Source organism: Ruegeria sp. HKCCD7296 (assembly GCF_013110775.1).
Taxonomy (GTDB): domain Bacteria; phylum Pseudomonadota; class Alphaproteobacteria; order Rhodobacterales; family Rhodobacteraceae; genus Ruegeria.
In genome coordinates, this window is the sequence record NZ_WVRF01000009.1 from 1 (window position 1) to 165,179 (window position 165,179).

At 56.1% G+C, this 165,179-nt stretch carries 164 protein-coding genes and 1 pseudogene; 98 read left to right on the forward strand and 67 right to left on the reverse strand.

All coding sequences use genetic code 11. The features are described from left to right. Positions 1-192: 192 nt before the first annotated feature. From GS632_RS13060 to GS632_RS13075, 4 genes are all read right to left on the reverse strand, one after another. Positions 193-1,200, reverse strand: coding sequence for a DUF2955 domain-containing protein (locus GS632_RS13060; RefSeq protein ID WP_171722081.1), 1,008 nt, complete (start codon positions 1,198-1,200; stop codon positions 193-195). Then, positions 1,190-2,254, reverse strand: coding sequence for an HlyD family secretion protein (locus tag GS632_RS13065; protein ID WP_171180988.1), 1,065 nt, complete (start codon positions 2,252-2,254; stop codon positions 1,190-1,192). Before GS632_RS13065 ends, GS632_RS13060 begins: the two co-directional genes overlap by 11 nt. Further along, the gene (locus GS632_RS13070; protein WP_171180990.1) at positions 2,251-3,330 is read right to left on the reverse strand and encodes an AI-2E family transporter; all 1,080 of its coding nucleotides are present in this window, start codon (positions 3,328-3,330) and stop codon (positions 2,251-2,253) included. Before GS632_RS13070 ends, GS632_RS13065 begins: the two co-directional genes overlap by 4 nt. Positions 3,331-3,509: 179 nt before the next feature. Continuing rightward, positions 3,510-3,779 (reverse strand): potassium channel family protein, encoded by a 270-nt coding sequence (locus GS632_RS13075; RefSeq protein WP_348540126.1) that lies wholly within the window; start codon positions 3,777-3,779, stop codon positions 3,510-3,512. 478 nt (positions 3,780-4,257) lie between these two features. Here GS632_RS13075 and GS632_RS13080 point away from each other — a divergent pair, with 478 nt between their 5' ends. After that, a complete protein-coding gene (locus GS632_RS13080) occupies positions 4,258-7,545 on the forward strand; it encodes an adenylate/guanylate cyclase domain-containing protein (protein ID WP_171238823.1) in 3,288 nt (1,095 codons plus the stop codon). Next, the gene (locus GS632_RS13085; protein WP_171180996.1) at positions 7,546-8,709 is read left to right on the forward strand and encodes a hypothetical protein; all 1,164 of its coding nucleotides are present in this window, start codon (positions 7,546-7,548) and stop codon (positions 8,707-8,709) included. On the opposite strand, the gene GS632_RS13090 is transcribed toward GS632_RS13085, so the two are convergent. Both GS632_RS13090 and GS632_RS13095 read right to left on the reverse strand, forming a co-directional pair. After that, entirely contained in the window at positions 8,706-12,305 is a 3,600-nt protein-coding gene (locus tag GS632_RS13090; protein WP_171722082.1) for a flavoprotein, read from the reverse strand. The two genes, GS632_RS13085 and GS632_RS13090, sit on opposite strands and share 4 nt — an antisense overlap. 323 nt (positions 12,306-12,628) lie before the next feature. Next, complete coding sequence (locus GS632_RS13095; protein ID WP_171722083.1) at positions 12,629-14,206, reverse strand: DUF5928 domain-containing protein; 1,578 nt, start codon at positions 14,204-14,206, stop codon at positions 12,629-12,631. Between the two features lie 143 nt (positions 14,207-14,349). Between GS632_RS13095 and GS632_RS13100 the strand changes: the two genes are divergently transcribed. Next, a complete protein-coding gene (locus GS632_RS13100) occupies positions 14,350-15,168 on the forward strand; it encodes a sulfotransferase family protein (protein WP_171181004.1) in 819 nt (272 codons plus the stop codon). Between the two features lie 105 nt (positions 15,169-15,273). Here the strand turns inward: GS632_RS13100 and ilvD are convergent, their stop codons facing one another. Further along, the gene (ilvD, locus tag GS632_RS13105) at positions 15,274-17,106 is read right to left on the reverse strand and encodes a dihydroxy-acid dehydratase (protein WP_171722084.1); all 1,833 of its coding nucleotides are present in this window, start codon (positions 17,104-17,106) and stop codon (positions 15,274-15,276) included. Between the two features lie 108 nt (positions 17,107-17,214). Between ilvD and GS632_RS13110 the strand changes: the two genes are divergently transcribed. From GS632_RS13110 to GS632_RS13125, 4 genes are all read left to right on the forward strand, one after another. Beyond that, positions 17,215-17,778, forward strand: a complete 564-nt coding sequence (locus GS632_RS13110) for a helix-turn-helix domain-containing protein (protein ID WP_171181007.1) — start codon at positions 17,215-17,217, stop codon at positions 17,776-17,778. Continuing rightward, positions 17,775-18,044: a hypothetical protein gene (locus GS632_RS13115; protein ID WP_171181009.1), complete on the forward strand. Its 270-nt coding sequence runs from the start codon at positions 17,775-17,777 to the stop codon at positions 18,042-18,044. Before GS632_RS13110 ends, GS632_RS13115 begins: the two co-directional genes overlap by 4 nt. Positions 18,045-18,137: 93 nt before the next feature. Then, positions 18,138-18,992 carry a 3-mercaptopyruvate sulfurtransferase gene (gene sseA / locus GS632_RS13120; RefSeq protein WP_171236333.1) on the forward strand — a complete coding sequence of 285 codons (855 nt, stop codon included), beginning with the start codon at positions 18,138-18,140 and terminating at the stop codon, positions 18,990-18,992. Next, positions 18,992-20,176, forward strand: coding sequence for an amino acid aminotransferase (locus GS632_RS13125; RefSeq protein WP_171722085.1), 1,185 nt, complete (start codon positions 18,992-18,994; stop codon positions 20,174-20,176). Before sseA ends, GS632_RS13125 begins: the two co-directional genes overlap by 1 nt. A gap of 69 nt (positions 20,177-20,245) precedes the next feature. Here GS632_RS13125 and GS632_RS13130 read toward each other — a convergent pair whose 3' ends face one another. Then, positions 20,246-21,556, reverse strand: a complete 1,311-nt coding sequence (locus GS632_RS13130; RefSeq protein WP_171722086.1) for an ammonium transporter — start codon at positions 21,554-21,556, stop codon at positions 20,246-20,248. Between the two features lie 33 nt (positions 21,557-21,589). After that, a complete protein-coding gene (locus tag GS632_RS13135; protein ID WP_058273036.1) occupies positions 21,590-21,928 on the reverse strand; it encodes a P-II family nitrogen regulator in 339 nt (112 codons plus the stop codon). Between the two features lie 258 nt (positions 21,929-22,186). Here GS632_RS13135 and GS632_RS13140 point away from each other — a divergent pair, with 258 nt between their 5' ends. Beyond that, the gene (locus tag GS632_RS13140; protein WP_171722087.1) at positions 22,187-24,361 is read left to right on the forward strand and encodes a transglycosylase domain-containing protein; all 2,175 of its coding nucleotides are present in this window, start codon (positions 22,187-22,189) and stop codon (positions 24,359-24,361) included. 53 nt (positions 24,362-24,414) lie between these two features. Here GS632_RS13140 and leuB read toward each other — a convergent pair whose 3' ends face one another. Continuing rightward, a complete protein-coding gene (gene leuB / locus GS632_RS13145) occupies positions 24,415-25,518 on the reverse strand; it encodes a 3-isopropylmalate dehydrogenase (RefSeq protein WP_171722088.1) in 1,104 nt (367 codons plus the stop codon). A 91-nt stretch (positions 25,519-25,609) separates the two neighbouring features. On the opposite strand from leuB, the gene GS632_RS13150 reads away from it, so the two are divergent. Beyond that, entirely contained in the window at positions 25,610-26,137 is a 528-nt protein-coding gene (locus tag GS632_RS13150; RefSeq protein WP_171722089.1) for a redoxin domain-containing protein, read from the forward strand. A gap of 3 nt (positions 26,138-26,140) precedes the next feature. Here the strand turns inward: GS632_RS13150 and GS632_RS13155 are convergent, their stop codons facing one another. Continuing rightward, positions 26,141-27,034, reverse strand: coding sequence for a LysR family transcriptional regulator (locus GS632_RS13155; protein ID WP_171236340.1), 894 nt, complete (start codon positions 27,032-27,034; stop codon positions 26,141-26,143). A gap of 84 nt (positions 27,035-27,118) precedes the next feature. Between GS632_RS13155 and GS632_RS13160 the strand changes: the two genes are divergently transcribed. Beyond that, the gene (locus GS632_RS13160) at positions 27,119-28,042 is read left to right on the forward strand and encodes an epimerase (protein WP_171722090.1); all 924 of its coding nucleotides are present in this window, start codon (positions 27,119-27,121) and stop codon (positions 28,040-28,042) included. A gap of 190 nt (positions 28,043-28,232) precedes the next feature. Here the strand turns inward: GS632_RS13160 and GS632_RS13165 are convergent, their stop codons facing one another. The 7 genes from GS632_RS13165 to GS632_RS13195 all read right to left on the reverse strand — a co-directional run bounded on the left by GS632_RS13165 (position 28,233) and on the right by GS632_RS13195 (position 35,237). Further along, on the reverse strand, positions 28,233-30,080 hold the full coding sequence (locus tag GS632_RS13165) for a dihydroxy-acid dehydratase (RefSeq protein WP_371810074.1): 1,848 nt from the start codon (positions 30,078-30,080) through the stop codon (positions 28,233-28,235). 182 nt (positions 30,081-30,262) lie between these two features. After that, positions 30,263-31,291 carry an endonuclease/exonuclease/phosphatase family protein gene (locus tag GS632_RS13170; RefSeq protein WP_171722091.1) on the reverse strand — a complete coding sequence of 343 codons (1,029 nt, stop codon included), beginning with the start codon at positions 31,289-31,291 and terminating at the stop codon, positions 30,263-30,265. Further along, positions 31,288-32,118, reverse strand: coding sequence for a hypothetical protein (locus GS632_RS13175; RefSeq protein WP_171181031.1), 831 nt, complete (start codon positions 32,116-32,118; stop codon positions 31,288-31,290). The genes GS632_RS13170 and GS632_RS13175 overlap by 4 nt, the downstream gene beginning before the upstream one ends. Before the next feature lie 333 nt (positions 32,119-32,451). Beyond that, on the reverse strand, positions 32,452-33,057 hold the full coding sequence (gene leuD / locus GS632_RS13180; protein WP_171181033.1) for a 3-isopropylmalate dehydratase small subunit: 606 nt from the start codon (positions 33,055-33,057) through the stop codon (positions 32,452-32,454). Positions 33,058-33,099: 42 nt separating this feature from the next. Then, positions 33,100-33,645, reverse strand: coding sequence for an HdeD family acid-resistance protein (locus GS632_RS13185; protein WP_171181036.1), 546 nt, complete (start codon positions 33,643-33,645; stop codon positions 33,100-33,102). 37 nt (positions 33,646-33,682) lie between these two features. Then, a complete protein-coding gene (gene leuC, locus GS632_RS13190) occupies positions 33,683-35,086 on the reverse strand; it encodes a 3-isopropylmalate dehydratase large subunit (RefSeq protein ID WP_171181038.1) in 1,404 nt (467 codons plus the stop codon). 43 nt (positions 35,087-35,129) lie between these two features. Continuing rightward, the gene (locus GS632_RS13195; protein ID WP_171181041.1) at positions 35,130-35,237 is read right to left on the reverse strand and encodes an isopropylmalate isomerase; all 108 of its coding nucleotides are present in this window, start codon (positions 35,235-35,237) and stop codon (positions 35,130-35,132) included. A 90-nt stretch (positions 35,238-35,327) separates the two neighbouring features. On the opposite strand from GS632_RS13195, the gene GS632_RS13200 reads away from it, so the two are divergent. From GS632_RS13200 to GS632_RS13215, 4 genes are all read left to right on the forward strand, one after another. Further along, on the forward strand, positions 35,328-36,680 hold the full coding sequence (locus GS632_RS13200; RefSeq protein ID WP_171181043.1) for a mechanosensitive ion channel family protein: 1,353 nt from the start codon (positions 35,328-35,330) through the stop codon (positions 36,678-36,680). Positions 36,681-36,844: 164 nt separating this feature from the next. Further along, positions 36,845-37,204: a ribosome silencing factor gene (gene rsfS, locus GS632_RS13205; protein ID WP_171181054.1), complete on the forward strand. Its 360-nt coding sequence runs from the start codon at positions 36,845-36,847 to the stop codon at positions 37,202-37,204. A 44-nt stretch (positions 37,205-37,248) separates the two neighbouring features. Continuing rightward, positions 37,249-37,719, forward strand: a complete 471-nt coding sequence (gene rlmH, locus GS632_RS13210) for a 23S rRNA (pseudouridine(1915)-N(3))-methyltransferase RlmH (protein ID WP_171722092.1) — start codon at positions 37,249-37,251, stop codon at positions 37,717-37,719. A 1-nt stretch (position 37,720) separates the two neighbouring features. After that, a complete protein-coding gene (locus tag GS632_RS13215) occupies positions 37,721-38,206 on the forward strand; it encodes a flavodoxin family protein (RefSeq protein WP_171181058.1) in 486 nt (161 codons plus the stop codon). Between the two features lie 3 nt (positions 38,207-38,209). On the opposite strand, the gene GS632_RS13220 is transcribed toward GS632_RS13215, so the two are convergent. Both GS632_RS13220 and GS632_RS13225 read right to left on the reverse strand, forming a co-directional pair. Continuing rightward, on the reverse strand, positions 38,210-38,587 hold the full coding sequence (locus GS632_RS13220; RefSeq protein WP_371732334.1) for a hypothetical protein: 378 nt from the start codon (positions 38,585-38,587) through the stop codon (positions 38,210-38,212). Positions 38,588-38,592: 5 nt separating this feature from the next. Then, the gene (locus GS632_RS13225; RefSeq protein ID WP_171096663.1) at positions 38,593-39,303 is read right to left on the reverse strand and encodes a DUF599 domain-containing protein; all 711 of its coding nucleotides are present in this window, start codon (positions 39,301-39,303) and stop codon (positions 38,593-38,595) included. A gap of 82 nt (positions 39,304-39,385) precedes the next feature. Here GS632_RS13225 and GS632_RS13230 point away from each other — a divergent pair, with 82 nt between their 5' ends. From GS632_RS13230 to GS632_RS13255, 6 genes are all read left to right on the forward strand, one after another. Further along, positions 39,386-40,825 (forward strand): FAD-linked oxidase C-terminal domain-containing protein, encoded by a 1,440-nt coding sequence (locus GS632_RS13230; RefSeq protein ID WP_171181061.1) that lies wholly within the window; start codon positions 39,386-39,388, stop codon positions 40,823-40,825. 61 nt (positions 40,826-40,886) lie between these two features. Further along, entirely contained in the window at positions 40,887-42,005 is a 1,119-nt protein-coding gene (locus tag GS632_RS13235) for an FAD-binding protein (protein ID WP_171621158.1), read from the forward strand. A gap of 4 nt (positions 42,006-42,009) precedes the next feature. Then, on the forward strand, positions 42,010-43,323 hold the full coding sequence (gene glcF, locus GS632_RS13240) for a glycolate oxidase subunit GlcF (protein ID WP_171621157.1): 1,314 nt from the start codon (positions 42,010-42,012) through the stop codon (positions 43,321-43,323). 118 nt (positions 43,324-43,441) lie between these two features. Continuing rightward, the gene (locus tag GS632_RS13245) at positions 43,442-44,233 is read left to right on the forward strand and encodes a trypsin-like peptidase domain-containing protein (protein WP_348540128.1); all 792 of its coding nucleotides are present in this window, start codon (positions 43,442-43,444) and stop codon (positions 44,231-44,233) included. Beyond that, positions 44,230-45,045: a serine protease gene (locus GS632_RS13250; protein WP_171181067.1), complete on the forward strand. Its 816-nt coding sequence runs from the start codon at positions 44,230-44,232 to the stop codon at positions 45,043-45,045. The genes GS632_RS13245 and GS632_RS13250 overlap by 4 nt, the downstream gene beginning before the upstream one ends. Positions 45,046-45,169: 124 nt before the next feature. After that, positions 45,170-45,637: an Hsp20 family protein gene (locus GS632_RS13255; RefSeq protein ID WP_171722093.1), complete on the forward strand. Its 468-nt coding sequence runs from the start codon at positions 45,170-45,172 to the stop codon at positions 45,635-45,637. Positions 45,638-45,898: 261 nt separating this feature from the next. Here the strand turns inward: GS632_RS13255 and GS632_RS13260 are convergent, their stop codons facing one another. The 3 genes from GS632_RS13260 to GS632_RS13270 form a co-directional block, all read right to left on the reverse strand. After that, positions 45,899-46,255: a hypothetical protein gene (locus GS632_RS13260; protein WP_171181072.1), complete on the reverse strand. Its 357-nt coding sequence runs from the start codon at positions 46,253-46,255 to the stop codon at positions 45,899-45,901. Between the two features lie 214 nt (positions 46,256-46,469). Further along, positions 46,470-48,653, reverse strand: coding sequence for an esterase-like activity of phytase family protein (locus tag GS632_RS13265; protein WP_171722094.1), 2,184 nt, complete (start codon positions 48,651-48,653; stop codon positions 46,470-46,472). 128 nt (positions 48,654-48,781) lie between these two features. Beyond that, positions 48,782-50,257 carry an NAD-dependent succinate-semialdehyde dehydrogenase gene (locus GS632_RS13270; RefSeq protein WP_171181076.1) on the reverse strand — a complete coding sequence of 492 codons (1,476 nt, stop codon included), beginning with the start codon at positions 50,255-50,257 and terminating at the stop codon, positions 48,782-48,784. A 267-nt stretch (positions 50,258-50,524) separates the two neighbouring features. On the opposite strand from GS632_RS13270, the gene GS632_RS13275 reads away from it, so the two are divergent. The 8 genes from GS632_RS13275 to GS632_RS13310 are packed head-to-tail and all read left to right on the forward strand — an operon-like array spanning position 50,525 to position 58,335. Beyond that, complete coding sequence (locus tag GS632_RS13275; protein WP_171722095.1) at positions 50,525-51,604, forward strand: hypothetical protein; 1,080 nt, start codon at positions 50,525-50,527, stop codon at positions 51,602-51,604. 42 nt (positions 51,605-51,646) lie between these two features. Then, positions 51,647-51,985: a hypothetical protein gene (locus tag GS632_RS13280; RefSeq protein WP_171181080.1), complete on the forward strand. Its 339-nt coding sequence runs from the start codon at positions 51,647-51,649 to the stop codon at positions 51,983-51,985. Positions 51,986-52,018: 33 nt separating this feature from the next. After that, entirely contained in the window at positions 52,019-53,137 is a 1,119-nt protein-coding gene (locus GS632_RS13285) for a hypothetical protein (protein WP_171181082.1), read from the forward strand. 56 nt (positions 53,138-53,193) lie between these two features. After that, positions 53,194-55,131: an ATP-binding protein gene (locus tag GS632_RS13290; RefSeq protein WP_171722096.1), complete on the forward strand. Its 1,938-nt coding sequence runs from the start codon at positions 53,194-53,196 to the stop codon at positions 55,129-55,131. Further along, complete coding sequence (locus GS632_RS13295) at positions 55,124-56,044, forward strand: restriction endonuclease (protein ID WP_216601779.1); 921 nt, start codon at positions 55,124-55,126, stop codon at positions 56,042-56,044. Before GS632_RS13290 ends, GS632_RS13295 begins: the two co-directional genes overlap by 8 nt. 30 nt (positions 56,045-56,074) lie before the next feature. After that, a complete protein-coding gene (locus GS632_RS13300; RefSeq protein ID WP_171722097.1) occupies positions 56,075-57,412 on the forward strand; it encodes a DUF6638 family protein in 1,338 nt (445 codons plus the stop codon). A 1-nt stretch (position 57,413) separates the two neighbouring features. Beyond that, complete coding sequence (locus GS632_RS13305; RefSeq protein ID WP_171181087.1) at positions 57,414-57,680, forward strand: hypothetical protein; 267 nt, start codon at positions 57,414-57,416, stop codon at positions 57,678-57,680. 10 nt (positions 57,681-57,690) lie between these two features. Next, positions 57,691-58,335, forward strand: a complete 645-nt coding sequence (locus GS632_RS13310) for a DUF1523 family protein (RefSeq protein WP_171181089.1) — start codon at positions 57,691-57,693, stop codon at positions 58,333-58,335. Positions 58,336-58,373: 38 nt separating this feature from the next. Here GS632_RS13310 and GS632_RS13315 read toward each other — a convergent pair whose 3' ends face one another. From GS632_RS13315 to GS632_RS13340, 6 genes are all read right to left on the reverse strand, one after another. Continuing rightward, positions 58,374-59,468, reverse strand: a complete 1,095-nt coding sequence (locus GS632_RS13315) for a flagellar basal body P-ring protein FlgI (protein WP_171722098.1) — start codon at positions 59,466-59,468, stop codon at positions 58,374-58,376. After that, positions 59,465-60,472, reverse strand: coding sequence for a flagellin (locus GS632_RS13320; RefSeq protein ID WP_171722099.1), 1,008 nt, complete (start codon positions 60,470-60,472; stop codon positions 59,465-59,467). Before GS632_RS13320 ends, GS632_RS13315 begins: the two co-directional genes overlap by 4 nt. A gap of 2 nt (positions 60,473-60,474) precedes the next feature. Beyond that, entirely contained in the window at positions 60,475-61,926 is a 1,452-nt protein-coding gene (gene flgK, locus GS632_RS13325) for a flagellar hook-associated protein FlgK (RefSeq protein ID WP_171722100.1), read from the reverse strand. A 33-nt stretch (positions 61,927-61,959) separates the two neighbouring features. Continuing rightward, the gene (locus tag GS632_RS13330) at positions 61,960-63,255 is read right to left on the reverse strand and encodes a flagellar hook protein FlgE (protein ID WP_171722101.1); all 1,296 of its coding nucleotides are present in this window, start codon (positions 63,253-63,255) and stop codon (positions 61,960-61,962) included. A gap of 91 nt (positions 63,256-63,346) precedes the next feature. After that, the gene (locus tag GS632_RS13335; protein ID WP_171722102.1) at positions 63,347-64,186 is read right to left on the reverse strand and encodes a flagellar motor protein MotB; all 840 of its coding nucleotides are present in this window, start codon (positions 64,184-64,186) and stop codon (positions 63,347-63,349) included. 86 nt (positions 64,187-64,272) lie between these two features. Further along, on the reverse strand, positions 64,273-65,610 hold the full coding sequence (locus GS632_RS13340; protein WP_171722103.1) for a FliI/YscN family ATPase: 1,338 nt from the start codon (positions 65,608-65,610) through the stop codon (positions 64,273-64,275). Positions 65,611-65,697: 87 nt separating this feature from the next. On the opposite strand from GS632_RS13340, the gene GS632_RS13345 reads away from it, so the two are divergent. Genes GS632_RS13345 through GS632_RS13385 form a run of 9 tightly spaced genes read left to right on the forward strand, consistent with a single transcriptional unit; the run spans position 65,698 to position 70,248 of the window. Beyond that, positions 65,698-66,084 carry a FlgB family protein gene (locus GS632_RS13345; protein WP_171722104.1) on the forward strand — a complete coding sequence of 129 codons (387 nt, stop codon included), beginning with the start codon at positions 65,698-65,700 and terminating at the stop codon, positions 66,082-66,084. Positions 66,085-66,095: 11 nt separating this feature from the next. Then, entirely contained in the window at positions 66,096-66,482 is a 387-nt protein-coding gene (gene flgC, locus GS632_RS13350; protein ID WP_171722105.1) for a flagellar basal body rod protein FlgC, read from the forward strand. Positions 66,483-66,494: 12 nt separating this feature from the next. Further along, positions 66,495-66,785 (forward strand): flagellar hook-basal body complex protein FliE, encoded by a 291-nt coding sequence (gene fliE, locus GS632_RS13355; RefSeq protein WP_171722106.1) that lies wholly within the window; start codon positions 66,495-66,497, stop codon positions 66,783-66,785. A gap of 4 nt (positions 66,786-66,789) precedes the next feature. Beyond that, entirely contained in the window at positions 66,790-67,062 is a 273-nt protein-coding gene (locus tag GS632_RS13360) for a flagellar biosynthetic protein FliQ (RefSeq protein ID WP_171621143.1), read from the forward strand. Further along, the gene (locus GS632_RS13365; protein WP_171722107.1) at positions 67,062-67,772 is read left to right on the forward strand and encodes a flagellar hook-basal body complex protein; all 711 of its coding nucleotides are present in this window, start codon (positions 67,062-67,064) and stop codon (positions 67,770-67,772) included. The genes GS632_RS13360 and GS632_RS13365 overlap by 1 nt, the downstream gene beginning before the upstream one ends. 21 nt (positions 67,773-67,793) lie before the next feature. Further along, positions 67,794-68,579 (forward strand): flagellar basal-body rod protein FlgG, encoded by a 786-nt coding sequence (flgG, locus tag GS632_RS13370; protein WP_171621141.1) that lies wholly within the window; start codon positions 67,794-67,796, stop codon positions 68,577-68,579. Next, positions 68,579-68,995 (forward strand): flagellar basal body P-ring formation chaperone FlgA, encoded by a 417-nt coding sequence (gene flgA, locus GS632_RS13375; RefSeq protein WP_171722108.1) that lies wholly within the window; start codon positions 68,579-68,581, stop codon positions 68,993-68,995. The genes flgG and flgA overlap by 1 nt, the downstream gene beginning before the upstream one ends. Beyond that, the gene (flgH, locus tag GS632_RS13380) at positions 68,995-69,726 is read left to right on the forward strand and encodes a flagellar basal body L-ring protein FlgH (protein WP_171722109.1); all 732 of its coding nucleotides are present in this window, start codon (positions 68,995-68,997) and stop codon (positions 69,724-69,726) included. The genes flgA and flgH overlap by 1 nt, the downstream gene beginning before the upstream one ends. 9 nt (positions 69,727-69,735) lie before the next feature. Beyond that, a complete protein-coding gene (locus GS632_RS13385; RefSeq protein ID WP_371810076.1) occupies positions 69,736-70,248 on the forward strand; it encodes a flagellar basal body-associated protein FliL in 513 nt (170 codons plus the stop codon). Between the two features lie 16 nt (positions 70,249-70,264). Here the strand turns inward: GS632_RS13385 and GS632_RS13390 are convergent, their stop codons facing one another. From GS632_RS13390 to GS632_RS13425, 8 genes are all read right to left on the reverse strand, one after another. After that, positions 70,265-70,615, reverse strand: coding sequence for a hypothetical protein (locus tag GS632_RS13390; RefSeq protein ID WP_371809146.1), 351 nt, complete (start codon positions 70,613-70,615; stop codon positions 70,265-70,267). Positions 70,616-70,644: 29 nt separating this feature from the next. Further along, positions 70,645-71,733 carry a flagellar biosynthesis protein FlhB gene (locus GS632_RS13395; protein ID WP_171722110.1) on the reverse strand — a complete coding sequence of 363 codons (1,089 nt, stop codon included), beginning with the start codon at positions 71,731-71,733 and terminating at the stop codon, positions 70,645-70,647. Continuing rightward, entirely contained in the window at positions 71,730-72,503 is a 774-nt protein-coding gene (locus GS632_RS13400) for a flagellar biosynthetic protein FliR (RefSeq protein ID WP_371809145.1), read from the reverse strand. Before GS632_RS13400 ends, GS632_RS13395 begins: the two co-directional genes overlap by 4 nt. After that, complete coding sequence (flhA, locus tag GS632_RS13405; protein WP_171722111.1) at positions 72,500-74,587, reverse strand: flagellar biosynthesis protein FlhA; 2,088 nt, start codon at positions 74,585-74,587, stop codon at positions 72,500-72,502. Before flhA ends, GS632_RS13400 begins: the two co-directional genes overlap by 4 nt. Before the next feature lie 9 nt (positions 74,588-74,596). Then, positions 74,597-75,295, reverse strand: coding sequence for a lytic transglycosylase domain-containing protein (locus GS632_RS13410; RefSeq protein ID WP_171722112.1), 699 nt, complete (start codon positions 75,293-75,295; stop codon positions 74,597-74,599). A gap of 73 nt (positions 75,296-75,368) precedes the next feature. Beyond that, complete coding sequence (locus GS632_RS13415) at positions 75,369-75,797, reverse strand: Lrp/AsnC family transcriptional regulator (protein ID WP_171181099.1); 429 nt, start codon at positions 75,795-75,797, stop codon at positions 75,369-75,371. Between the two features lie 52 nt (positions 75,798-75,849). Continuing rightward, a complete protein-coding gene (locus tag GS632_RS13420) occupies positions 75,850-77,169 on the reverse strand; it encodes an MFS transporter (protein WP_171722113.1) in 1,320 nt (439 codons plus the stop codon). Between the two features lie 3 nt (positions 77,170-77,172). After that, positions 77,173-77,430, reverse strand: coding sequence for a metal-sensing transcriptional repressor (locus tag GS632_RS13425; protein WP_171181110.1), 258 nt, complete (start codon positions 77,428-77,430; stop codon positions 77,173-77,175). Between the two features lie 133 nt (positions 77,431-77,563). Here GS632_RS13425 and GS632_RS13430 point away from each other — a divergent pair, with 133 nt between their 5' ends. From GS632_RS13430 to GS632_RS13460, 7 genes are all read left to right on the forward strand, one after another. Then, positions 77,564-78,178, forward strand: a complete 615-nt coding sequence (locus GS632_RS13430) for a ribonuclease D (RefSeq protein WP_171181112.1) — start codon at positions 77,564-77,566, stop codon at positions 78,176-78,178. Continuing rightward, positions 78,175-79,137 carry an SIS domain-containing protein gene (locus tag GS632_RS13435; protein WP_171181114.1) on the forward strand — a complete coding sequence of 321 codons (963 nt, stop codon included), beginning with the start codon at positions 78,175-78,177 and terminating at the stop codon, positions 79,135-79,137. Before GS632_RS13430 ends, GS632_RS13435 begins: the two co-directional genes overlap by 4 nt. An 11-nt stretch (positions 79,138-79,148) precedes the next feature. Continuing rightward, on the forward strand, positions 79,149-79,748 hold the full coding sequence (gene lptC, locus GS632_RS13440; protein ID WP_171722114.1) for an LPS export ABC transporter periplasmic protein LptC: 600 nt from the start codon (positions 79,149-79,151) through the stop codon (positions 79,746-79,748). A gap of 3 nt (positions 79,749-79,751) precedes the next feature. Further along, complete coding sequence (locus tag GS632_RS13445; protein ID WP_171722115.1) at positions 79,752-80,243, forward strand: LptA/OstA family protein; 492 nt, start codon at positions 79,752-79,754, stop codon at positions 80,241-80,243. Further along, the gene (lptB, locus tag GS632_RS13450; protein WP_171181120.1) at positions 80,243-81,001 is read left to right on the forward strand and encodes an LPS export ABC transporter ATP-binding protein; all 759 of its coding nucleotides are present in this window, start codon (positions 80,243-80,245) and stop codon (positions 80,999-81,001) included. Before GS632_RS13445 ends, lptB begins: the two co-directional genes overlap by 1 nt. 252 nt (positions 81,002-81,253) lie before the next feature. Next, positions 81,254-81,817: a ribosome hibernation-promoting factor, HPF/YfiA family gene (hpf, locus tag GS632_RS13455; RefSeq protein WP_171722116.1), complete on the forward strand. Its 564-nt coding sequence runs from the start codon at positions 81,254-81,256 to the stop codon at positions 81,815-81,817. A 58-nt stretch (positions 81,818-81,875) separates the two neighbouring features. After that, complete coding sequence (locus tag GS632_RS13460; protein ID WP_171181242.1) at positions 81,876-82,340, forward strand: PTS sugar transporter subunit IIA; 465 nt, start codon at positions 81,876-81,878, stop codon at positions 82,338-82,340. A 50-nt stretch (positions 82,341-82,390) separates the two neighbouring features. Here the strand turns inward: GS632_RS13460 and GS632_RS13465 are convergent, their stop codons facing one another. Further along, positions 82,391-82,906, reverse strand: a complete 516-nt coding sequence (locus GS632_RS13465) for a CAP domain-containing protein (protein ID WP_171722117.1) — start codon at positions 82,904-82,906, stop codon at positions 82,391-82,393. Between GS632_RS13465 and GS632_RS22280 the strand changes: the two genes are divergently transcribed. The 3 genes from GS632_RS22280 (at position 82,905) to GS632_RS13475 (ending at position 83,997) form a co-directional block, all read left to right on the forward strand. Next, on the forward strand, positions 82,905-83,030 hold the full coding sequence (locus GS632_RS22280; protein ID WP_256368706.1) for a hypothetical protein: 126 nt from the start codon (positions 82,905-82,907) through the stop codon (positions 83,028-83,030). The genes GS632_RS13465 and GS632_RS22280 overlap by 2 nt on opposite strands. A gap of 45 nt (positions 83,031-83,075) precedes the next feature. After that, on the forward strand, positions 83,076-83,675 hold the full coding sequence (locus GS632_RS13470) for a L,D-transpeptidase (protein ID WP_171181126.1): 600 nt from the start codon (positions 83,076-83,078) through the stop codon (positions 83,673-83,675). Positions 83,676-83,814: 139 nt separating this feature from the next. After that, on the forward strand, positions 83,815-83,997 hold the full coding sequence (locus GS632_RS13475; protein ID WP_010442520.1) for a hypothetical protein: 183 nt from the start codon (positions 83,815-83,817) through the stop codon (positions 83,995-83,997). Positions 83,998-84,129: 132 nt separating this feature from the next. Here GS632_RS13475 and hemH read toward each other — a convergent pair whose 3' ends face one another. Together hemH and GS632_RS13485 are read right to left on the reverse strand one after the other, a co-directional pair. After that, positions 84,130-85,179, reverse strand: a complete 1,050-nt coding sequence (gene hemH, locus GS632_RS13480) for a ferrochelatase (RefSeq protein WP_171722118.1) — start codon at positions 85,177-85,179, stop codon at positions 84,130-84,132. 57 nt (positions 85,180-85,236) lie between these two features. Continuing rightward, complete coding sequence (locus GS632_RS13485; RefSeq protein ID WP_171181130.1) at positions 85,237-86,067, reverse strand: SAM-dependent methyltransferase; 831 nt, start codon at positions 86,065-86,067, stop codon at positions 85,237-85,239. Positions 86,068-86,083: 16 nt separating this feature from the next. Between GS632_RS13485 and GS632_RS13490 the strand changes: the two genes are divergently transcribed. The 4 genes from GS632_RS13490 to GS632_RS13505 are packed head-to-tail and all read left to right on the forward strand — an operon-like array spanning position 86,084 to position 88,394. Then, positions 86,084-86,812: a double zinc ribbon domain-containing protein gene (locus GS632_RS13490; RefSeq protein WP_171722165.1), complete on the forward strand. Its 729-nt coding sequence runs from the start codon at positions 86,084-86,086 to the stop codon at positions 86,810-86,812. Between the two features lie 38 nt (positions 86,813-86,850). After that, on the forward strand, positions 86,851-87,108 hold the full coding sequence (gene grxC / locus GS632_RS13495; protein WP_171181132.1) for a glutaredoxin 3: 258 nt from the start codon (positions 86,851-86,853) through the stop codon (positions 87,106-87,108). Then, positions 87,108-87,938 carry a carbon-nitrogen hydrolase family protein gene (locus GS632_RS13500; protein WP_171621132.1) on the forward strand — a complete coding sequence of 277 codons (831 nt, stop codon included), beginning with the start codon at positions 87,108-87,110 and terminating at the stop codon, positions 87,936-87,938. The genes grxC and GS632_RS13500 overlap by 1 nt, the downstream gene beginning before the upstream one ends. 15 nt (positions 87,939-87,953) lie before the next feature. Beyond that, positions 87,954-88,394 (forward strand): MarR family winged helix-turn-helix transcriptional regulator, encoded by a 441-nt coding sequence (locus tag GS632_RS13505; RefSeq protein ID WP_170334681.1) that lies wholly within the window; start codon positions 87,954-87,956, stop codon positions 88,392-88,394. A gap of 3 nt (positions 88,395-88,397) precedes the next feature. On the opposite strand, the gene ubiG is transcribed toward GS632_RS13505, so the two are convergent. Then, entirely contained in the window at positions 88,398-89,144 is a 747-nt protein-coding gene (gene ubiG, locus GS632_RS13510; RefSeq protein ID WP_171722119.1) for a bifunctional 2-polyprenyl-6-hydroxyphenol methylase/3-demethylubiquinol 3-O-methyltransferase UbiG, read from the reverse strand. Positions 89,145-89,192: 48 nt separating this feature from the next. Between ubiG and pip the strand changes: the two genes are divergently transcribed. From pip to infB, 6 genes are all read left to right on the forward strand, one after another. After that, positions 89,193-90,170, forward strand: a complete 978-nt coding sequence (gene pip, locus GS632_RS13515) for a prolyl aminopeptidase (RefSeq protein ID WP_171181140.1) — start codon at positions 89,193-89,195, stop codon at positions 90,168-90,170. Continuing rightward, positions 90,167-90,988, forward strand: coding sequence for an ABC transporter substrate-binding protein (locus tag GS632_RS13520; protein ID WP_171181142.1), 822 nt, complete (start codon positions 90,167-90,169; stop codon positions 90,986-90,988). Before pip ends, GS632_RS13520 begins: the two co-directional genes overlap by 4 nt. Before the next feature lie 159 nt (positions 90,989-91,147). Next, positions 91,148-91,738, forward strand: coding sequence for a ribosome maturation factor RimP (gene rimP / locus GS632_RS13525; protein ID WP_171181146.1), 591 nt, complete (start codon positions 91,148-91,150; stop codon positions 91,736-91,738). Beyond that, positions 91,738-93,357, forward strand: a complete 1,620-nt coding sequence (nusA, locus tag GS632_RS13530) for a transcription termination factor NusA (RefSeq protein ID WP_171181168.1) — start codon at positions 91,738-91,740, stop codon at positions 93,355-93,357. Before rimP ends, nusA begins: the two co-directional genes overlap by 1 nt. Before the next feature lie 22 nt (positions 93,358-93,379). Beyond that, positions 93,380-94,003, forward strand: coding sequence for an RNA-binding protein (locus GS632_RS13535; RefSeq protein ID WP_171181171.1), 624 nt, complete (start codon positions 93,380-93,382; stop codon positions 94,001-94,003). 8 nt (positions 94,004-94,011) lie between these two features. After that, entirely contained in the window at positions 94,012-96,486 is a 2,475-nt protein-coding gene (infB, locus tag GS632_RS13540; protein ID WP_171181173.1) for a translation initiation factor IF-2, read from the forward strand. A 277-nt stretch (positions 96,487-96,763) separates the two neighbouring features. On the opposite strand, the gene GS632_RS13545 is transcribed toward infB, so the two are convergent. Then, the gene (locus tag GS632_RS13545; protein ID WP_171722120.1) at positions 96,764-97,663 is read right to left on the reverse strand and encodes a LysR substrate-binding domain-containing protein; all 900 of its coding nucleotides are present in this window, start codon (positions 97,661-97,663) and stop codon (positions 96,764-96,766) included. 118 nt (positions 97,664-97,781) lie between these two features. On the opposite strand from GS632_RS13545, the gene GS632_RS13550 reads away from it, so the two are divergent. The 3 genes from GS632_RS13550 to GS632_RS13560 are packed head-to-tail and all read left to right on the forward strand — an operon-like array spanning position 97,782 to position 100,414. Continuing rightward, positions 97,782-98,408: a pyridoxamine 5'-phosphate oxidase family protein gene (locus GS632_RS13550; protein WP_171722121.1), complete on the forward strand. Its 627-nt coding sequence runs from the start codon at positions 97,782-97,784 to the stop codon at positions 98,406-98,408. A gap of 58 nt (positions 98,409-98,466) precedes the next feature. After that, a complete protein-coding gene (locus GS632_RS13555; protein ID WP_171722122.1) occupies positions 98,467-99,447 on the forward strand; it encodes an alpha/beta fold hydrolase in 981 nt (326 codons plus the stop codon). 55 nt (positions 99,448-99,502) lie between these two features. After that, on the forward strand, positions 99,503-100,414 hold the full coding sequence (locus tag GS632_RS13560) for a PhzF family phenazine biosynthesis protein (protein WP_171181183.1): 912 nt from the start codon (positions 99,503-99,505) through the stop codon (positions 100,412-100,414). A 291-nt stretch (positions 100,415-100,705) separates the two neighbouring features. On the opposite strand, the gene GS632_RS13565 is transcribed toward GS632_RS13560, so the two are convergent. The 5 genes from GS632_RS13565 to GS632_RS13585 all read right to left on the reverse strand — a co-directional run bounded on the left by GS632_RS13565 (position 100,706) and on the right by GS632_RS13585 (position 105,386). Beyond that, positions 100,706-101,533, reverse strand: coding sequence for an alpha/beta hydrolase (locus GS632_RS13565; RefSeq protein ID WP_171722123.1), 828 nt, complete (start codon positions 101,531-101,533; stop codon positions 100,706-100,708). Positions 101,534-101,536: 3 nt separating this feature from the next. Continuing rightward, positions 101,537-102,418, reverse strand: a complete 882-nt coding sequence (locus GS632_RS13570; RefSeq protein WP_171722124.1) for a tryptophan 2,3-dioxygenase — start codon at positions 102,416-102,418, stop codon at positions 101,537-101,539. Positions 102,419-102,484: 66 nt separating this feature from the next. Further along, complete coding sequence (tdh, locus tag GS632_RS13575; protein WP_171236390.1) at positions 102,485-103,513, reverse strand: L-threonine 3-dehydrogenase; 1,029 nt, start codon at positions 103,511-103,513, stop codon at positions 102,485-102,487. A gap of 14 nt (positions 103,514-103,527) precedes the next feature. Further along, complete coding sequence (locus tag GS632_RS13580) at positions 103,528-104,712, reverse strand: glycine C-acetyltransferase (protein WP_171722125.1); 1,185 nt, start codon at positions 104,710-104,712, stop codon at positions 103,528-103,530. Between the two features lie 110 nt (positions 104,713-104,822). Continuing rightward, positions 104,823-105,386 carry a helix-turn-helix domain-containing protein gene (locus GS632_RS13585; RefSeq protein WP_171722126.1) on the reverse strand — a complete coding sequence of 188 codons (564 nt, stop codon included), beginning with the start codon at positions 105,384-105,386 and terminating at the stop codon, positions 104,823-104,825. 113 nt (positions 105,387-105,499) lie between these two features. Between GS632_RS13585 and GS632_RS13590 the strand changes: the two genes are divergently transcribed. Further along, the gene (locus tag GS632_RS13590; RefSeq protein ID WP_171722127.1) at positions 105,500-106,675 is read left to right on the forward strand and encodes an acetyl-CoA C-acyltransferase family protein; all 1,176 of its coding nucleotides are present in this window, start codon (positions 105,500-105,502) and stop codon (positions 106,673-106,675) included. Positions 106,676-106,772: 97 nt separating this feature from the next. On the opposite strand, the gene ubiB is transcribed toward GS632_RS13590, so the two are convergent. Continuing rightward, positions 106,773-108,302 (reverse strand): 2-polyprenylphenol 6-hydroxylase, encoded by a 1,530-nt coding sequence (ubiB, locus tag GS632_RS13595; protein ID WP_171722128.1) that lies wholly within the window; start codon positions 108,300-108,302, stop codon positions 106,773-106,775. After that, on the reverse strand, positions 108,302-109,054 hold the full coding sequence (gene ubiE / locus GS632_RS13600) for a bifunctional demethylmenaquinone methyltransferase/2-methoxy-6-polyprenyl-1,4-benzoquinol methylase UbiE (protein ID WP_171722129.1): 753 nt from the start codon (positions 109,052-109,054) through the stop codon (positions 108,302-108,304). Before ubiE ends, ubiB begins: the two co-directional genes overlap by 1 nt. Before the next feature lie 86 nt (positions 109,055-109,140). Here ubiE and mutM point away from each other — a divergent pair, with 86 nt between their 5' ends. The 6 genes from mutM (at position 109,141) to recF (ending at position 115,774) form a co-directional block, all read left to right on the forward strand. Next, positions 109,141-109,992 carry a bifunctional DNA-formamidopyrimidine glycosylase/DNA-(apurinic or apyrimidinic site) lyase gene (gene mutM, locus GS632_RS13605; RefSeq protein ID WP_171722130.1) on the forward strand — a complete coding sequence of 284 codons (852 nt, stop codon included), beginning with the start codon at positions 109,141-109,143 and terminating at the stop codon, positions 109,990-109,992. Positions 109,993-110,058: 66 nt separating this feature from the next. Beyond that, positions 110,059-110,835, forward strand: coding sequence for an enoyl-CoA hydratase (locus GS632_RS13610; RefSeq protein WP_171722131.1), 777 nt, complete (start codon positions 110,059-110,061; stop codon positions 110,833-110,835). Positions 110,836-111,064: 229 nt separating this feature from the next. Beyond that, the gene (rpsT, locus tag GS632_RS13615; RefSeq protein ID WP_039541017.1) at positions 111,065-111,328 is read left to right on the forward strand and encodes a 30S ribosomal protein S20; all 264 of its coding nucleotides are present in this window, start codon (positions 111,065-111,067) and stop codon (positions 111,326-111,328) included. A gap of 556 nt (positions 111,329-111,884) precedes the next feature. After that, positions 111,885-113,270, forward strand: coding sequence for a chromosomal replication initiator protein DnaA (gene dnaA / locus GS632_RS13620; RefSeq protein ID WP_171722132.1), 1,386 nt, complete (start codon positions 111,885-111,887; stop codon positions 113,268-113,270). Positions 113,271-113,495: 225 nt separating this feature from the next. Further along, on the forward strand, positions 113,496-114,617 hold the full coding sequence (gene dnaN, locus GS632_RS13625; protein WP_171236381.1) for a DNA polymerase III subunit beta: 1,122 nt from the start codon (positions 113,496-113,498) through the stop codon (positions 114,615-114,617). A gap of 59 nt (positions 114,618-114,676) precedes the next feature. Continuing rightward, positions 114,677-115,774 carry a DNA replication/repair protein RecF gene (recF, locus tag GS632_RS13630; RefSeq protein WP_171722133.1) on the forward strand — a complete coding sequence of 366 codons (1,098 nt, stop codon included), beginning with the start codon at positions 114,677-114,679 and terminating at the stop codon, positions 115,772-115,774. Here the strand turns inward: recF and GS632_RS13635 are convergent. Further along, positions 115,771-116,337 (reverse strand): carboxymuconolactone decarboxylase family protein, encoded by a 567-nt coding sequence (locus tag GS632_RS13635; RefSeq protein ID WP_171722134.1) that lies wholly within the window; start codon positions 116,335-116,337, stop codon positions 115,771-115,773. The two genes, recF and GS632_RS13635, sit on opposite strands and share 4 nt — an antisense overlap. A gap of 100 nt (positions 116,338-116,437) precedes the next feature. Here GS632_RS13635 and GS632_RS13640 point away from each other — a divergent pair, with 100 nt between their 5' ends. Both GS632_RS13640 and gyrB read left to right on the forward strand, forming a co-directional pair. Further along, the gene (locus GS632_RS13640) at positions 116,438-117,010 is read left to right on the forward strand and encodes a TetR/AcrR family transcriptional regulator (RefSeq protein WP_171181215.1); all 573 of its coding nucleotides are present in this window, start codon (positions 116,438-116,440) and stop codon (positions 117,008-117,010) included. Between the two features lie 114 nt (positions 117,011-117,124). After that, on the forward strand, positions 117,125-119,542 hold the full coding sequence (gene gyrB / locus GS632_RS13645) for a DNA topoisomerase (ATP-hydrolyzing) subunit B (protein ID WP_171181218.1): 2,418 nt from the start codon (positions 117,125-117,127) through the stop codon (positions 119,540-119,542). 144 nt (positions 119,543-119,686) lie between these two features. Here gyrB and GS632_RS13650 read toward each other — a convergent pair whose 3' ends face one another. Genes GS632_RS13650 through GS632_RS13660 form a run of 3 tightly spaced genes read right to left on the reverse strand, consistent with a single transcriptional unit; the run spans position 119,687 to position 123,049 of the window. Further along, a complete protein-coding gene (locus GS632_RS13650) occupies positions 119,687-120,448 on the reverse strand; it encodes an HNH endonuclease (protein ID WP_171722135.1) in 762 nt (253 codons plus the stop codon). 9 nt (positions 120,449-120,457) lie between these two features. Next, positions 120,458-121,162: a hypothetical protein gene (locus tag GS632_RS13655; RefSeq protein ID WP_171722136.1), complete on the reverse strand. Its 705-nt coding sequence runs from the start codon at positions 121,160-121,162 to the stop codon at positions 120,458-120,460. 3 nt (positions 121,163-121,165) lie between these two features. Further along, positions 121,166-123,049 carry an Eco57I restriction-modification methylase domain-containing protein gene (locus GS632_RS13660; protein WP_171722137.1) on the reverse strand — a complete coding sequence of 628 codons (1,884 nt, stop codon included), beginning with the start codon at positions 123,047-123,049 and terminating at the stop codon, positions 121,166-121,168. Between the two features lie 196 nt (positions 123,050-123,245). Here GS632_RS13660 and GS632_RS13665 point away from each other — a divergent pair, with 196 nt between their 5' ends. Further along, positions 123,246-123,635 (forward strand): hypothetical protein, encoded by a 390-nt coding sequence (locus GS632_RS13665; RefSeq protein WP_171722138.1) that lies wholly within the window; start codon positions 123,246-123,248, stop codon positions 123,633-123,635. On the opposite strand, the gene GS632_RS13670 is transcribed toward GS632_RS13665, so the two are convergent. Beyond that, positions 123,565-124,539 (reverse strand): TniB family NTP-binding protein, encoded by a 975-nt coding sequence (locus GS632_RS13670; RefSeq protein ID WP_171722139.1) that lies wholly within the window; start codon positions 124,537-124,539, stop codon positions 123,565-123,567. The two genes, GS632_RS13665 and GS632_RS13670, sit on opposite strands and share 71 nt — an antisense overlap. A 382-nt stretch (positions 124,540-124,921) precedes the next feature. Between GS632_RS13670 and GS632_RS13675 the strand changes: the two genes are divergently transcribed. Then, positions 124,922-125,506 (forward strand): META domain-containing protein, encoded by a 585-nt coding sequence (locus tag GS632_RS13675; protein ID WP_171722140.1) that lies wholly within the window; start codon positions 124,922-124,924, stop codon positions 125,504-125,506. On the opposite strand, the gene GS632_RS13680 is transcribed toward GS632_RS13675, so the two are convergent. Continuing rightward, positions 125,460-127,421 (reverse strand): amidohydrolase, encoded by a 1,962-nt coding sequence (locus GS632_RS13680; protein ID WP_171722141.1) that lies wholly within the window; start codon positions 127,419-127,421, stop codon positions 125,460-125,462. The two genes, GS632_RS13675 and GS632_RS13680, sit on opposite strands and share 47 nt — an antisense overlap. 363 nt (positions 127,422-127,784) lie before the next feature. Here GS632_RS13680 and GS632_RS13685 point away from each other — a divergent pair, with 363 nt between their 5' ends. Continuing rightward, positions 127,785-129,125 carry a serine hydrolase gene (locus GS632_RS13685; RefSeq protein ID WP_171722142.1) on the forward strand — a complete coding sequence of 447 codons (1,341 nt, stop codon included), beginning with the start codon at positions 127,785-127,787 and terminating at the stop codon, positions 129,123-129,125. 59 nt (positions 129,126-129,184) lie between these two features. On the opposite strand, the gene GS632_RS13690 is transcribed toward GS632_RS13685, so the two are convergent. Both GS632_RS13690 and GS632_RS13695 read right to left on the reverse strand, forming a co-directional pair. Continuing rightward, positions 129,185-130,528 carry a phospholipase D family protein gene (locus tag GS632_RS13690; RefSeq protein WP_253284472.1) on the reverse strand — a complete coding sequence of 448 codons (1,344 nt, stop codon included), beginning with the start codon at positions 130,526-130,528 and terminating at the stop codon, positions 129,185-129,187. A 413-nt stretch (positions 130,529-130,941) separates the two neighbouring features. Then, positions 130,942-131,358 (reverse strand): helix-turn-helix domain-containing protein, encoded by a 417-nt coding sequence (locus GS632_RS13695; RefSeq protein ID WP_170412912.1) that lies wholly within the window; start codon positions 131,356-131,358, stop codon positions 130,942-130,944. A 75-nt stretch (positions 131,359-131,433) separates the two neighbouring features. On the opposite strand from GS632_RS13695, the gene GS632_RS13700 reads away from it, so the two are divergent. The 3 genes from GS632_RS13700 (at position 131,434) to GS632_RS13705 (ending at position 133,560) form a co-directional block, all read left to right on the forward strand. Continuing rightward, a complete protein-coding gene (locus tag GS632_RS13700) occupies positions 131,434-132,084 on the forward strand; it encodes a cation transporter (protein ID WP_170412914.1) in 651 nt (216 codons plus the stop codon). Between the two features lie 75 nt (positions 132,085-132,159). Then, positions 132,160-132,378, forward strand: a complete 219-nt coding sequence (locus GS632_RS22160) for a GDCCVxC domain-containing (seleno)protein (protein ID WP_253284478.1) — start codon at positions 132,160-132,162, stop codon at positions 132,376-132,378. Positions 132,379-132,615: 237 nt separating this feature from the next. Next, positions 132,616-133,560, forward strand: coding sequence for an aldo/keto reductase (locus GS632_RS13705; RefSeq protein ID WP_171181694.1), 945 nt, complete (start codon positions 132,616-132,618; stop codon positions 133,558-133,560). Between the two features lie 193 nt (positions 133,561-133,753). Here the strand turns inward: GS632_RS13705 and mgrA are convergent, their stop codons facing one another. From mgrA to GS632_RS13725, 4 genes are all read right to left on the reverse strand, one after another. Then, complete coding sequence (gene mgrA, locus GS632_RS13710; protein WP_371809127.1) at positions 133,754-134,785, reverse strand: L-glyceraldehyde 3-phosphate reductase; 1,032 nt, start codon at positions 134,783-134,785, stop codon at positions 133,754-133,756. A 226-nt stretch (positions 134,786-135,011) separates the two neighbouring features. Next, positions 135,012-136,073 carry a YeeE/YedE family protein gene (locus GS632_RS13715; protein WP_171722144.1) on the reverse strand — a complete coding sequence of 354 codons (1,062 nt, stop codon included), beginning with the start codon at positions 136,071-136,073 and terminating at the stop codon, positions 135,012-135,014. A 42-nt stretch (positions 136,074-136,115) separates the two neighbouring features. Further along, positions 136,116-136,424 carry a metalloregulator ArsR/SmtB family transcription factor gene (locus GS632_RS13720; RefSeq protein ID WP_170543314.1) on the reverse strand — a complete coding sequence of 103 codons (309 nt, stop codon included), beginning with the start codon at positions 136,422-136,424 and terminating at the stop codon, positions 136,116-136,118. Positions 136,425-136,524: 100 nt separating this feature from the next. After that, a complete protein-coding gene (locus GS632_RS13725) occupies positions 136,525-136,899 on the reverse strand; it encodes a hypothetical protein (protein WP_171236579.1) in 375 nt (124 codons plus the stop codon). Positions 136,900-136,979: 80 nt separating this feature from the next. Here GS632_RS13725 and GS632_RS13730 point away from each other — a divergent pair, with 80 nt between their 5' ends. From GS632_RS13730 to GS632_RS13795, 14 genes are all read left to right on the forward strand, one after another. Then, positions 136,980-137,720, forward strand: coding sequence for a cytochrome c biogenesis CcdA family protein (locus GS632_RS13730; RefSeq protein WP_171181853.1), 741 nt, complete (start codon positions 136,980-136,982; stop codon positions 137,718-137,720). A gap of 14 nt (positions 137,721-137,734) precedes the next feature. After that, positions 137,735-138,313 carry a thioredoxin family protein gene (locus GS632_RS13735; RefSeq protein ID WP_171722145.1) on the forward strand — a complete coding sequence of 193 codons (579 nt, stop codon included), beginning with the start codon at positions 137,735-137,737 and terminating at the stop codon, positions 138,311-138,313. A 131-nt stretch (positions 138,314-138,444) separates the two neighbouring features. Beyond that, complete coding sequence (gene soxX / locus GS632_RS13740) at positions 138,445-138,921, forward strand: sulfur oxidation c-type cytochrome SoxX (protein ID WP_171181851.1); 477 nt, start codon at positions 138,445-138,447, stop codon at positions 138,919-138,921. 46 nt (positions 138,922-138,967) lie between these two features. Continuing rightward, on the forward strand, positions 138,968-139,384 hold the full coding sequence (gene soxY / locus GS632_RS13745; protein WP_058275041.1) for a thiosulfate oxidation carrier protein SoxY: 417 nt from the start codon (positions 138,968-138,970) through the stop codon (positions 139,382-139,384). A gap of 36 nt (positions 139,385-139,420) precedes the next feature. Further along, positions 139,421-139,750 carry a thiosulfate oxidation carrier complex protein SoxZ gene (soxZ, locus tag GS632_RS13750; RefSeq protein WP_171722146.1) on the forward strand — a complete coding sequence of 110 codons (330 nt, stop codon included), beginning with the start codon at positions 139,421-139,423 and terminating at the stop codon, positions 139,748-139,750. Between the two features lie 70 nt (positions 139,751-139,820). Further along, positions 139,821-140,666, forward strand: a complete 846-nt coding sequence (soxA, locus tag GS632_RS13755) for a sulfur oxidation c-type cytochrome SoxA (protein ID WP_171181849.1) — start codon at positions 139,821-139,823, stop codon at positions 140,664-140,666. Between the two features lie 88 nt (positions 140,667-140,754). Beyond that, entirely contained in the window at positions 140,755-142,452 is a 1,698-nt protein-coding gene (soxB, locus tag GS632_RS13760) for a thiosulfohydrolase SoxB (RefSeq protein ID WP_171722147.1), read from the forward strand. Positions 142,453-142,476: 24 nt separating this feature from the next. Beyond that, positions 142,477-143,739 carry a sulfite dehydrogenase gene (soxC, locus tag GS632_RS13765; RefSeq protein ID WP_171181845.1) on the forward strand — a complete coding sequence of 421 codons (1,263 nt, stop codon included), beginning with the start codon at positions 142,477-142,479 and terminating at the stop codon, positions 143,737-143,739. After that, complete coding sequence (locus GS632_RS13770; RefSeq protein ID WP_171722148.1) at positions 143,723-145,048, forward strand: c-type cytochrome; 1,326 nt, start codon at positions 143,723-143,725, stop codon at positions 145,046-145,048. The genes soxC and GS632_RS13770 overlap by 17 nt, the downstream gene beginning before the upstream one ends. 2 nt (positions 145,049-145,050) lie before the next feature. Further along, complete coding sequence (locus tag GS632_RS13775; RefSeq protein WP_171181841.1) at positions 145,051-145,758, forward strand: c-type cytochrome; 708 nt, start codon at positions 145,051-145,053, stop codon at positions 145,756-145,758. Between the two features lie 24 nt (positions 145,759-145,782). Next, a complete protein-coding gene (locus tag GS632_RS13780; RefSeq protein ID WP_171722149.1) occupies positions 145,783-147,045 on the forward strand; it encodes an NAD(P)/FAD-dependent oxidoreductase in 1,263 nt (420 codons plus the stop codon). Positions 147,046-147,125: 80 nt separating this feature from the next. After that, positions 147,126-147,560 (forward strand): DUF302 domain-containing protein, encoded by a 435-nt coding sequence (locus GS632_RS13785; protein WP_171722150.1) that lies wholly within the window; start codon positions 147,126-147,128, stop codon positions 147,558-147,560. A gap of 1 nt (position 147,561) precedes the next feature. Continuing rightward, positions 147,562-148,785 (forward strand): 5-aminolevulinate synthase, encoded by a 1,224-nt coding sequence (gene hemA, locus GS632_RS13790; RefSeq protein ID WP_171722151.1) that lies wholly within the window; start codon positions 147,562-147,564, stop codon positions 148,783-148,785. 58 nt (positions 148,786-148,843) lie between these two features. Continuing rightward, a complete protein-coding gene (locus GS632_RS13795) occupies positions 148,844-149,902 on the forward strand; it encodes a YeeE/YedE family protein (protein WP_371810080.1) in 1,059 nt (352 codons plus the stop codon). 1 nt (position 149,903) lies between these two features. Here GS632_RS13795 and GS632_RS13800 read toward each other — a convergent pair whose 3' ends face one another. Both GS632_RS13800 and GS632_RS13805 read right to left on the reverse strand, forming a co-directional pair. Continuing rightward, entirely contained in the window at positions 149,904-150,845 is a 942-nt protein-coding gene (locus GS632_RS13800) for an MBL fold metallo-hydrolase (RefSeq protein WP_171722153.1), read from the reverse strand. A gap of 2 nt (positions 150,846-150,847) precedes the next feature. Next, positions 150,848-151,654 carry an MBL fold metallo-hydrolase gene (locus tag GS632_RS13805; RefSeq protein ID WP_253284473.1) on the reverse strand — a complete coding sequence of 269 codons (807 nt, stop codon included), beginning with the start codon at positions 151,652-151,654 and terminating at the stop codon, positions 150,848-150,850. Between the two features lie 722 nt (positions 151,655-152,376). Between GS632_RS13805 and GS632_RS13810 the strand changes: the two genes are divergently transcribed. Further along, positions 152,377-153,105, forward strand: coding sequence for an SDR family NAD(P)-dependent oxidoreductase (locus tag GS632_RS13810; protein ID WP_171181827.1), 729 nt, complete (start codon positions 152,377-152,379; stop codon positions 153,103-153,105). Positions 153,106-153,153: 48 nt separating this feature from the next. Here the strand turns inward: GS632_RS13810 and GS632_RS13815 are convergent, their stop codons facing one another. Beyond that, on the reverse strand, positions 153,154-153,909 hold the full coding sequence (locus tag GS632_RS13815) for an MBL fold metallo-hydrolase (protein WP_171722155.1): 756 nt from the start codon (positions 153,907-153,909) through the stop codon (positions 153,154-153,156). A gap of 41 nt (positions 153,910-153,950) precedes the next feature. Between GS632_RS13815 and GS632_RS13820 the strand changes: the two genes are divergently transcribed. The 3 genes from GS632_RS13820 to GS632_RS13830 all read left to right on the forward strand — a co-directional run bounded on the left by GS632_RS13820 (position 153,951) and on the right by GS632_RS13830 (position 157,057). Next, complete coding sequence (locus GS632_RS13820; protein WP_171181823.1) at positions 153,951-155,069, forward strand: pyridoxal phosphate-dependent aminotransferase; 1,119 nt, start codon at positions 153,951-153,953, stop codon at positions 155,067-155,069. 188 nt (positions 155,070-155,257) lie between these two features. Then, entirely contained in the window at positions 155,258-155,731 is a 474-nt protein-coding gene (locus GS632_RS13825; RefSeq protein WP_171722156.1) for a DUF427 domain-containing protein, read from the forward strand. Positions 155,732-155,737: 6 nt separating this feature from the next. Then, the gene (locus tag GS632_RS13830; protein ID WP_171621201.1) at positions 155,738-157,057 is read left to right on the forward strand and encodes an AarF/ABC1/UbiB kinase family protein; all 1,320 of its coding nucleotides are present in this window, start codon (positions 155,738-155,740) and stop codon (positions 157,055-157,057) included. 174 nt (positions 157,058-157,231) lie between these two features. On the opposite strand, the gene GS632_RS13835 is transcribed toward GS632_RS13830, so the two are convergent. Then, positions 157,232-157,711, reverse strand: coding sequence for a thiol-disulfide oxidoreductase DCC family protein (locus GS632_RS13835; RefSeq protein WP_371810083.1), 480 nt, complete (start codon positions 157,709-157,711; stop codon positions 157,232-157,234). 534 nt (positions 157,712-158,245) lie between these two features. On the opposite strand from GS632_RS13835, the gene GS632_RS13840 reads away from it, so the two are divergent. The 5 genes from GS632_RS13840 to GS632_RS13860 are packed head-to-tail and all read left to right on the forward strand — an operon-like array spanning position 158,246 to position 163,199. After that, on the forward strand, positions 158,246-159,757 hold the full coding sequence (locus GS632_RS13840) for an FAD-binding domain-containing protein (RefSeq protein WP_371810081.1): 1,512 nt from the start codon (positions 158,246-158,248) through the stop codon (positions 159,755-159,757). Between the two features lie 5 nt (positions 159,758-159,762). Continuing rightward, complete coding sequence (locus GS632_RS13845; protein ID WP_371810082.1) at positions 159,763-159,894, forward strand: DUF2256 domain-containing protein; 132 nt, start codon at positions 159,763-159,765, stop codon at positions 159,892-159,894. Further along, a complete protein-coding gene (locus tag GS632_RS13850) occupies positions 159,891-161,135 on the forward strand; it encodes an FAD-binding domain-containing protein (RefSeq protein WP_171722159.1) in 1,245 nt (414 codons plus the stop codon). Before GS632_RS13845 ends, GS632_RS13850 begins: the two co-directional genes overlap by 4 nt. Positions 161,136-161,138: 3 nt before the next feature. Further along, on the forward strand, positions 161,139-162,632 hold the full coding sequence (locus tag GS632_RS13855) for a cryptochrome/photolyase family protein (protein WP_171722160.1): 1,494 nt from the start codon (positions 161,139-161,141) through the stop codon (positions 162,630-162,632). Between the two features lie 21 nt (positions 162,633-162,653). Continuing rightward, a complete protein-coding gene (locus tag GS632_RS13860) occupies positions 162,654-163,199 on the forward strand; it encodes a YdeI family protein (protein ID WP_171722161.1) in 546 nt (181 codons plus the stop codon). Positions 163,200-163,622: 423 nt separating this feature from the next. Here the strand turns inward: GS632_RS13860 and istB are convergent, their stop codons facing one another. Further along, the gene (istB, locus tag GS632_RS13865; RefSeq protein WP_171182000.1) at positions 163,623-164,351 is read right to left on the reverse strand and encodes an IS21-like element helper ATPase IstB; all 729 of its coding nucleotides are present in this window, start codon (positions 164,349-164,351) and stop codon (positions 163,623-163,625) included. Continuing rightward, positions 164,284-165,179 (reverse strand): annotated as a pseudogene (locus GS632_RS13870) (IS21 family transposase); the annotation flags it as partial. The pseudogene GS632_RS13870 and the gene istB, both read right to left, overlap by 68 nt.

Below are 165,179 nucleotides of genomic sequence, written 5' to 3' on the forward strand. Positions count from 1 at the left end.
CACCGTCAGCCTCGTAACACGAAGCTCAGAGGTGCAAACCCTAATCACGTAAACAGCGTCAGAAACACAAAAAAACAACCCAAAATACTACTGGGCCAACACTTCAAGCCATGAACCGAGCCGCCGAAGCTCAGGACAACAGACGCAAATACGACTAGTCACATTCCCGAGACCAACACGAAGCTAGGTTGCTCAAACGGTCTGACGTTTCTTTTCCGGCCAGAACTCATCTACTACGACATAGGCTGCGATTACAAAGAACGCAGCGCTGGCGACCTGCAGAACGCGCGTAATGCTTTTGACATCTGCCTCGTCGGAGAATGGTGCAATTGATCCACCATACACAATCAGCGCTGTTGTAATTGCAGACCCGGCTGCTGCGGCCAGAGGGAATTGGGACTTTCCAAGAGCACCAAGTGCCAAGCAAAAGAAAAAGCAAAGCAGAATTGATGTCAGAATGACTGGGGCTATGACGTTAATCTCATAACAAATGATTGATATTGCGGCTCCGAGCAGGTTTGACGTGAGCATCGCCTTTGCCACGGTTTTTCCTGCTGCAGGCATTGCTGCGAGTTGTTGGCTGAGAAGGGCCACAAAAAACAAAACCAGCAAAGCTGAGGCACCAGATACGAAGAATGCCAAAGCAAAGGGCACTGTTACAAGCGACATTCTGACAATTCGTCGATGAGGTTCAAAATCTGTCGATGCTGCGGCTTTGCTGCCCGATGCCGTTTGCGGGGTCGATGGTATCAGAACAAACATCACCGTTGAAACAAACCCTGCAAACAGCAGGTTCAACGGTATCCAGAACACAAGCACCAACGCCAAATCCTGGGATTGTAAAACAAGGTTTGGAATCATCAATGCGCCCATAAGAGCGATGACACCGGGCAGAACGCCTGCTCCGGAAACCGACCACATGAAGGACAGGATTATTCCGATGGCCACCAGTATGAGGAACACGAGAGGATAGGGTGCAAGCACAGACGACAGAAAGAAGGAAATGAACATCAATCCAATCGAAAAAATGAACAGTTTTCCGAAGGCTGCCAAGGGTAGTGCTGCAGGTGCCTGAAGAAACAGAGCTGTGAAAACCGACCCAACCACGGCAAGTGGCCACCCCAGAAACAGGCCCAAGGCGAAGACGCCAGTCACACCCAGCGCCAGTCGCATAACCGAGTTTCGGTCTTCAATAAGCATAGGACAGGATTGAAACCAGACGGATATAGGTCCGGCCGACCATGTTCAGCAGGGAATTGTCGCTGAGATACATGATCACATCGGCCTGTCCGTTGAGCTGGAAGCGAAGATCATCTTCAGCGTCTCCAGCCTCATATCCCGGCAGAACTATCCGTACGGGAAACCGTTCTGGTTCACGCAGAAAGCCCTTGGTGCTTGGTGGGCTGGCCAACTGACCCGGTTCATCCCCACCGCTGAGTGAGACGGCTGCGCTGAAGCTCTCAATCACGCCGGGAACAATCTTGCCGGGGTGCATGTCCAACACGACGTCAACCGGCGATCCCACCGAAGCGCGGCCGATGTTGTTCTCGGTAAAGTACGCCTCGATCCAGACGTCGGTTGCATCCAAAAACGTCAACAGGTCCTGACCGGATCGTGCATATGTACCAGGGGCGATCAGCAGATTGGATATGACACCCGTTGCTGGTGCGCGCAGTTCCGTCCATTCAAGGTTCAGTTCTGCGTCTGCCAAAGCGGCCAATGCGCGCTGAATTTTCGGGTTTTCGATACCGTCATCGCCCAGCCTTTGCTTGGCTTTTTCCAGATCAGCTTTGGCATTCTCAAAGTTTGCTTCAGACTCGGCCAGTTGCCCGCGTGCGTCATCAGCCTTTGAGACGGCGATCAACCCTTTCTTTTCAAGTGCAAACACACGTTCGGTTTGAATGCGCATCGTGTCGAGATCACTTTGCGCCCGCGCCAGTTTGGCCTGCGCGGCACTCACCTCTGCCGAAGATGCACCAACTTCCTGCGTGGCTGCTTCCAGATCAGCTTCTGCCTTGTTGCGATCGATTTCATACGGCCTGGGATCAATCCGAACCAGTATTTCCCCTGCCGAGACGACCTGACCGTTTGCAACAAGGACTTCGGTGACTGTTCCGGTGACCTGAGGAACGATCTGGGTCGCGACGGCCTTTACTCTGGCGTTTCCAGTAAATGGCGTCTTTCGGTCGGCGACGAGGTACCAGACGAGGAAGATCAGGATGATGCCCAGCGTGGTCCATATCGTCTTTCTCATTCTGCTTCTCCTGCCGCAGCACTCTCGGCTTCGGGCGAAGCATCAATCCAGACTTTGAACAGCTCGTAAAAGACAGCGAACAGAACCGGCCCCATGAAAATACCGATCAAGCCATAAGCCATCATGCCCCCAAGAACACCGATGAGGATCACCAGCATGGGTGTCTCGAGCCCTTTCGAGATGAACACGGGTCTTAGGAAGCTATCCATTATTGTGACGGGAACGGCCAGTATCGTGAAGATCAAGGCGGTGCCGCCGGACATCGAGCTCCATGCGTATATGATCACCGGCAGAAGAACCAAGCCGGGGCCAATCTGGATGATCGAAAGTATCAGGCAGACAAATGCCAGCGTCGCGGCCGAGTTGATCCCGAACAGCACAAGCAATATCCAGACGACGACCGCCTGAATGGCCGCCACGCCGATCACGCCTTTTGTTACGTTTCGAATCGTTGCTCCAGCCAGAGTGACGAATTCCCCGCCACGTGGTGCGAAAACACGGTTCGCAAAACGTTGCAAACCTTGAACCATAGTTGGTCCAGGGCTGAACAACGCCCCCATGATCAAAACGGACAGAGCAAGTCCCAACAGCCCAATTCCGATTCCCAGAACCTTACCGAAAAGGGACTTTGTGATCTCAAGGATCTGCGCGCCGTATTTCGCCAACGCTCCGTCCAAATTCCGCTCGAACATCCCCCAAACGTCGGCAATCTTGCCTCCAACCAGAGGTAGCTCTTTGATACCCTCTGGCGCAGGTGGAATTTTCAACTCACCTTTGTCAGCCTGTTCTGCAAACTCGGACCCAAGCTCTGCAGCGCCCGATACCGCCGTTGCCACCGGACCAAGGGTTAGTACAAGACCCAGCAACACCAGGATTGTTGCGGCAAGTTTCTTCCGCCCGCCCAGCTTGGACTGCAACCAATCGAAAACAGGATAAAGTGCGACGCACAGGATCGTGGCCCAGATGACCACGCTGGCAAGCGGCGCAACCATGACCAGCGCGCTATAGAGGAATAATCCGAGAAAGAGTAATCGTATTGCGAGGTCGACAATCTTGGCGTCCTGAGTCTTTTCCATTCCATCCCTCCGCTATCCGTTTTTTTGAATATTACACTCAAAAAACACTATATGTGTATTTTTTTGACCTTTGGGGGTCACCTATCATTTTGAAGACACGTATGAATCCCGGTCAGAGCCTGTGTCGTCATGTTGACGCCTCGTCAGCACCAGGATTTGCTTAGCCGGGGACGATACGGCTATTTCTCTTTTTTCTCGTCGCTTTGAGACAAGATCGTGTCCGCGACCGTGGTTGCCGCAGTCACGAAGACGCCGAGGCCCACAATGATGTATACCATCGTGAATATCTTTCCCGCCGCAGTTTCAGGTGAAAAGTCACCAAAGCCTACGGTCGAAATCGTCACGACAGAAAAGTAGATGGAGTCAAGCCAACTCCATCCTTCGACAAAGCGGTAGAAGACCGAAGCCCACAAAATCATTCCGATTGTGAAGGCAAGTAAGCCTTTCACTCGACCGTCCTTGAAGGCGACACTTATCCCTCGTGTTATTCTGGTTAGTGAATTCATCGAGCCCTCACTGGTAAACAAATTCATATATACTATTAACAAAGAACTCGAAAATTCGAAGCATTTTGGCGGACGGTCGTGCACAGGGTTACAAGGTGTGTTCAAAGGACGGATGGGAAAACCCCTCAAGCGAAAGCATATTGGATATCTGAACCGGCAATTTAGCAGGGCTTAAACACTGACCCGCGACGCGTACCAAAGGCGGCTTTAAGTCGAATCCATGCAAACGGTTTGATGGTTGCTGACGTGCCAAGAATATTGCGTTCAAAATTGCGTCCCGCCGATGTTTGAAGACACAAATCCAACGGAGCAAACTTGGATAAATATAGACATATACGCAAATTAATTTGGTTTTTGCAGACTCAACCCTGAAACCCATGTTAGGAATAAAGTTGAAGTAAGGGGACTTCAGAGGGGCAACATGTCTCGGGACCTGAGCAAGTGGCTAAGCGCAATTGGATTATCTGACTACGCGCAGGCCTTCCTAGATAACAAGATCGATTTTTCCATACTGCCAGATTTGACGGCTGAAGATCTTATAGAAATTGGGGTAACTGCGGTCGGGGATCGTCGGCGGTTGCTGCGTGCTATAGAAAAACTCGACGTGACGGAAACGTCCGAGGCATCTGAATCCTCCGATCCAATTGAACCTGCACGGCGCCAAGTGACTGTGATGTTTGTTGACCTCACGGGGTTTACAGAAATGTCCAGTGGTTTGGATGCCGAGGATCTGCACGCGCTGCTCAACCAGTTCTTTGGCAAAGTTGACAGCGTGGTTGAGAAATTCGGCGGGCGCATAGACAAGCATATCGGCGATGCTGTCATGGCGGTTTTCGGTGCACCTATCTCACATACCAACGATACAGAACGGGCGGCCAGAGCAGCGGCCGAGATACATGCGGTATTGCCAACACTGACGCCACCATTGTCTTGTCATATCGGTATCGCTTCGGGTCAGGTCATTGCCAGTACAACAGGCAGCTTGGCGCATACGGAATATACCGTCACCGGAGACGGGGTGAATCTGGCCTCGCGCTTGACCGATATTTCAAAGGGCGGTGAAACATTGGTTTCACATGACATTCAACGCGCTCTGGGTCCGCTTTTCGTGGGCGAGTCTATTGGTGTGCAGGCGATAAAAGGCCTGAATGACCCTGTCGAAGTCTGGCGCTTGGACCGTTTGGCCCGGAACATTCGGACAAGACGACATAAGTTCATCGGGCGCGACCGCGAGATGTCGTTGTTTTCGGCGACATTTGACCGGTGCAAGCGACACGGAGAAGGCGAGGTTCATGTGGTGCTGGGTGAGCCTGGGATCGGCAAGACGCATTTGTCCGAACAGGTGGCCGAGTTGGCCAAGAGCCTGTCCTATTCAACCCACAATGGCGTGGTTATGGATTTCGGAGCGCGCGAGGGGCACTCGGCTATTCAGACCGTGGCCCGCAGTGTTTTGGGCCTTGATCCGTCGGATGGCGCGGAAACAGGTACGGCCCTGGCCAAAGACGCGATCGCCAAAGGCTGGGTCAGCCCTTCGAACGCCGCGCATCTCAACGCACTGCTTGAACTTGAGCAGGATCCCGGTTTGGCTGAGGTCTATGCCGTAATGGATAACAAGACCCGGTTGCGTGGGCGCAGGCAGGTCATTGATGAGTTGCTGCTTGCCCGCAGTCAGGACGCGCCTTTGCTGATCCAGATCGAAGATATCCATTGGGCGTCACCCGACATTCTTGCAGCCTGCGCACATATCGCCGCAGCAACGCGGCAAATCCCCTGCGTCTTGATGATGACCAGCCGGGTCGAAGGAGACCCGATCGACCGAGACTGGCAAACAGCCACGGATGGCGCGCTTGTCTCCAAGTTGGAATTGGCACCGATGGGGGAAGATCAGGCACGGCAATTGGTCGAGGAGTTTACGGCCATCGACCCCGAGCTTTTGGAAACTTGTGTCAAACGTGCGGGTGGCAACCCGCTTTTTCTGGAACAGTTGCTGCGCAACATTGACATTCTCAAGCAGGAAACCGTGCCTGGAAGCATTCAAGGCATCGTCCAGTCGCGTTTGGATGCGCTGGACCGCGCCAGCCGCACCGCCATTCAGGCGGCGTCAGTGCTGGGGCAGAGGTTCTCACCCGAGGTTCTGAATTACATTCTCGGGGAAGGGCATCTGGACACCACCAATCTGATCCGTTCGGCCCTGATCCGAGAGGCCGGGGCTGATCTGATGTTTGCCCACGCGCTGATCCGGGATGGATCATATGCTACGTTGGTCAAATCCGAGCGCGCGCGCCTGCATCGCCAGGCGGCCAAATGGTTCGAAGATCGTGATGCAACCCTGCGCGCGCAGCATCTGGACCGGGCGGGTGCCAACAATGCGGCGCAAGCCTATCTTGAAGCTGCCGACAAGCTGATCCACGCGTTCCGGTTCGACGACGCCAGCCCGTTGATCGAACGTGCTTTGGAACTGCCGTCGCCCGCAGGCGTCCGGTTTGACCTGCTGTGTGCACGGGGTGAGACGCACCGGCTGCAGGGTTTGTCCAACGAAGCCTTGCAGGAATTTCGAGACGCAGCGCGACTTGCAGAGACAGATGAGCAAATCAGCCGGGCGCATATTGGTCTTGCACAGGCTGCGCGACAGGCCAGCTTGTATCAGGACGCGCTTGAGGCGCTGGATACGGCTGAAGCTGCGGCCGAGCGTGCTGGCTCCGAACGGGACGTGGCCCAGATCAACTATGTGCGCGGCAACGTGTATTTCCCCTTGGGCCGAGACAAGGAAGCGTTGAGCGCCAATGAACGAGCGCTTACTTTGGCCCGCAAACTGGACTCCGTGCGCCTTGAAGTGGGGGCGCTCAGCGGGTTTGGTGATGCCAACTTCATGAAGGCCACAATGAGGACAGCGACTGGGTTCTACACGCAGGCGGTTGATCGGGCGCGCGAAAAGGGTCTGGTTCGGGACCTGGCGGCCAATCTGCACAACCTGAGCGTTGCGCGCAGTTACATGGGGGATGTCGAACAAGGGCGCGCAGACGCAAACGAAGCCATCGAAGTTTCGCAGAAGTATTTTGCTTTTGTGCCCGAATGTGTGGCTCAGACCTGCCTGGGTGTGGCCGATACCTTTTTGGGCGATCTTGATCAGGCGCTTGAGGCATTCCGGGTTTCGGCCGAGATCGCCGAGCGTGTGGGGGCTAAGCGGCTAGAGGCGCAGGCGTTGGAACATCTCGCCCGCACCCAGGTTTATGCCGGGCAAATGGATCAGGCTTTGGAAACGGGCCGCCGTGCGGTTGAGATTGCATTGGAACATGGTCGGAATTTTGTGGGGCCCAAGGCCTTGTCGGCTCTGGCGATGGCCGAAACTGACCCGGACGAGCAAATACACCTGTTGAATTTGGGGGCCGAAATCATTGCGGAAGGATGTGTCGGTCATAGCCATCTGCACTTCTACCCCGATGCCAGCGCAGTCATGTTGGCGCGAGGTGATTGGCAAGCTGCAAATGACTATGCGGATGGGCTGGCGGCCTTTACGGCCGGGGAACCTTTGCCACTGGTTAATTTGTCCATCCGCCAGACGCGCTTTCTGGCGGAATGCGGGCAAAAGGGTATCGTGCCAAGCGAACATGAGAGATTTACCACCCTTCAAGCCGAGTTTGCCGAGATGGGAATTACTCAATCCCTGCTGGGGCGCGCTGATTTTCTGACGGAACAGGCAGGGGGCTGAATGAGCGTCGAGAAGAAGGTTTGGCTTATCTCTGGCCTGCTGACCCTAGGGTTGGCAGGTCTTTTGCTGAAACTATGGATCGAACTGAACCATTTCGAAGGTGATCCGACGCAGTTGCCAGATCAGGCCGCCGTAGACTCATATCTGGGTAAGCTGGATGTTGTTCCAGACTACTACGTGCGGACAGGGATATTCATAAAGTCATTCAACTTTATGGGGGCCAGTGATGTTCAGGTCACGGGCTATATCTGGCAGCACTACAAGACGGGCGAGCATGATAAGATTATCCCGGCAGAGGGCGAGGTCGGATTTCTTCTGCCCGAGGCGGTGGACACCGCAAGCGGCCTGATTGCCGAGGCGTATCGACTGCCGCAGCCTGACGGTGTTCTGATTGGGTGGTATTTCGAACAAACCCTGCGCCAGAGCTTTGACTACACAAGCTACCCCTTTGATCACAAAACGGTCTGGGTGCGGTTCTGGCCGGCATCGTTTGACGACGCCGTCGCTTTGGTTCCTGATTTCGAGGCATATCCAGCGACCGGACCGGACGATATTTTTGGAATCGACAATCAGATCGTGATGGGTACCTGGGAACGGGAAAACACCTATTTCGACTACAAGCTGTCAAATTTGGATACAACGCTGGGCATCGGACAGAATGCGTATCAAACCAACGCGCCCGAGTTGCACTATAATTTCGTCATCAAACGCAATTTTGGCAATGCGTTTATCGTTCATATGGTCCCTTTGCTCGTTGTGATGATGTTGCTGTTCGGTGCGGTCATGACAGTCACCCGCCGCGAGGGCTTGGCCGAGAGGCATGATTTCAGCACGTCCAGCGTGATCGGCACCTGTTCGGTTCTGTTCTTTGTGATCCTGCTGGCGCACGTGCAGCTGCGCGAAGGCTTTGCCGGCTCGCCCGTAATCTACATGGAGTCGTTCTTTTTTCTGATGTATTTCATGCTGCTGGCAGTCTCGATCAACACCTATCTATTCGCCTCCGAGGCGGTGCCGTCGCTGCGGATCATCCACTACCGGGACAACCTTATTCCCAAGGCAAGTTTCTGGCCATTTGTGCTGCTGTGCATGGTGACGATCACGGCTTATAACCTTAGCCTGAAGGAAAGCCATGAATCGCCGCCGATCATCACACAAGACGGTTAAGCTACAGGTTCAAACCCCGGTTTTGGCTCGCCCTGCGCCATGTCCAGCGTGTAATCGCTGACCATCTCTGAAGTACCATCGCGCAAGTTCTTCAGGTATTTCTTTGGGTCTGCGATCACATAGGCGTATGCGGGCTTCATCACGCCGTTCACAACCACATTGATCTTCTTGCGGATATACACGTTTTCAGATGAGTTTGGGCCGTGGTAACCTTCCAGCTTATCCAGCTCGTGCAAGCCGGATTCCGTCACGCGATAGACCTCACCACTGACCTGTTTGCCCATACCTTGTTGATCCACAAGCGTGGCCATACGGTGCAGGTATCCGCAGTTCGGATTGTCACAGAATGGCTCGTTCGGGACGATCAGCGGCATGGGTTGCCGGGTGCGGGCCGGACCCACGAAGTCGTTTAGAACTTTGCTGTGCGCTTCGTGGTTCGGGAATCCCTGTTTCAGCGAACCGTAGGTGAAATAAAGATATGTTGGCTCTTGCACGGCCACAAAGCTCTCGTCGCGCCCCTGTTCTGGTTCAGCGATCTTCACGTCATGATCGCGTGCCCAGGCGTCCAGCATGGCTTGGATTTCGGGTTCGATTGTCATGCCCTGGACAAACTCGATGCATGATGTTGCATCCATGCCCTTTGCCCCCAGCAGGATTTCCACCATCCTGGGCGCTTTGTTCATCACCGCCACGTGCAAGGCCGTAAACCCGTGGTCATTGACGATGTTGACGTCGATCTCGCGGTCGATCAGATTCTGCGCAGCCTCGTAATCCGGCTTGCCCAGATTGTGACCGCTTTCGTTCAACTCACCTTCACCACCGGCTGCATAATGTAGCAATGAATCACCATGGGCCTCGTCCACGATGTTGATGCCGACAATATCTTCGTCGATGGCGCGGAACACCCGCTTCCATTCGTTGATGTCATCGGCGGCGGCAGCTTCGCGCGCCCATTTGCAAACACGGTATTTTTGATCGTCCAACTCCTCGAAGGCGTCGGCCAAAGCCTCCATGATCTGGTCCGGAGTTGCCATCATTCCGATACCCATCCGCCCGTTTGACAGGCGACCCTCGCGCGGCCCGATGAAATCAACGCCCAGCGTCTTCAGCTTTTCGACATTGTTCTGCGTAGTGATGTTGTTCCACATATTCGTATTGCAAGCGGGGCAAAGGATCACCGGTTTCTTCTGGTACTGCCACGCCACAAAGACTGAGGTCAGAAGGTTGTCAGCAATACCGTTGGCCACCTTGCCCATCGTGTTGCAGGTGATGGGAGCCACGATGACGCAATCGGCCCAGTCGCACAGCGCCAGATGCGAAGCCCGCACTGGCATGTCGAATTTCATATAGCGGAAATTCCACTCATCATCGTCGCGGTAATAGTCATTGTGGGTAATTTTGGCGTCGATCCTCTCCGCCCCGAAATCGCGGAAGAACTTTTCGGCTGAGACTGAGGGGATAAGTTTCACATTGTGCCCGGCATCGACGATGCGCTCGACAAGTTCAGGGATTTTGTCTGCTGCAGACGAGCCGCAAGCACACAACAATACGTTGCGCTTGCCCGCGTTGACCTGATTCATCACCCCTTTGGGATAGCCGAACGGGTTCTTTTCCAGGCTTGGGGTTTCGTTCAGTTCGGAAACAGGCAGCCCTTCTTGGCGCATCCTGGCCTGCAACTCACCGGCCCGGATCATGTCCACGATGTCTTCCAGCTCTTCGCTTTTACTGATGCATTCGCCCTGGAAAAACAAATACGGCACGTCCGGTCGTTCACCAAGCGTTACCAATTGCCGCCGCATCCTGATCATATTGGGATCGCGTCCGCCTACGTCGATCTGCTTGACGGTTGTCGCGCCGATATTCGACAGAATGCTGCGCAGCATATAGGACCAGGGGTCTTCATCCTCATAAAACAGAACCATCGTGTTGTGCTTGAGAATACTGACAACATCGCTCGGGTCCTCGGGCGGGTCGATTTCTTCGATCATCACCAATGCGGGGTCTTCCAGATCGCGCAACCCGCGGAAAATATTGCCGCGTGGCGCTTGCCAGACCTGAGAGGTCGCGGGGCTCATGTCGACAATGGTGACAACATCTGTGTCTTCGTCATAGGCGATGCAAAGACACCAGAACTCTTCCAGCAGGGCAGTTTCCCGATAGACGTTTTCCGGTGGGCGGATTGCTTCAATCCCGGTGACGCGGTTGAAGTCGATATTGATCATCAGGTGACGATCTTTGTTCGTATTCAGGCTCTTTAGCTGTTCCTTGAACCAATCCTGCGGGGTTTGGATCAATCTGTCCTTGCGGGTTGCAAAGCTTTGGAACGTACTGCCCAAATGCACGTTTTCAGACTGGCTGAGGTATTTTTCCGCCATCTCGTGCATGTCTTTGGCGGTGGCGACCCGGCTGACTGCTTCTGTGAACGACGCCTCGGTGGCCCGCAAAAGCTCATCCTCGTCCACGCGGTTGTCGCCGTGAATGGCCAAACTTTCCGCCAACACACCGAGTGAGTTCATATTGGGTGTGGCCCGACGGAACAGGTTGCGGCGCTTCTTTGGGTCTTTTGCCAAATAGAGCGTACTGTCGACATAGTTGCACCGCTGTTTGAACGTTTTCAGATGGGTTTTGACCGCGGCACGCGCCGAGAACCGCAGTATGCCACGAGACCGCATCGAGGTTCCGTCACGGTCCGACATGGCCTTCCACAGCCGTTCGATCGTAGTGACCCAAAGCTTGCCGTATTTTTCTGGATGCACATCCATCATGTGGATCAGCCCGGTGCTTGGGTTGCACTTGGCAATGACGGCAAAATGTCCGCCCGGCATGTTTTCTTTGCCATGGGCGACGCCGACTTGAAAATTCGCCACCAGAATATCGTTTTCTCCGCCCAACTGATTGGACTCGTCGATTGCCTCAAGCAGCAGCGGCACGCTTGTTGTGTCTTCGTCCATGAAATAGGCCTGAACCTGAACCCGGTCCCTAAGCCCTTGCGAATGAATATAGGTGCAGGCGACGTCAAACAGTTCACCCAACGAGATGCCGTCATTCACCACAAAGGATGACGGCAGCGCGCATTCGCGGAATATGTCATTCACCTCGCAGCTGAAACCCAGAGCCGACATGCTGAGCGCGGCAGCCGTCACGCTGCAACAATTGATCGGCTGCTGGAAATTCTCCAACTGTACACTGACAAGGTCGCCGAACATTGTAGCGAAACAGCGTTTTCTGATGTCTTTGGGTATATTCCGCCAGCTCTCGCTGGACAGGTATGCCAGCCGGGTTCCGTCCAGCGCAAGCGCTTCGAGGCTGACAGGGATATCCGAGATCTGAAGATGTTCTTCGTAGAAATAATCACCCACATCTGCGCTGGCCAGAGGGTGGCCGTTTTGCCGCAATTGAACGACACCACGCAGCACAACATACATGCCGTTCGCGGGCAGGACCGTGTTTCCGGTTACCTCGATACACTCGAAATGAGGGTTGATAACAGCAGGCTCGGCCACTTCGGCCTCGCCGGGCAGCACTTTGTAAATCTGGCTCCAGTCTGTGTCATTTGGGATGTATGATCTGGCATTGGCAATTTGGTCTGTGGTCACAACTATGTCCCCCCGGAGCTGCGTTTCAAATTTTGAATTTCGACCAGCAGAATGTTTGTTTGTTGTTCGGGTGGGAACTTATCTTCGAGCAACAAAGACCACCCGGGTCGGAGCTTTTTCTCTGATCGAGGCTGATCTGTTGATTTAAAAAGTATGAACAAATCGGCTCAATTGGCCGAACAATATCCGATTTTTGGACAAAAATCACGAATACTATGAGTTTGATTTCAATGGCGTTGATGCTTGGGTCGGCTGCGGTCTGAATCAGTGCACGGCGCGTACCCTGCCAGAGCCATTTTTCGTTTGTCGCGCAGAGTTTCTGCCTAATCGAGGAAGAGGTAATCCAGGTGCATCACGGCGCTGGCCTTTTCCTGATTCACGCCAAGGAACCTTGAGATGACGGCTTCGTTTTCACTGCGGTCGGCCGTTTCCCGCAGACGCAAACAATTCTCAATCCGCGCCGCTCGGATCTGTTGCGATTCATAACTCAGATCGTTTCGCAGCGTCGGCACTAGGCGCGCAACGGTTTCCCTCGGGCTGTTTTCACCCGCAAGCCCGACGCGGCGGGCATGCCCGATAAGATAGTCGTCGGAATACTCGCATTCGACTTCAAGCACATGGGTTTTGGCCTGATCCCCGCAGAAATCTTCAAGCACATCCAAATTGGCTGGGTCGAGGCACAGAACCAATTGATCCGACCGGAAACTGTCAAACAGCATGCGTACAACCGCCCGCCTATGGCGTGACCGCTTGGTAAGGCTCGCTTCTATCCCACCCAAGTCGGGCAGGTAGGTGTCCTCTTCGTTAAACAGGTACTCTACACAGGGGATATCCGTCTCAGACGCGATCTGACTGACCAGCCGTTTGGCAACATGCCATTTCTTGCACACGATCACGAAAAGCTCGTGTTCAGGGCCCAAGGCCCGCCCGGATTCCCAGAAGCGTTGTCCAAAGCGGCGACCGATGCGCCCGCGTCCGGTCAGAAATGCGTAAAGGTTAGGCCCTTCATTCGAGACCGGAAAATCAATGCCCTCGCTGGCATAAAGCAACCCCAGGCGATCTTTAAGCTCGTGCGCTTCGGGGCTGATCTTACGAGCAAACAGGTAATCCTGCCCCAAAAGCATGTCATAGTGGTCGTTGTAGAATGTGACCGGCATTCCATAGTCAGAAAACATAAGGAAAGTCGGTGTGCGGTTTTCGATCTCACCCTTCGGAATCAGGTGGCGTACCAGCGTCTGAAAGAAGGTCTCGTCCGGGATCCATGTGGTTGAGAAAAACCGGATCACATCTCGTCGCTGGCGCAAGAAGTCCAGGATCATCTCAACCGTGCGGCGGCGCAAGCACCACCACTGGCTGCCGATCATGATTTGCAGATCTTCGGGAATTTCCCGCGTCAGACCAAACCGCTTCTGCATCTCATAGGCGGTGTAAAACAGTTTGGGCTGAGTGCGTTCGTTGAAATGATGGCGATAGATCAGCCGGTCTTCTTTCATGCCGGTCTTGATCCAGTTGCTTTCAAAGAAATCGTGGCTTTCGATGAAATCCTTATCGCGATCGTCCAGAAAACGGTGGGTGTATTCGGCAGTTTTTATGGCCATGCAATCGCCAGAAAGCATGTAGAAATGCGTGGCGCGCGGAAATGCCTCGACCGCGGCCTTCACGGCGTTCAGCGTGGCGTGCACCAGCGACCATTCTCCCCATCCGCATTTGATGCGCTTGGCGGCAAAGGCCACGTTGGGATTTTCGCGCAGCGCGGTTCGGATCCGGTCATAGGCGTCAGAGCTTGCACGCGCATCGAAGTGGATCGCCATGCAATCGCCCGCTGCAGTTAGCTGTTCGGCCTGTGCGATGATCGCCTCGGGGTCCTTATGGCACAGCAATATGTAGGCAATCTTTGCCATTGGTATCAGGTAATTTCCATTTCTGCCCGGTTTCAACCGTGATACTGAGGATGCGCGATTGAATAAACAGAATAATTTTGGTTCTTTAAGACCAAACGCTGGCGTATTGGATCGAGTTCTGACCAGCGAAGGAGGCACAGCAGATGGGGTTTCCCGGTACCTGGATGACCGAGAGTGAAAGCATGGTGTACCGTGTGGTGCCCAAATGTGCGTGCTCGACCATTGGCCAGATCATGTATTACTCGGATCACGGTCAGTTTTTTGATGGCGACATCCACGATGCAAAGGACGGAATGCACAAATGGGCTTTTGACCAGAGTCAGGGCCTGATTACCAATAATGTGCGCAGCCACGCCTCGTACTCTTTCACCTGTGTGCGCAACCCTTACACCCGCATACTTAGCTCGTTCTTTGACAAGATCTGCGGCATCCAGCGAAACGGCAAGCGATACCGGGGCAATCTGGTGCCGACGCTGATCTACAACTACGGGATCGAAGTGGGTGGCGATGACGGAAAGGGCGAATTCGATCAGATTGCCAGCTTCCGCCGGTTCCTGCTGTTTGCCCGTGATACGATCCGCTGGCGGCGTCCGATGGACCCGGACATTCACTGGTCAGCCATGTCAGGTCATGTATCGACCTTCATTGTGAATGGCGGGCGTTACGACCAGATTTTCTGGACCGAGGCCTTCAACGACGGAATGCAGGGTGTTCTGGATCATGTCGAATTGAAGCACCCAGTCGCATTGGCCGATATTCCGCGGTTCAACGAATCCGAAGGCCACGGCCCCAAACGCGCGCATCCGGTCGAGGATTACTTCGACGATCTGTCGATGCATCTGGTCTATGAAATCTACAAACAGGATTTTGAGCTGTTCAAATACGATTTCGAAAACCCGGCCAACAAGATGCCGATCGGCGAAATCGATCTGGATGAAATTCACGCCAAACTGGGCGATTGAGGGCAGGGCCTCCGCCTATCCTCACTGTTTCCTGCCAAATACTTCCAAGTATTAGCCTAGAAAGGGTCGATTAACGGCCAGCTGAAAAGGCTGGCCGTTACCAGATCAAAGCTGGCGTACAGCTCCTTTTGCCGCGCTGGTGGTCAGCTTGGCATAAGCTTTCAACGCAGTAGAGACCTTGCGTTTGCGCGGCGCGGCAGGTTCCCACCCCTTGGCGTCTTGCTCCTGGCGGCGCTCTGCCAGCTCTTCATCGGACACAGCCAGGTGGATCGAGCGGTTGGGGATATCAATCTCAATTTTATCGCCGTTCTTGACCAGTCCAATTTCACCACCCTCGGCTGCCTCGGGCGAGACGTGGCCAATCGACAATCCGGACGTGCCGCCCGAGAAGCGGCCATCGGTCAGCAAGGCGCAGGCTTTGCCCAGCCCTTTGGATTTCAGATAGGAGGTGGGGTAGAGCATTTCCTGCATGCCGGGCCCGCCGCGCGGGCCTTCATAGCGGATGACAACCACGTCACCCTCTTTCACCTTGCCGGTCAGGATGTCACTGACGGCCTGATCCTGGCTTTCGCAGACATAGGCAGAGCCGGTGAACTTCAGGATGTTTTCATCAACACCAGCCGTTTTCACGATACAGCCGTCGCGGGCGATGTTTCCGAACAGAACCGCAAGGCCGCCATCCTGGCTGAAAGCGTGCTCTTTCGCGCGGATCACGCCGCCTTCGCGGTCGGTATCCAATTCTTTGAACCGTTTCGACTGGCTGAACGCCTGCGTTGTGCGCACACCACCAGGAGCGGCCTTGAACAGCTCTTGCGCCTTGGGGTTGTTGGCGATCTTGATGTCCCAGTTGGCAATCGCCTCGCCCATCGTGGCCGAATGCACCGTGCTGCAGTCTTCGTGCAGCAGGCCCGCTCGGCTGAGTTCGCCCAGGATCGAGAAGATGCCGCCAGCGCGGTGAACATCTTCCATATGCACATTCTCGGTGTTCGGCGCGACCTTGCACAAGCACGGCACCCTACGGCTGAGGCGATCCATGTCGGTCATGGTGAAATCGACCTCGCCCTCATGTGCGATGGCCAGCAGGTGCAGAACGGTATTGGTCGACCCACCCATGGCGATGTCGAGGCTCATGGCGTTCTCAAACGCGTCAAAAGTTGCGATCTCACGCGGCAGGAAGCCTTTTTCGTCCAGATCGTAATGTCGCTTGGTGATCTCAACGATACGGCGACCCGCTTCCAGGAACAGCTCTTTGCGGTCGGCATGTGTTGCCAGTGTCGAACCGTTGCCCGGCAAGGCCAGACCCAGCGCTTCGGCCAGACAGTTCATCGAGTTCGCAGTGAACATCCCCGAGCATGATCCGCAGGTCGGGCAGGCGTTTTCTTCGATGTGCTGAACCTGCTCGTCGGTGAATTTGTCATCCGCTGCGGCGACCATGGCGTCCACAAGGTCGATTTTCTTCGCGTCCAGATCGGCGATGTCGATCTTGCCCGCCTCCATTGGCCCACCTGACACAAAGATCGCAGGAATGTTCAGGCGCATGGCAGCCATTAGCATGCCTGGCGTGATCTTGTCACAGTTCGAAATGCAGACCATGGCGTCAGCGCAATGCGCATTGACCATGTATTCCACAGAATCCGCGATCACTTCACGCGAGGGAAGCGAATAGAGCATCCCGTCATGGCCCATGGCAATGCCGTCATCCACCGCGATGGTATTGAACTCTTTTGCAACGCCACCTGCGGCCTCGACTTCACGCGCCACCATCTGACCCAGATCTTTCAGGTGCACGTGGCCGGGCACAAACTGGGTGAACGAATTGACGATGGCGATGATCGGCTTGCCGAAATCATCATCGCCCATGCCTGTGGCGCGCCACAATCCGCGGGCACCGGCCATGTTGCGGCCATGGGTAGAGGTTCTGGATCGGTACAATGGCATGATGCTGTTTTCCCTATTTCCTCGGGTTGCATGTCTTTGGGGTCGTACGTTATAGCGCACGTAGCACATGTGCGTTATAACGTACAAGAGGATTCGCGGGGCGCTAAAATGGATGCTGATGACATTACGCTTAGGCTGCGAGATGTGCGGTCGGCTTCGGGTCTGAGCCTGTCGAAAGCGGCTGAGTTGACGGGCGTCAGCAAGGCCATGCTGGGTCAGATCGAGCGTGGTGAATCCAGCCCGACAATTGCAACACTGTGGAAGATCGCCAAAGGCTTTCAGGTGCCGCTGAGTGCGTTGATCGACACGGCCAATGGCGACCCCTCAGTCTTTCAGACTGTCACCTTTCCCGGCAGTATCGAAGTCAAGATCGTCTTCCCTTTCGATCCCGTTCTGAGGGCCGAGACGTTTCACGTCAGTCTGACCCCGAACCAAAGTCACGAGTCACCAGCGCACGCAACGGGTGTAACAGAAGAAGTCTTTGTTCTTGAAGGTTCTCTCGACATTCTGCGCAACGGGGACTGGGTACCCTTGCAAGCAGGCCAGGGCGTGCGATTTGCTGCTGATTTGCCGCATGGCTATCGCGCAGGTCCGCAGGGGGCAGCGTTTCTGAACATGCATCACTACGCCCAACACACCGAATATTCACAGACGACCAAGGCAGAGTCATGACCGCATTTTTCGACAGCCTCACCATCGTTGACGCCATCGGCTCGTTCGGAGCCCTTATTGTGGTTGCGGCCTATTTCGCGACACAAATGCGGATGATGAACTCTGACGACCTGGCCTTTCCTGTAGTCAACCTGCTGGGGTCGGTGCTGATCGTCTATTCCTTGCTTGAGAATTTCAACTTGGCTTCAATGCTGATCGAAGGGTTCTGGATTTTGATCAGTATCATCGGCATCATTCAGCACTTTCGCCCGCGCGGGGCGCGATAAATCAAGTGGGTATCAGGCGCTAGCGCTATCCACACTTGAACCTAAAAGACGCGGGGTATAGGGAAAATCCAAGCTCGCTTAGGGGAGGCTTTGATGCAGGACGATCCAAAAACCCTCGTTTCGACTGAATGGCTGGCCGCGCATATGAAAGACCCGGATCTGCGGATTCTGGATGGGTCTTGGTATCTGCCCGCGCAGAACCGCGACGCCAAAGCCGAATATGATGCCGGCCACATCCCCGGGGCGCGGTTCTTCGATATTGACGAAATCTCGGATCACCGATCGGAACTGCCGCATATGGCTCCTCCGGTCGAGAAATTCATGTCACGCCTTCGGGCGATGGGCGTGGGCGATGGTCATCAGGTTGTCGTCTATGACGGCGCCGGGCTTATGTCAGCGGCACGTGTCTGGTGGTTGTTCCGTCTGATGGGCCAGGAAAACATCGCGGTTCTGGATGGCGGTTTGCCCAAATGGCAAGCCGAAGGTCGCGAGATCGAGGATCTGCCGCCGGTCATCCGTGATCGTCACATGACTGTGCGCGTTCAAAACCAGCTTGTCCGGGACGTCACGCAAGTTTCCGCTGCAGCCAAGCTGGCCGATCATGAGATCATCGATGCCCGCTCTGCCGGTCGGTTTACCGGCGCGGAAGCCGAGCCGCGCAAAGGATTGCGATCGGGCCATATCCCCGGGTCCCGCAACGTCCCGTTCGGCCAGTTGCTCAATGCAGATGGCACAATGAAATCGCCCGAGGACTGTCGTGCCATTTTCCAGGCCGCTGGCGTTGATCTGTCCAAACCTGCAATCACCTCATGCGGGTCGGGCGTCACTGCCGCGATTCTGAGCCTTGCGCTTGAACGCATGGGCAAGAAAGACCACTCGCTTTATGACGGCTCCTGGGCTGAATGGGGTGCCTTCCCAACCCTGCCCGTCGCAACCGGAGAGAACTGATGTTCGAGAACCTCAAGCCGCAGCCTACCGACAAGATTCTGGCCTTGATGCAGATGTACCGCGAAGACCCGCGCGATCAGAAGATCGACTTGGGTGTGGGCGTCTACAAGAACGCCGATGGCGTGACTCCAGTGATGCGTGCAGTCAAAGCTGCCGAGCGACGCATTTTGGAAGAGCAGGAAACCAAAGCTTACACCGGTCTGGCGGGTGATCCGGCTTTTGCAGACGCGATGATCGGCTTGGTTCTGGGCACATCGGTTCCGCGTGCCAACATTGCCGCTGTGGCGACACCCGGCGGCACGGGCGCTTGCCGACAGGCGTTCGAGATGATCCGCATGGCGAACCCTTCGGCGCGTGTGTTTGTTTCGAACCCGACCTGGCCGAACCACCTGTCGATCTTGAACTATCTGGGGATAGAGACCGTTCAGTACCGGTATTTCGATGGCGAAACCCGCGGCGTTGATTTCGACGGGATGATGGCCGACCTGAAAACCGCCAAAGCAGGTGACGTAGTTCTGTTGCATGGCTGCTGTCACAACCCGACCGGTGCCAACCTGAACATGGTGCAATGGCAAGAGGTCGTGAACCTGATCAACGAGCTTGGCCTCGTGGCGATGATCGACATCGCCTACCAGGGATTTGGTGACGGTTTGGAAGAAGACGCACAGGCGGCACGCCTGGTTGCCTCATCGGTCAAGGAATGCCTGATTGCCGCGTCTTGCTCGAAGAATTTCGGTGTCTACCGAGAGCGTACTGGTTTGTTGATGGCGATCAGCGCGGACGCCGGACAAACCGCTTTAAATCAGGGAACACTGGCGTTTCTGAACCGCCAGAACTATTCCTTCCCGCCGGATCATGGCGCGCGCGTCGTGACAACCATCCTGATGGATGAGGCCCTGCGCGCGGATTGGGCAGCAGAGCTCGAAGAAGTCCGCCTGTCCATGCTGGGACTGCGCCAGCAAATGGCCGACGAGTTGCAGCGTCTGAGCGGTTCGGACCGTTTCGGTTTCATTGCCCAGCACAGGGGTATGTTCTCACGCCTGGGTGCGGCACCGGAACTGGTCGAGAAACTGCGCGTAGATCACGGCATTTACATGGTTGGTGACAGCCGCCTGAACATCGCAGGTCTGAACGCAAACACAGTGCCAATTTTGGCCAAGGCGATCATCGACGTCGGCGTTTGATCTCAATAACATTCCAAAAAAGAAAACCCGGGCGCGAACGCCCGGGTTTTTTGTTGAGTTAATAAGGTTTTAGCCCTTCGAGAACTCAGGATATGCTTCCATACCCAGTTCCGCCATGTCCAGACCGTTGATTTCGTCCTCTTCGCTGACGCGAATGCCAAGGGTGGCTTTCAGGATCGACCACAGGATCAAAGCGGCCACGAAGGTGAAGACACCGTAGGCCACTACACCGGTCAACTGGGTTATCAGGCTGGCTTCACCGTAGAAGATGACGGCGATAGTGCCCCAGATGCCTGCGAACAGGTGGACCGGGATGGCACCGACCACGTCGTCGATCTTGAACTTGTCCAGCATCGGAACCGCGAAGACCACGATGATACCGCCCACAGCACCGATCCACAGCGCGCCGAACAGGGTCGGGGCCAGAGGTTCAGCAGTGATCGAGACCAGACCGGCCAGCGCGCCGTTCAGCACCATGGTCAGGTCGGGCTTTTTGTACAGGACCTGTGTCATGATCAGGGCAGCGACAGCACCGGATGCGGCGGCCATGTTGGTGTTGGCGAAGATGCGCGATACGTCGGTTACGTCACCCACGGTGCCCATCGCCAACTGCGAGCCGCCGTTGAAACCGAACCACCCCAGCCACAGGATAAAGGTACCCAAGGTCGCCAGCGCCAGATTTGAACCGGGCATTGGGTGAACCTTGCCGTCCTTGTACTTGCCGATACGTGGCCCAAGGATCAGACAGCCAGCCAGAGCGGCCCAGCCACCGACCGAGTGTACAACGGTCGAACCGGCGAAGTCGGAAAAGCCCATGGCGTCCAGCCAGCCGCCGCCCCATTTCCAAGACCCCGAGATCGGGTACAGGATACCGGTCAGCACGACGACGAAGATCAGGAAGGGCCAAAGCTTGATACGCTCCGCTACGGCACCCGACACGATCGACGCGGTTGCCGCCACAAAGACCAACTGGAAGAAGAAGTCAGACCCGATCGAGGCGTAGTCCAAAGCAGCCTCGGCAGGGTCAACGCCGACTGGATCAAGCACGGTCGGACCACCAATGGCAAGGAAACCATTGAAGTCGCCCGGATACATCGTGTTGAAGCCAACCAGCCAGTACATGATCGCGGCAATGGAAAAGAGCGCAATGTTCTTGATCATCTGCATGGCGACGTTCTTGGACCGCACCAGACCGCCTTCCAGCATGGCAAAGCCTGCAGCCATGAAGAAAACCAGAAAGCCCGCCATCAGGAACAGCAAGGTGGTGAAGATATACTGGGTGTGCAGCGCAGCCTCGCCTTCAGCGGCCTCTTGCGCCAGACCCATCTGCGGCAGCACGACAAGTGCAGCGGCAGGGATGAGAGATTTCATCAGGTTCATTTTACTTCCTCGAATGAGTGTGAGTGGCCGCGCTTACAGCGCTTCCTCGTTGGTTTCCCCGGTTCGCACGCGCAGAGCCTGCTCGACATCGAGGACGAAAATCTTGCCGTCACCGATTTTCCCGGTTTTGGCGGTTTTGGTGATGGTCTCGACGATCTGGTCGGCCATTGTGGCGGGCACCACGATCTCGAGCTTGATCTTGGGCACGAAGTTCACCGCATATTCGGCCCCACGGTAGATTTCGGTGTGACCGGACTGCGAGCCGAAGCCCTTGATTTCGGTCACCATCATGCCGCGCACGCCAGCTTCGGTCAGTGCTTCGCGCACCTCCTCCAGCTTGAACGGCTTGATTGTCGCAATGATCAGTTTCACGTCTTTCCCCTCTGATTGTCCGGTGGGACCGGTTTGTTTGCACCTGCAGAAAAAGAGCGTGACAGAACGTCGTAAGAAACGGTTACGGGTCGTAATTGCATACCAAAATGGCGTATTGTTGCACATTTTTTGCACAAAAAGTACGAAGTGGCTAAAAAATGAGCAGATTGATGAGGGGAAATTACGGAAATTCGGACCTCTACATAGACGGGTCTCCGGGGTATGGTGGCGCAAAAGTATAACGGGCAGAGTTTGAGCATGACTGAGTCCAAGCGCCGAAAGCCGCGATTGGTTGCGGACAAAAGATACCCCTCCAAAGGGCGTAAACCGTCGGCCTCCAAGCGCCCGGCGGGCAAGAAATCGACCGCACGCAAGACGACCGCCCGCAAAACCACGCGCAAGACAAAGCGCAAACGCACCGGCGGAAACGGAGGCGGTATTTTCCGTCGACTCTTCCGCTGGATCTGGAGGTTGATCTGGGGTTTGACGTGGCGCGTGGGGGCAATTGTCGCCGCCCTGATCGCATTGGCGGTCGGCATCGTGTATACAACTCTGCCCAATGTAGATGCCTTACTGGACGGGCGCGCGCGCGGGTCAGTGACCTTGTTGGATCGCGATGGCAAGGTTTTTGCCTGGCGCGGGGATCAGTTTGGCGGGGTGATCACGGCGGATACGGTGTCGCCCCATCTGAAGAACGCCGTGATCGCGACCGAGGACAAGCGATTCTACCGTCATTTCGGTGTCAGCCCGCGCGGCGTTGCAAGTGCCGTGCGCATCAACCTGAGCGAAGGACGCGGGCCTTTGTCTGGCCATGGCGGGTCAACCATCACCCAACAGACAGCCAAACTGCTGTGTCTGGGAGAGCCGTATGATCCGTCTGAATGGGACTCTGAAGCCGCTTACGAGGCCGATTGCCGTCAGGGCTCGTTGTGGCGCAAGGCCAAGGAAGCCATCTATGCTATGGCGATGGAGGTCAAATACTCCAAGGACGAGGTTCTGACGATCTACCTGAACCGGGCCTTCTTGGGTGCAGGCGCGCGCGGGTTTGAAGCGGCCAGCCAGCGATACTTTGGAAAGTCTGCCGCAGAAGTTTCCCCAGCTGAGGCTGCGATGCTGGCCGGTCTGCTGGTGGCACCCACGCGGTATGCGCCAACGAATAACCTGCAACGTTCTCAAGACCGGGCACGGCTTGTGATTGGTTTGATGGAGGACCAGGGCTATTTGACCGCGGCACAAGCCAGCGAAGCACGCACCAGACCGGCCGAGCTTTCAGAAGCTGCCGCTGCGCGTGCAGGCGGCTATTTCGCGGATTGGGTCATGGCAAGTGGGCCCGAGTTCTTTACGCGCAACACCACCGAGGATGTGGTGATCCGTACCACTCTGGATCAGCGCATCCAAACCTCTGCCGAAGAAGCGCTGAAGTTCATCTTTCAGGAAAAGGTGCGCGAAGGGTCCGAGGCGCAGGCCGCGATTGTCGTGATGTCTGCGGACGGTGCAGTGCGCGGCATGGTTGGTGGGCGCAAGACAAGGGTGTCTGGTGCGTTTAACCGGGCGACGCAGGCGTTGCGTCAGACAGGGTCGTCCTTCAAGCCGTTCGTTTACGCCACCGCGCTGGAACTTGGGTATTCGCCGCTGGATACGGTGATGGATGAACCCTACTGCGTGAACATTCCCGGTTCAGGTCAATGGTGCCCCAAAAACTACACCAACAAGTTCTATGGGCAGGTGACGTTGGCAGATGCGTTGATGAACTCTTTGAACATTCCGGCTGTGAAAGTGGCCGAGATTTCGGGTTTGGATAACGTCCGCACTGTCGCAAGCGGTTTTGGTATTGCCAGCGATCTGGCGCAGGGTCCGGCCTTGGCGCTGGGCGCGTCGGAAAGCACGCTGATCGAGATGACCGGAGCGTACGCGGGTATTCTGAACGGTGGATCGGCAGTGGAACCTTATGGTCTGACAGAGCTGAAGCTGCTGGGGGATGAAACGCCCGTCATGGTCACGACGACAGGTATTGGTGAACGGGTGATCAACGATTCGGCCGCCAAACAACTGACCTGGATGATGGAGCGCGTGGTGTCCGAAGGCACCGGCGGACGCGCCAAGCTGCCGGGTTGGCAAGTGGCAGGCAAAACCGGGACAACTCAGGCCGCGCGGGATGCGTGGTTCATCGGTTTTACGGCTGATTATGTGACCGGCGTCTGGATGGGGTATGACGACAACACGCCACTGTCTGGCGTAACCGGGGGCGGGCTGCCTGCTGAAATCTGGAAAGAGACCATGCTGCGTGTCACCGAAGGGATGACGCCAACGCCCCTGCCGATGATGGCACCTGAACCGCCGGTGCAAGTTGCGCAGCCACAGCCCCGTCGTAGGCAGGGCGGTTTTGCGGAAGACATCAATAACCTGCTGAGAAATATATTCGGCGGCAACTAACAAAAAAGGCGGTGCACTGGGCACCGCCTTTTGTCGTTCGTTTCTTGCGAGGTTTAGACGCTGGCATCCAAAGCTGCCAGGATCGCGTCACCCATTTCGGTGGTGGACACCGGTGTGACGCCTTCATCCGCCAGCAGGTCGCCGGTGCGGACGCCATCAGCCAGAACTTTCTCGATCGCGGCTTCAAGGCGGTCTGCTTCTTCACCCTGATCAAAGCTATAGCGCAGCGCCATGGCAAAGCTGAGGATACAGGCGATCGGGTTAGCTTTGCCCTGACCCGCGATATCAGGTGCCGAGCCGTGGACCGGTTCGTACATCGCCTTGGGGCGACCATTGGCCATTGGAGCGCCCAGCGAGGCTGAAGGCAACATGCCCAGAGAACCCGTCAGCATCGCGGCGCAGTCGGACAGGATGTCACCAAACAGGTTGTCGGTCAGGATCACGTCGAACTGCTTGGGTGCGCGCACCAGCTGCATGGCGCCGTTGTCGGCATACATGTGGCTCAGCTCAACCTCGGGGTAGTCGGCGGCGACACGATTTACGACTTCACGCCACAGGATGCCGGATTCCATGACGTTGGCTTTTTCCATCGAGCACAGCTTTTTGTTCCGGCGCATGGCCAGTTCAAAGGCCGAGCGTGCGGCGCGTTCAATCTCGGATTCGGTGTAACGCTGGGTGTTGATACCGACGCGTTCATTGCCTTCCTCAAAGATGCCGCGCGGCTCGCCGAAATAGACGCCCGAGGTCAGCTCGCGCACGATCATGATATCCAGGCCGGCAACGATGTCTTTTTTCAGCGACGAGAAATCGGCCAGCGCGTCAAAGCACTGGGCCGGGCGCAGGTTGGAATACAGGTCCATTTCCTTGCGCAGGCGCAGCAGACCGCGCTCGGGCTTGAGGCTGAAATCCAGATCGTCGTATTTCGGGCCGCCAACAGCACCCAGCAGAACCGCGTCCACCTCTTGCGCTTTGGCCATCGTCTCATCAGACAGCGGCTTGCCGTGGGCGTCATAGGCGGCACCGCCTACCAGATCCTCGCTCACGTCAAATTGAAGACCGCGATTGGTGCCGAACCAATCGATGATTCTGCGCACTTCGGCCATAACTTCCGGGCCAATTCCGTCTCCGGGCAGGATGAGGAGCGAGGGGTTGGACATGAAGGGTCTCCTTGCGTTTTGTTGCACAGGCCCTAGCGTCTGCGGTGCATCGGGTCAATGAGACGAACCCGTCAAAACACGAGGAAAACACATGCTGACACCTGGAAATCCGGTTCCTGCGCTGAAAATCGAAACCGTGGCGCATGGCAGCTTCGATCTTGAGGCAGACAAGGGCGAAAACGGGACTCTGGTGATTCAATATCGCGGACTTCATTGCCCGATCTGCATCAAACAGATGACCGAGGTCGAGGCGGCGCTGGACGATTTTGCGGCGCTGGGCGTCGAAGTCATCATGATCACAACCGATACCGCCGAACGTGCCGCCGAAACAGCCGAGAAAGCCGGGGCAAAACGACTGCGCGTGGGTCACAGCCTGCCATTGGTCGCCGCCCGCGAGGATTGGGGGCTGAACATCTCAACCAAGCGCGAAGGCAGTGCAGAACCCGATTTTTTCGCAGAGCCCGGTCATTTCTATATCGCACCCGATCAGACGCTCTATTACGCGTGGCAGCAAACCACGCCATTTGGGCGTCCGTCGATGTCGGATATTGCGGGTGGTCTGAAGTTCACGCTGGGCAACAATTACCCTGCGCGCGGGACTTATACAGGGCCGCTTTGACCCTCAAAGACTGGCTTTGAGCCCTTCGGCCAAAAGGTCCCAGACCCTACGAATGCGCGGGGTCTGGCGCATGGCTTGCGGCGCGGCCAGCCACACCGGCATTTTCTTGATCTCGACCCCAATATCCAGAATTTCGACCAGCGGATCGGCCTCGGCCACCTGAATCTGACTGAATCCCAGTCCGCAGCCTGCCCGGATCAGTTCCCAATACACGGTCTGGTGGTCGCATCGTGTGGCAAAGGCATCGCGCCCAACGTTCCAGCCCCTTTCCTGCATCGAAGCAATGATGCGGTCATCCGTGTCAAACCCCACCAGATCATGCTGGAACACTTCTTCTGGTGAGGTCGGGCGACCTGCGCGATCCAAATAGCTTTTGGCAGCGCAAAAACATAACGAGATCTCGCCCAAATGCCGGGTCAGAATGTCCATCTGCTCGGGGCGGTACATGCGCACGGCAATGTCAGCTTCGCGGAACAGCAGATTTTCGGTGGCATCCGTGGCAACCAGTTCCAACTGAATCGCAGGTTCCTGTTGCCGGATATGTGCCAAAATCGGCGGCAGGATGTGGTTCGATGCAAAGACCGACGCGGTAATGCGCACTGATCCTTCCAGTTGTTGCGACTGACCGGCTGCTGTCATGCTGAAAGCGTTCATGGCCGTGTGCATCTGTTGGGCCATGGGCAGCAATTGATGGCCCACATCGCTTAGCTTCAGCCCTCTTGCGTGTCGTTCGAAAAGAGAAACCTCCAGCTCGGCTTCCAGCGTCTGAATCTGCCGTCCCAATGTGGGCTGGCTGCGGTCCAGCTGTCGCGCTGCGGCAGAAAGAGATCCGGTTTCGGCCACCGCCAGAAAGCTTTGGATCAGGGACCAGTCGGCGTGTGTAAGGGCTTTGTCCATTCAAAAATGAATACATGATCTGCAATTTGGGGCAATTCCCTATTGCTTTCCTTAGGGTAATCTCTGCCCCAACAGGAGGGAACCATGCCGCAATCCGTACTTATTCTGGGGGCCACGGGCCGATTTGGTCGCAACGCTGCGCTGGCGTTTCGCAACGCCGGGTGGACCGTGCACAGCTTTGACCGCACGCGCGACACGCTGGAACAAGAGGCGCGCGGAATGGACGTTATCGTCAATGGCTGGAATCCACCCTACCCCGATTGGGCAGGTCTTGTACCGGGCCTGCACCAACAGGTGATTAAGGTAGCGGAGGAGACCGGGGCAACGGTTTTGGTGCCGGGAAACGTCTATGTCTTTGGACCTGAAGCACCGGGTCCCTGGTACGGTGGAACACCGCACAAGGCGCGCAACCCTTTGGGTCGTGTCAGAATAGAGATGGAGGAAGCCTATCGCCGCTCGACCGCGCGTACCATTATTCTGCGTGCCGGGGATTTCATTGACACATGTACCTCGGGCAACTGGTTTGATCAGGTCATGATCAAAGATCTTGCTAAGGGGCGGTTGGTCTATCCCGGCAACCCGGACATCCCGCATGCATGGGCTTATCTACCAGATCTGGCCCGCGTTGCAGTGCTGCTGGCCGAAAAGCGCCATGAGTTGCCCCGGTTTTGCGATGTCCCATTCGAAGGTTACACCCTGACCGGATCACAATTTGCTCATGCTCTGTCGAAGGTCACTGGGCAGGACATTTCCGTGAAGCCGATGCACTGGTGGCCCTTGCAATTGGCTCGACCGTTTTGGCGTATGGCCGCGCACTTGCTTGAGATGCGGTATCTTTGGCAAGTGCCCCATCAGTTGGACGGCACATACCTTACCGAGTTACTAGGCGCGGTGCCGCAGACTGATTTGGATGTTGCCCTATGTTCTGCGATTCCAACGCAGCTTGTAGACCCACCGCCTGCGATCCGGTCCGTCGGCGGCGGTCTGTTGAAAACTGCCAACAACTGACCTTCGTTGCGTTTACTTTGGACGGTGAAGGTTACCCGGTTCAATAAGGGGCCAGACCTCGCGCTGCTAATCCAAGTGGCTGCGGCGGCGCGACGGATGCCGCCGCGAACAATTTTTCTGTTTATTGGATCTGATCCTTCAACGGGTGCGCCACGCCCCTTCGGGACCAACTATCGCGTCGCCCGAGGTTTCACGACCTCCACCGGTTTGTTGGCAAAAACCCTGATAGCTGAGGCTCACGAGGCGTGTTGACCCACAGCTCACGGTCCGGGTGCATACCGCCGCCGCGCACAGCGGGCACGGCGGATGACCGCATCCGGTGCAAAAGGCGGGTATCCGCTGTACCGCAATTTGGATGTACGCCGCCGTTTCCAGCCACCTCGGCCTCCCAGCGTGCCTTGCGTTCAGCAACAACATTTGGGTCGTCCAAAACCGGCGCGTTCAGCTCGTTCACATTCAGATCGGCAATAATCTCATCTCCGTCCTCAACCAAAGCAATCGGGCCACCCAAAGCAGCCTCAGGTCCGACATGCCCAATAACCAGCCCGACCGATCCGCCCGAAAAACGCGCGTCGGTCATCAGAGCAACTGTGATCCCCCGTTCGCGGCACAGGGTCGTGATCCGTGCCGTTGCGTCCAACATCTCGGGCATGCCTGGTGCACCTGACGGCCCTTCGTATCGAACAATGATCATATCATTGTCTTCAAACCCCATTGGGTTGGTGTCGAGCATTTGCAGCAGGCGAGCTTCTCCTTCGAACACCCTTGCCTTGCCGCGGAAGACGTTGCCCTCAAGTCCGCGCTCGACGCCTGCAAGCTTCAGAATGGCGCTGAATTCCGGTGACAGATTACCGCCCAAAAGGCGCAGGCCGCCCGTTTCCTTAAAGGGCGCTGACACAGGATAGATCACCGTACCGTCCGGCGCGGCAGCGCCCAGACGTTGGACCTGTTCCGCCAGAGTTTCGCCAGTGCACGTCGGCGCGTCGCCATTGACCATGCCAGCGTCGATCAGTTCCTTGACGATCACCTGCACACCACCGACCCTGTCGATGTCCACCATCGAATAGCGGCCGTAGGGTCGTGCGTCTGTCAGGACCGGAACAATTTTCTGAGACCATTCATTGAACTCTTCTGGTGTGACGATGTCTTTCCAGAAATTCGCGTAACCTGCGGCACGGGCAATCTCGGGCGCGTGCAGAACCACGTTGGTCGAGCCGCCGATCGCCATCGCAACAGTCAACGCGTTGCGCAATGAGTCGCGCCCGACGATGTCGCGCGGTCGCGTGCCGTCTTCAATCAACTTGGCAAGGTAGCCTACCAACTGCGACGGAAACTCTTCCATGCGGCGCGGGTCGTCCGAAGGCGGTGCCACCATATGCAATGGCTGCATGCCCACAACGCCAATAAAGGTCTGCATCGTATTGTAGGTGAAAATCCCACCGCACGATCCAATACCGGGGCAGGCAAGGCAAGCGATGCGTTTGCGGTATGCTGCGTCCTCGCTCCCGGCAACTTGATAGGCGGCGATGATGTCCAGCATTTCGCCGGTTTCCGGGTCTTTCGAGGGATGAATGGACCCATCGGACATCATGATCGCAGGCTGGTTGTGTTCAAGCAAAGCAGCCAGCGTACCAACCGGTGGCTTGTCACATGCCACCACAGCAATTGTGCCCCCCAGGCCGGAGGCTGAGAGATGTTCGGAAAACACGTCGTTGGTCACTTCGCGCCCGATGAGTGAATAGCGCATTTCGCGCGTTCCATTGCGGATGCCGTCAGATGTTGCGATGGAGTATTCAGGCTGAACCAGACGCATGGCGATTTTGCCTGCGTCTTTGCCAATCTGGTCTCGCAGTGCTGCATGTATTGCTTCGACCTTGGGCTGCACGCCAAGATAGCACTGACTATCGCCTTTTGTGCCGACAACACCAACAGAAGGCGCGTGGATCAGATCTTCGTCCGTGCCAAGTTCGCGCGCAATTCCATAGGCCTGAGAGTTGCGTCCAGGATGGTCGTCGATCAGTACAGGATTCTTCGCCACGAGATACCTCCAAAATGGATTTCAGAACTCAATCGACCGCCATCACCTCTGAGGGCAACTGTGGGCGCAAAACATTGCGCGCAGGCAGGTATGAGGGTTCCAGATCAGTGAAACTCAAAGACGCGGTTCCGTCAATGAAACTCAAATTGGGGTTTTTTTAAACGTATTCTCGGGGCAAAGAGCTATGGCAGCGCCACGTCGACCCAGACCAGCCGGTGCCTGCTTGCACGATGCGCATTGTCCCACAAAGGTTCACCATCTTTGGGCCATAGAACACCTGAATCCAAGACACGCAGATCGCGAGACGGTAAAACGTAATCGACGCGCATTTCACCCGTCGCTTTCCAGTCAACTGTTGCGGACGAGCCTGATGGGTCTGTCGGTACCGGATCTTGAAGGCGAGGATCGGTCAGAAGGGTGCGAATGGCCCGTTTGTGACCTTCCCCGCGCTCGGGATCGAGGTTGGCATCACCCGCAATGACGAAGGGACCATTTGGAACCGGCCCCAGATCACCGCTCAGCAGGACAGACCAAAACCTAATCTCATCCCGATTGCGCAGTCCGTTGCGATCCTCGGGCCCATCGAACACCGGTGGGGCTGCGTGAAAGGTCATCAGGTTGAGCCGCCCCAAAGGTGTTTCAATGGGCACCACCCAATGCGCTGTTGAGGACAGGCGCTGTATTTGGTGTGCTTCTTCAGACGGAAAAGGGCGGTCATCCACGAAAGGTAATGCTGCCCCCGGAAGATCTTGCCAGAGCAGCTCTGAAAAGTTCAAAATCTCTTCGGTGACGATTTCATAGCGGGACAGAATTGCCAGCCCGCCCTGTCCGGTGAAACGGCCCCAACCCTGCGCGTCACCGGGGCCTTGTGTGCGTCCATCACCATCCAGATCCAACGGTGTTTCCAAGCCAGCATTGGGCTGAGCGGCATAAAAGTAACCATAGTCCAGACCAGCGGCGCGCAGCTTTTGAGACAGAGCGTTGACTGCGGCTCCCTCCAGATCCCAGTCGATACCCTGAAGCGCGATAATGTCGGGGCGGGCGGCTGAAACCACGTCGATGGCTGCAAGAACCTGGGCGTCATCCCGGTCTAAGTCCCGCAGCAACAGCGCCGGGCCTTTTCGGCTCAGCTCGGTGTTGTAGGTGGCGATGCGCACGACCTCTGCCTGCGCCGCAATGGGCAGCAGAAACAGGATAAGCAGGCGGATCATGCGGCCTGAGTCGTCTCACTTGTTGAATAGGCGCGCCGTTTTTCCACGATCAGCCCGGCGATACGCAGGGTGGCCACACCGCGCATGATCATGCTGGCTGGCAGGAAGGCCCAGGCGCTCATCATCCAGATCAGTGTCTGTGGATTGTTCAGCGAAATCGGAGCGATCACACTGTTCATCAGTTTTATGACGGCCGGTATGAGGAACGGTAGCAAAATACCGATACAGATGTTCAGGCGGCCATCACGTTGCAACCGAATAACGACATCTCCGCCCTTGGTGGGGTCAAACAAAGGAAGATTGGTCCATACATTGAAGGCACCGTTTCCTGTGGGCCACCCCCGGACTTTGACGGCATAGGCAAAACTGGCGATCGTCACCAAAGCCGCGACGTAGGCTACGCTGGCTGTAACCCTAATCAGTTCGATCAGCGACTGGCTGGCATCCGCTGGCAGCATCAACACGATCAGGCGCACCGGAGAATAGGGAAAGTCCACCACGTTGGCGACGGCCAGACCAACGCCGTAAGAAAAGGTTGTCAGTTCTGTTGGAGCATAAACGTTTTTGCAGATCAGCGTCAGAAACGTGACCATCGACATAAGGCCAACAAAACGCAGGCGGTTGACCGGTGGGGCATCGCGAAATTCTATAAAGCTGGGAAAGGCCGAGTTATACTCGGCGAACGTCAGTATGAACGCGAGGATCGCGAGGAAGACCAGTATTTCGGTCCCGTTCGTCGATGATACAGGCAGGTACAACGCGGGTGTCAGCACCATCAGTGCCACAAGTACTCCGCGTATCGCCGCCCCTGTTGTGCGTGCAATCACATTCCGAACCCTTTTTCAAACCGGACCAGCCGATCTTTGCCGACTTGTATCCAACTTGTGCCCGTCCAATCTCGTCTTTGCGACGGATGCCTCGTTAGCGCCAAGATGAACGATAAGCGGCATTTCGCTCAAGACAGGGTGCAGAAAACACGTGATTTCGGGCAAAATGATGGCGCAACTGGTGCGGGATTGCATCATTTTGGGCGCAAATTCGACGTGTATCTCAATTTGAGACCAAGATGTTGTGGTTGTTGGAAAATCAACCCCAAGAATGAGAGCGGGGCCACCTAGGCGACCCCGTTAGGTTGAGTATCCACAGATTCGACCCCAGAATCAGACCCAAGGGCGGGCTTGACCGGCGTGATCTTCGAATTTGTCGATGTGGTGGTCTTTTTCCATTGTCAGGCCGATATCGTCCAAACCGTTCAGCAAGCAGTGCTTGCGGTGTGGGTCGATGTCGAATTCGATGACAACACCATCCGAGGTTGTGATCTGCTGATCTTCCAGATGAACGGTCATGCGGGCGTTCTCGCCTTTGTGCGCGTCTTCCATCAGGACTGCATGATGCTCTTCCTCGACCACGATGGGCAGGATACCGTTCTTGAAGCAGTTGTTGAAGAAGATGTCGGCAAAGCTGGTCGAGATCACAACCTTGATGCCGAAATCCTTGATCGCCCAAGGCGCGTGCTCGCGCGATGAGCCGCAGCCGAAATTGTCGCCAGCCACCAGAATCTCGGCCTCGCGATAGGCGGGTTTGTTCAGGACGAATTCCTCGTTCTCCTGCCCGTCATCGTGATAGCGCATCTCGTCAAACAGAACGACGCCCAGGCCGGACCGCTTGATAGTTTTCAGGTGCACTTTCGGAATGATCATATCGGTGTCGATATTGATCAGCGGCATTGGGGCGGCCACCCCGTGGACTTTGTCAAACTTTTCCATGTTCACACTCCTGCGGGAGAGGGCCGCGCCCATGCCCCGCGTTTAAGCTTCTTTTGTTTCGTCTTTGGGTGCGTTCTTGACGAAGAACGCCATGAAGACCAATCCGAACCCGTTGAACAGCATCTCGATGCCCAGGAAGATCCCCAGTATACTCAGCAATGCCTGTGGCTCCTGCCCGACATAGCTCCAGATGATACCGGCAAGGATGATCGACAAGATGCCCGAGATCATGGTGGGCCAGAAAAACTGTGTTCCTTTCATCTGGAACGACAGAATGACCCGCGCGATGCCGCCTGCCATGAACAGGATCAGCATCACGGTCGCCAGCGTCAGCGTACCCTGCAATGGGTGACCCAGAAAGGACCAGCCCAGAAACAGCATGACCGCACCCATGATGAGCGACAGGATCTTGTTGCCGGTGCCTTCAACGGTGAAACCGCCGACCACCTGCAACGCGCCCGAGATCAGAAGCAACGCTCCGGTCACGACCGTGACGGCCACAGACGCCACAACTGGCGCGCCCAGCACAAAGATACCGAACGCTATGGACAGAAGCCCCAGCAGGAGCCATTTGATCCAGTCACTCATGTTTTCAATCCCTCAAATATCTAGATATGAGGGAAGCTTACATCAATTCACGGACGTCTGTCAGCCGTCCTGTGATTGCCGCTGCGGCAGCCATTGCCGGGCTCAGCAAATGGGTCCGACCACCACGGCCCTGACGACCTTCGAAGTTGCGGTTCGAGGTCGCGGCACAGCGCTCGCCCGGTTGCAACTGATCCGGGTTCATCGCCAGACACATCGAACATCCGGCCAGACGCCATTCGAACCCGGCCTCTTTGAAGATGTCCGCCAGACCTTCTTCCTCGGCCTGCGCACGAACCAGACCCGAACCGGGCACGACCATGGCGCGCATTCCGTCCTTGATCTTTTTGCCCTTCAGAATTTCGGCCGCGGCGCGCAGGTCTTCGATGCGGCCATTGGTGCAGGACCCGATGAACACTGTGTCGATTTCCACATCGCTGAGCTTCTGACCGGCTTCCAGACCCATGTATTCGATCGAACGGCGGGCCGCGTCGACCTTGCCTCCTTCGAAGTCTTCAGGGTGAGGTACAGATGCGGTGATCGGCAGAACATCTTCAGGGCTGGTGCCCCAAGTCACAACCGGAGCAATATCCTCGCCACGCAGGGTGATGACCTTGTCAAAATGCGCGTTTTCGTCTGTGTAAAGCGTTTTCCACCAGTTCAAAGCGGCTTCCCACTGCGCGCCCTTGGGGGCGTGCGGGCGGCCTTTGACGTATTCAAAGGTGGTTTCATCCGGCGCGATCAGGCCAGCGCGCGCGCCGCCTTCGATGGCCATGTTACAGACGGTCATACGACCTTCCATCGACAGATCACGGATCGCTTCGCCGCAATACTCTATCACATAACCCGTGCCACCGGCTGTGCCGGTTTCACCGATCACGGCCAAAGTGATGTCTTTGGCGGTCACACCCGGCTGCAGTTTGCCGGTGATTTCCACCTTCATGTTCTTGGATTTCTTCTGGATCAGCGTTTGCGTGGCCAGTACATGCTCGACCTCAGAGGTGCCGATGCCGTGGGCCAACGCACCGAACGCGCCGTGAGTCGCCGTGTGGCTGTCGCCGCAAACAACGGTCATGCCGGGCAGGGTCCAACCCTGTTCAGGGCCAACGATGTGCACAATGCCCTGACGCACATCGTTTACGGGGTAGTAGTGAATACCGAAATCCTTGGCGTTCTTGTCCAGTGCTTCGACCTGGATGCGCGATTCCGGGTTTTCAATTCCGTTCACGCGGTCCGGTGTAGTGGGCACGTTGTGATCCGGCACAGCGATAGTTTTTTCCGGCGCGCGCACCTTGCGACCGGCCATCCGCAGCCCTTCAAAGGCTTGCGGGCTGGTCACTTCGTGCACCAGATGGCGGTCGATATAAAGCAAACAGGTGCCATCATCGGCTTCGTGCGCGACATGGGCATCCCAGATCTTGTCATAGAGTGTTTTGGGGGACATCGGTCCTCTCCCGTATGTAATGAGAAATGGCTGGCGAGTTGGCTCAGGCCGCAGATAGGCGGGCCAGAACCGTGCGGGCGGCCCCAAAGAACCGTTCACGCAGGCGCGTGCGGTCTTGCAGTTTCGGAGCAGGGGCCAAGTTGAGTCTCATGCGGTCCAGATATATCGGGCTTGACTGTCAATCAAGGTTCAATCCGGTGTCAGGCTTGCATCACCCGGCGTTGCTGTCCAAGCTGTGATCATGAACCAAGACCTGATCCCCAGCACGTTGTCGGACCTATACAACAACATGGTCGGGGCTTTTTCTGTTCAGTTTGGAAAAATGGTCGAATTGGTCGTTACACCGGGCTGGCGGCAATACCAGTTGATTATCATCCTGTTCCTGTGGGCGCTGGCCTTCCTGCTAAAAGCTCTGACGCAGTCCAGATGGGAAGCTTGGGCACGAGCGCGAAGCGGATGGCCAAAGTGGCGCCTGCGCGTGCTCGTCCAGCTGATGCGGCGGCTGACACTGGTTTATTTCGTGATTTTATCCTGGTCGCTGTATTTGATTATGCAGCACGTCACCTGGCCGTCTCGCAGCTATTTTATTGGTGTGCTTGCAACATTGGCAGCGGCTTGGCTGGCTATTGCGCTGATCGCCAGACTTGTACGAAACCGCACACTGCGGCGCATCTTCAAATGGGCCATGTGGGTCTATGCAACGCTCGTTGCATTGAACCTGACGGATGACGTGGCAGGTTTTCTGGATGGCGTGGCGATTTCCATCGGCGATCTGCACATTTCGGCGCTGGGCATTCTCAAGGCGATTCTGCTGATTGGCGTTCTGCTGACGTTGGCGCGCATCGGCACCCGGGCGGCTGAGCAGGGGTTGCAGAGCAATGATGACATCACGCCGTCAATGCAGGTGCTTTTAGCCAAGGGCATTCAGGTTCTGCTTTATGGCGCAGTCTTTTTGACCGCCATCCGCACGCTAGGGTTTGATCTGACAGGTATCGCGCTGCTGTCGGGGGCGATCGGTGTGGGCATCGGGTTTGGCCTGCAAAAAGTGGTGTCAAACCTGATTTCCGGGATCATCATTCTGATGGACCGCTCGATCAAGCCCGGCGACGTTATTTCGCTGGGCGACACGTTCGGTTGGATCAACGCATTGGGTGCGCGATACGTCTCGGTGGTCACTCGGGATGGGCGGGAATACCTGATCCCGAACGAGGATCTGATCACCAATCAAGTGGTGAACTGGTCGCATTCCGACAAGTTCGTGCGTTTGGATCTGGATTTTGGCACCAGCTATGACGATGACCCTCACAAGGTTCGTTCCACGGCGATCCGGGCGGTGAAAGCGGTGACACGGGTTCTGAGCGGAGGGTCCCATGAGCCGGTTTGCCACATCACCGGCTTTGGCGACAGCAGCGTTGACTATGTGTTGCGCTTTTGGATCAGCGATCCGACCAAAGGGCTGACCAATATTCGCGGCAATGTCTATCTGGCGCTTTGGGACGCTTTCAAGGAAGAAGGCATCTCGATCCCGTTCCCGCAGCGCGAGGTTCGGTTACTGCCAGACGGCGTAACCGCGCAACAGATCGTTGAAGAGTGAACACGCGTACGCGACCTTTGGTTTGCATTCATTGAAATGTTGCAATCCCCTTGTTACCTTATTAGTACCCCGGCGCCGGGGTTTCACGGCGCGCAGCAAAGGAGGACTATGTCCTGTCTCTACATACTCAGGCGGGTTTGCCCGCCGATGATGGGGCCAGTGTAATGGCCCACTCTCAGTCAATCAGCGACAAGCTGCTTGAGCGTATCCTTTCCTCACTTACCGATGACAAGGCCGAAGACGTCGTGCAGATCAACCTGCAAGGTAAGTCTTCTGTTGCGGATCACATGGTGATTGCCTCGGGTCGGTCGACCCGTCAGGTATCGGCCATGGCGGAAAAGCTGACGGATCGCATCAAGCAGGAATTCGGTTTCACTTCGAAGGTTGAAGGCAAGGATGCCGGCGACTGGGTGTTGATCGATACGGGCGACGTGATCGTCCATATCTTCCGCCCCGAAGTGCGTGAATTCTATCAGCTGGAAAAGATGTGGCTGCCTCAGGGCGGCAGCGCCTCGGCGAACTGAGGCGCCATCCTGGCCCGCATTGAGGGGCCGGAGGCGAGAGAGATATGCGTATCAGCATAGTTGCGGTCGGGCGATTGCGCGCTGGACCGGAAAAGTCCCTGCTTGATGATTACGTGAACCGATTTGACCGGACCGGCCGCGGCTTGGGCCTTGGTCCCGCCCGCGTGATCGAGGTCGAAGACAAGAAAAATGCAGGCATGGGGGCCGAGGCTGCTCTTCTGCGCAAAGCGCTGCCCAAAGGCGCGGTGATCTGTACATTGGATGAGCGCGGACGGGTCATGTCCTCACCCGATTTTGCCAAGAAGCTGGGCGGCTGGCGTGATGCTGGGCGGCAGGATTTGGCGCTGATTATTGGCGGAGCGGACGGAATAGACCCTAATCTGCGGGCCGAGGCCGATTTTTCCATCTCATTCGGGTCAATGGTCTGGCCCCATATGCTGGTCCGTGTGATGCTGGCCGAGCAACTTTACCGGGCCGCAACCATCCTGTCGGGCGGCCCTTATCACCGGGTCTGACATGGCGCAGCTTCTGATCGTTTACCATTCGCGCACTGGTGGCGCCCGGCAAATGGCCGAAGCGGCGGCTGCGGCGGGTCACGACGAGGCAGACATTGTTCTGAAAACCGCTGATCAGGCCGGTCCTGAGGATTTGTTGGGCGCGGATGGATATATCTTCTGTGCGCCCGAGAACCTCGCCGCGATTTCGGGTTTGATGAAGGAGTTTTTCGACCGCAGCTACTATCCGGTTCTGGGTAAGATCGAAGGTCGCCCTTATGCGCAAATGGTTTGTGCAGGATCAGATGGTGCCAACGCCGCGCGCCAAACCGCGCGCATTGCAACCGGCTGGCGGTTGAAAGAAGTGCAGCCGCCTCTGATCCTCTGCACTCATTCACAAACGTCCGAAGCGATTCTGGCCGAAAAGACCATCCCCGAAGGACAACTTGAGAAATGCCGCGAGATCGGTGCAGCGATGGCGGCAGGCTTGGCCCTTGGGGTGTTCTGAACTTCAGTACAGGTCGATCACCGTTGTGTCTTCACCCCAGCCACCGACATTGTCTCGTGCCTGAATCTGGACCTGGGTTGTACCTTCGGGTATCGCTACACCGCTCAGCGAGCGGGTGAAAGGCTGCTCATCCACATGCGGATGATGCAGGACACGCATCCCTAGTTCATTGCCATTCATGTCCAAAACGCGCCAGCCATCGGCGTAGTCATCCCATCCGGTGTCCGGGTGCCGGATCGTGACATCGAAGCGCCATGTGTCGCCGCCGCGGGTGGCCGCGACCTTCTCGATCGTTGGGGGGTCGGCAAAGGCAGGGCTGGCCAGGAAGGCGCTGAGAATCACATATCGCATGGCGCGAATGTACGGGTTATCGCGGCGCATCGGGATCACGTCTCTGTGTAAGGGGATTGGGATATCAGGATTGTTCGGGACTGCGAAGCAAACTCGCGTCGATACAAAACACCGAACGTGATTATGGTGCTCAGCATCAAAGCGATTGGTCCGAGGAACCATGCCAGCGAGGCCAATGCAAAATAGGTGGCGCGCAGGCCACGGTTAAAGCTGCGGGCGGCTGTGACGCAAATTTCGGCCGACTGAGCGGCGCGCGGGTACGCCTGCGGGTCTTCGGGATCGTTCGGGACCGAGGCCATCAACACAGCACAATAGCCAAACAAGCGATGCGCCCAGACATATTTCAGGAATGCGTTGGCCAGCAGAAGTACGACGACAAGTATCTTGATTTCCCACACCAAAGCGGGTGCGCTTCCAATGGCAAGGTCGCTGGCCACCCCGGCAAGTCGCTCGGTATTGCCCAGCAGGGCCAGCCCGCCGCCGATGGCAATCATAGTAGTGGATGCAAAAAACGTGCTGCCTTGACGCATGGCGGCTACAACCTGTGCATCAAACATGCGCGGCTGACGCGTCACCATCTCGCGCATCCAGTCGCGGCGGTAATTGTCCATCATTTGCGAGACAGATCGCCTCTGTGGCGACGGATGTTCGATCTTCCACCCTATCCACAGCCATGCGCCCAGCAGCAAGCCGAGGGCGGCGTAATCCAAAGGGGCAAACAAAGCGGCACGTTCGATCCAGGTCATGGGCGTGACAGTAAAACTGAACGGAAGAACTTGCCAGATCATGAAATTGGTAATATTATTTTACCAAATTGGAGGATCAGCGATGGAAATGCCCCGGCCAAATCCCGATGTTCTGGCGCGAAAGCAAGCCGTTCTGGCGCGATTGCTGCAGGTATTGCCTGAGGATGCTGTGATTCACGATCCGGCTGAGACGCGGGCCTATGAGTGTGACGCGCTGACCGCTTATCGCTGCCCGCCGATGCTGGCAGTACTTCCGTCAACGACGCAGGACGTGTCTGATGTCCTGCGAATCTGCTATGAAGAAGGGGTTCCTGTGGTGCCACGTGGCTCCGGCACGTCACTGGCGGGTGGGGCCTTGCCGACTGCGGATTGCGTCATTCTGGGCGTGGCGCGGATGAATGAGGTGCTGGAGGTCGATTATGACAACCGCTTCATAAAGGTGCAGACCGGACGGACCAATCTGAGCGTGACAGGCGCGGTCGAGGAAGAGGATTTCTTTTATGCGCCCGATCCGTCTTCGCAATTGGCCTGTGCCATTGCGGGCAATATCGCGATGAATTCGGGTGGCGCGCATTGCCTGAAATACGGTGTGACCACGAACAACCTGCTGGGCGTGACCATGGTGATGATGGACGGCAGTGTTGTGGAAATCGGCGGCGCGCATCTGGATGCCTCTGGCCTGGACCTGCTGGGTGTTATTTGTGGCTCAGAGGGGCAGCTGGGCGTGGTGACCGAGGCCACGCTGCGCATTCTGCGTAAACCCGAAGGGGCGCGACCGGTTCTGATGGGGTTCGACGACAATGAGGTCGCGGGCCAATGTGTCTCTGACATTATCAAATCGGGCATCTTGCCGGTTGCGATCGAGTTCATGGACACCCTGTGCATTCAAGCCTGCGAGAATTTTGCGCATGCCGGGTATCCCGATTGCACCGCCTTGCTGATTGTCGAGGTCGAAGGCTCGGAGGCTGAGATCGACTATCAGTTGGCGAAGATCATAGAAATCGCCAAGCGCCACAATCCTGTTGAATTGCGTGAGAGCCAGTCTGCCGAAGAAAGCGCGAAGATTTGGCTGGGTCGCAAATCGGCTTTTGGCGCGATGGGTCAAATGAACGATTACATGTGTCTGGACGGCACCATCCCGGTATCCTCCTTACCCGAAGTCCTGCGCCGCATCGGTGAGTTGAGCGAGGAATACGGCCTGCCCGTTGGCAATGTCTTCCACGCGGGTGACGGCAACATGCACCCCTTGATCCTGTTTGACGCCAACAAACCGGGCGATCTGGAGAAATGCGAAGCATTTGGTGCTGATATTCTGAAGCTGTGTGTCGACGTAGGCGGGTGCCTGACCGGAGAACATGGTGTCGGCATCGAAAAGCGGGATCTGATGGCACACCAGTACGCGCCAGCGGATCTTGAGGCGCAGATGGCGATTAAAGATGTGTTCGATCCGCAGTGGTTGTTGAATCCCGCGAAGGTGTTCCCCTTGGACGCATCCGAGGCGAGGCGCCTTGCGGCGGAATAGGGGCTCTGCCCCAATTGCGCAGGCGCGGTTTCCCCGGAGTTTTTGTGAAAAGATGAAGCACATGAGACCTGAAACGGAAGACGAATTGGCGGATCTGGTGGCCGGGCTGACCGAGCCAGTGCGCATAGCCGGGGGCGGAACGCGTGGTGTGACCGGGCCGGAGCCTGAACTGAACGTTTCCGGGCTGAGCGGTATCACCCTTTACGAACCCGGAGCCCTAACACTTGTGGCTAAGTCAGGCACGCCGTTGGCCGAGATTGAAGCCGCGCTGGACGCGGAGGGGCAACAACTGGCGTTCGAGCCGATGGACCATCGTGGATTGCTTGGAACTTCGGGCGAACCGACCATCGGTGGTGTTGTGGCGGCAAACGTATCTGGGCCGAGGCGGATACAGGCCGGGGCGTGCCGAGATTTTCTGTTGGGCGTTCGTTTTGTCGATGGGCGCGGTCAAGTGGTCAAGAATGGCGGACGGGTGATGAAGAACGTCACCGGTTATGATCTGGTGAAGTTGATGGCTGGGTCCTGGGGCACTTTGGGCGTGTTGACCGAGGTTTCGCTGAAAGTGCTACCCAAGCCAGAGGCCGTTGCGACGCTTGTTTGGGAGGATCGCGGATGGGTCGCGACGTCCAAGTTGTTTTGTGACGCGTTGGGATCGCCATACGAAGTCAACGGTGCGGCTCGGTTGCCCGAGGGCGGCGGCAAGCCGTCCCGGACGGTGCTGCGGATTGAAGGGTTTGACCAATCGGTCGAATATCGCGTTTCCAAGTTGCAAGAGCTCTTTGCGGAAACGAATCCGGATCAGGTTGTCACTGATGCGGCCGAAAACACCGCCATTTGGCGCGAAGTGCGTGATATTGAGCCTTTTGCCGACAGACCGGGCAATGTCTGGAAAACCTCTGTCAAACCGACTGACATGATCCGTGTGGTCGGTGACGCCAACCCGAACACGGTCGTGGATTGGGGTGGGGGTCTGATCTGGACTTTAGCACCGGAAGGCACTGATCTGCGATCTGAACTAAGTGATGTTGAGGGACATTCGACCCTGGTGCGCGCGACCCCGGAAGACATACAGAATCTGGGTCGGTTTCAGCCGGAAAATGCTGCTGTTTCGGCTCTAACACAGGGGGTACGGGCAAGATTCGACCCGCGATCTGTGTTCAATCCGGGACTCATGGGGTAGAGCGATGCAGACAACATTTACGGAAAAACAGCTGGAAGATCCGGCAATTCAGCGCTCGAACGAGATTCTGCGTAGCTGTGTCCATTGTGGGTTTTGCACTGCGACATGCCCAACCTATCAGGTGTTGGGGGATGAACTCGACAGCCCGCGCGGGCGTATTTACCTGATCAAGGACATGCTGGAAAACGAACGTGTACCGGATGAAAAGACGGTCAAGCATATTGATCGCTGCCTGTCCTGTCTGGCTTGCATGACCACTTGTCCTTCGGGCGTGCATTACATGCACCTGGTCGATCATGCGCGCGAATATATCGAGGCGAATTACAAACGTCCTTTGACGGACCGTATCCTGCGTTCGATTCTTGCCCAAATCCTACCCTACCCGATGCGATTTCGCTGGGCCTTGATCGGAGCAAAGTTGGGCCGTCCGTTTCGGTTTCTGATGCCCGACGCCCGGTTGCGGGCGATGCTGGACATGGCCCCAAAGCACATCCCGCCGGTCAGTCGCAACGACGACCCTCAGAGCTTTGCGCCCAAGGGAGAACGAAGAAAGCGTGTCGCGCTGATGACCGGCTGCGCACAGAAGGCTCTAAATACCGACATTAACGATGCTACGATCCGGTTACTGACGCGTTTGGGGTGCGAGGTTGTGGTGGCCGAAGGCGCCGGATGTTGTGGAGCCTTGACGCACCACATGGGTAAAAGTCGTGAAAGCCACGCGGCTGCCGCAGCCAATATCAAGGCCTGGGCGCGCGAAATGGATGGTGACGGCTTGGACGCCATCGTCATCAATACGTCTGGTTGTGGCACGACGGTGAAAGACTATGGGCACATGTTCCGCAATGACTCTCTGGCCAAGGACGCGGCGCGTGTCGCGGGTATTGCCATGGATATCAGCGAGTTGGTCATGCAACTGGACCTTCCTGAAGGGCGCGACCAAGACCTTACGGTCGCTTATCACGCGGCCTGTTCGTTGCAGCACGGACAAAAGATTAAGACCTATCCTAAGGACTTGCTGAAACGGGCAGGGTTCCAAGTTGTTGAGCCTGCAGATAGCCATCTGTGCTGTGGCAGCGCAGGCACCTACAACCTGATGCAGCCCGAGATTTCGGGCCAATTGAAAAAGCGCAAGGTCAAAACGCTGGAGGCGAAGAAGCCGGACCTGATCTCAGCCGGAAACATCGGATGCATGATGCAGATCGGGTCGGGTACCCAAGTGCCGGTCGTGCACACGGTTGAATTGTTGGACTGGGCGACCGGCGGACCAAGGCCGCCGTCGTTGCAACACCCCAGGGACGCTGTACCGATCCTGAAGTAATTCGCTTTGGTGCCGACGCGCATCACTTGCCCGGAATTTCTTATAACCCCTGATTGCCCTATTTTCGCCCAACGTAACCCGTAGGACAAAAAGGTCAGAGTGAGTCCCGGAGAACCGCGTGCGCAACTGGATCAAGGCTATTGTGCTCTGTGTCATGCCGATGGCGGCCACAGCGCAGGATACCGGGCTGGAAAGTCTGGACACCTCGGATTCCGGGCGCGATTGGATGGCTGTCGGGCGGCTGGACATTGCAGGCAGAGGGTTTTGCACCGGAACGCTGGTGTCGCCAACGCTGGTACTGACAGCAGCGCATTGCCTGTTTGACAAGGTGTCCGGGCAACGGATCAATCCGTCGGAAATTGAGTTTCTGGCCGGGTGGCGTTTAGGCCGTGCCCTGGCCTATCGGACTGCGCGGCAAGCTGTGGTCCATCCCGACTATCAATTTGGTGCAGAATCCACGGCCGACAGGGTCAGCGCAGACGTGGCTTTGATCGAGCTGTGGCAACCGATCAGAAATACCGCCGTCATTCCTTTTGAGTCAGGGAATCAGCCCCGCAGAGGTGCCGAAGTTGGCGTGGTCTCTTATGCGCATGACCGGTCCGAGGTCCCTTCGCTGCAGCAGGTCTGCTCAGTCATGAACCGGCAGCAGGGTGTCATGATCATGTCCTGTGACGTTGATTTTGGCTCATCAGGTGCGCCGGTCTTTTCCTTTGCAGGCGCGCGCCCTCAGATCGTGTCGGTTGTGGCGGCCAAGGCCAGTCTGGACGGCCAGAACGTAGCAATAGGCACTGCGGTTGAACACTCGCTGCAACTGCTGCGCGACGAGCTTTCTGCAGGGCGAGGGTTTGGGCTGTCAACGCCTGGGCCGGGGGCAGGGAAGAACATCGGCGCAAGGTTTATCAGACCATGATCAGAGTTTTCTTCAGCCTCATTGTCGGACTGAGTGTTTTGGCAACCACGTCCCACGCTCAATCAAACAAGCGTAAGCTGACGGATCGCGACGATCTTTACGGATGGGAGGCGGTTGGGCGTCTGGACATGGGGGACGGATCCTTTTGCACCGGTACGCTGATCGCGCAAGACATGGTGCTGACAGCTGCCCATTGTGCCGTGGACCAAAGTACCGGAACAGCGTTTGCCGGCGAGGACATCACTTTTCGTGCAGGGCTGAGCAACGGGAAAGCCCTGGCAGAACGTCAGGTCACACAGGTTGCGATCCACCCCAACTACGGCTCTAGACCGCCGCTTTCGAGCGAAAGCGTTCGGATTGACGTTGCGCTGTTGCGACTTGATAAGCCCATCCCCTATTCCGTCGCAGATCCCTTTGCGCTGTACAGTGGGCGTGTTCTGGGGGATGAGGTCAGTATCGCTTCGTATGGGCGCGGCCGGTCCGAGGCGATCACACGAGAACGCTCCTGCCGGATCATTGATCGTCGTCAGGGCCTGATCCTGTTCAATTGTGACATCACGTTTGGCTCGTCCGGGTCCGCCATTCTGACGAAGAAGGGATCGCGATGGCAGATTCTGTCGGTGGTTTCGGCGGTTGGTACAAATGGCAGCCGAAAGGTTGGCTTTGGTATGGAGCTTGGTGAAATTGTCGCCGAGCTAAAGGCAATCATGCGACGCGATGCGCCGCAACCCAAAGCGTCAATCCGCAGGCTGCAGGTGGGGTCAGGCAAGTCCGCGTCTGGTGCAAAATTCATCAGCTCTGGCGGGGGTTGAACTCGGTCAAATCGCTACCCATGTGATGAATATCGGATCGCCACAACGGGGTCCGGTATGAACCACTGCCCGTCCAGTCGGAGGGCAAAATTTCGTAAATCGCTCAAGGATGAGGATACGACACATGCGTACATTTGACTTTGCACCGCTGCACCGCGCGACCATTGGCTTTGATCAGATCGCCGATATGATGGATCGCGTTCTGACCAATGATGTGGCTCAGCCGAGCTACCCACCATACAATATCGAAAAAACTGACGCCGACACCTATCGCATTTCGGTCGCTGTTGCCGGTTTTTCGGAAAATGACCTGTCCGTCGAAGTGAAAGAGAATTCGCTGATTGTCGCTGGCAAGAAAGCCGCCGAGAAAAAGGATCGCAGCTATCTGCACCGCGGCATCGCCACCCGCGCGTTCGAGCGTCGTTTTGCTCTGGCTGACCACGTCCGCGTCACGGGCGCAAGCCACGAAAACGGCATGCTGAACATCGACCTGAAGCGTGAAGTACCCGAGGCGCTGAAACCACGCCGTATCGAGATCACTTCGGCCAAGGCCATCGAGAAGGACGTCGTTGACGCCAAAGCTGTCAACTAACGCGCCTTAACGTTCCGCGGCAGTCGCCTCCTCCCTGACTGCCGCAACACCCGCCCCGCGTTCCTCCAGACGCGGGGCGATGTTTTTTCGTCATCGGGACCTTCGGTAGGCGGACAATTCTGCCATTTGGCATATCGGAACGAGTGTCGGCTATTGGTCGTCGGTAAACTTGATACAGAACGCTTACAGTACCTTTTGTGCTTAGACGCAACTTTGGTACTGGGTGGGTCATTGACGTTAGCGTCAATCATGGAGTTTTCTTTATTTTGAAAGCATCTTTCCGGTTTTATAAAGTCGTCGCGCAGTGACTTCGATCAAATCCGTAAGCCTTCCGCGCTTCTCCATTTGCAAAACGCCCGCGTCCAACGATCGAAGCACTGAATCAATGTCAGTCGTTTCAATTTCGTAAACTGTTAAGTACTTTCCCTTGCCCTCACACACTTCGGCACGTTCATAGCGTGAATTCAAATCAGCTTCACAGATGTATCGGGTGGCACGCAGGATTCCTTTGATGGCGAGGACATCCGGCAGGTCGATGTCGTCATACCACTGATTGTACTCATCCTCCCGAGAAGGATCGACGCAATTGGATTCTACGACGAAAATATGCGTGACCATGGTGAAACAGTCTCCGTATTGAGGGGTCCTAATTGAGTGTTAGTGCATGATTGGCCTTGGTTCCATTAGCCCCTGAAGTTTCTATCATTCCAATTTCTCAAACCGATCGTTCGTGCCTGGCGCAGCATCGGTCAATATAGGCTCAAAGCTGACGCTAGAACCAAAATGACCCCGCACAATTTCGTGCGGGGCCCATTGACGTCTTGCAAATAAATTAATTCCCAGCCGTGACTGACCCGATCGACCAGAACATCGTCTCGCCCGAGGCATCGTCAACGCCGTCATTGTCGGTCATCACAAACGCCTCGCCCGAGGGCAGGATGGCCAGACCTTCGATCTTGTCCAGAACATAACCACCGGTCGAGGTCAGGTCGGGCAGCAGGTCACGGACCTCTTGCTTGCTGACCACGGGCAATGCGCCGCCAAGTGGGGCCGGGGTCATTTCGGACAGCGGGATGCGGTAGACCTTTTTGGTTACGGCGCGGTGGTCATGTTGGTTGTCGCGCTCGATGACATAGACATGATCACCAAAGGCCACGATTTCCGACAGACCGACCCAGCCCTTTTCCGGGTCTGCCTTGGGGTAATGCACGGCACCCCACTCCTTAGTCTCAAGGTTGTAGGCCACCAGTTTCACGTGGTTTTCCGGATCATCCTTCCATTCGCGCTGAACTGCCATCCACAGGGTATTGCCCACCTTGGTGATGCCTTCGAAACCAAAGTGTTTCTCAACTGCCATCAGTTCCGGCGGCAGGCCGATCTCGCCCTTGCGGTCCTTGATCAGACCATCTGCCGAGACGTGATAGATCGCATGGGGGATGACGCGGTCGGTGCGGCCTTCGGAGGCGACGTAGAAACCACCTTGGCCGTCCAGCGTGATGCCCTCCAGATCCAGCTTCTGCGCCGGATTACCGTCCTGACGGTGGATGCGGATCACGTCCACGATCCGTGCCGGGCTCTGGCTGGGGTCGATCTTGAAGATCGACGGCTGGAAGCCATAAAAGCTGTCATTGACCGCATAGATCATGCCGTCCTCATCCGCGACCAAGCCGGACAGAGCCCCCCATCCGATCAGTTCATCCGCACCTTCCGAGGTTAGATGCGGATAGTTGGCCGGGGCGTCCTGATATTCGAAGATCGAAACATGCGCGCGCGGGCCGCCATCTTCGATCAGGTCTTTCTCGTTGGCCGAGATCAGCAGGTTACGCTCGGGGATCGCAACATAGCCTTCCGGTCCAACGCCTGAAGGCAGCAGTTGTTTCAGCACTGGGTTGGCTGGGTCGGTGGCGTCATAGACACCCACGACCGAGGCGCGCTCGGCCCCGACAAAGATCATCGGCGTGCCGCCAAAGGTGGCCACGGTTACACTTTCCGGCTCAACGCCTTTGCTGTCCGAGCGTTTGTCGGGGTAGTGGCCGATCTGGATGATGGCCTTCTCGAAATCGGTGCCGTTCTCGTAAACAACGGTGCCGTCTTTGTGGAAAATTGTCCAACCACGCGACCCGCCTTCATAGTCACCTTCGTTGGCGGTCGCGAAGTGATTGTCGTCGATCCATTTCACCGCGTCCGGTTCGCGCAAACGGCCCGGCTGGCTTTCGGTGAAGATCAGCGCGCCGCGCTCATCAGTGGCGTCGATGCCTTCGAGATCAACCGCGCCTGCCGAGAAATGGCTGACCACGTTGCCGTCCTTGTCGACCACTGCGATGTGGTTGTTTTCCTGCAATGTGACAACGGTTTCACCCAGAGCGTTGATGTCAACGAATTCGGGCTCGGGGTCGGTGGTCGCGACCTCTGCCAAACCGGTTAGCGAGGCCATCGTCATACCCGCGCACTCCAGCGCGCCGTCTTTCAGTGGCACCAGTGCTAGCGATCCGGCGGGCAATTGTGGGATTATGCCATCGTTCAGGTCTTCGTCGCGTTCGTTTTCGATCGCAACGGCAACAAAGCTGCCATCCGGTGCGATGGCGACGCTGTCAGGCTGACCGCCCAGATCACAGGCACCGGTTTCGGCCTTGCTTGCGATATCGACTGAGATCAGTTTGCCGGACGGGGCGGTATAGCTTTCCGACGTGTTCACGCCGACAAAAGCCGTCGTGCCAACAATGCCCACGGAGGTCGGTTCGCCGCCCACTTCCATCGCGCCCAGCGGGGCCGGGTTCGCGGGGTTAGTGATGTCGATCATGCCGATCACGCCCAATGGGCTGTCGGTATAAACCAGCGTCATACCATCCGCGGTGGCCGCGATGATCTCGGGCGAGGTTTCTCGGGTGGTGTCGGCCCCTTCGGCTATGTTCTTGACGACTGGAAAAGACGCAATTCGGTTGAAGTTCATCTCTGCCACGGCCTGACCGGCGGTCAGGGCAAGGGCAGATGTCAGGCAGGCAAAACGCAAAGACATCGTTGAGTATCCCCTCTCAGTTGGATGAGAGGGGGATGAACGCAGGTCATTGCAGGGATGTGACGGTTTATTTGCAGTTTTATGACAAACCGAATGGCCCCGGCGCTTTGCACCGGGGCCAGGTCAGATTAAACCGACATGCAGACGTATTTCATTTCCAAATAGTCTTCCATACCGTGGTGGCTGCCCTCACGGCCCAGACCGGATTGCTTGACGCCACCGAACGGGCCCAGCTCGGTTGAGATGATGCCCGTGTTCACGCCTACGATGCCATATTCCAGCGCCTCGGCCACTTTGTAGACGCGGCTCAGGTCCTTGGCGTAGAAGTAAGAGGCCAGACCAAAGATCGTGTCATTGGCCATGGCGATGACATCGTCCTCATCTTCAAACTTGAACAAAGGCGCCAACGGGCCAAAGGTTTCGTCCTGCGCGACCAACATATCCTGGGTCACACCGGTCACAATGGTCGGCTGGAAGAACGTGCCACCCAGATCATGCGGCAGGCCACCGGTCAAAACCGCGCCGCCCTTGTCGGTGACGTCCTTGATATGCTCTTCAACTTTGGCGACAGCTTCAGCATTGATCAGCGGGCCGGTTGTGGTTCCGTCGGTCAGACCGTCACCTACCTTGAGCGCCTCGGTGGCGGCTTTCAGCTTGGCTGCGAAGGCGTCGTAAACGCCAGCCTGCACGTAGATACGATTGGCGCAGACGCAGGTCTGACCGTTGTTGCGGAACTTGCACATCATCGCGCCTTCGACCGCTGCATCCAGATCGGCGTCGTCGAACACGATAAACGGAGCATTGCCGCCCAATTCCATCGAGCATTTCATCACCTGATCGGCAGCCTGTTTCAGCAAGATGCGACCGACCTCGGTTGAACCGGTGAAGGTCAGCTTGCGCACGCCGGGGTTTTCGCAGAATTCCTTGCCGATTTCGCTGGCGCGCGACGACGGAACCACGTTGAACACACCAGCCGGAATGCCAGCCTTTTCGGCCAAAACGGCCAGAACCAGAGCGGACAAGGGTGTTTCCTTGGCCGGGCGCGCAACAAACGCACACCCCGCGGCCAGGGCAGGACCGGCTTTGCGGGTGATCATTGCGTTGGGGAAGTTCCATGGTGTGATCGACGCCGCAACACCAATCGGTTGTTTCAGCACCATGATCCGCTTGTCACGCTGATGCCCCGGGATCATCTCACCGTAGACACGCTTGGCTTCTTCGCCGAAGAATTCGATGAAGGACGCGCCATAGCCGATCTCACCAATCGCCTCGGCAAGTGGTTTGCCTTGCTCGGCCGTCAGGATTTTGCCCAGATCCTCAGCGTTTTCCATCATCAGATCGAACCAGCGGCGCAGGATCACCGCACGTTCCTTGCCGGTCAGTTTGGCCCATTCCTTTTGCGCGGCTTCAGCTTGTGCAACCGCTCCGGCAACCTGGGCACGGCTGACATCGGCCACTTCAGCGACTACGTCACCGCGTGCGGGGTTGGTCACGTCAAACGTCCCGTTATCCCCGTCCACCCATTGGCCGCCTATATAGGCTTTCGTCGCCAGCAGTTCAGGGTTCTTCAAAATCGACTTCAGGTCTGTAGTTGCGTCCAGCATGGGCTAGCCTCCGGCAGGAATAATGTTTGCGCGCACCCAATCAGCGGGTTCGAAACTGTCTATGGCCACTTCGCCCCCTAAATCAATCCAGATTTGGCTGAATAGTGTGTGATTTTCGTATACCGATCCACGTTAGGCTGCAGCCAGCCGCCTATCTTTTTTGCCCCGAGTTTGCAAAAGTCTGGTGGAAAAATTAGCGCAGGGGGATGTAAATCGGTGTAACATTCCCTATCTTATTGGTTAAACAGACAAAAAGGGACACCAGAGATGTCGAACCAGCAATTCGAAGCCCTTATAGAAGAAACTCAGGCAAAAGTGCGTGAGTCCCAGTCGCAAATCGAAGGGCTGACCTCACGGATTGAGGCTGCGCGGGCCAAGATCGGCACCGCCGAGGCGGATATCGACATTGAAAACGCAACGCTCGAGGATGTTCACACCCATACCGAGGTGATGAATGCCAATATCGCCGAGCTGATCATGGGGCTGGATGACGTTACAAACGCGTTTTCCAAAGATTTCGACGAAATGCGCTCGAAAACCGGGTGGGAGTCGTTTGTTGGCATCTTCTCGAAAGGTAAGTCCGAGTCGATGCGGCAGGAACGGATGCGCACGGCCAATATCGACGACAAGCTGCAAGACCTGATCGCTAAATCAGATGTGATCGTGCAATTGTTGCAGGGGCAGCTGTCCGTACTGGAAGAGCAGCGCGTCAAAGTTGAGGACAACTTGACCGGCACACTGGATGACCGTGAGGCGACCGTGGCCGAGCTTGAGGCGTTGCGCGCCGAGATCCAAGGCATGGATCCGACGATCATCACGCTGGAAAACAAGATCAGCGTCGAACAGGATGCCGCCGCGCGGACCCAGTTAGAGACTGAATTGGCCGAGCTGAACAAGCAATACAACGCCAAGGTTCAGGAAGAACAGGTCAAGCTGGCCAAGTCGCAGACGCTGGAGCGCTATATCGAGAAAGGCAAGACCTGGGTCGATTCATTGCAGAACCAGGCGGCGACTCAGATGGTGCTGATCAACAAGCTGCAGACAGACACGCAGCAGCGCGTGGTGCTGTATGACGCCCTGACCAAATCGCTGAAAACAGCGCAGCAGCAGGACGTGGCGCACCGCATCAACGAGATCGGCGTGCAGACCGACCAAGAGGCGCAAACCGCAATGGCCGCCATCGGCACCGCGACCAACCAGAAAATGGCCGATATGCTTGAAGCGCACGAGGACCACATGGTTTTTGCCCGCGACGTGCTGGAGAAAAAGGCCAAGGCGGACGAACGCTTTGCCCGCCGGTTTGCGTCTATTGTCGAGAAGCATGATAAAAATTTGTATGGGGGTTAAACCCTGATGTGGAGCTGGAAAGTATTTTGCAGGTTTGGCCTCTTGGGCATTTTTTTCACGATTGCAGGGGGATTAGTCTCCTTTCTCTCTGGTGTCGGTGTTTCGTTGTCGAAAATTGGTGCCGATGCGCCCTTTCAGGTTGCCAGCCAAGAGGCAGTAAACGGAATTGTGTTCGCAGCACTTTTTCTGGCAATTATTTTCATCTTGGTTGGGTGTCTTGGAAATCTAGCCCGCGCGCTGTTTTCAATGACTGCTCACACCATTCGGAGCCGCGAGCCACAATTCTTCAATGTGCGCCAATCGGAGGCCAATATGCTCTTTAGCTTCTTTGAACTTGATGCATTTGGAAGAGTGCTTTCTGTCAAGGATGAAGGGCAGTGATTTCAGAAGTTGAAATGCTGCCGAGAACCGCAAATGACTGACCCCACCCAAGACCATGTCGGCCTGACCGACACCTTCGCCTCGCGCCGCTATTTCCGCAAATTTGAGGTGATCACTGTCCACCTCCTGCGCGTGGCCGCGACGATGGAGGCGGAGGGCGCGATCAGCAAGCAAGAGGTGCGGATCGTGTCGCGGTATCTCTCGGGGTTGCTCTATACCTTCCGCGCACTGTCCATGAAATACCTGCTGGTCGGGCGCGATACTGGGCGGTTCTTTGGCAGCCTGGCCATGGACAAGCGCGACAGCGGGTTTCCGGTGGCGGCCGAATTGTTGACCATGGCCAATGACGCGCAGCAGGCGCAGGTGCATCTGGCGAATATGCCGTCGGAAGACGATCTGAAAACCGACATGGTTCGGACAATTATTGGCGACCGGGAGATCCCCACCAAGCTGCAATTCGCCCTGTCACAAAGGCTCTTTTATGAAGAATTACTGAAAGGTCAGCTGTTCTGGGCCCGCAACGATCCCGAATGCCATTGGATCGGGAATGAGGGGGATCGGCGCAAGTTCATGATCCACTGGGCGGTCTATGACAGCCAGATCAACCTGCCGGTCATCTACTTGATGCAGCTTGAGGACAGCGGCAAGACGGCCCTGCCCAAGGACCAGCGCCGCTGGCCCGAGGTGCAGGCGCATCTGATGGCGCAGTCTTTGGGCGGTTTGAAACTGGTGACCATCGCCAAGGGCTTCGACCAGGATTTTGACGACCTGCATCCCAAACACCTGCGCCGCATTCATGTGGGGCCAATGTATTCCTCGGCCTATACCGAGCAATCGGGTCCTTTGCGGCAGGTGCTGGAGGACGCACAGGCACCCGAAGGTCAAGATTGGGCACTGGCCTGGACCACCGAGGAGCTGGAAAGCGAAGAGGTCATCGAAGAACGCGCCGGATGGTTTTCAACCGTCGAGCGCGAGATTTTCGCGCTGGATCCGTTTGGCGGGCAGGGCGCTGAGACCGGGGCCACGCGGACGCAGCGGTCGATCATCCTGCCCCAACGCCCCTTTCAGGTGCTGGCCGAGCGCAACCCGCCGGGGTTTGCCGATGTGCGCAAATTCGTCGTTAGCAAGGCAGGACAGGTGTTGCGCTATTGAGTTTTTCGCCTTCGGCGACCGTATTTTGGACGAGAAGAAGATGCAGGGTTGAGCAAATGAGTTTGACGTCAGATCAGATGGAATTGCGCGAAGACGATATTCGCAAACATTACCCGGCGGCGACCGCCTTGCTGAATGGGTTCGAACACGCGCCGCGGATTGCGAAACCGGTTGAAGTGGCGGTCGAGCGGTCTCCGGGTGTCACGACCGGGAGGCGGTTTCGATCCACCACACCCGGTTTGGTGACGCGGCGCACTGTACGCGCAGACGGGGTGCATCTGGTTGAACGGATTGAGGCATCCGATGACGGCGATACGCTGGTCTCGCCGCCGCAGGCCACCACGCAACAGGCCATTCGCCGCGCCATCGCAATCGCTTTGGCTGTGGCCGAGGCTTATGCGGACCAGACACCGCTGGCCGATTTGAAGCGTGCGAACCTAGCCGGGGATCTGCCTGCCGCGCGGAAGGCCGAGTTCTCGGGTTTGCTGACCGCGGAGGCGCTTATCTCATCGCATGTGCTTGGAAATGCGCTGGCGTATCTGATGTCCTCACATCTAAGTGAAACCACCGTCGATATCGGCGAGGTCGAAGAGATCCTGACCGACAACGGCCAACTCGCCCTGCATGGCGCGCTGTGGGAGCTGGACCAAATGTTGGCCAAACACGCCCCTGACGACGCCCACCTGATCGCCGCCACAAGTGCCTATGCCGAGCAGTTGATGGAAAAGGCCGCCCTGCGTGCGCAGTCGGCGGACCATCTGGCCCCGTTCCAGAACGCCGCCTGGCATATCGACGCCGATGACCTGACGATCCGAGGGTTCGAGCCGGCCTCAAAGGCCAAATCCTCCACTCTGACCATGACGTTCAAGAAACCGAACGAGGTGGTGGGCAACCATATCGCCAAGTATCAGGCGATGAAGCTGGCCAAGATGCTGATGGCCTATGACTTCGACCGCCGCCTGAACCCGTTTGCGGAACTCGGCGGGTTCATCTTTACCTTCATGGGTGACGGCAAACCGGGCACCGGCAAGACCACCCTGATCCAGATGATGGCCGGGCTGATCAATGACTATTGCCAGAACGCGGGCTATCCGTTCCGCTATCAGAACCTGAGCACCGACAATATCGACAGCTATCAGGGCAAGTCCGGCCAGAACGCCAAAGCCTTTATCAATACGATCATTGATCCCTCGGTCATCGGTTTCGGGACCATCGACGATATAGACCAACTGGCGGGAAAACGCGGCGACCGGCAGTCCAGCGCGGGCCAACTGGAAATCACCGCTGTACTGATGGAGAGCTTTGCTGGCGCCAACACCGTCGTGCGCGGCAATTGCACCTTTGGCATGTTCTCGAACTACCCTGAGAATGTGGACGACGCCCTGCGCCAGCGGGCGGGCGCGCGGTTTCTGGTGGACGGGCCGCAAACGCGCGAGGATTACATCGACATCCTGCACCTGCTGATGGGTCGCAACCACGACATCCCGCTGGGCGAACACGACGCCTATGCCGCGCAGGAGATCAAAAACGCCGTCGCCGCCAGTTTCGAAAGCCATTCCCGCCCGCATGAGGATGCTTTATTGCAGGTCTATGACCGGGTGTCCCACGAGATCGGCCAGATGGACACGATCGCCAAGCTGGGCAACTACCTCAAGGCGATCCAGCAGGCGGATGAGCGGTTCACCGGTCGTGCGATCAAGAACATCACCGACGCGGTCAAGGTCCGCGCGATGGATTTCGAACTGCCCGACGAGTGGATGGAGAACCCCGACCTGTTCCTGTTCCGCGACTACGACACCAAGAAAGCGATGATCGAAGACCTGCGCCAGCCGATCACGGTTGAGATGGTGATCCAAGAGATCAACCGCTACGCCGACAGCGAGTTCCGCTATGCCGACAAGAGCGACGAGGTCGCCATCGAGAACGCTGTCCGTGAGATGGGCCGGATGGAAGAGGCCAAGCGGCGGTATTTAAAAGGAAAGAACTTTGACTAGAAGATTTGTTATTGAAGCAGAAGGCTACCCGGAAATGCCTGGCATGATGCTGGTAACCGTCGAGGCTATGAAACAGGTAGGGGGCTCCGCAAGTATTTACGAACTTGACGAGAAGGTCGCGGAACTTGAAGGCGTTTCTGAGGAAGAACAATCCTTCATGATGACCGGAACTAACCAAGGCCAACCACGATTGAACTACTATCTGGCTTGGGCTCGAACCTTTTTGAAGAAGGGTGGTGCGCTCGAGAATTCCGCTCGTGGCATTTGGGCGTTAACTGAGTTCGGAAGCACCATAGATACAATTGACGATACTCAGCGAATAATCGACCAGGTTAACGAAGAAGAAAAAGCTAGAGCTCGCGAGCGCCGGAAGAAGAAACAACAAAACGGGGATGAGCCCGAGTTGTTTTCACCTTCTGATCAGAGTGGCAATATCGAAGAGACGCCTGATACAGAGACGTGGAAATCAAGGTTACTTACCAGTCTAAAACAAATGGACCCATACGCCTTTGAACGTTTAGCACAGCGCTTGCTTCGGGAAGCAGGGTTTACCAAAGTCGAAGTCCGTGGAAAATCCGGTGACGGTGGAATCGACGGTGTCGGCGTTCTTCGGGTGAACCTCGTTTCGTTCCAGGTGTTCTTTCAGTGCAAACGCTACAAAGGAAGTGTTGGGTCATCGGAAATTCGCGACTTTAAAGGGGCGATGATGGGGCGAGCAGACAAAGGATTGTTCATAACGACTGGAAATTTCACCGCGCAAGCTTCGGACGAAGCTACAAGGGATGGGGCTACCGCGATTGACCTAATTGATGGGGATCGCCTGTGTGATTTGCTCAAAGAAAACGACCTTGGGGTTGCGACAGAAATGATTGAGTCGGTCACAATAGATGAGAAGTTCTTTGCCAGCGTTTAGTGTTAAATCAAAGGAAGGAAGGTCCGCTTAGTGATCCGCCTCATCGAAAAAGGCCTGATGTTCGGTAATCTTGTCCACATCTCCAGCCCGGCTCTGGTCGAGCGGTATAACCGCGCGCTGCAGCATCTGGCGGGCAAGACCACGGCGCTGACGGATTTCCATGTCGATATCTCGGGTTATTCGCCGGAGGTGGGGATTGAGCTGGAGGACACGCTCTACCTCAATCCCAACGGGGTCAACCGGCAGTTCATCCTGCTGACGACCGAACAGAAACGCGCGCCGCTGTTGAATGTCAAATTCTCGACCTCGCGTGATATCCTGCGTGAATTCATCGAGATGAACGAGGCGCAGTTGTTCGCCCTGACCGCCACCGATGCAGTGGCCGGAGAGTTGGTGAACTCGGTTTTCAAACTGTCCACGCCGCGCGACCTGCTGAACCTGCGCAAGATCGAGATTGAGGCCGACACCGCAGGCGGCACCTTGCGCAAGGCCCAGCAACTGGCGGGGATGGTCGAACGGTTCAAGACCGAAGAGGATGCGTGGTTCGACGACGTATTGATCGCCAAGATGATCGAGACGGCCAAAGAAACCGGCGACGTCACCCGCAATCCGGTCCGTCTGCGCCACACGGATTTTGAGCAGCGCAATTTCTGGACCGCGCATTTTGGCGGGCTGTATCTGTTTCCGGATGTGGATCACCCGGCGGCCGTCTGTATGGGCGAAAAGCCGGATGATCTGCCGATAAAGTACACCTTCGACCCGTCACAGCGGAACCAGATTGCCAAGTTTCTGGACTACAACGATCTGGTCGAACCGATTGTCAAAGCGCGCGGCGTGGATGCCGCCGCGATCCTGCAACAAAAGATGGATTTCCTGACCGTCGATGCGGCTGCGGATGCAGATGTCGACCTGACCGGGCTGGATCGCAGCGACATGCGTCGGCTGGCGCGCAACCACTCGGATCGCCTGCCCGAGGCTTATCACAGGCTCGCTCAATTGCTGCGCTGGGCGAGCGATGGGGGGCCATGGCCGCGTATCACCTCGGACCATCCGGCCTATTTCTATACTTTGCGCGCGGCGGATACACCGAACCGCGATCTGGTGAACATGCTGCTGTCTGAGTTGGCCCCGCTGGACCCGCGCCAGATGTTCATCTGCCATAAAGAGCTGTTCTACCGCACATATTCAGGTTGGCCCGAGAGCAAGAAAGCCTATGTTGCCGACTTCCTTGCGCGTGAGTATCAGGTGGACAAGCAAGGGGCCCGCGCCGCGTTGTTTGGGCATGAGCCGGATATGAGCGGCAATGACCGGGTCAGCGATGACATAATCGCTCGGGTCGGTCCCTGGGGTTCGGTGAGGAAAGGCTGATATGATCGGATTGTTGCGCCTGTTGCTGATCTTGCTGGTGGTCCAGACGATTGCCTATGTGGCGCTGTCTTTCTATTCGCGCGGCATTCGGCGGCGTAAGCTTGAGGACTGGTGGGATAAAAAAGGCAAAACGGGCAACAAAGAAGCCTTTGTCGAACGCGGATTGCATGTGTATGACAATTCGTTCCGGCGTAAACTGATCCTGGGTGTCTATATTGTGCCGTGGGTGGCGATTGGCGCGCTGATCTACATTGTGAATTACATGTGAGGATTTAGGCATGGCCTATGTGAAATGGGCGTTCATTATTATCTTCTGGGGTACGATTGCGGCGGTCTTGCAATACTCACTGCCGCAGCATGACATTGTGCGCATCGTCAATACCTATGAAGAACGGCAGGATCTGAACGACTGGACCCGGATTTTCTGGTCTGAACCCCAGGACCAGTCCGCAAGCCTTGCCAATCGGGACGTGCAGTTCATTCAGGCCGTTCGCGAAAGCGGTAAACCCATCGTCTATCGAAACGAGGATACTGGATGGGGTTGGCCCCCCTATTTCAAGTTCGATACCGCAAATCTGTATACCGAAGCCAATGATGCGAAATCGACCAAAGAGAATCCGAAATGGGTGGTTGTTACTCACTACGGCTGGCGCAATGAGTTTCTGTCGATCTTTCCAAACGCCATCTTCATCAACCATGTGGATGGGCCGGATGCGCGGATTATCCCCTGGTTCAACATCATATTCCTGACGATTTTTGCCGCGGTGGTCTGGGCGATATGGGTGCGCTGGCGCAGGTTCCGGGAGGCCCGGATCGACCCGATGATCGAAAACGTGGAAGACGGGCTGTATGCGGCGGGTGACGCAATTGAAGAACGGCGCACCAGGTTTCGGCGCTGGCTGGACAGCTGGAAGTCAAAGTAAAGCGTAGAGGGGCGTGCAATCAGCACGCCCTTCCGCCGTCACCTGACTATGAACTCTGCGTGCAGCGCGCCCGCTGCTTTTATGGTTTTCAAAATGTCGATCATGTCCTGAGGCGACACGCCCAGCGCGTTCAATCCAGCAACCACTTCGGACAGAGTTGTCGCCTCGGGGATTTCGGCAAGACCGGTGCCTTCTTCCTCTTCGATGCCAGCGATGGTGCGGGGCACGACCACTGTTTCACCTCTGGCAAACGGGTTGGGTTGCACTGCAATCGGGGCCTCTTGCACTGTTAACGTCAGATTGCCTTGAGAAACAGCGACGCGCGAAATGCGGACCTCTTGCCCCATAACGATGGTACCCGACCGCTGATCGACGACCACGCGCGCTTTTGATTCCGGTTCAACCAGTATGTTTTCGATTCGCCCGATGGCATGGGCCGTTGATACCGCTTGCGTCGCGGCAATGTTAAGTTCAACCGTTCCCGAATCCCGCATGATGGCCACGGCCCTGTTGAACTCGGTATTGATCGTGGATTCGATCCGTGCGGCTGTGGTGAAATCGGGTTCTCTCAGAGCAAGACGCATTTGGGTCAGGGTCGACAGGTCAAAGTCAATTTCACGCTCAACCCGCGCGCCAGATGGTATGACGCCCGACGTTGGCACCCCACGCACCACCGAAGCGGCCTCACCTTCGGCAGAAACGCCGCCCGCCAAAATTGTGCCTTGAGCGACAGCATAAATTTGACCGTCGGCTGCGTTCAAAGGTGTCATGATCAGCGTTCCGCCCAACAGGCTGCTGGAATCGCCGATGGCCGAAACAGTCACATCGATCTGACCGCCCACCCTGGAGAAGGGTGGGAGGCTGGCTGTGACCAAAACCGCTGCCACGTTTTTTGGTCGAAAATCTTCGCCGTTCACGTTGACGCCCAGACGTTCGAGGATGTTGGACATGATTTCTTCGGTGAAGGGGGCATTGCGCAATCCATCAACGGTTCCATTCAAACCTACGACTAGGCCGTAGCCAACCAGATCGTTGCCGCGCACGCCGTCAAAATCGACCAGGTCCTTTAGACGGATTGCCCCCGCCCAAGCCAGGCTGGGAAGGAAGACCAAGATAAGTATCAGCGCCCTCATCTCAGAAAATTCACCAGCGATAGGTTCGCGTTGCGAACAGTTACGGAATACAAGCTTTCCAATTGGAACTGCACAGTTTGCAGTTTTGCCGCCGTTTCATAAGGGTCCGCCGCGATCAGTTCGTTTCGGCTGTATTCAAGGCTGGTGCGAGCAGCCGAATTCCGTGTCGCTGCCTCTTCTATACGGGCCTCCGCCGTGCCGACTTCGGCCCGGAGTTGCACGGTATCATCCTGCGCGTTGGCCAGATCAACACCCAACTGCGTGAACAGCATCGTGCGTTGATCTGGGGAAAGCGTCAATGCGCTGTCTGTTGCCAATGCGGCCACTGCAACGTCCCTGAGGGCGGCTTTGAAAGCCGGGTCCGTTGCAGTGATCGGCAGTGTGACGCTTTCATTTTCTGATACCTGCATCGGGGAAAGCGTGTTGTTCGATCCTTGGTAAATTACGGCGTCAAACCCGGCCGGGTCATTGAACCATGTGTCTGCTGCCAGACGGATATCTGACACAGTCGCAAGCCCGGTCAACTGCGGCCTCAGCGCCGCCAAAAGATCGTCTGATGATTGCAAAGGCGATACGTCGGTGGCCGTGCCGGAAAACAGGCTACGTCCACCGACGCGCGTGTTCAGCGCCGAGATCATCGTGTCCAGTTCGTTTTTCGCCTGCACCGATGCTTGTTCATGGTTCGCAGGCTGATTTGCGGTTCCATAAGCCAACAAGGATGCGGTCATTTCTCCGACAGAATCGCTGAAGGTTGTCAGGCTTAACTGCATGGCATCGGCGAACAGAGCCGCCTCAGATGTTGCTATGCCAAAGGCGTCGAGCCTGGCGAGGCTGCGATCCAAGTCGAGAAGCTGCGAATAATCGCCCCCCAACCGGCCTGAGATATCCTGTACCTGTCCAGTGGACATCTCAAACGAAAGCGTTTCGATCTGTGTTTTTATGTCTGTGGCACGCGTGCGCAAGGTCATACCGCGCGCCAGATCGCCGATAGATGTCAAAGTCATCGTTACAACCTCAGCAGAGTTTCAAGCAATTCATCCACGACCGAGATAACCCGTGCATTTGCGGCATATGTCTGTTCAACCTGCATGAGACGTTGCAGTTCCTGATCTGTATCTACACCTTGCTCGGCCTCGATCTGGGCCATTTGTTGTTGGGCGCTATTGGCGAAGGCCTGGCGTTGATCTGCTGCATGCGCATGTGCACCCGCTTTAGAGAGCAAAGCCTCGGTCAACTCGGCGGCACGCATGTTTCCTGTACCGAACACTCCGCCAGGTATCGGACGCGCGTCACTCAGGATGTTTCCGAAGGCACTTAGTTGAGCGGCTTGTCCGGGATCACCTGCTGTCACAGCGCCCAGACCCGAACGCAGCTTCCAGCTGTCTCCGCCAACGTCAGGATCCACCGTAGAATTGATTGCAATCCGAGAGGCGAGCCCGACAAAAGCGGTAGGATCAAACCGGTTGCCATTGTCGGTAAACAGGCCCGGATCGCTAACCAGGGCGGTGAGGTCCAGCCCCGACGTTTCGAACCGTTCGATCAGGTCGCGGGCAACAGTGTCCAGTTGCATCTGTGCCTCAATAGCCAGTTCATCGCGGATAGTGAACTGGGCCATCAGCGCTCCGCCACGAATCTGTGCGGTGTCACCGCTTGTGCGCACAGGGTTTCCGTTCATCTCCAACCCTGACATAAGGCCGTTTGCCACCGTCATATGCGGCATGGTCTCACCCGTTGTGGAAAAGGTGAACTCTGACGCTTTGCCCTCCAGCAGTATTAAGCCGCCATCGGAATATAGCGACATCTGATCATTTACGCGCGGCACGACGTTGACCGGAATCATCGTGTTGACTTGATCGATCAGGACATGTCGTTGATCCAACAGGGCACCAATGTCTCCACCCGAGTTTTTAATGGCAGGAATCTTGGCGTTCAGGTCTTCGATATCCTGCAAAGTCCGGTTTAGGTTTTCAACTTGAGCGCCGATCTTGCGATCTGCGTCCGAGCGCGCCTGCCGCACGCCTTCAGATGCTTTATTCAGCGCGTTGGCCAGATCACCTGCCGAGCGCGCGACCTGATCTAGTCGTTCGACCGAATCAGGCAGGCTGGCTGCAGTTATGAAGCTGTTTTCCAAGTCCGACAGGCGCGTGGACAACGAGGACCCGTTTGCTGGAGACCCGACTAGTTGTTCGAAACGCGTATGAAAATCCGAAACTGCGGATTGTAACGCAAGTTCGGCGTCCGTTGACCGTCTGTTGGCGGTTAAAACAGGGTCCTGGTGCCGAACCACCCCAACCGTGCGGACGCCGCTGCCGGAAATCTGGCTGGTTGTCAGTTCAAGGGAACGGCGCGCATAGCCCGGTGTCAGGGCATTTGCGATGTTCCCGGACACCACAGAGGCCCCTCGGCTGGCCGCTGTCAGCCCACCCAATGCATTGTTGAGTGCCGTCGACATGTTCATGAGGCTGCTCCTTTCCTGTGATCAGACACTGGTTCAGCGTTTCAGATTCGTCGTTTCCTGCAGCATCTCATCCACCGTCTGGATCATCGTGGCGCTTGATGAATAAGCGCGCTGTGTCTGGATCAGAGAGGTGAGTTCGGTTGCGACGTCCGTAGTTGATTCTTCGCGGGCGAAGGAAACAAGATCTCCGGTCGGGCCGTCGCCTGCGTTCCACAGAAAGAATGTGCCGCTTTCACGTGACGGGGCGTAGGTCTGACTGTCCAACGCCGTCAGGCCATTGGGATTGGGCACGTCCGCGAGAGGAATCTGAAACATCCGGCGGCTGACGCCAGTATCGTAGAACGCATAGACATAGCCATTTTCATCCACTTGAACGCTAGTCATTGTACCAACGGCGGAACCATCTCGTGTGATCGAAACCGGTGCAAAGGTGTCAGAGAGCTGGGTTATTCCATCGGCATCGCCGATCATGCCGATATTTATCTCCATTGGACCGCCGGCAACGTTGACCATGACGCTGCCGGTCGTTGGGTCGTATGCGCCACCTGATACTGCCGCGACACTGGCCAGAGTGCCGCCTGCGGTTCGGTTGTCGGTGAAAGTTAGTGTGTATTCCCCGATGATTGCGCCGCCAGAGGCGGAATCGCGCAGAACCATAGTCCATTCATTGCTGCTGCCGGTCGCCGGAACGGTTGGGATCAGCTGGATATCAACGCTTTCGGATTTGCCAAGGTTGTCAAAATACTCGACCGACAAAGGTTGAACGTCGCCCGGAGCGCCCGCATCGGTCGCCGTGGCGGGCAAGTTCATGCGCAGGTTCATTTCTGTTGTTGGGGCGCCTGAGAGCTGATTGACGCTCAGTTGAATGGGTTCAAGTGCAGCGGGTGTGTCGCGGGGTACAGACGGAATGGTCCCATCCGGACCAGCGCGCCATCCTAGAAGAACAAGGCCGGATTCGGTTACCAGATACCCTTCTTCGTTGGTGCGGAACGATCCGGTTGTGGTCAAAAGCATTTCGTTCGAGTTATTGCCGATTTGCGAACTAGGGCGCACTGGCAACATCCCGCGCCCGCGAACCGCGAGGTCGGTGGAGTTGCTGGTTGTTACCAAGGGTCCGCGCTGATCAATCATGCGCTGGCTTGTCGTGCGCACGCCACCTGCCGAATAGCTGCCACCTTGACCCGATGTGACCATAGAATGAAAATCCGTCTCGACCCGCTTGTACCCATAGGTCGAGGAATTCGCGATGTTGTCGGAAATCGTTGCCAGCCTGTTGGCGTTGGCTTTCAGCGCTGCCACGCCGGCATTGAGCGAAGAGGAAATGGTCATGGGCGCGCCCTTCTGTTGCGTCAGTCGTTGATGCAACAGGTAACGCGCTGCCCCTTAACAGCGCGCTAACATGTAAAATGCGTTCTATCCTTTAGGGGTGACGCAGGAAGATCACTTCGACCCTGTTGTTCCGCGGGGCCATTGGGTTTTTAGCAAATAACTCACGGTCTGCATGGCCGGTGACGCGATCCATCCGCCGTGCCGTCACGCCCTTGTCCTGCAGCAACTGGCGCAGTTTTTGCGCTCGTGCAGTAGACAGATCCCAGGCGGTGTTGCGGGCCTGTGCAACAGGCGAGGCGCTGACATGGCCTTCAACGGCGATCGAATTTGTCACTAAATCCGAGGATCGGGCGATGATCAGGGCCAGCGCGCGCAGGAAGCGGGTTGGCGTGTCGGATCCCGATTCGAACAATGCCTGATCCTCGGTGTCAAAGAGTTCGACGACAAGTCCTTCGTCAGTGACGCGTGTGACAATGTGCTTGAGCAGCTTGTCCGACACATCGCTTTCGCCGGTGCGGCCAAGCAGTTGGGCTTCAAGCGTCGAGAAGTCTTCCTTGTTCCCTTTGCCGCCACCCTGTGCATCCACGCCGACGGACCCACGGGCCAGGCGCGACTCGGTTGCGTACTTGGTTGTAGCCCCTTGGCCGTCCCGCAGCAGCGTGTCTTCTGACAGCATACTGTCGCCACCAAAAGCGCCGTCACCGCCCCCGGATTCCGGGCTCAGCGGGATTGTCGGCGCGAAGTAATCCGCCAACCCCTTGCGTTGTTGTTCCGTTGTTGCGTTCAGCAGCCACATCAACATGAAGAAGGCCATCATGGCCGTAACAAAGTCGGCATACGCGACTTTCCACGCGCCGCCATGATGGCCATCGCCACCTGACACACGCTTCTTCTTGATGATGATTGGCGCCGCGTTTGTTTGCGCACCCATCTCCACCACCTTTTTATCACCCAACTCTGTGACTAGCAGCGGAGGACTTAAGGTGGCCTTAACACTTAAAACTGTTCAGAATTCGCTTAACGCGGTACCCCGACCGATGCGCGGCGCAGAATCAGAGACAGTCGACTAAAGCTGTTTTCGATCCCTTCGGAATCCGGTTTACCGAAAAACGAATCCAATTCGTCGTGAACGCGCACGGCCTGATCCAAAAGCGGGTCTGACCCTTCGGCATATAGCCCGGCCTTTATCATCACTTCTGACTGTTCGTAGCTTCCGACAAGTCTGCGTGTTTCCGAAATCATATGATTTTCCGCCTCGGACGCCGCCCCCGGCAAACTGCGGGACACGGACCTGCTGAGATTGATGGCGGGGAAACGCCCACGTTCGGCGATGTCACGGCTAAGCACGATATGCCCGTCCAGCACGCCGCGCAGAATGTCTGCGACAGGTTCATCCATGTCCGATCCGGCCACCAGCACGCTGAACACGGCGGTGATATACCCCTGATCCTGCGCGCCCGGTCCTGCGCGTTCACACAGATTGGCGATCAGGGGTGTGACCGAAGGCGGATACCCGCGCAGAGACGGCGTTTCCCCCATGGCGACGGCAATTTCCCGGTGTGCTTCAGCAAAACGGGTCACTGAATCGGCCAGAAACAGGACGTTCAGGCCCTGATCGCGCAGGAATTCTGCTGTCGACATCGCTGACCAAGCGCAGCGCCTGCGGGACAAGGCCGATTGGTCCGAAGTCGCTGCCACCACGATGGTCCGCTGCATGGCCTCCGGACCGATGGCATGGGCAACAAATTCATTTACTTCGCGCCCCCGCTCACCAATCAGTGCAACTACGACTGCATCCGCCTGCATGGAGCGTGCCAGAGTTGACAGGAGCGTCGATTTCCCAACGCCCGACCCGGCAAACAACCCGACCCTCTGACCGCGCACGATCGGTAGCATTGTGTTTAGAACGGACAACCCCGTGGCCATCCGCTCTCCCAACGGTTTGCGTGTTACAGCTGGCGGCGGGGCCTGCATGATATCGCGGTCCTGCGCCCCGTTCAGCAGAGGTTTCCCGTCAAGCGGTTTGCCAAATGGATCGATAACACGCCCCAACCAGTGCAGGCCCGGTGCGAAACCCGGAGAGGGGTCAAGATACACGCGGTCCCCCAGACTGACACCATCTGGTGCGGCGCCTGGCATCATATGAACATGATCCGCATCCACATGCAGCACTTCACCTGAGACATCAGGCCCCGAGCGCCGCTGCAATGTAAGCAGGTCGCCAATTCGCGCGTGACTGTTCAGGCCGCTGATCTCGATCAGACCCTGCGCGACGCCACTGACCAGCCCCACATGACGGACCGCAGTCATCCTGTCGAATTCATGTTTCAGAAGCATCGGGTCGAGATCTGACATCGTGGGTTCTCCAACTGAGTTCTGAAAACGGTTTCTAAAGGAATCGGGGTTAAGCCCTGATTGAAATTGATCGAGGGAGAAGCCCCGATGTTCTATGACCTGAACGTCTTTAAGACCGCGTACGCAATGGCAACCCATGCCGGGCAACGGCAGGCGGTCATTGCGCGCAACATGGCCAATGCGGATACACCCGGCTACCAGCCGCGCGATATCGAATCTTTCAAGACAGCTTTCGAAATCTCACAACGTGAAACGACTATGAGCGCCACGCGTCAGGGTCATCTGCACAGAGGTTCTGATGCGAAAAGCTGGGCCGAGTTCGATACCGTCCCTTCTGGCGATCCTAACGGCAACGGCGTTTCCCTTGAAGAAGAGATGCTGAAATCGGTCGATGTTAAGCGCCAGCATGACCGGGCTTTGGCTATTTACAAGTCATCCATGAATATCCTGCGTACCAGCCTGGGTCGTGGCTAAGAGGAAAGAAGATGAGCGATTTTTCCCACTCTCTGACCGCATCCGCCAGCGCCCTGCGTGCACAGGCCGCCCGCTTGCGGCATGTGTCCGAGAATATTTCGAACACCGATACGCCGGGCTACCGGCGCAAAACGGTGCCATTTGAAACTGTACAAAAAGACGGTCGCGACATGGTGCAGGCCGGTCGTGTCACGCTTGATCGGCGTGACCTAAGCAGGATCTACGACCCTGGCCATCCGATGGCTGATGAAAGCGGCCACTATCAGGGATCGAATGTCGATCTGATGATCGAAATCGCCGACGCGCGCGAAGCGCAGCGCAGCTACGAAGCCAATCTCAAGATGTTTGATCAGACGCGGCAGATGTCGTCGTCGTTGATGGAATTGCTCAGAAAATAAAGGACAGCCAGAATGGACATCCGATCCCTGACCGCCGCACAGAGCTATACCGGCGCACGCCCCGCGACACAGGCCGATCCCGAACACACCGGGACGACGCAGGGGCTTCAGGCCAGTTTTCAGGACTTTGCGGCCACGTTGAAACACAGCGAGCAGATGTCTCAGGCCGCGATGGTCGGACAAGCCGATCCGCACGCATTGGTGCAGGCGCTGGCGCAAACCGAACTGGCTGTCGAGACAGCCGTGATCGTACGCAACAAGGTGGTCGAGGCTTATCAGGAAATCCTGCGGATGCCGGTCTGACACGATGCTGAGCGAAGGTCTTTTCTATGACATTGTGCGCCAGGCCCTTTGGGTTGCGGTGATCACATCGGTCCCGATTCTGGCTGTCGCCTTGGTCTCTGGCCTGATTGTCGGCTTGTTTCAGGCGCTGACGTCGATTCAGGAAATGACACTGACCTTTGTTCCCAAGCTGATCGCCATCGTTGTCGTGTTCTGGATCTCGATGGGGTTCATGACCCAGACTCTGGTGACGTTCTTCACCGGAACGCTCGTTCCTTTGATCGCAGGAGGTCGCTGATGGACACCGCTTATGTTACCTTGTCCCGCCAATCTGGTTTGATGAGTGAAATGCGATTGGTGGCAAATAATATCGCCAATGCGAACACGACTGGCTATCGCCAGCAAGGTCTTGTGTTTTCTGAGTTCATTCATGACATGCCCAAAAGCCCGTCGCTTTCCATGAGCCGGGCCGAAGCCCGCAACACGTCGTTGCAACAGGGGGTGTTGACGGAAACCGGTGGGCAGTTTGACTTCGCGATCGAAGGCGCTGGTTTTTTTATGGTTGAAACGCCGGACGGGAATCGGTTGACGCGGGCTGGCAGTTTCTCGACCAACGCAGAGGGGGATCTGGTGGCCTTGGATGGCGCGCGCGTGCTGGACGCCAATGGCGCGCCGGTTTTCATCCCGCCCGATGTCGCCACGATAGACGTTGGCAGCGACGGAACCCTGAGTGTCGATGGGCAATTGTTGGGGCAGTTGGGGGTGTTCAACATCGCCGACCCTAAAGATCTCGTCCGCGAAGGAAACACACGTTTCCGTACGGACGAGGCCATAGATCCGGTTGACGAACCGATTGTTTTGCACCGCTTTCTCGAAGGCTCAAACGTCAATGCCATTGAGCAGGTGACGCGCTTGGTTGAAATCCAGCGCGCTTACGAACTGGGGCAAAGTTTTCTGGAAAGCGAAGACGAGCGGGTGCGCGGGGCGCTTAACGCCCTGATGCGCTGATCTGAATAAGGAGAGTGTTAAATGCGAGCCCTAAAAATTGCCGCCACCGGCATGTCCGCTCAACAGATGCGTGTCGAGACGATTTCGAACAACCTGGCGAATATGAATACCACTGGCTACAACGCCCGACGGGCCGAGTTTGCGGATTTGCACTATCAACAGATGGCCCGGGCCGGGGCAGTGAACGCGTCGGATGGAACGGTCCTGCCCACTGGTATTCAGCTGGGTCTGGGTGTGCGGCCTGCCGCCGTGACGGTGCAATTGGAGCAGGGTGCGCTGTCGGCGACCGGCAGTGATCTGGACGTGGCGATTGAAGGGCGCGGCTACTTGGAGGTGACGCTTCCCAGCGGTCAGACCGCCTATACTCGCGATGGTAGTCTGAAACGTTCGGCTGAAGGGCTAATCGTGACCTCTGATGGATTTGCGGTTTCGCCCGAAATCACCGTCCCTGACGATGCGCGCTCTATTTCGATCAACGCGGGCGGCGAGGTTTACGCCTATTTTGACGACGCTCCCGAAGGTCAGCTGTTGGGAGAATTTGCGCTTGCCAGTTTCTCGAATGCCAAGGGGCTTGAGGCAATCGGAAGCAATTTGTTCAAGGAAACCGAAGCCTCAGGTGCGCCCGTTTTGGGCACGCCTGGTGAAGACGGGCTGGGAACAATAAGGCAGGGCTATCTGGAGGACAGCTCGGTCGACGCGGTGCGCGAGGTGACAGAACTGATCGAGGCGCAGCGTGGTTATGAAATGAATGCCAAAGTCATTTCAGCAGTCGATCAGATGATGAGCGCAACAACACAGGTGCGCTAATGCAACGTCTTATAGCGGCCCTGACGATCTTGATACCCTGTGTTGCGCAGTCTGACATCGTGGTTTCAACCCGAACGATCCGGGCAAAAGAGATCATTGTCGCAGCAGATCTTGAGATGAAGCCGACGGAGGTCGCTGGTGCAGTAAAGGATCCCGAGGCCTTGATCGGGCAGGAAGCCAGGGTGGCTCTTTACCCCGGCAGACCCATTCGTGACACGGATGTTGGTCCGCCCGCCGTTGTTGACCGCAACGATCGGGTGATTTTGGTGTTTAATAGCCAACCCTTGTCTATCACCACCGAGGGTCGAGCCCTCGGGCGCGGCGCAATCGGCGAGCGCATTCGGGTGATGAATCTTTCGTCTCGAACAACGGTAACAGGCCGAATCCGCCCAGATGGCCAAATTGAGGTGCAGTGATGTCAAGACTTCCAAAAACTCTTCTTTTGACCGTGTTTGCTTTGTCTACGTGCGGGCGTCTGGACCATTTGGGAAAACCGCCAAGTTTCACCCCTAACGAGGACTCGCCTGAACAGGTAGCCATGCTGTGGCCGGGCCTGCCGTTACACACGCAACCCCAGCGAAATGTGGATCGTTCATCGCTCTGGAGTGGCGGTCAGCAATCTCTGTTGGGCGATCAGCGGGCGATCAAAAAGGGAGATATTCTAACCGTCGTCATCGAACTGGATGAAGAGGCCGAGATATCCAATGACACGCGACGCTCCAGATCCGGGTCGGAAGAGCTTGGGGTGGGAAGCTTCTTTGGCTTGCCGCAGCGTGTGCAAAAAAACCTGCCGGAAGGCGCGTCATTGGACGAAGCCGTCGCGATCGAATCGGATTCTTCAAGCTCTGGTCGCGGATCGGTTCGGCGGAACGAAAAGCTGACCTTGCGCGTGGCCGCAACGGTGCTGGATGTGCTGCCAAACGGGGTTTTGGCCATCTCGGGATCACAAGAGCTGCGCGTCAATTTTGAACTACGCGAGCTTTTGGTGGCTGGCTATGTCCGCCCTCAGGACATCTCACGCCAGAATGAAATCACCTATGACAAGATCGCGTCGGCGCGTGTGTCCTATGGTGGCCGTGGGCAGATTACGGATGTCCAACAACCTCGGTACGGCCAGCAAATTCTTGATTCTCTTCTTCCGTTCTGAGGTGCAGGTGTGATCGCAAAACTGATTCCAGTTCTTTTCCTGGTTGTTGGACTGGGGGCGGGTGTTGGCGCCGGGCTATACTTGGCTCCGGCGCAAAAGCCCGAGGATGCCACACCCGACAAGGATGCAGCGCTTAAGGGAAATGACAAAGGCAAAGAGCAGGGCAAGTCCAAGACGTCGAAAAAGAAAGATGGCGGCGGATCAGAGTTTCTGAAGATGATCAAGCAGTTTGTTGTTCCGGTCGTGAAAGATGATTCGATAGACGCCATGGTGACTTTGACTCTGAGCCTCGAGGCTGATCCCTCGATCACAGACAGGTTCTATGCAATTGAACCAAAACTGCGGGATCGTTTCCTTCAGGTTTTGTTTGATCATGCAAATTCAGGTGGGTTCGACGGCGTTTTCACAGAGTCCGGTAATTTGGACATCCTGCGAAAATCCTTGTTGGAAGTCGCGCGCAAAGATCTGGGCGATAACGTCACAGAAGTGCTGATCATGAGCGTAAACCGGCAAGACGTCTAAAAAAAATGCTTGGTTTTTATTCGACCAGCTTTCGGGCGGCTTTGAGGCTGTGTTTCTGATGAAATTTCTCCCCCAGAGCTTCGACGGCTTGTTTACGCCCAAACGCAAAGCGAAGCGCCTCCACCGCCGCAAGTTTTTGTGCTCGAATCTGGGCAACTTGCATATTGAGCTGGCGCCGTGTGGCGGACTCCCACCCGTTCCACAGAATGTCGGTTCCGGAAACTTGGTATCCTTCGGTTTTGTCGCTTTCCGTTCGCACTTGACTCAGCTGCAAATCCAGTTTTGCAAGCTGTTGCCGAACCCTCGCCTCAGCGTCCAGGATCGGCCGCAATTCCTGAAACTTTTTTTGAAATGTGGCCTCTGTCACTTTTTCCAAAGCCGGGATTTGGGTGTGTTTCATCGGATCTGCTCCTTGGCGCGTTTTCGCATTGCTTCGGCAAACCGGATCGCAGCCGCCACGGGCCGATAATACTCTTCGGCGATTTCCTGCCCTATCTCGACAGTTGCGTGAAGCGCGCGGGCTGTGGGTGGATCCGAGTGGATCGGAACCCCGGCTTCGCTTGCGGCGGTTCGAATGGCTGCTGCTACTTCGTCGACTCCTTTGGCGACGCAAACGGGTGCGCTGCCGATAGTTCGGGACCATTTCAACGCAACTGCAAAATGGGTGGGGTTAACGATCACGGCATCTGCGCCGGGCACATCTGACATCATCTGGTTGGTGGCAATTTCTTGCGCGCGCTGACGGCGGTGCTGTTTGACATGAGGGTCACCTTCGGCGTCTTTGGTTTCGTCTTGGATTTCCTTGCGCGACATACGGTTTTTGCGCATATGCTCGGCGTATTGCCACAGAAAATCGACGACCCCGATGACCAGGGCAATGGCGATCACGATAAACAAAAAACGAAACAATAGGTTCATCATCAACAGGATGGATGACTTGGCCGGTGCCGCGCTGGCCGACAGTATTTCGGTCAGGTTTGCTTTGAGAAACAGCGCAAGACACGTGCTGTAGATCACCAGCTTGATCGCACTTTTGGCGAATTCAAAAAGCCCGCCGCGGCCAAACTTGTTCTTGGCATTCGACACAAGCGAGATGCGTGAGAGCTTTGGTTTCAGTTTGTTTGGGGCAAATATCAAGGCGCGCTGGGCGATCAGGTTCAACAACACGGCCGCTGCCGGCAGGCAAAACAGCAAGGCCACAGGCATCAAAGCCCCTTTTAAAATCCCCGCAGTCGGAGCGTTTGAAGGCCCATCTGTCAAAAGCCGCGCAATCTGGTCGGATTGTTCGATCAAAACCATGAACACGGTGCCCATTTGTTCGACAGTGTATTTCCCAGCCGTCATGAGCGCGATCAGTAACCCGGTGTACGCGGCCACGACGGACAAATCATTGGATTTGGGAACTTCACCCTTTTCGCGCGCTTTTTGCAGCTTTTGCGGTGTCGGTTCGTAAGATTTGTCACTGTCGTCGCCGCCCCCACTCATGGCTGCGGTCCGACCGGGTTCACAAAAAACGCCATCAGCGCGTCAGACCACACCGAAAGGATTAGCGGTGTACCGGCAAACAGCAGGAACAGCCCGGCAAAAGTGATTGCGGGTGCACCTACGAAAGCGACCATCAGCTGTGGCATGGCCCGGTTGATGACGCCCAGCGCCAGATTGTAGATCAATGAGGCGATGACAAAAGGCGTGGCCAGAGCAAAGGCCAACCCAAAACTATGTGTAATCTGCTGAACACCCCAGCGCGAGATATCGGCAGCCCCAGGAAGCAAGCCGGCTGGAAACAACGTGTAACTGTGGATCAAGAACTGCGCAGCCCGCACATGCAGCCCCATAATGACGGCGAGTGTCAAACCAGCCAGCGTCAAGAGATATCCCATGGCGGGAACCGGATCGACAGATGCACCGCCAAGAAGCTGGGACAGGGAGGTGGACTGAGCCGCGATGGATCCCGCCGTTTGTAAGGCTAGGACGAACAGACGCAATCCAATCCCAAGGGCGAACCCAATCAGGACCTCGGTTCCGACCAGGCGCACCACTGTCAAAAGACTGGTTTCGAAGGAGATAGCTGAAATAGCAGGCAGAATGATCAAGGTAAACGCGATGGAAATGCCAAGTTTGACCCGTGTGGGAATACTGCGCTCACCAAAGGCAGGCAGCAGCGAAACAAGCGCTGAAACGCGCAAGAACACGACAAAGGCTTGCCACAGAGTGTCGGATAGCTGCGACATCAATTCTGGCGGCAGAGCAATCACGTCGGGACGGTTCCGACCAAGGCGGGTTTGGCTTCCAGACCGATTTCTTCGAAGGACAGAACGGGGTTGGTGATGCCACGTGCGTGCATGATTGTGCGCAACAATCGCCGCCGCCGGGTCGAAGTCACAACAGCAGGGAACAGGCCGCTGTCAGCAGATTTGGCAACGCTGCTGACCACGCCGTCAGCCAGTTTGTTGAACAAGTTTGGCGGCAGTGCGACATCCAGCCCGGCATTGGGCGCGTCGATCTGGTAGGTGGCAAACGTGTCCTCCCATTCAGGGTCTAACTGGATCAGTGGGATCGAGCCATCCTCGCGCTTCATGTCGGCAACCAATTGGAAGCCAAGGCGTTGACGCACCAGCTCACAGATGCCTTCAGGTTGGGTTGTGGTCAGTCGCGCTTCGGCCACGCTTTCCAGGATTAGGGCCATGTTTCGGATCGACACGCGTTCATCGAGCAACAGGCGCAGAACCGCGTGCAGGGTGTCGATGGGCACCTTGTCCGGGATCAGCTCGTCCAACAGTTTTCGGTTGGCTTCGGCGCACACCGGGTCACTGAGCCGGGTCATTTCGGACAGCAGGCGACGCAGGGACTTCAACGTCAGCAGGCGCGAGAAATTCTGTTTGATGATCTCAAAAAGATGGGTGGCCAAAATCTCGGGAGGCGAGACGATGGTAGCGCCGCTCAGCGCCGCGTCTTCCTGATCTTTCGGAAGAATCCAGCGGGCAGGTGCGCCATAGACGGGCTCGGTCACATCGTTGCCTTCGGGAAGCAGATCAAACCCGTCCTGTACAAGGGCCAAAACAAGATCTGGATTGAGAACACCGCGCGCCTGTTCGACACCGTGAACCTTGATCACATAGGTCCCGGTTGGCAGATCGGCGCGGTCCGTCAGACGTATTTCAGGCAGGATCAACCCAAAGGTTGACGCCACATAGGTGCGCATATTGGCGATCCGGGCATCTAGGCCAGTACCTGGGTTCAGCACCATGCTGACCAGATCGGGGGCGAACTCAAGGTGCACATCGTCCAAATCAAGGATATCTCCGATGGCCTGAGAAATTGGTGTATCCATTTCGGTCGCGGGCAGCTGCGCCGCGGTTTCTTCCTCTTGCCGTTTGCGATGGACGGAATAGGCCGCGTATCCCAAGACACCTGCCCCAAGAATGAAGGGCAGAAACGGTAGTCCGGGCACCAACGCAAACAGGACCATCAGAACCGCCACTGTGGACAGGGCCGCCGGGTGGCGGCCCAACTGCGAGAAGATGGCGTTGTCCGTAGCCCCTTGCGTGCCACCGCGCGCCAGTAGCAAAGCAGAAGCTATAGAGATGATCACGGCCGGGATTTGCGACACCAACCCGTCGCCAACGGTCAGGATCGCATAAGTCTCGAACGCCGATGCCACGGGCATTCCGTGCACGATTACGCCCATGATCAGACCCATCACAAGGTTCAGCAAGGTGATCAGCAGACCGGCAATGGCGTCACCCTTGACGAATTTCGACGCACCGTCGAGCGAGCCGAAAAACGTTGTTTCCTGCTGTTCGCGTTCGCGTCTTTCCTTGGCCTGCTGGTGGTCAATGGCCCCGGCGGACATGTCACTGTCGATGGCAAGCTGTTTGCCCGGCATCCCGTCCAGGGCAAAACGCGCGCCGACCTCGGCCATCCGGGCCGCACCTTTGGTGATGACCATGAAGTTTACAATCAACAGGACGCTAAACACCACAAGGCCCAGAAAAATACTGCCGCCCATGACGAAATTGGCAAACCCTTCGATCACATCACCCGCCGCGTTTGGGCCGGTATGTCCTTGCCCGATGATCAGTTTTGTCGAGGACACATTCAGCGACAACCGCAGCATAAGGGATGCCAGAAGGATCGTTGGGAAGGACGAAAAATCCAGAGGTCTTTCGATGAACAGGGTCAGTGTGAAAATCAGGATGGCCAAGGCAAACGATGCGGCAAGCCCCACATCCAGCACCCAGGCTGGCATCGGAAGGATCATCATTACGATGACTGTCATCAGAGCCAGTGCCAGAAGAACTGTGGGTGAAAACAGGGATCGGGCGTCGATTTTGGGCACACGAAACTCCTAGTTGAACGCGATAAATGCGGTGGCGGCGCCCGCGGTCGGGACCAAAGAGCCCAATGCCCCACCGTGCTTCACGCTTGACCGCAGGGGGATCAAAGGTGTTCCTGTCCCGGTGAACGGATCGCGTGACATGGCTGCAAGCCGAGGCGAGGTCTCGCCGCTAAGCTGGGCCAGCACGGCCTGAAACCGCCCCGTGTACGCTTTGGCCAGCGATTCCGTACGGGAGTGATAGGCCCCGGCGGCAGCGGGCCACGTGCCAAGCTCGGTATACAGGTCTTTCAGGAAGCGGGCGGCGTAGCTGGCGTTCTCATCGGGGTCGAAAATCGCGTCGATCGAGCGGAAGGCTTTTCCGTGCCAGCGGTAGTTGATCTGGAAACAGCCGACATCAAAGCTGCGCGCACCTGCTTTGAAGATCTTGAAAACATGGGCTTTGGCTTCATCTTCGGTCGTGAACCAGTATCCCTGACCTTCGGCGTTGATGGTCCATGGCCAGGGTGAAAAATGCCCCGCCAGTGTACGGCCGGTTTCAACACGTGAGATTGCGCGCAACACGTCCAGAGGCACCCCTTCGGACAAAGCCGCACGTTGCGCGGCTTGATCGCACAGATCCCGTGTATGGGCATTGGGCGCGGCAAACACTGCCTCAGCCAGCGCGCCAAGCAGGAACATGATGAAAAACGAAAGCTTTCGAATTGGCATTCTGCCGGTCCGGGATTCTGAACTGTCCCGGCCAAGCTAGCCAATAATCGGTTTACAGAGGGTTATCGCCGCTTCAGTTTCGATCGATCCTGCGCCCAAAGACAACGCTGGTATTGGTGCGCAGGACGCCGGGAATCTTGGCCAGGTCGTCGACCAGAATGTCCAGATCTTCCAACCGGGGTGCTTCAGCCGAAAGCATAAGGTCGAATTCACCGTTGATTGACAGACACAATTTGACTTCGGGGTAGGCTTCGAGCCGTTTGATGATGCGGGTCGTTTCTTTTTGCTGCACCTCCAGCATGACGATCACCTGAACCTTGGGTGTATCTTCCGTCGCCCCAAGGCGCACGGAATACCCCGTGATGATGCCGCGCTGTTCCATCCGGTTGATCCGCTCATGTACCGTCGTGCGCGCGACGCCCAGTGTGGCTGCGATCTGTGTTGTCGATGCACGCGCATTGGCTTGCAGTGCGGCGATGATGCGACGGTCTAGCTGGTCCATTGGGGCTCCGGTATGCTATGACTCCGGGTTTAGTTCAGATCGAAGCTCTTGCTCAAGGCTCACGCGGGAAGTGCGGGTGCAGGTCGTCAATGACAATTGGATGCACATGCGGGCCTGACCCGGCCAGGTGCGGGTGATCGGGCGGTAAATCCGGATGATCGTGAAGGATCGGTTCCTGATCAAGCCGCGGCCAAAGGCTGATTGCACCTACAACGCCCACCACGGACAATGTCGCCATGCTGCTGAGGGTAACGGTCGGCCCGTACACGGTCATCAGCCATCCTGCCAGTGGGTAAAGAACCAACCAGCAGCCATGCGACAGGGTGAACTGTGCGGCGAACACGGCAGGGCGGTCTTCGGGCTGCGCCGACCGGGTTAATAAGCGGCCCGAAGGTGTGAGCGTTGTGGAATATCCGAAACCTGTAAAGGCCCACAACAGGGTCAGCAGACCCAGTGACAAGGGAACAGTTGCTGCAAGAACCGCAGCGACGGCCATCGATCCTGTAGCAAAAACGGCCCCCGAGAGCATGACGCGACGGTCTTCGATCCGATCCAGAAGGCGAGGCAAAGTAAAGGCTGCCAGCATCGATCCGCCTCCGAACCCGGCCAAGGCTATGGCCACGGCGCTTTCCGACAGGCCCAGATTGGCGCGCACGATGACCACAGTGTTGACGATAACCATCGAACTCAACGCGGCTGCGCTCCAACTGAGCGAAAGCAACCCACGCAACCGGGGTGTCCTCAGATAAATGCGAATGCCGCGTGTCGTGCGGTCATAAATGCCGCGGGGTTTGGTTGGCCTTGGAGAAGGCAGCCCGACTGAAATCACAAGTAAAGCAGAAGCCAAAAAACCCAATGCAGTGCCCCAGAACAGGCTGTTGAAGCTGACAAGCAGCAGCAGGGTTGCGGCAAACATGGGGCTGAGCAAGCTTTCCATGTCATAAGCCAGGCGCGACAGAGACAACGCGCGTGTGTATTCAGCCTCATCAGGTAACACGTCAGGAATCGTTGCCTGAAAGGCAGGCGTGAATCCCGCCGAGGCTGATTGTAGTACGAAAATCAATACATAGACCTGCCAGACTTCAGTTACAAAAGGCAGGCATACCGCAACAGCAGCGCGGATAAGGTCCAGAAAAACCAGCATTTTGCGACGATCCAGGCGTTCGGCAAATGCGGCCGCCAATGGGGCGACGGTGACATAGGCCACCATCTTGATCGTCAACGCGGTGCCCAGCACAAGGCCAGCGGCGTCCCCTGCCAGTTCAAAAGCAAGCAAACCCAACGCAACCGTGGCCAACCCGGTTCCGGTCAGGGCGACGATCTGGGCGAGGAACAGGTGGCGGTAGGTGCGGTTTCTAAGAATGCTCAGCATGGTTCAAAGGTATTTCGTAATCGTTTTGAAGTCTTCGATCCCGCTGCCACCGTCTTCAGAAGACAGGCAATGGTCGATATGATCATGGATCAAAGCGCGCTTGGCATTGGTGACGGCCCTTTCAACAGCGAAAAGCTGTTGTGCGACGTCTGAACAGGGGGCGTGTTCTTCCAGCATGGCAATGACCTTGGCCAAATGACCGTGGGCGCGTTTCAGCCGGGCCGTGATTTGTGGGTGCGACTCATGTTTGTGATTTGGCATGATTTATCCTTATCCCCCCCTTGAGGATAAAATCAATTGCTTGGTGATGAAATGACCGCGATTTTTGGACGGCGTTGAGTTTATGGACCAAACCGCCTATCTCGGAGGCGAAAGCGCTCAGAGGAATAGTTGCGTGGCGAACCATTTGTACAAAAACGATCTGCCGGACGGGCTGGATTTGGGGCCCATTGTGGCCATTGACTGCGAAACCATGGGGTTGAACCCGCATCGCGACCGCTTGTGCGTGATCCAGATGTCGGGTGGTGACGGCAACAGCCATATTGTTCAGGTTGAACGGGGCCAGACCGCAGCGCCGAACCTGTGCGCCATGCTGGAAAACCCCGACGTGCTTAAGCTGTTCCACTTTGGGCGTTTCGACATTGCCGCGATGTATCACACCTTTGGCGCGTTGGCTGCACCGGTTTACTGCACCAAGATCGCCAGCCGGTTGGTGCGCACTTATACGGACCGGCACGGGCTGAAAAACCTGTGCCAGGAACTGATCGGTGTCGATATCTCGAAACAACAGCAAATGAGCGATTGGGGCGCTGAAACCCTGACGGACGCTCAGTTGGACTATGCGGCATCGGACGTTCTGTACCTGCACCGCCTGCGGGACGAATTGAACAAACGGCTGGCCCGCGAGGACCGGACCGAGATGGCGCAGGCGTGTTTTGATTTCTTGCCAATGCGTGCGAAGCTGGACCTCGCCGGTTGGCCCGAAACGGATATCTTTGCGCACTCATGACCGATACCGAAGCCTTTCTAAGAACTGCCCGACAGGTTGTCACTGATGAAGCCCGCGCCCTTGACGTGCTGGCCGAAAGCCTTGATGAACACTTTGCCGAGGCTGTGCAACTGATCCTGCAAGCAACGGGTCGCATTATTGTCAGCGGGATCGGCAAATCAGGCCATATCGGTCACAAGATTGCTGCGACTCTGGCCAGCACGGGTACGCCGGCCTATTTTGTTCATCCGGCCGAGGCCAGCCATGGCGATCTGGGGATGGTATCCAAGGGCGATGTTGTCCTGGCGATCTCAAACTCGGGCGAGGCTCCGGAACTGGCCAACATGTTGGCATTTACCCGACGCTTTGGCATTCCGCTGATCGGCTTGTCCAGTAAGCCCCAGAGCACGCTTATGAAGCAGGCGGATGTACATCTGCTGATCCCGTCAATGGGTGAGGCATGTGGCTTTGGCATGGTGCCTTCGATCTCGACGACATTGACTTTGGCAATGGGCGATGCGCTGGCGATTGCTTTGATGAAGTACCGGGATTTCAAGCCCGAGAATTTCCGCGACTTCCACCCGGGCGGTAAACTCGGCGCGCAGCTCAGTAAGGTGCGCGACCTGATGCATTCGGATATGCCTGTTGTCGCATCGGGCACTCCGATGAGCGAGGCTTTGCTGGTCATGAGCCAAAAAAGCTTTGGTGTCGTTGGTGTTACCGATGACGCAGGCCGTCTGCTGGGCATTGTCACCGATGGCGATTTGCGTCGTAACATGGACGGGTTGTTGGACAAGAGCACGCAAGATGTAATGACCCGTGATCCGATGACCATTGCTCCCAACGCACTGGCCGAAGAAGCGGTCGCGATCATGAATGATCGCAAGATCACTTCGCTGTTTGTGGTCGACCCCGAGGCGGATGGACAAGCACAGGGCTTGTTGCATATCCACGATTGTTTGCGCGTCGGTCTGGGCTGAGGGGGGGCGAAGTGGACAGATATTCCCGCATGGTGCAGTTCCTGAAGGTCCTGTTGCCGCTTGCGGCCATCGTCTTGCTGTCCACTGTCTTTCTGCTGTCCCGCAGCATCGAAACAAATGTGTCAGTGCCTTTCGCGCAAAATGACATTGATGAACGTCTGGCCCAGCAAGTCGTGACCCAGCCAAATTACCAGGGCACAACCCGCAAAGGCGAGGATGTGCAAATTGAAGCCACGCAGGCCACCCAAGGCAACGAAGGGTCAACTCCGGCAGCGTCCGAATTCCGCGGCCGGTTTGGTTTACTGAATGGCGGAACGATCACATTGGATTCCAACTCTGGGTTAATTCGTCCGGATGAGGGCACGGCCACCTTTGTCGGCGACGTGGTGATCACCACAGCGGATGGTCTTCAGGTCACAACAGATCTGCTCAACACGTCGTTGGACGAAATTCGCGGCGACACACCGGGGCAGGTGAACGGAACCGGGCCGATCGGCAACTTTTCCGCAGGGCGCATGACCTTTGGAACTGAAAAAAAGGATGGTCCCGTCCATATTGTTTTTACAGATGGCGTGAAGCTGATATACGAGCCTGAAAAGGCAGAAAGATAACCTGTGTTCGATTTTCGTTTTGTTCCTCTGTGTCTCGCTGTAATTGTGGGTGCCGGGTCCGCGACTGCGCAAGAAGCGCAGGTGGCCTTTGGTTCTGCGAATGCCGACCCAAGTCTGCCGGTCGAGGTGACGTCTGAAACGCTGAATGTGAACCAGGAAGACGGCTCTGCCGAGTTCCTTGGAGATGTCATCGTTGTACAGGGTGAAATGCGGCTGACAGCTGAACGGGTTTTGGTGATCTACAATCAGGAACGCTCGGCCATCGAACGGATGGAGGCAACCGAAAACGTGGTTCTGGTCAGCCCACCTGACGCTGCTGAAGGCGATTGGGCAGAATACACAATCGACTCGGGCGTGATCGTGATGAAGGGGAACGTCCTTCTGACACAGGGCCCCAGTGTTATCAGCGGCGATCAGATGAACGCCAATCTGACGACGGGTACCGCAACGATGACAGGGCGTGTCAAAACGATCTTGCAGCAGGGCAACAACTGATGGCGCGCCCCGAGCTTTCTGTGGCCGAGGGCAGTTCAGGCCTACGTATCGAGAAGCTGCGAAAGTCTTATCGGAAAAAGACGGTTATCCGTGAGGTTTCCATGACACTGGACCGGTCCGAGGTCGTGGCGCTGCTGGGACCAAACGGATCGGGTAAAACCACAACTTTCTATTCCGTGGCGGGTCTTGTGTTTCCCGAGGCGGGTAAAGTGACAATCGACGGCCAGAATGTCACGACCTTGCCGATGTATCGGCGCGCTCGAATGGGGATCGGCTATCTGCCACAGGAAATGTCGATTTTCCGCGGGATGAGCGTCGAGGACAACATCGCCGCCGTTCTGGACATCACTGTCGCACACGCCCATCGGCGCAAAGAGCGGCTGGAAGAACTGCTGTCTGATTTCTCTATCGAGCATTTGCGCCGGGCCCCGGCCTTGGCGCTTTCGGGTGGTGAGCGCCGCCGTGTCGAGATCGCGCGCTGTTTGGCAGCAGATCCGAAATATCTGCTCTTGGACGAACCCTTTGCAGGCGTCGACCCGATCAGTGTCGGGGATATTCGGCATCTGGTGGCTGACCTGAAAAAACGGGGAATCGGTGTTCTGATCACAGATCACAACGTCCGGGAAACGCTGGAAATTGTGGATCGCGCCTATATCCTGCATGATGGCCAGGTGCTGATGTCTGGCACACCTGATGAAGTTGTCGAAAACGAGAATGTGCGTCGGGTCTATTTGGGCGAAAACTTCCGTATTTCATAGGGTTGTGCTGAATGGCATCCGGTTCACGACGGAAATCGCGTATATACACGCCTGTTTTGATTGACTCTTCCTTCGTCTCTTGCCTCAATTGGTCTATGGCATTTACTCGGTTCCAGTCTGGATCTCGATGTCCCTTCTTCGAAGGGCAGGTTTTAAGGCAACCGCAGAAAATGTCGCGACCCCCCACCCGATAAAAACAAGTTCGTCGCGGACTGCGACGTCAGAATGGGTGTGAATTGTGAAGGAGATCACATGCGTTACCAAATCAGCGGAAAACAGATCGACATCGGCGCGGCCCTGCAGACACACGTGCAGACCGAGCTGGGCGAGGTTGTGGGCAAATATGCTCAGCGGCCAACAGATGCCAACGTCGTCTTTTCCCGTTCAGCGCATGAATATGTATGCGAAACAACTGTGCATCTGTCGACGGGCCTTACCGCCCAGGCCAAGGCGCACGCAACTGAGATTTATGCAGCATTCGAGGCATGCTGTGACAAGATGGAAACCCAACTGCGCCGCTATAAGCGCCGACTGAAGGATCACCACAAGGACCGTGCAGAGCCGGTTGAACTCTTTGGTGCGTCCTCTTATATCCTCGCCTCTGACGAATCGGACACGGCAAACGAACCCGAATCGCTGCAGCCCATGATTGTGGCTGAGATGGAGACGAAAATTCCGTCTCTGAGCGTTGGGGAAGCCGTGATGCAAATGGAACTTGCTGGCGCTCCGGTGCTGGTGTTCAGGAATGAGAACAAGGATGGATTGAACGTTGTCTACCGTCGCGATGACGGTAACATCGGCTGGATCGATCCGTAACAGGCAAGAAAACGGGACCGCACCCGCCAAGGCGGGTGCCGTTCCATGGAGCGTGATCATGGAGCTTTCGAGCATTCTCAAGCCCGAGGCAGTACGTGTACTCTCGGCCGCTTCCAGCAAGAAGCGGTTGTTTCAGGAAATCGGCGACGTCGCCGCCGCGACCCGGAGCCTTGATGCTCAGGCCGTCGTTGATTGCCTGCTTGAGCGCGAAAGCCTTGGCCCCACTGGCGTTGGGCATGGTGTAGCTTTGCCGCATGCGCGCCTGGCCGGGCTTGAAGCGGTTTCGGGCGTGTTTGTCATGCTGGAAAAACCCATCGATTTCGGGTCGGTTGATCGACAGCCTGTAGACATCGCTTTTGCGCTGTTTGCGCCGGAAGAGGCGGGCGTGGATCATCTCAAGGCGCTGGCATTGGTGTCGCGCACGTTGCGAGATACTTCGGTCTGCACCAAGCTGCGAGCGAACCCAGATCCGGTTAAGCTCTATGCGATATTGACCGAAGCTCAATCTATGCAAGCTGCTTAAAAGACTAAAAAAGCCCCCGTTTTCCGGGGGCTTTTTTAGGCAGATCTGGATCAGCCGCCGGATCCCATTTCCAGCGTCCACCAGATTTTTCCACCGCTTTCCTGATGCCAGGCGAACCCCATCTGGGTTGCCTTAGGGTCCATGATGACAGCGCGCGGTCCCGGTTCTTGCATCCAGGCTGCCAGTGTCTCGGTCTCGGTCTCGTAGGTTTCGGAAATGGCCTCGCCCAGAAATGTGCCGAAATACCCGACCCGCGCGGCCCGATCGATCGGCGAAGAACCATCTGACCCAAAGTGCCAGGGCCGGTTTTGTCGGGCCATATCCTTGGAATGCGTTGCTGCCGCCGCGTTAAGCTGAGAGTTCAACTGCACTGCCTGCAGACCCTGAGCCTGCCGCAGAGCGTTGACCGAATCCAACATACGGAACTGCAGCTTTTCCGGGTTGCCGCGAATCTTGTAAACCGTCGGCAAGGGGCGGCCATCTGCGCCAATGGCCGTGGCGCGGGTGTCAGTACATGCCGCAAGTGCGACAAAGCAAATCAACAGTAAAGAAACGATACGCGTCATGATCGACCTGATAATTGTGTTGTCACCCGGCATAGCGTGCCTGACTGCGCTGAGCAAACGTACATTCGTCATTACTCGCGTGATTCTGCCGGTTTGGTTTGCGACTGAAGCATTCTCGCAATAGAATAGGCCAGATTTCAGAACTCTCCAGAACACAGGACCCATTGTCATGGACAAAAAGCGTTTTCTGTCGCCCACACGCCGGGGGTTTCTGACCGGTGCTACCGCGTCGTTGGCGTCTCCGGCGCTGGCCCAGTACATTCCAGGTGATCCGCTGCGCCCCGCGCCTGAACCCGAGCCGCCCGTGCGTCGCAACGTGTCCGGTTTCCGGGCTTTGGACTGGCAGCCGTATTTCTCGAACACCAGAAACGGCGCTATTCTGGTCGATACCGTGTCTCGCGCGCTGCATTATTGGTCAGATGATCAATCCGTATACAAACTCTATCCATCTTCGGTGCCTTTGACCGAAGAGATGACCCGTCGCGGGCGCACCAGCGTGATCCGCAAAGTTGAAGGCCCCAGTTGGTCGCCGACACCGTCGATGAAGAGAAGAAATCCGGAATGGCCCGACTATATCCCGCCGGGGCCAGATAACCCTCTGGGAACGCACGCTTTATATCTGGGCTGGAAATATTATCGCATTCACGGCACCCACGATACGCGCAAAATTGGGCGACGTTCGTCGAATGGCTGTATTGGCCTCTTCAACGATGATATTGCTGAACTGTTTTCTATGGCGAAGGTCGGCACGCAAGTGTTGCTAATTTGACGACATTTTCCTTCGCGAAGCCGCTTAGCGCTCAAGTTGCAATTGCAATCCAGCGCCAATGCTGATTAGAAAAAAACACGAGGTAAGTCTTAGGTGCGCGGTTCCGGGCATTGGAACCGTGCAAATTCTGGAGGTTAATATGAAAAAACTCGTTCTCGCCGCAGCTCTGACCGCCGCAGCTTCGACCGCATACGCTGGCAACCTGGAAGAGCCGGTTGTTGAAGCACCTGTTGTTGTTGAAGAAACTCAAGGTTCGTCGCAGGGCATCATCCTGCCGCTGATCCTGCTGGTTGTTGTTGCTGCTGCTGTTGCTGCAAGCTAAGCCAACACGGAATTCTTGAAAAAGGCGGTGGAGCAATCCACCGCCTTTTTTATTTCCGACTGTTTGTCTCGGCCCTCGGGGATTCATTGTTGAACGAATCGCCCGTCCACCGTGGCGATCGCCCGAGCGAAATTATTCCAGCCAACCGCGCAGGTTATCTTCGACCACCTTCCCAAGGGCCGCTATGTGCGCATCGTCGTCGTTCAGGCATGGAATATAGGTGAAGGTCTCGCCTCCCGCCTCTTCAAAGCTTTCCTTGATCTCTTCGTTGATCTCTTCCAGCGTTTCGATGCAATCGGCTGAGAACGCGGGCGCGATGACGGCAATGTTTTTCTTACCCTGCTTTGCCAGATCCGCCACGTGATCCACGGTGTAAGGCTTCAGCCATTCCTCGGGACCGAATCGAGATTGGAAGGTCGAAACCAGTTGATCATCCGACCAGCCCAACCGCTCTTTCAGCAGACGTGATGTCTTGGCGCACTGGCAGTGATAGGGATCGCCTTGCTGAAGATAGCGATCTGGCATTCCGTGGTACGAACAGACCAGAATGTCGGGTTTTGTCTCCATTGCCGCATAGGCGCGCTCGACAGATTGCGCCAGCGCGTCGATGTAACTGGGCTGGTCGAAATAGGCGGGCACAGTACGAGATGCTGGTTGCCAGGCCTCTTCCATCAACGCACGGAAGAACTGGTCATTGGCTGTGGCCGTCGTTGCGCCTGCGTATTGCGGGTAGAGCGGGAAGAACAGAATGCGGTCACACCCTGCCGCCACCATTTCACGTACCTTGGACTTGGTTGAAGGGTTGCCATATCGCATACAAAAATCGACCATCACCTGATCGCCATAGCGGTCATGCATCGCTGCCTTAAGCTTGGCGGTCTGATCCTTGGTGATCGTCATCAAAGGGCTTTCGCCTTTGTCGTGATTCCAGATCGATTTATAAGCTTCGCCTGAGCTAAAAGGCCGTTTGCTTAGGATTATGGCCTGCAGAATCGGCTGCCATTTCCATTTCGGATAGTCGATGACGCGCTGGTCCGACAGAAACTCGTTCAGATAACGGCGCATCGGCCAATATGTATAGTCATCCGGTGTACCCAGATTTGCCAGCAGAATGCCGACGCGGCCCATCCTGATCTTGGGATGATCCGTAGGAGCGTGTGCAGGGCGGATAGCGTCGAACATATGGGACTTCCTGAATTTCTTATGGTCCGGCCTGAGATAAGGGGATTTATCCGCACGTCAATCAGGCAGTTTGCCCTCGGTGGTGCGCAAGGCGTCAGCCAGACGGGCTTGGGCCGATCCTGGGCGCAGGGGTTTGGGTTGGCTATCGTGCGGCGACCAACCGGTCAGACAGATCAATTCGAAAGTGGCGGTCAAGCGGCCTGAGTCGGTCGAAAAGTGATCCGCATAGATACGTTGTGCGGCCTCGAACACGGTCCGTCTGGTCGGGCGTTTTAGCCGTGCAGACAAAGCGTTGGTTTCGCCCATATGGCGCAGATCGCGCATCAGATGCCAAATGTCGCGGTATTCCGCCGTCAGAGGTATCGAATCCGCCACGGGCAAGGCCAGACCTGCCCGTTGTAGCAGCCCGCCCAGATCTCTCAGCTCGGCCATTGGTGCGACACGGGGGCTCAGCCCGCCTGTACTTTCGACTTCGGCTTGCCCCAAAGCCGCGCGCAGTTCGTGAAGTGTTTCGCCGCCCAAACATAAGACCAGCAAAAGCCCGTCAGGTTGCAGCGACCTGTGGCATTGAATCAGCTGCCCAACCGGATCATTGGCGCAATGCAGGGCCATCGCGTGGATGACCAGATCATGGGCGCCGGGCTGCAGTGCCAGAACGTCGTCATCCTGGACCAAGGTAGCTCCCGAAAAAATGCCGTCCCAAAGCTGTGGAAACGGGCTCACGATCGCAGGCGCTGTAAAGGCTTTGTTAACTATAGAGAGCCGATCCTGCGCCTCGTCAATCGCGGCGCGATGCAGGAAGAAGGCGTCATCCTGTGCACGTCCGCGGTGGCGCAGGATAGTTTTGCGATCAAACAGAGAGGGTGCGTTGGACTCGGGCAACTTCATAGCTCGCAAGTATCGCATCGCGCGGCGGATTCAAACCGCACTCGCACTGATTTACCCGCCTCGTTGTATGGGATGCGGCGCGCTTACCGCGTCAGATTTTGGCCTGTGCGGGGCGTGTTGGCGCGAAACGCCCTTTATTGGAGGCACCGTATGCGAAAGCTGCGGAGTGCCGCTGATGGGCACACAGGATGGGTATCGGATCGAGTGTGACGACTGCCTAAAAGCCCCGCCGCCCTGGAAGGCTGGCAGATCAGCGTTGCTGTATGATGGAAAGGCGCGTGCGCTGATCCTGGCTTTGAAACATGGCGACCGGCCCGAGCTAGCCCGCCCGGCAGCGCGTTGGATGGCGCAGGCAGGGCATGAGCTGTTGCGACCGGATATGGTGATTGCCCCTGTGCCGCTGCATTGGTCCCGTCTACTCAAACGGCGTTACAATCAATCGGCCCTGTTGGCGCAGCACCTGGGTCAGGACAGTGGGCTGGACTGTGTGCCGGACCTGCTGGTGCGAAAAAGACGGACACCGGTTCTGGATGGCAAAACGGCGCAAGAACGGGCCGAGATCCTGAAAGATGCGATTCGCATCCACCCGCGCAGGGTACAGCATCTGAACGACCGGGACGTGTTGCTAGTGGATGACGTGATGACATCTGGCGCAACACTGGCGGCCTGCGCCCGTGTATGCCAGGATGCAGGAGCAAATCATATTTTCGTGTTGGCTCTGGCGCGCGTTGCCAAGGATGCCTAATTCGCCCAAGATTGCGCGAAACCCAAAGGGAACGGAAAATGAAGCCGGTAGAAATCTACACCTCGCCGCTATGCGGTTTTTGTCATGCGGCCAAACGTCTGCTGAAACAGAAAGGCGTTGAATTCAAAGAAGTCGACGTGCTGATGCATCCCAAACGCAAACCCGAGATGATCAAACGGGCCGGTGGCAAGCGCACGGTACCGCAGATCTTCATCGGAACACAGCATGTAGGCGGCTGTGACGATCTGTATGAACTGGAACGTCAGGGCAAGCTCGACCGGTTGCTGGCGGCCTGATGAAGACCGCGCTGCTGCAGATCACCTCGTCGGACGATCCGGCCGAAAATCTGAACATGGTGCGCGCCATGATGGCCGAGGCGGCTGGGCAAGGCGCGCAGTTTATTTTGACGCCTGAGGTTACGAACTGTGTTTCGACCAGCACAACGCGGCAGCGCGAGGTTCTGCAGCATGAAGAAGACGACATTACCCTGGCGGGTTTGCGCGAAGAGGCCGCCAGACTGGGTGTGTGGCTTTTGATCGGTTCGCTGGGGATTAAAACCCATGACACGGATGGACGCTTTGCCAACCGGTGCTTCATGATCGACCCGCAGGGTCAGGTCGTGGCGCGCTATGACAAAATCCACATGTTTGACGTGCAGGTTTCCGAATCCGAGACCTTCCGCGAATCGAAGAACTACCGCCCGGGCGAGAAAGCCGTGATTGCCGAGACCGATTTTGGCAAGGTGGGGCTGACCATTTGTTACGATATCCGCTTCCCCCATTTGCACGCTGCTCTGGCGCAGGCGGGGGCACGCATCCTGACGGTTCCAGCGGCGTTTTCGCCTGTCACAGGGGCCGCGCATTGGGAATCGCTGTTGCGCGCCCGCGCGATCGAGACCGGGTGTTGGGTGCTGGCTCCGGCACAGACCGGAGAACATCCTAAGACGCGCGGAAAAACCCGCTACACGCACGGCCACAGCATGGTTGTCGCCCCGTGGGGGGAGGTGCTGATCGACGCAGGTACCGATCCGGGCATTCACATTTTCGATTTGGATGATAGTTCTGTGACAGAGGCGCGCCGACGTGTGCCCTCTTTGACGCATGTGCGGCCTTTCGACAGGCCCTGATCCAGAACCGGACTTATGACGGACGAAAAAAATGCCCTGGCGGTCACGCTGTTTAGCGAGATTCTGACTGCAGACCAATTGTTGCGCAACCGGCTGAGCCGGGTGCTGCCCAAGGGCATGGAAATCTCGCATTTCTCGGTGCTGAACCATCTGGTCTTTGTTGGGGATGAGCGGACCCCGGCGCAACTGGCCAGCACCTTCCACGTCACGCGCGGCGCGATGACCAACACCTTGGCCAAGCTGGAATGGGCCGGATACATCCACATCCGCCCCGACTGGGACGACGCCCGCCGCAAGATGGTGGCGATCAGCCCCGCCGGTCGGCGGGCACGGGATCAGGCGATTTCGTCGATTGCCCCGCTGATCAACCGCGTGGTCGGAGAGCTGGGGCTTGAGCGGGTCCGCAGCACGCTGCCCGTACTTCGGGATTTACGGTTGCAGTTGGAAGGGGAGTAGGATTCACCCCGGCTTTACACTCGCTGTCACATAATTCACGCTCAGATCCCGATCCGAGATCGACCAGCTCCACAAGATCGGGTTAAACACAAACCCCTTGCGATCCACCGGGTCCAGCCCGGCCTGGCGCAGTAGCTCGAACAGTTCGTCAGGTGTGATGAACTTGTTCCACTCATGCGTGCCGCGCGGCAACCAGCGCATGACCACCTCGGCCCCGAAGATCGCCATCGCATATGATTTCGGATTACGGTTTATGGTGGAACAAATCTGCAGCCCACCGGGTTTCAGCAAGTGTTGCGTGGCGGTCAGGAAGCTTTGCGGGTCGGCCACGTGTTCAACCACTTCCATGTTCAGCACGACGTCGAACTGCTCACCAGCGGCTGCCATGTCCTCGGCAGTGGTGTGGCGATAGTCAATCTCCAAGCCCGATTGTTCCGCATGGATGCGAGCGACAGGAAGATTGCGTTCGGCGGCGTCGGCACCCACGACCGCCGCGCCCAAGCGCGCCATCGGTTCACTGAGCAACCCACCACCGCAGCCGATATCCAGCAGGCGCAAACCCTCGAACGGGTTTTGCGCGGTCAGATCACGGTCAAACTCACCTGCGATCTGCTGTGTGATATAATCCAGACGGCACGGATTCAGCATGTGCAGAGGTTTGAATTTCCCGTGGGGATCCCACCATTCCGCCGCCATCGCCTCGAATTTTGCGATCTCGGACGGGTCCACAGTGTTCGGATGCGCTTGCATTCCTGTCTCCGTATGCTCTTTTACGCTTAAGGACTATATAGGGCCATAATGGACAAGTACCCGGACCAAAAGCGCGCAGTTCAATATCTGTACCCGCCGATCGACCCGTTCGATCAGCGCATGGTCGATATGGGCGATGGGCACCGTATCTATGTGGAACAATGCGGCAATCCCGATGGGATACCGGTTGTTATCCTTCACGGAGGCCCAGGGGGCGGCTGCAGCCCTGCTATGCGGCGCTATTTTGATCCGCGTGCGTACAGGGTGATTCTGTTTGATCAACGCGGATGTGGTCGGTCGCGGCCCACAGCATCGGTCGAAAACAACACGACGTGGCATCTTGTCGCTGATATCGAACGGCTGCGCGAACTGTTCGAAATTGATGAGTGGATCGTTTTTGGCGGCAGCTGGGGGGCGACGCTGGCTCTGATCTATGCGCAGACGCATTCTGATCGGGTCAGCCGTCTGGTGCTGCGCGGTGTGTTTCTGGCCACGCAGGCCGAGTTGGACTGGTTCTACGGCGGTGGGGCCGGACGGTTCTGGCCCGAGCACTGGCAAAAATTCACCGCTCTGCTGCCCGAGGGTGAGCTGGACGATACAATTGCTGCTTATAATAAGCGCCTGTTCTCGGGCGATCGCGCGACCGAGATCCTGTATGCACGCGCCTGGTCGCATTGGGAAAATGCGCTGGCCTCGATCCATACCAACGGATCGGTGGGCGAAAGTCCGGGTGAATACGCCCGCACCTTTGCGCGGCTCGAGAATCACTATTTCATCAACAAGGCGTTTCTGGAGAGGGATGGGCAGATTCTGGATCAGATGGATCGGATCGCCGATATTCCCGGACATATCGTTCAGGGGCGGTACGACATGATCTGCCCGCCTCAGGCCGCATGGAATCTGGCTGAACGCTGGCCCAATGCCGAGTTGAAGATGGTGCGGCAGGCGGGCCATGCGTTGTCTGAACCCGGCATCAGCGCCGAGCTTGTGCGCATCATGGATCGCGTGGCGGAGGGTGTGGCATGACCCGGATTGACCGCCGTGCCTTGTTTGCGTCAGGTGCCGCTGCCGCGCTTTTGGCGGCGACCGGTGCGTCCTTGGCGGACACGCCGAAGAAAGGCGGCACGTTGCGTCTGGCCGTACCGCGCGACGACAGCCTTGAACAAGTTGCACGCGGGGCTGTTTTCGACTCTTTGACCGAGATCGCGCCCGACGGAACGCTGCGGGGTGAGCTTGCAACAGGGTGGCAGACCGACGCCGACGCACGGGTCTGGACCTTTGATCTGCGTGATGATGCGGTTTTCCACGATGGTACACCGTTGGAAATTACGGACGTTCTGGCCGTTCTGGCGGAAGTTGGTCGCGCCGAAGCCATGGCCCCCAATCGCGTGCACTTGGAACTGGCTCAGGCCAATCCGGGTCTGCCCTTTATGTTGGCAGACAGCCGGTTTGTCGTCAAACGATCGGGTCAAACTGTGTCGCCATTACATGCCGCCAACGGCACTGGCTGTTACCGCGTCGAACGGGCCGAAGACGGGCGACATTTCCTCGGTCGCCGTGTGGTGGGGCATTACAAGGATGGTCAGGCCGGATGGGTCGATGCCATCGAGGTTATCGTAATTCCGGACGCGGGGGTTCGGGCCGAAGCGCTGCGCGATGGTTATGTCGATGTGGCGGCTCTGCCGGATAAGGCGGAAATGCAGGGTGTCCGCGGTCTTCGGTTTCACCCGTCCGAAGCGGACATGGCCCTTGCTGTAGCTGGTGCTGTCGGAATGCCGCGCCATATTGCAGGACCTTCGGTTTTAGACGACGGCCGTATCGCAGAACGGTGGTGGATGGCGTAAATTCGGCTGCGAATCCCGCCGGGGGTTGCAGACTCGGACCATCCTGCGTATATGCAGTTTCAACAGCGGCGCGTTGGACTTCTGGTTCAAGGCTCCACCGGAAAATTCGACGGGCCGCGCGCCCGTTTTTTTGTGCCCGATTAAAGGGTAGAGCACCTGATGACAAACGACTTGATAGCCAAAGCTGCCATTGACCGGCGACTGGCCGAGATCATCGCCCCCGTGATCGAGGATCTGGGGTACGAACTCGTGCGTATCCGCCTGATGAGCGGTAAGCAGACCACGCTGCAGATCATGGCGGACAAGCCCGACGGCGGCATCGAAGTGGACGACTGTGCCGAGATTTCGAACGCGGTCAGCGCCACGCTGGATGTCGAAGACCCGATCCTTGATGCCTATACGCTGGAAGTGTCCAGTCCCGGTATCGACCGCCCTCTCACGCGCCTCAAGGATTTTGAGACGTTTGAAGGCTATGAGGCCAAGATCGAAACGGCCGAGCTGATCGACGGTCGCCGCCGCTTCAAAGGTGAATTGGCCGGGATCGAAGGGGATGAGGTTCTGATCAACATCCCCGAGGGAGATGAGACGATCACCATCGGTCTGCAATTCGACTGGTTGAGCGACGCCAAGCTGGTCCTGACCGATGATCTGATCAAGGAAATGCTGCGCCAGCGCAAGGACGCCGGCGCCCTGAACGAAAACGCTTTCGACGAGATTGAGACCGAAGGGTCCGAAGAGGAGACGAACTGATGGCAATCACCTCAGCCAACCAGCTGGAGCTGCTGCAGACCGCCGAGGCCGTGGCCCGCGAAAAGATGATCGACCCCGGTCTGGTTGTCGAAGCGATGGAGGAATCGCTCGCCCGTGCCGCCAAGAGCCGTTACGGCGCGGAAATGGACATTCGCGTGTCCATCGACCGTAAGACCGGCAAGGCGACCTTTACTCGTGTGCGCACCGTGGTCGAGGATGAAGAGCTTGAGAACTATCAGGCGGAAATGACTGTCGAACAGGCGCGCCAGTACATGGAAGCGCCCGAGGTTGGTGACGTCTTCGTCGAAGAAGTGCCCCCCGTGGAAATGGGCCGTATCGCAGCGCAGTCCGCGAAACAGGTGATCCTGCAAAAAGTCCGCGAAGCGGAACGTGATCGTCAGTACGAAGAGTTCAAGGATCGTGCGGGCACCATCATCAACGGTGCAGTCAAGCGCGAGGAATTCGGCAATGTCATCGTCGATCTGGGCGGTGCCGAGGCTGTTCTGCGCCGCAATGACAAGATCGGTCGCGAAAGCTATCGCCCAAATGACCGCGTTCGTGCGTATATCAAGGAAGTGCGTCGTGAGGTTCGTGGCCACCAGATCTTCCTGTCGCGCACCGCGCCAGAATTCATGGCGGAACTGTTCAAGATGGAAGTGCCGGAAATCTATGACGGCATCATCGAGGTCAAGGCCGTGGCCCGTGACCCCGGCTCGCGCGCGAAGATCGCCGTGATTTCGTATGACGGTTCGATTGACCCCGTCGGTGCTTGCGTCGGTATGCGCGGCAGCCGCGTACAGGCGGTTGTGAACGAATTGCAGGGCGAAAAGATCGACATCATTCCGTGGAACGAAGATCAACCGACCTTCCTGGTGAACGCGCTGCAGCCCGCCGAGGTCTCCAAGGTGGTTCTGGACGAAGAAGCCGGCAAGATCGAAGTTGTGGTCCCCGAGGAACAGCTTTCGCTGGCCATCGGCCGCCGTGGTCAAAACGTACGTCTGGCCAGCCAGCTGACGAATCTGGACATCGACATCATGACAGAAGCCGAGGAATCGGCGCGTCGTCAGAAAGAATTCGAAGCCCGCACCCAATTGTTCATGGAAACGCTGGATCTGGACGAGTTCTTCGCTCAGTTGCTGGTGTCCGAAGGCTTTACTAACCTCGAAGAGGTTGCCTATGTCGAAATCGAAGAACTGCTGGTCATTGACGGCGTTGATGAAGGCACGGCACAGGAACTGCAAACCCGTGCACGTGAATTCCTGGAAGCGCAGGCCAAGGCAGCACTGGACGCAGCCCGTGCGCTGGGCGCTGAGGACAGCCTTATTGAATTCGAGGGTCTGACACCCCAGATGGTAGAAGCGCTGGCCAAGGACGATGTGAAGACTTTGGAAGATTTCGCAACCTGCGCGGACTGGGAACTGGCCGGTGGCTGGACCACGGTTGATGGCGAACGCATCAAGGATGACGGTGTACTTGAACCTTTCGGCGTGACGCTGGAAGAGGCACAGGACATGGTCATGACCGCGCGCATCCTGTTGGGTTGGGTTGATCCGGCCGAGTTGGAGCAGGCGGAAGAGGATGTCGACGGCGACGGAGAAGACGAGGAGGTCGAGGCCTGATCTCAGGCCTCGGGTGGCGCGTATGGGTCGCGGTGGCGTCCATAAAGATCGGTCTGACGGACCCGAACGCAAGTGCATTGCCACGGGCGAGGTTCAGCCGAAATACGGTCTGATCCGCTTTGTGACGGGACCGGACGGTCAGGTTTATCCCGATGTTGCGGCAAAGCTGCCGGGGCGTGGGGTCTATGTGGCGGCAGATCGCGCCGCACTGGACAAGGCCGTTGGCAAAAAGCTGTTTGCGCGCGGGTTCAAGGCGCAGGTTTCTGTGCCGAGCGATCTGAGCGACGAAGTTGAAAAACAGATCGCGCGCCGCGTGGTTGAGTTGCTCAGTCTGGCGCGCAAGTCTGGTGACGCGGTTGCCGGTTATGAAAAGGTCAAGACGTGGCTGGACCGAGAAGAAGCGCAGGTGCTGCTTCAGGCCATTGATGGATCGGGGCGCGGCAAGTCCAAACTCAGCACGCCGCACTTCGGAAAATACATTGGTTGGCTGACTGCGGACGAATTAGGGCAGGCATTTGGACGCCAAACGGTGATTCATGCTGCCATGGCCTCTGGCGGACTCGCCAAACGTGTTGTAGAGGAAGCGCAGCGCTTGCGTGGCTTGCGCGAAACGGATGACGGCGGCAGGGGCCGCGCGGAAGGGTAAGAAGCTTTATGAGCGATAATGACGGCAAAAAGACATTGGGTCTTCGTGGCGGGGCACGCCCCGGAAATGTGAAACAGAGTTTCAGCCACGGACGCACCAAGAATGTCGTGGTGGAAACCAAACGCAAGCGCGTGGTGGTCCCCAAGCCGGGCGCGGCAAAGCCAAGTGGCGGTGCTGCACCTTCGGGTGATCCGTCGCGTCGCCCGGCGGGTATATCCGACGCGGAAATGGCGCGCCGCATGAAGGCGCTGCAAGCAGCCAAGGCGCGCGAGGCTGAAGAGGCCGCCGCCCGTGAGGCCGCTGAAAAGGCGCGCGAAGAAGAGCGCGCCCGCCGCCGTGCGGAACAGGAAGCCAAGGAGCGCGAACAGCGCGAAGCCGAAGAGCGTGCACGCCAGAAGGCGGAAGAAGAAGAGCGCAAGCGCAAAGAGGCGGAAGAAGCTGCCAAACGTGCTGCTGCAGCGCCCGCGCCGGAAGAGCCGAAAGCGGCACGCGCTCCGACCAGCAAACCTGCGCCTGCTGCGACTCCGCGTAAACAGGATCGTGAACGCGAGCAGCGCGGTCGCGGCAAAGGTCGTGAAGATAATCGCCGTTCTGGCAAGCTGACACTGGGTCAGGCCACTGGTGGCGAAGGCAACCGCCAACGCTCGATGGCTGCGATGAAACGCAAGCAAGAGCGTGCGCGTCAGAAAGCCATGGGCGGCACGGTCGAGCGGGAAAAGGTGATCCGTGACGTGCAGCTGCCCGAGGCCATCATGGTCTCGGAACTGGCCAACCGTATGGCCGAACGTGTGGCTGACGTTGTCAAATCGCTGATGCAGATGGGCATGATGGTCACACAGAACCAGACCATCGACGCTGACACGGCTGAACTGATCATCGAAGAATTTGGCCACAAGGTCACGCGTGTTTCTGACTCGGATGTTGAAGACGTCATCAAAGAGGTCGAAGACAGCGATGAAGATCTGAAGCCGCGCCCGCCGGTCATCACCATCATGGGTCACGTTGACCACGGTAAAACCTCGCTGTTGGATGCAATCCGCGATGCGCGTGTTGTGGCGGGCGAGGCCGGTGGCATTACCCAGCATATCGGCGCCTATCAGGTGAAAACCGAGGGCGGCACCACGCTGACCTTCCTGGATACACCGGGCCACGCAGCGTTTACGTCGATGCGTTCGCGCGGTGCTCAGGTCACGGATATCGTGGTTCTGGTTGTTGCGGCTGACGACGCAGTGATGCCGCAGACGATCGAGGCGATCAACCACGCCAAAGCGGCAGAAGTGCCCATGATCGTGGCGATCAACAAGGTCGACAAGCCGGACGCAAACCCGGACAAGGTGCGCACCGATCTGCTGCAACACGAAGTGATCGTCGAGAAAATGTCGGGTGAGGTTCAGGACGTCGAAGTGTCCGCGATCACCGGTCAGGGTCTGGACGAGCTGCTGGAAGCCATTGCGCTGCAAGCCGAAATTCTGGAACTGAAAGCCAACCCCGACCGCGCCGCCCAAGGTGCTGTGATCGAGGCGCAGCTGGATGTTGGTCGTGGTCCTGTGGCCACCGTTCTGGTTCAGAACGGCACGTTGCGCCAGGGCGACATCTTCGTTGTGGGTGAGCAATACGGTAAGGTCCGCGCGCTGATCAACGACAAGGGTGACCGCGTCAAAGAAGCTGGCCCATCGGTTCCTGTCGAGGTTCTGGGCTTGAACGGCACGCCCGAAGCCGGTGACGTTTTGAACGTGACCGAGACCGAAGCACAAGCCCGCGAAATCGCCGCTTATCGCGAACAAGCTGCCAAGGACAAACGCGCCGCCGCTGGTGCCGCAACGACCCTTGAACAGCTGATGCAAAAGGCGAAAGAAGACGAGAACGTGGCCGAGCTGCCGATCCTCGTCAAAGCTGACGTGCAGGGGTCTGCCGAAGCTATCGTTCAGGCGATGGAAAAAATCGGCAACGACGAAGTGCGCGTGCGCGTGCTGCATTCGGGCGTGGGCGCGATCACCGAGACCGACGTCGGCCTGGCCGAAGCATCAGGCGCGCCAGTCATGGGCTTCAACGTTCGTGCCAACGCATCGGCCCGGAACACCGCGAACCAGAAGGGTGTTGAGATCCGCTATTACTCGGTGATCTATGACCTTGTGGACGACGTGAAAGCAGCTGCATCCGGCCTGCTGAGCGCCGAGATCCGCGAGAAGTTCATCGGCTATGCCGAGATCCGCGAAGTCTTCAAGGTCACCGGCGTCGGCAAAGTTGCCGGCTGTCTGGTCACCGAAGGTGTTGCCCGTCGTTCGGCAGGTGTCCGCCTGCTGCGCGACAACGTGGTGATCCACGAGGGCACGCTGAAGACGCTCAAACGCTTCAAGGACGAAGTGGCCGAGGTTCAGTCGGGTCAGGAATGCGGTATGGCGTTCGAGAACTACGACGATATTCGCCAAGGAGACGTTATCGAAATCTTCGAGCGCGAAGAGGTCACCCGGACACTGGATTGATCCGGTTCAAAGCGAAATTAGAGAAAGCGGCCCCCTTGGGCCGCTTTTTTGTTGGTTCTTGTTGGGTTTCAACATCTGCCGCGTGGGCAAAACCAATCTTGGATTCCGCACCTTTTCTGACGCAGCATCCTGACGCATTCGCGGCAACTGCATTTCCTCTCAACACTGCGTTGGATGGTGCCTTTGTTCCAAATGTATGGACATCTTCGGGTGCAGCAGCGGCTGAATAGTACGAGTTCGCCTTTTAGTTGGTCGCGCTCTCAAACCGGGATCCCGTTTAGCCAAGTAGGGGGTTGGACTTGAGGCACTCGGCGGCAAAATCCACAAAGGCGCGCACTTTCGCAGACACGGTTCGGCCCTCTTGATGCACAAGATGGATGGGAACCTCGGGCGGTTCATAAGGCTTTAACACAGTCTTGAGCCGCCCATCTGCTATGTAGGGTGCCACCTGATAAGACAGAAGCCGCCCGATGCCATGGCCTCGCAAGGCCAACTCGATCACAGCATCATTTGTATTCATGCTGATGCGCGGGCTCACGCGTTTGACAGTTGTCTTTCTGCCCGTTTGAAAATGCCATTGGGCCGATGGATTGAGCGCAGTTGAGTTGATTATGGCACGATTGGATAAGTTTTCGGGTGTTTCCGGTTCGCCGTGTTGGTCAAGATATGCCGGCGACGCAAATAGTACCTGCCTCACTGCGCCGCATTTGACAGCCATGAGGCTTGAATCCGCCATGTTGCCGATCCTGATACCGACGTCGAGGCCCTCATCAATCAGATTGACCACGCGGTCAACATAGAGGGTACGTGCCGAGAGCTTTGGGTACAGATCCAGAAATTCGCCCAAAAGCGGAGTAATGAACATACGACCAAACAAGACCGATGCAGTGACACTTAATTCCCCGGTGGGTTCGGAATAGGAACCGATTGCAGCGCGCTCGGCCTCTTCAAGATCAGCCAGAATACGTTTGGCATCCTCAAAAAACCTTTGCCCACTATCAGTCAGCATAACTGAGCGCGTTGTGCGCACAAAAAGACGTAGCCCGAGGCTTTCCTCAAGCATGGAAACCATTCGGGTCACTGTTGGCGGCGACATTCTGAGGTGACGGGCCGCAGCGGCAAAGCCTTTCAGCTCGGCCACTTTGACAAAGACGTTTAGCGCGTGAAATCTGTCCAAGATATTATTCCATATTTTGGAATAATATATTGCCAATTATCCTAATTCCGCAACACAGAAGCTCTGATTAACTTCACCTCAGTCCCAGGGCATAGCCCAGATCAAGGTGGAGAATACGATGGTACGACCCTTTGCAGAGATCAGTTTCACGCCCTCCGTACGCGAAACGCAGGCCAAGAATGGGTCAGCGACCGGTTACGCGAAGTTTCTGGCAGGTGCCCGTCAGGAGGACCTGATCAGCCCGGTTGAGGCCAGCTTCATCGCGCAAAGGGACGGCTTCTATCAAGCTACGGTCTCGGAAACCGGCTGGCCTTACGTACAATTCCGCGGTGGACCAGTTGGTTTTTTGAAGGTGTTGGATGAACGGACACTTGCCTACGCCGATTTTCGGGGCAACCGGCAGTATCTCAGTACAGGCAACCTGCTGATCAATGACCGCATCTCGCTGATCCTAATGGATTACCCCAATCAGAGACGTCTCAAGATCTGGGGTCGGGCGATGCTCATTGATGCCGAGACTGATCCGGCCCTGATGCGGCGCCTGAGTGCGCCAGGCTATCGCGCTCATCCTGAGCGGGCGATTGTGATCAAGCTTGAGGCGATGGACTGGAACTGCCCGCAGCACATCCCCCAACGCATGACCCTTGAAGAATTTGAAGATTATCTGGCCCCGTTTCGCACTGAACTGGCAGCGCTGAAAGCGCGAAACGCAAGGCTCGAAGAGGCGCTCGGCCAGCAAAACTGACCGGTGTCAAACCCCGCGCGTTAAGACGCGCGCCCTAGAATGACGAAAGGAAATACCCATGCCGCGCAATCTGAAATCCATCCTGAGCGCCAGTATTCTTGCGCTTTCTATCGTTGGGCCATTGGCACCAGCCCCTGCAATCGCCGCAGAGACCCAAGTTGAAGCTACTCAGGCCATCAGTTTCCGTACGGAACAAATCGGCGGCATCAATATCGCCTATCGTGAGGCCGGAGATCCGAACAGGCCCACTGTCCTGCTGCTTCATGGGTTTCCGACCTCTTCACACATGTTCCGAAACCTTATTCCTGAACTGGCCAAGCGCTACCACGTGATTGCGCCCGATTTTCCAGGATTCGGGGCATCGGATATGCCGATGGTCGAAGATTTCGAGTATTCTTTCGCGAATATATCGAAGATGATGACGTCGCTGCTCGACCGAAAGGGCGTGGATCACTACGCGGTCTATCTGATGGATTACGGCGCTCCGGTTGGTTTTCGTATGTTTGCGGAACAGCCCGAACGAGTCACGGGCTTCATTATTCAAAACGGGAATGCCTATGAGGAAGGGCTGCGCGAATTCTGGGATCCAATCAAAGCCTATTGGGCCGAGCCATCGCAAGAGAATGGCGATCAGCTTCGTGGTTTCCTCACTCTGGATGCTACCAAATGGCAATTCACCCACGGTGTCCAGAAACCGGAACTAATTAACCCGGACAATTTCTGGCACGTCCAATACTTGCTCGACCGCGAAGGCAATCAGGAGGTACAACTTGAACTTTTCCTGGATTACGGCACCAACGTTGCCGAATACCCAAAATGGCAGGCGCTGTTTCGCAAGCATCAGCCACCGGCGCTGCTGATGTGGGGCAAGAATGATCACATCTTCCCTGCCGAAGGTGCCTTTCCCTATCAACGTGATCTGAAGGATCTTGAGTTTCACCTGCTCGATACTGGACACTTCGCGCTGGAAGAGTATGGACCCGAGATTGCCACGCAGATGACTGCTTTTCTGAATCGTATCACCAACGCCAGCAACTGACGTAGAAATGGCCGCACCATGCTCAAGGGTGCGGCCTTATGCATGGAGACGACCAATGAACACGCAGGCAAATACAGCCAGACAGGCAACGGTTGAAGTCGTACACGGCTTTGTCGACGGTGGCACCGGAGGAAATCCCGCAGGTGTCATTTTGGACGCTGATGAATTGAGTGAGCAAGACATGCAGGACATTGCAGCAAGGGTTGGATTGTCCGAAACGGCCTTTGTCTCTCGGTCCGAGACCGAAGGCTTCAAGCTGGATTTCTTCACACCGAACCGACGCATCGCTCATTGCGGTCACGCGACAATCGCAGCCTTTTCGCACCTTGATGCGTTAGGTCGGATCCCCAACCCCGATACTTCCAAGGAGACGGTTGATGGGCCGAGGCGCATCCTTATGAAAGAAGGTGCCGCCTACATGGAGCAATTGGCCCCACGCTATTCAGGAGTTGAAGAGTGGGCCAAAAAGGGCGTGAAAATCGATGATGTTCTGAACTCACTCGGGATCGACAATTCTCAAATTGATCGGAGGTTCCCACCGCTTCTGGTCAATACCGGTAATAGCTTCATCGTTGTTGGTCTTTCAAATGCCAGGGCTCTTGCCAATGTCAAACCAGATTATGCCAAAATCACTCAAATCAGTGAGCAGCTGGATTTGATCGGCTACTACGTCTTCACAAACGATCCCTTAGCGACAAGTCGAGATGCCACGACTCGCATGTTCGCGCCCAGATACGCGATTGAAGAGGAAGCAGCGACCGGGATGGCCGCGGGGCCGCTGGCATGTGTATTGCACGATTTTGGCGATTCATCTCAGCGTTCATTCCAGATCGAGCAAGGAGTGTTTATGAACCCTGCAAGCCCGAGCCTAATTAAAGTTGAATTGGAGGTTGAGGATGGCGCAATCTCGGGCCTCATGGCGGGTGGCTACGGCAAGGTCGCGCGCTCGCTTCAAATTGCTTTCTAGCGACAAAAAAGCTGATCACGTGTGACGTTCGTTGGGGCCAATTCCGCGTAGGACGAGTTTACGAAATGAGTTCACCCCATTGGCGTATGGACTGCTTTTCCATCGCAATGCGACACGAGTATTTGCGTTTCGGAACAACAATTCGTGCTGCTCGCGGGGGCAGCACGAAATTTCAATGGCCGGGTTGCGCTTGGGGCTGGCATTTGCAGTTCCGGTACAAACCTCGGTTCGTGTTTGATTATTTGGCTCTCGGCGAAGGGGACAAATCTTTTGGGCGCCCGATGTCCTTGACTAACGCGACACCGATAAAAACGTCCCCGGATGCATGATGATGTCTAAATGGTGCATCCCACGTTTCAGATCGAAACTGACGGAATGCCCGGCTTTGCGCAGCTGTTCGGCATAGTCCCGGCTCTGGCGGATGAACTCGGGCGTATCGCGTTCGGCCACGGTCACGTGATAGCGCGGGCCGGGGCGGGGCAGGTGGCGGGTGGGGGACAGGTCGTTCACCTCAACCGGGGTCAATTGCAGGGGGTCGTTGATCGGCGTCAGGCTGATCGGTTCAAGATCATAAATTCCGCTGATCAGGATCACGTCGCGCACACGCAGCCCCGCGCGCGCCAGTTTGTTGGCTGAGCTTGCCATTACCATGCTGACCAACTGAGCCCCGGCGCTGTGCCCGGACAAGGTGATCCGCGACGGGTCAAAACCCAGATCAGATGCGTTGGTTGCCAGCCAGAGCAAAGCGTCGCGACATTCTTCGACCATCTCTCCGATCCGTGCATTCGGGGCGAGTGTGTAGTTCAGCGTCGCAAACGACTGTTCAGCCTCGATCAGGGCAGGTGCCATCATCGCCGAATCGCGCTGGCTGAGGGCTTGCCAATAGCCCCCATGAATAAAGACATGCAGCGGAGCACCAGCACCTTTTGCGGGAAAGAAATCCAGAACCTGAGCGGTTCCATCACCGTAAGAGATGTTCCCGATCACCTCCATCTGCGCGCGATGCTGTGCACTGAGCGCGGCGTAGCTGTCCAGATAGGGTGTGAGGTCTCCACCGATCATTGACGAGGGCGAATACTCCTGATCCAACTCGGCCTGTGTGAACCCCCGGTACAGCATTGCTCACTCCTGATCCGCATACATCAATTCGGTGCGTAGGTCGTAGAGATCATGGAAAAAGCGTAAATCCAAGGCCTTGCGCAAAAACGACACGCCACTGGAGCCGCCGGTGCCGGGTTGGTTGCCGATCACTCTTTCCACCGCTGTGACGTGATCGAAACGCCAGCGCTGGAATAGGGATTCCACGTCCATCAGCTTTTCCGCCAGTGCATAAAGATCCCAATACTGCGACCTATCCCGAAACACCTGCAGCCAGATTTTGACCACGCGCGGATCACCGGAATAGGGCTGTGCAAAGTCGCGGTCTAACAGCTCCTTTGGTACGTCAAAGCCCTGGCGGGACAGCATGAACAACACCTCGTCGTACAGAGATGGTTTGGTCAGCGTATGATTCAGCATCGCCATAACTTCGGGGTCATGCTGATGCACTTTTAGGGTCGCGGGGTCCTTGTTGCCCAGTATGAACTCGATCTGCCGGTACCCATAGCTTTGAAACCCTGAAGAGTTGCCCAGAGCCTGCCGAAACGTCATGTAATCGGCGGGCGTCATGGTCAGCAGGGTTTCCCACGCCGCGATCAACTGTCGCTGGATCGCCTTGACCCTGTCGAGGTTCTTCATCGCCGGGCCGAACTCGTCCTGTTGCAGGAAATGACGTACTTCCACCAGTTGGTGGTGCATCAGCTTCAACCACAACTCGCTGACCTGATGGATGATGATGAACAGCATCTCATCTGGTTGCGCAGGGTCCTGAAAGGTCTTTTGCAGGTTCAGCAGTGTCTTGAGCTGCAGGAAATCGCCATAGCTTTTGCGATGGGTCTGCGCGAAATCGGTGACCAGAGTGTCTTCGATCCCGCGTTCAAGAAATCGATCATCCTTATCGCTCATGTGCTTCTCCCTGCGCCGGCGTCCCCCCCCCATGTGTAGGGGGTGAATCGGCGCAGGGCCAGAGTGTCAGGTCCAGTCGAGGACCACCTTTCCCGACCGGCCCGATTTCATCGCGGCAAACCCCTCGGTAAACTCGTCGACTTTCATCTGGTGTGTGATCACGCGAGAAATATCCAGCCCGTTTTGCAGCATGGCAATCATCTTGTACCAGGTCTCGAACATCTCGCGCCCATACACGCCCTTGATGGTGATGGCCTTGAACACGATACGCGACCAATCGACCGGTGATTTCCCGGGCGGAATGCCCAGCAAGGCGATCTTTCCACCCATCACAAGAGCTTCGACCATTTGGTCAAGCGCGGCTTGAGACCCGGACATTTCAAGACCGACGTCGAAGCCTTCCTTCATTCCCAATTCGGTAATGACGTCTTGCAGGTCTTCTTTGGACACGTCGACGGTGCGGACAGTTGGCACCACATGTTCAGCCAGCTTCAGGCGATCTGGATTGATATCGGTAATCACAACATTCCGCGCACTGGCATGGCGCGCAACTGCGGCGGCCATGATTCCGATCGGGCCTGCGCCAGTGATCAGAACATCTTCGCCCAGCAGATCGAAGCTCAGCGCTGTATGAACAGCGTTGCCGAGGGGGTCGAGAATGGCTCCGATCTCATCCGGTATATCGTCGGGCAGTGGCACGACATTAAAAGCCGGCAATTTCAGGTACTGCGCAAAGGCCCCTTGCTCATTCACACCGATCCCGCGAGTGCCGGGGTCGAGGTGGAACTTGCCCGCGCGGCTCTGGCGGCTGTCAGTGGTGATCAGATGCCCCTCACCGGAACACCGCTGACCGATCTCAAGCCCAGTTACATTGCGTCCCGTTTCGACGATTTCACCGGCGAATTCGTGGCCAGTGATCATGGGAACCGGCACGGTGGCAGAAGCCCATTCGTCCCAGTTCCAGATGTGAATATCCGTTCCGCAAATACCGGTCTTGTTGACCTTGATCAGCACCTCTTCCGGTCCGATCTCAGGCACCGGGGCCTGCACCATCCACAGACCCTGTTCGGGTTTAGATTTCTCCAGTGCTTTCATGGTGTTGGGTCGCATCAGATCACCCCCAGTTCTTTGCCGACCTTGCCAAAGGCGGCCAGCGCACGGTCCAATTCGTCCTTAGTCAGAGCCGCGTTCATCTGCGTTCTGATCCGCGCTTGTCCACGGGGGACAACCGGGAAGAAGAAACCCGAGACATAAACGCCTTCGTGAAACAAGCGCGATGCCATGTCTTGCGCCAAAGTCGCCTCGCCCAGCATGACCGGGATGATCGGATGTTCGCCAGGCAACACGTCGAATCCCAGCTTTTCCAGCCCGGCACGCCAGTATTTGGCATTCGCAAACAGTTGGGCGCGCAGCATGTCGCCTTCTTCGACCAAACGGATTGCTTCCAGACCGGCGGCAACGATGGAGGGTGGCAGCGAATTTGAGAACAGATAGGGCCGCGCCCGCTGCCGCAGCAGGTCGATCACTGGCTGCGGCCCGGCGATGTAACCGCCGATTGCCCCCCCAAGTGCTTTGCCTAGGGTTCCTGTCAAAATGTCCACGTCGACACCAAAGTGATCCGGTGTACCCGCGCCGTTCGGCCCCATGAAGCCAGTGGCGTGGCAATCATCGACCATGACAATGGCGTCGTACTTGTCCGCCAGTTCGCGAATCTTCGGCAGGTTGGCCAGATAGCCATCCATCGAGAACACGCCATCCGTTGCGATCATAATGTGCCGCGCCCCGTCCTCACGCGCCTGTTTCAACCAGGCTTCGAGGTCGTTCATGTCATTATTCATGTAGCGATAGCGCTTGGCCTTGCACAAGCGTACCCCGTCAATGATCGAGGCATGGTTCAGGCTGTCCGAAATGATGGCGTCCTCGGGGCCAAGCAGCGGTTCAAACAAACCGCCATTGGCATCGAAACAGGCTGCAAACAGGATGGCGTCGTCCTTGTTCAGGAAAGTCGCCAACTTCTGCTCCAATTCACGATGAATATCCTGCGTCCCGCAGATGAACCGGACCGATGCCATGCCGAATCCTTTGGGCTCCATCGCGCCCTTGGCGGCGTCGATCAACGCCGGATGATCGGCCAGACCCAGATAGTTATTGGCGCACAGGTTGATGACCTGTTTGCCGCCCACCGTAATCTCACCGCCCTGAGGCGAGGTGATCATTCGTTCGCGCTTGTACAAACCTTCGGATTCGATCTGCGCGAGTGTGTCCGTGATGTGGGACAGGAATGCATCTGCCATGGCGACCTCCGTTCAACTGAGTCGCACATCTAACATAGCGGATGAATTTCCCAAATAGGGGAAATTCAATATGAAGGAAAAATTTCCGTGAAGGCGGAATTTTGCCGGATTCAGGCGTTTTTCACGATCAAAAAGACTCGTGCGGGCCCTTTGGCAACAATGGAATGCGCGATGTCTGCAGCGTAACGCGCGGTGTCTCCTTGGTTCAGGTCCGACATGGCGCTGCCGGACGTGACCCTGACCCTGCCTTCCAGCACAGTCAGCTGCTCGTGGGCTCCGCGGGCGTGGGGTTGGCTGTTCAAAGCTCCGCCTTCATCAAACTCAATATCATAGACCTCGTGACCTCCGGCTTCTTCCGGCGGGGAAAGGATGCGAATACGGCAGTTTTGCCCCATATTGTCGATACTGGGGACCTCAGAGCTTCGCAGAACCTCGATCTGGTCACTGGCTTGTGCGCCTTCCAACAGACCGGCAAAATCTACCTGCAAAGCGCGGGTCAGGTTCCAAAGGGTCGAGATCGTAGGGCTGCTTTCTCCGCGCTCGATCTGACTGACCATGGAACGGGAAACGCCGCTGAGGTTGGCAACCGCCTCAAGCGACAGTCCTTTTGCCCGGCGCGCTTCTTTCAGGCGTGCAGGCAGGAGGTTCAGGATATCGTCTGTGTTTTCCGTCATGACGGAATCCATGCGTGTTGCGCAACGTAATGTCAATTCCGGGCGTGACAGTGAGTCTAATTTGGCGATCATGCTGCAAGTGCATAATGCGCGCGGGTTTTGGAGGAGAAAATATGACTGACGTAGTGATTCTGGATGGTGCGCGTACCGCCATCGGCACATTTGGTGGCGCTTTGGCCTCGACGGCTCCGATTGATCTGGCCACTGTTGCCACCGAAGCGGCCCTTGAACGTTCGGGTGTTGAAGGCGCGCAAATCGGCAGCGTTGTCTTTGGTCATGTCATCAACACCGAACCACGCGACATGTATTTGTCGCGTGTGGCCGCGATGCAGGCGGGTATCCCCAACGGTACGCCAGCGATGAATGTGAACCGTCTGTGCGGGTCCGGGGCTCAGGCCATTGTATCCGCCGTGCAGTCCCTGATGCTTGGCGATGCGGAATTTGCTGTGGCGGGCGGTGCCGAGAGCATGTCGCGCAGCCCTTACATCGTGCCTCAGGCGCGGTGGGGCGCTAAGATGGGTGATGTTACCTCGCTCGATATGATGCTGGGCGCACTGAATTGCCCGTTTGGCACAGGGCATATGGGTGTCACGGCCGAAAACGTGGCCGACGAACATCAGATCAGCCGTGAGCAGATGGACGAGTTTGCCATGACCAGCCAGACCCGTGCGGCTGCTGCGATTGAGGGGGGATTTTTCGAAAGCCAGATCGCTCCGGTGCAGGTCAAGGTCAAACGCGACATGGTCGATTTCCAGGTCGATGAACACCCCAAAGCGACTACAGCCGAGGCGCTGGCCGGGTTGAGGCCAGTGTTCAAGAAAGACGGGCGCGTCACGGCCGGGAATGCCTCGGGCATCAATGACGGCGCGGCTGCGATGGTTCTGGCAACGGCGGACGCGGCAGAAAAAGCCGGTTTGAAACCGAAAGCACGCGTGATCAGCTATGCCCATGCTGGTGTGCGACCCGAAGTTATGGGTATTGGCCCGGTCCCGGCGGTGCAAAACCTGTTCAAGAAGACCGGTTTGTCGGCAGGTGATTTCGATGTGATCGAAAGCAACGAAGCTTTTGCCGCACAGGCACTGGCCGTCAATCAGGAACTGGGTCTGGATGCGGCCAAGGTAAACCCCAACGGGGGTGCCATTGCGCTGGGCCATCCGGTTGGCGCGACCGGCGCGATCATCACCCTCAAGGCGCTGTACGAGTTGGAGCGTACGGGTGGGTCAAAAGCGTTGATCACCATGTGCATTGGCGGTGGTCAGGGGATTGCCCTTGCCATCGAGCGGCTCTGAGCCAGAACGAAGCAGGGGGGCTGTCTGCCCCCCATTGCGCTTTTGGCGCAATTCCCCCCGAAGGTATTTTTAGCCAGATGAAGCAGGCGGGTTTGAATTAGCCCAACACCACGGCAATCAGCGTTGCGGCTATTCCAAAGAGCGCACCTATCGTGGCAGGTAGGGCATATGCACCAAAGCCGTTACTCTTTTTGTCGTCTTTTTGGGTTTGCGCGATCAGTGCGTTTTCAACAAGCGCTGGCAGGCGCGGGCCGAAACGGGCGAGCACCATTGCGGTTTTCCCAAAATCCCTCAGAGCGGCGCGAGGGCCGATAGATCGCTTGATGTAGTCTTCGACTACAGGGCGGGCGACCTCCCAGATGTTCATGTGGTCGTCGAGTGAGCGCGCGACACCTTCGACCACCACCATGGTGCGTTGCAGCAGGATCAGCTCGGTTCTTGTTTCCATGCCAAAGCGCTCGGTCACCTCGAATAGGTAATTCAGCAGGCGGCCCATCGAGATATGTGAAGCATCCATGCCGAAGATGGGTTCGCCAACTGCACGCAGGGCGCGGGCGAATTCGTCGACGTCCTGGTTTGCAGGGACGTATCCGGCTTCGAAATGCACCTCGGCCACGCGTTTATAATCGCGGCGGATGAAACCAAAGAGGATCTCGGCATAAACCCGGCGCGTGTATTCGTCGATATGGCCCATGATGCCATAGTCATAGGCGATGATATCGCCATTGGCGGCAACCTTCAGGTTACCCTGGTGCATGTCGGCATGGAAATACCCGTCGCGCAGGGCGTGCAGCAGGAACAGGCGCAGGACGCGTTCGGCCAGATCGCGGCGGTTGTGGCCTGCGGCGTCGAGGGCTGCGTTTTCGCCCAGCGGGATACCGTCGGCCCAGCTCAGTGTCATCACGCGACGCGCAGACAGCGACCAGACCACGGGCGGCAGCCAGAACCCGGCATCATCCTTGGTGTTGGCGGCGTATTCCGATGCGGCAGAACTTTCCAACCGCAGATCGAGTTCGCCACGGACAACGCCATCGAAATGTTCGATCACCTCCATTGGGCGCAAGCGGCGCGCGCCGGGGGCGAAAAGCTGCACGATACGGGCCGCGAAATAGAAAGCGTCTACATCCTTTCGGAACGCGCGTTCGATATTGGGGCGCAGGACTTTGACGGCTACATCCTCTCCAGTGCTGACCAGTTTGGCCTTATGGACCTGTGCGATAGATGCGGCGGCAATGGGTTCGCTGAAATCGCTAAAGATCTCGGCAACAGGCTGGCCCAGTTCCTTTTCCACCTCGGCCATGGCTTCGGATTTGGAAAAGGGGGGCAGTTTGTCCTGCAGCACGCGCAACTGCTCGGCCAATTCGTTGCCGACAACATCAGGGCGGGTGGACAGCACTTGACCAAATTTGATGTAGGCCGGACCCAGCGCTGTCAGAGCACGCGTGGCGGGTGGCATATCGGGATCACCCTTGTAACCCAGCCATTGGAACGGTTTGCCCAGCGCATGGGCGACAAACCGCAGCGACCGGGGGGCCTCAAAAGCGTCCAGCACCACGTTCATGGCACCAGTGCGCTCCAAAGTGGCGCCTGTGCGGATCAGGCGGATGATGTTGTGAGGACCGCGCATCAGATTTTCCAGCCGGAATGCAGCGCGGCGATGCCCATGCTCAGGTTTCGGTACTTGGCGTTCTCGAAGCCAGCAGCGCGGACCATGCCCAGAAAGGTTTCTTGATCGGGGAATTTACGGATAGATTCCACAAGGTACTGATAACTGTCATAGTCATTGGCGATCAGCTTACCCATGCGTGGGATGACGTTGAAGCTGTAGAGATCGTAAAGCTTTTGCAGCCCGTCATTGGGCAACTGGCTGAATTCCAGCACCATCAGGCGACCGCCGGGTTTCAGTACGCGGAACGCTTCGTTCAGGGCCTCTTGCGGGCGGGTGACGTTCCGGATGCCGAAAGAGATCGTGTAAACATCAAAGGTGTTGTCTTCAAACGGCAGGGCCATCGCATCCCCGACCACCCAATTCAGGCTGTCCGACACCTGGTCGGCTTCGGCGCGTTGGCGGCCTTCGACCAGCATAGGTTCGGTCAGGTCCAGAACAGTGGCGTGGCCGTGGCCTGCGCGTTTGAGGAAGCGGAAAGAGATGTCCCCTGTTCCGCCCGCCACATCCAGCAGCCGTTGGCCAGGGCGTGGGGCCAGCCAATCCATCATCGCGTCTTTCCAGACTCGGTGGATGCCCATCGACATGACATCGTTCATCACGTCATATTTCGAGGCCACCGAGTTGAATACGCCCTGCACGCGCCCGGCCTTGTCAGCCTCGCGCACGGTTTCAAACCCGAAATGAGTGGTCTTGTCGCTGTTGTCGGACATTTGCCTTGCCGTTCGTCGAATTTCGCCTCTGTTATAGGGCCATAAGAGGCGCGCACAATGCGGCCCTTTGAATTAGGAGCCGTGTAATGCCCGAATTGCCCGAGGTCGAGACAGTAAGACGCGGCCTGAGCCCTGCGATGGAAGGCGTGGTGATTGAACAGGCAGACGTAAATCGCCCTGATCTGCGCTGGCCCTTCCCCGAGCGTATGGCCGAACGGCTTACGGGTCAGCGGGTGGATCGTTTGCGGCGGCGTTCGAAATATATCCTGGCCGATCTCAGCAGTGGAGAAACGCTGCTGATTCATCTGGGCATGTCGGGCCGCATGACGGTGTCGGGCGATCCTTTGGGGCAGTTTGTGCATGGACATCCGATGCCTGAGAAGCATGACCATGTCGTCTTTCACATGGCCAACGGTGCCCGCGTGACCTTCAATGACCCACGTCGGTTTGGCGCCATGGACCTGATGCCGACAGCAACGGCGGATGACCACAAGTTGCTGTCGGTTCTGGGGCCAGAGCCCTTGGGCAATGACTTCCACGAAGAGCACCTGATCGAGGCCTTCAAAGGCAAGAACACCCCGGTCAAATCCGCGCTCTTGAATCAGGGAATCGTTGCCGGATTGGGTAATATCTATGTCTGCGAGGCGCTTTATCGCGGCAAGGTGTCGCCACGTCGCAAAGCCGGGCAGATTTCTGCATCCCGTGTTGCCGCATTGGTTCCGATCATCCGGCAAGTGTTGCAGGACGCCATAGAAGCAGGCGGCTCTTCTTTGCGAGATTTCCGCCAAGCTGATGGAGAACTTGGATATTTTCAGCACAGCTTTGACGTCTATGGGCGCGAGGGAGAGCCTTGCCGGACAGAAGGCTGTGGCGCGACAATCAAGAGAATCACCCAGTCCGGTCGCTCATCCTTCTATTGTGTGCAATGCCAAAGATAACTTGATCCAACGAAATCGCGTGATAAGGAATCGTATCTGAACGGAACAACCGGAAGCTTTCACCTCATGGCTTTTGAGACGATCATCGTCGAAATCGAAGACCACGTCGCTCTTATCAAACTCAACCGACCGGATGCGTTGAATGCGCTCAATACCCAGTTGCTGGGTGAGTTGTGTGCCGCGTTGGAAGATGCGGACAACAACGACAAGGTGCGGTGCATTGTGATCACCGGATCGGATAAGGCTTTTGCCGCGGGCGCGGACATCAAGGAAATGTCCGAGATGAGCTTTGTGGACGTCTACAACGTGAACCTGTTTGCAGATGCCAACGACCGGGTTTCTGCGATCCGCAAGCCAATTATCGCTGCTGTAGCGGGCTATGCGCTGGGCGGCGGATGTGAGTTGGCGATGCTGTGCGATTTCATCATCGCCGCAGACACTGCCAAGTTCGGACAGCCCGAGATCAATTTGGGTGTCATCGCGGGGCTCGGTGGAAGTCAGCGCTTGACGCGGTTCGTCGGCAAATCGAAATCGATGGATATGAACCTGACGGGCCGGTTCATGGATGCCGAAGAGGCCGAGCGCGCAGGTTTGGTAAGCCGAGTAGTGCCCGCCAAGAAGTTGATCGAAGAAGCAACTGGAGCGGCTCAAAAGATTGCTGAGAAGTCGCAAATTACCGCCATCGCAGCCAAAGAAGCCGTCAATCGCAGTTATGAACTTCCGCTAAGTGAAGGCATGTTGTTCGAGCGTCGCGTCTTCCATTCGATGTTTGCGACTGAAGACCAGAAAGAAGGCATGGCGGCGTTTCTGGAAAAGCGCGCGGCGCAATTCCGCGACAAGTAAGGCGTAGCTAGCCAAGGTTCGGGGGCGGGCTTTTGCCCGCCTTTTTTATGTCCGGTTCGCAAGCGCAGAGAATCGGCTTGGCAAACCCGAAAAACTTGGATACATACCGCCGCCATACATGCGCGTGCGGCCCGCTTGGCCCGACTCACACTCGTGATTTCTGATCCGGTGCGGATATGTCCGTGGCGCGCAACCCAAGATAACCGTACCGAACGAAGGTCAGAGACACATGGCAAATTCGCCCCAGGCAAAGAAACGCGCACGTCAGAACGAAAAGCGTTTCGCAGTCAACAAAGCGCGTCGTTCGCGCATCCGTACTTACCTGCGCAAAGTCGAAGAAGCGATTGCTTCTGGCGACAAGGACGCGGCAACCGCTGCTCTGCGTGCCGCTCAGCCTGAACTGATGCGCGGTGTTACCAAAGGTGTGTTCCACAAAAACACCGCAGCCCGCAAGATGTCGCGCCTGTCGGCCCGCGTCAAAGCACTGGGCTAAGTCCACTGATTGACCAATGGTCATGTCAGCAAGGCTGATCTAAATACAAGGCGTCGCGTGAAGCGGCGCCTTTTTTCGTGTTGCCGGAAAACCGCGCCTTCACAAAACTGAGAGATTCTTTCGGCCAAAGAACCGAGTCAATAACAGAGTTTCGTTGCCGCGCCCCGCAAGGAGTTGTTACCACTGTTATCAGCGATTCACTCGCTTGGGGGGACAGGCTGTTTCTTCGGTCGAACTGACGGGCATCAGGACGATCCGAAGAAGTTGTCGACGACTGGCTGATGTCAGGCTGCCGATTTGTCGAGAAATCCGGGACAAGCCCGGTGTGCTCGGCCCTGTCTAAAAAATTGAGAGTGCGACGTGCAACCCGGTTTTCCGGACGCTCAACTATTGCCGGGCGTTTAGCGGGGACATGTGTGCATTTGAAAGACATCCCGCCAAACCAGGTTGGTTTTGGCGTTAGGATACCTGTGTGCGAGTGAACGCTTAACCGGGCGACCGGATTTGTATGAATAAGGCCGGCAGGCCAATAAGAATGGGATGCGTGAGGCGCTGAATGACACAAGAGAAATGGGGACTACTGCGTAACAAATTGCTGAAGGCCGTCGGTCGGAACAACTACACCACCTGGATCGAGCCTTTGGAATTTAAGGAGCTGCAGAATGGTGTGGCGGTTTTTTCCGTGCCGACCAATTTTATGGGCAACTATGTCAGTCAAAATTTTGCAGACCTCATTTTGTATGAACTGAACACGGCAGGTGAAACCGTGCAGCGGCTGGACTTCCGGGTTGCCGCCAATTCGCCTGCACGTCCGAAACCGAACTTGCAAGCTGCCCCCGACACGCCTGCAGATCCTGTTGTCGCGCCCGTGGTTGAGGTTGCCTCGGATGCGCTCGAGTCCTTGCAGGCCGCGCCTTTGGATTCCCGCTTTACCTTTGACAGCTTTGTTGTGGGCAAGCCCAACGAACTGGCGCATGCCGCCGCCCGCCGTGTCTCGGAAGGCGGACCTGTCACCTTCAACCCGCTGGTTTTGTATGGTGGTGTGGGTTTAGGTAAAACCCACCTGATGCACGCCATCGCGTGGGAGCTGAAGACAAAACATCCTGAGCTTAACGTGCTTTACCTTTCGGCCGAGCAATTCATGTATCGCTTTGTTCAGGCGCTGCGTGAACGCCGGATGATGGATTTCAAACACCTGTTCCGCTCTGTCGATGTGTTGATGGTGGATGACGTGCAATTCATCGCGGGTAAGGATTCGACGCAGGAAGAGTTCTTTCACACCTTCAATGCGCTTGTGGATCAGAACAAGCAGATCATCATTTCGGCCGACCGCGCCCCGGGTGAGATCAAAGATCTGGAAGACCGTGTGAAATCGCGCCTGCAATGCGGTCTGGTCGTCGACCTGCACCCGACCGATTATGAATTGCGCCTGGGCATCCTTCAGAACAAGGTGCAGCAGTACAGCAGCACCTATCCCGATCTGTCGATTGCTGATGGTGTTCTGGAGTTTCTGGCGCATCGCATCTCGACCAATGTCCGCGTTCTGGAAGGTGCTCTGACCCGTCTGTTCGCCTTCGCATCGCTGGTGGGCCGCGAAATCGATATGGAGCTGACACAGGACTGTCTGGCTGACGTGCTGCGTGCCTCAGAACGAAAGATCAGCGTTGAGGAGATCCAGCGGAAAGTGTCCGAATATTACAATATTCGCCTTTCTGACATAATCGGGCCCAAGCGCCTGCGGTCTTATGCGCGTCCGCGCCAGGTGGCGATGTATCTGTGCAAGCAGCTCACCAGCCGCTCGCTGCCCGAGATTGGCCGCCGTTTTGGCGGGCGAGACCACACAACGGTCATGCACGGCGTGAAACGTATTGAAGAGCTGAAACTGACCGACGGTCAGATCGCCGAAGATGTAGAAATGCTGCGGCGGTCGCTGGAAGCCTGATCTGAGCATTTCATGAAGAAAATGCCCCGGTGCTTTGCGTCCGGGGCGTTTTCTTGTGCGCATTAATCCACGGTTGGGCCAGAACTGAGGCTAGTTTGGCACGATGCCCTTGACGCTAAGGGCTTTCCAACCCAGAAATCCGTAAAAAATCCTTGTGCCTCAGGGTGGAACCGCTAACGTGCCAGTCCCGCCCATGTCGGTACGCAAGTCAGAGGAACTGAGGGTATGAAGATCAGCATTGAACGCGGCACCCTTCTCAAGGCCGTTTCGCAGGCTCAATCCGTTGTGGAACGGCGCAATACCATTCCCATACTTGCCAACGTGCTGATTGAGGCGGAGGGCGATCAAGCCCAGTTCCGCGCCACCGATCTGGATATCGAAGTGGTCGACAAAGCGCCCGCTCAGGTCGAGAAAGCCGGTGCGACCACTGTTGCGGCGACCACCCTGCATGAGATCGTGCGGAAACTGCCGGATGGGGCGCTGGTGACTCTGACCGCAGACAGTGCTGCAGGTCGGTTGACCGTCGAGGCAGGCCGGTCAAATTTCTCGTTGGCGACGCTGCCGAAAGAAGATTTTCCGGTCATGGCGTCCTCGGAATATCAATCGAATTTCACCGCGTCAGCGGCGCTGCTGCGTCGGCTGTTCGACAAATCGAAATTCGCCATCTCGACGGAAGAGACCCGGTACTACCTGAACGGTGTCTACATGCATGTGGCTGATGGCTCTGACGGCGGCAAAGTTCTGCGTTGTGTGGCCACCGACGGTCACCGTCTGGCGCGTATCGATGCAGATCTGCCGGATGGGGCCGCAGACATGGCGGGAGTGATCGTGCCACGCAAAACCGTGGGCGAGCTGCGCAAGCTGCTGGACGATGATGAAATGGATATCGCCGTTTCGGTCAGCGAAACCAAAGTACGTTTTGCCACGCCGGATATAACTCTGACCTCGAAGGTCATCGATGGCACATTCCCCGATTACACACGCGTCATCCCGCAAGGGAACACGCGCAAGCTTGAGGTCGATGCGGCCGAGTTTGCGCAGGCTGTAGACCGGGTGGCGACAGTGTCGTCCGAACGGTCGCGTGCGGTAAAGCTGCAACTGGACGGCGACAAGCTGGTCCTTTCGGTTAATGCACCAGACAGTGGCGCTGCTGAAGAAGAACTGGCCGTCGCCTATGGGGATGAACGGTTGGAGATCGGGTTTAACGCCAAGTATTTGCTAGAGATTGCGTCTCAGGTCGATCGTGAGAATGCAGTGTTCCTGTTTAACTCTGCGGGTGATCCGACCCTGATGCGCGAAGGCAATGACCAGAGCGCGGTTTACGTTGTCATGCCGATGCGCGTCTGATCGCGCTGGCGCGCGATGCCTTCGGCGACCGTATTTTTGACAAGAAGAAGGGAGGGGTCATGGGATTGGCCCTGACCGAGCTTACGGTCTCGCATTTTCGATCTCACAAACTGGCGCGGTTGTCTTTGGATGGGCGGCCCGTCGCGATTCATGGGCCGAACGGAGCCGGCAAGACCAACATCCTTGAAGCGGTATCTTTGTTTTCGCCTGGGCGCGGAATGAGGCGCGCGAGCGCGGCAGAGATGACGCGGCGGCCCGAGGCGTTGGGCTGGAAGGTGTCAGGGGTGTTGGGTGCGCAGGGGCAGCGATATGAGATCGAAACCTGGTCCGAGGGCGGTGCGGCGCGGCAGGTTCGGATTGACGAAAAAGCCTCGAGCCAGATCGAGCTTGGTAAACTGGCGCGGGTTGTTTGGCTGATCCCATCGATGGACCGGCTTTGGATCGAAGGAGCCGAGGGGCGGCGGCGGTTTCTGGACCGTATCGCGCTGAGTTTTGATCCGACCCATGCCGAAGCGTCTTTGTCATATGAAAAAGCAATGCGGGAACGGAACCGTCTGTTGAAAGAGCAGGTGAGGGATGCCCATTGGTATGCGGCCTTGGAGGGTCAGATGGCTGCGTCCGGACATCGCATCCATGCTGCGCGCCTTTCGGCGTTGGATTATCTGCGTGCCGCGCAGGATCGGGCGGAGACGGCTTTTCCGTCGGCTGAGCTGGAATTGATCCAGACTGAAGGCGCGATGCCTGAGACAGCAGAGGATCTGCGTGACGCCTTAAGTGAGAGTCGCTTCCGGGATCTGGCTGCGGGCCGGACTTTGGTAGGGCCGCATCGGTCAGACGTGTATGGGGTTTTTGCTGCAAAGGGCGTTCCGGCCAAGGATTGCTCGACAGGCGAGCAGAAAGCGTTGCTTGTGTCTTTGATTTTGTCGAACGCGCGTGCGCTGGCAGAGATGGTTGGGGCGCCTCCGATTGTACTGTTGGACGAAGTGGCTGCCCATCTGGACGCAGGTCGGCGCGCGGCGCTTTATGATGAGATTTGCGCTCTGGGGGCTCAGGCCTGGATGACGGGCACCGGGCCTGAGTTGTTTACTGAATTGGGGGACCGGGCCCAAACGGTGGTTGTCACCGAAGGGGATGAGGGCTCGGTCGTGACCGCTTAGGCCGGTTCGCTGACTTTACGTTCCCACAGGAAGCCGCGCATAACTTCGTCGACCTGGGTTTTGGCTATGTGGTTGACGTAGTTCGACATGGTTTTCTGTGCCAGGCCCAGCACCACATCCAGAACAGCGCGGTGTGAATAGCCCGCATCGAAGAACGCCTGCAGCTGTTCCTCGGTCGGGTTGCCACGTGTTTCCATAACTTGCAGAGTGAAGGTGCGCAGTGCCTCGAGCTTGGCCGAAGGCAGCGGAGTTTCATTGCGCAGCGCCTCGGTGATTTCGTCCGAGACTTTCATCATCTTGGCGATACCGGTGTGCGCGGGCACGCAATAGTGGCACTCGTTTTCCACGTTGATGGTCTGCCAAACAACGGTTTTCTCATCGTTGCCGAAATCGGTTTGCAAGAAGAGGCCGTGCAGAACCTGATAACCTTCCAGGTGCTGCGGGCTTTCGGCCATCACCTTGTGCAAACCGGGCAAGCGACCAAACGCGGCCTGCGATTTTTCGAGAAGAGGTTTGGACCCTTCGGGAGCGGTTTCGAGGTCGTGCGACGGAAAATTGGCCATGTCGGAACTCCTGTTTTTGGCGCGATGAATCGTATTTAGAGTTTATTGAACGATCGCTCAAGTATATACTTGAGTGAACGTTCAAGAATTGGTGATGCTGATGCCCCGGAAACCCGCATATGATCGTGATGCTCTGATTGCTAAAGCAAAGGACATCTTCTGGCGTCAGGGCTGGGCCGGGACGTCGTTGAAGGATTTGGAGCGGGAATTGAAGCTAAAGCCCGGCAGTTTTTATGCGGCATTCGGCTCGAAGGATGCGCTCTATGCGCTGACGATGGAAAGCTACACCCGGGAAGGCGTGGCACGCCTAAAGGCCTTGGCCGAAAAGTTGGGGCCCAAAGGGGCGTTGAAAGCGCAGCCCCGTTTGGTGATCGAAGCGGTCGAGAGCCCGACGAAAGCCTGCATGTTGGCAAAGACATATGCGGAGTTGCAAGCGAAAGATCACGATCTTGCAGATCAAGCTGCGCGGCACATGACTGAGATGAAAGCGTGTTTTGCCGAGCTGTTCCGAAGCGCTCAGAATGCTGGTGAAATTCGGTCTGAACATGACCCGGATCGACTGGCGGCGCGGTATCAGTCTGACATTCTTGGGTTGCGATTGTCGGCTGAGCGCGAGGATGTCGACGCAGAGGAAATCGCTGCGGATATTGCCGCTGACATTGATCGCTTGTGAGCCTGTAACCAGCAGGCAAAAAACGACCCTCGCAAACACAAAATCTTGGGGGATCGCGTGACATTCCCCACCAGAAAACGTATAAGTTACCAAAATAATATAGGTACTGACTGAATGTCCGAAGACGCACAGGCTCCTCAAGAATACGGCGCAGATTCCATTAAAGTTCTCAAAGGGTTAGAGGCCGTTCGCAAGCGCCCCGGCATGTATATCGGGGACACGGATGATGGCTCGGGCCTGCACCACATGGTGTATGAGGTGGTCGACAACGGGATCGACGAAGCCTTGGCGGGGCATGCTGACCATGTCACGGTAAAAATCCACGCGGATTCCAGCGTTTCTGTCAGTGATAACGGGCGCGGAATTCCGGTCGATATTCACCCGGAAGAGGGCGTTTCAGCGGCTGAAGTCATTATGACCCAACTGCACGCGGGCGGTAAGTTCGACAGCAATTCCTACAAGGTGTCGGGCGGTCTGCACGGCGTGGGCGTTTCGGTTGTGAACGCCCTGTCCGATTGGCTGGAATTGCGCATCTGGCGTGCGGGCAAGGAACATGTCGCACGCTTTGAGGGTGGCGAGACAGCGGAACATCTGAAGGTCGTGGGTGATTGCGGCGATCGAACAGGAACCGAAGTGCGGTTTCTGGCCTCGACCAACACGTTTTCGAACCTCGAATACTCATTCGACACGCTGGAAAAGCGTCTGCGCGAGTTGGCCTTCCTGAACTCAGGCGTGCGGATCATCCTGATTGATGAACGCCCTGCCGAGCGGTTGGAGACCGAGCTGTTCTATGAGGGCGGTGTCAAGGAGTTCGTCAAGTATCTCGATCGGTCCAAGACCCCGGCCATGCCCGAGCCGATCTATATCAAGGGTGAGCGTGACGACATCGGCGTGGAAATCGCGATGTGGTGGAATGACAGCTACCATGAGACGGTTCTGCCCTTCACCAACAACATTCCGCAGCGGGATGGCGGTACGCATGTCGCCGGTTTCCGGGGCGCTTTGACTCGGACAATCAACAATTATGCGCAGTCCAGCGGGATCGCAAAGAAGGAAAAGGTCAGCTTCACAGGGGACGATGCGCGTGAGGGTCTGACCTGCGTGCTGTCGGTAAAGGTGCCAGACCCGAAATTCTCATCCCAAACCAAGGACAAGCTTGTCTCGTCCGAGGTTCGCCCGGCGGTCGAAGGTTTGATGAATGAAAAACTGGCCGAGTGGTTTGAAGAAAACCCCAATGAAGCCAAGGGTATCGTCGGCAAGATCATCGAGGCTGCTCTGGCCCGTGAGGCTGCCCGAAAGGCCCGTGAACTGACTCGCCGCAAGACGGCGATGGATGTGAACTATCTGGCCGGTAAGCTGAAGGATTGTTCCGAGAAAGACCCGTCCAAAACCGAAGTTTTCCTGGTCGAGGGGGACTCGGCAGGTGGTTCCGCGCAAACAGGTCGGGATCGTCTGACTCAGGCTGTTTTGCCCTTGCGCGGGAAAATCCTGAACGTGGAACGCGCGCGGTTTGATCGAATGCTGTCGTCGCAGGAAATCGGCAACCTAGTGATGGCGCTGGGCACTGGTATTGGCCGCGATGAGTTCAACATCGAAAAGCTGCGCTACCACAAGATCGTCATCATGACCGACGCCGACGTGGACGGTGCACATATCCGGACGCTACTGCTGACCTTCTTCTACCGGCAGATGCCGGAACTGATCGAGGGCGGGTACCTTTATATCGCTCAGCCACCGCTTTATAAGGTTTCACGAGGTAAATCAGAGGTTTACCTGAAGGATCAGGCCGCGCTGGACGACTATCTGATCAATCAGGGCGTCGAAGGGGCCGTGTTGAAGCTTGGCTCGGGTGAAGAAATCATCGGCCAAGACCTCACGCGTGTCGTAGACGAAGCGCGCCAATTGAAGCGTGTTCTGGACGCCTTCCCGACGCATTATCCGCGTCACATTCTGGAACAGGCTGCCGTAGCCGGGGCCTTCGTGCCAGGAGCCGTTGATGCCGACCTGCAAGGCGTGGCTGACAAAGTTGCTGCCCGTCTCGACTTGATCGCGCTGGAATATGAACGCGGCTGGCAAGGCCGGATCACTCAGGATCACGGCATCCGTCTGGCCCGAATCCTGCGCGGCGTGGAAGAGGTGCGCACGCTGGACGGCCCTATGCTGCGTTCGGGCGAAGCGCGAAAAACCGGCAGCTTCACTCAGAGCCTGCAAGAGGTCTACAACACCCCGGCAACGCTGGTGCGTCGCGACCGTTCCCAAGTGATCCACGGACCGCTAGACCTGCTGCGCGCTATCCTGGAAGAGGGCGAGAAGGGTCTGTCGCTGCAACGCTACAAAGGTTTGGGTGAAATGAACCCGGATCAGCTGTGGGAAACCACACTGGACCCGGACGCCCGCACGCTGCTGCAGGTGCGCGTGGACGATATGGTCGAGGCCGACGATCTGTTCACCAAGCTGATGGGTGACGTGGTCGAACCACGCCGCGAATTCATCCAGAAAAACGCGTTGAGTGTTGAAAACCTGGATTTTTGATCGTTTGTAGGGACGCGCACAAACCTTCACGCACCCCATAAGTTTGCACGATTTGCCCTTAAGTTTGCACTTTTTCACGTTAATATTGCAGATTAGAGCAAGTAAATCGCCTTATGCGGGTGCCGAAGGATAGATTTCAGAGTCTCAAGGATTGAACACCTGATCGCGATGCCAGATCAGGTTCTCCTTGTGCCCAGCAGTAAGACCAGAGATCCGCTTGGAATGTCCGGACAACGAGCTCATTGCCGGCGCAGACAGTTTACTCGAAAACCTAGGTGTCCCGTCGTCCTTGAAAGTCACCAGACCTTTGTCGAATGCTGCGTCCCATAATGCTGACAGCAAAATTCCGTTGTGGACGTCCAACCGCTCAGCATCAGTTTCGCAGTCTTTCCACGGCTTAATGTGTGAGGCTCTAAGGAGCTCAGTGTCGGAAATGTCCGAAATCGGGCAGCGACCCTGCCAATAAGAGATCAAACGATTTCTGAAAATACCCTGACCAATGCGCTGCTTGACCAACCGCTCTGCTTCGGTTTTCTCCGGCAAACCATCGGTTGCAGCCTGAAACTCCTCCAGAGGGCCGTCTGGCAGGCTCACGGACAGCTCATAGATACGTGTTAGCACCGGATACAGCTCAGACATCTGTGCGGCGCTGTAGGCGGCGATACCGGGGTGTGTGACGTAAGTTTTTGGAAACGGAAGCTCCGCGGCAACGCCTGGGTGGTCGATTGCGACATACCAAGATCCGTTAATACTGTCCGACGCCAGAAAAATCGTTCCTTTCGCCGTTGTCGATCCGAAAGCCGCCCATCCATCTTCTTGGCCGAGTTTCTTGCGGAAGCCGTTCTGCCATGCCGCTTGTTCGCTGGAGGAATAAGTTACAAAGGATTGGGGAAACTCAATTGCCATAGCTATTCTTCACCAGTAACGCCGTGGAGGGTGGCGCTGCAACAATCCGGCCAATTCGCGGTACTCGCGCAGAAACCACTCACGGTCTTCTTCCCAATCTGCGACAGCAAACCTTTGGTTGTTTCGACCGCGCCGCAAGTCTGCCAGCATCTTTAAATGCTTCTCGATTAATCGGAACCGCTGGTATGTCGCGGGTGCGCCCCATCCCTGGTATTTAGGATCAAGGTCTGATGGGATCTCGATCCGGAAACAGACATCCAGCCGCATTTGCCTTTCACGACTGGCGAGACCACGGGTCTTTCCAACCCTGTATCCCACATAGGCCAAAGGCGAGCGGTCTTCACCGACGAACGAGCCATCCAGAAAGGCGCGCATATCCCGCTTGATGTCCGGGGGGATTGGCCGCTCGACCAGCGCATCATGTTCCTTTTGCGTCCTGTCCCGTTCGGCACGCGCGCGAGCTTCGGTCTCGGCCTTTCTGAGCCGCGCCTCTTCCTCGCGCCGTTCCCGTTCGGCCTTTCGGTCGGCAAAGAACCGCAAAATCGGTGAGATGCCCGGCACATTGCGCTGTCCGATGAAGTGTCCTGCGCGATGAAACGAGATGTCCGTATCCAAACCGACCAAGCGCGCCCCGCGCAGGATTAGCGCAAGCAAGAGCCAGAGCACAAAGACCAGAAGGGCGAGGACGAACAGAGCGGCCAGCAGGAACTCCATTCTTTACATCCCCATCGCCGTGAATTCGCCGTCGGCTTCCATACGATCCCAGGCTTCGAGGACAAGGCGGCGGGTGCGGTATTCGCCGTTTTGGCGGATTTCCTTTTCCTTCAGGACGCGGAAGGTTTCCGAGGGGTAGTCGGGGCCCTTCACGTCAGCGGGGTCGAGGATGTAGCGCAGCTCGTCGCGGGTCAGGCCGTAGGCGCGGGCGTAGAATGCATCGAGGTCGGCGCGGAGCAGTGCTCGGCGGTCTTCGTCCCAGGCGAAGGGCGGGCCGTCATGGCCCAGATCGCGGGCGAATGGGGCGAGGCTGTGTGATGTGTAGGTGAGTTCCAGCACCTTCGGGGTTACGAAACTGCGCCGTTCGGTGGTGTAAAACTCTGGTGGGAGAATCGGAAACTGCTTTAGATAGCCGAAGGTTAGGTGGGTTCCGCCAACCGCTTGCCGTGCTACAAAGTCGAGAGCAAGTGAGCAGAGGCACGCTAGAAAGCCGGCCATGGCGCCTGGTTCGAGATCCAGAAAGATCAATGGCGAAGTGTGGCCGACCGCCGATTTTGGAAAGACAGCGGCGATTGTCGTTCTTTCATTCGTGGCGTTCGTAATGTCACGCCATCCCATTAGCCAGTCGCGTGTCCAGTTGCGATTTCTTAGCCGCTCAGTGACCTCAGCCTCGGGCACCCAGTATCGGGCAGTGGGTTCGAATGACGCATTTTGTTTGTTGGAAAGCTGCACGTCACGTGCGTTTCCGTCTTCGTCATAAGTGGCCCATCGATGGTCAAAATGATGGAACATCTTAGCTTCGTAGAGCGGTGCAAATCGCTGCGGATCTCGCGCCCCAGCATCGTGAAGATCAAAGGTGCCTGCACCTGAACCTTCGACAGATAGCGCTGCTTGCCTTGGACGTGCACCCTCGGCCACCCATGAGGTTCCCTCTTTGATATAGCCCGCGTCAGACAAGTTAGCGGCTGTACGGAACCATTCGGAATCCTCAGCCATGTGCCAAATCCGAGAGTGCAAGCTGACGTTCCAAGGATTGCCGGTCGGGCCTTGGCTGTCTTCGATCAGGACCGGAGCTCGGGTGTAGATTTTTGCTGTAAGTTCAGCGTCCCAACGGGATCGGAACACTGGCGCGGTTTTTGTGTTTGGATTGATAGCGGCGATTTGCTCAGGACTTAGCGTAAAGTTCCGCTCTGCATCGGCCATCTGTGCAGGCTCACTAAGGAAGAAAGCAAAGCGAGCTGAAGGTTCGCTGTTTCCGATGGTGAGCAAGCAGAATTTGAACATTCGATGGACGCTCGCGAAGAGCGGCAGCCTGTTATCGAAATCGACGAGCCGTGCGAGACGACGGGTCTCAACTAGATGTGCAAAAAATGGCGCTGTGGTTGCATCTGTTGCGATACCGGTTGGCACGATTATTCCCGCACGACCTTCATGGGCCGTGAGACAGGAAAACAGCTCGGCAAACACTTGATACGTGTTCACATCGCCTGTGCCGGTGAGAGGGAACCGACCACCGTCTTTACCGTCGACGCGAGCAAAAGTTGAAACTGCTTCGGATAAGCGTTTCTCCTCTTGGAAAACTTCCCATAGCGCTCGTTGAGGAGTGCCTGCTTCAGCATCGCGCAACGCGTTAATCTTGCGGGTGCGTGCCGCTGCGTTTGGTGCAGATGCAATGTCTGATTCACGCGCAGCGAAGAATTCCTTCTCTTGAAGCTTGATCCGTTCCCAAGGTGGATTGCCGAGCACCACATCGAACCTACCGCGCCCCATAATGTCGGGGAACTCCAGCGGCCAATGCAAAGCACGCGCCTGCGTCGCCGCCTTCGCGTTCTCCATGATGGGCTTACGCCCTTTGGCTAATTGTTTCTCCAAGAGCGGGGGTGACATCTGCAAGCTCTATAGAATCGTCAGTTGAACGCCGAAGCGCTTCGTCAATAACGGCGTCGGGACCAATGCTGGCACCGAACAGTCGCGAAGCAACTTGTGAGACGGCCTGAGCCCGCCCATCCGAGAAATCGCTGTCTGGGACGAACTGGCTCACGAACACTTTTTTGTCCCTACAAAGAGAGAAAACTGCCCCGCGTTGTCATTTGCGCAGTTGGATGTCGCACGAAAAGCGTTGCGCACGCCTGATGTGGAGGAAATCGAAACGCAGGCAATTCTAGCCGAACTTCAAATTTACGAAGACTTCAAAGACAAGGCTGACAAACTTTCGTCGAAGAAGCGCCGGGCAAAGCAGATCGCAGCGACCCGCAACAAAGAGCTAATTGAACGTTCGGATCGCCTACCCGGTCAAGATCCCACCAACTCAGCCAAACGCAAACGGATCAAGCCGACAGTTAGCTTGCCCGGGAAGCCGAGCAAGCTTTCATCAGGTTTTGGATTTGTTGTTCTGGCCAGCATCAATAGTGTTCCAACACTGAAAATTCTTCCGTCGTGGAAGGTGCAAGCTCAAGGTCAGCTTCCTTCATGACGTTTACAAACGACCGGACCAAATCCAGTTCTTCGATATCATCAGCTTCAAAGAAAAAATCTGGACGGTGTTGGGCTTGGAGAACGGAGTTCGCTGCCTTGGCAAGGCTGGCGTAGCTCAATACGTCGTTCTCGATGTAGGCGATTGCCCCGTGCAAGACGCGCATGACGATCCCAACGCGGCCGCCAGACACTCCATAAAGGCGCACCACAATGTCATGAGGGTCAAAGTCAAACTCTAGGCCGGCTTCTTGCAGGCTGTTGAGTGGCGTTGCGATAGCGCCAGCGAAGTTGGTCTTTTCCTCTTCAACGGACCAGGAATAGGGCAACATGTAAGTGGATTTCATTGCCCGATCACGGCACTGTTCGTTCTCATCCAGAATTCTCTGAAACTTGGGCAACCCGCAGAGGACCAGCGTCACACCTGTGTTGTCCACGAGGCGTTTGAAATGGTCGGTAACGCCCCGCTTTGACAGCCGTTCACCACGTTCGGCGCAGTGATTGCACTCGTCCATCGCAATGACACGAATGCCCTTGCTCGTGATTTCCTTGTATAGCTGTGCCTCGATCTCTGACGCAGATGACCCTCTCTTACCGCTCAGTTCCAGCGAAGCCAGCATGGATCGAACAAGCATTTTGTCATTTGGCTTGTTGGGGATGGAACCGATGACAAAATCGCTGTCATAGACCCATCCCTGGTATTCAGTTGTTGGCTTACCGATAGTATCCCGCAGATCCTCGAGCATCCGACTTTTTCCGCATCTTGTGGGACCAAGGAAGGGCACGATTGACCCACCGAGCCGCTGTGCAAGGCTAATGGCTTCAATCAGTTCACTGCGCGTTTGTTGATACAAGGCGTGATAGACGGCTTGTTTCAGGACTTGACTGTAGTTCTGGTGACTCAACTGTGCCTCCGGGTTGATTTTTTCGGCATGTTCCTTCGCAGATTGTCTGCTTTCAACGCGTTCATCGACACCGGGGATTTCTTCTCGGAGCTTGGTATCAGGTACGGACGCCCTCTGATCGAGAGCATTGGCGAATTGGAGCGCAAATGTGGATTACCTGCGGGCGAGCTCGCGGCAATCGCACCGGAAGCCAAGCCAAATGACGCATCCCGCGAGTGGCAATTTGACCGGCGCTGGTCTGACCCAGTGTGCCCTATGTGTATCGCAGACGGTAAGGTCTATCACCAAAGCTGTCTTCCCAGAGGTTCAAACTTGCGGGTGTCCCCAGAACAGTTGAAATTGCCTTCGACACAGATCTCATCGATGAGCGCATACCTACACGGTGGCTGCCAGGATCATTTCCGACGATCACGTGATGTTTCGTTCAACGACAGCGACACCTGTACTCACCCGTGGCGCCCCAAATTCTGCTGAACTCGTTTTAGAGATGATGCCAAGGAGAGCCGGGGGCAACGACCCAGAACAATCGATCTACGATACCGCTTGGGAAGTTTACGAGATCGCAGGGTGTATGCTCATTGCTGAGAACCCTCCTTCCTTGACAATTGATCAAGATGGCCAGTTTGGCCTGTACGGAGGACGTAACCGGTTTACAGGAACCCTTGACGCAGCCAAGGGTGAGTTCAGTATGCCGGGCAACTTCGCAGGAACAAAGATGGCGTGTCCTGAGGAGCGGGAAAAGCTTGAGCAGGATACGATCAAAGCCTTGTCCGCAGCAGTGGGCTACGTGACAAACGGAGCAAACTTGGCACTCAAGAACGCAGCGGGAGCGACGGTTCTGCGCCTGCGCAAAACGCCAGAATTGTCACCGCGCGTTTCGAAGCGAGTTGGTGCAATCATCCGACTTGTTCGAGCGACAATCAACGAGAACCAAAGGTCGAAATTCCGAGTGGATCAAAGACGTTAGGCTGTGTGGATTGCGAGTGATCGTGATAGTGGGCCTTACTGCGTGCGTGGCGTAGCGACGCCATCAGCACACGTTCCGGATTATAGATGAGCTGGCTTGCATCGGCTTCGTCATGTTCTCCATCTGCGGCGGGAGGAGCGGGCTGAAGACGGCCTTCAAGGACAGTACCCCACACTTTGATATCGGCCAGCGCCAAAGGATCTACAGTTAGCGGATTTTCTTCGAGGATTGTGAAGTTGGCCAGTTTGCCCGGCTCGATAGAACCGATTTCATCCTCCAGTTGCAGGGAATAGGCTGCGCCGATGGTAATACCTTCCAGGGCATCTTCTGCACTGATGCGTTGGTCCGGACCAACGACACGACCACTTGTGGAAATCCGATTGACAGCAGCCCACATGTACTTCAGCGGCTCTGCGGGAGCCATCGGCATGTCCGAGTGCATCGAAAAGGGGATACCTGCTCGAACGGCATCGCCTAAAGGCACCATGCGCTCTGTGCGCTCGCTACCAACGCTGCCTGCGGCATACCGATCTGCGAGCGTCGGCGTGTAGACAGAATTACCACTGACAATGGCACCAAGACGTTTAATGCGTGCGATCTGATCTGGTTGAGCGTAGCCAAAGTGTACAACGACGGTGCGATGGTCATATCTCGGATTGCGTTGCATGGCGGCCTCAAGGGCATCAAGAAGAATGTCCAGACCGCCGTCTCCAAGATTATGAACATGGACCTGAAAGCCCGCGTCCCAATAAAGGTCGAACACCTGTTTGAAGAAATCGGGCGTCATGATCCATTGACCTTCATGCCCGTCCAAGTAGCCGTCGCGCATGATCATTAATTCACTGAAGATCGCTCCATCCAACAGCAGCTTGACCTGCTTGGGCAGGAACTGGGTTCGGCCTTCGCTCCACGCCAGCATGGCTTCGGTCTCGGTCAGTACTTTTTCGGGGCCCTCTGTGTTCAGAAACAAACCGCCAAGCGTCCGACCGTCCGGAATAAAATAAAAGTTGAACGGCGTGTCGTCTGGCCCGAACGATTTCGCTACGAGAGCTTGGGCGTTCTGATCAACAGGACCAGCAGGCTCTGCAAGGGTCGTAATCCCGCTGCGGTGATAGTAATCTTCTGTGAACTCTAGCGCCTCCATAACCCTGTCGATGGATGCATAGACCGGAGCAAATTTCTCAAAGAACACGTGCTCCCAGAAAGCAGCTTCAAGGAAGAGGCCTTTTTCCAGATTGGCTTGAGACCTAGCCAGTTCACTTGACCAGCTGGCAATGTATTCTTCCGTGATTTCAAGTTGTTCCAGGGCAACCGAGTTGAAGTACATCTCATGGGTGGAGCGTTGCCATACAGCCAGCGGAATGTCGGGGGCCAGTTCGTCCAAAATCGCACGACTCATGCTGCCGTGCCATGACGCATGATACCCCCAGACCATCAGCGGTCGCCCGCTGCTTGGATCATAAGTGTTGATTACCTCGGACAGACGTTGGCGAAACTCCTCCTCGCTATTGGCAAGAGGTGCAAATCCCGCTGGCGATTGCCAGTCCTCGATGGAAATGATGGCATCAGACATCATCGCAAGTGCGCCCAGAAGCGGGTGCAAATGCTGTTCAATGAACCCCGGCACAATAATCTTGTCTTCAAAGCTGCGGTCAATTGAATAGCTTCTATCGGGCAGGCGACCCTCGATTTCCTCCAGGGTTCCGACGTCAGTAATTCGACCGTTTCTGACCGCCACTGCCTCAGCCAGCGGGGCGTCCGGGTTCATGGTGAGAACTTCTCCACCGACGTAGACAGTTGTGCCGGGAAACTCAGGGAAACGCTCGAAAGCGTCTTGCAATGAGGGGGACTGTGCAGCGCTGTGAAGCGGCATGAATGCGAAAGCGAATACTGTGAGAGACTTAAAGAACTTCATTGATGCCTCCGAATGGGATTACGGACATGAATAAATTGCTTCGATCAGAGCAGGCTGGTCGGCGATGTGTCAACCTAAGTCGCCAGCCACTCAATACTGACTGAGCAACATAAACTTGAAAGCCACTTTCGTTGCCCGCCGTGGTCTCGCGGCAGACATTCGCCCAAATTCACGGAATGACTGCAATGCGAACAAAATGGAAATTTCACCAGGTAAGGGAGAGCGGCAGTAATTCTCGAATTCCCTAGAGAACGGACTATGCTTTGACGAGTAAAAGTACGTTGTTCAGTTCTTCGAAAACCAGATTTCAATACGCTGGCCGCGGCCATACTTCAGTTGCAATTCATTTGGAGCGATACTGCCATGCCAAACACTTCGTTACTTTCAAAGTCCAATTTTCCAGTTTTTGCGCTTATTGGAGGTTTGATTATGCAAAGCCTTGGAACCTCTCCTGTACATGCTGAGGACGACCCATACGCGACGCCGCGAGAAGACTTTTCCATCCGTGACCTGAGGAATGGTTACTCAGCCAAGCAAGCCTACGACCTGAGCTCTGAATGGAATTTACAGAAGTTTCTCGACATCACCGAAGCCGGGGCGTTTTCGTACATGAACCTCGCCGAGTTCTTGCCGAGTTCTGTCATTCGTCGCGACGGGGCCGTCGCGATGCTTGCGACAAACTTTAACGATGCCATAGGAGCGACGAGCGTCCCAGGCGCTGACGGCAATGCTGTCTCGCTCGACGAGATGATTAATGCTGATGATTCTACAGTGCAGGGCGTTATGGTTCTTCACAACGGCGAAATCGCTTACGAGGCCTACCCAGGAATGCGCCGGACGGACAACCACGTCTGGATGTCCAATGCAAAGATTCTCTCGAGCTTGCTGATCGGTCAATTGGAAGATGAGGGTAAGATCGACGTTCAGAAAACGGTTGGCGACTATGTCAAGGGCACCAAGGGAACAGCTTGGGAGAACATTAAAGTCATCGACGTCCTGAACATGCAGTCTGGTTTGGATCTGGAAGAGAACCCCCTCTCACGCAAAGGCGATACACCATATGGTCGCTTTGTCAGGGCTGAGGTTGGTGTTCCGAACGAAGAAGGCGTTCTGCAAACTCATAACGAAGCCCTGTTTGCTATACCCAAACTGCGGGAACCGGCTGAGGCTTTCGAATACTCCTCTGCAAACACACAAATGCTTGGTCTCGTCATTGAAGCCGTTACGAACCAGAGACTTGGTGAAGCGATCACGGAGCGGGTCTGGAGCAAAGCTGGAATGACTGGCGATGCCACCCTGGCGCTGTCACCTCAAGGAAACGGCATAATACACGGCCTGATCAGCAGCCGATTGATCGACATGGGAAAGATTGGTCTGCTCTACACGCCAAGCTGGGACAAGACAGCGTCAGACCGCATTGTATCTGAAAAGATGATCGACACGATCCAAACAGCGGGCGTTGCCGAAAACTACATGAAGGGAACACTCGGCCCACACCTTTCTGAAGCATTCCGTGAACAACCGATGGCAAACGCATACCAATGGGATGCCGTTTTTGCCGATGGCGATTTCTACAAAAGTGGAATGAATGGCCAAGGAATCTATGTCTCGCCAGGAAAGGACGCCGTTGTCGTTTGGTACGCAACTGGAGGCGCGAGTATCGATATGGAAGTCTACGCCAGGGCCATTGTGACTTCACTGTAGGTCAGATCACTCACTTGCGTCTCTGGCCGCAGGTCAATGAATTGTCGGTCATATGGTGACTAGAGCATCCATTCAATCGGCAGCCACCTGACCACGGCCGTAAGGGCACGCTGTAAACCGTTGGTTTCCGGGTCCACAGTGTGAATGGTGACTGTTCCATCCTGATCTTCTTGCCGCCAGATGATCTCGCCGCTGTCGTTAAGTTCGACGCGATAAGAAAACTCAGGCCGGTTCAATTGCTCCGCAAGCGACCCAGCAATCGTTGGGCTTTCGATCATAAGGCCCATTTCTGTATTCAGCCGCGCGGACCTGGGATCAAGGTTGTAAGAGCCTATGAAGATCCGTTCTCCATCCGATCCAAAGACTTTTGCGTGTAGACCGGAGGCCGATCCTGCCAGCATCTCGGGCAGGCTGCGCTCGCGATGTTCGCGCCGCAAAGCTCGAAGCTCAAGTAGTTCTACACCACTGTTGAGCAAGTCTTCCCTGTAACGCATATAGGCCGCATGAACGGGCATTACATCCGTGGCATCCAGTGAATTGGTCAGGACGCGGACCTTCACTCCGGACTCTGCCAACCCCTCCAATACCTCCGCCCCTCGTTTCCCCGGAATGAAATACGCTGAGACAAGGTCTAGCGAGGTTTCAGAGGTTTTGGCGAACTCGATAAGTTGTTCGACAATCAGGTCTTCTCTTTCGACTTCGCCCAACCCTTTTGACGGATCGTCGACAAAAAGTGTGACTTCACTCCATTCGAACTTCAGATCATGTGCCGCTATCCGGTCGGCCAGTTCATTATCCTGAATTGCCCTTTGATAGCCTGCGCCAACCGCAGTCTGGCGCGCGGTGTCTGCCTTTGCTTTAAGGCTTTTTTCCGCCAAAGTTTCCAAAAAGAGCCCAGCGTCGTACGCGGAGGCACTATTCCAATATGCGTCGAATGATTGCGACACCTCATCTACAATCGGGCCGATGGCTATCGCGTCTACATCCAGGTAGTGCGTTCCCACCCCGTAGTCGAAATAGATGTCACCGATGTTGCGTCCCCCAACTATCGTGGCGACCCCGTCCACAGTCATTGATTTATTGTGCATCCGCCGGTTCAGGCGTCCAAAGTCAAATGCATAGGACAGAAGTTTTGGGTTCCTCAAAGTGAACGGATTGAAAATGCGTACATTTGCATGCGGCAGAGCGTTCAGTTCGGCGAGCAAATCATCCAATCCGGAAATGCCGTTATCGTCGACCAACAATCTGACGCGCACACCTCGCTCTGCTGCTGCCCTAAGCTCTTCAAGAAGCATTAGGCCGGTAACGTCATCTTGCCAGATGTAGTACTGAGCATCGATTGAGGATGTCGCTTCTCGGGCGAGGATCGCCCGGGCCGCAAAGGCTGCGCGTCCATTTCCCAAAGGCCTTACACCGTCGAGCCCAGGGTTACGTTCAAGTGCGTTTTTTATTGTTGCACCTAATGGCCCGTCCCAATCAGCATCTTTCTTAAACGTTGGCTCAGAAAAATTTTCACTAGGAAGCGGAAAAGTCCACCTTAACCCGACTATGGCCACTGCCATCATCGCCACCAAAATCAAACATATTCTGATTAGCCGCATTCAGGGTTCCATAAATGGCGCTTCGGATTATCCTTGCAGCTGAGATTGGCCTATCTACAGATTGTTTTTCAAGAGTTTGGGTCAGAGCAACCGACTGAGCACCAAAGTTTGTTCGCTTTGGGCTCAAGGCAGACGTTCGCTCAATTCCGCTCAATGACTGCAATGCGGACAAAGCCGCCATTCAAAACTATTGAACAGATGTCTACTTGTGAGCGTCAGTGATCTCGACCAAACAGGTCATGGTCCGCAAGCGAAGCCAAGACGTAACAGTCTTCTGCTATCCCACGACCGTCGCATCCCCGTGCGATACGCTTCAGTTCACGCTCCAGCGCCTTGAGGCGTCTTATCTTCGCTCGCACTTCGGACAACTGGCCTTCGGCGATCTTGGTGGCGGCTTCGCACGACCGGTCTGGATGGTTTTGTAACTCGATCAGTGAAGAAATCGCTTCGATTGAGAAGCCCAGATCGCGCGCATGACGGATGAAGCTCAGGCGTTCCAGACCCTCATTTGTGTAACGTCTCTGGTTGCCTGCCGTACGTTCCGGTGCTGCCAGAAGACCCATTTCTTCGTAATAACGGATGGTGGGCACTTTGACCTTCGTCCGCTTGGAAAGCTCGCCAATTGAGAACATGCGAAAAAACCTCTTGAACCTCTAGTCACTAGAGACACTATATTAGAACCGAGGCGATTCTGAAGAGGTTTCAAGATGGCAGGATGCTGCGGTAACGACATGAAATTCGACGGGATGTCGAACGAATACAAGCGTCGGCTTTGGATCGTCATCGGGTTGAATGCGACGATGTTCGTGGTCGAGATGACCGCCGGACACTACGCGATGTCTCAGGCACTTCAGGCCGACGCGCTCGACTTCCTTGGTGACGCAATGACCTATGGTATTTCCCTCGCCGTGATCGGTGCGTCTATCCGCGCTCGAACGAATGCAGCTTTGGCGAAGGGGGTCAGCCTCTTCCTGATGGGAGCCTGGGTGTTTGGTTCCACCCTATACCGTGTTTTCTACGTTGGTGTTCCAGCGGCCGAAATCATGGGGATCATCGGCGCATTGGCTCTCGCAACAAACCTTGCGAGCGTGTTCTTGCTCGTCGGCTACAAGGATGGAGACGCCAACGTGCGATCAGTTTGGCTATGCTCGCGTAACGACGCCATCGGCAACGTAGCTGTGATGATCGCCGCGTTAGGCGTCTGGGGCACGGCAACGGGTTGGCCTGACCTCATTGTGGCAGCGATCATGGCAATCCTCTTCTTGTCATCTTCGTTCCAGATCATTCGACAGGCAATTGAGGAACGGCGCGAGGAAGCTGCACATGAGCATCGAACAGCCCGTACAAGCCGACATTAGCTGTGCGGCGCGTACATTTTAAGTCGGGACTATCCTTGCATGGTTTCTCATTTTGAAGGGGTAAGGGCTATGGCAATGAAGACAAACGAGGTAGTTCTTCAATCAGTAATCACCTGTCCGAAATGCGGGCATCTCGCAGAAGAGACGATGCCCACGGATGCGTGTCAGTGGTTCTATGAATGCACCTCTTGCCACACGGTTCTGAAACCCCTCGAAGGGGACTGCTGTGTCTACTGCTCCTACGCCACTGTGCCATGCCCGCCGATACAGGAAGGTAAGTCCTGCTGCGCATAGCTGACGTTCGTCCCTTCGCAGAAACACGTAGGTTTGGGCTCGAAGTAGTCATTCGCTGCGCCAGGCATGAATGGCTGCTCTGCGGACATTTCTGCCATTCGCGAAAAAGCTTTGTGAATTTTCGGCTTGAACGATTGCGTTGAGGCCGGAGAGTAACTCCAGCGACAAGCCTGACTTGTTTTAAATAAATTACTCGCGCAACATCTGCGCATGTCCGGAACCAATTGGGAGGTTGGCATGGCGGAGCTAAGCGAAATTGGTAAGACAGGTATACGGGTCCCTCGCATCGGGTTTGGATCGACGGGGTTGGGAAGTATCCCGGAAATCTATGGGTATGAAGTTGAGGAAGACCGCGCGATTGATACAATTCGGGCAATTCTTTCGCAGCCAAATGCGTTCCTGGACACATCCCGTTGCTACGCCATGGGACGAAGTGAAGAGCGCATAGGAAAAGTCATTCGTGAGCTTGGTGGTTGGCCGGACGGGCGAGTGCTTTCCACCAAAATCGACCGGCACATGGAAACCGGTGCTTTTGATGCTTCTCAGGCACGTAGATCATTCGAGGAAAGTCTTACGGCCCTAAGCGTCGACAGCGTTGATATACTCCACGTCCATGATGTCGAATATGCAAATGACCTATCTGAGGTTAAAGGACGGGGCGGCGCGATTGAAGAGTTGTTCCGTATCAAGGAGGAAGGTCTTGCAAAGGCGGTCGGAATCGCGGCGGGACGTATCGACTTAATGATGCCAATTTTGGAGGGTTGGGATTTTGACGTGGTCCTGACACACAACAGACATACGCTAGTGAACGATAACGCGGCACCTCTGATAGAACTCGCGAAATCACGAGGCGTTTCGATATTGAACGCAGCACCTTATTCCGGAGGTGCGCTTGCCCGAGGCAGTGCGATCCATCGCTTCTATGTCTACAGACCAGCAGATGATGAAGTACTTGCGCCAATACGTGCTGTTGAAGAGGTATGCGGACGCTACGATGTCCCGGTCGGGGCGGTCGCGTTGCAATACTCGATGAAAGACGATGACATCACTTCGACGGTCTGCGGAGTGACGTGGCCTCAGCATGTTGAACAGGCGACGGAATGGGCAGAGTGGTCCATCCCTGAAGGCATTTGGGAGGAACTCGCCGAGCTCGATAAAACTTCGAGAGACCCAGAAGCTTAGAGTCAACTTTCGGATAAGATACTGTTCTGCCAATTGACCCCTTTGGGCTCGAAGCGGACCTTCGATGCGGCTGTCGCAGATGGCCGCTTTGGGCCGATCGCTCTTGATAGTTGTTTGGGTAAACTGAAGAAGTTGGACCCGCCGTTAGTCTAAAGCTCTGTAGGCCGTGGCATTGCGTACGTTCTAAGGACGATCATTCTGTTTCTGAAGACCGCGCCCACAAATTGATATCTTCTTCCGAACTGATTTCATCGATCTTTTTCAACTCGTCAGCGCTGAAGTCGAGATTATCAACAACGCCTGCGCAATCTACGATTTGTTCCGGGCGGGACGCACCAATAAGGGCGGTCGTCACGCGCCCACTTCTGAGCACCCAGGCCAGGGCCATTTGCGCCAGGGTCTGCCCGCGTGCCAAAGCCATTTCGTTCAGAGCACGGACACTTGCCAGAGACCGCTCGTTGATCATTCCATCAAGCAGTGACTTTCCTTGTGTAGCACGGCTGCCATCCGGAATATCGCGTAGGTATTTTGACGTTAGAATGCCTTGTGCCAGTGGCGTGAAAGCAATCGATCCCACCCCAAGATCGTCCAGAGTATCGAGTAAACCGTCACGCTCCACCCAACGGTTGAGCAGATTGTAAGAAGGTTGGTGAATCAGACAAGGTGTCCCAAGGTCGTTGAGAATTTTTACCGCCTCGCGCGTGCGTTGGGAGTTGTAGCTCGAGATACCTGCGTACAGCGCGCGACCCGACCGTACGATATGATCCAACGCGCCCATCGTCTCTTCGAGCGGGGTGTCAGGGTCAAAGCGGTGGGAATAAAAGATGTCGACGTAATCAAGCCCCATGCGCGCGAGTGATTGGTCACAGGACGCGATCATGTACTTGCGCGACCCCCATTCTCCGTAGGGTCCCGGCCACATGTCGTAGCCGGCTTTGGAGGAAATGATCAGCTCATCCCTGTAACCCGCGAAATCCGTTTTGAGGATCTCGCCAAATGCCTCTTCGGCTGAACCGGGTGGTGGACCGTAGTTGTTCGCCAGATCAAAGTGCGTGATCCCATGATCAAACGCGGTCCGACACATGGCGCGCTTGATTTCGTGTGTGGAGTCTGCGCCAAAATTATGCCAAAGGCCCAGGCTGACAATAGGAAGCTTCACACCAGACCGCCCACATCGCCGATACACCATCCGCTCATAGCGGTTCGGCTCCGGGGTGTAAGGAATGGGTTTTGGTTTTGGCGGTCGTTGAGCTTTGGTCATGCGCACATAATCAATGGATTGTTGAGCCTGTCAAACGGATCACCTCCTGCAATATCGACGTGAGTTTCCAGCCGTCCTGGTGGATAGCCTTGGCTGACCGACTATGTGCCTTCAAAGGTGATCGGATTCTGAACGATAGAGAACCGCCGAAACCGTCCTCCAAACGTGAATTCTGATTTGAACTGTGAATTCAACGCTCAGTTATGAAGGACAGTCCAGACACGAGTTGTTTCAAGCCAAGCGCCGCACCGGCGAAGATGGCAGCGAATGTTACAGGCGCGCTGTAAGCCAAAAGTGAGAAGGCAGATATACCTTGTCCGACGCTGCAACCGACCGCGATGATCGCGCCTGGCCCCATAATCGCCGCGCCGAGCATCTGGCGCTTGAGTTCACGTGGATCCTCGCATGCCTCCCATCGGAAATGACCTTTGGACCAGGACCCCAAAAATGCACCAATGAGAACGCCGGAGACTGATCCGACCGCAAATGACAAAGTGTTTCCGGAGGCTGTCATAAGGTAGAATATTGTGTCGCCAAGGGGTGCAGCGAAGGTGTGGGTTTGAACTGGCTCACCATCGAAACCATGCGTCGCAACCCAATTCGTGCCGAGCCACCCAGATACGATCGCCAGTCCAACCACAGATCCCCAAAACACCTGTGCGGGATTGCGGCGGAAGCGCTGGTTTGCCAAGGCGAAAATCATCAACGCAACGCCAATGACCACGCCAATGAGCCAAGCTGGGATAGAGGTCAGTTGTTCGGCAAGGAAGCTAATGCTCTGGGGGCCATTAAGATCCATTTCCTCGGGGAAGACCCAAACGCGCAAATATGCAAGGGGCCCGGACATGACAACGTAAGCAGACAGACCCATAATCAATACGATGACGAATGATCGAAGGTCGCCGCCCCCAAGCCTTGCCAGCGCGCCATAGCCACAGTTTCCGCTGATGGCCATTCCGTAACCGAACAAAAGACCACCTACGATCGACCCAAGTGGGTTCCAGGTCTGTGCAAGATATCCTGTTCCAAGAGGGTCCAGCCACCCTAAAGCCATAGCCAAGTGACTGCCGATTATTGCTACGCCGATCGCAATTGCCCACATGCGCAGCCGCCGGTCATCATCTGCGTAAAGGTAGTCTTCGATTGCACCCAACGTGCAAAAACGGCCAATGCGTGCGGCCAAGCCCAACACAATGCCACCGATCAAACCGATCAGGGCGACGGTGTTGGCGTCTCCAAATGCTTCGAACATTGCCAGTCTCCTCCCAAAGCTGGCGGGTATTTTTGGCGGCTTCTACTTCTCCCTGCAGAATAGATCGTAGACGACTTCCAGGATCTGTGTCGATCGATCATCCGCCAATCTGTAGTAGATCGTTTTCCCCTCGCGTCGCGTTTTGACCAAGCCCTCAAAGCGTAGGCGCGATAGTTGCTGCGACACGGCGGCCTGGCGTGCCGAGAGCATTTCTTCCATCTGCGTGACAGATTTTTCACCCGAGGACAGATAACACAAGATCATCAAGCGCCCTTCATGGCTGATTGCCTTGAGGAAACTTGACGCCGTCTGAGCATTTTCCATCATTCTGTCCATGTCTTCGGCGCACATGTCCGGAGAGAACACAGGCAGTTTCGAAGATTTGTCCAACAAGATCGCCTCGCTTTCATAGCTTCACGCAATCATAGCAGTTTATGTAATGCGCCACAGTTTATCCAGAGGTCTCAATCGGTACCCCCGCGTCGCGCAGTAAAACGCCCAGCAAACCCCAGAAAAAATCTTCGCCGGGATAGCCTTCGATCCGGCCGACCTCTTGGCCATCGTCCAGCAGAACAAAGGTTGGCGTGTAGTAGAGGGGCCGCTCCAATGCGATGCCATCAGGCAGAGCTGCGTGGATATCGATGCGTTGAAGTGGAGCAGCATGTCCTTCCGGTGTCTTGGGGTAGATCTCCGAGATGTCGGTGTCCCAACGTGCGCACCACATACACCCATCTTCTTCGGCCATCAGAAGAGTCATTTCTGCCCGTGAAATCACGGGAGAAACAAGAAACGCGATTGCAAGCAAAAGCAGAAGTATTTGGCGCATCTAAAGCTCCGATTGACCGCAGCAGTATATCTTTACTATTTTGAATATGTGAATGATAGCGTGCCAGGACAGATTTGACCATGCTCGACATTACATTTGCAGGAGCTTTGGTCGCAGGACTGTTGTCTTTCCTGTCGCCCTGCATCCTACCTATCGTGCCGTTTTATCTTAGCTATCTGGCCGGCGTCGGGATTGATCAGATATCTGCGGGTTCTACAATTCCCAGCGGCGTTCGTCGCAAGGCAACGCTTTCTGCGATAGCATTTGCAGCCGGGATCATTACGATCTTCATGGCGCTGGGTGCGACGGCTTCGATATTCGGGCAACTGGTACGAGAGTATTTTGACATCCTGCGTTGGATCGCCGCGGCCATCATCATTGTGATGGGCATGCATTTCTTGGGGATTATCCGCATCGGCTTCCTTTATCGCCAATTTCGAGCGGATGTTGGTGATACATCAAATGTAAGCCTTGTTGGGGCATATGTTCTTGGATTGGCGTTTGCTTTTGGCTGGACACCCTGTGTTGGGCCGGTGCTCGCCGCGATCCTGTTTACAGCGGCCGGAACCGAAACGGCCTGGCGTGGAGCGGTGCTTTTATTCGTCTACGGGGTTGGAATGACCGCACCGTTTGTTCTGGCAGCCTTCCTGGTCCGCCCCTTCATGCAATGGATGGCACGGTTCAGAAAGCACTTGCCCCTCATCGAAAAGGCAATGGGTGGCTTTCTGGTGCTCTTCGGCATCCTCATCGCAACCAACTCCATCAATCACGTCGCACAATGGATGCTCGACCATATGCCTTGGCTGGCAGCCATTGGTTAATTCGGGAGGAAGACATGAAACGAGTTTTGTCAGTATTGATCGCTTGTCTGATCGGCGGGGCAGTTTTCGCCGCTGAACTGGGCGACGACGGTTTGCATAAAACGCCGTGGATGCGCGACACGTTCAAAGACCTTCGTGAGGATCTTGAAGAGGCGTCAAGCGAAGACAAGCGGTTGGTTTTATTCATTGAGCAGCAGGGCTGCATCTATTGCAAGAAAATGCATGAAGAGGTGTTCCCCCAGCCTGATCTGGCAGCGTTCATCGAAGAGAATTTCTTTGTCGTCCAACTGGATTTGCATGGCAGCACCGCGGCCATCGACTTTGACGGGGAAGAAAATGAGCAAAGAGCGCTGATGCGAAAATGGGGGATTCTGTTCACCCCGACGCTCGTATTTCTGCCGGAAGAGGTGCCAGAGGACGCTACAGCCATCGATGCTGCGGTCGCTGTTATGCCCGGAGCGTTCTCAAAGGGAACAACCTTAGACCTTTTTACCTGGGTCGATGAAAAACGATATGAGCTTGATAATGGTGAAGATTTCCAACGTTATCATGCGCGGCGCATTCAAGAGCGAAACAATGTTTCTCAGGATTGAGTGCTGCCGTTATAAATAAAAAAATTCATTATTATGAATTTAATGTTGCGACAACCGGTACTCGTCGACTACGGTACACAAAGGCTTTGGGTCGCAAGGCGCCGTCGGCGCGTTAGCAAATGGGAGGGATCATGAAGCTGAGACTCTTAACATTGGTCTGCGCAATGACAGGCGTTGCCGCATTTGCGGCAGAAACAGACCCGCAAGACGTAACCTATGACGACTATGGTGCCATCGAGGCTTCGTTGACCGGTGCTGCTGGCGACGCGGCTAATGGCGCGCTCATCGTTGGGGACAAATCAAAAGGCAACTGCGTCGCGTGCCACGCGGTTTCGGCTTTGGCCGACATCCCGTTCCATGGCGAAGTTGGTCCGATGCTGGATGGCGCCGGTGATCGTTGGACCGAAGCAGAACTTCGCGGATTGGTCGCAAATGCCAAGATGACGTTCGAAGGCACGGTGATGCCTGCGTTCTACAAGGATGACGGCTATATCCGCCCGGGCGACGCCTATACCGGAAAAGCCCCAACCGCGCCTTTGACGTCGATCCTGACAGCACAAGAAATCGAGGATGTGGTCGCGTTTCTTGCGACCCTGAAAGAAGAATAGCTGCGCTTTAAGGCGCGGATTTTCGAAGAATCAAAGGAGATTGAAAATGGAACTCTCTCGCCGCGAGACACTGGCCCTTGGGCTGGGCGCCGCGTTCCTGACAATTATGCCGCTTCGGGCAAATGCAGCTGCTGAAGATGCCATTGCGGCATTTACAGGCGGGGCAGATGTGGCCGACGGCGGTGTTACATTGACTGCACCGGAAATCGCAGAAAACGGTAATACTGTACCTATCGAAGTCAGTGCTCCGGGCGCAGCTGCAATTCTCATCGTGGCTGCAGGTAACCCCGAACCGGGCGTTGCAACCTTCAATTTCGGTCCGTTGGCTGCTGAGCAAGCTGCATCAACTCGCATCCGTCTTGCCGGAACGCAGGATGTCATTGCCGTGGCGAAGATGGCAGATGGCAGCTTTGCCAAAGCGTCTGCGACCGTAAAAGTGACAATCGGCGGCTGCGGCGGCTGATCGCCACGCGCGCCTCGAAGAACAGGAGATTAACCAATGGCTTCCGGTGTAAAACCCCGCGTCAAGGTTCCAAAGACAGCCGCTGCTGGCGAAATCGTTACGATCAAGACATTGATCAGCCACAAGATGGAAAGCGGCCAGCGTAAAGACAAAGAAGGCAACGTCATCCCGCGTTCGATCATCAACCGTTTCACCTGCGAGTTTAATGGAGAAATGGTGGTTGATGTGACGATGGAGCCGGCGATTTCGACCAACCCGTATTTCCAGTTCGAAGCGACTGTGCCCGAGGCCGGTGAGTTTGTCTTCACTTGGTACGATGATGACGGCTCTGTCTACGATGAGAAGAAAACGATCGAGATCGCCTGACGGCTCGACCACTAAGGCAGATCAGCGCTGGTAGGAGGAACTGGCGCTGATCCACCAAGGGAGGAACGCAATGAATACCAAGGCACTTACGGCGATCGCGGCAATTCTGGTTTTCCCGGCTGCAGCGATGGCTGGACCGGACGAAGACAATTTGGTGATCAATGATGAGTTGGACATGACTTCGGTTACCGAAGCTCCGGCACATCTGGAAAATTTGGACACGATCTATTCGGGTTGGCATTTTCGCACGGATGAAACGCAAGCGCTTCAAATTGATGACTTCGACAATCCTGCAATGATCTTCGTCGATCAGGCCGCCGATCTCTTCGAGACCGTTGATGGCGCCGCTGGCGAGAGCTGTGCTTCATGCCACGATGGGGCGGAAAGCTTCAAGGGATTGCAGGCGTCCATGCCGAAAGTGGATGCCGAAACTGGTAAGCTGGTCGTCATGGAAGATCTGATCAACAAGTGCCGTACGGACCGCATGGAAGCCGATGCCTGGAAATGGTCCGGGGGCGATATGCAGGGCATGGTCGCTTTGATCGGTCTGCAATCACGCGGGATGCCAATGAATGTCGCGATTGATGGCGATGCCGCCCCGTATTGGGAACAGGGCAAAGAGATGTATTACACCCGCTATGGTCAGCTGGAGCTTAGCTGCGCCAATTGTCATGAAGACAACTGGGGCAACATGATCCGTGCCGACCACCTGAGCCAGGGCATGATCAATGGGTTCCCGACATATCGTCTGAAACAAGCCAAGCTGATCTCGCGCCACAATCGTTTCCGCGGCTGTATTCGCGATACGCGGGCGGAAACTTTTGCCGAAGGATCGGACGAGTTTCGTGCGCTTGAGCTCTATGTGGCCTCGCGTGGCAACGGGCTTTCAGTCGAAACTCCAGCAGTACGTCAATAACGAACGACCCGCGTGGGCAATGTCCTGCGCGGGTTTTTCAAGGAAAATAACATTCACACATTTATATGTGTTATAGGAAAGCTGATAGATGATTTCTCGACGTGACTTCTTGCAGGTTTCAATGGCAGCCTCGGCTCTGTATGGGGCGTCCGGGTTTGGCAACTGGGCCAAGGTTGCTGCGCAGCAAAGCCTCACGCAGGATCAACTGCTGGAGTTCGAGACCTTCGGCAATATCAGCCTGATCCATGTCACCGACATCCACGCGCAACTCAAGCCGATCTATTTCCGTGAACCTGAGATAAACTTGGGTATTGGCGATGCGCGAGGACAGATGCCGCATGTCACAGGGGCGGCGTTCCGCAAGGCCTACGGGATCGAAGATGGAAGCCCGTCGGCCTATGCGCTGACCTACAATGATTTCTCTGCGCTGGCCAGGACCTACGGTCGGGTCGGTGGATTGGACCGGGTCTCAACTGTCATCAACGCCATTCGTGCCGACCGTCCTGATGCCCTTTTATTGGACGGGGGCGATACATGGCACGGTTCTTACACCTGCTATCAGACGGCCGGTCAGGACATGGTCAATGTCATGAACGCTCTGAAACCCGATGCTATGACCTTCCATTGGGAGTTCACGTTGGGCAGCGACAGGGTTAACGAAATCGTCGAAGGTTTGCCCTTTGCGGCCTTGGGTCAGAACATCTTTGATGCCGAATGGGACGAACCTGCAGAATTGTTCCAACCCTATAAGTTTTTTGATCGGGGCGGTGCAAAGGTCGCCGTGATCGGGCAAGCGTTTCCTTACATGCCAATCGCGAACCCAGGCTGGATGTTCCCAGAATATTCATTCGGTATCCGGGATGAAAACATGCAGGCCATGGTGGACGAGGTTCGCGATGCCGGTGCCGATGTCGTTGTCGTCCTCAGCCACAATGGCTTTGACGTGGACAAGAAGATGGCAGGTCGGGTGCAAGGGATCGACGTGATCCTCAGCGGTCACACGCATGACGCGCTGCCCGAGCCGGTTCTGGTCGGTAAAACGCATATCATCGCGTCTGGCTCGAACGGCAAATTCGTCAGCCGAGTGGATCTTGATGTGAGGGACGGGCAGATGATGGGGCTGAAGCACAAGCTGATCCCGATCTTCTCGGACGTCATCGCTCCTGATCCTGCGATCACTGCTCTGATAAATGATCAGCGCGCGCCTCACGAGGCTGCGCTGAGTGAGGTGATTGGCAAAACGGATTCGTTGCTCTACCGCCGCGGCAATTTCAACGGCACCTGGGATGACCTGATTTGCGATGCCCTGATCAAAGAGCGTGAGGCAGACATCGCGATGTCGCCTGGCGTCCGTTGGGGACCCTCAATCCTGCCGGGGCAGGACATCACGCGTGAAGACGTCTGGAACGTCACATCGATGTCGTATCCCAATGCCTATCGCACAGAAATGACGGGCGAATTCATCCATGTGATCCTTGAGGATGTCGGTGACAACCTGTTCAATCCCGATCCCTACTATCAGCAGGGCGGCGATATGGTCCGTGTCGGTGGGCTTGGCTACCGCATCGATGTGACCAAACCACAAGGGCAGCGGATCAGCGAAATGACCCTGCTCAAAACGGGTGAAGCGATTGATCCGTCGAAAACCTACGTCGTGGCTGGTTGGGCCAGTGTCAACGAAGGCACTGAAGGCCCGCCGATCTGGGATGTCGTCGAAAGCCACATTCGCAACCTTGGCACCGTAACGGTGCAAGAGAACACCAGTGTCGATGTTGTCGGTGCTTAAGAAACAGATGGAGACCTAAGAGATATGGATGACGCGTTCAAACCGTCCCGCCGGGCCTTCCTGAAAGGCAGTGCAGCGGTCGCCGCAGGATCAGTTGCGGGTGCGGCAGTGGCAGACACGCCCGATCCTCTGATAACAGAGCTGCAGGATTGGGCGTCTTACACAGGTGCCGGTGTCGATGAGTCACCTTATGGCATGCCGATCAGTTTTGAATCCCATGTTGTGCGCCGCAACGTGGAATGGCTGACCGCCTCTCCGATTTCGTCGATCAACTTTACACCAATCCACGCGCTTGATGGCACGATCACTCCGCAAGGTTGCGCATTTGAGCGTCATCACTCGGGCGCGATCGAGTTGCGCAAGGAGGATTATCGTCTGATGATCAACGGGCTGGTCGATCGCCCGCTTGTATTTACTTACGACGACATCGAGCGGTTCCCGCGCGAAAACCATGTGTATTTCTGCGAATGTGCGGCGAACACCGGTATGGAGTGGGCTGGTGCTCAACTCAATGGCGTCCAGTTCACCCACGGCATGATTCACAACATGGAATACACCGGCGTTCCGCTGCGGACGCTGTTGCAGGAAGCAGGCGCTGATATCTCACCCGACAAATGGGTCTATGTTGAAGGCGCAGACGCGTCATCCAATGGCCGCTCCATCCCGATGGAAAAAGCACTGGATGACGTGTTGGTGGCTTTCAAGGCAAATGGTGAAGCGCTGCGCATGGAGCACGGATATCCTGTGCGACTGGTTGTTCCTGGCTGGGAAGGCAACATGTGGGTCAAGTGGCTGCGCCGGATCGAAGTCGTCGATATGGCGGTCGAAAGCCGTGAAGAAACATCAAAGTACACCGATGTCTACGCCGATGGCACAGCCCAGAAATGGACTTGGGTGATGGATGCAAAATCCGTCATTACTTCACCCAGCCCGCAAATGCCCATCAAACACGGACCGGGACCCTTGGTCATTTCCGGGCTTGCCTGGTCAGGCCACGGGCAAATTTCGCGGGTTGATGTGTCCAAGGACGGTGGGATTACCTGGGAGACAGCGCGTCTTGGCAAGCAGGGCGACAGCAAGGCTTTGACGCGCTTCTATCTCGACACGAACTGGGACGGAGCACCAATGCTTTTGCAGGCCCGGGCGATAGACGAAACCGGCTATGTTCAGCCGACCAAAGACCAACTGCGCGAAAAGCGCGGAGAGAACTCGGTCTACCACAACAACTGTATCCAGACTTGGTACGTGAGCGCAGAAGGGATCGCTGAGAATGTCGAAGTCTCTTAGTCATGTTTTCCTGCCCGTATTTGGCGGCACAGCGTTGGTGCTTGCGGCGGCTGTGGCTATTGCGAACCGGAATTACGGCCAATCGCAGATAGAAACCCTGGAAACCCGGATCAGCCAGGTTGAGGCGCACGCAGCGAAAGCCCAGGAAAACGCGCAAGCAGAGGCCAGCCGGGCTGCCGAACTGGTGGCCAAGGTTGAAGAAATCCAGACAGCGGCGGCCGAGCGGGTCGCAACCGGGATGAACCTGACCGCACCCGCGCCCAGCCAGGATGGCACTTATGGGCTTGGACGTCCTGCTCTGGAGGAAGAGATCGCGGCATGGGACGTTGACGTCTTGCCCGACGGGCGTGGCTTGCCGGTTGGATCAGGCGATGTCTGGACCGGAGAAGAAGTGTTTGTCGACCGTTGCGCGTCTTGTCACGGCGAGTTTGCCGAAGGTGCCGACAATTGGCCTGTTCTGGCAGGTGGTTTCGATACACTTGCAGATGAAGATCCTGTAAAAACCGTTGGGTCCTATTGGCCGCATTTGTCCACCGCCTGGGATTACATTTCTCGGTCGATGCCGTTTGGTGAAGCGGGCACGCTGACAGCGGACGAGACATACGCAATTGTCGCCTACATCCTTTATTCCAATGATCTGGTGGATGACGATTTCGTTCTCAGCAACGAAAACTTCGCCGATTTCGAGATGTACAATATGGACGGTTTTGTTGTCGATGTTCGACCCGAGACGGAATACGCGGAATGGCGAGAAGAGCCTTGCATGGTGAACTGCAAAACAGAGGCATCGGTTACTATGCGTTCTGTCTTTCTGGTTGAGACGCCACCAGAAGGCGGTTCGAATTCGGTCATGAATGAAGCCAGCGCGGACGGGTTGCCGACGTTCACGGCGGAAGGGCCCTCGTTCATTCCAGCCGCAGCGCCAAAGCCTGAGGAAGAGGCCGCCGCAACACTGGCTGTTCAGGAAATCGAAGAGTCTGACCAATCAGCGGACCTTCTCGCCGCCGGAGAAAAGGTCTTCAAGAAGTGTAAGTCCTGCCATCAGGTCGGTGAAGGTGCAAAGCATAGCACGGGACCAGCGTTGAACGGAATTATTGGGTCCAACGCAGGGTCGGTAGAAGGTTTCAAATACTCCAAAGCTATGAACGCTGCGGCCGAGACAGGTCTCATTTGGACTGATGAAGAAATGGCGGCCTTCCTGACAAAACCCAAAGACTACATGAAAGGCACGCGCATGTCTTTCGCCGGGCTTAAGAAACCAGACGATATTGAAGCTGTGATCGTCTACCTAAAGTCGTTCGGAAGCTGATCATGCGGTGGTCGTTCCTTTTAACCTGCGCAACGGTATTGGTTTCGATCGCTCCATCGACCCACGCAACAGAAGACCTTGGCGACGCGGAAGCAGGGAAAGTGGTGTTCGCCCAATGCCAAGGCTGCCATCAGGTCGGCGAAGGAGCCGAAAACAAAATCGGGCCGCACTTGAACGGTGTTTTTGGGCGTAAGGCCGCAGGACTGGAGGGTTTCAACTACTCCAAGAGCCTTGTGCGCGCGGGCAACTCGGGTCTGGAATGGCACGCTGACACACTGTCCGCCTACATCGAAAATCCACGCGCATTTGCGTCAGGCACGAGGATGAGTTTTCGCGGTTTGAAGGACCCGGAAGACCGAGCCAACGTGGTCGCCTATTTGCGGGCGTTTTCTGACAATCCTCAGGACATCCCAGAAGCGGACCCAACGGCGAAAGGAACGGATCATTCGATCGATCCCGCGATTCTGGCGATACAAGGAGATCCTGAGTACGGCGCATATCTCAGCAGCGAATGTACAACATGCCACCAGATCGAAGGAGGCGATGAGGGCATTCCTTCGATTGTGTATTGGCCTGACGAAGACTTCGTAGTCGCTATGCACGCTTACAAGGACAAACAGCGGCCACATCCAGTCATGCAAATGATCGCCGGGCGGCTGAGCAATGACGAGATCGCGGCATTGGCCGCATACTTCAATAATCCAGAGTGAAAGTGCCTAAGGGGAGGAAACGCGATGACACTCAATAGACGAGTATTTCTTGGAGCCGCCGGGGTCGTGGCCGCCGGGCTATCTGCTCCGATGGTGCTGGCTCAAGGCAAGCCCCGAGTAGTGGTTGTTGGTGGCGGTGCGGGCGGTGCAACTGCCGCGCGGTACATCGCAAAGGACAGCAAAGGAGAGGTCGACGTGACGCTGATCGAGCCGTCTCGGACCTACTACACCTGTTTCTTCTCAAATCTTTATCTGGGAGGTTTTCAGGAGCTATCGGACATCGCCCACAGCTATGGCACGCTTGCCGCGAACTACGGTATCAACGTTGTGCATGATTGGGCCACTGGGGTCGACCGCGATGCCAAGACGGTTTCCTTGGCGGGTGGCGGGTCAATTCCCTATGACAAGCTGATCCTAAGCCCGGGTATCGACTTTGTAGATGGAGCGGTCGAGGGCTGGGACGTCTCGGCCCAGAATAAGATGCCGCACGCTTACAAGGCCGGTTCTCAGACAGAGCTTTTGAAAGCGCAAATCATGGCAATGCCTGAAGGTGGTACCTTCGCGATGGTCGCTCCTCCTAACCCCTTCCGTTGCCCGCCCGGGCCATATGAGCGGATTTCGATGGTTGCGCATGTTTTGAAGAAGAATAATCCGACAGCAAAGATCATTGTGGCCGACCCGAAGCCAAAGTTCTCGAAAATGGCGTTGTTCCAAGAAGGCTGGGGAAACAACTATGAAGGAATGGTTGACTGGATCGGCGAAGATTTTGGCGGTGGCAATGTATCCGTGAATCCGGATGCAATGACGGTGACCATCGACGGCGAAGAGACAAAGGTCGATGTCTGCAATGTAATCCCAGCGATGAAAGCCGGCCGCATTGCGGAAATGGCAGGAGTAACCGACGGCAACTGGGCACCAGTAAACGCTGCGGACATGTCCTCCAAAGCCGATCCGGACATATATGTTCTTGGTGACGCCAGCCAGCAGGGCGACATGCCGAAATCCGGTTTTTCGGCAAACAGTCAGGCAAAAGTATGCGCGAACGCCGTGCGAGGTGCGTTGACCGGGTCTAAAGTATTCCCGGCCAAGTTCTCGAACACATGTTGGTCGCTGATCGATACCAACGATGGCGTTAAGGTTGGCGCAACCTACGAGGCGACACCTGAGAAGATTGCCAAAGTTGACGGCTTTATTAGCCAGACCGGAGAAGATGCCGACCTCAGGAAAGCAACTTACGAAGAGTCTCTTGGTTGGTACGCCGGTATCACGTCGGACATGTTTGGTTGAGGCAATCGGGGGCTTTGACCGGTGTCAAAGACCCCGATGATCAATCTGAGAAAATGCGGTTCAGGAGGAGGACTTAAACCATGAAACACTTTATCGCCGCAGCCGCGTTTTCCACTGTTCTGGCGAGCCAAGGGCTTGCAGAAGAGATCATCACTACCCCCTTCGACGGTAGTTTTGATGACGCGACATTTGCAGTCGAGTCCGCGATTGTGGGACAGGGACTGGTCATCGACTATGTGAGCCATGTTGGGGAAATGCTGAATCGAACAGGCGCAGATGTTGGCAGCGACAAGCAAATATTCGCGGCCGCGGATATCTTCATTTTCTGCTCGGCAAAAGTTTCGCGCGAGGTCATGGAGGCCGACCCAATGAATATTGGCTTCTGCCCCTATGGGATTTTTGTAGCCGAAGACGACAATGGTGTGATGGTTGGATACCGAAGCTATCCTGATGGACCAATGCAAAAGGTTCAGACCCTGTTGTCCGGGATCGTAGAAGAAGCCGTTGGGAACTGAAATGAACTACCAGCAGTTTTTTCGTGGTCAACTCGACCAGCTTCAAGAGGAAGGGAACTACCGGGTCTTTGCGGATCTCGAAAGGCAGTGTGGCGCGTTCCCGACAGCGCGTAGCTACGCGGAAAATGGTCCCGAGAAAGTCACTGTATGGTGCTCTAATGATTATCTGGGGATGGGTCAGCACCCCAGTGTTATTGCAGCAATGCACAAGGTGATCGATGAGTGTGGTGCCGGGGCAGGCGGAACGCGGAATATCTCTGGAACCACCCACCAGCATGTTTTGCTCGAGCAGGAGCTTGCTGACTTACACGGCAAGGACGCTGCATTGCTGTTCACCTCCGGGTACGTCTCGAACTGGGCTGCTTTGGGAACCTTGGCGTCTCGCATTCCTGGCATCACAGTCCTGTCTGACGAGTTGAACCATGCCTCGATGATCGAGGGCATTCGCCACAGTCGGTGCCAGAAGCGTATCTGGAAACACAACGACGTGGCGGACCTTGAAAGGCACCTTGCTGAATTGCCTGCCAATGCACCGAAGCTCATTGCGTTCGAAAGCGTCTATTCCATGGATGGCGACATTGCACCAATTGCCGAGATCTGTGATCTGGCGGATCGCTATGGCGCGATGACCTATTTGGATGAGGTTCACGCGGTTGGGCTTTATGGGCCGCGCGGCGGAGGCATAGCTGAGCGCGAAGGCCTGATGGATCGGCTAACCGTCATTGAGGGGACATTGGGCAAGGCGTTCGGCGTAGTTGGTGGATACATCGCGGCGTCGAAAGAGCTGGTGGATTTTGTCCGATCCTTTGCCAGTGGTTTTATCTTCACCACTGCATTGCCTCCTGCCGTGGCCGCAGGAGCTGCCGCTTCGGTTCGGCACCTGAAGCAAAGCAATTCGGAACGACATTTGCACCAGCAGCGCGTGCGCGAGGTACGAGACAGGCTAGACGATTTGGGTATTCGGCATACACCGAACCCAAGTCACATCATTCCGGTCATGGTCGGCGATCCGGTCAAGTGCCGCTTCATCTCTGACGTGCTGATGCGTGACTATGGAATTTACATCCAGCCGATCAACTATCCAACCGTTCCCAAGGGAACGGAACGTCTGCGGATTACACCTTCCCCAGTGCATTCCTCCGAAGACGTGGATCGACTGGTATCTGCCTTGGGTGAGTTATGGACGCAATGTCAATTGGCCCGCAGGCCAATGGCCGCGCAATGACAATGACAGCTTGACCGAAGACAAGGACGCGCAAGCAACGAAGTGAGAGTTTCTGTTGATGGAAAGGCTCATCGATTTGTTGGGAGACCCTGGCGCTTTGGCATTAGCCGGTGCGCTTGTTGGTATCCTATTCGGCGTGACGGCCCAGAAGTCTCACTTTTGTTTGCGAGCGTCGACCGTCGAAGTCGCTGAAGGCGAGCTGGGTCCTCGCCTGGCGGTTTGGCTGATCGCCTTCACCGCAGCGCTCACCTTAGTACAGGCCTTTGTCGCGTTTAAGTGGTTGAACCTTTCCGAGACACGCGCGATCGCGTCGACGGGCAGCCTTAGCGGAGCAATAATTGGTGGGGCGATGTTCGGCGTTGGTATGGTTCTGGCGCGTGGGTGTGCATCTCGCCTGTTGGTATTGGCCTCCTGCGGTAATCTGCGCGCCCTGATTACAGGATTGGTTTTAACCTTAGTGGCTCAGGCTGCTTACACCGGCGTTCTTAGTCCTGCCCGCGAATTGCTATCCGGGATCTGGACTGTCTCAGGAGGCGCCTCGAGAGATCTTTCAGAAATACTTGGATTTTCACCAGTGGCCTATACAGCCGTTGCAGCTTTGGGGTTGGTTTCGGCAATTGCATTTGCGTTCCACCGGCGCGTTGCGCCTATCAGGATCATAACAGCCGCCGGCGTTGGTTTGGCGGTGGCGCTTGGCTGGTTGATGACATTTGCGATCGCGCAAGCATCTTTTGACGTCGTGCCCGTGTCGTCAGTCACATTTACCGGACCGGCCACGGATACACTAATGGCGTTGGTTGCGGAGAGGAACGTCGTTTTGTCCTTCGGTATCGGCCTTGTTCCAGGCGTAGCAATCGGTGCCGCAGGCTCAGCCCTAACTGCAGGGGAGTGGAAGATCGAACGTTTTGGCCCTGATACTCCGATGGAACGCTACCTTGCTGGAGCTGTTTTCATGGGGTTTGGAGCCATGCTGGCCGGAGGTTGCGCCGTGGGCGCAGGGCTTTCGGGAGGGTCCGCCCTGTCATTGACGGCGTGGCTTGCCGTTTTCTTCATGTGGGTCGGAGCGATCAGCACGCATAAGTTATTGAGGCGAATACCTGTTCTTCAAACGTCCTGAATTATTCGAATTCCATTTGTTCAAATACCCGACCGGCATTTTTTGTCGCCAGTTCCTCAAACGTGTCCAAATGGGCGAAAGGTGATTGATCGACATAGTAAGCCTCGGCCAGATCACCGCCGGCATCCATATGCTCTTTGATCTTGCCGCGCAGGTAGATCAGGTAGTCGCGTGTATAACGGCGCACCTGATCCATGTTCGTCGGATGGCCGTGGCCGGGGATGACAAATGTGGCTCCCAAAGCTTCGAACTCGTTGTCCCAGGTCTCAAGCCAATCCGCAGTATAGGTCTCTTGAAAGATCGGCAGCATTCGCTCGTGAAACGCCATGTCACCCGCGATGACAAGGCTTTGGTTCGGCAGCCAAACCGATATATCACCGGGGCTATGGGCCGGCCCGAGATATTTGGCCTCAATCCGGAAATCACCCATTTCAACAACGTATTCATCCTCGAATGTCTCGGTTGGGCCTGTCAGGACGGTTCCTGCCGCTTTGTCCTGATTGTACCGTTGCATTCCCTCAAGGATCTGAGGGCCATATTCCTCGAATTCAGCCGCAGCATCCGAATGGGCGATGATCGGAATGCCGAGCTCTGACCAGTATGCGTTGCCAAGCATCGCGTGCCCCTGACCATTCTCGTTAAAGACAAGCTTAACCGGCTGATCCGTGATTGCCTGAATTTCTTGGTGAAGCGCTTCAGCAAGCACATAGGCCGCGCCGCCGTTTATGACGACCACGCCCTCCCCGGTTACGATAAAACTGAGATTGTTGTTATGACCAGAGTTCTCGTAGGTCGGCGGTGCGGTTGCACCAATGGCGGAATAGACGCCGGGGATGTATTCGACCGGTTTGGAATACAGCACACTTTTAGGGTATTGGTCTGCAATATCCTCGCTTGCCCAAGCTTGTGTGCCCAGGGCCAAGACAATCGCCAGCGATCGCATCTTTATGGTTCTCCAATGAACTTATAAGCAGACCCAGTCTTCTCGACCCGGCCGATTCCACCGTTCGGCAGGTGGAAACCAATTGTTTTCATTTGCTCGTGGGAAATCTGATCCAGCAACGAATTCCGAGTTGCTGCGGCCGCCTGTGGATCCTGATCCGTCCCGCCGGGCCAGTCGGGGCGTTCAAAAGCTACGTGTGGATTTCCCAACGCGTCGCCGACAACCATCACGGATTCACTGCTGCTGCGAATTTCAAACGCCATGTGACCGGGCGTGTGTCCATAGCTTGCGCGCGCGGCGATACCGGGAAGGATCTCTTGCCCGTCGTCAAAGAACGCGACCTGATTCTCAATTGCTGCCATACGCCGCTTTGCGCCTACTGCGAACGCAGCGCGATCTTCTCCAATGGTATCCACTGTTGAGGGGTTCCACCAATAATCCCACTCCTTACGGCCAAAGTGATGCGTGGCGTTCGGGAACAGAAGGTCGTCGAAATCATCCAAAACGCCCCAAATGTGATCCGGGTGCGCATGGGTGAAGATCACGTGCGAGATGTCTTCGGGCGACAGGTTGGTTGTTTCAAGAGCTTCCAGAAGCTTACCAGAAGTGGGCATGAAATCTGGCCCAGCTCCCACATCGAACAGCACCGTGTTTTGATCATCTCGATAAAGCGCCACGTTGCACTCTGGCTCGTATTTGGTCGCGTCCACCTTGTAGTTGTCCAAAAGCTGCCTGAGTTCTGCCTGCGGCATGGCGCCAAAGACCATATCCGGAGGCAAGGACAGGTACCCGTCTGATATGGTTGTCATGCGAGCCGAAGCACCGAGTTGTAACTCTGCCCTCACGAACCTGGATTGTACTCCAAGCGCTGCGATACAAGCGGCGCTATACAAGAATCTGCGTCGTGAAAATGCATCTCCATTCATACACAATCAATAAAATGAATGTTTTGATTTGTAAATGAATAAAGATGCAGATGGATGGAATTTCGCCAAGCTATCTGCGGGCGGGGGCGCTTTGCAGATCAGCTTTTGGTCTCTCCCTTAGGAGCTCACAAGCGAGATTGGATCGCGAATTGTGTTGGGCAATCGGTGCGAATTTCTTTGGGTTGCTGCGCGCAAAATTTGTAAATGATTTTGAGAAGCGACGCGAACGCGTTCGCGGCATCCTACACGCTTGTGGGTTTGCACATAACACTTCGTGCACCCCATAAGTTTGCGTAGTTTGTCCATAGTTTTGCGCTGCGTGATTGTCTGCCTTAGCGGTGAATTGAATCAGTTTTGGCGTAGTCGTTGCGGTTATGGTCCTGTGCGTTGCTCGATGCCGCAAAGGGCCTCCTTAAGGAACCTTGGATTCTCGCGAAGGTCTGCGATGCGTAGAAAGCGGACTTTGCGAAGTCTAGCTTGAGCCCAAAACGGAAATGCACTGAATTCAAGCACAATTGACTTTTGCGGCTTTCGGATAAAAGGGTTGTGAGTTTCCTTCTTTAATTCGAAGTACCCAAAATCATGCCAATGTGGGAGTGCTGACTATGAAAACAGCGGTTGTGACCGGCGCTGCAGGAGGGATGGGTCAGGCCATCTGCCGACAACTGCGGGCAGATGGGTTCCACGTGTTTGGACTGGATCTCAACGAGGAGGGCCTAGGTGAAATGGCAGCGGAGTTAGGTTCGGATTTCACGCCTATCTGCGTTGACTTAACGGATCCCATTGCTATCGCTCATACGTTTGATGGAATTAGGTCAGAGTATGGTGGTCTAGATGCTTTGGTAAACAACGCGGGCACCTGCTTCATGTCTGACTTCCCGCACATTCTGCCCGAAGAACTCGAACAGCAGATGGCAATCAACTTTAACTCTGCATTCAATTGTTGCCAGCAGGCGGTTCAGTTGATGTTGGAACGCGAAGGCGTCAAGAAGATTGTAAACATCTCATCGAATGGAGCTTACAATTTCGATGTGTTCGACCCTCCCCATTACCGGGCGTCAAAGGCTGCGATGGATACCCTAACGAAAGACCTCGCCCGTCGATATGCACATGAAAAAATCTGCGTAAATTCGCTGGCTCCTGCCATGACTGAGACACCGTTGTTCAATGTCTTAACCAAGGACGTCTTGGAGAAAGCCGTTAGTGCCATGCCGCATGGTCGCGCGATGCTACCTGAGCAAATCGCCTCTTGGGTTGGTTTTCTCATTTCGCCGGCTGGTGACGTTTCCAGTGGAAATGTGATTGTTCTGAACCAAGGGCGCGACGTCAGATAACTCTGAGGTGCGACATCACTTTTTGGGAAAATGGTCCACAGCTTGGGATCAACGGTAGACTTCTGGAGCTTTCTTCAGAACGGGCCACTGCTTTGGACAATGCCCGTAAATTACAAAGGCATCTCGCTCGGATGCCAGACGCATCAACCTGTCTGCGCTGGCAATCGCTGAATCCTCGTCCCAAGACCCGGCAAACTTCTCGTCGATTTCTGTTGGTCGGGAAATCGCATCACTGGTTAGTAAAACCGTCCCTGACGGAAGATCGACCATTACCGCGATCTGGCCAGGCGCATGACCGGGTGCCATCAAAACGAAGATACCTGGCGCAATCTCTACGTCGTCATCAACAACCAGGTAATCCTGATCGGGCCATTCCAAAGGCCGCATATCGCCCCAGTACAACGGGCGGGGTAAGGCTCGCTCCGCAGCAGAGATAAGAATTGGACTGCTTGGAAAGTCGCCCAAAGCGCCGATGTGGTCGATGTGGGTGTGCGTACAAATCTGTAGTGTAATGTCTGACGGAGTAAGCCCGAGTTTTGCCAGTTGTGCGCTTGGCAGGTTGTCTGGTTCACACTTCAAGACCTCGCCGAACTCGTACAATCGATCTTCTTTGACTGCGGCGTCGGTATCGGTCGCGTATTTTTCGGGAAATCCAGTGTCGATGAGTATAGCTTCTCCCAAATCTGTCCGAATGAGAAACCCGCAGATCCCTATGATACGGCCAGTGGAATGGACCTTGAACAGACCGTAGTCCAAAACTGCTAGGTCAATCGGTCGCCCTTTGACAAATCCCTTTGCTTGCACAGACTCTCTCCCGGATTGACTAAAAGGATTTTGAGTAGAGCATGAAAGTCAAGATACACACACTTTTTCAATACCTACTGGATACCACAGAAGCGGATCCAGATGCCTTCATTGGGTTTTCCTTGTCCGCGTCGCCGCTTTTGGGTGAGTTCATGGATGCGCTGGATCCAGCGCTGCCGTTGGATTGGAACCAAAAGAGCTTTCGGGGTCTGCCTGCTTTACGACGACATGTCTTGGACCGCGCTGGCTTGTCTGATGTTTGCAAGCCAGACGACGTCCTGATCACCGCTGGCGCAGCAGAAGCCAATTATCTTGCATTCATGCAATTGGTCCAACCGGGCGACGAAGTCGTAACGGAACGCCCGGGCTGGCCACAAGCGGGCGTATTGGCAGAGGCAGTTGGCGCGACGCTAAAAGTTGTCGACCGAGAAGAAAGCTCTGGTTGGGTATTGCCGCTAGACGAAGTTGAGTCCGCAGTAACAGCGCGCACGCGGCTCATCTTTATAACCAACCCCAATAACCCCACCGGGCAGTTGATGACACAAGCAGAGCTGGAAAGGCTTGTCCAAATTGCAGATCGCGTCGGCGCTTGGCTGGTTGTTGACGAGGTTTACGCGGGATTGGAGTGGGACGGGTCTCGCGCCCCTTCGATCGCCGGTTTGTATCCTAGGGGTATCACGACGGGCAGCGTTTCCAAGGCATTGGGTCTTCAAGGGCTGCGCACCGGCTGGATGATATGCCGTGATCCTGATCTGATTTGGGACGCTATTGTTCTGCGGGAAAACTCTAGCGAGATTATGAATATTCTCGGCGAAGTTATTGCCGAAATTGCCCTGCGGCCTGACCGATACAATCAGGCTATAAAAACTGCGCGGGCAGCAGGGATTGAGACACTGGAAAGCCTTGATCGGTATGTTGCCGATCAGCCCCGCCTGAATTGGGTCAAACCTCAGGCTGGATTGATTGGATTGGCACGGCTCGACGGGATTGATGGCGATGTTTTTGCCAAACGCTTGCTCGCCGATCCCTATCGGACATTTCTTTTGCCGGGCTCGTCTTACGGGATGCAAAACCACATCCGACTGGGTGTGGGGGGAGGGGCTGCTGCCAACCTTGACCTTGGCCTAGAGCGCATGGGCGAACTGTTGGCGAACTGGTAGACATAAGACGCACATTTCGGTTTCTCGGTCTGCAACGCCGGTCAAAAAATGCCGTCCGCTCAAAGCTGATACTAAGCTCAATTGTGGTGCAAGTTCACCCGCCATGTGCTGACAGCTTTTCTGCTAGAATAGCGTTGGTCGCGCGCTAGTTCGAAGATGGAACAACCGATTCATAACCAAGGTTCGAAATGACAGGTTGGACAACTGAAAACGTCCAAGACTATCCGCGACCACCTGCGCTACGGGCTGTACCCCATCGGGTGCGGATCGAACTCGGCGGTCAAACCATCGTGGAGACCGATCAGGCGTTTCAGGTTGTCGAAACCCATCACGCCCCTACGTATTATATGCCGCCGCAAGACATTGATGCCGTTCTGACAAAGACCTCGGGTAAATCGTACTGCGAGTGGAAGGGTGTTGCGAGCTACTGGGACGTTCAGAGCGGGGCGGCCGCGGCAAAGAAAGCTGCGTGGAGTTATGCTGCACCAACCACCAGATTTGAACAGATTAAGGGCTATCTCGCCTTTTACGCCGGACTTATGGACGCTTGTTTTGTTGGTGAGTACCGGGTGATCCCACAACCCGGGGACTTCTATGGAGGCTGGGTCACCGAAAACTTGAAGGGTCGCATCAAAGGTGCTCCGGGAACGGAATTTTGGTGAGTATTGATGACCGACCCTAAAACCTCGCCTTCCCCTTTGGCTGTTCCTACAAGCCGTTTGGTCCGTGTTGCCGGTTTGAGCGGCATGACGGCAGGCATTGCGGGGAACGTGGCAGTCCGCGCGCTAAGAGAGATCGGTCGCGGTGCGCGACCCGATATGCGTGGTTTGCTGATGACACCCGGCAACGTGACACGCGTTGCGGATCAGCTTGCGCGTATGCGTGGGGCCGCGATGAAGGTGGGTCAGTTGATTTCGATGGATGCAGGTGAGGTCTTGCCGTCTGAACTGGCTGACATCATGGCGCGACTGCGAGATCAGGCGCATTTCATGCCGCCGAAACAATTGCGTGACGTCCTGAACCGAGCCTGGGGTCCAGATTGGCGAAAATCCTTCCAAGCCTTCGATGTAAGGCCCATAGCGGCAGCGAGTATCGGGCAAGTACATCGTGCGACATTGAAAGACGGGCGCGATGTGGCGATCAAAGTGCAGTATCCGGGAATAGCTCGTAGTATCGACAGCGATGTGGCCAATGTCGCGACTCTGGTTCGCATGTCAGGTTTGCTTCCCAAGAGCTTTGATCTGGATCCGTATATCCAAGAGGCGCGAAGTCAACTGCATGAAGAAACCGATTATGAACGCGAGGGACAGCACCTGCGCCACTTTGCTGACCTCTTGCAGAATGATGAAGCGTTTGAAATCCCGGAGTTCTATCCAGATTGGAGCACGCCAGAAGTTCTAACGATGTCCTTTCTGGAAGGTCGCCCTATCGAAGCCGTGGGTGATGCGACCAGCGAGGACCGCAATCGAGTCTCAGAAGCCTTGGTCCAGCTCACGCTGCGCGAGGTTTTCGAGTTCGGGATCATGCAAAGCGATCCGAATTTTGCCAACTACCGATACAACCCATCCAATGGAAAAATCAGTCTCTTGGATTTTGGCGCGGCACGCGCACTGCAACCATCTGCAATAGATGGATATGTGGATCTGTTGCGCGCCGGTTTGCTTGAAGACGGTGCGGCGCTTCGTAAGGCTGCCATACAACTGAAGCTTATTGAAGGTGATGGCCCATTTGACGACCGAATCCTTGGAATGATCCGCAGCGTTTTTGACGCAATCCTATCCGCGAATGAATTTGATTTTTCTGATCGAACGCTCTCCAACCACCTGAACAAAGAAAGTATGGCCCTGGCCGCGGCCGGGTATATCCCGCCCCAGCTGCCAATGGACATTCTTTACCTTCAGCGAAAGATTGGGGGTATGTTCTTATTAGCCACGCGATTAAACGCCTCGCTTCCCGTGAAGACGCTTCTTGAAAAGTACGTCATCTGAACGACCACAATTTACTCCAAACCAGCAAGCCGAACAATTACAAACCAGTGTCACCGATATGCGCGACCAACCCAAAACAATGCGCAAGTGCGATGCGAATGTTGCCAGGCTCGGGTTCGAGAACCCCTTTGACGAACCAAACCCGGCTTTAGAAATGACCATCGTGTAAGTTGATCACGTCGACGAACCCGTCCTGTTAACCGGCTCCGCTCCGACCCGATACGCGATCCTCGAAAACGTCGGCCTTAGGGGCAGGAAAATCCGGTATGCAAGCTCTAGCAGAGGCGTTACCCCCGGAATGCTTGCCACACGTGCTAGCCAACGCCATTTGGGTAAAGTGCCCCAGAGTTCCGTGAACCCGCGCGCACCGGATACAAGTTCTCCATCTGGTCGACGCACAGTGAATCGATCCATTGCTTCTTGCCGCGTTAGATTTGCATCAATAAGAGCATTGGATTTTGAAACGTCAACGAACCGCACACGTTCAGCGCCCTCGCAAGAAGCATAGTGCCTGATCTCAACGGAGCAAAGTGGGCAAGATCCGTCGTAGTACACCGTAGTAAGAGATTGACCGGCATCATCAGATGTGAGCGCAACCTCATCATTATCCGAATTGTACATTTTGTTTGGCCTTGTCTCTTGGGTTTCGCCCATACGTTCGCAAGAGCTAGCGCAAAAACCGAAGAAACGAGGGGTCACCAGCTGCACTCAGGTGCGTTATGAAGCCGCAACTAAGGATGCTGTCAGCCAAACTTAACGCTTTGGACGCGCAAACAAGATGGTTCTGTTTGAATATTGCTTTCTCTCGTTTGCAGTGATCTGGGGGTGAATGGTTTGGGGTGCACTGCCAAGAATGCCGACGCTGCTTTGCAGCGTAAAGTTCGTCGGGGTGGTCTCTTTAACGTGTGCTCAGAAATCAGACGTTCGAACAAAGTAGAGTTTGGCTAACCCGTTTCTTTGCTTGGTGTTTTAGAGCTCGGAGCCGTCACTATTCGATTTCACGTTTGCCTAGGTCCCGTACTCCTGGCCAAGCTCTCATCAGTGAGTTCGCGGCAACTTCCGACCTTCAAGTGCCTAAGGCCAATTGCGTCTGTGCAAATGCCACGTCAACAGCGAAATGCGGAGGAGATTGGAACAAAGATCCATTGTTTGCGGCCATGCGTACAATATTTGAAAAACGGAGGTTTCGTGCAGGTCGTTTGGTTCAAACGGGATTTACGGGTAAATGATCACCCGGCACTGGCGCAAGCGTCCGAGGCCGGGCCAGTTGTGCCGCTCTATGTTGTTGAACCAGAGCTTTGGCAGCAACCCGACGCGTCAACTCGGCAGTGGAACTTTGTTGCTGAGACAATTGCGGGACTGCGACAAGACCTTGGGGAACTTGGCCAGCCTCTTGTTGTGCGCACCGGGCAAATTGTGTCGGTCCTGTCCGAGTTGAAGGATCGCGGTCTGGTCGACGCTCTTTGGTCACACGAGGAAACAGGAAATTGTTGGACGTATCAGCGGGACCGTCAGGTCGCGGCATGGTGCAGGGATCATGGTGTGCAGTGGCACGAAGTGCAGAACCACGGCGTTTTTCGCAGGCTCAAGTCTCGCGACGGCTGGGCGGAAGGTTGGGACAAGTTTATGGCATTGCCCGTTTCGTCACCAGTTGCGCTAGAGCCTATCGACATAGAACCGGGGTATATTCCCACGGCGCGCGATCTCGGCTTGCGGGATGATCTGTGCGTTGGTCGTCAGGTCGGGGGACGAGCTGCGGGTTTGGAACGGCTGAACAGTTTTCTGACCCGCCGTGGCAAAAGATACCAACGCCAAATGTCCAGCCCCTTGGCGGGGGCCGTCACGTGTTCGCGGCTGTCGCCCCACTTGGCTTGGGGCGCGCTTTCGATGCGCGAGGTATCGCAAGCGACTGAAAGGCAAAGACGCAGACTGCCGCCGCAAGCAAAGGACTGGCGCAAATCGCTTCGCTCGTTTTCGGGCCGATTGCATTGGCATTGCCATTTCATTCAGAAACTCGAGGATGAGCCTCGAATTGAGTTTGAAAATCTGCATCGGCTCTACGACGGGCTTCGACCAAAAGCGCCAGAAGGCGCGCTTTTGGCTGCTTGGTCCAAAGGCGAAACGGGATATCCGTTTTTGGACGCATGCATGCGGTCGTTGCAAGCAACGGGGTGGCTCAATTTTCGGATGCGCGCAATGGTGATGGCGACTGCGAGCTATCATCTTTGGCTGGATTGGAGAGCCCCCGGCCAGCATTTGGCGCGCATGTTTACCGACTATGAGCCGGGCATTCATTGGAACCAGGTGCAAATGCAATCAGGCACCACCGGCATCAATACCGTGCGCATCTATAATCCAGTTAAGCAGGGCTATGATCAGGACCCACAAGGGGTTTTCATTCGGACATGGTTGCCGGAACTGGCCAATGTTGCGGATCGGCATATCCACGAACCCTGGAAAGCCCCGGACGGGAAACACATCATCGGAGCGCATTATCCAGAGCGTATTTTTGACCATCTCGCAGCAGCCAAAGCCGCGCGCGAGCGGGTGTGGGGTGTCCGCCGAAGTGCGGCATTTCGCTCGGAAGCGCGCGACATCGCGACAAAACACGCGAGTCGAAAGACCAGGCGGACTGCTCGCAAAGATGCGCGGTCGTCTCAGGATCAAGAGCAACTCGGCCTGCCTTTGGGGGACAAATGATGAGGATGCGGAAGAAAGCCGATTTGCCCCAGAAAATCTACCCGGTCTGCCAGCGCCCTTTCACCTGGCGCAAGAAATGGGAAAACGTTTGGGATCAAGTGAAATACTGCTCGAAGAAATGCAGGTCGGCCGCATGACCGAGATTTTTCCCGAACTTGCAGAAGCGAAAGAGACGTTCAGTTTCAAGCCCACACGAACCCATGGCCTTAAAAGGTTGAAGCAGTTCGTGGGACGCGCCGGTCGTCATTATGCAGGTAAGCGGAACTACGATTTTGGGACCGATCAGCGCAGCAATGTATCGGGTTTGTCACCTTGGCTGCGCCACCGTTTAATAACGGAACAAGAGCTACTGGCAACTGTACTAGCGTCCCATAATTCCGACGCGGCGGAGAAGTTCGTACAAGAAGTGTTCTGGCGCACATACTTCAAGGGCTGGCTGGAACAGCGGCCCAGCGTCTGGGCACAGTATCAGCGGGATCTGTTGAACGCTTGTGAGAGGCTGGCAAATGATGCGGGCCTGGACAACCGTTTCAACGATGCAGTGAATGGCAATACCGGCATCGACTGTTTCGATCATTGGGCACGGGAACTGGTGACGACCGGCTACCTTCATAACCATGCGCGAATGTGGTTTGCATCCATCTGGATTTTTACACTCCGCATACCCTGGCAGCTTGGCGCGGATTTCTTTTTGCGGCATTTGCTGGATGGCGATCCCGCGTCGAACACGCTGAGTTGGCGATGGGTTGGCGGATTGCACACGAAAGGCAAAACCTACCTCGCGCGTCCGGACAATATAGCCAAATACACCGACGGACGGTTTCAACCAAAAGGCCTCGCCAAATTTGCGGAACCTCTGACCGAGACAGCAGAACACCCGCTCATTCCGCTTTCGACGCCGCAAAAGCCCCCAGAGGGCCCTTACCTTATGCTGTTGATCGAGGATGATCTGTCCGCCGCGCGCTTAATGCCAACATCGCCTGCTGCCGCGATTGGACTTTTGGCGACGCGTGGCCGGTCTCCGAACCCGATTGCAGGCGCCGTAACGGATTTTGCCGAAGGCGCGATGAACAGCGCCCTGGAACCTCACGGAAAGCGCCTGCAATCCGCCGAGGACTGGAGTGGTCCGTTGATCGAGGCAGCACGGAATGCCGGTGTCAAAACCATTGCGACAGCCTATGCGCCTGTCGGTCCCACTCGGTCACGATTGGATCGTGCGGAACCCCTATTGAGGGACGCTGGCCTGTCTTTGAACCGGATAATACGACCTTACGACGCTTTGACATGGCCTCATGCAAAGGCCGGATTCTTTGGTCTTCGAAAGAAGATTCCGTCGCTTTTGGGCCAATTGAACCTGGCCAGCCAACCAAGGCCATAGCCCGTGTCCACTGCCGCTCTTCTGCTTCCCAATCAATTGTTTGCCCAACACCCGGGTCTGGTCGCCCGACCAGACATTGTTGTTCTTTTCGAAGACCCGTTGTTTTTTGGCGATGCGTGTTATCCGGCCAAGATGCACAAGCAAAAGCTGTGGCTGCACCGTGCCTCTATGGCGCGCTATCGCGATAGCTTGATCGCCAGAGGATTTGATGCAGCGATATGGCCCTTTGAGCGGCAGCCGGGCGCATGCCTGCGCCTGTTTCAAAGCCTGCGTGACCGTGGTGTCAGCCAATTGATCATGGCTGATCCAGTAGATTTCATTGCTGAACGACGAATACGGGCGGCGGCCGCCAAAACCAACATCACGCTCGATATCCTGACATCGCCTGGGTTTTTGAACACGCAAGCCGACAATCTGGATTTGTCTGCCGGTCGCAAACGCTGGTTCATGGCAGAGTTCTACAAAAGCCAACGTCGCCGTCTGAATGTGTTGATGGAAGGCGATCAACCAACCGGCGGACAATGGAGCTTTGACGAAGAGAACCGCAAAAAAGTGCCCAAAGCGCTGTTGAATAGCCTGCCATGGATCGATTGGCCCGCCCATGACGCCGTTGATGAAGCCGCAAAAGCAAGCGTTCTTGCTGAGTTTCCAGATGCATTGGGCAGCTTGGATACGCTGTATTACCCGACATCACACAAAGCTGCTTCCGACTGGCTGGCGCAGTTTCTTGAACGGCGTTTCGAACGTTTTGGCGACTATGAAGACGCCATTGTTGAGGGCAAAAACTGGCTGTGGCATGCCGTTCTCACACCTGCTTTGAACATTGGATTGTTGACACCGAAACACGTTTTGGATGCTGCCCTGGCGCATGCGGGTCGCAAGGGCATTCCCCTGAATTCGGTAGAAGGTTTTATCCGCCAGATTATTGGCTGGCGTGAGTTTATGCGTGCGACCTATGAAAGCCTGGGTGTGCCAATGCGAACGACAAATCATTGGGGTCATCACCGCGCCATACCCCGTGCTTTTTACGACGGAACCACTGGTATTGATCCGCTGGACGACACGATCAAAAGGGTGCTTAGGACAGGGTATTGCCACCATATTGAACGTCTCATGGTTCTGGGCGGTTTCATGTTTCTGTGCGAGATTGATCCCGACGATGTCTATCGCTGGTTCATGGAAATGTTCGTCGACAGCTATGATTGGGTTATGGTTCCCAATGCCTACGCGATGAGCCAGCATGCCGATGGTGGGTTGATCACCACCAAACCGTACTTTTCGGGTTCAAACTATGTTCGCAAAATGAGCCACTGGAGCAAGGGGCCATGGGCCGATGTATGGGACGGGCTTTATTGGCGCTTTATCCTGAAACACAGTGATAAACTTGCTGGCAATCCGCGATGGGCGATGATGTGCCGTACGGCCGAACGGATGTCGCCAGAGGTCAAGACCAAGCATGTATCGACGGCTGAAGCCTTTCTGAGACGGATGGAATGAGCATGAACTCTGCGGTGGCGCATGACTGATATTGAGGTCGTATCCAGTGATCAGCTTTGGGACTGGCTGAGCACGCATTTTGCCCAGCGTGAGAGCGTCCGACTGATCACGTGGAAGGCCGCACATCCACAGAAATATGTCAGTCGGGACGAGGTGCTGGATGCGCTTATTGCGCATGGTTGGATTGATGGAAGACGATTTACAGTCGACAAAGACCGGACGGCGCAACTTATCAGCCCGCGAAAACAACAAGCGTGGTCTAAAAGTTACAAGGACAGAGCAGAGCGCCTCAGGCAAAACGGCTTAATGCACCCCGCAGGAGAGGCTTCTATACAAGCCAGTAAAGCGTTCGGGCTTTGGAATTTTTTTGACGACGTCGATGCCCTGATCGTTCCAGATGATTTATCAGTTGAATTGGACCTAGATAAATGGGAGCAATTGCCCCCGTCTTACCGACGCAACGTCCTGCGGTGGATTAAGGTCGCAAAGAACCCAACAACGCGCCAAAGGCGGATCAATAAGACGGTCGCAACCACGCACGCTGGTGAAAGAATGCAGCAAATGTAGCGCCGTCAGGTCTGTTCTGGGTTCCCAATCGGAGCTTGAGCTTTCGTATCGAAACGGAGCAATGCAGCCAAAATTATGGTTTAGATCAGCCGCCTCGGAAGTCGCCGTTTGCTTACGCAATGTACTTTCGTATTTGCAGAACCACAGTCCAAGTTCGAAGCCTACTCACCTGGAGGCTTGGCGGAGATGTCAATCATAGAAGTGGACGTTGGTCGCGATGATGCGTTCGTCGGCTTGCGTCATGTTTTCTGAGTCTTGGCAGCGTTTGTTCTAGCACCCGTTTTCGTGGCGGCTGTCAATCGGCATTGAACATTGACCCCCTATCGGCATCCAATATTGACCCCGGTTGTGCTGAGCAGGCCCGGCGCTGCGTAGCCCTCATATAGCGCAGCGGCGGCGGGCCTGCGGGGTTTCGGATTGGCGCTATGCGCGGTTCTTGAAGCGCCAGCTTTCGTTGCCGGTCTCGACGATCTCGCAGTGGTGTGTGAGCCGGTCGAGCAGCGCAGTTGTCATCTTGGCATCGCCGAAGACACTGGGCCATTCGCCGAAGGCCAGGTTGGTGGTGACGATGATGGATGTGCGTTCGTAGAGCTTGCTGATCAGGTGGAACAGCAATTGACCGCCGGTCTGGGCGAAGGGCAGATAGCCCAGTTCATCGAGGATCAGGAAGTCGAGGCGGGAGATGAGGTCAGCGGTCCGACCTTGTCGCTCGGCGCGGGCCTCGGCATCAAGTTTGTTCACCAGATCGACCACGTTGAAGAACCGCCCGCGGCGACCTGCCCGGATGCACGTCCTGGCGATGCTGACGGCGAGATGGGTTTTGCCGGTGCCTGTGCCGCCGATCAGGACGAGGTTGCGTTGGTGGTCGAGGAAGTCCCCGGTGGCCAGGTCGCGGATCAGGGTCTCATTGACCTCGGCGGCTTCGAAGTCGAACTCTTCCAATTCCTTGGCCAGCGGCAGTTTGGCGATGGTCATCTGGTATTTGACCGAGCGGGCCTGCTTCTCGCGGATCTCGGCGGTCAGAAGATCCCCTATGATCCGCTGGGGCTCGTGCTGGCGCTTGACGGCGGTGGTCAGCACCTCGTCATAGGCGGCCCTCATTCCGTAGAGCCTCAGCTTTCCCATCGCATCGATTACGTCGGATCGTTCCATTCTGTGTTCTCCTCAAGCTGTCATATCGGTTGCAGTCGGCAATGGGCTCGCTGGCCAGCTTCAGCGCATCCGGCGTCGTAATTGTCAGGGGCGGTGGCGGCTCACGGTGCCGGGCCAGGATGTTCAGCACGACGCCAGCGGAATGAACGTTGTGCGACAGGGCTTCGGCACAGGCGGCCTCTACCGCCTCAAGGCCATCGGTCAGCACGGCGCTCAGAATGTCGACCATCTGCCGGTCACCGCCAGGCGACGTTCCAGCTTGCGCCACACGCGGCGGATGGGCACCGGCAGGTCCCATTCCTTGAAGGGTGCCCCGTTGCGCAGAGCTCCGGGTTTGCGGGCCAGAACAGGGATGTAATGCAGGGGATCGAAGATGGTCTTGTCGCGCCCGAAGGCACGCTCGTGCTGGCCGACGATCCGCCCGTCCTGCCAGCATTCCAGCCGGTCGGCATACGCCCTGATCTCAACCGGCCGCCCCACGGCGCGGGCATCGACCGAGTATCGGTTTTTGTCGAACCGCACGAGGCAGGTCTTGGACACCGATGCAGGAACTGCATGGAATCCATCGAAAGGGCCGACGTAAGGAACAAGGCTCGGGCGCTCTTCTTCGAACACCTCCCAGATGGTCTTGTCGCGCATCTCGGGATGTTTGTTCGCCCTCGCATAATCCAGGCACCGGTCTTCCAGCCAGGCGTTCAGCTCGGCATAGGATTTGAACTTCGGACGCGGCACGAAGAACCGGCGCCGGATCACCCCCACCTGGTTCTCGACCTGGCCCTTCTCCCAACCGGACGCAGGCGTGCAGGCCACGGGGTCGACCAGGTAATG

Coding starts and splice junctions, on each gene's coding strand:
- GS632_RS13060 (WP_171722081.1), bottom strand. CDS start 1,200: ATGCTTATTGAAGACCGAAACTCGGTTATGCGACTGGCGCTGGGTGTG.
- GS632_RS13065 (WP_171180988.1), bottom strand. CDS start 2,254: ATGAGAAAGACGATATGGACCACGCTGGGCATCATCCTGATCTTCCTC.
- GS632_RS13070 (WP_171180990.1), bottom strand. CDS start 3,330: ATGGAAAAGACTCAGGACGCCAAGATTGTCGACCTCGCAATACGATTA.
- GS632_RS13080 (WP_171238823.1), top strand. CDS start 4,258: ATGTCTCGGGACCTGAGCAAGTGGCTAAGCGCAATTGGATTATCTGAC.
- GS632_RS13085 (WP_171180996.1), top strand. CDS start 7,546: ATGAGCGTCGAGAAGAAGGTTTGGCTTATCTCTGGCCTGCTGACCCTA.
- GS632_RS13095 (WP_171722083.1), bottom strand. CDS start 14,206: ATGGCAAAGATTGCCTACATATTGCTGTGCCATAAGGACCCCGAGGCG.
- GS632_RS13100 (WP_171181004.1), top strand. CDS start 14,350: ATGGGGTTTCCCGGTACCTGGATGACCGAGAGTGAAAGCATGGTGTAC.
- ilvD (WP_171722084.1), bottom strand. CDS start 17,106: ATGCCATTGTACCGATCCAGAACCTCTACCCATGGCCGCAACATGGCC.
- GS632_RS13110 (WP_171181007.1), top strand. CDS start 17,215: ATGGATGCTGATGACATTACGCTTAGGCTGCGAGATGTGCGGTCGGCT.
- GS632_RS13115 (WP_171181009.1), top strand. CDS start 17,775: ATGACCGCATTTTTCGACAGCCTCACCATCGTTGACGCCATCGGCTCG.
- sseA (WP_171236333.1), top strand. CDS start 18,138: ATGCAGGACGATCCAAAAACCCTCGTTTCGACTGAATGGCTGGCCGCG.
- GS632_RS13125 (WP_171722085.1), top strand. CDS start 18,992: ATGTTCGAGAACCTCAAGCCGCAGCCTACCGACAAGATTCTGGCCTTG.
- GS632_RS13130 (WP_171722086.1), bottom strand. CDS start 21,556: ATGAACCTGATGAAATCTCTCATCCCTGCCGCTGCACTTGTCGTGCTG.
- GS632_RS13140 (WP_171722087.1), top strand. CDS start 22,187: ATGACTGAGTCCAAGCGCCGAAAGCCGCGATTGGTTGCGGACAAAAGA.
- leuB (WP_171722088.1), bottom strand. CDS start 25,518: ATGTCCAACCCCTCGCTCCTCATCCTGCCCGGAGACGGAATTGGCCCG.
- GS632_RS13150 (WP_171722089.1), top strand. CDS start 25,610: ATGCTGACACCTGGAAATCCGGTTCCTGCGCTGAAAATCGAAACCGTG.
- GS632_RS13155 (WP_171236340.1), bottom strand. CDS start 27,034: ATGGACAAAGCCCTTACACACGCCGACTGGTCCCTGATCCAAAGCTTT.
- GS632_RS13160 (WP_171722090.1), top strand. CDS start 27,119: ATGCCGCAATCCGTACTTATTCTGGGGGCCACGGGCCGATTTGGTCGC.
- GS632_RS13170 (WP_171722091.1), bottom strand. CDS start 31,291: ATGATCCGCCTGCTTATCCTGTTTCTGCTGCCCATTGCGGCGCAGGCA.
- leuD (WP_171181033.1), bottom strand. CDS start 33,057: ATGGAAAAGTTTGACAAAGTCCACGGGGTGGCCGCCCCAATGCCGCTG.
- GS632_RS13185 (WP_171181036.1), bottom strand. CDS start 33,645: ATGAGTGACTGGATCAAATGGCTCCTGCTGGGGCTTCTGTCCATAGCG.
- leuC (WP_171181038.1), bottom strand. CDS start 35,086: ATGTCCCCCAAAACACTCTATGACAAGATCTGGGATGCCCATGTCGCG.
- GS632_RS13195 (WP_171181041.1), bottom strand. CDS start 35,237: ATGAGACTCAACTTGGCCCCTGCTCCGAAACTGCAAGACCGCACGCGC.
- GS632_RS13200 (WP_171181043.1), top strand. CDS start 35,328: ATGAACCAAGACCTGATCCCCAGCACGTTGTCGGACCTATACAACAAC.
- rsfS (WP_171181054.1), top strand. CDS start 36,845: ATGGCCCACTCTCAGTCAATCAGCGACAAGCTGCTTGAGCGTATCCTT.
- rlmH (WP_171722092.1), top strand. CDS start 37,249: ATGCGTATCAGCATAGTTGCGGTCGGGCGATTGCGCGCTGGACCGGAA.
- GS632_RS13215 (WP_171181058.1), top strand. CDS start 37,721: ATGGCGCAGCTTCTGATCGTTTACCATTCGCGCACTGGTGGCGCCCGG.
- GS632_RS13220 (WP_371732334.1), bottom strand. CDS start 38,587: ATGCGCCGCGATAACCCGTACATTCGCGCCATGCGATATGTGATTCTC.
- GS632_RS13225 (WP_171096663.1), bottom strand. CDS start 39,303: ATGACCTGGATCGAACGTGCCGCTTTGTTTGCCCCTTTGGATTACGCC.
- GS632_RS13230 (WP_171181061.1), top strand. CDS start 39,386: ATGGAAATGCCCCGGCCAAATCCCGATGTTCTGGCGCGAAAGCAAGCC.
- GS632_RS13235 (WP_171621158.1), top strand. CDS start 40,887: ATGAGACCTGAAACGGAAGACGAATTGGCGGATCTGGTGGCCGGGCTG.
- glcF (WP_171621157.1), top strand. CDS start 42,010: ATGCAGACAACATTTACGGAAAAACAGCTGGAAGATCCGGCAATTCAG.
- GS632_RS13250 (WP_171181067.1), top strand. CDS start 44,230: ATGATCAGAGTTTTCTTCAGCCTCATTGTCGGACTGAGTGTTTTGGCA.
- GS632_RS13255 (WP_171722093.1), top strand. CDS start 45,170: ATGCGTACATTTGACTTTGCACCGCTGCACCGCGCGACCATTGGCTTT.
- GS632_RS13260 (WP_171181072.1), bottom strand. CDS start 46,255: ATGGTCACGCATATTTTCGTCGTAGAATCCAATTGCGTCGATCCTTCT.
- GS632_RS13265 (WP_171722094.1), bottom strand. CDS start 48,653: ATGTCTTTGCGTTTTGCCTGCCTGACATCTGCCCTTGCCCTGACCGCC.
- GS632_RS13270 (WP_171181076.1), bottom strand. CDS start 50,257: ATGCTGGACGCAACTACAGACCTGAAGTCGATTTTGAAGAACCCTGAA.
- GS632_RS13275 (WP_171722095.1), top strand. CDS start 50,525: ATGTCGAACCAGCAATTCGAAGCCCTTATAGAAGAAACTCAGGCAAAA.
- GS632_RS13285 (WP_171181082.1), top strand. CDS start 52,019: ATGACTGACCCCACCCAAGACCATGTCGGCCTGACCGACACCTTCGCC.
- GS632_RS13290 (WP_171722096.1), top strand. CDS start 53,194: ATGAGTTTGACGTCAGATCAGATGGAATTGCGCGAAGACGATATTCGC.
- GS632_RS13305 (WP_171181087.1), top strand. CDS start 57,414: ATGATCGGATTGTTGCGCCTGTTGCTGATCTTGCTGGTGGTCCAGACG.
- GS632_RS13310 (WP_171181089.1), top strand. CDS start 57,691: ATGGCCTATGTGAAATGGGCGTTCATTATTATCTTCTGGGGTACGATT.
- GS632_RS13315 (WP_171722098.1), bottom strand. CDS start 59,468: ATGAGGGCGCTGATACTTATCTTGGTCTTCCTTCCCAGCCTGGCTTGG.
- GS632_RS13320 (WP_171722099.1), bottom strand. CDS start 60,472: ATGACTTTGACATCTATCGGCGATCTGGCGCGCGGTATGACCTTGCGC.
- flgK (WP_171722100.1), bottom strand. CDS start 61,926: ATGAACATGTCGACGGCACTCAACAATGCATTGGGTGGGCTGACAGCG.
- GS632_RS13330 (WP_171722101.1), bottom strand. CDS start 63,255: ATGACCATTTCCTCTTCGCTCAATGCCGGCGTGGCAGCGCTGAAAGCC.
- GS632_RS13335 (WP_171722102.1), bottom strand. CDS start 64,186: ATGGGTGCGCAAACAAACGCGGCGCCAATCATCATCAAGAAGAAGCGT.
- GS632_RS13340 (WP_171722103.1), bottom strand. CDS start 65,610: ATGTCAGATCTCGACCCGATGCTTCTGAAACATGAATTCGACAGGATG.
- GS632_RS13345 (WP_171722104.1), top strand. CDS start 65,698: ATGTTCTATGACCTGAACGTCTTTAAGACCGCGTACGCAATGGCAACC.
- flgC (WP_171722105.1), top strand. CDS start 66,096: ATGAGCGATTTTTCCCACTCTCTGACCGCATCCGCCAGCGCCCTGCGT.
- fliE (WP_171722106.1), top strand. CDS start 66,495: ATGGACATCCGATCCCTGACCGCCGCACAGAGCTATACCGGCGCACGC.
- GS632_RS13360 (WP_171621143.1), top strand. CDS start 66,790: ATGCTGAGCGAAGGTCTTTTCTATGACATTGTGCGCCAGGCCCTTTGG.
- GS632_RS13365 (WP_171722107.1), top strand. CDS start 67,062: ATGGACACCGCTTATGTTACCTTGTCCCGCCAATCTGGTTTGATGAGT.
- flgG (WP_171621141.1), top strand. CDS start 67,794: ATGCGAGCCCTAAAAATTGCCGCCACCGGCATGTCCGCTCAACAGATG.
- flgA (WP_171722108.1), top strand. CDS start 68,579: ATGCAACGTCTTATAGCGGCCCTGACGATCTTGATACCCTGTGTTGCG.
- flgH (WP_171722109.1), top strand. CDS start 68,995: ATGTCAAGACTTCCAAAAACTCTTCTTTTGACCGTGTTTGCTTTGTCT.
- GS632_RS13395 (WP_171722110.1), bottom strand. CDS start 71,733: ATGAGTGGGGGCGGCGACGACAGTGACAAATCTTACGAACCGACACCG.
- GS632_RS13410 (WP_171722112.1), bottom strand. CDS start 75,295: ATGCCAATTCGAAAGCTTTCGTTTTTCATCATGTTCCTGCTTGGCGCG.
- GS632_RS13415 (WP_171181099.1), bottom strand. CDS start 75,797: ATGGACCAGCTAGACCGTCGCATCATCGCCGCACTGCAAGCCAATGCG.
- GS632_RS13420 (WP_171722113.1), bottom strand. CDS start 77,169: ATGCTGAGCATTCTTAGAAACCGCACCTACCGCCACCTGTTCCTCGCC.
- GS632_RS13425 (WP_171181110.1), bottom strand. CDS start 77,430: ATGCCAAATCACAAACATGAGTCGCACCCACAAATCACGGCCCGGCTG.
- GS632_RS13435 (WP_171181114.1), top strand. CDS start 78,175: ATGACCGATACCGAAGCCTTTCTAAGAACTGCCCGACAGGTTGTCACT.
- lptB (WP_171181120.1), top strand. CDS start 80,243: ATGGCGCGCCCCGAGCTTTCTGTGGCCGAGGGCAGTTCAGGCCTACGT.
- hpf (WP_171722116.1), top strand. CDS start 81,254: ATGCGTTACCAAATCAGCGGAAAACAGATCGACATCGGCGCGGCCCTG.
- GS632_RS13460 (WP_171181242.1), top strand. CDS start 81,876: ATGGAGCTTTCGAGCATTCTCAAGCCCGAGGCAGTACGTGTACTCTCG.
- GS632_RS22280 (WP_256368706.1), top strand. CDS start 82,905: ATGATCGACCTGATAATTGTGTTGTCACCCGGCATAGCGTGCCTGACT.
- GS632_RS13465 (WP_171722117.1), bottom strand. CDS start 82,906: ATGACGCGTATCGTTTCTTTACTGTTGATTTGCTTTGTCGCACTTGCG.
- GS632_RS13470 (WP_171181126.1), top strand. CDS start 83,076: ATGGACAAAAAGCGTTTTCTGTCGCCCACACGCCGGGGGTTTCTGACC.
- GS632_RS13475 (WP_010442520.1), top strand. CDS start 83,815: ATGAAAAAACTCGTTCTCGCCGCAGCTCTGACCGCCGCAGCTTCGACC.
- hemH (WP_171722118.1), bottom strand. CDS start 85,179: ATGTTCGACGCTATCCGCCCTGCACACGCTCCTACGGATCATCCCAAG.
- GS632_RS13485 (WP_171181130.1), bottom strand. CDS start 86,067: ATGAAGTTGCCCGAGTCCAACGCACCCTCTCTGTTTGATCGCAAAACT.
- grxC (WP_171181132.1), top strand. CDS start 86,851: ATGAAGCCGGTAGAAATCTACACCTCGCCGCTATGCGGTTTTTGTCAT.
- GS632_RS13500 (WP_171621132.1), top strand. CDS start 87,108: ATGAAGACCGCGCTGCTGCAGATCACCTCGTCGGACGATCCGGCCGAA.
- GS632_RS13505 (WP_170334681.1), top strand. CDS start 87,954: ATGACGGACGAAAAAAATGCCCTGGCGGTCACGCTGTTTAGCGAGATT.
- ubiG (WP_171722119.1), bottom strand. CDS start 89,144: ATGCAAGCGCATCCGAACACTGTGGACCCGTCCGAGATCGCAAAATTC.
- pip (WP_171181140.1), top strand. CDS start 89,193: ATGGACAAGTACCCGGACCAAAAGCGCGCAGTTCAATATCTGTACCCG.
- GS632_RS13520 (WP_171181142.1), top strand. CDS start 90,167: ATGACCCGGATTGACCGCCGTGCCTTGTTTGCGTCAGGTGCCGCTGCC.
- rimP (WP_171181146.1), top strand. CDS start 91,148: ATGACAAACGACTTGATAGCCAAAGCTGCCATTGACCGGCGACTGGCC.
- nusA (WP_171181168.1), top strand. CDS start 91,738: ATGGCAATCACCTCAGCCAACCAGCTGGAGCTGCTGCAGACCGCCGAG.
- GS632_RS13535 (WP_171181171.1), top strand. CDS start 93,380: ATGGGTCGCGGTGGCGTCCATAAAGATCGGTCTGACGGACCCGAACGC.
- infB (WP_171181173.1), top strand. CDS start 94,012: ATGAGCGATAATGACGGCAAAAAGACATTGGGTCTTCGTGGCGGGGCA.
- GS632_RS13550 (WP_171722121.1), top strand. CDS start 97,782: ATGGTACGACCCTTTGCAGAGATCAGTTTCACGCCCTCCGTACGCGAA.
- GS632_RS13555 (WP_171722122.1), top strand. CDS start 98,467: ATGCCGCGCAATCTGAAATCCATCCTGAGCGCCAGTATTCTTGCGCTT.
- GS632_RS13560 (WP_171181183.1), top strand. CDS start 99,503: ATGAACACGCAGGCAAATACAGCCAGACAGGCAACGGTTGAAGTCGTA.
- GS632_RS13565 (WP_171722123.1), bottom strand. CDS start 101,533: ATGCTGTACCGGGGGTTCACACAGGCCGAGTTGGATCAGGAGTATTCG.
- GS632_RS13570 (WP_171722124.1), bottom strand. CDS start 102,418: ATGAGCGATAAGGATGATCGATTTCTTGAACGCGGGATCGAAGACACT.
- tdh (WP_171236390.1), bottom strand. CDS start 103,513: ATGAAAGCACTGGAGAAATCTAAACCCGAACAGGGTCTGTGGATGGTG.
- GS632_RS13580 (WP_171722125.1), bottom strand. CDS start 104,712: ATGGCAGATGCATTCCTGTCCCACATCACGGACACACTCGCGCAGATC.
- GS632_RS13585 (WP_171722126.1), bottom strand. CDS start 105,386: ATGACGGAAAACACAGACGATATCCTGAACCTCCTGCCTGCACGCCTG.
- GS632_RS13590 (WP_171722127.1), top strand. CDS start 105,500: ATGACTGACGTAGTGATTCTGGATGGTGCGCGTACCGCCATCGGCACA.
- ubiB (WP_171722128.1), bottom strand. CDS start 108,302: ATGCGCGGTCCTCACAACATCATCCGCCTGATCCGCACAGGCGCCACT.
- ubiE (WP_171722129.1), bottom strand. CDS start 109,054: ATGTCCGACAACAGCGACAAGACCACTCATTTCGGGTTTGAAACCGTG.
- mutM (WP_171722130.1), top strand. CDS start 109,141: ATGCCCGAATTGCCCGAGGTCGAGACAGTAAGACGCGGCCTGAGCCCT.
- GS632_RS13610 (WP_171722131.1), top strand. CDS start 110,059: ATGGCTTTTGAGACGATCATCGTCGAAATCGAAGACCACGTCGCTCTT.
- rpsT (WP_039541017.1), top strand. CDS start 111,065: ATGGCAAATTCGCCCCAGGCAAAGAAACGCGCACGTCAGAACGAAAAG.
- dnaA (WP_171722132.1), top strand. CDS start 111,885: ATGACACAAGAGAAATGGGGACTACTGCGTAACAAATTGCTGAAGGCC.
- dnaN (WP_171236381.1), top strand. CDS start 113,496: ATGAAGATCAGCATTGAACGCGGCACCCTTCTCAAGGCCGTTTCGCAG.
- recF (WP_171722133.1), top strand. CDS start 114,677: ATGGGATTGGCCCTGACCGAGCTTACGGTCTCGCATTTTCGATCTCAC.
- GS632_RS13635 (WP_171722134.1), bottom strand. CDS start 116,337: ATGGCCAATTTTCCGTCGCACGACCTCGAAACCGCTCCCGAAGGGTCC.
- GS632_RS13640 (WP_171181215.1), top strand. CDS start 116,438: ATGCCCCGGAAACCCGCATATGATCGTGATGCTCTGATTGCTAAAGCA.
- gyrB (WP_171181218.1), top strand. CDS start 117,125: ATGTCCGAAGACGCACAGGCTCCTCAAGAATACGGCGCAGATTCCATT.
- GS632_RS13650 (WP_171722135.1), bottom strand. CDS start 120,448: ATGGCAATTGAGTTTCCCCAATCCTTTGTAACTTATTCCTCCAGCGAA.
- GS632_RS13655 (WP_171722136.1), bottom strand. CDS start 121,162: ATGGAGTTCCTGCTGGCCGCTCTGTTCGTCCTCGCCCTTCTGGTCTTT.
- GS632_RS13660 (WP_171722137.1), bottom strand. CDS start 123,049: ATGTCACCCCCGCTCTTGGAGAAACAATTAGCCAAAGGGCGTAAGCCC.
- GS632_RS13680 (WP_171722141.1), bottom strand. CDS start 127,421: ATGAAGTTCTTTAAGTCTCTCACAGTATTCGCTTTCGCATTCATGCCG.
- GS632_RS13685 (WP_171722142.1), top strand. CDS start 127,785: ATGCCAAACACTTCGTTACTTTCAAAGTCCAATTTTCCAGTTTTTGCG.
- GS632_RS13695 (WP_170412912.1), bottom strand. CDS start 131,358: ATGTTCTCAATTGGCGAGCTTTCCAAGCGGACGAAGGTCAAAGTGCCC.
- GS632_RS13700 (WP_170412914.1), top strand. CDS start 131,434: ATGGCAGGATGCTGCGGTAACGACATGAAATTCGACGGGATGTCGAAC.
- GS632_RS22160 (WP_253284478.1), top strand. CDS start 132,160: ATGAAGACAAACGAGGTAGTTCTTCAATCAGTAATCACCTGTCCGAAA.
- GS632_RS13705 (WP_171181694.1), top strand. CDS start 132,616: ATGGCGGAGCTAAGCGAAATTGGTAAGACAGGTATACGGGTCCCTCGC.
- GS632_RS13715 (WP_171722144.1), bottom strand. CDS start 136,073: ATGTTCGAAGCATTTGGAGACGCCAACACCGTCGCCCTGATCGGTTTG.
- GS632_RS13720 (WP_170543314.1), bottom strand. CDS start 136,424: ATGTGCGCCGAAGACATGGACAGAATGATGGAAAATGCTCAGACGGCG.
- GS632_RS13725 (WP_171236579.1), bottom strand. CDS start 136,899: ATGCGCCAAATACTTCTGCTTTTGCTTGCAATCGCGTTTCTTGTTTCT.
- GS632_RS13730 (WP_171181853.1), top strand. CDS start 136,980: ATGCTCGACATTACATTTGCAGGAGCTTTGGTCGCAGGACTGTTGTCT.
- GS632_RS13735 (WP_171722145.1), top strand. CDS start 137,735: ATGAAACGAGTTTTGTCAGTATTGATCGCTTGTCTGATCGGCGGGGCA.
- soxX (WP_171181851.1), top strand. CDS start 138,445: ATGAAGCTGAGACTCTTAACATTGGTCTGCGCAATGACAGGCGTTGCC.
- soxY (WP_058275041.1), top strand. CDS start 138,968: ATGGAACTCTCTCGCCGCGAGACACTGGCCCTTGGGCTGGGCGCCGCG.
- soxZ (WP_171722146.1), top strand. CDS start 139,421: ATGGCTTCCGGTGTAAAACCCCGCGTCAAGGTTCCAAAGACAGCCGCT.
- soxA (WP_171181849.1), top strand. CDS start 139,821: ATGAATACCAAGGCACTTACGGCGATCGCGGCAATTCTGGTTTTCCCG.
- soxB (WP_171722147.1), top strand. CDS start 140,755: ATGATTTCTCGACGTGACTTCTTGCAGGTTTCAATGGCAGCCTCGGCT.
- soxC (WP_171181845.1), top strand. CDS start 142,477: ATGGATGACGCGTTCAAACCGTCCCGCCGGGCCTTCCTGAAAGGCAGT.
- GS632_RS13770 (WP_171722148.1), top strand. CDS start 143,723: ATGTCGAAGTCTCTTAGTCATGTTTTCCTGCCCGTATTTGGCGGCACA.
- GS632_RS13775 (WP_171181841.1), top strand. CDS start 145,051: ATGCGGTGGTCGTTCCTTTTAACCTGCGCAACGGTATTGGTTTCGATC.
- GS632_RS13780 (WP_171722149.1), top strand. CDS start 145,783: ATGACACTCAATAGACGAGTATTTCTTGGAGCCGCCGGGGTCGTGGCC.
- GS632_RS13785 (WP_171722150.1), top strand. CDS start 147,126: ATGAAACACTTTATCGCCGCAGCCGCGTTTTCCACTGTTCTGGCGAGC.
- hemA (WP_171722151.1), top strand. CDS start 147,562: ATGAACTACCAGCAGTTTTTTCGTGGTCAACTCGACCAGCTTCAAGAG.
- GS632_RS13795 (WP_371810080.1), top strand. CDS start 148,844: ATGGAAAGGCTCATCGATTTGTTGGGAGACCCTGGCGCTTTGGCATTA.
- GS632_RS13800 (WP_171722153.1), bottom strand. CDS start 150,845: ATGCGATCGCTGGCGATTGTCTTGGCCCTGGGCACACAAGCTTGGGCA.
- GS632_RS13805 (WP_253284473.1), bottom strand. CDS start 151,654: ATGACAACCATATCAGACGGGTACCTGTCCTTGCCTCCGGATATGGTC.
- GS632_RS13810 (WP_171181827.1), top strand. CDS start 152,377: ATGAAAACAGCGGTTGTGACCGGCGCTGCAGGAGGGATGGGTCAGGCC.
- GS632_RS13820 (WP_171181823.1), top strand. CDS start 153,951: ATGAAAGTCAAGATACACACACTTTTTCAATACCTACTGGATACCACA.
- GS632_RS13825 (WP_171722156.1), top strand. CDS start 155,258: ATGACAGGTTGGACAACTGAAAACGTCCAAGACTATCCGCGACCACCT.
- GS632_RS13830 (WP_171621201.1), top strand. CDS start 155,738: ATGACCGACCCTAAAACCTCGCCTTCCCCTTTGGCTGTTCCTACAAGC.
- GS632_RS13835 (WP_371810083.1), bottom strand. CDS start 157,711: ATGGGCGAAACCCAAGAGACAAGGCCAAACAAAATGTACAATTCGGAT.
- GS632_RS13845 (WP_371810082.1), top strand. CDS start 159,763: ATGCGGAAGAAAGCCGATTTGCCCCAGAAAATCTACCCGGTCTGCCAG.
- GS632_RS13850 (WP_171722159.1), top strand. CDS start 159,891: ATGACCGAGATTTTTCCCGAACTTGCAGAAGCGAAAGAGACGTTCAGT.
- GS632_RS13860 (WP_171722161.1), top strand. CDS start 162,654: ATGACTGATATTGAGGTCGTATCCAGTGATCAGCTTTGGGACTGGCTG.
- istB (WP_171182000.1), bottom strand. CDS start 164,351: ATGGAACGATCCGACGTAATCGATGCGATGGGAAAGCTGAGGCTCTAC.